We start from the raw sequence: 230,686 nt of genomic DNA, 5'->3' as shown, positions 1-230,686 counted from the left end.
AAACGGGCGCTCAGTAAAATGTTTTTTTACTTAAATGCCGTTTTATCGCAACCAAAGCTGATAAAAAGTGAGAAATGCCTGAAACACGGCAGGGAAAACGCCCTGATGAACAGCTTAGGCGCGCTTAATGAATTGCCTCTTTTCCCCTGCATTAATCCTTATCAAGCATTATTTTCATGTTAACTCATTACGAATAATCTCTATTTTGGTTAACCCAACATAGAATAACTCGCCCGATAAATCTCGGCATTTATTAATCCTTTATTATTACGTATTCGCAAAACAAATTAAATAACAAACAGTATGTTATTTATATTTTGCTCAGGAATGTCAAAACCACCAATATATTATCTTGATATCAAGTCTGCATTTTATAGCTGAAAGTAATAATAATCCGTAATTATAAAAACTTAGATATCAATTACCAGGAAGGTAAACCAAGAATGTCTATATCAAATCTTATGCAACACTCTGTTGAGTCCCCCTCATTACCTTATCGTCTGGCACCTTGCGCCAAAGCTATCAGTGTATTGTTTTTGGTATTCAGTAGCCCAATGGTGTGGGCAGATATTCATGACAAAAGCCAACAGAGAGTGGAGCAACAATCAAGCCTATATCCAAGCCCAGTGGAGCAAAAACCAAGCCCATATGAGTATTCTTGGAATGAACCCGATCCGACGGGGTTGGCTGATACAAGAGAAAATGAAAAGTTAGCACAACAGCAACTAAAAAACCCAGATGCCGATATTTGGAACGAAAGAACCTTGGACCAGATAGAAGCAGAAAATAAGGAATGGCTACAACAGGATCAGGATCGTTTTGAACAGGCACAGACACGGCAACAGGCACGGGTACGGGTAGAGGAAGGGAAATTGGTAAATAGGGAACAGGAGCGTGAATGGACACAAAGAGTGCAGGGTGAACGGGAATGGGCACAGCAGGAACGAGAAAAGGTACAGGAACCGACACAGGTACAGGTATATGACCAATATAGCAGTATCGAATTAAACGGCGACTCGGAACCCAATAGTCAAAAAGACCATACCGTTAATATTCCGGCGATAATAACAGCCCCCCTACAAGCTATTGATACAATGGCCCTTGGACTAATCATTGAACTGCCAAAAGCATTATCTTCGGAACCCTATAATCAAAAACAGCATGCCTTTGATATTGAGACGATAACAAGACTCCCAAAAGCTATTGATACACTGCCCCTTGAACTAATCATTGAGCTGCCAAAAACATTATCTGACGTTTCAATTATTCAAGAAACTAAAAAAATGATGCTAGATGCATTGCAGGATAAATGGCCGGAATTAGTCGAGAAGGATGCTAAAAGCCTTGCAAATATGGTCAAAGACACATCAAAACGGATACAAAAAGATATATCAAAACGCGAACAATCTAAAGACGCCCCACCATTGTCAGCAACAGATCAAATATTCCCATTACCAGCAGCTTCAACGGTTCCAAGTAAAGATACTGCACCAAGTACCACTAATAAAAAAGTCGGCGATACAGAAGACTCTTTACCCTCTGGACGAAATCTCCCTACTACAGAAGTAGGTAATGTACCCCATGCTGAACCTGAGAGTACCGCAAAGGCCGTAGTTGAACCCAAAACGGCTGAAAAAGCCTCTATCAGCCCTGCCAAAGTTGCTCAAGCGCCGGTGCTTAAACTAGCCCCGCCCCCTAAACCGGCTCCGATCATTAGCCATAATCCGCAAGCGGGCAGCTATATTGCCAACCAACTCGCTACTCAGCAGATGTTTATGACTGATGACTTGCAATACCGCCAGGGAGAAACACTGTATACCGATCCCATCACGGGAGAAACCGACGTCAGTAGCTTGTGGCTCAATACCACTGGCTCAAAAAGCCGCTTTAGCTCGGGCCATGGTCAGTTGCATACCAAGAGCAGCCGCTACGCAGTCCAGCTCGGAGGCACATTAAGCAAGTGGAGCAGTGGTGGCAATGATCAAGGGCTTTTGGGGCTGACTGCGGGTGTAGGTAAATCGACAAACCATAGCCGCTCTACATCATCTCATCATCAGGCGCAAGGTTCAGTTGATGGTTATAACCTTGGTTTATATAGCATTTGGTATGCCGACAACCACAGTAAAACCGGGCCTTATATTGACTTACTGGCACAGCACAGCTGGTTCAATAACCACATCGCAGCGCCAAAAGTCGCCACGGGGGCAAATTACAGATCCTATCTGTTTACCACCGCCTTGGAAACAGGCTACAAACTTCAGTTGATCGAAACAGCAGATACCCGGTTCTTTATTCAACCTAAGGCAAAGGTGTCGTGGCAGCGTACCAGCGGGCTGCTACATAATGAATCTGACACACAGATTAAAGTTGACGAGAACAACGCAGTGACGACCAAGTTGGGGATGCGTACAGCATGGGAGTTCGATATTGACACCTTATCATCGACCAGAACCCTGCAAGTCAGCCCCTCTTTTGAAGCTAACTGGATTTATAGCCGTATGAACCCGGGGGTACAATTATCAGATATCTATACCACCCCAGCAAAACTACAAAACAAAACAGAATTAGCCAGTATCCATGTTACGCCGCAAGGAACCCGCAATATTGCTGACCTCAAAGTGGGTATTGAAGCTAATATTAATAAAAATCTACTGGTATGGACTCATTTAGGCCATCAATTTGGCAGCCATAACTACAGTGATACTCAAGCCACTCTGGGGGCCAATTATCGCTTCTAAGCGAGCGATGACTTCAGCTACCTGCCCACATTAAATTAAAACCCCGGTGTCAGTAGCAATACCGACATTAGGGGTTTATTTGAATCACCTGATATCCTCAAGTACGATAGTCAATTTACCTAGGGCAAATATCCATGCCGGAACTGACCTACTTACAAGGTTATCCCGAACACCTACAGTCTCAAGTACAACAACTGATTACCGAGCAAAGGCTGGGGAATGTACTGCGTCAGCGCTATCCTCAACCCCATGATTACAATACAGATAAAATGCTATATCAATATACAATTGATCTGAAGAATCAGTATCTGCGCAATGCTCAGCCACTCAGTAAAGTGGCCTATGACAGCAAAATCCAAGTGATGAAGCATGCACTCGGGCTGCACACTGCAATTTCCAGAGTGCAGGGCGGCAAATTGAAAGCTAAAGCAGAGATTCGAGTCGCTACGGTATTTAAAAATGCCCCCGAAGCCTTTTTAAAAATGATTGTGGTACATGAATTGGCGCATTTGAAAGAGAAAGATCACAACAAAGCGTTCTACAGTTTGTGCTGTCATATGGAGCCGCAATATCATCAGCTAGAGTTTGATACACGCCTCTATCTGACACATTTGGATCTGTTCGGCACCATTTACTAGCATTCAATTTGTCTAGCTAATAGATTTCATCTGGCAGTAAGGCGACAAACGAGAAAGCCCCGATAAACCTCGTTAAGTGAGTGATTCGGGTAACCAATCTGCCGGGTAAGAAATCAATCCATGGCTCTGCGGGGCGTGATAATCTGGTAGTCCAACGTGTTTTTCTTCTGGGAATGGAGTTCACTATGATTCGCTTCGCTGTCATTGGCACCAATTGGATCACCGCGCGCTTTGTCGATGCTGCCCACGAAAGTGGCAAAATGAAACTGGTGGCTGTTTACTCTCGCAAATTGGAGCAAGCTGAGCAGTTTGGTGAGGATTATAACGTTACTGAATGCTTTGATAATCTTGAAGCAATGGCAGCAAGTGATCAGATTGATGCGGTGTATATCGCCAGCCCGAACTCCCTACATTATCCTCAAGCTAAACTGTTCCTCAGCCATAAAAAACACGTTATTTGCGAAAAATCATTAGCTTCCAACTTGGCAGAAGTCGAAGCCTTGGTGGCCTGCGCCCGCGAACACCAAGTGGTGCTGTTCGAAGCCTTTAAAACTGCCTACCTACCTAACTTTATGCAAATAAAGCAGTCACTGCCGCGCGTGGGTAAATTACGTAAAGCCTTTATCAATTTCTGCCAGTACTCTTCGCGTTATCAGCGCTATCTGAATGGTGAAAATCCCAATACGTTTAATCCGGCATTTTCTAATGGCTCGATAATGGATATCGGTTACTACTGTCTGGCCAGTGCCTTGGCTTTATGGGGAGAGCCAAAATCCGTGCTGGCAAGCGCGAGTTTACTGCCGAGTGGTGTTGACGCGCACGGTACGGTTTGCCTGAATTATGGCGATTTTGATGTGGTTATTATCCACTCAAAAGTCAGCCAGTCTGATATCCCTAGCGAAATTCAGGGAGAGGATGGCTCACTGGTGATTGAAAGTATCTCTGAATGTCTCTCTGTGGCCTTTACGCCACGCGGTAGCCATTCACAAGACCTGACGCAACCTCAGCACATCAATACTATGCTGTATGAAGCTGAGGTTTTTGCCAATCTGGTGGAAAATAAACAGGTGGAACACGATGGTTTACAGCTCTCCTTGCTGACATCACGTATTCAGACGGAAATTCGCCGTCAGACCGGCGTTATCTTTCCGGCAGATACCCAGCCACTGGCAATATACTCAAAGTAATTGGTGTTGCAGGTCGGCAGCAAGTGAGCAAATCCCGACAAACCAACCCAATTAAGTCATGCGGGTATTGAGTCGGCCGGGAGACTATCTGAACACGGCTAATCCCCTGTATGGCTTAAAGTTCGAGGGAATAGTTAATATTTTGTTTCAGTGATTGACCCGCAGGCCGTTTTCAATTATTTTTGCGCGGCAAAGGGGAGTAACTTCATTGCCGGTCTGCCGTCATTACGGTGCGAAAGCACCCGGTTACCGGGCAACCTCATTAATGTATTAGCACCTGTTCGGGCTTTTACATCAATAGAGTTGTAAGTGAGACCTTGCCGGAAGGCGAGGTTTGCTTGCAGCTCGATCATAGCGGCTAGCGTCTTCCGACGTTGGCCGTTTTGTTTTTATGAGGTTCCTTAATGATGAATACCGTGGGTACTCCTTTACTGTGGGGGTGTTTTGCTGTTGTGGTGACAATTATGCTCGCCATCGACTTGCTGTTGCAGGGGCGTCGTGGCTCACAAACCATGACACTGCGTCAGGCGGCCTGCTGGTCGCTGGTGTGGGTGAGTTTATCTTTGCTGTTTAACGCCGGTTTCTGGTGGTATCTGGCCGAAACTATGGGGCGTGAAATTGCCGACAAGCAAGCATTGGCCTTCCTCACCGGCTATCTAATTGAGAAAGCACTCGCCGTCGATAACGTCTTCGTCTGGCTGATGCTATTTAGCTATTTTGCTGTTCCTGCCAACTTGCAGCGCCGGGTACTGATTTACGGTGTGCTGGGTGCGATTGTGCTGCGTACCATTATGATTTTTGCTGGCAGCTGGTTGGTGTCGCAGTTCAGCTGGATCCTGTACCTTTTTGGTGCCTTCCTGCTGTTTACTGGTATCAAAATGGCAATGGCAAAAGAGGACAACACGCCGATTGGCGACAAGCCGCTGGTACGCTGGATTCGTAATCATCTGCGCATGACCGACGAGTTGCATGGCGACCGTTTTACGGTGCGTAAAAACGGCCTGCTCTATGCCACTCCGCTGGTATTAGTATTAATCTTGGTTGAATTGAGCGATGTGATTTTTGCCGTGGATAGTATTCCGGCCATCTTCGCGGTGACGACCGATCCCTTTATCGTGTTGACCTCTAACCTGTTTGCCATTTTAGGTCTGCGCGCTATGTACTTCTTGTTAGCGAACGTCGCTGAGCGTTTCTCAATGTTGAAGTACGGTCTATCGGTTATTTTGGTCTTTATTGGTATCAAAATGATGATTATCGACCTGTTCCATATCCCTATCGGCATCTCATTAGGTGTGGTCGCGAGCATTCTGGCTCTGACATTGATTATTAATGCTTGGGCAAATCATCGTGCAGACCGTCGCTCAGTAGCAGATAAAACCCCACATAAATAGTACGGATAACGAGATAATATAGTATACGGGGTAACCATTACCCCGTATTTATCTCGCCATCTTTACTCTCAGCCAAATGTTATTGCGATCACATAAATGTAAACAAAATGTTATGCAAATTTGATCCACATTGTATTTTGCTGATTGACTCTTTCCTGCTCAATAGATTCCCTTATACTGTTAAAGCAAACACACACAGTTACAAATAATATTAAGTTACCGGTGTGAGACTAAACACTGAGCCACGTTCCGGCTCATGCATTGATCGGCTAAAAATAAAACAAGTTTAACTTGGGAAGAGGCATCACTAGAAAACTATGGAAAAGACACAATCTGGTTTTATCGGATTTATTATCCGCGGCAGTTTGGTTAAACAGATTCTGGTCGGCTTGATTGCCGGGATTATTTTAGCCTTGGTATCAACCCAAGCGGCACTGGCTGTCGGTTTGTTGGGCTCGCTATTCGTTGGCGCATTGAAAGCCGTCGCGCCGGTTTTGGTTTTGATGTTGGTGATGTCCTCAATTGCTAACCATAAGCAAGGCCAAAAAACCAGTATCCGCCCTATTCTGTTCTTGTATCTGTTGGGGACATTCTCTGCGGCGCTGGTTGCCGTGGTGGTCAGCTTTATGTTTCCATCAACCTTGGTATTAGCCACCCTCAATGCGGACATCACTCCGCCAACAGGGATTGTTGAAGTACTAAAAGGCTTGCTGAACAGCGTGATAGCGAACCCGATTAATGCTCTGCTTAATGCCAACTATATCGGGATTCTAGCTTGGGCTGTGGGGCTGGGTATTGCCTTGCGTCATGCAGCAGATACCACCAAAGCATTGATTACTGATATGTCAGATGCCGTCACCAAAGTGGTTCGTGTGGTTATCCGCTTCGCACCGCTGGGTATTTTCGGCCTAGTATCATCCACCATGGCAGAAACGGGCTTTGGCGTATTGCTGGGCTATGCGCAACTGCTGGTGGTGCTGATTGGCTGTATGTTATTAGTCGCATTAGTGGTTAACCCACTGATTGTTTTCTGGAAAATTCGTCGCAATCCTTACCCGTTGGTATTTGCTTGCTTGCGTGAAAGCGGCGTTACCGCCTTCTTCACCCGCAGCTCAGCCGCGAACATCCCGGTTAATATGGAAATGTGCAAGAAGATGAATTTGCACGAAGATACTTACTCCGTTTCTATTCCGTTGGGTGCCACCATTAACATGGCCGGTGCCGCGATAACCATTACCGTGCTGACACTGGCGGCGGTTCATACCTTAGGTATTGCGGTGGATCTGCCAACTGCCCTGCTGTTAAGTGTGGTTGCCGCAGTCTGTGCTTGTGGCGCATCTGGGGTTGCTGGTGGTTCGCTGCTGTTGATTCCGCTGGCTTGCGGTATGTTCGGTATTCCAAACGAAGTGGCAATGCAGGTCGTTGCTGTTGGTTTCATTATTGGTGTGTTGCAGGATTCTGCCGAAACCGCGCTGAACTCCTCAACCGACGTGCTGTTCACCGCCGCAGCCTGTCAGGCCGACGATGCGCGATTAGCAAATCCTGATCCGCTAGCAAGCCGTAAAAGCGCCTAAATTTATAGATAAGTCTGACATGCGGGGGCTTATGGCCCCCGTTTTCATTGGGTGACATCTTCTTTCGCGACTTTCTTTTCAACCCGGAAAGGGTCTATCCCTTTTAATTGCAGGCGGCGGAAGCGAATAATATTAAAACCGTTGAGCAGCAAGAAACTACCCTCAATCAATGAACCACCAATAGACCCCAACCAAACGTTATGGATAACCCAGCATACGGTGGATATCCACATCACACAGCGAGTCGTCAGCCCAGTAGTGCGAAACAGTGCCCAGGTACTGATTACCGTGCCAAAAATCGGCAATATTTCCACCCCGTGTTGCATACGCCAGAGCCCAAAAGCCAGCGTCAGAATGATGAATACCATCATTGCGATGTTACTGCGGGTTTTGGAGGCCACCAGATTGCGCAGCGCATTCAGCATGGCACTGCTGCCGGCGGCACTGGCTCCCATAAGAAAGAAATGACAGCCAATAATGGCGCTGTAGGCAGAAAGTTGCAGTCTAAAACGACGCTCATCACGGTTGAAGAACATGGTGATACCGACAAAAAATGCCAATACACCAATAGATTGAGCAAACCAATAGAAAGTCATGGTGGGTCCTGATACGTACTGAGTCTTACATGATTAATAACACAAACGGTGTTTTATTCATAAAAAATAAAACACCGTTTCATATTAATCAAAAAGTATGACTTTTACAAGGTGACGCCACTTTTAAAGATAGCCAGCTCGCGGAAGTCATTCACTTCATTGCGCGCCGGTTTACCATTAGCAATCTCGACGATCAGCTCGACAAACTCAGTCAGCAATGTGTCCATTGAGGTGCCGTGAATCAGTTTACCGGCATCGAAATCAATCCAATGCGGCTTTTTAGCCGCCAGTTCACTGTTGGTTGCCAGTTTCACTGTGGGTACAAAGCCGCCATAAGGTGTGCCGCGCCCAGTACTGAACAACACCATATGGCAACCTGCACCCGCTAAAGCACTGGTTGCCACGGCATCATTACCCGGCGCACTGAGTAAATTCAGGCCAGGGCGTTGCAAGCGCTCGCCATATTTCAACACATCGACCACTTTGCTCTGACCCGCTTTTTGGGTGCAGCCCAAGGATTTTTCTTCCAATGTGGTGATCCCACCCGCTTTATTGCCCGGTGATGGGTTTTCATAAATCGGCTGATTGTGGGCAATAAAATACTGTTTGAAATCATTGACCATACTGACGGTCTTTTCAAAAGTCGCTTCATCACGGCAGCGGCTCATCAGGATCCTTTCCGCGCCGAACATTTCCGGCACTTCCGTCAGAACCGAAGTCCCACCATTGGAAATAACATAGTCGGAGAAACGCCCCAGCAGCGGGTTAGCGGTAATCCCTGATAAACCATCAGAGCCGCCACATTCCAAACCAAACTTCAGTTCACTCAACTTGCCCGCAGTCCGTTTATCATTGCGCATCACCTGATACAGCGCGCGCAGATGCTCCAGACCCGCTTCAACTTCATCATCCTGCTGCTGGCACACCATAAAGTGCACGCGATCTTCATCAACTTTGCCCAACGTGGTTTGGAAAACGTCGACCTGATTGTTTTCACATCCCAGCCCAATCACCAGCACCGCGCCAGCATTAGGATGGCGCACCATATTTTGCAGCATGGTGCGGGTATTTTCATGATCCTGACCCAGCTGTGAACAGCCAAATGGGTGGCTGAACAGATAGACGCCATCAATACCTTCAGCATCTTGTGTTTCTTTCAGGAAACGCTGCTGGATCTGCCGGGCAATACCATTGACGCAACCGACAGTCGGAATGATCCACAATTCATTACGGATCCCGACATCGCCATTGGCGCGACGATAGATTTGGACTTCGCGATCAGCCATTTGCGGCGGCAAATCGCTAAATTCCGGCTGATACTGATATTCATCCAGATCACTAAGATTGGTTTTGGCATTTTGCGAATGGATATGTTCGCCAGGCTGGATCAAGGTTAGTGCATGGCCGATCGGCAAACCATACTTAACGATCATTTGCCCAGGCTCGATAGCCGTTAACGCAAATTTATGACCACGCGCCACCGGCTGAGCCAACTTAACGCTAAACTCGCCGATTTCCAGAACGTCATCGGCGGCCAAGTCTTGCAGTGCGACAGCGACATTATCCAACGGGTGAATTTTTATAATACTTTGCATAGTTAAACCTTTAGCTGTATGCCACGACTGCCGCTCTCATACCGCGATCAATGATAGTTTGCAGTTGTTCTGTTACTTGATTTGCCAGTTGCGGCACAGCGGTCAGATCTTGCCCCCAATGGGCCGCATCAGACAGTACGCTGTTAACCAACTCAGCCAGCGCGATATCACCGTGCTTTACGCCACTCCACTGGGTTGAAAAACGCTCCAGCCAATGGGCATCATCCTGTAGTGGATAGGTTTGACCATCACGCTCACCACGATAAAAGGCGATCAGCGCAGCCAGTGCAAAGGTCAGACGCGGCGGCAACTTACCTTTCTGCTGCTGATAAGTCAGCAACTGAGGCAAAATGCGAGTGCGGAATTTTGTCATACCATTCAAGGCAATAGACAGCAGTTGGTGCTGAATGAACGGGTTGCGGAAGCGACTTAATACCGCCTGAGAGAATGACAACAGCTCGTCTTCAGGTAAGTCCAATACCGGAACAATCTCTTCAGTAATGGTTTTCTCTACGAAACTGCTGATTTGCGCGTCGTCCATGGTCTGGCCGACAGTATCTAACCCAGAGAGGTAAGCGACCGGCACTAACGCGGTGTGCGCGCCATTCAGAATGGCAACTTTGCGTTCTTTATAAGGTTTGATGTCATCAACAATACGGACATTCAGATCTAATTTATCCAGACGAAGCTCTTGTGCCAGTTCTTTTGGCCCTTGGATAACAAACAGATAGAAATATTCGGCGGTATCCAGGAAGCTGTCTTGATAACCCAGCTCAGTTTGCAGCGCAGCAACCTCATCACGAGGGTAACCCGTCACGATGCGGTCAACCAATGTTGAACAGAACCTGTTGTTTTCAGTCAACCATTGAGTGAATGCAGCGGGCAGTTGCCAATGACTGGCATAACGCAGCACCAGTTCACGCAGTGCTTCGCCGTTATAATCAATCAATTCACACGGCAACAGCACCCAGCCTTTATCCGCAGCACCATTAAAATGCTCAAAACGTTCGAACAGCAAACGTGTCAATTTAGCTGGGAAGGAGCTTGGCGGCGCATCATTGAATTGGTCCGCTTCATTCCAGGCAATCCCCGCTTCAGTGGTGTTCGAGAACATAAAGCGAATATTGGCATCACGTGCCAGCGCCAGATATTCATCAAACTGGCGGTAGATATTGATTTCGCGGTTAACCGAGCGGATCAGGCGAGATTCACGCACTGCTTCACCCTGCTCATTCAAACCGCGGATCACCGCAGTATACAGGCCATCCTGAGTACTGAGTGAAGGAGGGAAATCCGTGTCGATCGGGCGGATCACCACGATGCCGGCATTCAGATCGGTATGCTCATTGAGTAAATCAATCTGCCAGTCGACAAAAGCACGCAGGAAGTTACCTTCACCAAATTGGATGATTTTGTCAGGGTGGCTACGGCCAGGAAAGTCACGACGGTTCAGGGTTTGCATCAGGGTTCACCTCATAACGCATACAGCCGTGGACCCATCATTACTGACAGTCCGTGCTTTGCAGACAATCCTTTCTTTGCAGAGAGGTTTTACCGCAGCGCAGCCAGGCGTTAATAAACAATAAGTTAAAGTTACACAGAGCCGGTAACCGGCCCTGTTATTCGTTCTTTGGATATATCGCTAAATCGGTTTGGGCTATTACAGCTCGATGGCGAAATACTGCTTGGCATTATCAAAGCAGATGTTTTTCACCATTGACCCCAACAGCTCAATATCTGCCGGAGCCTCGCCATCTTCGACCCAGCGACCAATCATCTGGCACAGAATGCGACGGAAGTATTCATGACGGGTATAGGACAAGAAGCTGCGGCTATCAGTCAGCATGCCGACAAAGCGACTCAATAAGCCCAACTGTGCCAACTGGGTCATTTGACGTTGCATGCCATCTTTTTGGTCGTTGAACCACCAGCCGGAACCAAACTGCATTTTCCCAGCAGCACCTTCACCCTGGAAGTTACCGACCATGGTGCCGATCACTTCGTTATCACGTGGATTCAAGCAGTAAAGAATGGTTTTTGGCAGAGCATTACGCAGACCCTGCGCATCCAGCAGACGAGACAAAGGCTGTGCCAATGGCTGGTCATTGATAGAGTCAAAGCCGATATCCGGCCCTACCAGATTGAACATGCGGCTGTTGTTATTCCGCAGTGCGCCGATGTGATACTGCTGCACCCATTCACGGCGGTGATATTCACCAGACAGGAAGAGCAATACCGCGGTTTTAAACTGAGCGGCCTCTTCAGTGCTTGGCTGATTACCGGCCAGACGACGTGCCAGAATGGTATCCAGAGTGGCTTCGTCAGCTTCACCGTAAACCACCACATCCAATGCATGGTCAGAAACTTTACAACCGTGGGCGGCAAAGTGATCCATACGTTTGTTCAGGGCAGTACAGAGATCAGCAAAGCGGCTGATGGATGTATCGGCGGCCGCTTCCAGACGTTGCATATAGTCGTTGAAACCCGCAGCTTCAATATTGAAAGCTTTGTCCGGGCGCCAGCTTGGCAATACTTTAATATTAAAGCTGCCGTCAGCGGCAATGGCTTTGTGGTGACGCAGGTCATCAATAGGATCGTCTGTGGTACCGACCATTTTGACATTCATCTGCTGCATGATACCGCGCGCAGAGAAGTTGTCCTGAGCCAGCAATTCGTTACCGCGCTGCCAGATTTCTTCTGATGTTGCCGGAGATAGCAGCTTGCCTGTAATACCAAATGGGCGGCGTAATTCAAGATGCGTCCAGTGATACAGTGGGTTGCCGATAGTATGAGGAACCGTGGCCGCCCAAGCTTCAAACTTCTCGCGGTCACTGGCATCGCCAGTACACAGACGTTCTGCTACACCATTAGTCCGCATAGCACGCCATTTGTAGTGGTCACCTTTCAGCCAGATGTCATACAAGTTCTTAAAGCGGTAGTTTTCTGCGATCTGCTCAGGGGGTAAATGGCAGTGATAATCAAAGATCGGCTGATCTTTTGCATAGTCATGATACAGACGACGGGCGAATTCGGTGTCGAGCAAAAAGTCTTCGGTCAAAAACTGCGCCATATTAGGTTCCTCACTTGAGTACATCTTAGAGTACTGCTTTCTGTTATCGCGAAGTTATCACACCAATTTCATCTATCGTCCAGCATTTTTTATAGATAGAGATCGCAAAAACCTAACAAAAAGAACAAATACTCAACATTTATAGTCTATTTAGCCCCTTGCGGCACTAAGTCTGTCGGGTTCTATTATTCCCTAATTGAAAAGTGGTTTTTGTGATATCACTCAACTTTTAAATCTGTATGACAAGTTATTGTTGCGTCGCCATCAGTCATCTCATCCGCACGATTTAAATAAACGCGCTGATTTGGCCCAAATGGGATATCAAAATGAGGCCGTACCAGCACTACGGCCTCAAATAGCAAGGTAACCCAAAGCAGTTGAAGCTACCGACGGAATTTCAGCCTCAACTCAATTATGAAGACACGACCCAAAGTAATTGGTGTTGCAGGTAGGCAGCAAACGACTGAATCCCGGGGAGCTGACTTTAGTCAGTAACTCGGGTGAATGAGAGCAGCTAACAACGCTGCAACGTCAATTAATAAGGGTCATGGCCACCGCATGCACAGCGATGTCGGATGGACCAAATTGCGCCATGAAACGTGACGACAGGCTACGTTTCATGGCAGTAATCTTAGACTGGGAGAAAGTTATAAATGATGCGTAAAATTAAAGGCTTACGCTGGTACATGATCGCTTTGGTCACCGTCGGCACCATATTAGGTTACTTAACACGTAACGCTATTGCTGTTGCAGCACCGACGTTGCAAGAGCAGTTACATATCACCACACAACAATATTCTTATATTATTGCCGCTTATTCTGCTGCTTACACCATTATGCAACCGGTAGCTGGTTATGTTCTGGATGTCATGGGCACAAAAGTGGGTTATGCCATGTTTGCCGTTATGTGGGCCATATTCTGTATGAGCACCGCATTGGCCAGTAGCTGGGGTGGTTTAGCTATCGCCCGTGGCGCGGTAGGTATGGCAGAGGCTGCTATGATCCCTGCGGGTCTGAAAGCCAGTAGTGAATGGTTCCCTGCGAAAGAGCGTTCCATTGCAGTGGGTTACTTCAACGTCGGTTCCTCTATCGGCGGCATGATTGCTCCACCATTAGTGGTATGGGCTATTGTCATGCACAGCTGGCAGATGGCATTTATCATCACCGGCGTGCTTAGCCTGATTTGGGCAATTGCCTGGTTAATCCTCTACAAACACCCGAAAGACCAGAAAAAACTGACTGATGAAGAACGTGAATACATCCTCAGTGGTCAAGAAGCACAGCACTCCACCGCTAACGCTAAAAAGATGTCTGCAATGCAGATTATCCGTAACCGTCAATTCTGGGGGATTGCTATCCCGCGTTTCTTGGCTGAACCGGCCTGGGGGACATTCAACGCCTGGATCCCACTGTTCATGTTTAAAGCTTATGGCTTTAACCTGAAAGAGATCGCCATGTTTGCCTGGATGCCAATGCTGTTTGCCGACTTAGGCTGCATCTTGGGTGGTTACCTGCCGCCGTTATTCCAGAAATACTTCAAAGTTAACCTGATTGTTTCCCGTAAGTTAGTGGTAACTATGGGTGGCCTGTTGATGATTGCTCCGGGAACCATTGGTCTGTTCACCAGCCCTTATGCCGCTATCGCACTGCTTTGTGTGGGTGGTTTTGCGCACCAATCACTGTCTGGGGCACTGATTACCTTGTCATCCGACGTCTTCGGTCGTAACGAAGTGGCAACCGCCAATGGCTTGACGGGTATGGCGGCCTGGACTGCCAGTACCATGTTCGCCCTAGTGGTGGGTGCTTTGGCAGATACCATGGGCTTCAGCCCGCTGTTCGCTGCACTGGCTGTATTTGACGTGTTGGCCGTTGTGGTTATCTGGACAGTGCTACAAAACCGTCCAGCAGCAGAACCGGCTATCGACCCGATTCAACAATCTCCGGCCGGACAGAATTAATCACCATGTCTGTATCCGATAGATTTCAAATTGCAGGTCGATGGCTGAAAAATCCAAATTAGTTGATATAAATCAATTAACTGGATTAATAAGATTCATCAATACTGCTGCAACTTGCAAGATAACGGAGATATGGCCCGGCAATGATTTGCCGGGCTTTTTTTATATACCCTCTTTGCACCTTATTTACCGCACTTTTTCCATCACAACTGTGATAGCAATGACTAGAACCCAATTGGGATAAGTGGTATAACAAGTCCAATTGTATCTCCTTCGGGATATAATGCCTTCCAGACAAAATGAGTCGCTAAATCTACGATCTCAATTGATCCCAAGAGCCTTAATCATGGAATTCACAGAAACCAGACGGTTGTACCAGCAGTTAGCCGCAGAGTTAAAGCAGCGCATCGAAGCGGGTGTTTACCCGGTAGGCGATAAATTGCCTGCAGAACGCTACATTTCCGAAGAAATGAATGTCAGCCGAACCGTGGTCCGTGAAGCGATTATCATGTTGGAAGTGGAAGGTTACGTCGAAGTGCGCAAAGGCTCCGGCATCCATGTGATGTCGAATAAGCAAAAGCACTTGGTGATGCCCAATCAGGGCATTGAGTTCGCCACTGCTGGTCCTTTTGAGCTATTGCAAGCGCGTCAGTTGATCGAGAGTAATATTGCGGAATTTGCTGCTACACAAGTGACTCGGCAAGATATTGTGCAATTAATCGAGATCCAAAAACATGCGCGGCAAGAAGATCGTTTCCGCGACTCGCAATGGGATCTGAAATTTCATGTACAAGTTGCTCTGGCGACGCAAAATACTGCCATGGCCACGATTGTCGAAAAGATGTGGGGCCAGCGGGTACATAACCCTTACTGGATCAAGCTGCACGAGCATATCGATGATAAGTCGATGGAGAGCTGGTGCGAAGATCACGATAGGATCCTTGAAGCACTGATGCGTAAAGATCCCTATGCCAGTAAACTGGCTATGTGGCAGCATCTGGAAAATACCAAACAGATGCTGTTCCGTGCCACTACAGATGATTTTGAGTTTAATGTGGACCGCTATCTATTCACAGAAAATCCGGTTGTTAATCTTGATATCCCTAAAGAACTTAGCGCGACAAACAAACAGCAAGCGGACGACAACAGCAAGGCCGATACTTACCCTCTACAGCGGTAGTTCACAGGGGAGAGAAACCAGCACTATTCTTTCTCTTCCCTGCAAATTTATGCCGCGTTGTGGTCAGTAAATGTTGGCTTCTGTCAGCAAATGTCAGCATTAGGCCTTTTTTTAAACTACCGCTTAAAAAACACTCAATTAGCCGCTATATTTCCCTGTTTCATATCTCGCTATTTTGCTAAAGTGGCAGCACTTTTTTATTTGTATGCTTGGGGAGCGAAACGCAAATACATGCGCTGGTTGTTTGCTCTGTTTATTGCAGTGTCGTGCTGGGTCGGTTCCGTTTCCGGCAGCCTGCTATCGCCTACGCATTCACCCGTACCCTTATCTGCGCTTGACTGCCACTATTCCAGCCACACATCGTCATCCGTAAATGGGTTTTCGTCATACCTGCATCTACAAAAGAAAAGCCTCTATTCGCAATTGCGTCTGATGGGTGTCCCCGTCAAAAAGACCGCCATAAAAAACCGACTGGGTGCGACAAACTTTAGCGGTTCTGCTAATCCTTCCCTCGCCAATAACAACTGGCTTGGTAACCCCCATCTGGCAATGTCTCGCAGTAGCAGGGCAGATGAAATCTACAAACAGCCGCGGCAATCACTGCCACTGCTGAAGTACTCCAACTGGATATTCCATGTATCGGCACAGCAAAATCGTGTGGGTGGCTGGAAAGAGAGTAATACTCAATATAGCGGGATGCTTACCTACCACCGTTTGGCATGAGAACTTCTTGGTTGAGTCATTGCTGAAGTCACGCAACAAGAAGTAAATTTACTGCTAGATATCAGCGAATTGGTTTGTTCTACGTGCCTGTTGGTACCTTTATCAAAACCATCGCTTAAACACGAAAAACCATCAGATACCGTTATTATCGTGTTTATATCCATAACGATGCATACAACAAACAATGACGTTTTAGGAATACCAGATGGATATCATTAAAGAACTCTTACATGCTTTATGGGCACAAGACTATGAGACGCTGGCGAACCCATCTCTGGTCTGGGCCATTTACATCCTGCTGTTTGTGATACTTTTTCTGGAAAATGGCTTGCTTCCAGCAGCCTTTTTACCTGGCGATAGCTTGCTGATTTTAGTTGGCGTGCTGATTGCAAAAGGTGCCATGAGTTTCCCGATAACACTGGTGGTATTAACCACCGCAGCCAGTCTTGGGTGCTGGGTCAGTTATATTCAGGGGCGATGGCTGGGGAATACAAAAATCGTGCAGGGGTGGCTATCCCATCTGCCAGCTCATTACCATCAACGCGCCCATAACCTGTTCCATCGCCACGGGTTATCCGCGTTGTTAGTTGGCCGTTTCCTGGCATTCGTGCGCACCTTGTTACCAACAATTGCTGGGCTTTCCGGCCTGAGCAATGCCCGTTTTCAATTCTTCAACTGGATGAGTGGCCTGCTGTGGGTCTTGATCCTGACCACCATGGGCTTTGCCTTTGGTAAGACCCCAGTATTCCTGAAATACGAAGATGAAGTCATGTTCGTCTTAATGTTGCTGCCTTTGGCACTCTTAGTGATCGGCCTGTTTGGTTCTTTATATGTGCTTTGGCGCAAGAAAAACGCAGCCCCGGTTGAAGACAAAAACAAAGGTAAACCAGAGTGATCAACCTCAGGGGCCGTTTTGGCCGCCCGGTCTGGCACTATCTTATTCTGCCAGTTACGGTTTTGTTGCTGGCAGCGCTGTTGTTTACGCCGATCATCATGCGCACAGAAAGTGCCCTGAAAATTCGACCTAATCAGCAGGGGCTGTCTTTACCCGATGGGTTTTATCTCTATCAACATCTCGACCAACGTGGGATTCGCATCAAAAGCATCACCCCAGAGAATAACAGTCTGGTGGTGAGCCTGGAGTCTCCGGAGCAACAAACAGAAGCCATTGAAGTTTTGCAGGATATCCTGCCAAGTGGTTATGTTATTGTCTCGAGCGAGTCAAAAAAACGTCAGCGCTTATTGCCGGCGTTCAGAAATAACCTACAAAACGTAGGGTAATTTCCATTGCGGGGAGTTAACTTCCCGCATTCATCCTTTCTTTATTACCCTTTTATTCTGCTGATATATGATTAATCTATAAAAAATCCCGTAGTAAACTTGGGTATCACATCATTCAGCGCTATGCTTAGTCATTCACGGCAGCCTATTTCACCCTGATTCTTGCTGTAAAAGGAAGCAATACTATGTTGTTACGTACCGTTTTTTCGCTACGGGCCTTTCTCCTGTTGGTGTTACCTGTTATCGCGTTTGGTAGTGTTGCCCAGACGAATGAATGCGACACCAAAGCCAAAGAAATCCAACAGCAGATTGATTATGCCAAACAGCATGGCAACACCCGCCGCGCCGCAGGTCTTGAAACAGCCTTGAAAGAAGTGAAAAATAATTGCACTGTTGAAAGCCTAAAAGCTGAGCGGCAGGAAAAAATCAAAGAAAAGCAGCGCAAAGTCACTGAGCGGAAACAAGAGCTAAAAGAGGCTCAGCAAAAAGGTGATACTGACAAAATTGCTAAGCAACAGAAGAAGTTAACGCAAGCACAAGCTGAGCTAAAACAAGCTCAGGCGCAAAAGTAGCGACTCCATATTTAAATACAGTTAAATACACAAACAGTGAATTATTTGGAATTTATTAGGATTATTAACCTATCAACTACCAGAGAAATTCACTAGATTAGGTATTCACCTCAGTTATGTTAAGGAGCTATTACATGCCACAAGATAAAACCTCTGAACATTTACGCGCCGAACTTAAGTCCCTGGCGGATACTTTGGAAGAAGTATTGCAATCTTCGACCGATAAGCCGAAAGCTGAGCTCGATAAGCTGCGGGCTAAGGCAGAAAGCGCGTTGAAAGACACCCGCGAGCGTCTGAGTGAAACTAGCGATAGAATCGCTGCCCAAACCAAAGAAATTGCTGATAAGGCCGACACTTATGTCCATGACAACCCGTGGCATGGTGTGGGTATCGGTGCCGCAGTTGGCGTGGTGCTAGGCGTTCTGTTGTCTCGCCGCTGATTATGGCTGAACTTCCTCAAACTCAGGGCCCCGGCAAAGGGGTCCTCGATACTGTTCAGCGCATCGCCACCATTGTCGTTGGCATGGTTGAAACCCGTGTCCGTCTGGCCGCGATTGAACTGGAAGAAGAAAAAGCAACCCTGATTCAGTTGCTGATGATGGCAGGGATTACTCTGCTACTCACTGCTTTCGGTTTAATGAGCCTGTTAGTATTAATGATATGGGCGATTGATCCTGCCTATCGTTTAATGGCGTTGGGTTCGACAACGGCAGTGCTATTAATACTGGCGATAATTGGTTTCATCTGGACACTCGCCAAAGCGCGCCGCTCCACGTTGCTGGGTTCTACCCGTAAGCAACTGGAAATAGACCGCGAATTATTGGAGAAAGAGCGTTGAGCCGCCGTCAATTAGCACAGGAGAAAGCCGCATTGTTACAGGAGATCCAGCAGCAACGTCTGGATCTCGCTAACAGTGCCGCGCATTGGCTTGAAGTCACCGCACCTTATGATCGTGGCTGGGCGAAAATCGTCGGTATGCGAAAATATTTGATGGTTGGCTCGGGCATAGTGGCGCTATATGGCATCCGTCACCCCAGTAAGTTAGTCCGCTGGTCACGTAGAGCTGTCAGTATATGGGGCACTATCCGATTGTTTAGAAGCACTTTTTTACTACGTTAATGCCCAGTAACTCTTTTGGTATAAAATATTGGGTGTATGGTATTTGAGCAACTGTTGATGTTTGGTAATATTATGAAAGTGATGATTATCGGTACCGAGGGGCAGGTTAAACAAGTGCAGGTGAAACTAGCGGTTCCTAATGAACAATATTGGCTACTGACCGTTAACAAATTGGTATTTTCAGCGAACAGAAAATGAACTGTACGATGTCCTTCATCTCCTATCTTAATGTTATTATTGACACCGCTACTCATATGGCTATTGGTAAAAAAGCTCAGAACATGTCATGTCGTATACCTTATGAGCACTTGGTGATGACGGATATAAACACATGAAATCCATAATCCGTTTTACACGTCAAAGAAAGCAGACCTTTAGCGTTGAGGATCAATTAGACAACCCAACCTATACAAGCAATATCGCAAATACATTAAGATGTATTGTCAATAATTTCATTGAGGTTATGATCAATAACTCTCTGGGTACCTACCACTTTAGTAGAGTACAATATATCGCCGAGGCTAATGTTGCCTCAGGAGTAGTAGCTGAGACCCATGATAAAAGATTTATTGCTTACCAAACCCAATGTTGACTCATCAATATCTGACGCCGACTAAACGCTCAGCAAGCTCAGGGCGTAGCTGCCAAAAACTCCAAGGTGTTTTGTCGTTAAGTCCAGCGACTGGCAGCCTGCACTCAATGCATTTTATTTTGCAGATGAATGGGCGATATAAAGTATCTACTGAACTTACATTACGCGGCATAATATGGAAATCATTGTGCTGATAATATTTTTGATTTTTTATTACGGAGTTACATGTTTCATGGTCTTGGCTAAGAATGCTTTTTTAGCAACAAATAAAGAGATTTGTAATGAATCCACATACTGGTAAACCTTACTCATTGGCTTCTCTATTTGGATCCTCATGGTCTAATCGACACTTGATATATCAAATGATAAAGCGCGAAATTATTGGTCGATATCGCGGTTCCTTTATGGGTATTCTTTGGTCGTTTATTAACCCTATATTTATGCTGGCAGTTTACACGCTTGTTTTTTCAGTTGTTTTTAAAGCCAGATGGGCGGGTGCTGCGGAAAATGAATCCAGAACACAGTTCGCAGTTATTTTGTTCGTTGGGTTAATTGTCCATGGTCTTTTTGCAGAAGTGCTTAATAGGTCACCAAGCCTCATAATTAGTAATGTCAACTATGTAAAGAAGGTGATTTTCCCGCTTGAAACATTGCCACTAGTAACCATGGGGGGAGTATTATTCCATAGTTTTATTAGCATAGTGGTATTGATAAGTGCATTTTTCATCTTTAATGGCTATGTCCATTTGACCTTACTTTTCTTACCATTAGTACTAGCCCCGCTGATTTTTTTGACCCTAGGCTTGAGTTGGTTCCTAGCATCTCTGGGAGTCTATGTCCGAGATGTTGGCCAGACAATCACTATTTTAATGACTGTAATGATGTTCTTATCACCAGTGTTTTATCCAATAACATCATTACCTGAAACCCTCAGACCACTGATAATGATGAACCCTCTGACTTTTATCATTGAACAGGCCCGAGCTGTGTTGATTTGGGGAAAAATGCCAAATTTCATCGGACTGGGCGTCTATTCTGCCATCTCATTATTGGTAATGTGGCTAGGATATGCTTGGTTCCAAAAGACAAGAAGAGGTTTCGCAGATGTCCTCTAATGATTATGCGATTCAAATAAAAAATGTTGATAAATGTTACCAAGTTTATGATAGCCCTGCACGACGGCTGAAGCAGTTTATCGTACCAAGAATTGAACAACAGTTAGGGAAAACACCTAGTATTTACCATGAGGATTTTTGGGCTCTGAAAGATGTTTCCTTCGAATTACCGAAGGGGCAAACAATGGGAATAGTGGGAAGGAACGGTTCGGGTAAATCAACGTTGCTACAAATTATTGCTGGGACCCTAACACCAAGCGCCGGAAGTGTGCAGGTTAATGGACGTGTTGCAGCTTTACTAGAGTTAGGTGCAGGATTTAATTCCGACTTTACTGGCCGTGAGAATGTCTATCTTAATGCATCTTTGCTCGGCCTCTCATATGAAGAAACAGAAAATAAGCTGGATGATATACTATCTTTTGCTGATATCGGTCATTTTATCGACTCCCCAGTAAGAACTTATTCCAGTGGTATGTTAGTACGCTTGGCGTTTGCTGTTCAGGCTCAAATAGATCCAGAGATTCTTATTGTTGATGAAGCCTTAGCTGTGGGTGATGCTAAATTTCAAGCTAAATGTTTTGCTCGTCTCAAAAAACTTAAGCAAGAGGGTACCTCAATTTTGTTTGTATCTCATGCAACAGAGCAAATTGTTACCCACTGTGATCATGCTCTTCTATTAGATGGAGGAATTGTTCAGGCTCAAGGCCAACCGAGAGATATTGTAAACCGCTATCTAGATATACTTTTTGGCAAGAAAAAAGTGACCGATAGTGAGCGTGATGATATTAACAAGCAGTTAGAAATAGCCGTTGCAGGGGAAAAACAACTTGAAGCGCGCGAAGCTTGTACTGAAGATAATAGTGGCAACCAACGGCCTTTACTCGCACATCTGAATAGTTCATATGATAAAAGACCTAACTATAATCCGTCAGAGTATCGTTGGGGAGACCGCAGAGCAGAACTTGTTGATTTCTGTTTGGAACAAGATGGAGAGTCTTATCCAAGCAGTATTTCTCCAAGAAAAGAAATCTCATTCTCATTTAAAGTTATCTTTCACAGTATAGTCGTTCGACCTATTTTTGGTTTTGCTGTAAAAACCAAAGAGGGTATAACAATCTATAATACTAATTCAGAATGGCAGTCTATTGAGACATGTGATGCAGGTATGCCAGGTAAAAGTGCCATAATTACGGTTACTCTCCCTATCATGCTATTCGAGGGAGATTACTTTATATCTGTAGGCATTGCTAGCAGCTCGACTGAGGGCGATATCATCCCTCATGACCGCCGTTATGACTCAATACATTTGACTGTTGGCCCTGTAAAGACATTCACTGGTTTGGCTGATTTAAATGCGAGAATTAAATTTGAAATCGAGTAATATTCATCCGATTCTGGAAAGCAATGGATTTGTTTTTGAAAAAGATGTCGGCGTATGGCGACCAGCAAGTTTACCAACATTTGCATACAGTGATGGTGATGATGCAGAGAATTATGTATTGAGTGTCGTAACTGATGCTGAAGATCTTAGCATTGATTCACTGGAGTTAAGCGCCAAGATGAAGGACTGGCCATCAACCTATCATCTAACGTCTAGGCGTTCCAATTTGCTTAAGCCTTTCCAGGAATGGCTTAAAGGTAAGCGCATCTTAGAAATTGGTTGTGGCTGCGGGGCCATAACACGATTTCTCGGTGAGAGTGGGGCGCTGGTAGTATCCGTTGAGGGTAGTTTCAGACGCGCGCAAATTGCACGTCAACGCTGCCGCGACCTAAGCAATGTGGACGTTATTTGTGCTCCCAGTAATCAACTTCCTGACTTAGGTGTTTTTGACGGAGTCATGTTGATTGGGGTACTAGAATATGCACGTATGTTCTTGGGCAACAATGGACAAAGTATTCTGCTAGATTTTTGTCGCCAGCGTTTGAATAAGGACGGAAAGTTATTCGTTGCTATTGAAAATAAGCTGGGTATCAAATACTTCGCGGGTGCAAATGAAGACCATGTTGGGCAGCCTATGTTTGGGATTAATAACTCCTATACAGAGAACAGTGTTGCCACATTTGGTCGTCAAGAACTACTGGCATTACTCAAAGAAAGTGGATTTATAGATACTCAAGAATATATACCTCTTCCTGACTATAAACTCCCTGTTTCTATTATAACCCCGATAGGTTGGCAGCAATACACTCAAGAGCTTGCTCAGTTAGCTATCGAAAGTAGCAGTAAAGATATCCAAGGGGTTCAGGATAATTTGTTTTCTGTTGAGCAGGGAATAAGAAATGCATGGAGCAATGGTCTAGCCGTTGACTTAGCTAACTCATTTTTAGTCGTTGCTAGTCAACAACCCCAAGTGGAATTAACGCCCGGGATAGCTGCTTATCACTATTCTGACGGGCGTGTGCCTGAATTCCGTAAACTCACAACTTTTGAGGTGAAATCTGGGGAATTAGTGGTAAAGGGTTCGACCTTAACACAGGTAGAGAGTGAAGATGGTTTATTACATAGTATAAAAAGTGTCGATACGTTTTACTCTGGTAGTAGCCTTTGGATAGAACTGGTTGATATTGTCAATCGTCCTGAATGGACAGTGCAGCAGGTGGTCCCGTGGGCACAAGGATGGATGGATTCTTTATTATCAGTATCAAAAATAACCACTGATTATAACAAAGACTTTGTGCTTGAAAGTCATTATCAGGATGCTATGCCCTTTAATGCTATCAGAATGAAAGATCATTCTGTGGTGTTTTTTGACTTGGAGTGGCATGCCTTAGGAGATATTTCTCTCGGTTATGTATTATTCCGTGGCATATTCCATTCATTGTTACGTTTAACATCTGTTGCTCATAGCCAGCATTTACCTTCTTTAAATATTGCCACCCTCTCCTTTGAGATTTTGAAGGGGCTCGATTTTGATATAGAACAAGAAGATCTAAATAGATACTTGACGCAAGAGTCCAAATTTATAGCAATGATTGAAGGTAAAAATAGCAGTGAAATTTATGAAGTTTTATCAGCCCTTCAACTTCCAATGCGTATTATTTCAGTCGGCACTTTGAAGCATCAATTAGCTCATATTCAAAGTGAAGTACCCTACAGTGACGTTATGCTTATTAAAAAACTACGTGACCAACTTTCTATAAAAGATGCCCAACTATCCACCCAACAACAGAATATTGAGGGGTTGGCAAGACAAATAACACAGCAAGCAGAGCTGTTAATTCAATATGAACAGCAGGTTCACCAGATCCTACACTCGTCTAGTTGGAAATTATCAGCACCATTACGAGTGCTGGGAAGAAGAGTGCCAACTTCATTACGAAAACACGTTCGAGTAGTTTTCCATTGGTTATTTTATATTGGACAAAATTGTAAAGTCCGTACCGGACGAATTTTGCGTGCTAGTAAGCTTATGGTGAAACAGGGGCTTGGTACTATTTCTGGATATCCGTCCATAGCGCCAGTTAAACGTAATGTCAGAAAACTTGCTCGCTCCCTGTATTATCGTTTACCTGAACGCTATAAAAGTCGCGTTCTCAAGATTGCAGTGAAGCTCAGGCCGAGTTGGTTTTTGCATCACCCACTATTTGCTTCCGCTGTAGCGACACAGTCCAACGCTGTGAATGCTTGCCACGCAGCATTTATTTCACATAGCCAAGATGGAACATATCATTTTGCCAAACAGCCGGATGAATATGTTTATATTCCAACACAGTGTCCCCACGATTTAGAAGAACAACTTGATAAAATGAAGCACAGACCTCGCTTCTCAATCATTGTCCCTATTTATAATACTCCGTTGGACCTACTGGAAAAAATGGTCGCCTCAGTGCGTTCACAATGGTATACCAATTGGCAACTCATTTTAGCTAATGATGCAAGCCCATTAGAGGAAGTAAAAAAAGCTCTGGATGCATTCAATGATCCCAAAATCAAAGTTGTTCATCTAGAGAAAAACCAAGGTATTGCTGGTGCAACTAACGTAGCGATCGATAATGCCGATGGTGACTTTATTGTTTTCCTCGATCATGATGACGAACTAACCGATGATTGCCTATACGAATTAGCCCTTTGTATTAACCGTGAAGATCCTGACTTTATCTACAGTGATGAAGATAAATTCACCCCGGAAGGCGACTATTCTCAGCCACACTTTAAACCGGATTGGTCACCAGACACCATGATGGGCACCATGTTTACCTGCCACGTAGCCTGCGTGAGGAGCAGCGTAGCAAAAGCTGTCGGTGGATTACGCTCCGAGTTTAATGGCTGTCAAGACTGGGACTTTATTTTACGTTTGTCAGAAATTACCCAACGTATTAGCCATATCCCTAAGATTTTGTATCACTGGCGTATTATTCCTGAATCTGTCGCCTCAGATATGACGGCTAAACCTTATGTGCTGGCCGCATCACGTGCTGTGCGTGAAAGTGCTCTTGAACGCCGTGGCTTAAAAGGAACAGTTGAAGATTTACCTAATTATCCTGGCTACTTCCGCGTGAATTATGCTCTGCGTGACAATACTTGCATTTCTATCATTATCCCTACTAGGGACAATCAAGAAGTGTTGAAGCGGTGTATTGAGTCAATTCTGGATAAAACTGCCTACCGTAACTTCGAAATTATCATTGTTGATAATGGCTCTAAAGATGCCAATACATTGGCTTATTTAGAGATGATAAGTGCTGAGAAACAGATTTCTATCATCCATCATGATGCACCGTTCAACTTCTCTGAGTTAAATAACTTAGGAAGCAGACAGGCCAAAGGTGATCTGCTGCTTTTCCTCAATGATGATACCGAAGTTTTACATACTGATTGGATCGAGCGCATGGGGGGTTATGCTCAACTGAACCATATAGGTGCGGTGGGCGCAAAATTGCTATATGGCGATGGCACAACCATGCAACATGCTGGCGTTATAAACCTACAAAATGGTCCTATGCATGCTTATATGCGTTCGCATAAAGATATCCCAGGCTATTTCCTGCGTAATCAGATTGAATACAACTGGTTGATAGTTACAGGTGCCTGCCTGATGATTGAGCGTAGCAAGTTCGAACAGGTGGGAGGATTTAACGAGCAGTTCCCTGTGGCTTATAATGACGTAGATCTGTGTATGCGCCTGTGTGAGAGTGGGCTTTATAACATAGTGTGTCAAAGTGTCACTCTTATCCACCATGAGTCGCTCAGTCGCGGGCTGGACCATATGGATCAAGAAAAGATTGCTCGCTTACAACTTGAGCTACAGCAGTTGAACGCACAACACCCACACTATTTCCAATATGACCCATTTTATAACGTGAATTTTGCACCTAATAGTTTTAGCTTTGAGATTCGTAAGTGATGAAAAAGCATACTAAAGATGTCTACGACCAGGGAATTAAGGGACTGAATATGGATATGTTACTTGATGCTATTGATAAGGCATCCGTTGTTTCTTTTGACTTTTTTGATACACTTTTTGTTCGCCCCTTAGCAAATCCGGAGGATGCATTCGACCTCCTTGGCGCAAAATTAAATATTACTGATTTTAGGGCGCAACGTCGTAAAGCGCAGTCTGATGCTTTCCGACAAATGACAAAAGATGGACGTAAGGAAATCACGCTACAAAATATCTATGACAAATTTCCACTGCCTAAATATCAGCGCGATGTAGCACAGCAGACAGAATATGACCTTGAACTTGATTTAGTTCAACCGAATAAAGAATTGCTCCCATTATTCCAACAGTTAGTGGCGAGTAAAAAAATGGTCGTTATCACTTCCGATATGTATTTCTCTGCTAACTTCTTTGTTGACGCTCTGAAACGCTACGGACTGGAACAAGTTCCGCTATTTATTTCTGCGGATTGTAATGCGACCAAGCGCGACAATGGTGAGCTATTTGATATTGTTGCCAGCACCTGCAATGTTGTTCCTCAGGAGATACTACACATTGGTGATAACTACCTGGCAGATGTCCTACGCCCACAGGAAAAAGGCTTAGCCACATTCCATTACGTTCGTGAACTTAAAACTAAAAATGATAAAAAACAAAGTATTGTAACCTCCATGATTGAAGGTTTACTAAATACGGATGATGCGGAAAAAATCAGTTCAAATACCTTCCAAGAATTGGGATATAGGTTCGGTGGCCCAGCCAACTTAGGGTTCCTGCAATGGATCACGCAACAAGCGACACAAGATGCAGTTGATGTCGTGCTATTTGTTTCTCGTGATGGCTATGCTTTGGAGCGCTTGGCGAAAGAGCATTTCATAGACCAGCTCCCTCAGTTTCATTATTTTTTAGGTTCACGTATTGCCTTCAACATGGCATTGATTACTGAAGAGAATTTCGAGAAAAATATTGCATTTCTGCTTTCTGGCAGCGTTGGCCTTTCTCCAAGTGAACTGTTTGAACGGATAGGCGTTTGTCCACCGGCAAACAGAGTTCTCCAGAATTTGGGAATTAACCCACATAGCAGTATTAGTATTGAAGACCACCCGGTACTTAGTGAGCTGATGTTTGCCTATCGCCATGAAATAATAAAAGTTTGTAGCAGAAATCGCCGTGGTTTGTTTATGTATCTGTGCCAATCAGGAGTGAAAGCAGGTAACAAAGTCGCTCTCGTTGATGTGGGCTGGAGCGGGACGACACAAGAAGCATTTGAATTCGCGGTTCACCCTATGCTAGATATTGAAGTCGTCGGCTACTATTTTTGCTTGGCAGATACTCCTGAGCGTCAGCGCCGTAGTCATACTTTCAATATGAAATCTATGATCAGTAAAGATTCAACCTCCTCATCGATAGTTGACAATATTTATGAGAATCGCGTCGTGATTGAAATGTTTTTCTCTGCACCACATAACACAATTATTGGTTATTGCCCTTCCGGTTTGTCCGTTGACGTTATTAGTGATCCAGGGCGAATCAAGGCAACAGGGCATGAGCAATTCAGCCAGGAAATAAATGAAGGTATTGATATATTTGTCGAGAGTTTCACGCAACAACAAGAAAAACTCAACATTTCTTTCTCACCTCTGCAGACTGTGGCACCTATAATTGAATTAGTTTCAAACACTCAGTGGCGTACGAACCCTTTGATTGGTCAGATAAAGAATTTTGACTCTTGGGGAAGTTCACGTAACCAAATTGTATGTTTCAACGACTACTTTAAAAACTAATGATTGGTTCAATGCCTACGCAGCATCTTAATAACGTAGCGATCTTACTTGGTTCTAGAAATGGGGCCAAGTTTTTACCTGAGCAATTGATGTCTTTTCAGCGCCAAACCTACCCCAACTGGTCTCTTTGGGTGTCTGATGACGGTTCTACTGATAATACCAAGGCATTGGTTACTGATTTTATCGAGCGTTCAGGAGCCGATGGGCATCTCCTTGATGGCCCGCAGCATGGATTCTGTCAAAACTTTATGTCCTTGGTTACTAACCCGGCAATTAAGGCTACTTACTATGCTTTCTCTGATCAAGATGATGTCTGGTTAGAAGATAAGCTGGAACGAGCTGTGGATTGGTTAAATACCGTTGATTCCACAATCCCTGCATTATATTGCAGTCGGACGTGTCTGATTGACAGTAAGGGAAAGCCCATCGGATACTCACCAGATTATGCAAAGCCACCGGGTTTCGGTAATGCGTTGCTGCAAAATATTGCCAGCGGTAATACTATGGTCTTTAATCATTGCGCGCGAGAGCTTTTACAGAAAGTCAAAGGTGCTCCTATCATTGTGCATGATTGGTCTTTGTACCAAATTGTGACGGGATGCGGAGGTGTGGTTAATTTTGATCGCCAACCTTCAGTACGTTACCGCCAACATCAGCATAATATCATCGGTAATAGTATGTCCCCGCTTAGACGTTTGAGTAATTTTCTTGCTGCCTATGGTGGCCGCGCAGCGAAATGGAACGATGCCAACGTTGAGGTTTTAACTTGTATTTCTAATGAGTTAACACCACGGGCTAAACAGATGTTAGCTTCATTTTGCGCGATTCGTGGTAGTAATGTCTTGAATAGATTGCGTCTTATGCGGGAGTCAGATGTCTACCACCAACAGCGTATTGGAACTCTGACTACACTAATGCATATTCTGCTTAATAAAATGTAAATTTGGTGTTATTTGTGAAAATCATAGCTTCTCTTGTGCTTTTTAAGCATGAATATCAGGATATTGAGCAGACTTTGTTCTCATTATTTGCAGAGGAAAGTATTTCAAAAGTTGTCATTGTTGATAATGGCGCTTTTTGTGAGTGGCTCACTAGCTTTCGTCACGAAAAATTGGATATTATCCGCTTACCTGTAAACAAAGGATTTGGTGCCGGGCATAATGCTGTTTTTGAACTTTACGCCAACATGGCTCCTTTCATATTGATTTGTAATCCCGATATTACCTTTGCCAAAGGTGAAGTTGATAAGCTTTATAATTTCAGTTATGAAAACGAAGTTGGGCTCGCAATACCTAAAATAGTGTATCCTGATGGTAGGTTGCAGCATGGTACCAAACTGTTGCCTTCCCCCTATCAATTACTGATGCGACGCTTCATGTCTCGTTTTTCATACACTATCAACGATAGTTACGAGTTACGTCGGGCTGACTATAATAAGCCTTTTTTTGCGCCTTCACTTTCTGGTTGTTTCATGTTGATCAGTAGCAAAGTGCTTCAAGATGTAAAGGGGTTTGATACCCGCTTCTTTATGTATCTAGAGGATGTTGATTTGTCCCGCAGGGTTTGCCAATCTGCTTTCTCTGTCTCTTATTTTCCGGGTTCTTTAGTCATTCATGAGTCTCAACGTCGCTCTTACAACGATGTTCGCTTCTTGCTATATCACATAACCTCTACCATTCGTTACTTCAATAAGTGGGGGTGGTTTTATGATCGACAACGTGTGCAATTGAACAAACGTTGTCTGGCTAACTTGCCGTTGAGCGAACGGCAATAACATTACAAGCTCTCGAACAGTTTGGTGCAGTTGAGTTTAATAATGACTTCCATTTTTTTCTTTAGCTGAAATTACCAAAATAAAATCTAACAGAGCAGTGACTAAGCTTTACTTCTATGATGACAATGTTGTTGAGATGACTAACCAGGTTAAGCTATCCTCATATGGTGGGCCAAAAATTACAAAACTCAACCAAAAGATATCTAGAGAAAGCGCTCAATATTGATTTGTCTGGGCGGATTTTGCATAGCTGCATACAAGTATTCGCGATAGCTAGATTAAGACTCCTCCACTCATTCATAATATGAGAATAGTTAGAGATCTAGGGTTACCTGATTGGATTAAATTGTCTACAACAAAGAATGACTGGTTCGTGAACCCGTCGAAATAGAAGCTAAACTACTTAGTAATACCCAGTATAAGCAATACTTATCTCAACTGAATTTGGTGACATAGAATGCAAGTTACAGATACTAAAATCGATGGGGTGAAAATTATTCAGCCAAAGATATTTGGAGATGCACGGGGCTTTTTCTTAGAGACATTTGAAAAGAAACGTTATCAAGAAGTATTAAATATCGATCTGGATTTTGTTCAGGATAACCATTCACGCTCTTCGTATGGCGTGTTGAGAGGCCTGCATTTTCAAAAAATAAACCCCCAAGGAAAACTAGTACGAGTCGTTCGTGGTGAAGTTTTTGATGTTGCGGTTGATATTCGCCCTAACTCTCCCACTTATGGTGCTTGGGAGGGAGTCATTCTTTCTGAAGAAAATAAAACCCAATTCTGGATCCCACCAGGCTTGGCTCATGGTTTTGTTGTGCTCTCTGATATTGCAGACTTCGAATATAAATGTACGGACTATTACAATCCAGCACATGAAGATTGCTTACTATGGAATGATCCAGTGGTGGGAATAGATTGGCCACTAGAGAATCCTCTACTGTCCGAAAAAGATAAACTCGGCCAGTTATTTAAGGAATTAGGTCAATGAAGGTTTTGTTAACTGGCGCAAATGGACAACTGGGAAATTGCTTTCAGGATCGGCTTCCTACCGGATGGGAACTGTGGGCAACTGACTCGGACGTTCTAGATATTACAGATCTCGCCAAAGTGAAGAGCGTGGTAGGTAATTACCTACCAGATGTCATTATCAATGCGGCCGCATATACTGCAGTTGATAAAGCAGAAGTTGATTATGAAGCCGCGGCACTGATTAATGAGCTAGGGCCAAAAAATCTGGCTCTAGCGGCTAACGAAGTAAATGCCCGCTTAGTACACGTATCAACAGACTACGTCTTTGATGGTAACGCAAATGTACCATATATTGAAACTGCGGTGACGAACCCGTTAAGTGTATATGGCAAAACCAAACTTGATGGTGAAATTGCTGTTATCCATATTCAACCTAATGCACTGATTATTCGCACTGCTTGGGTTTTTAGTGAATATGGTAATAATTTCGTTAAAACAATGTTAAGACTGGCACAGGATCGCGACACGTTGGGCATAGTATCAGACCAGTTTGGATGTCCTACCTATGCAGGAGATATTGCTGAAGCAATTATTTTACTTTTGCAGAGAAAAGCAACGGGTGGAATCTACCATTTCTGTGGTGATGAAACAGTGGCGTGGAACGAATTTGCTGAAGCTATTTTTTCGTCTGCTCTCAAGCAAGGCGTGCTGAAAAAATTGCCATTAATCAATGGGATTACAACGGTACAGTATCCAACTCCGGCCCAACGACCTAAGTATTCAGTACTTAATTGCGAGAAAATAAAAAACCAAGGGGTCGTTTTGTCCTCATGGAGAAAGCGTATTGACGAAATTATTACTGCTAGCCTTAAATAGTTTATTATAGGGCTGTATTAACGTCATGGAGCTGACAAATTTTGTGCCTATGATTATTTTTTAAGCGGGTAACAAATACAATTAGGGGATAAGCTATCCCCGTGCGAATTCTGAGATTAGCAACTCTCTCAGTTCGATGGCAACCAAAGTATTTGCGCTCAGTATAAAAAATTGAATCCCAATATTGTATAGATTCATTATTTGATGTTTCGGTGATCTTATTCATCCAATTATTCAGGTGGTCATTATTACGAATGCTGGCGAACGATTCCCCTATTTTGCCGAATTACTCGATAAAAAATGGTAGGACTGTAGCTGAGTGGCTATCAATGGAAGATCAATAATCTGATCCGAAATATCAGCAGTGCGGTACAAGCATTTCTATCCGTTTTTAGTTTTAATGTGATTTTTCGACTGTTCCGAAAGATCCTACCCACAATCGGGTTTACCTGAACACCCAAGGTAAAACCATAATGTCTTTAGGATGATGTAATCATTTGAATCCTTTTCTTTTCAGAAATTTTATTACAAAAGAGCATGTTGCCTAACTGTATTTTGACGCAACAGAGCCATTTAAAGCAGGTGAATCCTCGTGCAAAAGAAGATTGTAATAGTTGGCGGTGGTTTTTTTGGCATGTATATTGCTGAATACTTTGCCAAATCCGGACATGATGTCAAGTTATATGAGAAAGAGAAAGATTTTATGTCGCGTGCTTCATTCAATAATCAAGCACGTGTTCATAATGGATATCATTATCCAAGAAGCATCCTAACAGCCCTGAGATCTCGTATTTCTTTTCCGCGATTTGTTGATGAATTTCAAAACTGTATTGACTCAGATTTTGAAAAATACTACTTGATTTGTAACCAACTAGGAAAAGTAACAGCAAATCAATTCCTCAAGTTCTGTGAACGCATAGGAGCACCTTGTGAACCTGCGCCTTCACATATACAAAAACTGGTTAATCCAGCACTAGTTGATGCTTGTTACTCCGTTCGAGAATATGCCTTTGATGCAATAAAATTACGCGATGATATGCTCGCAAGATTACTTGCTTCACCAGCAGAACTTCGTCTTGGTACTTCTGTCGATAAGGTTTGCCAACACAATGATGGACTCATTGTATCCCTTTCAGATATCACTAGTGGCGAAACAGAAGAGATTTATGCTGATCACGTATTTAACTGCACATATTCTCGGATAAACTACATGCTGGAAAAATCAGGTATTGATTTGATTCCACTTAAGCATGAAATGATTGAAATGTGTCTGGTCGACGTACCTGAAGAATTAAAAAAAGTAGGTTTAACCGTCATGTGTGGCCCATTCTTCTCTGTTATGCCCTTCCCTTCTAAAGGCTTGCATTCTTTCAGCCATGTACGCTATACACCGCATTATGAATGGTTTGACGAAAAAAATATGGCTTATAAAGATCCCCATAGAAAATTTGATGATGATAGAAAAAATAGTGCATGGATGTATATGCAAAAAGACGCTATGCGCTATCTACCTATTCTAAGCGAATGCAAGTATGAGAGTTCATTGTGGGAGATTAAAACTTTACTGCCGCGCAGTGAATCTGACGATTCTCGCCCAATACTTTTTCGACCGCATCATGGATTGCGTGGATTCCACTGCATCATGGGCGGGAAGATTGATAACGTGTATGATGCTCTAGATACCATAGACTCACTACAGCTTTTAAGCTGATTAATTAGGAGCATAGACGTGAAAAGTGATTCATTCGTTTCAGTAGTTTTGGCTGTAAACCAGAATATTACTGAAATTGAAACAATATTGAGTCAAATCCAAAATGAACTTGATATACATTACTCAGACTACGAAATTGTTATCATGTCTCATGGGCCATATAGAGTATCCAAGATTGGAAATAGTGTAGACCGAATTCTGCAAGAGATTCCAAGTATACGTCTTATTCAACTTTCCGGAACGGTTCATGATGATGTTATATGGGCCGCTGGCTTAGAAAATGCAATTGGTGACTTCGTAGTACTATTTGATCACCAAACCGATCCAGTTTCAGCAATCACTGGGATCGTAGACGTTTGTAAATCGGGTACTGACGTTGTAGTCGGAGTTGCACCGCAACCAATCACCCCCACCTACAAGCTTTTCCGTTTGCTCTCAGACCAAGTACTCAAAGCAATAGATTATCATCTGCCACAAAATAGCACTAAACTGCGCTGTTTAAGCCGCAGAGCCGTCAATTCAACTACTCGTACAGGGCGTTTTCACCATCAGTTTTACTTAAGAATTCAGAAAACAGGTTATCCTTGCGGCACATATTCTTATCAGTTATTGCCAAAAGCATCCTTAAAAAAATCATTCTGGTCTGGCTTCCGTTATCTGATTCGCCTGATGGTATTCAACTCTTCTCGCCCTTTACGCTGGATGTCAGGTATAGGAATGATTGGAAGCCTCTTTGCTTTCATTTTTGCTGTTTATAGTGTGGTAGTTAACCTTATCAGTGGCCATGTCGTCGCCGGCTGGACAACAACTATACTATTTATGTCGTTACTCTTTATGCTGCAATTCGTCATGTTGGCTTTTTTCGGTGAATATCTAGGTCGTTTACTTGATGACAGAAGTGAACAAGCTGATTATTCGATAGTCTTCGAGAAGAATAGTGCTGTGATGATAAACCAGGACCGAGTCAACGTACTCAGTGAGGCCACTAGTTCTGAGAACAACGTTGTACAAACAGGGCGAGATAGATAATTCTCCCTAGATATATCAAATGGATACTTTATGAATAAAGCTCTTATTGGTTACTCAGGTTTTGTAGGAAGTACATTACTACGGCAAGCTACATTTACGCATCTATATCGTTCAACAAATATAGCTGAAATAGATGGTCATGAGTTTAACGTCGTTGTGTGTGCTGGTGCTCCAGCGCAAAAATGGCTTGCGAATAAAGAACCCGATATTGATCGTGAGAAAATAGATAGTCTGATTGAACATCTTAAAACTATAAAATGTAAAAAATTCATATTAATCAGCACAGTCGATGTATTTAAAACTCCGATTGGAGTTAATGAATCAACCATTGTCGAACTGGAGGATTTACATGCATATGGATCCAACCGTCGTCGGCTCGAACAATTTGTAGAGAGCTACTTCGACGATTATTTAATCGTCCGTCTACCTGGTTTAGTTGGACCAGGGTTACGAAAAAATATTATTTTCGATTTTCTACATCAGAATAATTTAGATGCTATTGAAAGCAGAAATATCTTTCAGTTTTATCCTATGACGAATTTGTGGTTTGACATAACAATTGCTCTTGAGGCTAACCTAAAATTAATCCACCTTACGGGATCCCCTATCAGTGTTGCATCTGTTGCAAAACAGGGATTTTCTATTGAGTTCCAACAAAACCTTAGGGGTGAGCCGATTAAATATGATATGCAAACTCTTCATGCGAAACTTTTTAACACAAAGGGCAATTATCAATACAGTTCACGTGAAACCATCCATGCGATCCGTGCCTATGCGCAATATGAAGCCATTACATCTAAAATACATCCTGGAGCAGAATAATGAGGTTAGCAATATCCAATATTGCCTGGGATATAGTTGAAGATGATTCCGTGGCTAGTTTGCTGGAAAAATATGAGATAAACGCCATAGATATTGCTCCTGGCAAATACTTCTCAGATCCGAAAAGGGCGAGTAAAGATGATATTCTTAAGGTGAAAACCTGGTGGGAAACTCGCGGATTTACGATCACAGGTATGCAGGCACTTCTCTTTGGAACTACTGGCTTAAATATGTTTGGCCCCACTCAAGTTCAGCATGCAATGCTGACTCATTTAGAGTCTATATGCCGAATTGGCTCTATTCTTGGGGCCAATAGACTTGTTTTTGGATCACCGCGAAATAGAGATTGCTTTGGGCTAACTGAACAGGAAACCCATAATAAAGCTATCGACTTTTTCCGAAAACTTGGAAATATTGCTCAGTTACAGAATGTTATTATATGTCTTGAGCCAAATCCGACATGTTATGGTGCTAATTTTATGACTAGCACGCTCGAAACAGCTAAGATGGTTGAGCTAGTAGATCATAAAGCAATCAAAATGCAACTTGATATTGGTGCCATAACAATTAACAAAGAAAATATTGCAGAAATATTACCTTCAATTGCTCATTTAATTGGTCATGTTCACATTAGTGAGCCAGATCTATTACCTATCGGTGATTTGAATACTTCACATGCTTATATTTCTAATTCTTTGAAAAAATATCTTCCTAATCATGTTGCTTCTATTGAAATGCTTGCAACCAAGCAAGAAACACATATAGTTTCAATTGAGCGTGCCATTAAAGTAGCGATAAACAACTATTTAGTGGATTGAGGAGTTAAAGAATGAAATGGTTGATCCTCGTGCTGGGTATTGCTTCCAATGCCTCAGCTAGCGTGTTAATAAAAATGGCAATGATGCCCCCACGTAAATTTCCAAGTTTAGCCGATCCTCTGGCTTCATTGACAAACTGGCCTTTTTGGCTTGGATTAGCACTATATGGTGGTGCATTTCTTTTTTATGCTGCAGCGTTATCTTACTTACCACTCAATGTCGCACACCCCATCCTGACCACAGGGGCTGTTGCCGCAGTTGCTTTGCTTTCAGTCTTAGTATTCAATGAGCCATTTCATTGGACAACAGGTGCAGGTATTTTTTTGGTCATCGCAGGTGTAGCTTTAATAACAGCTAAAGTTGCATAAAAATCACTTATTATGAAATTAAATATTATGGATATGATTTCTCAGAATTCTGATTGGCAAGTCCCAACATTCGAAGTTTCTTTTTTACAAGAACGTATGCATGATTATTGCGTTGTTGTTCCTGTCATCAATGAGGGTAAAAGAATAATAAATTTACTTACTCGAATGTCTACACTATCTATACATAACATTGCAGATATAATAATTGTTGATGGTGGCAGTAGTGATGGCTCATTAGAAACACAAAGACTAAAAGACCTGAAAGTCTGTGGCTTAGTGAAAAAAACGGGGCCAGGGAAACTCAGTGCGCAATTGCGTTGTGCCTATGCTTTGGCTTTAAATAAGGGGTATCAGGGTATTGTTACTATTGATGGTAACGATAAAGACGATCCAGAAGCAATACCTCATTTTATTGATGCATTGAAGAATGGTGTAGATTTTGTTCAAGCTTCACGTTTTCTTAATGGTGGTGTTGCAGAGAATACCCCAGCTTCACGAGACTTCGCTATTCGTTATATTCATGCTCCGCTGCTCAGTTTTACTTCAGGATTTAAATGGACAGATACCACCCAAGGTTTCCGTGCATATAGTAGCAAGATGCTATTAGATCCTAATATTGCTCTTTTCCGAGAGGTTTTTAGTACTTATGAACTATTAGCCTACCTTTCTTATCGTGCACCTAAGTTGGGCTATAATTGTCTCGAATTACCTACCATTCGCCGTTATCCCAAAGGAGAAGTTCCTACAAAAATTAGTAGTATTAGAGGGAACTTATCTGTCTTAACTGTGTTATTCAAAGCATGTGCAGGTTGCTATAATCCGAAGGAGAATTTTTGATGTCCTCTTCCAAAAATTCACTAATGGCTAATCACCGAGTTAATGGCCTTCAAAACTTTCTTGAAAAATATAAGGATGAAGTACTATTTTTTTTTGCAATATTTGTAGTCCTTATCTTTAGCACCAAACTGAGTAACTCAGGTTCAAATGGAAATGTTGAGCAGTGGATTAATATGTTCCATGGTCATCATGACTTCCTATTTAGCTATGGTCCATTATATTGGTTAACTGGACAAACAGTCGCTTCACTCAATAAAATTACGTATTGGACTGCTGTATTTTTCATTAGCATTACTAATGCTTTCTTTTGGACATTGATTTTCAATTTAATACGAAAATCAAAAAATTACGTACTATTCATAGTTGTATTTGTACTGTTCTTCAATAATATTATTGTGAATTTCACATTTTTCATGTGGCCATTTATTTTAATAATTTTTATTGAGTTTTCCTCTATAAAATATAACAAAAGAAATACACTATTATATTTATTTTTAGGAGCGATTGTTGCCTTCACATTTTACGTCCGTTTTTTTTATGGCTTACTGGGGTTATTAACTATTGGTTCCTATCTATTTAGTCAATTTATAACTAGAAAGAAACTTTCCGATGGGTTCTATTTCTCCGTTTCAGTTGTTATTTTTTATATCTTATTTGGTTTTATTATATTTCATGATAACATAAATATCATTAATTATTTAAAGATCAACTCTCAATTAAGTTTTGGCAACTCAGTCGATATGACATTAGGTGTAGAAAATACAGTTGGCTGTTATATCTCTGTGATGCTGATTTTTCTCTTATTAAATGCATACATTATTCTTAATAAGAGAAATAATTTATTACTTACGATAAATATTATTTTTATAATATTATTCAAATTAGGCTTTAGTCGTACTGATCATTATATTAGCTATTTTGTATATCCTATTGCAGCAATGTCTCTTGTGATGATATTTGAACGGCGATTAGTTAATAATATTTTATTTTTATCTGTAATAGCATGTTTGTTTTATTTAGTAAGCAATCCTATTTATCCTAATGCTCGTACGATAGATTATTTATCCGTAAATATCGATGCAAATAAATCTTTTAATGAGAGAATAGCAAATACTTACCCAGAGTTTAAGTTAAAAAAAGAAATATTAGATGAAGTAGGTAATTCAAGTATCGATATATACCCATACAATAATGAGTATGCTTTTTCCAATAGTCTTAATTATGTACCTCGGCCTGTTTTTCAAAACTATATGACGTTAACACCGAAATTAGATCGTATGAATGAAGCTTTCTTTAGTTCAGACCAGCGTCCCGAATTTATTCTATGGACTGCAGGAGTTACATGTAATGCGCCTGATTGTAATGCCTTTGATGGTTTTGATCTCAAATACTCATTGAATGAAGACCCTTTAACTTCAATGTCAATAATATCCAACTATCATCAGGTTATGTTATCTTCAGGTAAGAATAATTCCCCAGTGATGCTTTTCAAAAAAAATAGCACCAAAAATATCCTTAAAGAAAATATAATTTCTGAAAGTACATTAAGACTCAATAAATGGTATCAAGTCCCTGTAATTAACTCAGGGGTAGTAAAAATAAAACCTGATTTTAAATTCACTATTCTTGGACGAATTAAAAACATGTTCTACCGCGGTGATGTACTTAAAATAAGATATAGACTCACCGATGGGCAAGAAATACTCCATCGAGTCAATATACTTAATGCACCAAGTGGAATATTGTTATCGCCACTATTAGATAAATTCGAAGAATCAGGATTTTCTGGCAAGACAGTAGAATCATTTATGTTAGAAATAGATTCAAACTATTACCTTAAGGATGATTTAAACGCTACGTTTATACAGTTTGATATACCTAACATAAAGATATCCAAGCCCTACGCTGATAAAGAAATTCTCACTCTACCATCAAGTATCGATAATATAGATTGTTCTGCCGCTATAGATAGCATTAATAACATAGCACCTATGAATAATCAACATATTGAAGTATCTCGCCACCTATCGGTAAATGGTTGGTTAGCATTATCGGCAGAAGCTGGAACTTTATTTGACAAAAACATGATAACCTTAACAAAGGTTGACGGTCAGAAAAGGTTTTATACTACACAATTGAATCCACGAGGTGATGTTGCTGAATACTTTAAAAAAGAAAATCTATCTGCTGCAGGTTATAAGTCTCTTATAGATCTTTCTGATATTAAAGGTGAATATATTTTGGGATTCGCAGGAGTCACCAACGGAAAATTTTATAGTTGTAAAAATATGAACATACCAATCAATATTAAATAGTTAAATTTGGTTATCAATAGATAACAAAGCTGCTTGGGATACCCCAACAGTTTTGTTAGTTCTATTTTATCAAATTGCTTTATGAAGAAAGTAGTACTACTTCCCCGTAGAAGCGTAACACCGTTCGGTTAAGCAAAATGATCGGTTGAGCGATCCGGCTGATGTAAGACAATAAGCCTCATCATTTTCTGATGGGGCTTTTTTCATACTTTCAACCTACCTGGACGAGACACAAACCTGGGCTGAACCCGACTCTCTTTCTTGTTTTCAGCGCGCTATCCCCCTCGAATGGATCGCTCAGGTCCTCCAGTCCACGGATAAAGCCAGTAAATTTCCCGCTGAACTCGTCGTCTGGTTAATTCACGATGTCAGATTCGGTCCTGCAAATACGGGAGTGGTCAGCTATGCAAAGCAGTTATCCCCTCAACCCGGCAGCCTGACGATGTTTGACCGTTGTTATTTATCTGCAGAATTGCTGACTCACTGACAGCGAAAACAGCCCGACACCACTGGCTGGTGCCGCTGAAAAGCAATACAAAATATCGGGTGCTGAAAACATTCAGCGCCGGTGACCATCTGGTGGAAATGCGGGTCTCAGCCCATGCCCGCAGGCAGGACAGTGAGTTACCTGAGGTATGGCAGCAAGGCTGATAGAGTGTGATGACGGCAGTGATTACAAAGGATTTATCACTTTGCTGGAAGATGCAGAGCGCTATCCGGTCGCCGCTATACACTGATATTTAATACCAGCAGAATTTCACTCAGCCTGCTCTCTGCGGGTTCCCGCTATAAGCAGGCTTTTATTTTCTGTCATTTCAGTTTTTTTGATGAAAAACGACAGTTTTACTTGCTAACAACTTCTCAACTTCTCGACTAACATTCTCCCATCAACTCAGGGCGTTTGTGGAAAAAACCTCCACAGACAACCACATACAGATATTTTTATTATCTATTAACGCCCGCAGATGCCAGGCATTAATACAAACAACTTTTTGGAGAAGTCGTCGATGAACAAATTACAAGATACTGGCCTGTTGGTAGCGCGCATTCTGATGCCAATTCTGTTTATTGTTGCCGGTTACGGCAAAATGGGTGATGCCTATGCCGGTACCCAACAATATATGCAAGCAATGGGTGTCCCGGGCTTCTTCCTGCCACTGACTATTTTGTTGGAATTTGGCGGCGGTTTAGCAATTTTATTTGGTTTCCTGACCCGAACTACTGCGCTGTTCACTGCCGGTTTCACCATTTTGACCGCTTTGATCTTCCACACTAACTTTGCGGAAGGCGTTAACCAACTGATGTTCATGAAAAACCTGACCATCGCTGGCGGTTTCATTGTACTGGCTGTCGCCGGCCCAGGCGGTTTCAGTATCGACCGTCTGCTGGGTAAAAAGTGGTAAGTCCTTTTATATCGACTATAAATACCCAAAGCCATTGGAATTGCAGCTAGGCAGTAAACGATAAAAACCCGATGAGCTGGCTCAGGTCAGTGATTCGGGCTAGTGAGAGCAGCTATCAACGCTGCAACTTCAAGTACGAAGGGGATTTTATGGGACAACTTGTTGACGGTATCTGGAAAGACACTTGGTACGACACAAAATCTACCGGGGGTCATTTCAAGCGCAGTACCTCACAGTTTCGCAACTGGGTAACTGCTGATGATCAGGCTGGCCCACAGGGCAAAGCGGGCTTTAAAGCCGAAGCCCATCGTTACCATTTATATGTTTCTCTGGCCTGCCCGTGGGCGCACCGCACTTTGCTTATGCGCACTCTGAAAGGGCTGGAATCACTTATCTCAGTTTCGGTGGTGCATCCACTGATGTTGGAGAATGGCTGGACGTTCGGTCATGATTTCCCAGCAGCCACTGGCGATTCACTCTATCAGCTCGATTATCTTTATCAGCTCTATCTCCGTGCCGACCCTCACTATAGCGGGCGCGTGACGGTTCCGGTGTTATGGGATAAACAGCAGCAAACTGTTGTAAGCAATGAGTCAGCCGATATCATTCGCATGTTCAATAGCGCTTTTGATGCTGTGGGGGCCAAAGCTGGCGATTATTATCCTCCCGCATTGCGCCATGAAATTGATGATATCAATGGGTGGGTTTACGATCAGGTCAATAATGGCGTGTATAAAGCCGGTTTTGCGACCACGCAAGCAGCCTACGACGAAGCCGTCACCATCTTGTTTGATGCCTTAGATAATCTGGAACAGATTCTAGCTAAGCAGCGCTATCTGACCGGCGACCAACTAACAGAAGCTGATTTGCGCTTATGGACCACACTGGTACGTTTTGACCCGGTGTATGTGACGCATTTCAAGTGTGATAAGCGCCGTATCAGCGACTATCTCAATTTATATGGCTTTTTACGGGATATTTATCAGATGCCGGGCATTGCCGAGACGGTGGATTTTGCTCATATCCGCAACCATTACTACCGCAGTCACGGCACAATCAATCCTTATGGGATTATCTCCATCGGCCCACAGCAAGACCTGCTGGAGCCGCATGGTAGAGATATCCGCTTTGCTTAATTAGATGCCAAAATAAGGCGCAGTAGCCGATCACTTATTCATATTGGCAAATAACTTAGGGATTTCGCGCAGACACCACGACTTCGCCTCTCCCATACTGTCGCGACGCCACGCCATGATAATATCGGCTTCGCGACTGTATTCCGGCCCGACAACCCGCAAACGCCCAGCTTCAATGTCTTTTTCGACCATCTCATAAGGCATCGTCGCTACACCTAAACCGGCTAAGAGCGCCCGCCGCTTATCTTCAATAGTGCTGACAGTTAACCGCTGCTGTTTATCCAATAATTGCACCGTTAATACTGGCCGCTCCCGGGCGGTATCGGCAACAGCCACACCGCGGTATTTCACGCGGGTTAGCTCCGAAAGAGGCTCTGGTTCCAAGTGAATGGGATGGTCTGGGCTGGCAACATAAACACTGGTGACTTTGTACAGTTTGCGGCTGTTAATCTCCGATGAGGCGCGAAAATGCATATCTGGCGCAATCACGATATCCGCCCGCCCCTGCTCCAGCCGTTCCCACGCTCCAGCCAAAACTTCAGTAAAAATAGAAACCTGCGTATTGGCTTTCAACGCCAGCTTGTCAACCAGAGGGAATAGTTTCCAGGCCGGGGACAATGCTTCACTGACGATGGTGATATGGGTTTCCCAACCACGGGCCAGAGCCTCGGCATCGGTGGTCAGCTTATCTGCGGCCTCCAGCAGCACTCGTCCGCGATCCAATAACATGCGGCCGACATTGGTGAACTTGGTCCGGTGCCCGGAACGATCGAATAGCACCACGTCCAGCTCTTCTTCAAGCTTTTGCATGGTGTAACTCAATGCCGAGGGTACCCGTCCCAATTCATCGGCAGCCGCAGCAAAACTGCCACGGCGGTCGATGGCATCCATCACTCTCAATGCTTCTAACGTTAGCGCCCGATCTTTACCCATCATGTTCTCAATCAGGAAATTTGAATATAGCGACCAGATTAACTGGCTAACAATCTGACGTCCAGACGCTTACCATTTGTTTACACATTATACTCGTCATACTTCAAACCGCAGGGGCGTTGGCTGCGCGTTGTCACCCCAGTCACTTACTCAAGTAAGCTCCGGGGGATTCGCACTTTTGCCGCCTACCTGCAGCTCGAATTATTTAGAGTATATATCCACTAATTATATATACCCGATAGATTCCGGGTTGCAGGAGGCCATTGTCATGATCACATGCAGAACAGCAAAACAGTGCGGGCAAGCTGACTTTGGTTGGCTTCAGGCGCGTTATACTTTTTCATTCGGCCACTATTTTGATCCGAAATTATTAGGTTATGCTTCGCTGCGCGTTTTAAATCAGGAAGTATTGGCCCCCGGTGCATCATTCCAGCCACGCACTTACCCACGGGTTGATATCCTGAACCTGATTTTACAAGGTGAAGCGGAGTATCGAGACAGCTTGGGTAACCATGTGCGCGGCAAAACTGGCGATGTGTTGTTATTTTCAACACAATCTGGCGTCAGCTATAGCGAGCATAATTTGAGTACTGATAAGCCGTTAACTCGTATTCAGCTATGGCTCAATGCATGCCCTGAACAGGAGAGTCAACCTGCCCAGCGCATGTCACTGTGCAGCCAGCCATTGAGATTATTGGCGTCCCCTGACGGTGAACAGGGCAGCTTGAAGCTGCGCCAGCAAGTGTGGATACATCATCTGGATTTAGCGGCGGGCGAGCAATATACGATTGATTTGCATGGCCCAAGGGCTTATCTGCAATCGATTCACGGGACTGTCGCAGTGGAGGGCCCACAGGACAGCAACACCCAGCGCCTGACATGCGGCGATGGCGCTTTTGTGCAAGAAGAGCGGCATTTAGTGGTTAAAGCAGAAACTCCACTACGAGCATTACTGATTGATTTACCAGCTTGATAAAACTCAGGGAGTATAAAATAATTTTTATCTCCCTGATTAATATTAATTTTTAACTATTTCAGTGACGCCATATCAATGACAAAGCGGTATTTCACATCGCTTTTCAGCATCCGCTCATAAGCCTTTTCAATATCCTGAATATTAATCATTTCGATATCTGAAGCAATGCCGTGTTTAGCGCAAAAATCTAGCATTTCCTGGGTTTCAGCAATACCGCCGATGCAGGAACCCGCCACCGAACGCCGCGCCAGAATCAATGGCATGGTATTGATCATCGGGCTAAGATCTCCAAGATAACCAACAAACACCAACGTGCCATCCACATTCAAGGTCGGCATATACGGGTTAATATCATGCACATAAGGCACGGTATCGATAATCAAATCGAACTGCCCTTTTACTGCCGCCATTTGCGCACTTTCGGTGGACAACACAATGTGATGAGCCCCTAAACGGCGGGCATCAGCCTCTTTACTGGGTGAACGGGTAAACAGCGTGACTTCCGCCCCCAGCGCATTGGCCAGTTTCAATGCCATATGGCCCAAGCCACCCAGCCCTACCACCGCGACTTTACTCCCCTTGCCCACTTTCCAGTGGCGCAGCGGTGACCAAGTGGTGATACCCGCACACAGCAGCGGCGCGGCAGCTTTGAGATCCAATCCAGCAGGCATTTTCAGCACAAAATCTTGTGATGCTACAATCGCTTGCGAATAGCCCCCAAAGGTTGGCGTATGGTCATGGCGGTCAACACCATTGTAGGTTTGCACATTGCCTTCTTCGCAATACTGCTCCAAGCCCTTTTGACAGGGTTGGCACACGCGGCAAGAATCCACCATGCAGCCAATCCCGGCAAAATCACCCACTTTGAATTTTGTGACATCTTTGCCAACCGCCGTGACTCGACCCACCACTTCATGGCCGGGAACCAGCGGATAAGTGCTGAATCCCCAATCATTTCGCGCCTGATGCAAGTCAGAATGGCAAACACCGCAATAGAGCACTTCCATCACCACATCATCCGGGCGCGGTTCACGGCGGGTAAATTCGAGTGGCGCGAGGGGAGCTTGTGCTGACTTGGCAGCATAACCGAGAACTTTCATTGTCATGTTGTATCTCCGGTATTAGGACATTAAACCCAATAAATCATAACGGCCAGATTGAATATTCAAGAATAGAGAGGGTAACTTACTGCAACTTCAGAGCTCTTGTTTAGTCGGACGGAATAAAACTTCATTGATATCCACATCCTCCGGCTGACTGATGGCAAAAGCCACCACACTGGCAAAAGCATCAGCAGAAATGGCGACTTCGTCATAAAACTGTTTAATACCGGCGGCAACATCGGTTTCAGTAATGCTATTGACCAACTCGCTACTGACGGCACCGGGAGAAATAATCGTCGTACGAATATTGTAGGGCTTCACTTCCTGACGCAATCCTTCGGAAATCACACGAACCGCAGTTTTGGTCGCCGCATACACGGCACTGCCCGGCCTGACTTTATGGCCCGCCACCGAGGACGTATTGATAATATGCCCACTTTTCTGATCTTTCATATAAGGAAGTGCGGCAGCGATACCATAAAGAACCCCTTTGAGGTTCACGTCAATCATGGCATTCCAGTCGCTAATCTTGCAGCGCTCCAGTAACGAGTGTGGCATCAATCCCGCATTGTTCACCATCACGTCAATTCGGCCATACAATCTGACGGCCGTATCCACCAGCGCCTGAACTTGCTCGGGATGAGTCACATCCGTTTTGACAACCGCGGATTTATTCAGTGATAACTCTTCGGCCAGTTTTTCTAGCCGGTCAAGGCGGCGAGCACCCAGTACCACTTTTGCGCCATCCTTTGTCAAACGGCGTGCCAGAGCCTCGCCAAGGCCACTGCTGGCCCCGGCGATAACTACCACTTTATTTTCAATGCCTTGAGTCATAACCCCTCCAATATTTTACTTCTGATACTGCTCATCGCTGACTTTTTCCAGCCACTCAACCGGGCTGCCGTTGAGCGATTCGGCGATAGCAATGTGAGTCATCGCGGTATCCGGTGTCGCACCGTGCCAGTGCTTAACCCCCTCAGGGATCCAGACGATATCGCCCTGATTCATCTCTTTAATCTCTTTGCCCCACTCCTGAATCCAGCCGCGTCCTTGGGTGATAATCAAGGTCTGCCCCAATGGATGTGTGTGCCAGGCGGTACGAGCGCCGGGCTCAAATGTCACCGTCGCGCCCCCGACACGAGCAGGGGCTGTCGCCTGGAAAGGCGCATCAATACGCACCTGACCGGTAAAGTAATTTTCTGGGCCTGGTCGGGAAGGTTGGGAGCCGCTTTGAGTAATTTTCATTTTTTCCTCCACGTCGGCGCAAGCCGTCGGACTTAACATGGACAAGATAACTGTAGACGCTGCGAGTAATTTCATCGTGATTCCTTAGCTAGGATTTGGCCGGAGTATCAGTATTTCGCTGGGCAAAAACGGCTTTAACCATGGGTACCGCAGACATGGCATTAGGCCAGCCCACATAAAAAGCCAGATGAGTCACCACCTCAGCGGCCTGCTCTTGGGTTAAACCATTGTCCATCGCTTTATTCAGGTGGAAAGTCACTTGTGCCACCTGCCCTGCGGCAATCAGCGCACTGACAGTGATTAGGCTACGATCCCGTGGTGCCAGTGCCGGGCGCAACCAGAGATCACGGAACAGTACATCGGTGGTATAAGCCACCAGCCCAGGGAACTGCTGACTCCCTACCGACTGCTCAACCGCATTGAGGCGCAACTGCTCGGCCGTTTGGTTGAGTGGCAGCAACTCAGGTTGCGCCGTCGGCAAAGAGGCCGCCGTAATACCCCGCTGTTGGAAGATATCCTGAGCCGCAGCCACGGCTGACATGGCATTCCCCCAACCGGAATAAAACGCCAGATGTGTAATGATTTCCGACAACTCACTGGCCTTAACGCCGTTATCCAATGCCAGATTGAATTGCTCGGTCATTAATGCCGTCTGATTACGGGCAATGATGGCCGCGACGGTAATCATGCTGCGATCGCGTGGTGAGAGTGCTGGCCGTTGCCAGAGATCCGCTTGTAACTTTTGGCGCTGATAATTAGCCAAAGCCGGAGAAACTCGGCTCAGCGCCTCTGTGCTAGCGGCTTCGCTAGTCCGAACATCCTCCGGTTCTGCCATTGCCGCGCCAGAAATTGCCATCGATAAAGAAAGTGCCGTAGTGGCTAAACATTTCATGGTTTTCCCCTCCCGATAAGTCTCGGCTTAGTTGCGATGGGAAAAAATTACCGCTAATCAATGGGGAGGACTAGATAGCAAAATGTGCAAGGAGCTATGAGTAAAATTCATTAATCCAGCAACAAGGGATTTTTTGCTGATAACCAAATAAGCAAACATCAGATACCGCCATCTGGTAACGGTATCTGATAGGGCAAAGAGAGATCAAAGCCCGGTGAGTTTTTCCAGTGCTTCAGGGTAGCGCTCGCCCGTTAATTTCACTTTGGCTGCCGCATTATCCATTTCTTGCAGATCCGCCGCCGTCAACTCAACATTGGCCGCAGCAATATTCTCTTCCAGTCGATCCTGTTTACGAGTGCCCGGGATCGGCACGATCCACGGTTTCTTCGCCAATAACCAAGCCAGCGCTATTTGTGCCGGGGTCGCGCCTTTCTGCTGCGCCACATCCTGAATCAAGGTAATCAACAGCTGATTGGCCTTTAATGCCTCGGGAGTGAATCGTGGCAATGAACGGCGAAAATCATCATTGGCAAACTGAGTGGTTTCATTGAATTTGCCGGTCAGATAGCCTTTTCCCAGAGGGCTGTAAGGCACCAATCCAATCCCCAACTCTTCTAGCGTAGGAATAATTTCCTGCTCAGGTTTGCGCCACCATAGTGAATATTCACTCTGTAACGCAGTTACTGGCTGAATAGCATGAGCACGACGAATAGTCGCAGCCCCGGCTTCGGACAGCCCAAAGTGCTTAACTTTGCCTTCTTTAATTAAGTCCTGTACTGCCCCGGCCACGTCTTCGATAGGCACATTCGGATCAACCCGATGCTGATAAAACAGATCAATGACCTCTGTTTTCAGGCGCTTAAGTGAAGCTTCCGCCACCTTTTTGATATGCTCAGGCCGGCTGTTTAAACCTACCCATTTTGGCCCGCCGTTTGGATCGGCCTGAAAGCCAAATTTGGTGGCAATCACCACTTTATCGCGTAGCGGTGCCAGCGCCTCGCCGAGCAGTTCTTCATTGGTATAAGGCCCGTAAACCTCAGCGGTATCAAAGAATGTCACCCCCAGATCCACCGCTTTATGCAGCAGTGAAATCATCTCCTGCTTATCTGCTGCCGGGCCATAACCAAAGCTCATGCCCATGCACCCTAAACCAATTGCTGATACCGTCAGATTGCTGCGACCGAGTGTACGTTTTTGCATTGCTCTACTCCTGTCTGTCACTACATGACATTCATTAACTGAATATCGATTACAGAGAAAGTAGCAAATACTTCAGCCGAGGATTAGATGGATAAATACGCATGAGTATATGAATTTAATTCATAAATTAAGCTAAACTTGATGTTAATCGCCGCTACACCGCCAGGAATCCTGATGTTAAAAGAGAACTTTAATGATTTAATTTCATTCCTTATGGTTGCCAGAGAACGTAGTTTTACCAAAGCTGCGGCCAAATTGGGGGTTTCTCAATCAGCATTAAGCCACTCTATTCGCGGGTTGGAAGAGCGTCTTGAACTGCGTTTGTTAACTCGCACCACCCGCAGTGTTGCACCAACGCAAGCAGGTGAAAGGCTGGCAAATAGCCTTGAGCCACGTTTTGCTGAGATTGAACATGAGCTAGATGCACTGAGCGAAATGCGCGATCGCCCCGCAGGGAACATCCGTATTACCGCCGGCGAACATGCGGTTGATTCCGTGCTCTGGCCGGTACTGAAGTCATTCCTTGCCGAGTACCCCGATATCAATGTAGAAATTACCGTTGATAACGCCTTAACCGACATTGTCGCAGGCCGCTTTGACGCGGGGATCCGCTTGGGAGAACAGGTTGCCAAGGATATGGTCGCAGTGCGAATCGGGCCGGATATGAGTATGGCGACGGTTGGCTCGCCCTCTTATTTGGCTAAATATGGTGTGCCCACCACCCCCGCTGATTTACAAAACCATCGCTGCATCAATATGCGCTTGCCCACTATGGGCGGCCTTTATGCTTGGGAGTTTGAAAAAGAGGGGCGTCAGCTAAAAGTTCGAGTTGATGGCCAGTTAACGTTCAACAGCTTGCGCCAACGTATTGATGCCGCGACCATTGGCTTTGGTTTGATATTCGTACCAGAGGATTCAGTAAGTGCTGAAATTGCCAACGGCAGTTTGGTTAGAGTTCTGACTGAATGGTGTGAACCGTTTCCAGGTTATTACCTTTATTACCCCAGCCGCAGGCAGCATACCACCGCATTCTCACTGCTTATTGAAGCCTTACGTTTTCAGCGTGAATGAAGCAATTCATAAGATGGCAAGCTACAGGATGGGGTACAGACAAGGTTAAATCCGGCTGAACGAATGATATGTTTTATTCGCCCAGCCGGTTATGACCATCAAATATCTACTGCAGGCAAGTTACCCAGTCATTCTTATTCGAGTCATCAGTAGAAGTGCCATTACCATTAACCAGCCATATGCTGGAGTGGCTGGTCGCACCATATACTGTTGATGAAATGTAGGCACCGCTAGTCTGCCAACCAAAAATAGACTTGATTTGGTTTGATGGGTAGGCATTGTAAAGCGCAACTAAATCAGCACGGACTGGCAAGTTTGCCTGGCTGCCACAAACCCGCCCAATGGCTGAAGCATAATCAAAAGTTCCCCACACTTCATTGCTCATGGTTTGAGTAAAATCGCCCGCAATTTCTACATGAAGGCTTGGGCGCTTAAAGGTTTTCCCGCCAACAGTGATAGTTTCTGCCATATGGCCCCACATATTGGCCTGCGTCGTATCCGGGCTGGTGACCACCGTGTAAATCACATCAGTAGAAGCCGTCGCAGTACCTGATACTGCAGTGATAGTTCGCTGAACACCAGTACCTGAAGGGTCCGTCACTGGAATGGTTACCGTACCATCGGCACCTGTGGTGAATTTCCGCGCCGCCGTGATATTCGTACCGTTAAATTGCAGGGTGCCACTGTTTGCAGTATTACCTTGGCGGTTGATCACATTGCCGATGGTGAATGAGACATCCACCCCAGGGAGAAGCTCCCCACCGGCATCTCTGGCTGTGACCGTCGTTTGGATAGTCTCGCCAATCTTGGTGGTAGATTGGTCTACGGCGATAGCCAATACCGCGGCCACCTGAGCCACAAAGGTAGTGTTGACTGAGCGAGAGGCATTGTTACTCAGTTTCGCCGTCACCGACGAGGTTCCCGCCACGGTGTTGGTCAATGTTGCGGTAGCAATACCGTCCGCGCCCGTGGTGCCAATCACCGTGGTAACCAACGCACCATTAGTCGCCGTGAATGTGACGACTTCATCCGCCAAGCGGTTGTTATAACTGTCAGTGACAATCGCGCGTACAGCATTGGTAGCAACACCATTGGCGGTAGCATTGTTGGTGGTGACTGTCATATTCGCTGAGGAAATAGTCGCATTGCTACTATCAGCGACAAAGTTGGTATTCACTGTTTGATTAGCACTGTTACTCAGCGTAGCCGTTACCGCCGATGTTCCTGCCGCAGTATTGGTCAACATTGCAGTAGCAATACCGTCCGCTCCCGTGGTACCAATCACCGTAGTGACTAACGCACCATTGGTGGCAGTGAATGTCACCACTTCATCCGCCAGCAGGTTGTTATTGCTGTCAGTCACAGTAGCTTGTACAGCATTCGTGGCTGCACCATTAGCGACAGCATTGTCTGTTGTCACCGACATATTCGCCGCGATAATCACTGCACTGCCGCTATTAGCCACAAAGTTAGTGTCGATACTGTGGCTATTGCCATTCACAGTTGACGTTACTGAGCTAATCCCTGCGGTCAGATTGGTTAAAGTCGCTGTGGCAATCCCTTGCGCATTGGTGGTGGCAGAAGGGGTAATGCTGGCACCATTGCTGGCAACAAAATTCACGGTTTGATTCGCTACGCCTCCCCCATTTGCCGAGGTGACTTTTACTTGTACACGGTTGTTAGCCAGCCCATCCGCCAAGGCATTGTCATCCAACAGTGTTATCGCCACTGTTGCGGAGTTATTGACCATGCCAGCTACATCAATGGTGGTCACTGCCCGGTTGGAGATATTGCCCTGAGTATCACGAGCGACGGCGCTGATGACATGGCTATTATTTCCGCCGACTTGGTAAGGAGGGAAAGTTACCGCAACCGTGGTTAGTGATGTTTGTGTCACCACGCCCCCAGCAGCAGTCAGTGCGGCAGTATCCCAGTCAATTCGGCTGATACCATACTTTGCGGTGACTTGCGCGGTCAGTGGCGTGACATGGCCTTCAGGGCCAGCCAATTGCGGTGGCAGGCTCAAGTTCAGCAACTGCTGTTTTTGGTAATCCAACACAATATTATTATTACGTTCAACTAAATCATATCGGCTACCCGCCAGCATGCGAGATGCGGCGACCGCATTAGGGTCAATATGAGACTGCCAAGACTCTCCCAGACGATAATTCAGTTGGAAGTTAATACTGGAATCATTATTACTCCCTTTACCTGCCCGATGTTCAGCACCGACAGTCAACAATGGAATAGGGGTGTAATTCAAACCGGCAGTGATTGCATGTGGATTCTTTTGCCGATTGTCTTTACCAAACAGAGCAACATCATCCCCTTTATATTGCTCAAACATCAGTTTGCTACCCAATTGCGGATATGCTGGCAAATAAGCTTCAGCCCGGATGTCATATCCATTAGCAGGGCGCTCGTTATAATCAGCAAAGTCTCGAGATTGCTGCCAATCAGTAATACCAAAATAGCTGTTTGCCGATAATTTCAGGAAGTCGGTTGCTATTTCAGCCCCAACACCAACACGCCGATTATGGCCGGTCAGATCATTATCAAAGAAGGTGTTACCGCCAAACATCCAATTACCTTGAATGGTACGAACACCTACCCCCACATTAGCGGTATGCCGTTTATCCTGATGGCGGGCTCCTAATTGAGTAAATAATAAATTCTTATTGTCATCATAAAGAGGAACCAGCAAATCAAGTGCACTACCATTGAGGCTGCTATTGGAATCCAGATTTAATTGTACGCGGGCAGTACCAAACTGATTGAGCCATTGCTGAGCTGAAGTATTCGCCTCTCCAATAACCTTTGAACGTACCAGACCTGTGGCACTATTACCGGCACTGCTGCTACTCAGCAATGAACCAGCCATTTTGGCTTGCTCAGCCAATATTTTCCCATTGTCCTCAGAAGGTGGGAATGATTGCGGTGGTGTTGCTGTTTTCTGAGCAGCAACAACCGGGTTAACCGCCATGCTCAGTGGAAATAAACACTGAAATATAACTGTTAACCATGTAATGGTTGTCATACGACGGGAAGGCATAATATTGCTCAAAATTGTAATCCTAGGTGAAGTTAAATGTTGTGATAAATAATCAAAAGTTATTTTTTATTTAAAATCGACCGCTCTGATATAGAAATACAGAATTTAATTAAATTAACCACTCCTTAACAAATAAGACTAATAATTATTATTTGTAGAACTTAATAGTTTTGTTTGGTTAGTTATATTTATTAATCTGTTATTTGCTTGTAACAAAACAGATAGAGTTAAGTATTCACTGACAAATATAGACACTTCGTTGACATAAGATTAAATTAGCTATACGTGAATTTAAATTAAATAGAGATTTTTCCTTATTGCTAGCACTATACATTTCGATAATTTAAAAAAATATAAAAATATTCTTAAGGATAAATGACTATTCCGTTCAATTAATGGTGATGAGAAAATACAAAATTATGTTTTAAAATGATTTTCTTTCAAAAAATTGAAGATAATTAATATTAGATATGCTTTATTTTAAATAATATGGAATGAAATTTAAGATTATTCATACGAGAACAAATTAAAATTCATACATGAGCGTATGAAATATCGTTGAAATGGGGCGATAATTCTAATTAATGAGATAACAATAATTCTCTCGTGCTTATTCTACAAAGCAAAACCCCGCCGAAGCGGGGTTTTTATGGAATGAGTGGAGTTGACCGGTAAGCCGGGTTCTGTCGTGGACAGTCATTCCTCTAGGCCAGCAATCGCTCACTGGCTCAAGCAGCCTACCCGGGTTCAGTACGGGCCGTACCATGTGAACCCCTATTTGGCCTTGCTCCGGGTGGAGTTTACCATGCCACGGACTGTTGCCAGCCGCGCGGTGCGCTCTTACCGCACCCTTTCACCCTTACCTGATCCCACTTACGCGGGCCATCGGCGGTTTGCTCTCTGTTGCACTTGTCGTAGGCTTGCGCCTCCCAGGCGTTACCTGGCACCCTGCCCTATGGAGCCCGGACTTTCCTCCCCTTCACCTGTCTCCCCCGAAAGGGACGGCAGCGAAGCGGCGACTGTCTAGTCAACTCCGCGGCGGATTATAGTCACATTACAGTTAAATGTCATCTTTCACCGACAACAAATATTCAGCCCGAAAAATTATTGATTTTCACTTCAATGCAGTTTGATGAATGTAAAGTTTATTGTAAATAAATTTACAATAATTTTCTTTTAAGTCATATGCATAGATAAGATTCATTGACTAGCATTAAACATAGTTACTGCCAATAGAGCAAAAATAATGGCGTGCTTTATTCTTGCTCGGGAGTTCCACCATGAAACGTTCCATTGGTTTTATTATCCCTCTCCTTTCTGTTGCATTATTAAGTGGTTGTGTCGTTGAACCGGCACGATATGCGGAACCAAGAATGGTGGTCGAACCGGGTGTGGTCATCGAGCCCGATGTCATCATCCCACCGGGAGTCGTCTATGTGGCACCGCATTACCCAAGACCCGGACCGGGTTATGAGTGGCGCTATCGTGAAGGGCATAATTGGGGTTGGTACCACCCACAATATGGCTGGCACCATCGTGGCTGATAAACTCACCTGAGGCTGGCTATCCGGCCTCAGGTGTTAGTCGCTTACTCTTCTTCTTCGTCGCTCTGCTCTTGGAGGTCTTGTTCCAAAGCATACTTATAGAGTGCGTTCTTTTTCACACCATGGATCTCTGCAGCCAGAGCCGCTGCTTTTTTCAGCGGCAACTCTTTTTGCAACAATGCTAAAGTACGCAGTGCGGCGGCTGGCAAGGCATCATCGGCCTGCACTTTGTGCCCTTCGACAATTAATACCATTTCACCGCGGCGGCGGGTTTCTTCTTCTTGAACCCAAGCCAGTAACTCACCCACCGGTGCGCCGTGGATAGACTCCCAGGTTTTGGTTAGCTCTCTGGCCAGTACCACATAGCGTTGTGGGCCAAGTACGGTTACCATGTCCTGTAAACTTTCCAACAAGCGATGTGTGGATTCGTAGAAGATCAGTGTTCGAGGTTCCTCAATCAGCGCTTGCAGAGTATCCTTACGTCCTTTGGTTTTCGCTGGCAGGAAGCCTTCGTAGCAAAAACGATCTGAGGCAATACCGGCGGCAGACAGTGCAGTAATCGCCGCACAAGCTCCAGGTAATGGCACCACTCTGATGCCAGCTTCACGGCAACGGCGCACTAAATGGTAGCCCGGATCGTTGATTAGTGGCGTTCCTGCATCTGAAACCAGTGCAATACTCTGGCCCTCTTGCAGTTTTGTCAGCAAATGTTCGGCTTTTTGTTGTTCGTTATGGTCATGAAGTGCAAATAGGCGGGCGTTGATCGCGAAATGTTGTAACAGCAACCCTGTATGACGTGTATCTTCTGCCGCAATCAAATCAACGCCTTTCAGTACCTCTAACGCCCGGTGGGTAATATCCCCTAAATTGCCGATTGGGGTAGGTACCACATAAAGCGTAGATGCAGAAATCACTGCTCGATCTGGTTGATTCATTGTTTCATCCGAATTACCGATTTAATATTGAGCATCTTGAAAAAAACATCACTGGATACAGTATGCTTTCCTCAACATTCGTTCGTTCCAAAGCAGGGCTTGTCCCTGTTGTTCTGGCTGCGTTGATACTGGCAGCTTGTTCAAGCAGAGCACCACAGACGTCGCCACCTGTAAATATACAGGATGAGGCAAGCGCTAACTCTGACTATTATCTGCAACAGTTGCAACAGAGCGGTGATGATAACAAGGCTGACTGGCAATTACTTGCCATTCGTGCCCTGTTACGTGAAGGGAAAATCCCTCAGGCAGCAGAACAGCTCGGTACGCTACCCGCTAATCTGAGCGATACCCAGCGCCGGGAACAGCAATTGTTGACTGCTGAGTTGTTGGTGGCACAGAAAAATAATCCTGCCGCAGCCGACATTCTTGGCAAGCTGGATGCGACTCAGCTCTCAGCCAACCAACAGGTTCGTTTCTATCAGGCACAGATTGCCGCCAATCAGGGTAAAGCAACGTTACCGCTGATTCGGGCATTTATTGCTCAAGAACCCTTGCTGAAAGATAAAGCACATCAAGATAATATTGATGGCACTTGGCAAGCTCTCGCCCAGCTCACTCCACAAGAATTGAACAACATAGTGATTAATGCGGACGAAAATGTCCTGCAAGGTTGGCTGGATTTGCTGCATGTGTATCAGGATAACAAGCAAGATCCCGACCTGCTGAAAGCGGGCATTAAAGATTGGCAAAACCGTTATCCGCAAAATCCGGCAGCCAAAAACCTGCCAACAGCATTAACCCAGATCAGCAACTTCAGCCAAGCCTCTACCGCGAAGATTGCCCTGCTGCTGCCATTGAGTGGCCCAGCACAAGTCTTTGCCGATGCTATCCAGCAAGGCTTTATTGCGGCGCAGAATGGTCTTCCGGTGACACCGGCTGCGCCTGTAACGCCAGATGCAACAGCAACCACGGCTGCCGATGGCACCGCAGCCCCTGTGACAGATGTTGCTCCAGTGGCAACTCCAGCCCCTGTCGCGGCACCGGTGGCAACCAGCAATGCACAGGTGAAAGTCTACGACACCACCACCCAACCGGTGGCAGCATTGTTGGCTCAAGCCCAGCAGGATGGCGCTACTTTGGTTGTTGGCCCACTGTTGAAGCCCGAAGTCGAGCAACTGAGTGCCACGCCAAGCACACTGAATATTCTGGCGCTGAATCAGCCAGAGGTCAGTACCAACAGCCCAAATATCTGTTACTTCGCTCTGTCCCCAGAAGATGAAGCCCGCGATGCTGCGCATCATTTGTGGGGTCAGGAAAAGAGAATGCCGCTGTTGCTGACACCGCGCGGTGCTTTTGGTGACCGCATCGCCAAGGCTTTTGCTGAAGAGTGGCAAAAGCAAGGCGGGCAGACAGTATTGCAGCAAAACTTCGGTTCGACGGCTGAGTTGAAACAAGCCATCAACAGTGGTGCAGGTATCCGCTTAACCGGTCAGCCAGTGGCGGTTTCGAATACTCCGGCTGCGGCCCCAGCATCTGTGACCATTGCGGGCCTGACCATTCCAGCTCCTCCGGTTGATGCGCCCGTCGTTTCAACCTCTGCCGGTGGTAACATTGATGCGGTGTATATCATTGCAACACCCGCTGAGCTGACCCTGATTAAGCCGATGATTGATATGGCCACCAGCACCCGCACCAAACCGGCGCTGTTCGCCAGCTCGCGTAGCTATCAAGCCGGTGCAGGCCCGGATTACCGTCTGGAGATGGAAGGCGTTCAATTTAGTGATATTCCATTGATGGCAGGGTCAAATCCAGCTCTGATGCAGCAAGCAGCCGCTAAATATGCCAACGATTATTCACTGGTGCGTTTGTACGCCATGGGCATTGATGCTTGGACATTATCGAATCATTTTGCTGAAATGCGCCAAATTCCTGGTTTCCAGGTAAGCGGCACCACTGGCGATTTAACTGCATCGGCTGATTGTGTTATCACCCGTAAATTACCTTGGCTGCAATATCGTCAGGGTATGGTGGTACCAGCGGCGTAAAGTGATTAGGGTGAGTGAATGTAGCTAACACCCCTGCAACTTCAAGCACGAAGGACATTTCCAAAGTCATTGGTGTTGCAGGTAGGCAGCAAATGAGCACATCCCGATGAGCTTACTCAGGTAAGTGATTCGGGTGAGTGAATGTAGCTAGCACCCCTGCAACTTCAAGCACGAAGGACATTTCCAAAGTCATTGGTGTTGCAGGTAGGCGGCAAATGAGCACATCCCGATGAGCTTACTCAGGTAAGTGATTCGGGTGAGCGAATGTAGCTAACCCCCCTGCGACTTCAAGCACGAAGGGCATTTCCAAAGTCATTGGTGTTGCAGGTAGGCAGCAAATGAGCATATCCCGATGAGCTTACTCAGGTAAGTGATTCGGGTGAGTGAATGTAGCTAACACCCCTGCAACTTCAAGGACGAAGGAAATATGAACCAACGGAACACTGGCGCACATTATGAAAATAAAGCCCGCAATTATCTTGAGCGGGCGGGTTTAATATTTCAGGCGGCCAATGTCACCTATCAAAGTGGTGAAATTGACCTTATCATGCGCGATGGTGCTACTTGGGTGTTTGTTGAGGTTCGCTTTCGGCGCAATGCCCTATTTGGCGGTGCTGCCGCCAGTGTCACTTATAGCAAGCAGCAACGGTTACTCCGAGCTGCCGCTCTTTGGCTGGCCCAGCGAGATGCCTGTTTTGCCACAACACCGTGCCGTTTTGATGTTTTTGCCATCACTGGCAGCCAGTTAGAATGGTTGCCGAACGCCTTCAATGCGGATTGATGATTTTTCTCCGGTTTAATACCGGGTTATTACTGAGTGGGTTAAATCAACGTGCTGGATAGAATCAAAGGTTGCTTTACAGAAAGTATTCAAACCCAGATTGCCGCGGCTGAGGCTCTGCCCGACGCCATATCCCGTGCAGCAATGACATTGGTTCAGTCACTGCTCAACGGCAATAAAATTCTCTGCTGCGGTAATGGGACTTCTGCGGCTAACGCGCAACACTTTGCTGCCAGCATGATAAACCGTTTCGAAACAGAACGACCTAGTCTGCCCGCTATTGCTTTGAATGCTGATAATGTCGTACTCACCGCCATTGCCAATGACCGCTTGCATGATGAAGTTTATGCCAAACAGGTACGTGCACTCGGTCATGCGGGCGATGTTTTGCTCGCTATTTCCACTCGTGGCAATAGCCGTGATATTGTTAAAGCGGTCGAAGCAGCAGTCACCCGCGATATGACCATTGTCGCCCTGACTGGCTACGATGGCGGTGAACTGGCTGGCTTGTTAGGTCAGCAGGATGTCGAAATCCGCATACCTTCGCACCGTAGTGCCCGGGTTCAAGAATTACACATGCTCACAGTGAATTGCTTGTGTGACTTAATTGATAACACTCTATTTCCTCATCAGGACGATTAAAGGAGCACGAATGAAGGTTGGTTATATTTTTGCCATGCTATTCAGCGCCCTGCTATTACAAGGCTGTGTTGGTGCCGTCGTTGTCGGCAGCGCCGCAGTCGCCACTAAATCCGCTACAGATCCACGCTCTGTTGGCACTCAGGTAGACGATGGCACACTCGAGGCCAGAGTCGTCAATGCACTGAGCAAAGATCAGCAGATAAAAAGCCAAACACGTTTTGTGGTCACCGCATATCAAGGGAAAGTTTTGCTGACTGGGCAATCGCCAACTGCTGAACTGTCTAACCGCGCCAAGCAAATTGCTGCAGGGGTTGATGGTGCCACGGAAGTGTATAACGAGATGCGTCTGGGTAAACCCGTCGACCTAGCAACCGCGTCAATGGATACCTGGATCACCACCAAAGTCCGGTCACAGCTACTGACCGCAGACTCGGTTAAATCCTCCAATGTGAAAGTCACCACCGAGAATGGCGAAGTCTTCCTCTTGGGACTGGTCACTCAGCAAGAAGGGCAATCCGCTGCGCAGATAGCCAGCCAAGTGAGTGGTGTGAAACACGTGACGACCGCGTTTACTATCGTGAAATAATTTGGCCGTAAAATCAGCCAGTTTAGGTAGATAGCACCAGATTTATTCAGGGCTTAGAGCAATCTAAGCCCTTTTTAAACTCATAATAACTCTTATACCCAAAGTCATGGGTGTTGCAGGTAGGCAGCAAGTGAAAGAATCCCGATGAGCTTACTCAAGTAAGTGATTCGGGTGACAGAGCGCAGCTAACCCCCCCTGCAACTTCAATGAAGAAGGGAGTTTTCTTGTAAGAACTCCTTTCCACCCAACTGACGCATCTGGCGCAAAATCCACTGCTGGCGGGAAATAACATAATTTGACGGGGCATTAACCTTGAAACGATGCGGATTGGGCAGCACCGCAGCCAATAAAGCCGCTTCTGATGAAGTCAATTTGCTGGCTGGTTTATTGAAGAAATGGCGAGATGCCGCCTCCACACCAAAAATACCGTCACCAAACTCGGCAATATTCAGATAAACCGTCAGGATACGCCGCTTAGTCCAGACCAACTCAATGCCAGCAGTCAATCCCACTTCCAGCCCTTTACGTATCCAGCTGCGCCCGTCCCAAAGAAAAAGATTCTTTGCCGTTTGTTGCGATAACGTCGATGCACCGCGAATACGATTTTGATTACGCTGATTATGAGATAACGCCGACTCGATAGCCCCCACATCAAACCCCCAATGCTCCGGGAACTTTTGATCTTCCGCCGCCATCACTGCCAGTGCCATATAAGGCGAAATTTCATCCATTGGCACCCAATCAGAATGCGCGACATAGGAGAAATCACCTGTCAGCCAGGCCCCGAGTTGCCTTTCAAGCATAACCATGGAAAACGGAACCGGTAAAAAAGCAAAAATTAAAATACCGGCCAGCCACAGAGCGACAATGCCAAGAGCGCCCCGCTTTCCCCAATACCAAAGCCAACGTAATCCACGCCTGACTGAAATCATTCGGTTAAATCCAGCACCTTCGCCACGAGTTTATCAATGCCTTTAGCGGCTTCAGAAATAGACTCAGCCAACATGTAAGCCGGTGTTGTGACCACTTTATTCTCCGCATCAACCACTACATCATCGACCGGACAAATTACATGCTCTCCACCCATAACTTCAATCGCATCAATGGTATCGGGATCGTTACCAATAGTCAGACGGATAGGTTTGCCCAACAATTTAGGCAGCATCACTGGAGAAATACACATAAAACCAATTGGTTTACCGGACTTATGCATTGATTGAGTTAGCTTAGTTAAATCTGGATCTATCGTGCATTCAGAACCCTTAATTGCGAAATCGCTGAGGTTCTTTGCCGCGCCAAAACCACCAGGGACAATAAGGGCATCTAACTGCTCTGAATTGGCTGAAGAAAGGGGGTTTATCTGCCCACGAGTAATGCGCGCAGACTCCACTAAAACATTGCGCTGCTCTGTTAATTCTTCACCAGTAAGATGATTAATAACATGCAGTTGCGGTTTGTCTGGTGCGAAGAATAAAACACGTGCTCCAGCACGATCTAATGCCAGTATTGTTAAGACAGATTCATGTATCTCTGCCCCATCAAAAACACCGCATCCACTCAGCACTACACCGACGGTTTTCATCACACCTCTCCTTTTCTCACTCTGTCAATCGCTTAACCTGTTCTAGTGACAAAGACGTATCTCTATCACAAATTTTAATGAATCTTGTAACAAGAGCGCTTACATTTGCTATGTTGTTGCCTGTATGATGTATGGAAGAATCCTTACAACCTGCGAATCCATTCGAAATCGAAATAATACGCAGGTTAACGATTTCCCTGGTGTTGGCGCAGTATTCGCGCACCCCGGCCTCGGTCGGGGTTATTTTTTTTCAGCTTCCGCTACCCACTCCCGCAACACCTGAACATCATTACGCCATTCTGATTTTAATTCATCGACCCAATCTTGCACGTTGTCCCACCATGCTGGCAGTGTCGGTGTTTGAATTTGCTGTGCAAGCTGCTGGATATGACGTAAGCCAACAGAACCCGCGGCCCCTTTAATCTTATGCGCCTCTTCAGTAATCCCCTTTTGATCCCGCGCAGTCATGTTTGAATCCAGCACCGCCAAATAACTCGGCATCATTTGTTCAAACATTTCCAGGCTTTGATGAATCAATTGTGGGCCAACCAAATCGATGTATTGTTCCAGCATCGCAGTATCAAGTAACGATTCATGGGTTTGCATCACTTTATATTCCTGTTTTTTAGCGGAGGAAGAGGGCTTCTGATCCCAGAATTGCTTAATCATGGCCGTGAGCGCAGGCACAGACAACGGCTTGCTCAGCACGTCATCCATCCCAGCATCTAAATATTCTTTTTTGTCCTTAAGGACGTTGGCGGTCAATGCCACCAATGGCGGCAGTGATTGATTATCATAGTTCGCCCGAATCTGGCGGGCGATATCCAAGCCGCTCATATCGGGTAACTGAATATCCAGCAGCACTAAATCAAAGTCATCGGGCTTGAACATCGCCAGGGCATCGTGGCCATTCATCGCCACCTCAACACTATTGCCCAGTTTCTCCAGTACCGAGCGCGCAACAATGACGTTCAGCTCGATATCTTCCACCAGCAAGACATGAAGAGCGGGCAGTGGCATGTCGTCGCCTGATGGCGTGGTAGAAACCGCCTGCACGGCTGGCGCCTTGATGGTCAGGGTAAAGCATGACCCAGCGCCTTGGGTGCTTTTCACCGTGATATCGCCCCCCATGCTTTGGGCCAAACGTTTAGACACTGCCAGACCAATACCGGTCCCGGTCGCCGGTCGACCGCCGTTACTGTCTTTGACCTGATAATACATGGCAAAAATCTTGTCCTGTTCATCTTCAGGAATCCCCATGCCAGAGTCTTCCACTTCAAAGGTCAGGCGGTCACTCCCTTCACGCCGTACCCGCACTACAATTTTGCCCTGTTGAGTAAATTTCACCGCGTTGCCGATCAAATTCCACAGAATCTGGCGCAAGCGAGTGCCATCAGTAATGATCTTCTCCGGCAAGGGCAACTGGGGCTCCATAATAAACTTCAGCCCTTTTGGCTGTACCAGCAAGCCAGAGAGGTTTTCCAGATCCGCCATAAAGCCTGTAAAATCAATTGGCTGATTATCAAGTTGAACTTTACGGCGCTCCAACTTATCCATCTCAATGATATCGTTAAAAATATTCCCGAGGGTGATTGCACTGACGTGAATGGTTTTCAGGTATTTCAGTTGTTCGCTGTCTAATTCAGTGTCAAGCAGGATGCGGCTTAGGCCTACAATGCCATTAAGCGGCGTACGCAGCTCGTGGCTGATTGTTGAGATGAAGGTGGTCTTATCCCTACTGGCGTTCTCTAGCGCGTCCTGATAGCGTTTACGCTCGGTTATATCGCGTCCAAAGCCCATCAGACCATGCCGCTTACCGACGCGATCGTAAAATGGCACTTTGCGCAGTTCAAAACAGGCTTTCCGGCCATCGGGATAAACCAGCCACTGCTCATAGGTAAGAGAAACGTTATGACGGAAAACTTTCTCATCCGTTTCCATGACTTTTTCAGCAATATCCGGCGCATAGACATCTTTGGGGGTTAGCCCAACCAATTGCTTCTCACTTTTGCCCGTCAGCAATTCCATTGCTCTGTTGCAGCCAGAAAACTCATTGGCTTCGTTACGGTAATAGACCAGATCCGGGGAGGCATCCAAAAAAGATCGTAACAAGGCGGACTGCTGCCCTAGTTCAACCTGAGCCTGTTCACGGTGGCCCATCTCTTCTTTCAGCTTATCGACCACTTGCAGATGAGCTTTCTCTGCTTTCTCACGTTCCACAATTTCTTGATTAAGTTGAGCAATATTTTCGGTCAGTTGCTTATTCAGCTCCAAATCGCGATGGCGCATCACTTCAAGTTTATCAACCAAGCGCGACAAGCGCTGGCGCGACTCTTCCAACTGCTCAACCACCACCGACAGGAAATACACGGCCCACGGCGTGATCAACAGGCCGAAGAAAATAGAGCGCACTAAATCGAGGGTTTCAACCGAGCCACTCAATACGAATGTCACCGCCATCTGCACCACCATGGCCAGCAACACCAGCACAGATGCCAGTAGCAGTGAGAAGCGAACCAGCCCTAACTTAACCATTAAATCAACGTAGTACTGGGCTAATACCCTGATTTGCTTCATAGCAACCCCTGTCTGTGTTTCCGGATATACCCAAAGTAGTTGGCGTTGCCGCGACCCTCTGCAACTTCAAATACGAAGGATATAAATCATACCGTAAAACCGGAAAGAGATAAGGCGAGTTACCAAGAAGTGTGGAAAAGATTGCAAATCAATTAGTTTTAGAGGAATAAGACCCTATTGAGGTTGATAGCGATAGATATCCCCAGTAGCAGAACCCTGTACCCCATATTTGAGTAAGTAATCATTCAGCTTATTCATGCCAGTCCATCTATTTTCGCACCATAATGGCGCAAGCAATGTTGGCCGACGGGCACTTGCCGAGATGCGGTGGTAAACAATGTCGGCGGGCGTATGGCGGATCATTTCACCCGCCGTGACGATATACTCCTCCAGTGCCAGCTCGGGTAAACGCCCGGCCCGCCATGCTTTTGCCATGGTACTGCCTTCTACGATATGCAATGGATGCAGTTTCAGCCCGTCGACACCGGTCGCGACAACTTTCTCTAACGTTTCCATGCCCTGCGCCTGATTCTCTCCGGGCAGCCCAACAATTAAATGGCAGCAGACTTTCAAGCCTCTGGCGCGCGCGCGACGTGCTGTCTGTTGATAGCAGGCAAAGTCATGACCACGATTAATGCGTTTGAGGGTTTTATCATTCGCGGTCTGTAGCCCCAGCTCAAGCCAAACCTCATAACCTTGCTGATGATAGCTGCTGAGTAAATCCAGCACCGCATCCGGCACACAGTCTGGCCGGGTTCCGACACATAAACCGACAATGTCGGCTTCAGCCAAAGCCTGCTCATACATTGCCGCCAATGCATTCACTTCGGCATAAGTACTGGTATAGGCCTGAAAGTAAGCCAGATAGCGTTTGGCCCGATTAGTTTTCTTGGCCTGAGTAGCAAGCTGCTGAGCAATGCTCTGTTGCTGCATCTGTTCATCCGCAAAGGAGGCCACTTGGCAGAAAGTACAACCGCCGCGCCCCAGTGTTCCATCACGGTTAGGGCAGCTAAACCCGCCGTGTAGCGTGAGTTTATGAATTTTTTCACCGTAGCGGCGCTGTAAATCCGCACCAAACATATTGACTAATTGCTGCAACTGCATAATCTTATCGCTGCCTGTCAAAAAATATTTATTACCCAAAATAGTTGGAGTTACAGCAAAGCAGCAAACGAGTAAATCCCGCTGAGCAGACTTAAGTCAGTGATTCGGGTAAGTAAGCCGCTAACATCGCTGTAGCTTCAAGAAAGAGGGGTAAGCCTACCCGCCAACGATGTTGTGCGCGATGACAGAGATCAACTCCCATGCCCTTGGGTGCAACTTCGCATAACCATTCATTATAAATGCAAATAAAATCACTTGACCGATGATTAAATTTTCTTATTTCCACCAACCTCTTAGCGCTTCTATTACAATTCAGTGAAAAATAGTTTTAAACACCAAAAAATATAAAAAACCCAGCATGTAACTCCAACATCCCCGCCAGCACTAGCATGGTGCAGAGATTTGTCGATTGCACTATAGTGAGACAGCTCACATTTTAGCGCCTATCCTATGAAGTATCCAAGAGGGTAAAAACGACGATAATATTATATATTTCATAATGATAACCATCATTATTAGCTTAGAGATAGTTCTTAGGCCTATATTTGACCTGAGTATTCTTTCTCGCTAAGTTGGAGGTCCGCTGGAAGCTTTCTAGACGGGCAAACGTCTAGTCATAATTATGCAGTTATTTAAGACACCCTCTTAAAACAAGTCATATACCACTTGTGAGACCCGTCACGAGAGGTCATTGGCGGAGGGCGGAAAAGCAGATTTGCCGCGAAATACGCGCCTGTCAGCCCACCCGTCACCGTGAATTGTCCCTCGCAGTAGGTTGTGAGAGTCACGCAGAGCCTGGGGAGGTTCACTGATATGTTGTACGATAAATCCCAAGAGAAGGACAATTGCGGTTTTGGTCTCATCGCCCACATAGAAGGCGAACCAAGCCATAAAGTCGTGCGTACCGCCATACACGCACTGGCCCGCATGCAGCACCGTGGAGCAATACTCGCCGATGGTAAAACCGGCGATGGTTGTGGCCTACTATTACAAAAACCGGATCGCTTTTTCCGGATGGTCGCTGAAGAACGCGGATGGCGTTTGGCCAAAAACTATGCCGTAGGCATGATGTTTCTCAGTCAGGATGAAGAACTCGCCAAGGCAAGCCGCCGCATTGTAGAAGAAGAACTGCAAAACGAAACGCTGTCGATCATCGGTTGGCGTGAAGTGCCGACGAATCCTGATGTTCTTGGTGAAATCGCCCTCTCCTCCCTGCCTCGGATTGAACAAATTTTTGTGAACGCCCCTGCTGGCTGGCGTCCACGTGATATGGAACGCCGCCTGTTTGTGGCGCGTCGCCGTATCGAGAAGCGGATTGCAAACGACCAAGATTTCTACGTTTGTAGCTTCTCTAATCTGGTTACGATCTATAAAGGCTTATGTATGCCTGCGGATCTGCCACGCTTTTATCTCGATTTGGCTGACCTGCGCCTTGAATCGGCAATCTGCCTGTTCCACCAGCGCTTCTCAACCAACACAGTGCCACGCTGGCCACTGGCTCAACCGTTCCGCTATCTGGCACATAACGGCGAAATCAATACCATCGCCGGTAACCGCCAATGGGCACGGGCACGTGCTTACAAATTCAAAACGCCATTAATCCCCGATTTGCAGGATGCGGCTCCTTTCGTCAATGAGACCGGCTCTGACTCCAGTTCACTGGATAACATGCTGGAGCTGTTCCTCAGCGGCGGTATGGACCTGATTCGTGCCATGCGTCTGTTAGTGCCACCGGCTTGGCAGAACAACCCAGATATGGACACCGACCTGCGCGCCTTCTTTGATTTCAACTCCATGCATATGGAACCATGGGATGGCCCGGCCGGGATCGTGATGTCAGATGGCCGTTATGCTGCCTGTAACCTTGACCGTAATGGCTTGCGCCCTGCGCGCTACGTCATCACCAAAGATAAGCTGATCACCTGCGCCTCTGAAGTCGGTATCTGGGATTACCAGCCCGATGAAGTGGTAGAAAAAGGCCGTGTCGGGCCGGGTGAACTGATGGTAATTGATACTCGCAGCGGCAAGATCTTGCACTCCGCCGAAACCGATAACGATTTGAAAAGCCGCCACCCTTATAAAGAGTGGATGGAAAAGAACGTTAAGCGCTTGGTGCCGTTCGAAGATCTGCCAGAAGATCAGGTGGGTAGCCGCCAGCTAGATGATTCTCAGTTGGAAACCTATCAGAAACAGTTCGGTTACAGCAGTGAAGAGCTGGATCAGGTCATCCGCGTATTGGGTGAAATTGGTCAGGAAGCAACAGGCTCAATGGGCGATGATACCCCGTTCGCCGTGCTCTCCAGCGGCCCACGCATCATTTACGATTACTTCCGCCAGCAGTTTGCGCAGGTGACCAACCCGCCAATCGATCCGCTGCGTGAAGCGCATGTCATGTCACTGGCGACCAGTATTGGCCGCGAAATGAACGTGTTCTGTGAAGCTGAAGGTCAGGCGCACCGTCTGAGCTTTAAATCGCCAATTTTGCTATTCTCTGACTTCCAACAGCTAACCACGCTGGAAGGGGAACATTACCGCGCAGATCGCTTGGATCTGACTTTTGATCCGGCTGAAATTGATTTGGAGCAGGCGGTGCTGGCTCTGTGTGACGAAGCTGAGCGCAAAGTGCGTGATGGTGCCGTTATGCTGGTGCTGTCAGACCGTGCTATCGCCCCTAACCGCCTGCCAGTTCCAGCGCCAATGGCTGTCGGCGCGGTGCAGACCCGGTTGGTAGAAAAAAATCTGCGTTGCGATGCCAACATCATTGTTGAAACCGCTAGCGCCCGTGACCCACACCACTTCGCCGTATTGCTCGGCTTTGGTGCTACCGCGATTTATCCTTATTTAGCTTATGAATCATTGGCTAAATTAGTTGATAGCCAAGCGATTGATAAAAAGTATCGCGATGTGATGCTGAACTATCGTAACGGTATCAATAAAGGGCTGTACAAGATCATGTCCAAAATGGGCATCTCGACTGTGGCCTCGTACCGTTGCGCCAAACTGTTTGAAGCCGTTGGCCTGCATCGTGACCTGTCCAACCTCTGTTTCCAAGGGGTTGTCAGCCGCATCGGTGGGGCGAGTTTCAGTGATTTCCAACAGGATTTACAGAATCTCTCCAAACGCGCCTGGCTGAAACGTAAGCCACTGGATCAAGGCGGGTTACTGAAGTTTGTCCATAACGGCGAATACCATGCGTATAACCCAGATGTGGTCAGCAGCTTGCAAACTGCGGTTCACAGCGGCGAATACAGTGATTATCAAGTCTATGCCAAGCTGGTTAATGAGCGCCCGATTGCCACTCTGCGTGACTTACTGGCCATTAAACCTCAAGGCACGCCGATCCCTGTGGACCAGGTCGAGCCAGCGGAATCGCTGTTCACCCGCTTTGATACCGCCGCTATGTCTATTGGTGCATTGAGCCCGGAAGCTCACGAATCCTTAGCGATCGCGATGAACAGCCTCGGTGGGTTCTCAAACTCCGGTGAAGGTGGCGAAGATCCAGCACGTTACGGCACCAATAAGGTTTCCCGCATCAAGCAGGTTGCTTCTGGTCGTTTCGGGGTCACGCCAGCGTATCTGGTGAACGCCGATGTTATCCAGATCAAAGTCGCTCAAGGTGCGAAGCCCGGCGAAGGTGGTCAATTACCGGGTGATAAAGTCACGCCGTATATTGCCAAACTGCGCTATTCCGTGCCGGGTGTGACATTGATTTCCCCGCCGCCACACCATGATATTTACTCAATCGAAGACTTGGCACAGCTTATTTTCGACTTGAAACAGGTTAACCCGAAGGCGCTGATTTCGGTGAAACTGGTTTCTGAGCCAGGTGTCGGCACCATCGCCACCGGTGTGGCGAAAGCTTACGCCGACCTGATTACCATTGCCGGTTATGACGGCGGTACCGGTGCCAGCCCACTCTCTTCGGTGAAATATGCCGGTTGTCCGTGGGAACTGGGGCTGGTTGAAACGCAACAAGCACTGGTTGCCAACGGCCTGCGCCATAAAATCCGCCTGCAAGTGGATGGTGGCCTGAAAACTGGCGTTGATATTGTTAAAGCGGCCATTCTGGGGGCTGAAAGCTTCGGTTTTGGCACTGGCCCTATGGTGGCGCTGGGTTGTAAATACCTACGTATTTGCCACCTGAATAACTGTGCTACCGGTGTGGCAACTCAAGATGAAAAACTGCGTCGCGACCATTATCACGGCCTACCTGAGCGTGTGGTGAACTACTTCCAGTTTATCGCCCGTGAAACTCGTGAAATCATGGCTGAGCTGGGTGTTAGCCAACTGGTTGATTTGATTGGCCGTACTGACATGCTACTGGAGCTTGACGGGATCTCTGCCAAACAGAACAAACTGGACTTGTCGCCAATGCTGAAAACAGCTACGCCGCATCCGGGTAAAGCGTTGCATTGCACCGAAAGTAACCCTCCGTTCGATAAAGGCTTATTGAACAAAGAGTTGCTGGCACAAGCTGAGCCACATATTGAAGCCAAACACAGCAAGACGTTTTACTTCGATATTCGCAACACCGACCGCTCAGTGGGTGCCGCATTATCTGGCGCGATTGCCACTAAACATGGTGACCAAGGCATGGCAACGGACCCTATCAAAGCTTACTTCTCCGGGACTGCCGGTCAGAGCTTTGGGGTGTGGAATGCCGGTGGTGTCGAATTGACACTGACCGGTGATGCCAACGATTACGTCGGCAAAGGTATGGCCGGTGGCCGCATCGCGGTACGCCCTCCGGTAGGGTCTAACTTCCGCAGCCACGAAGCCAGCATTGTCGGCAACACCTGCCTGTATGGCGCCACTGGCGGTAAATTGTTTGCCGCAGGCCGTGCCGGTGAGCGTTTCGCAGTACGTAACTCCGGTGCTATCACGGTAGTTGAAGGTATCGGCGATAACGGCTGTGAATATATGACTGGCGGGATTGTCTGCGTATTGGGCCGCACCGGGATTAACTTCGGTGCCGGTATGACCGGTGGTTTCGCTTACGTCCTTGATGAAGATGGCGAATTCCGTAAACGTGTTAACCCTGAGCTGGTAGAGGTCTTGGATGTTGATCAACTGGCCATCCATGAAGAGCATCTGCGTGGGCTGATCACTGAGCATGTTCAGTTGACAGGTTCTAGCCGTGGCGAAGAAATTCTGGCTAACTGGCCAGAGTGGGTGACCAAGTTTGCTTTGGTTAAACCAAAATCCAGCGATGTGAAAGCACTGTTGGGCCACCGTAGCCGTTCCGCAGCTGAGCTGCGGGTTCAAGCGCAGTAAGGGGTTGAAATGAGTCAGAATGTTTATCAGTTTATCGACCTACAGCGCGTAGATCCGCCGAAAAAGCCGCTGAAGATCCGTAAAATTGAGTTTGTTGAAATTTACGAACCATTCTCGGAAACACAGGCGAAAGCACAGGCAGACCGCTGTCTGTCTTGCGGCAACCCTTACTGTGAATGGAAATGCCCGGTGCATAACTACATCCCTAACTGGCTGAAACTGGCCAATGAAGGACGGATTATGGAAGCGGCGGATCTGGCTCACCAGACCAACAGCTTGCCAGAAGTTTGTGGCCGGGTGTGCCCGCAAGACCGTCTGTGTGAAGGGTCTTGCACCCTGAACGACGAGTTTGGTGCCGTCACCATTGGTAACATTGAACGCTATATCAGTGACAAAGCCATCGAAATGGGCTGGAAACCTGATATGTCTCATGTTCACCCAACCGGTAAACGTGTCGCGGTCATTGGTGCTGGCCCTGCGGGGTTGGCCTGTGCCGACGTGTTAGCCCGTAACGGCGTACAAGCAGTGGTATTTGACCGTCATCCAGAGATTGGTGGCCTACTGACCTTTGGTATTCCGGCTTTTAAGCTGGAAAAAGAAGTGATGATTAAGCGCCGTAAAATCTTCTCCGAGATGGGCATTGAATTCCAGTTGAATACTGAAATTGGCAAAGATATCCAAATGGATGCGCTGCTTAAAGAGTATGACGCGGTGTTCCTCGGTGTCGGGACGTACCAATCAATGCGTGGTGGTCTGGAAAACGAAGATGCATCCGGTGTCTACGATGCTCTGCCATTCCTGATTGCCAATACCAAACAGTTGATGGGTTATGAAGCGGCTCCACACGAGCCTTATATCAGCATGCAAGGCAAGCGCGTGGTGGTACTTGGTGGTGGTGATACTGCAATGGACTGTGTGCGCTCCTCAATCCGTCAGGGGGCAACAGATGTGGTCTGTGCTTACCGTCGTGACGAGGTCAACATGCCGGGCTCTAAACGGGAAGTGAAAAACGCCCGTGAGGAAGGGGTCGAATTTAAATTCAACCTGCAACCGCTGAGCATCGAAGTCAACAGTAATGGCAAAGTCTGTGGTGTGAAGATGGTACGTACCCAATTGGGTGCACCTGATGCACAGGGCCGCAGCATGGCTGAACAGATCCCAGGTTCAGAACATGTGTTGCCAGCAGATGCAGTGGTTATGGCGTTTGGTTTCCGTCCACACAGCATGGAATGGTTAGCGGCTCACGACGTCGCACTGGATAAGCAAGGCCGTGTCGTTGCACCTGAGCGCACAGATAATGCTTTCCAGACCAGTAACCCAAAAATCTTTGCCGGTGGCGATATTGTCCGTGGCTCTGATTTAGTGGTAACGGCCATTGCTGAAGGCCGTAAAGCCGCAGAAGGCATCATGAATTATCTGGAAGTCTAAAAACCAGATTCTAGCAGAGACGCAAAATAATCAAGGGCTGGCTATCCAGCCCTTTTTACTACCTTTTTCCCCCGCATCGCCACTCCCATTCAAGATTTTGTAACAATCTCAATTCGGCTTAATTGCAGCATTTTATGCCTGAGGCGCTATAGTAAAGCCCGAGTTTATGTTTACTGATGTTTTTGGGCCTGCTTATCTGGCCCCACACAGCTATTTTTCCTATACGTTTATTACGCCTTGTTTTAAAGAAAGGATTATCTGTTATGAAATCTCACTTACTTTTCATGGCCGGCGGCTTGCTGGCTATTAGCGGCAGCACATTTGCGATGTCTCTAAATTATCAAGAAGTTGGCTACAATATTGAAGCGCGTGGCGCACGCGCAGTTGTCGCCGAGCTGGCTCGGGCCGGGCAACTACCCGCAGTAGAGAATAATATTAAGCTGGGTGATGATAACTGGATTGCTATGGCCCCTAAACTGGCCGATGGTGGAAATGCGAGCTTCACCGCGGGTGTAAAATCAGCTCTCTCTTCCGCGCTGATTTATAACCCGGCCGCAGTACTCAAAGCAGTCAGTGACAGTAAGACATTAACACTGTCAGAAATTTGTACCGCACCGGCTGATGCCAAAGACAGTGCCGCTAAAGCTAGCTTCCAGCAACGCGCTTCCCATACCTTATCGACGATTAGAAATAGCGACATGATGAGCCAGCGTGATAGCTGCCTGGCGGAATTGAAAAAGATAGGTTGAGTGGCAGGTTAGGTAGAAATGATAAGGGCGGCCAATGCCGCCCTTTGGGTATATCGTTTTTTGCCCGAAACGAAGGCGATTACTTCACAACCCGTAATGCCGGACGACCACCACTGCGTGGCGGTTGCGGCGGCTCATCATCAGGAGAGTGACCTTCGCCCTCTGGTGCCTGAGTATCATCCGTTACCAATGTCAGGCTTTCAGTCGACGCAGTTTCGCTACCTTCCTCTTCTATGCCAACAAAATTACCATCAGCATCAGAATCGTAAGCTTCTTCAGGCTCAAACATTGTGCCCGAACCGTTCTCGCGCGCATAGATTGCCATCACCGCACCCATAGGTACGGTAACCTGACGGGGAACTCCACCAAAACGGGCATTGAAGCTCACGCCATCATTACCCAGTTCCAGATTACCCACTGCACGCGGTGCCACATTCAATACAATTTGCCCATCACGAGCAAACTCCATCGGCACCGAAACACCTGGCCGGGTAACATCCACCACCAGATGCGGAGTCAGTTGATTATCAATCAACCACTCATAGAATGCGCGCAACAGATAAGGGCGGCGCGGAGACATATCAGACATCTCCATAACAATTAACCCCGAGTTTTCAGATGCATTTCACGTTCAGCTTCAGTCAGAGAAGCCAAGAATGCATCACGTTCAAACACACGGGTCATATAGCCTTTCAGCTCTTTAGAACCCGCGCCAGTGAACTCAATACCTAACACCGGCAAACGCCACAACAGCGGAGCCAGGTAGCAATCGACCAGACTGAACTCTTCGCTCATAAAGAAAGGCATTTCGTTAAATACCGGCGCGATAGACAACAGCTCTTCACGCAACTGCTTACGTGCCGCATCAGCTTCTTGCGCGTTGCCTTGCTCGATTTTGTGTAGCAGAGAGTACCAATCCTGCTCAATGCGGTTCATCATCAAACGGCTGCTACCACGAGCAACAGGGTATACCGGCATCAATGGCGGGTGAGGAAAACGCTCATCCAGGTATTCCATGATGATGCGGGATTCATACAGCGTCAGCTCGCGATCAACCAAAGTAGGGACGGTACGGTAAGGATTGAGGTCAATCAGGTCCTGCGGCAGATTATCAGCTTCAACCTGCTCAATCTCAACACTGACACCTTTTTCCGCCAGTACGATACGTACTTGATGGCTAAAAATGTCGGTCGGGCCGGAAAACAGCGTCATTACCGAACGTTTGTTGGCAGCGACAGCCATGAAAACCTCCAAGATTATCTAGAAAACAATGCGAATAGCCCACGATGACGTTGCTATCCTGAGTCGTTTTACCGCCGGTTCGCAATCTCGACAGCTGTTGCCGTAAATAAGCCTTGGTCGAGAGAATAATTCAGCCAGGGAGATACACGGACGCCAACAGTTCGCCGAACAGGCACAAAAGTGGATGATAGTTTACCAGATTTTGCATGTTTTGTGGGGATGGCGCTGCGATTTCGTGATCAATTGTCTATCAGACAACAGTTTAGCGATAAAAATAATGTGTATAAAATGGTGGAAAGTTGTTTTTCAGGCATAAAAAAACCCGGTGAGACACCGGGTTTTTACCATTAATCTGATGCCGTAAAGGCAAAAAATTAACGTTTGGAGAACTGTGGACGACGACGTGCTTTACGCAGACCCACTTTCTTACGCTCAACTTCACGCGCATCACGCGTTACGAAGCCAGCTTTACGCAGTTCACCACGCAGAGACTCGTCATATTCCATCAGTGCACGGGTGATACCGTGACGGATAGCGCCAGCCTGACCTGAAATACCACCACCTTTAACAGTGATGTACATGTCAAACTTGGTAACCATGTCTACCAGTTCCAACGGTTGGTTAACTACCATGCGGGCAGTTTCACGACCGAAGTAAACTTCGAGGCTACGTTGGTTAATAACGATTTTACCGCTACCCGGCTTAAGAAAAACGCGTGCAGCAGAACTTTTGCGGCGACCAGTGCCGTAGTATTGATTTTCAGCCATTGCCATAATCCCGATTAAATGTCCAGAACTTGCGGTTGCTGCGCCGCATGATTGTGCTCAGTACCAGCGTAAACTTTAAGTTTACGATACATTGCACGGCCCAGCGGACCCTTCGGCAGCATGCCTTTAACCGCGATTTCAATCACACGCTCAGGACTGCGGGCAATCATCTCTTCAAAGGTCGCTTGTTTGATACCACCGATGTGACCGGTGTGACGGTAATAAATCTTGTCTGTACGCTTGTTACCGGTTACGGCAACTTTTTCTGCGTTCAGAACGATGATGTAATCACCAGTATCAACGTGCGGGGTGTATTCCGCTTTATGCTTGCCGCGTAGGCGACTAGCCAGTTCAGTAGCGAGGCGACCCAAGGTCTTACCATTCGCGTCAACAACATACCAGTCGCGTTTTACAGTTTCTGGTTTAGCTGTGAAAGTTTTCATTATAAAAGCTTACCCAATTAATAAGTTACACGTTGGTGAACACCCAAACGTTCAAAAACAGTTGAGGCTCACACGACCATCAGTCCAGCAAACCTACCCCTTCGAATAGCCAATGCTGGCACTATCAAAGTTTTTGGGAAAAAAAAACTTTGTTGTAACGTGGGGTCGCAAGATTATAGAGAAGTCGACGTTAAAGATCGAACTGTTTTTGACGAGAAAGGTATAAATTAAACATGTTAAGTAAGGGCGAAGGACGATCGCCCACAACAGAGTAGCATTTTAGCAGGTAAAAAGTGAATAACAGCAGTGCAGATATCCTTACGGCAAATGCGGTAAAGACAGATATTCTTCGCTCTGCATCTCTTGTAGTCGCGATAAACAGCGCTGATATTCAAATTTAAGGCGCTCACCGCAATAAATCTCAAACATTGATGTTTCAGCAGCAATAATCAGTTTTACCCGCCGCTCATAAAACTCATCGACTAATGCCAGAAAACGCCGCGCAGTATTCTCATCTTTTGTCGCCATCCGGTGAACATTGTGCAGCAATACCGTGTGATAGAGCTTGGAGAGCGCAATATAATCCAGTTGGCTGCGTGCCTCTTCACATAGCGTATGGAAATCAACCGCCAGAACCCCCTGTGCCGAGCAAATAGCTGGCAAGGGGCGGTGATTAACCTCCAGCACCGGAGCCTGTTCCCCCTCTTTACCCGCCAGTTTGACGAAGATCTCCTCCATGGCATGCTCAGTTTGCGGACTTAACGGTGTCAGATAAAGATTGGCCTGAGTTAAGGTGCGTAAGCGGTAGTCGATTCCGGCATCAACATTCATCACATCACAATATTGCTTAATCAGCGCAATGGCGGGTAGGAAGCGAGCTCGCTGCAAACCGTTATGGTACAAATCATCCGGCGGGATGTTGGATGTGGCTACCAATGTGATACCGCGGGCAAAGAGTGCTTCCAGCAATGTTGCCAGCAGCATGGCGTCAGTGATGTCTGAAACAAAGAATTCATCAAAACACAGCACATCGGTCTGTTCCTTGAAGCCATCAGCAATAATTTCTAATGGATCTTCATGACCTTGCAACGCCATCAACTCTTGCTGTACCCGCAACATAAAGCGATGAAAGTGCAGACGAAGTTTGCGCTCACCCGGCAAGCTGTGGAAAAACATATCCATCAGCCAGGTTTTACCGCGCCCAACTCCCCCCCACATATATAAGCCCTGGGCCGGTCGTATTGACACTCGTGGTGCCGGACGCCCCAACAAACGCCCCAAACGCCCGCGCAGACCAGCGCTGGCCGGTGGCGTATTCTGGCGTTGATTCAACTCTTGATAAAGAGTGTCCAGCCGCGCTACGGTACGACGCTGCACATCATCGGGTTGGTAGTCGCCGGCATCAAGTGCCTGCTGGTAAAGTGCTATAGGTGAACTAGGTTGCATGTTTATCAACAATCCCTGATAAAATAGTTATCTACTTTTGGCTGCGCTTTCTTGCTGATTTATCGGACAATCGCAGCATTTACCGACTCTGATATTGCGGAAAAAGCCTGATAACCATAGGCAAAGTTGTATCAGGATTCCACTCGGACAAGGTTAACGGTTATAGTGGGTATTATTAAGTGAAAAAGTCCTGCTGAACAATGAAGTCAAAAAAGGAGTCATCATGACCTGGGAGTATGCGCTTATTGGGTTGGTTGTTGGTGTTGTGATTGGCGCGGTAGCTATGCGCTTTGGCAACCGCAAATTGCGTCAGCAGCAAGTGCTGCAAAATGAGCTGGAGAAGAGCAAAGCAGATCTGGAAGAGTATCGCCAGGAACTGGTTGGGCATTTTGCCCGCAGTGCTGAGTTGTTGGATAACATGGCTCGCGACTATCGTCAGCTTTATCAGCATATGGCGAAGAGCTCTAATAACTTACTGCCGGACTTGCCGTTGCAGGATAACCCGTTCCGCTACCGTCTGTCTGAATCTGAAGCGGATAATGATCAAGCGCCGGTTAAAATGCCACCTCGGGACTATTCTGAAGGGGCATCCGGTTTGTTGCGCCCGGAGCATCAGACTCGCGACTAAACACATACCTATCATGCTGACTACGGTAGAGCGACGCTCTATCGTGCTCAGCACATTTACACTTCTATACTTACCTCTCCTTGAATTGCTTTATCGCGGCCCTTATATCAAGCGATATCTTAGGATGCTTATTTTTAGAACAGCAGTAGCCTTTTGAAATAAGTGAATTTTTCAGCTAATTCAGAGTCTGAATTTACAACGGGCCTGTAACAGCCATTCACCCTATTCATTCACCGTTAGGTATTGAGAGAGTTTAAATCAATGAAGAAAAAGTCATTATTTCTTAGTGCGCTGGCAATGAGTGTCGGCTTAGGTCTCGCATCTGTTCCTATGGTGAACGCAGCAGCGCTGCCTACAGCCGTGGCCGGGCAATCAGTCCCTAGCTTGGCTCCGATGCTGGAAAAAGTCTTGCCTGCGGTTGTCAGCGTTCACGTCTCTGGTACTCAAGCCCAGCAGCAACGCTTGCCGGAAGAGTTCAAATTCTTCTTTGGCCCGAATGCACCAACCGGCAAAGAGAGCAACCGTCCGTTTGAAGGTTTGGGTTCTGGCGTCATTATTAACGCCGAAAAAGGTTATGTGCTGACGAACAATCACGTTATCAATAACGCAGATAAAATTCGTGTTCAGCTCAATGATGGCCGTGAATATGATGCCAAATTGCTTGGTCGTGATGAACAAACCGATATCGCGTTATTACAGCTGACCGATGCCAAAAATCTGACCGCTATCAAAATGGCAGACTCAGATAACCTGCGGGTCGGCGATTTTGCTGTTGCCGTAGGTAACCCATTTGGTCTGGGACAAACCGCCACCTCCGGTATTATTTCAGCACTGGGGCGCAGTGGCCTGAATCTGGAAGGGTTAGAGAACTTTATCCAGACCGATGCCTCCATCAACCGGGGTAACTCTGGTGGTGCTTTGGTTAACCTGAATGGCGAATTAATCGGGATTAATACTGCAATTCTGGCCCCGGGTGGCGGCAACATCGGTATCGGCTTCGCCATTCCAAGTAATATGGCGCAAAACCTTAGCCAGCAGTTGATTGAGTTTGGTGAAGTGAAACGCGGTCTGCTGGGTATCCGTGGTAGTGAAATGACTGCGGATATGGCGAAAGCCTTTAATATTGATGCCCAACGTGGTGCTTTTGTCAGCGAAGTATTGCCAAAATCAGCAGCATCTAAAGCAGGTATTAAAGCTGGCGACGTGCTGGTTTCCGTCGATGGTAAAGCTATCAGCAGCTTTGCTGAATTGCGCGCCAAAGTCGGGACTACCGGTCCGGGTAAAGCGATTAAAGTTGGCTTACTCCGTGATGGCAAGCCACTTGAAGTCACTGTAACGCTAGAGAACAGCAGCCCAACTTCAACCAGCGCTGATACTTTGTCGCCATCATTGCAGGGCGCGTCCCTGAGCAATGGCGAAATCAAAGGTGGCAGTAAAGGGGTTAAAGTTGAGAGCGTGACAAAAGGCTCACCTGCTGCACAATCTGGCTTACAGAAAGACGATGTGATTATCGCCGTAAACCGGGTACGAGTGCAGGATATCGCGGAGCTGCGTAAAGCTATCGAAGCTAAACCTGCCGTGATTGCGCTGAATATTGTGCGCGGTGAAGAGAATATTTACCTGTTAATCCGCTAATTTGCAGAAAAATCGGACACAGCACAATGCTGTGTCCGCCAAACTCATGCTATCCTCGCGTTATCTATTCATTCATGCCTTAAACTTCATGTTTCTTAAGCTATTGCGTTCTATTATTTTGGGGCTAATTGTCGCCGGTATTTTGCTGGTCGCCATGCCTATGCTCCGTAGCCCGGGTCACTTTTTTTCCGGCAACGCCAATAGTGTCGATGAAGAGACTCCTGCCAGTTACAATCAGGCGGTGCGCAGGGCGGCTCCGGCGGTTGTTAACGTCTACAACCGTAGCCTAAGTCCCAATCAGGAAGGGTTAGCCATTCGAACATTGGGTTCTGGCGTAATCATGAGTGATAAGGGCTATATCCTGACGAACAAGCACGTTATCAATAATGCTGAACAGATCATTGTGGCATTACAAAATGGCCGCATCTCTGAAGCATTGCTGGTCGGCTCGGATAATTTGACTGATTTAGCGGTGTTGAAAATCGATGCAGTTAATCTACCAGTCATTCCCATCAATATTAATCGTACCCCCCATATTGGCGACGTTGTTCTGGCAATCGGCAACCCTTACAACCTCGGGCAAACCGTGACTCAGGGGATTATCAGTGCCACTGGGCGTATTGGTTTGAGTGATTCCGGGCGGCAAAACTTCCTCCAGACCGATGCCTCAATCAACCAAGGTAACTCTGGTGGCGCATTGGTAAACACCTTGGGTGAGCTGATGGGGATTAACACGTTATCCTTTGATAAAAGCAGCAACGGTGAAACACCGGAAGGTATTGGTTTTGCTATTCCGACCGCACTTGCCACCAAAGTGATGGAAAAGCTGATTCGTGATGGGCGAGTCATTCGTGGCTATATCGGTATTACCGGTGAGGAATATCCACCATTCAATGCTAGCGGCAATGGTGGTGATCGAATTCATGGCATTAAAGTGAATAAAATATCCCCCAACGGTCCAGCCGCGCATGCTGATTTGCAAGTGGGTGACATTATTCTCAGTGTGAATAACAAGCCTGCGACATCTGTGATAGAAACCATGGACCAAGTGGCAGAAATTCGCCCAGGAACTACGATTCCGGTGCTGTTACTGCGCAATGGTCAGCAAATCACTGCACAAATTACTATTACCGAATTAGATCAAAATGAAGTTCTTGGTCAGCAGCCCGCACAGTAACCGCGCTGTTTTGCTGAGTGATAAATTCACGGTTAAAAATACTTTCACTACCAACATAAAAAATGCCAGCTCGAACATATCGGCTGGCATTTTTTACATATTCAGCGAGTTACACACCAAAATCATGAGTAAGGGGCGGTTATTCGCCTTTTACACGCTCAATTTTAGCACCTAACGCACGCAGTTTATCTTCGATACGTTCATAACCACGATCGATGTGATAAATACGGTCAACAATAGTTACCCCGTCAGCGATACAGCCAGCTAATACCAAACTGGCAGAAGCTCGCAGATCAGTTGCCATCACCTGAGCACCAGACAACTGCTCAACACCATAGCAAATCACGGTATTGCTCTCGATTTCTGCGTGTGCGCCCATACGAATCAGCTCTGGCACATGCATAAAGCGGTTTTCAAAGATAGTTTCAGTGATAACACCGGTGCCTTCAGCCACCAAATTCAATAAGCTGAATTGCGCCTGCATATCGGTCGGGAAACCAGGGTGCGGTGCGGTGCGCAGGGTGACAGCTTTAGGACGCTGGCCATGCATATCCAGACTGATCCAATCTTCACCGATTTCTATATCCGCACCTGCTTCGCGCAGCTTAGCCAGTACAGCATCCAGCGTATCTGGGCGAGTCTGACGACACACCACTTTACCGCCAGAAATCGCCGCAGCAACCAGGAAAGTACCGGTTTCAATACGGTCAGGCAGCACACGATAGACACCACCACCTAAGCGGGCAACCCCCTCGATGGTAATACGGTCAGTCCCGGCGCCGGTGATTTTGGCACCCAGAGTGTTCAGGAAGTTAGCTGTATCGACAATTTCTGGCTCACGAGCGGCGTTTTCAATTACCGTGGTACCTTCAGCCAAAGTTGCCGCACTCATAATGGTCACTGTTGCGCCAACACTGACTTTATCCATCACGATATGCGCAGCTTTCAGACGACCATTAACGGAAGCTTTAACGTAGCCTTCTTCCAGCTTGATTTCTGCACCCAGCTGTTCCAAACCCGTGATGTGCAAATCAACCGGACGTGCGCCGATAGCACAGCCGCCCGGTAAAGAGACTTGCCCTTTACCAAAACGAGCAACCAGCGGCCCCAAAGCCCAAATAGAAGCACGCATGGTTTTCACCAAGTCATAAGGCGCACAAAATTCATGCACACCGCTGGCATCAACAAAAACAGAGCCTGAAGCATCACGCTCAATTTTAGTGCCTAATTGGCTAAGCAATTTAATCGTGGTATCAATGTCTTTTAGCTGTGGGACATTTTGCAACTCTACCGGTTCTTCGGCCAACAACGCCGCGAACAATATAGGCAATGCGGCGTTTTTCGCTCCGGAAATAGTGACTTCACCGCTCAGGCGAGTCCGCCCCTGCACACGAAACTTATCCATTGTGACCACTCTCTGTTGTCAATTCGAATTCACTGCCCGCCTTCGTAACTGCCTATCAACCCGCTAAAAACGGGCCTGAAGACAATTCTGGAGCCAACAGCATTAAAAGCCGTTTAGTTTGCGATCCCGCTGCCACTCTTGTGGCGTATAGGCCTTAATGGATAAGGCATGAATGCGGTTATCAGCGATATATTCCATCAAAGGCGCATACACAGCTTGCTGTTTTTTCACCCGGCTCATATCAGCGAATAGCTCACCCACAGCAATCACCTGAAAGTGGCTGCCGTCACCGGTAACATGCGCTTCTTGTAATGCTAATGCTTGCATCAGCACATCTTTAATTTCGTTGGTATCCATAAGATTCATTCTATTTTAAGAGGATAGTAATCAGCTTCACATATTAGTGGAATACGGCTTTCTCTGAAACTAAAGAAAAGCCCCTGTTTTGCTATTACGCACAGGGGCTTGAAAACTTTAGCTTTTTAAAAACTTAGTCTTTTGCTTTGGCAATAAACGACACAAAAGAGAGCCGGCTTAAATCCAATGGCTATATGTTGGCTGTTTTCATTGAGGCAACTGTTTCCACCGGAATGATTTGCCGAAGATTATACAGCTCTATCAAGGTTGACAGTCGATCACTGACACCGGTAATGGTGAGTGAGACTCCCTGCTTGCTGCGCAGCTCACGAAAATGAACCAGCAGTGCCAGGCCGGATGAGTCGACACGCTGTAATTGGCTGACATCAATATGTGTTTTGCCTGCCAACAAAGTTTCTCGCTGTTGCCACAGAGGCAACAGGGTTTCGCGGTCTAATTCACCTTGCAGTACCAGCGTTTCCTGCTGTGACTGCCAGCTCAGTTCACCTGATATAATATTCATCATTACTGTTTATCTAATGTGATTGGCTGTTTCGCAGCAATCAGCAGTTGCTGAGTTAAGCCATCAACCCCTTTCTGACGCAGGATAGAAGCCCACTCATTCTGCTTGGTGCTGATCATGCTGACCCCTTCGGCAATCATGTCATAGGCCTGCCATGCACCCGTTTGACTGTTCTTACGCCATTGGAAATCCAAACGTACTGGCGGGCGACCATTCGGGTCAAAGATAGTGACGCGAATAGCGACAATATTGGCATCACCCAGCGGTTGGTCTGGTGCGACGTCATAAGTTTGGCCGTGGTACAACGCCAATGCCTGACCATAGGCTTGCTCCAGATATTGGCTGAATGCATTGAAATACGCCTCGCGCTGTGCAGGCGTTGCCGCTTTGTAGTAGCTCCCCAGAACCAGCGCCCCAGCATACTTAATCTGGACAAACGGCAGCAGCTCTTCACGTACGATAGTGCGTAAATAGTCGGGATTCTGCTTAATTTTCGGCTGTTCGGTTTTCAGGCGCGTAAATGTTCTTTGCGCTGCTTCATCCATCAGACGGTATGGATTGGTTTGATCGACAGCATTTGCCAATGGTGCAACCACCAGCAACGCGACCATAAGTAAACGTTTAAACATTCGATACCCTCTTAAGGATGTTGAGTTGCAGGCAAGCTACCCGTTGCTGCCGGTGCGGGTGCCGCAACCGTTGGTGCTGCAGGTTCACTCGCAGGTGCATCAGAATTACCATTACCGTCGCTTTTGTACAAGAACTGGCCGATAAGGTCTTCCAGAACCAATGCAGATTTGGTGTCTTGAATCACGCCACCATCTTTTAAAATACTGGTGCCCATATCTGGATCTTCAAAACCGACATTCAACGCCAGGAACTGCTCACCCAATAAGCCGGAAGTGCGCACCGCTAATGAACTGGTGTCCGGAATATGGTTATAACGTTGCTGAATATCTATTGCCACTCGTGGGCTGTAATTTTGGGTGTCCAAGGTTATTTCTGCCACCCGGCCCACCACAACACCACCAATTTTCACCGGAGAATTGGTTTTCAAGCCACCAATATTGTCAAAGTTTGCATAAATCCGGTAAGTCGGCTGGTTGCCCACTGATTTAATATCCGCAACTTTCAAGCAGAGGAATACCACTGCCAGAATAGCGATCAGTATAAACGCGCCTACCCAGACTTCACTTTTCTTCGTTTGCATCGACTCAGTTCCCAAACATCAGTGCTGTCAGCACAAAATCTAATCCCAATACCGCCAGTGACGAATGCACGACAGTACGGGTCGTTGCCCGGCTAATCCCTTCAGATGTTGGGATCGCATCATAACCATTGAACAGCGCAATCCAGGTCACGGTAATAGCAAATACCAAGCTCTTAATTAGGCAGTTCAGTAAATCTGTGCGCCACTCTACGGCACTTTGCATGGCTGACCAGAAGAAGCCGCCATCAATTCCTTTCCAATCAACACCCACCACAGAACCGCCCCAGATACCCACGGCGACAAAAATAGCGGTCAATAATGGCATGCTGATAAGACCGGCCCAGAACCGAGGCGCAACCACACGCCGCAGAGGATCTATAGCCATCATCTCCAGACTGGAAATCTGCTCAGTGGCTTTCATCAGCCCAATCTCTGCCGTCAGGGCTGAACCGGCACGCCCCGCAAATAACAGCGCCGTGACAACCGGCCCGAGCTCACGCAGCAGTGATAGAGAAACCATCATGCCAAGGCTGGCTTCTGCACTGTAGGTCGTTAGAATCAAAAAGCCCTGTAATCCCAGAACCATGCCGATAAACAGACCAGAGACCACGATAATCAATAGGGATTGCACCCCAACGCTATACAGCTGCTTGAGCAGTAATGGCCATTGTTTTCGTGGTTCAGGCCGCCCGACCAGCGCATTAAACAGCATTAAACCTGCGCGACCAAAGGATGCGCAGACATTAATGCCCTTGCGCCCTAAAGACGCTAACGCCTGTACTAACATGAAGACTCCATCACTTTGCGTCTAACAATTCAGTTTTATAATCCCCGGCCGGGAAACGGAAAGGCACCGGCCCGTCGGCAATACCATCGAGGAACTGACGTACCCGCATATCATCGTTGGCTTGCAACTGCTCAGGTGTTCCTTCAGCAATAACATGTTGGTCGGCAACAATATAAGCATAATCAGCAATACTGAGTACTTCAGGCACATCATGGGATACCACCACACAGGTGACACCCAGTGCATGATTCAGCTCATCAATCAGTTTGACCAAGACCCCCATGGTGATAGGGTCCTGACCGACAAACGGCTCGTCAAACATAATCAATTCAGGATCAAGAGCAATTGCCCGCGCCAATGCCGCACGACGAGCCATACCGCCGGAAAGTTCGGCTGGCATCAAGTTGGCCGCACCACGTAGCCCAACGGCTTCTAACTTCATCATCACCGTGCTGTGCAGCAACTCCTCCGGTAAGCGACTATGCTCACGTAATGGAAAAGCCACGTTCTCAAACACAGTTAAATCGGTAAATAACGCGCCAGATTGAAACAGCATGCTCATTTTCTTGCGCACATCATACAAACGCTGGCGCGAAAGCGTTGGAATATTATCACCATCGAACCAGATTTCACCGGCATCGGGTGTCAGTTGCCCGCCAATCAGGCGCAACAATGTGGTTTTACCAATCCCCGATGGCCCCATAATCGCGGTAACTTTGCCACGCGGGACTGTCATGTTGATATCGGCGAATATCGGACGCTCACCACGGGTAAAACTCATCCCACGGATCTCTATTAAATTCGGCGCCAGTTGGTTCATTATCATTCGTCCCTTAGGCCTTTTTTTACTCATATAACCGCCAATGCTACAGCAAATAGCGGTAACGAGCGCAATTGGGAAGTATTTTGGCAACTTATTAACGCTTTTTCGTAGCCAAAGTTGCCATAAGTTTTACTTTTCTGGCACTCACAGTCAAAATTAGGGTGTAACTAAAAAAGAGCGTAAAGCGTTTTCAGTGATGTTGACCAACGGATCGGGATTATACCTAATAAAGGACTCTGCATGTTTCTTGCGATAACACTATTAATCATTGGCTTGGTTTTATTGGTGTACGGTGCCGATCGATTAGTTTACGGCGCGGCCGTGTTATCCCGTTCTTTCGGTATTCCACCACTTATTATTGGGATGACCATCGTCGGTATTGGCACATCGTTGCCGGAACTGATTGTTTCAGTCACTGCGGCGTTGAATAACCAAACCGATATGGCGGTTGGCAATGTGCTGGGCTCCAATATTACCAATCTGTTATTGATTGTTGGTGGTGCGGCCCTGATACGGCCACTCACCGTGCGTTCTGAGATTTTACGCCGCGAATTACCCCTAATGTTGGTCGTGACGGTACTGTGCGGTTTTCTGCTGGCAGATAATCATCTCAGCCGTGGGGATGGCGTTATTTTGCTCCTGGCGGCGGCAGCTTTTATTATCCTGATGCTAAAAATTGCCCGACTAGCCCATGCCGAGGGAAATGACATTCTGACCCGCGAACAGCTGGCTGAATTACCGCAGGACAGCAATAATACCGTCGCGTTACTGTGGCTGGTGCTGGCATTTATTATTTTGCCTCTATCAGCCAAAATGATTATCGACAATGCCACGGTTATTGCCCGAGTCGCTGGCGTCAGTGAATTGGTTATCGGGCTGACAGTAATCGCCATTGGTACCAGTTTGCCAGAGCTGGCCACTTTCATTGCCGGTGCGCTGAAAGGGGAAGATGATATGGCGGTCGGCAATATCATCGGTTCGAATATTTTTAATATTGTTATTGTGTTAGGCGTTCCCGCACTGCTATCCCCTGGGGATATCAATCCTGAAGCTTTCCAACGTGACTATTGGGTCATGCTGGGTGTCAGTGTGGTATTCACTGTTCTTTGTCTGGGGCGTAAACATAGAATCGGTCATGTGGCGGGCGCTCTGTTATTATGTGGCTTTATCGCGTATCTCGCGGTGCTATTTTGGGCGCCTTTAAGCGCAGCGTAACCCATGTTGTTTACCAACATTGAGCGGGAACCAAGTATGTCCTCTTTTAATTTACAGCCGGGCGTTAATTCACAGTCAGATGTAGATTCACAGCCAAAAATGAATTTTCAGCAGGCGGGTAAACAAGTATTACAGATTGAGCGCGAAGGGTTGGCACAACTCGATCAATACATTAATGACGATTTCGCCAAAGCTTGTGAGGCAATATTTAACTGTCACGGCAAAGTTGTGGTGATGGGGATGGGTAAATCAGGCCATATTGGCTGCAAAATTGCCGCGACCTTTGCCAGCACGGGCACGCCGTCATTCTTTGTCCACCCCGGCGAAGCCAGTCATGGTGACCTCGGCATGATTACCTCGCAAGATATTGTGTTAGCCATCTCCAACTCGGGGGAATCTAACGAAATTCTTGCGCTGATCCCGGTACTGAAGCGCCAGAAAATCCAGTTGATCTGCATGAGTAACAACCCAGACAGCACTATGGGTAAAGCGGCCGACATTCATTTATGTATTAAAATACCGCAAGAAGCATGCCCACTGGGCTTGGCACCAACCACCAGCACCACCGCCACACTGGTGATGGGCGATGCTCTTGCCGTGGCACTGTTACAAGCGCGGGGCTTCACTCAAGAAGATTTTGCGCTCTCCCACCCCGGCGGCGCACTGGGGCGCAAGTTATTGCTACGAATCAGCGATATTATGCACACTGGCGCTGATATCCCACATGTCAGTCCCGATGCCTCGTTACGAGATGCATTACTGGAGATTACTCGGAAAAATCTGGGTTTAACCGTAATCTGTGACGACTTGATGATGATTAAAGGTATCTTTACCGACGGTGATTTACGCCGGGTATTTGATATGGGTGTGGACTTGAATAATGCGAAAATTGCCGATGTGATGACCAGTGGCGGTATTCGGGTTCGTCCAACCATGTTGGCGGTCGATGCACTTAATCTGATGGAGTCACGTCATATTACCGCGGTGTTAGTCGCCGATGGTGATCAATTACTGGGCGTGGTGCATATGCACGACATGCTGAGAGCTGGCGTGGTTTAATTAAGGGTAAATTATGAGCAGTACCGTTTATCTGGACACCTGTTATGGACCCGTGGCTAACAGCGTCATGCAGCGCGCGACAAACATTCGCCTACTGATTTGTGATGTTGATGGTGTGATGTCTGATGGTCTGATTTACATGGGTAATCAGGGCGAAGAGCTGAAAGCATTCAACGTGCGCGATGGCTATGGCATCCGCTGCCTGATAACCTCAGGTATTGAAGTGGCCATTATTACCGGTCGCCGTGCCAAATTAGTGGAAGACCGCGCCAACACCTTAGGCATTACCCACCTTTATCAAGGGCAATCTGATAAGCTGGTCGCCTATAACGAGTTATTGACAGCATTAAAATGCCAGCCTGAGCAAGTGGCTTATATTGGCGATGACCTGATTGATTGGCCCGTCATGGCGCAAGTGGGGTTATCTGTTGCAGTAGCTGATGCCCATCCATTGCTCATTCCCAAGGCGCATTATGTTACGCATATCAATGGCGGACGCGGTGCAGTACGCGAGATATGTGATTTGATATTATTGGCCCAAGGTAAACTCGAAGGTGCCAAAGGATTGTCGATATGAGTAAAACAAGACTATGGATAACGATATCCTTAGCACTGATTGCATTAGCATTGATTGGCTGGAATATGTCGGGCTTTAATCAGCAAGCCACTCAACCGGTGGTTGATGATACTGAGCCCTCTTCACAAAGCCAGCATACTGTGACCGTGGTCTTTAATCCGGTCGGGCAACTCAGTTATAAATTGGTGGCAGAAGAGGTTCAGAACTTCGCGGCACAGGAACTGACATGGTTTACCCGACCGGTCATGACCATGTTTGATGAGAATGCTGTCGCCACTTGGACAGTACGAGCTGATCGCGCCAAGCTGACCAATGATAAAATGCTTTATTTGTATGGTCACGTTGAGGTTGATAGCCTGACCCCAGATGCCCAGTTACAAAAAATTAGAACCGATAACGCCCAGGTTAATTTGATCACTCAGGATGTATCCTCAGACGATGAAGTTACCCTCTTTGGTGTTGGATTTACATCTAACGGCATGAAAATGCGTGGGAACTTGCGGGATAAGACCGCCGAGCTGATTGAAAAGGTTAAAACCTCTTATGAAATCCAAAAATAAAATTCGTCATTTTTTGCTTGCCAGCTCACTTTTGGCCGCAAGCTTGCCTGCATTGGCTTTAACCGGCGATTCGGACCAACCCGTTCTAGTCGATTCGGTCAAACAAGCGTTAGATATGGCGGCGAATACCGTCACATTTACTGATAATGTGGTTATCAAGCAAGGCACCATTGAGATTAAGGCTGATAAAGTTGTCGTGACTCGTCCGGGCGGTGATCAAAACAAAATGGTCATCGAAGGTTTTGGTAATCCGGTGACTTTTTATCAGATGCAAGACAGTGGCAAACCGGTCAAAGGCCACGGGCAGAAACTGCGTTACGAAGTCGCTAATGACTTAGTCATATTGACCGGTGACGCCTATCTGGAGCAGCTTGATAGCAATATCAAAGGTGATCGCATCACTTATCTGGTGAAAAAACAGCAGATGGAAGCCTTTAGTAACAAAGGCAATCGCGTCACTACCGTGCTATTACCGTCCCAATTACAAGACAAAGGGCCAGCAGCTTCAGGCCAAAAGAAGAGTAAGTAATCATTTATGGCAACATTAATCGCAGAAAAACTGGCTAAGGCGTACAAAGGCCGTAAAGTGGTCGAAGACGTTAGCCTGACAGTAAAGTCCGGTGAGATTGTCGGCCTGCTTGGGCCGAATGGTGCGGGTAAAACCACCACTTTTTACATGGTCGTCGGCATTGTCCAGCGTGACGCCGGGCGTATTGTGATTGATGACGAAGATATCAGCCTCTTGCCGCTACATGAACGCGCCCTGCGTGGGATTGGCTATTTGCCGCAAGAAGCCTCCATCTTCCGCCGCCTGAGTGTATTTAACAATCTGATGGCGGTGCTGGAAATCCGTAAAGACCTCTCATCTGAACAACGTCAAGAACGTGCTGATGAGTTGATGGAAGAGTTCCATATTACTCATTTACGTGACAGTCTAGGTCAATCGCTTTCTGGTGGTGAACGCCGCCGTGTTGAAATTGCCCGCGCACTGGCAGCAAATCCTAAATTTATTCTGCTGGATGAGCCTTTTGCCGGGGTCGACCCAATTTCTGTTATTGATATCAAAAAAATTATTGAGCATCTGCGTGACAGCGGCCTTGGAGTTCTGATTACCGACCACAACGTACGTGAAACATTGGACGTTTGTGAGCGGGCTTATATTGTAAGCCAAGGGCATTTAATTGCTCACGGCACACCACAGGAAATTTTGGCTGACGAACAAGTTAAACGTGTCTATCTGGGTGAAGAATTCCGCCTCTAATCTTCACTCGAAAGCCGTTTCGTCATCCATTAAGGAAAATTGATACCGTATTATGAAGCAAGGTTTGCAACTCAAGTTTAGCCAACAACTGGCCATGACTCCGCAGCTTCAACAGGCTATTCGCCTGTTGCAACTTTCTACGCTTGAGCTCCAGCAGGAGATTCAGTTAGCGCTGGAGAGTAACCCCCTGCTTGAGCAAACCGATCTTCATGAAGAGATTGATGCCAAAGAAACCGTAGACAGTGAATCGCTCGACACTCGCGAAGCGCTAGAACAAAAAGATATGCCGGAAGAGTTACCGCTGGATGCCACCTGGGATGAGATTTACACCGCAGGCACCCCATCGGGCATGGGCAATGATTACAGTGATGATGAACTACCGGTTTATCAGGGTGAAACCACTCAAACACTGCAAGATTATCTGATGTGGCAAGTTGATTTGACACCCTTCTCAGAAACCGATGCCGCGATCGCCACCTCTATCGTCGATGCCGTTGATGAAACCGGTTATCTTACCGTTCCTCTGGAAGACATTCTGGAAAGTATGGGGGATGAAAACGTCGGGTTGGATGAAGTTGAGGCCGTGCTTAAACGGATACAACACTTTGATCCTATTGGCGTTGCGGCTCGCAATCTGCGCGAATGCTTATTGGTGCAGTTATCGCAATATGCGAAAGACACCCCCTATCTTGCCGAAGCGCGCTTGGTTATTAGCGATTATCTGGACTTGCTGGGTAACCACGATTTCCGCACGATGATCCGCTTAAGTCGGCTAAAAGAAGATACACTTAAAGAAGCCATCGCCCTGATTCAGTCGCTGGATCCGCGCCCAGGCCAATCTATCAATACTGGGGAGTCGGAGTACGTCATTCCAGATGTTCTGGTACGTAAAGACAAAGGGCACTGGACGGTCGAGCTGAATGCCGATAGCATTCCACGCCTGAAAATTAACCAGCAATATGCAGCGATGGGTAACAATACCCGCAATGATAGCGACGGGCAGTTTATCCGCAGCAATCTGCAAGAAGCAAAATGGTTGATAAAAAGTCTTGAAAGCCGCAATGAAACGTTGCTGAAAGTGGCGCGTTGCATTGTTGAACAGCAAGTGGCGTTCTTTGAGAATGGGCCTGAATTTATGAAACCCATGGTACTGGCTGACATTGCTCAGGCCGTGGATATGCATGAATCGACAATATCCCGCGTGACCACGCAGAAGTTCCTGCATAGTCCTCGGGGTATTTTCGAGCTGAAATATTTCTTCTCCAGCCACGTCAATACAGATAGCGGAGGTGAAGCTTCTTCTACCGCGATTCGTGCGCTGGTGAAAAAATTGGTTGCGGCAGAAAACCCTGCCAAACCACTGAGTGACAGCAAGCTGACCACACTATTATGTGAACAAGGCATTATGGTGGCGCGCCGAACTGTCGCGAAGTACCGAGAGTCGTTATCCATCCCGCCGTCAAATCAACGTAAACAGTTGGTTTGACCTGAACTGAGAAGGAAGACACTATGCAGCTCAATATTACCGGACATCATGTCGAAATAACCGAAGCATTACGCGAGTTTGTTACCACTAAATTTGCCAAACTTGAGCAATATTTTGATCGAATTAACCAGGTGTATGTGGTTTTAAGTGTCGAAAAAGTAAAACAAATTGCAGAAGCCACGGTACATGTGAATGGGGGCGAGTTGCATGCAAGCTCAGAGCAGGAGGATATGTACGCCGCAATTGATATTCTGGTTGATAAACTGGCCCGCCAGTTGAACAAGCATAAAGATAAATTGAAGCAACATTAACCGATAAAGGTTCTACACTCGCTACATAATCTGTTCCAGCGGTGGAGAGAAAATTTCCCCGCTGGTATCAGGTCTAAAACAGCGCTTAAGTGAAAGATGAGATGATCAACGATCCAGCATTGCAATTAAGCTCGGTATTAAATATCGAGTGCACCAAAAGCTCCGTACATTGCTCAAGTAAAAAACGGGCTTTGGAAATTATCAGCGAGTTAGCTGCCAAACAGCTTAACCTGCCGTCACAGATCGTTTTCGATGCTGTATTAACCCGCGAACGTATGGGCAGCACTGGCATTGGTAGTGGTATCGCGATACCTCATGGCAAGTTGGAAGAAGACACCCTGCGTGCCGTGGGTGTATTTATCCGTTTGGAACAACCCATCGCTTTCGATGCGATTGATAACCAACCGGTTGACCTATTATTTGCCTTGTTGGTTCCAGCAGATCAATGTAAAACTCACTTACACACTTTGTCTTTAGTAGCCAAGCGATTAGCTGATAAAACAGTGTGTCGTCGTCTACGGGCAGCACAAAGTGATGAAGAGCTTTATCAGATAATTACTGAATTACCGCCAGAGACGGCGTAATCGTGCGAAACACCCTGCACTTCAAGAACGCAGGATATTGCCCAAAGTAATTAGAGTCGCAGGTAGGCAGCAAGCAAATGAGTCCCGATGAGCTTACTCAAGTAAGTGATTCGGGTGAAAGAGCGTAGCTAACACCCCTGCACTTCAAGTACGCAGGATATTACCCAAAGTAATTGGAGTCGCAGGTAGGCAGCAAGCAAATGAGTCCCGATGAGCTTACTCAAGTAAGTGATTCGGGTGAAAGAGCGTAGCTAACACCCCTGCACTTCAAGTACGCAGGATATTGCCCAAAGTAATTGGAGTCGCGGGTAGGCAGCAAGCAAATGAGTCCCGATGAGCTTACTCAAGTAAGTGATTCGGGTGAAAGAGCGTAGCTAACACCCCTGCACTTCAAGTACGCAGGATATTGCCCAAAGTAATTGGAGTCGCGGGTAGGCAGCAAGCAAATGAGTCCCGATGAGCTTACTCAAGTAAGTGATTCGGGTGAAAGAGCGTAGCTAACACCCCTGCGGCTTCAAGTACGCAGGGCACATAAGATACCAAGGGGAGTCACTAACATGGTGCTGATGATTGTCAGCGGCCGTTCCGGTTCAGGGAAGTCTGTTGCTTTGCGCGCATTGGAAGATATGGGCTTTTATTGTGTCGATAACTTGCCTGTGGTTCTGCTGCCGCAATTGGCGAGTACACTTGCCGAGAGGAATATCTCCGCCGCAGTGAGCATTGACGTGCGCAATATGCCTGAATCTCCTGAGGTATTTGAACATGCCATGACTCAACTGCCTGAGAGCTTCTCACCGCAGCTGCTGTTTTTGGATGCTGATCGCAATACCCTGATTCGTCGCTACAGTGATACCCGTCGTCTGCACCCGCTGTCGACCAAAAACCTATCATTAGAAAGTGCTATTGATGAAGAGAGCGCCTTGCTAGAGCCGTTGCGCTCACGGGCTGATTTGATCATTGATACCTCGGAAATGTCAGTCCATGAGTTGGCAGAAATGCTGCGTACCCGCCTGTTGGGCAAACGCGAGCGTGAGCTGACAATGGTGTTTGAATCCTTTGGCTTTAAACATGGCATTCCTATTGATGCGGATTATGTCTTTGACGTGCGCTTCTTGCCAAACCCACATTGGGACCCGAAATTACGCCCAATGACAGGCTTGGATAAGCCGGTTATCTCCTTCCTTGATCGCCATACTGAAGTGCATAACTTTGTTTATCAGACTCGCAGCTATCTGGAACTGTGGCTGCCGATGCTGGAAACCAACAACCGCAGTTATCTGACGGTGGCTATTGGTTGTACCGGTGGTAAACACCGCTCAGTCTATGTTGCTGAACAATTGGCCGATTATTTCCGCGCCCGCGGCAAGAATGTCCAATCACGTCATCGTACTCTGGAAAAGCGTAAATAATGACCGTCAAACAGACCGTTGAGATCAAAAACAAGTTGGGGATGCACGCCAGACCCGCTATGAAATTGTTCGAGCTGGTGCAGAGTTTTGATGCTGAAGTGATGTTACGCAATGACAGTGGTACCGAAGCCGAAGCCAGCAGTGTGATTGCACTGCTGATGCTCGACTCCGCCAAAGGTCGCCAGATTGAGGTGGAGGCCACTGGGCCTGATGAGATTCAAGCACTGACTGCAGTTATTGAGTTGTTTAATTCAGGGTTTGATGAGGATTAAGGTTCTCCATTCACATAATCTATGATGGGCGAAGTTAGTTCAGATTTCAGCTGCTATTAGACTAGCCACCGGTTAAATATCAACCGCAACCTGATCCAATATCCGGTCTCCAACCCTCTCCCCACCCTAATAAAATATATTTAAAATCAAAACAGATTAAGTAATCGTTTACTCATCATAAAAAATGCGGCTTTCCCCTCTTGCGGAGAAATCACACGCGAGTATAATTCGCCACAATTTGCCGGGAGATATGATGAAAAGCCAAGCGCGTTTTGTTGAAAATGACCCTATCTATGGTCGACAAAATTGCCTGCCAGCAGGCAGCCAGCTGCCGTTCTTTCTCCCGTTGCTAAACCGATCCTGTAAGGCCCCTCATTGAGGGGCTTTTTTTTGTCTGCTGATTGGCACCCAATTCAACACCATGACAACTGATTAAAAATTAAGGTAGCCCGATACCACGGGTAACCACAGAGGAGAGCGAAAATGGCCAACCCGTTGTATCACAAGCACATCATCTCAATTAACGACTTATGTCGCGAGGAACTGGAACTGGTACTGCGCACTGCCGCCAGCCTAAAAAGCCATCCGCAGCCTGAGTTGTTGAAACATAAAGTGATCGCCAGTTGCTTTTTCGAAGCCTCAACCCGCACCCGTTTGTCATTTGAAACTTCCATTCACCGCTTGGGCGCCTCGGTCGTGGGTTTTTCGGACAGCAGCAATACCTCGCTTGGGAAAAAAGGCGAAACACTGGCAGATACCATGTCAGTGATCAGCACCTATGTTGATGCCATCGTCATGCGCCACCCACAAGAAGGCGCTTCTCGTCTGGCCGCCCAGTTCTCCGGTAATGTCCCAGTCGTGAATGCCGGTGATGGTGCCAACCAACATCCGACCCAAACTCTGCTCGATTTATTCACCATTCAGGAAACCCAAGGGCGACTGGATAACATCAATATCGCCATGGTCGGTGACCTAAAATATGGCCGCACGGTGCACTCATTGACGCAAGCGCTGGCAAAATTCAACGGCAACCGCTTCTTCTTTATCGCCCCAGATGCCTTGGCAATGCCTGCTTATATCCTACAAATGCTGGAAGAAAAAGGCATCGAATACAGCCTGCACGAAAGCATTGAAGAAGTGGTGCCAGAATTAGACATTCTCTACATGACCCGCGTACAGAAAGAGCGCCTTGACCCATCAGAGTACGCCAACGTCAAAGCGCAGTTTGTCCTACGCGCCGCAGACTTGAATGGCGCACGGGATAATCTCAAAGTGCTGCACCCACTGCCACGTATTGATGAAATCACCACTGATGTCGACAAAACCCCTTATGCCTACTATTTCCAACAGGCTGGTAATGGGATTTTTGCTCGTCAGGCACTGCTGGCACTGGTATTAAACCAAGAATTGGCTCTTTAAGGGGGGATTGAATATGACTCAGGATTATAAACTACAGGTTGAAGCGATTAAATGCGGCACCGTGATTGACCATATTCCGGCACAAATCGGGTTCAAATTGTTGTCGCTGTTCAAATTGACCGCGACTGACCAGCGCATTACTATCGGGCTGAATCTGCCGTCAAAACGCTCAGGTCGTAAGGATCTGATTAAAATAGAAAATACCTTCCTGACCGAACAACAAGCCAACCAATTGGCCATGTATGCACCGGATGCAACCGTTAACCGCATCGACAACTACGAAGTGGTAAAGAAGCTAACACTTAGCCTGCCAGAGCATATTGACGCGGTACTCACCTGCCCTAACAGCAACTGTATTAGCCACAATGAGCCGGTGGATTCCAGCTTCAAAGTGACCGCTAAGCAGGGTGATATCTACCTTAAATGTAAATATTGCGAGAAAGAGTTCGACCATCAGGTCGTGCTACAAGCCGATTAACGTTACCAGTGGATTAATCCGCAACTCAGATGAATACTGCTGCCCGTAAATATTTACAGTTACGGGCTATAAGCAAACTTAGTCTGAGTGGGTTGCCGTAATCCCCCTCATCTTTATAATGGTGGAGATAATTCTTACCCCCTACCATTACCCGTAAATCAGGAGTCTACATGTCACGCATTATCAGCACTGAGCTCGCCCCTGCCGCTATTGGCCCTTATGTTCAAGGTGTCGATCTGGGCAGCATGATCATCACTTCCGGTCAGATCCCGGTTGATCCAAAAACCGGTCTGGTTGCAGATGACGTTTCAGCTCAGGCGCGTCAGTCACTGGAAAACGTGAAAGCGATCGTCGAAGCGGCAGGCCTGAAAGTTGCCGACATCGTGAAAACCACGGTATTCGTTAAAGATCTGAATGATTTCAGTACAGTTAATGCCACTTACGAAGCTTTCTTCACTGAACACAATGCGCCATTCCCTGCGCGCTCATGTGTTGAAGTTGCTCGTCTGCCAAAAGATGTCAAAATCGAGATAGAAGCTATCGCAGTGCGTCGTTAATTCTGATGTTACAAGGCTGGTAATCTGATTATCAGCCATTAGCTAATATTTCCGCTCTACCTTTCTCAATGCGCTATTGCAGATCATAATGATCAGTATGTGGCAATTTCCTGCTCAGTAATAAAGCACCCTGCTCACTACTTGCACCCTAATAGTGCTGAAATCGCTCTAATTCCTCTTATTTTGCCTGTTTTACGAGCTGGCACAGTTTATGCGTGATCCCGAATACAGCCTGTTCTGTTAGCGAGGTGAGAATGCTGAACATCGACCTTTCCGTATCCAGATTTTTCGATGAAATGTTACTGGCTGAGGGGAAACACCGAGGCCATTACGATGCTTACTGGCAATGGTTACAACAGGCCGATCAGCTCACCATTGCGCGCAAACGCGAAGAAGCTGCGCTGCTGTTTCACCGGGTGGGCATTACCTTTAACGTGTATGGTGACGATGACGGCGCAGAGCGGCTCATCCCGTTCGACAGTGTGCCGCGCATTATTCCCGCCAGCGAATGGCAAATGCTTGACCGTGGCATTCGCCAACGTGTTCAGGCGCTCAATGCTTTTCTACATGATATTTACCACGAACAGCATATTCTCAAAGCGGGCATTATTCCGGCTGAACAAGTGTTGGCTAATGACCAATATCAGCCCTGCATGCAGGGAGTAAATCTGCACCGCGACATCTATGCACATATTATTGGCGTGGATATGGTGCGTAATAGTGATGGCCTCTATTACGTGTTGGAGGATAACCTGCGCACCCCATCCGGCGTCTCATATATGCTGGAAAACCGCAAAATGATGATGCGGCTCTACCCGGAACTGTTCGCCGAACAGCGCATCGCTCCAGTCGAGCGCTACCCTTCTCATCTGTTGCAAACCCTGCGTGAAAGCACGCCAGTAAACTCACCTACCGTGGTGGTATTGACTCCCGGGCGCTTTAACAGCGCTTACTTTGAACACAGTTTTCTGGCGCAACAGATGGGCGTCGAACTGGTCGAAAGTGCCGATCTGTTCGTCAAAGAAGGGGCGGTGTTTATGCGTACCACCGCTGGCCCTTGTAAGATTGATGTTATCTATCGGCGAGTCGACGATGCCTTCCTTGATCCACTGGCCTTCCGCCCTGATTCGATGCTAGGGGTTCCCGGATTGTTATCGGTCTATCGGGCCGGTGGAGTGGTATTAGCCAATGCTATTGGTACCGGTGTTGCAGATGATAAATCTATCTATCCTTATGTACCGGAGATGATTCGTTTTTATCTTGCCGAAGAACCTATTCTGGCAAATGTTCCCACTTGGCAATGCCGTCAACCCGCTGATCTTTCCTATGTATTAGCCAATCTTGAAAAAATGGTCGTCAAAGAAGTCCATGGTGCTGGCGGCTATGGCATGTTGATTGGCCCGGCGGCGACACAAGCTGAAATTGCCCAATTCCGCCAATTGTTACTGGCTCGGCCACAAAACTACATTGCACAAGAGACTCTCGCGCTCTCGACCTGCCCCACCTTTGTTCACAGCGGGCTGGCTCCGCGCCACATTGATTTACGTCCTTTTGCTCTGTCTGGTGCAGAAATTCGCTTGGTTCCCGGCGGACTGACTCGCGTGGCACTAGCCGAAGGTTCGCTGGTGGTTAACTCCTCACAAGGCGGCGGAACCAAGGATACCTGGGTATTGGAGGATGATGCATGCTAAGCCGAACAGCCAGTGAGCTTTATTGGATGGCCCGTTATCTCGAGCGGGCAGAGAACATTACCCGGGTACTGGATGTCACCAACCGCCTGTCAATGATGCCCACCAGCAATCGCGTGAATTTTGATTTACTGGTGCCGCTTAGCTTGAGCAATACTCAGGCGCTGTTTGCCGAGCATTATCCGCAGGTCTCCATGACCCACCTGCTGAACTTTTTCGTGCTCGATAGCAACAATCCCAGCAGTATTTTCAGTTGCTTACAGATGGCGTGGAATAACGCTCATGCGGTGCGGGGCAGTTTGTCGTCAGAGGTGTGGGAAAGCATTAACGCCACGTGGATTGAGATGAAACAGTTGCGCCGTCAAGGAATCAGCGCCGCCGGAATTGATGCCTTTTTTGACTGGGTTAAGGAGCGCTCACATCTGTTTCGTGGTGCGGTGTATGGCACCTTACTGCGCAGTGATGCGCTCTATTTTATTCGCCTGGGCACCTTGATTGAGCGAGCTGACAGTACCGCCCGTCTGTTGGATGTGAAAAATCAGTTGCTGGATAGTGACGATGATCCGGTACGCGAATATTACCGGATGGACACCTTGTTGCGGGCCGTCAGTGCCCGTGAGGCTTATCACAGTTTGTATAAGCAACAACTGAGCCGGGAAGCCATTGCTGAGCTACTGATTTTACGCAATGAAATCCCACGATCTCTGCTGGCCTGCATCAATGATATGGAGCAGCAATTGGCATTGATTGGTGGCAATCGTAGCAATCAGCCTCGGCGCTTAGTCAGTATTTTGCTGGCCGAGTTACGTTTTAGCAGCATCACCGATGTCATGGCCGATGGCCTGCACGTCTATCTGATGGATTTTTTAGGCAAGATAAATGCTATCGCTGACAGCATTCGTCAAACCTATTTGGAGGTCCAATGAGACTGAATGTCGATCACAGTACCCATTACACTTATGCCCAGTTGGTGCAGCACAGCACTCAGTATTTGCGTCTGACCCCGCAGGATTCCGCTCATCAGCGCATTTTGTCTTGGCAATTAACCTTGCCGGAAGACGCAATTTGCACCACGGACGCTTTCGGCAATGTACTGCATGTGCTGACATTGGATAAGCCGCATCAGGCCATAACCATTCAAGCTCAGGGCGTGGTAGACATTGAAGACAATGTTGAGGATGACAGCGGCGACCATCTCTCCCCACTGGTCTTTTTGCGCCATAGCCCACTGACTCAACCCGATTCGGCCATCCGCCAATTTGCCGCGGGCTATTGTCAGGGTGTCACCAGCGCAGAGGCCCAGTTAGATTGTCTGACCCAAATGATGGGGGAGTTACTGGCTAAAATGCCCTATAGCCCAGGCACGACAACAGTGCAAGACAGCGCAGCTCAGGCTTTTGCTGCTGAACAAGGGGTCTGTCAGGACCATACCCACGTCTTTCTTGCCTGTTGCCGAAGTTTAAATATTCCGGCGCGCTATGTTAGCGGCTATCTTTATACAGAATCCTCTAGTCATGTGGCGACCCATGCTTGGGCGGAAGTGTGGCTGAATGGGCATTGGCAGAGTTTTGATGTCACCAATAATACCTGTAAACCGAATCAGCATCTGAAACTGGCGGTGGGTATCGATTATCTGGATGCCTGTCCGGTGCGCGGTATTCGCCGTGGCGGTGGTTATGAAGATATGCAAACCATTGCTGCTGTGCATATGTTATCCAATCCGCGACAAGATATGTCGCAATAAACGTGCTACTGACGACGAACAACCTAATAGATAAGGGTATGTATTATGACCTACTGTGTGGCCATGCGGCTGTCGTCCGGGCTAGTGTTTGCTTCAGATTCCCGCACCAATGCCGGAGTGGATCATATTTCCACCTTCCGAAAATTGCATCTCTTTCAGCAAGATGGCGAACGAACGCTGGTGGTGCAAAGTGCGGGTAATCTGGCTACCACGCAGAGTATTGTCAGTTTGCTGCAACGCCGCTGTCTGGACTCGGAACAAACCAACCTGATGAACGTGCATTCAATGTACGAAGCCGCCACATTACTGGGCGAAACAGTGAGGGAGGTGATTAACCGGGACAGTGGCGCACAACAAAACAGCGGCGGGACAGATTTCAACTGTAACTTACTGTTAGGTGGGCAAATTAAAGGCGAAGGACTGCGGCTATTTCATATTTATCCGCAAGGTAATTTTATTGAGGCCACGCAGGATACGCCCTATTTTCAGATTGGCGAAAGTAAGTACGGCAAGCCGATTATTGATCGCGTGTTGGGCTATGATACCCCTCTGGAGCAAGCAATGCAGTGCGCGTTGATCTCGATGGATTCAACCTTGCGCAGTAATTTGTCGGTGGGGTTGCCACTGGATGTGATGATCTACCCACTCGACAGTTTTAGCACCGAACAACAGTATCGGATCACCGAAGATCACCCCTATTTTATGATGATCCGCAAAGGTTGGGGTGAAGGTCTGGTTAGTATTTTTTCTCAATTACCGCCACTAAAACTAGGGGCGTGATTTGGGGGGCTCACACTTTCTCGTGCTGTAATTACTTGAAAGCCCACAAAATTCCACAATATTCATTAAGTTACTGAATTATGAACGCGCAATAATCGCCAACGAGACACCACAAGCTGCGGCATAGCGCCTTAAGGTTTGCCATGAAGCTTTGGTGATATTGTTCTCAAGGCGATTTATCGCCGGAGGTTTAACCCCCATACGTTGAGCAACATCCGCTTTCGTGAGGCCCGCCTTGGTACGCCATTCAGTTAACTGCTCAAGCAGCGCATATTCATCAGCCGCTTCTTCATAGGCGGCAATGGCCTCTGACGTATTTAACAGACGTTTTTTGACCTCAGTGTGGCTCACTGCAGTGACTTTAGGCATCAGTTAAATCCTCCAATCGTTGTAAGGCCAGCATAATCTCTTTTGGGGGTGTTTTTTCTGACTTTTTGATAAAACACCGCAAGATAAAAATTTGCTTCCCTTGCTGAAAAACAAACAACGTCCGTGCTATATCAGTTCCAGACGCCCGCAATTCAAATAATCCATTTCTGATTGGGCGAGTCAGCGGAAAGCGCAAATCATTCCCCCGACACTCCAACTGTTCCAATAGCCTGGCCATTTTACCTCGTAGAATATCCGGTAAATCCGCCACTTCCTGTACAGCTTCTGGATGATATAAAAGTTCGAACATTGCATGCTCCTTATGCTGTTCGAATTATCGCATAAGTTAACTTAACGCAAAAGATAATATTAACTTTTGCGTTAACACAGGCACTGAGCTGGGTACCAATATATATTTGAAATAAATCAGTTAATCTACATTTAACCCCGAACCCAATAAATCCCCTCAAACGCCCGCAGTGTCATTTCTTGTGGCTGGAAAGCACTTTCGCCATAGCTACTCATCAACAATTGCCAGTTACCATCCAGTTCAATCCCCTCTGGCGACCATTGCTGCGGTTGAGCACTCAGATTCGCTACCACTAGTAGCTGCTTGCCTTGCCAACTGCGCAAATAGCACCATAAATCAGGGTGCTGTGGGCAAAGATCCTGATAGTCGCCAAAGGTGAACACATCATGCTGTTTGCGCAGGGCGATAAGATATTGATAGGCATAAAACACCGAGTCAGCATCTGCCAGAGCGGCATCGACGTTAATCTCAGCATAATTACTGCAAGGCTCTATCCACGGTGTCCCTTGGCTAAATCCAGCATTACGGCTGCGATCCCATTGCATTGGCGTACGGCCATTATCACGGGATTTCGTCGCTAAAATCGCCAGTAACTCGTCAGAATCGCGCCCTTGAGCACTTAACTCAGCAAACATATTCAAACTTTCAACATCACGATATTGATCAATCGAGCTGAAGTTTGGATTGGTCATCCCAATCTCTTCGCCTTGATAAATATAGGGCGTGCCCTGCATCCCATGCAGCACCATCGCCAGCATCTTGGCCGCAGGTAGGCGCAGCGCCCCTTCGTCACCAAAACGCGACACAATGCGCGGCTGGTCGTGGTTACACCAGAACAACGCATTCCATGCCCGGTTATGCATGCCCTGCTGCCACTGGTTAAAAATCTGTTTTAACTCAACACGATCCGGTGGCATCAACGACCATTTTTCGCCATTGAGATAGTCCACTTTCAAATGGTGGAAATTAAAGGTCATCGACAGCTCATCACCCCCTAAGGCGGCATACCGCTGACAATGCTCAAGGCGAGTGGAGGACATCTCGCCCACGGTCATCAGGCCGCGCGGCTGAAACACATCGCGGCTCATTTCTTGCAAAAATTCGTGGATACGTGGGCCATCAGTATAAAAACGGCGGCCATCACCGTCAAAATCGTCCGGGAAATCTTGCTGTTTAGACACCAGATTGATGACGTCTAACCGCAAGCCATCTACACCGATATCAGCCCAAAATTCACACACTTTTTTCAGTTCATCGCGTACCGGCTGATGCTCCCAATTGAGGTCAGCCTGCTCGGTGGCGAATAAATGCAGATAATACTGACCACTGGCAGCGTGCCATTGCCAGGCATTACCACCAAATTTTGAGCGCCAGTTATTCGGTAAATTATCGCCCTCACCATCACGCCAAATATAAAACTGACGATAGGGGCTGTTGCGGTCTTGTGCTGCTTTAAACCAGGCATGTTCAGTGGAAGTGTGGTTAAACACCATATCCATCACGATACGGATACCACGTTGATGGGCTTGCGCGACCAGATGTTTAAAATCATCCAAAGTACCGTACGCTGGGTCAATAGCGCAGTAATCCGCAACGTCATAACCGTTATCCACTTGCGGCGAGACATAAACCGGTGTCAGCCAAATGGCATCAATACCCAGCTTTTGCAGATAATCCAACCGTTGCGTCACACCTGCCAGATCACCGAAACCATTGCCGGTACTGTCCTGAAAACTCTTCGGGTAAATTTGATAAATGACGCCGTTTTGCCACCAGGGGATAGGATTATTCATAACAGACTCTTATTTGTAGAAAAACCGAAAGAATTAACAATCACTCCGCCAGGTAATGACCACTGGCGGAGGTTCATGACTTAGACCGGCAATTCGCCGCGGCTATCTTTACGTTTATAAACCAAGATGGTCAGCACCAGCGGCACCACAATCGCCACCAGCATCGCCAAAGCATAAATTGCCCAGAATTGCGGTTTAATGGATAAAATACCCGGTAAACCACCCACGCCAATCCCGTTCGCCATCACACCTGTTAGCCCGCAAATCAGGCCAGCCAGGGCAGAACCAATCATGGCGCACAACATTGGGAAGCGGTATTTCAAATTGATACCGTACATGGCGGGCTCTGTCACACCGAGATAGGCCGAAATGGCCGCCGGAACAGAGATTTCGCGCTCATTGACCTTACGACTGATAATGATAATGCCCAGTACCGCAGAAGCCTGCGCGATATTCGACAAGGCAATCAATGGCCAAACCGGTGTACCGCCCATGCTCTGAATCATCTGCATATCAATGGCCAGCGTGGTTTGATGCACCCCGGTAATGACTAATGGCGCATACAGGAAGCCAAACAGTGCCGCCCCAATAGGTGCGAAACTGCCGGTCATCACCGCTTTCACGCCCCATGCCACGCCATCACCAATCATACGGCCAAATGGCCCAATCAGTGTATGGGCAAGGAACACCGCCAGTAGCAGAGAAACCACCGGCACTACCACCAGATAAAGGTAAGCGGGAATAATTTTTTTCAGATTGGTTTCAATCCAGCCCAGTGCTAAGCCCGCCAGAATCGAGGGGATAACCTGTGCCTGATAACCCACCTTTTCAATGGTGAACCAGCCAAAATTCCATACCTCTGGAATTTGTTGCCCTAGCAGATAGGAGTTCATTAACTGAGGTGAAACCAAGGTGATACCCAGCACAATCCCCAACACGGGTGTGCCACCCATTTTCTTCACTGTCGACCAGCAAATCGCGACAGGTAGGTAGAAGAAGATGGCTTCGCCCAGTAACCAGAGGAAGTCGTAAATGGTCTTCCACGCCGGATACATCTGCGCCAGCGTTTTGCCATCAGACATGGGAATGTCGCCGATCACATTGCGGAAGCCGAGGATCAAGCCGCCACTAATCAGCGCCGGTAACAGTGGGAAGAAGATCTCGGCAAAGTGAGAAATTCCGCGCTCAAACCACGTCATGTTCTGCCGTGCCGCCAGTTTGGTCTGTTCTTTATCCACTTCATTCAAGCCAATTTTGGCAATCAATGCTTGGTAGTAATCATCGACTTCTGGCCCGATAACGACTTGAAATTGCCCGGCATTGGTAAAGCAACCTTTGACCATCGATAGCTTTTCAAGCTCTTTAGGAGAAGCTTTCGACGGGTCATTTAACACAAAACGTAACCGGGTAATACAGTGACTGACGGTGGCAATGTTCTCTCTGCCCCCCACCAATACGATCAACTGATCGATGTCTTGTTGTTTTACTTTGCTCATTTCAACGTACCTTTCGTAAAGGTGGAGTAGCATGCTGAGTTGTAAGATTTTTTCTGAAATCTATCTGTTCTGGCTTAAATAAAAACAAATTAAAAATAATGGCCGATTAAATATTCGGCTCATTAAAGATTAGCTATGTATTTATTTTTATGGAATGGGAACGTTCCCAACTTGAGTTGAAGATCACAATTTGACAATTTTTTGTACAATTTTTCATCTAAAGTTCAGGGTTGCACTACCACCAGCCGCCCCCACCACTCAGGATGGGAGGGTCAGCAACATCAGGCGGAGAACAGAGGTATCAAGCAAGTTGGCCGGGAATGATAATTTGTTGAATTTTTTGATTATTATTGAGTTGATCCAGTAATTGCTGCGCGGCTTTTACCCCGGCGCTGCCATAACCTAGCTCGACAGACAGGCTATTGGGGAATAAAAAGTGCAACAGGGGTGTATTACCGATGCCGCAAACCTGAATATGTTGCTGCCCTTGCTGCTGCAAGTACTTACTCACCCCCATAGCGATGGTGTCAGAGGCACAGACTAACGCCGAGGTATCTGGCTTTATCACTTGCGGCGCTAACTGGAACCCGCTCTGATAACTCAATTCACCTAGCGCGACTGTGGGTATCAAGCCATGTTGCTGGCTGTAATTAAGATAAGATTGGTGACGAAGCAGACCGGTAGTGGCATCGGTTGGCTGCACACCGATATAGCTAATATGACGATGCCCAGCCTGACGCAGCTTATCCATCAACAAGCGCACCGCCCCTTCATCGTCATAACAAACTGAAGAAAAACCCTCATATTCCCGCGCTAACACCACCATTTTTTCCTGCCACGGAGAGAGCATTTCGGCGGTTAACCCGGTGAAACCAAACAGAATCACGCCATCCACATTACGCTGTTGCAGCATATGCAGATGCTCAGTGACGAGGGCGGGATCAAATTGACTCTCCATCAGAATCGGGTCGTAACCTTGCTGATAAAACAGCGGCAACATGGTGCGCACTGCTTGATTTTCGGACGGAGAATCCAGGCGGGAGACAATTATCCCCACCACTTTGTCGCTCTGTCCCCGCATGGCTCGGGCAGATTTAGACGGCGTAAAACCCTGCTGACGAATAACCGCCTCGACTCGCTCACGCGTCTGTGGGCTGACACTGCCTTCATTATTGAGTACCCGCGAAACCGTGGATTTTCCAACTCCACTCATGCGAGCAATGTCCTTAATAGTCAAACGGTTTTGCATGGTTTACCTAATGTTTAGGTTTGGATACATATAATAAACTGATTATTTAAATAGCCAAAGTCGTGGGAAGCCTCGAGTGCGCAGAATCAGACTCAGCGCATGATATCCCAGTGACCAGCAACATGTTGTTACCCTAACGGATTATATTGCCGTCAGGGCGATTTTTGCTGTGGCAACTATAGTAATGCGGTTTATAGTTTGTATAGCTGTTTGAGTGTTTTAGCCTCAAACAAACTGCTTTTTCACTTACCGGAGGTTAATGACCCAGTGGATCCTGTTCCCATAACCTACACCCTTTGGGTGGACCGGTAAGGTCATTCCCCGTCTAACGTGGTTGCCTTATCGGATAACAATCTGATAGGCAGTCACTGCGCACTTCCCCCGCGTTGGTTTCTGCTGCTGATGTTTTGCCCTTGCTACGGCAGGTTTGCCGTGGGCGCAACTTGAAATGGTCCTAAACACCATTTCAGGGTATGACAGTAAGGTTTGAACCATGCAAGTTAAAAATTTCACCCGGCAGTTGCTCAATGTATTGAGCCGTAACCTGCCCCGCCGCCTAATTCGTCGGGAAACCATGCTCGAAGGGGTTTCAGCGGGAAGTGCGGCTAAAGATATCCCCGCTGACCTAACTCGGCAGCGTTTGCTATGTGCCAATGAAACGCCACAGCAACTTTATCAACGTTTTCAAAGCCATCCAGAAGGGCTGACCGAGCAGGAAGCGGAGGCTATTCGCTTGGTCAGTGGCAACAATCTGATTGAAAATCAGCAAGCTGTCAGTTGGTGGGTTCACTTATGGCACTGTTATCGCAACCCGTTTAACCTGCTATTGACTATTCTGGCACTGATTTCCTATGCCACTGAAGACCTCACCGCAGCGTTGGTGATTGGTGCCATGGTGCTGATCTCCACCCTGATGCATTTTATTCAGGAAGCCCGCTCCAACCGCGCAGCCGATGCTTTAAAAGCCATGGTCAGCAATACCGCCACGGTGATCCGCAGTGATGCCCATACCGGCAAGAGCGAACACCACGAGCTCCCGATCTCCGAATTGGTGCCCGGCGACATTATCAAGCTCTCCGCTGGCGACATGATCCCGGCAGATTTGCGGATTTTGCTCGCCAAAGATCTGTTTATCAGCCAGGCCGCCTTGACCGGTGAATCACTGCCGGTAGAGAAAGTCGCGCAATGTCGTGAATGTGATGAGCAGAACCCATTAGAGCGGGATACGCTCTGCTTTATGGGTACCAATGTGGTGAGCGGCTCGGCGCTGGCTATTGTCGTCGGAACGGGCAACCAAACCTATTTTGGTCTGTTGGCAGAGCGCGTGACTCATCAAGATGAGCAACCCAATGCCTTTCAAAGTGGCATCAGTAAAGTCAGTTGGTTGCTAATCCGCTTTATGCTGGTCATGACACCAATTGTGCTGCTGATCAATGGCTTTACCAAAGGTGACTGGTGGGAAGCGGCGCTATTTGCTCTCTCCGTCGCGGTCGGTTTGACCCCAGAAATGTTGCCAATGATTGTCACATCGACATTGGCCAAAGGGGCGGTAAAGCTGTCAAAACAGAAAGTGATCGTCAAACGATTAGATGCTATCCAAAACTTTGGCGCGATGGATATTCTGTGTACCGATAAGACCGGCACTCTGACACAAGACAAAATCGTGCTAGAGAGCCATACCGATGTATTTGGTGCCAATTGTGAACGAGTGCTGCGCTACGCCTGGCTCAATAGCTATTACCAAACCGGGCTAAAAAATCTGCTGGATGTGGCGGTGCTTTCTTCCATGACCGACTCCGCCATAGCGGAATCTCAGTCTACCGACACACTGGCGGGCTACCGTAAAATAGACGAAATCCCCTTCGATTTTGAGCGCCGTCGTATGTCGGTGGTTGTCAGCGATCAGTCTGATTATCATGAACTTATCTGCAAAGGCGCATTGGAGGAGATGCTGTCTATTTGTCGCCATGTCCGACAAGGGGATGACGTTATCCCAATGACGGATGCATTGATGGCTCGTATCCGTCGAATTACTGATGAGCAAAACCAGCAAGGGTTGCGAGTTGTGGCGGTTGCCACCCGTATTTTACCTGCTTATCAGCGAAATTATGCGGTTATCGACGAATATGACCTCATTCTTGAGGGATACATTGCCTTCCTTGATCCGCCAAAAGAGAGTACCGCGCCAGCACTCCAGGCGTTGAAACAAAATGGCATTAACGTCAAAATTCTTACCGGTGACAATGAGTTAGTCGCACGTAAAGTCTGTAAAGATGTCGGATTATCTGTCGATCGCGTTTTGCGCGGCAATGATATTGAACAGATGAGTGAAGCAGAACTGACTGAAGCCACTCGTACCACAACGGTGTTCGCCAAGTTGACCCCGATGCACAAAGAACGCATCGTAAAAAACATGCGTGATGCGGGCCATGTGGTTGGTTTTATGGGGGATGGCATCAATGATGCCCCAGCATTGCGGGCCGCTGATATTGGGATCTCCGTCGATTCTGCCGTGGATATTGCCAAGGAAGCCGCTGATATTATTTTGCTGGAAAAGAGCCTGATGGTGTTGGAACAGGGGGTAATCGAGGGCCGTCGCACCTTTGCCAACATGCTGAAATACATAAAAATGACTGCCAGTTCCAACTTTGGTAACGTCTTCAGCGTGTTGATTGCCAGTGCATTTTTACCCTTCCTGCCCATGCTGCCACTGCATCTGTTGATCCAGAACTTGCTGTACGATATTTCTCAGATTGCCATTCCGTTTGATAACGTCGACGAAGAGCAACTGACCAAACCACAGCGCTGGAACGCCGGTGATCTGGGGCGTTTTATGGTGTTCTTTGGCCCGATAAGTTCCATTTTTGACGTTTTAACCTTCAGCCTGATGTGGTGGGTATTTAAGGCTAATACGCCAGAAATGCAGACACTGTTCCAGTCCGGTTGGTTCGTCGAGGGGCTGCTGTCTCAAACATTGATTGTGCATATGATTCGTACCCGCAAGATTCCATTTATCCAGAGCCGCGCCTCATGGCCGCTGTGTTTGATGACGCTGGCGGTAGTTGTCGTCGGTGTCGGGCTGACCTTCTCACCACTGGCCGGGTTCCTGCAATTACAGGCGCTACCACTCTCCTATTTCCCATGGCTGATTATGATTTTGATTGGGTATATGGTGACCACGCAGTTAGTGAAAGGCTGGTTTGTCAGGAGATATGGGTGGCAGTGATTTGAGTTTTATTTCAAATTTAAGGGGAGAGATTCAGTTCAGTTATCTGGTTCGGTTGTTAGGTATTGGGGCTGTTTTCGGTTGATATTGATTCCGATGATTGGGTTCGGTTGACATAAGATTAGCGATGACCTCTCCTCCGATGCCCCAACCGCCAAAGGGGTCACAAGCGCGTGACCCCTTGTGGAATCCCCGCGCTTGCGCACGTATCGCTAGCCCACTACGTGGGTGGCCCTCGACTCATCGTTTCGCTGACGGGACGGCTTTATTCGCATCCATGCTCACGACGCCTCAACCCGCCGTCCATGGCGGGTTGCCCTGGCTACACTCTTCACTCGGCTGCTCAAATGTGCTTTAAAAGATTAAGGTCAACACCATGGTTTTGAATTTCTCTTTTGACGTTGAGCGCAATCAGGAAGATTACCGACAAAGATTGCAGGCCGAATGAGCCGCATGGACGCGGCGAAAGGGGCTGTCGAGCTGGGAGCGAGTCAGCCTCGGTTCGATTAGCCTGCAAACTGCCGGAGGGCACTGCGAATAGCAGTAATATTTCGCGCAAGCCGCAGGTGCAGGAGGGCCGGCCTGCCCTCCTGCTCGGTTGAGGCATCAGAGGTGAGGTAGTCATCGGCCTCATGCAACCGAACTGATTCACCAGAATGAATATCAACCGAAATAAGATCCGAACAATCACCATGACAAAAACCTAAATGCGACTCAAACAATCAATCGCAATAGCCTTAAAACTATCAAAATGCTGGCTGCTCAATAAACGGCTCATAGAGCGCTCACGCACAAAGGTCACGAACAGATCGTAAATCGCCATGGCTTCTTCATAATCGGTCTTGCTGATAGCCAGCAGGAAAATAACATGTGCGACTTCGCCATCACCCCAGGCGATGCCATTGGGAGCCAGCAAGGTGACGACCACAGTTTTCTTGGCTAATAGCCCCAGTGAATGTGGCAGCGCAATCCCCTCGCCCAGCATCGTGGATACAATCGCCTCACGCTCGACAACTGAGGGGTAAAAATCAGCATCGACAAAACCTTCTTCTTCCAACTGACGACAGACTTTTTTGAACAACTGCTCCTGAGTCATCGGCTGGTCGATAATCATAAAGTGGTTACTATCAAAAAACTTTTCCAACATATAAGGCCGGGTGCGATCAACCAAAACCAGCTTACCCAGCTGCTCCAACTGATATTCTGTTGGGAATGGCGACATCACCACCACCGGCTTGTTCTTTTCCGCTAAGCGCGAGTTAGAAATAATAAAATCTTCGTCGATATGGTCGAGATTTTCGTAATCTCGTAGGGAAATCGTCTGTGTCATCACAATCTGCGGATACTTACGGGAAATCTGCGCCTGAATCATGCGAGTGGTAGAATTACCCGTGTCACACACCAACATCACCTGCGGATGGCGCTGATAACCAATATTATAATGGCGCTCTAGCCCGACCCCGATATGCAGCACCAGATAGCCGATTTCATTTTCACTCAGACTGTAAGGCGTGTATTTCCCCCAACTGGAAACCGCGGCCAATGTCACATCATAAGCCATCGGATAGTGCTGTTTAATATTAGATAACAGCGGGTTAGGAATAGTAATCTGATACTTTACCCGGGTTATCATGGTCTTGATATGGGTAAGTAAATCAACCCGCAACTGCTTATCGCCCTGCAAATTATAGTTATAGTGAGCATTGATATACGAGAGGATATAGTCCACCAGCGTCTCTTCGTCATCAGCATTGATTTCACTGGGGCGGCTGGCACTGGGCTGGCTGGCCTGCACCCGGCGAGCAGCAATATTGACCCGCAGATAAGCCTCTTCTGCCGCTGAAATATCTTTACCCGATAAAAGCTTAAGCTCATTGGCCAAACGCCCAGAGGCCAGCTTAACCGCCTCATCCACATCTTCTGCATCAAAATCAGATAATGGATAGCCATCAGTGATGCGTTTTATCGCCACTGCACAGTAGAAAATCAGATATTGCTCACCTTCATCAGTTAACCGCACGGTATATTGCGCTAATAATTCGTGCAGTAACCCAGTCAATTCCGGGATGGTCTGGATACTGAGAAACTCATTTTTTAATAATGGGTTATCGGCATCTTGCAGTTGTAACTGGAACAATAAATCCGTCAGACAGGTCCGAATGGCTAATTCGGTACCAAACAATTTCATGCCATAACGCGGTTTGGTTTCAATCGTCAGATGATAGCGGTTTAGTCTTTCTCTCACCTCAGCCATATCATTTTGTAATGTGCCACGGCTGACAAACCATTCATCGGCCAAATCTTCCAGCTTCAATGAAAAGGCAGAGGTCAGAAAACGAATTAACAGATAGTGCACCCGCTCATTGGCAGTGCGTGGGGTCAGGTGCATTTTGCGGTTTTGTTGCTGTAAAGCACGAAAACGCTCGGCGTCATCAACCCTCAGCCGATAGCCAAAACCCCGGTTATGCACAAAGTGCGCGCCATAATGCTCAAGGATCTCATTCAACGCCGTAATATCTGCCCGCACAGTACGTGTCGAGACCGCAAAACGCTTCGCCAACTCCTCCTGAGGCAGCGTTTCCGATTGCAGTGCATCGAACATATAGGCCAGACGTTGATAGGGAAATCTCACTGCTCCACTCCGTTGTTTAGAACATCATTATTCAGAAGCTAGCCCCCGCCAGCATCGCCGTCGGGGGGTATTTTTCACATCACTTTTTCTGCACTGGCGGCACAAACACCATTTGTGATGGGCTGCCGACGGCGGTATAGCCGGGTACAAAGGTCAATTTGCCACTTTGCTGATCAACTTTAAAGCGGGTTATGTTATCGCTGCGCTGATTCATCGCGTACAGGTAGTGGCCGGTTGGGTCGAGCACCAATGTGCGTGGATAATCGCCCCGCGTCCACACATCTTCCACTGGCTTAAATTTACCGTCAGCTGTCACCGCAAACTGGCCGATACTGTTGTGTAGACGGTTCGCCACGTACAAGAATTTGCCGTCTTTCGATAGCGTCAAACCCGCAGCAAAGCTAGTACCACGATAATCTGCTGGTAATGAAGATATTGTATTCAGCTGTTTTAACGTGCCTTTTTGTGGGTCTAGTTGATAGCTGGTCAGGGTTGAGGCTTCTTCATTAATTAAGAATAGCGTCTTGCCGTTAGGATGGAACACAAAATGACGTGGACCAGCACCGGCTGATGATGCACTGATATACGGCGGGTCATTGGCTATCAACTTGCCATTGTCTGCATCAAAGCGGTATTGATAAATCCGATCCAGCCCCAGATCGGTAGAAAATACAAACTTACCGTTTGGCGAGCTGGCGACCATATGTGCATGGGGGCCATTGTGGTCACTGATAGCAAAGCTCCCTTCCACTGCCGCAGCCGGTTTTGCCGCACCCGCCGGGCCTTCATCTTGCTGTACTGAGCTGGCATCAGACAGTTTTCCACCACTTTGCACCGGGAAAACAGCCACTGAACCACTGATATAGTTGGCTACCAACAAATGACTGCCAGACGGTGTCAGTGAGAGGTACACCGGCCCCGCCCCTTGAGAATCCACCTGATTAATCAGTGTCAGACTGCCATCGACAGGGTTAATACTATAGGCCGCAATAGCACCGTGCTTACCCCCATTGTAATCAGCCACTTCGCTGGCGACATATAGGGTCTTGCCCTGAGCATCCACCACCAGTTGCGCCGGGTTAGCCAGTGAACTGACCAAGGTTTTCTCGGTTAATTCACCGGTTTTGGTGTCGACTTGTAGGCGATAAACTCCTTCACCATTCGGATTATAAGTACCGACATAAGCGAATGATTTATTAGCTGTTTGCTCGGCATGTGCCAGCGGATTAAACAACGCCACCGTGGCCAGTGCGATGCCCGCTGATAGGCTTTTTAAGCCAGTCAGGCCTGTTAAACCAGAATCTGTTGAGCTGTTATGCATATGGATCCTTACTCATAGGGAATGGTTATCGAATGGTATGGAACTATCCAACCTCACAGTCAGGGCACCCGATTGGGCACCCTGTGAACACTGACTTTCCGTCAAGCTTTATGCTAATAAATCAAAATGTTATCGCCAAGCAACCCTGCAGCCAGAGCAGGCTGTTATGGCACGATCCGCTTCACGATATCCATCAAGGTTTTCACATCTTCCGGGCGGGTATTGCCAGTTTTACTATCAATAATTGAGCTATAAATATGCGGAATAACTTTTGTCACGCCAGCATCTAACGCGATTTGTAGAATTTGCTCGAAATTCTCCAGATCAATGCCACCGGTTGGCTCCAGCCAGAAACCGGTCGCCGCACAAGCCTCGGCGACATAGCGATATTCATCGATAGAATCCAGCCCATTCATCGGGAAGAATTTCACCGAACTGCCGCCCATATCTTTCAACATGGCAATCGCCGTGGTGATGGGCACAATGGCGTCTTTTTGTTGTGAACTGAGCGGGCCAGTAGAAATCTTCACGTAACCCACTTTAGTGGTCGGTGAAATCAAACCATTGACGACAGTATCGTTCTGGCCCAACAAGGCACGACTCGCGCCAACACCAGTAAAGACCTGATTCACATGTTGCGGTTGAACCTGCTGTGAAATCTGGCTAACCATCGCCGATTGCTTAGGGTCACCGGCCCCCAGCCCAACGGACAAAGCATTATCGATAAGTGCGGCGTACTCACGCATATCTTTGACGGCACTGTCGACATCCGGGTAATTCTTCGATAACACACCCACCAGCACATGCCCTTCGGCGGCTTGGTAAATCTCACGTGCATTCTCTTTTGAACCGGCCAGCACATTCAGGCATACCCGGTCACGATAATAATTTGGGGTCAATTTCATTACTCAGGCTCCCTTAACCAAACGGTTAATACAGGTATAAATCGTCTCAAGTTGCGTTGGCGTCACGCTGCGCACATCGACTTCAATCTTGCCTTCATTGGCTTTATAGGCGCGGAAATAAATCGCGATATCACCATTTTTGAGCGCTTCAACCAATTCCGGCGTCGAACGGCCAATTTTAGCTTCATCAAAACTGATTTCAGTCCGAGCAATATCACGCCCGGCGGCATCCCAAACCACTCGAGCTGAAATACCATCGATAGTATTTAACTGGCTGATAAACGGCGTCATTTTCGCAACCATCTGCTGACCCGTCTCTTTCTCCAGTGTTATGTAACTTTCGATGGCACGGGTTAAGCCAAGAATGCCTTCTTTGCCCACTTTCATCGCCCGACCAATACCACTTGATTGCAACTTCACCCATTCAACATAGGTTTTCTTGCCTAATACCAAGCCACTGGTTGGTCCTTCGATGGCTTTAGCGCCGCTGTATATCACCAAATCAGCGCCCATCTGGTAGTAGCACTGCAAGTCTTCTTCTGCTGCCGCATCAACAATTAATGGCAATTGATGTTTGCGCGCGATAACCACTGCCTGTTCGACTGATAAAATGCTTTTTTGTACCGAATGGTGGGATTTTATATACAAGATCGCCGCAGTATTCGGCGTGATTGCAGCTTCTAACTGTTCAGGCAGGCACTCGTTGGCATAGCCTGCTTCTACGACTTTGCCGCCACCCAGTGTCACCATGGTATCGACTGGCGCACCAAAGTTAACGTTATGGCCTTTCGGTAGCACGATTTCATGGGGTACAGTGCGGGGAGCTGCATGCAGATTAACCAGTAAATTCGCATTGTCTTTGACAATCACGGCAGCAACCGATTGAGCAATCCCAGCCGAGGCGCAGGACACAACCACTGCACTTTCGACATTCAGTAAACCAGCAATGTAGGCACCGGTTTTATTCACCAGATCTTTCATTTCAAAGTAATGATTCAGACCCAATTCCACGGCTTCGACCACATCTTGTCGTGGCGTCGAAACGCCCAGCATTGTCATGCGGCCAGAAGCATTAATAACCTGCTTTAACTGGTATTTTTCATAGACTGAAGACATCTTTTAACTTCCCTTCATCAGTTAATACTAAGTCACCGGCAACAACCGCAGCCAGTGGCACCAGATACTTTTCACCGGTTACCGATTTACCTTCTGAATCATTGAAGACCTGTGGCTGCTGTTTCAGCTCAAAAATAGTCAGGTCGGCGTCATAACCCGCATCCAACACCCCTTTATGGGTGAGACGCAGTGCCTGGGCAGCATTTTCTGTCACACAATGAATGACTTGCTCAAGGCTCAGGCCGATGGTGAAAAATTTGGACATCACAGTCGCGAGGCTATGCACCGGTCCGCTAATACGGTTGCGGCAATAGATGTCGGAACTGATGGTGTGTGGGTAAATACCTTGCTTGATGGCAAGCTCTGCGACATCGAAGCTGAAACTGGCGCTGCCATGGCCAACATCTAATAATACGCCGCGTTGCAGTGCGCGTTGGATAGATTCACGCAAGGTACCTGCCGGGGTTAAAATCCGGTTCGGCTTGCCGTTGTAGCAGTGGGTAATAATGTCGCCCTGTGTCAATAAATCGGCAATTTCATCCAGATCCGGCGGGTTATTGCCAATATGCACCATGAGCGGTAATTGATTATTTTCTTGCTGAATTTCTTTAGCGCGTATCAGTGGTTTGATGCCGTTTTTACCCACCACACTGCTACTCATGCGCGCTTTAATCCCAATAATAAAACCAGGATTACGCGCTATCGCCTGACTGACTGCTTGCTTATCAATCTGCGCCATATCGGCTAATTCGTTTTGCGTAACGATGCCGGTTTTTGCAATATTCAAGAAAGCATAAACCTGAGTTTTGGCAGTTCGAGTTAAGCGGTAAAAATCATCTATATCGTTGGAACCAGTACTACCAGCATCAACTACCGTGGTGACGCCGCTGGCAACACCAACTAAATCAGCTTCATCATGATAAATAGGCGAGGCGGGATAACAGTGAACATGAGAATCAATCCAACCCGCACTGAGGTAATATTTTCCAGCCAGATCCAGCACTTTCTTGGCTGAATAAATCGGAGATTTTGTTTGATTTTCTTTATCCGCAGAAATAGCCGCATTCACCGCCACTATTTTTCCGTCATTAATCGCGATATCAACCTGACGACCGTCAACTAATACAGCCCCTGTGATAATAAAGTCATACATTATCTTATACCTTTTTTACTTGATGCCGCGGCGGGGTAAATATCCAGTTATTTGAATATTTACCCCGTGGATCAGGAAATCGCGACGGGGAAAATAGAGCCTAAAATCATAGCTCCCAAAATTGCACCACCGGTGATAGGTTTATTCCACAGATAAAAAAGTAATGCGCCAGCTAAAGAACCAATCCCAATAGGAATGGATGCTGTAATGGCTGACAAAATAATCAATGGCCCCAAGAAACGACCCGATGAATTACCTGCCCCCATCATGACATCAGCACCGTACGTCGAATTACTTTGGTTAATCGTGAATTTACGCGCCAAAATAATCAGATAACCGATTGCTAAACCAATAATCAGACCGGTTACTAAGGATGCAGCAAAGTTAGCCACTGGGAACACAAACCCTGCGCCCAGTAATAATGCTGGCACACCCAGACCAACACCGGTCTGAATTGCACCGCCGATATCCAAAATACCAACCAGCGAGCCTTCAATAATACGAGCGAATAAGAAACTGGCACCAAACGCAGCAACTGCGCCATAAACCCCAGTATCCATCCCTGCCCGTAACATTGAAACAAAGGCCACTTCGTTAAATGCGCCAATACCATATAGATAGTACATATGGGTACCAGCAAATACGCCGGAGGATAATAATCCTACAAAGATCGGAAATGACCAGTCGGCATACCAGAAATTATTCTTGGTTTGTTCATCCATCATCAAGCTCCTCTCGCTGTGTTATTTTCCGCTCAATGCGTTATGAATAGTTTCAAGCCACACTGGTGCACTCAGACTGAATGACTCCAGGAATTTCATGTCGAATCCGCGGAAGAAACCACTGAGCACGAATAACAGAACAATGACTGTCATCATGATTTTAGTGACTTTATTCCAGCCGCTTTCTTCAACACCTTTACCAATTAAAATACCTAAAACCAGGCCCGGTACTGCGTTACCCATAATTAACTGTGCCAACCCGCCGAAAATAGTGGCCCAGAAACCGGAACGTCGCCCTGCATCAATTGCAGCTAGCCAGAAAATAACGGGCATCACGGTGTTAACCAGAATATTCGCCGCCGGGACCAATACTTTAATTGCCGTAACCTGTAATGCCGCCGGAACAGCTGATGCGGTGGTATTTAGGAAGCTAACAACAATGACCCCAATAATCCCGCAGGCAATCGCCATTTTTTTCGGGTTATGCATGGTCTCCGCCACATTGCGATTTTTAATCATCAATGCTGCGGCACCCCAGTTAGGAATAATGCGGTGGTCAACGTCCTGAGTAAAAGCACCTGCCGCAACTGAAGAGGCCCAGGCGTTGAAGAAGAACCCTAACCCAAAGGAGAAATGTGAAGCCGGATCACCCTCGCACGAGTTCAACTCGCCCAAGGTACGAAACGCCCCCATTCCCTGTATGGTAGGCGCATGGAACATACGGGCGGCCCCAACACCAACCCCCACGCCAACCAGTCCGCCGATAATAATCGACTTAAAAAGAATGATTAGAAACATCAGTATATCCTTTTCGCTAATCGCAATAACCCAATGTATTGGAATTGCGGCTTCAAGAATGAAGGTTGCTATGTTTTTATTTAGAAACGAAAACAACCTTATCTGTATTAATGATTGTTACGCTCACGGTAATATCGAGTTCAACGCTGTACGTCTTTCTTTCCCGAGGCAGAAAAAAGAATAAAAACTTTTCATTTTTTACTGATAATTCTGCTTTTAATACTTTTACGTCTTGTGGTTCAATCCGCAGTAAAATATTTTGCGTCGACTTCAACACAGTATTCTGGACATTACCAAGTGCATTGGCGAAGGCTTTGGCTTTAGTATCACCTTTGCCTTTTACCTGCACCTGGGTGGTATATTGCTCTTTCATTACGGCTGACCATATTTCTTGATATAGGCTTCCACTAACTTCTGCCCTAATTCTTCTTTATCCATAAATCCGAAGCCCAGTACTTTGCAGCCTTCATTTATTGCCGTCACACCCTCTTCGACTGAACGCATGCCGTACTTTGCTTTGTAACCATATTTATTTTGGGCGGTAATAGCACCGGCACCGCCACTGCCACAGAATGAAATACCGAAATCCGCTTTTTCGCTATTCATCACATCGCCCAATTTCATATCTGCGGCAACACCGGGAATAACCACCACGCGGCCACCAGCTAATTCAACGCCTTGCCCAACTTTCTGGCCTTTGCCTAAACGGTCGCCAATCACAACGGTAATTTGACTCATAGTCTCTTCTCCAGATCAGTATTTTATGGGTTATTATCTTTCGCTACTTCAAAATGCACCGACAACAAATAAGCTTCTTCAATAGGTAAATTGGCAAATTTATCGACCACCTGCTGTGCCATTTGCATCGAATGTGCTGAAATCTCATCAAATAATGATTTATCCACTTCAGGTAATGGCTCGCCAGTTATTGAACGTAACACCATGGCCCGAAGATGTGATGTCAACATTTGCTGCTGAACGTCATTAGTAAAAATATTCTCGGCATTTAACATCGCGGTAATTTCAGCTAATACCCGCTCGGTGATGATAATTGCTTCCTCCATTCCAGGGTTCTCTGCTGCATTCAATGCGGCTACATCATTCACGCTGGCAATCCTCTATTCCTTGCTGCTACCACTTTATGACTGCAAAGATAAGTTCAGTTATTTATCTGTCGTCCCTTGCCTCTGCGCTATAACATCACCCTACCCGCAAGCTGAATAGGTGTGTAGCGGCATTTTTTCCAGTTCAAAGTGGAAATGTAATGTACCGGCGGGATCACTTTCGCAAAATAGACATGTTAGTTACCTAACTTAATCATTAACAACAAAATAACTTTCATATAAATAGGCAGTGAAAGCTGGCAGCGGAAAAAAGTTCGTGATCCGGATCTCTTTCTTTTCTAGCCGGAAGCGCCTAATATCAGATTAATATTAAGCTATTTTCTAACACCCCCTCTCCTATGGCGCGGGGGTGTTGTTTTTATGTTTTGCTGAAATTGAATTGGAGAGTGGTATGACCAAGCCAACCATCACGATTAACGAGCTGGATGCTGAACGTTTGGATGCGTTACTGGCGCAACCGGCTTTTGCCGGTTCTGTGGTCGCAACAGCGCTCAATGAAGAACTGGATCGAGCAGAAATTCTGCCACCTAACGCCATTCCGGCTGATGTGGTGACGATGAATAGCCGCGTACGTTTTCGCGATCTGAACAATCAGGAAGAGCATACTCGCACGTTGGTTTATCCAGCGTCGCTGAAAGACAGTAACGAGCAACTCTCAGTTATGGCCCCATTGGGTGCCGCATTGCTGGGGCTGCACGTGAATGACGAAATCAGTTGGAAGCTGCCGGGCGGGGATGAAGCCCGCATTACCGTGCTGGAATTGCTGTACCAGCCGGAAGCCGCTGGCGAGTACCACCGCTAAATCTGGCAAGCTATGAGTAGAAGAATATCTATCCTATTTATAGCTAGCTAAAGAAGGGTAATGGCGATTGCTATTACCCTTGATGGCTAGACTAGATTGAGGTTAACGGTATTTTTTATGGTAGGTATCGCGAGTGGCTTTAAAGCCCTGCGCGGCTTTTTTTGCTTCATCCAGCTTGCCTTGGTCCGCTAACGCCTTCGCCTGATCAATTTCGCCAATCAATAGATCCAAACCATGACGGAAGTCTTTCACCTCGGCACTGCCTTCACCCAAACTTTTTAACTTAGTCGGGATGCCTTTTTGCGCGTCCAGAGCCGCAGCCCGCATGGCAGCTAAACCTTGCTTCATCACATCAGTGGAGTCGGCTTTAAGTACCTTGCCGTAATTCTCGGCAATGGTGTCCATGTTATCCGCCACACTGGCCGCCATCGCTAAACTGCTGGCGCTGAGTAATACTGCCGCCATTAATGCCATCATTTTCTTACCCATGCTCACATTCCTTATATACCCTTCGCCTTGGCGCTACAGCGCTTGCTACCTGACTGTGACGTCAAGGACTCTGGGTAGGGTTATTGTTATCAGATCATTAGCACATTGATCATTGGTACATTGCTCATACTTAACATAGGCAATGGATGGCAAAACTGACAGCGATTTTTTATTACCAGTTGAAAAAAGCAGGGATTATGCAAATGGGGACAAAGAAGTGAGAGAGAGGATAGATATCAGCAGTAAGCGGCAATTTTCTCTCTATTTTCCGCGATTAAAATGACGCCCCACTGCGTTGTATCGGGATGCTTGCTCCAGATTTTATCTTCCGGAATGCTGGCCCCATTATAAGGAATCCGATCGCCGCTATAGGGGTAAAACTTGCCGACTTCAGAATCCAATATAAATACGGCCAACTTATCTGACTCCCGCGCAATTTTCTGCCACAGCGCTTGACCGGCTTCATATTGTTTATTATCGCTCATTAAAATCACCCCGCACTTGAGCACTAGGACTTCATAAAATAGTGTCGCAAGCCCTTGACCACGTTCCTCCAGTTCAACCACCATTCCTTCCACTTGAAAGAGCTTGGAATCTTCCCAAAACCGCTTAACAGCAAGAGTTCTTTCACCAAACTCTTGTCTCGCGACCAGATCAAGGCCCGCGATAACCCGATGACGCGGAATACCATTAAAATCCTCTGTTTTCATACGGATAATGGCTGCTTTAGGTACTTTTTCGTCAAAAATAACGCCATATTCTGTATTAGATAATTCAAATTCATGAATTAACGCAAACTCTCTGGCCACGGTGGCTGGACTATAAGTACTTGGCATCACAATCATGTTTGAACTTCCCCGCATCAATACCGGCATAATCATTCCCTTTGACTATAAAACATCCATTTAAGTTGGGGAAGATTAGCATGTCAGGGAAGTGAGCAAACCAAACCGCCCGTATTTCTACCGGCGGCATATGGCACGAGAATATGACAGGTGGGTTATTATTCGCCTGCAATCTTCATGGCAGGTAATAAGATAGAACCGCACTGAATGTTACTGCGGGTTTCGATATCACTGCCTATGCTAACGATATTGCGCAGCATATCTTTCAGGTTACCGGCAATGGTTATCTCGCTCACCGGATACTGGATTTCACCATTCTCAACCCAGAAACCTGCCGCACCACGGGAATAATCGCCGGTAACAGTGCTGACACCCTGGCCCATCAGTTCAGTCACCACCAAGCCTTTATCGAGTTGCTTAAGCATACCCGCGAAATCCTGCCCCTGACCGGCAACGCGCCAGTTATGAATGCCACCTGCGTGCCCAGTGCTTTGTAGCCCCAACTTACGAGCAGAATAGCTGGTCAACAGATAAGTTTGCAGCACCCCATCTTTGACAATTTCCCGCTGTATTGTGCGCACACCTTCACTGTCAAATGGCGTTGAAGCCAAGCCACGCAGTAAATGTGGGTGCTCTTCGATAGTTAGCCACTCAGGCAGAATTTGTTTGCCGAGATGGTCAAGCAGGAAGGTCGATTTACGATAGATATTGCCGCCGCTGATGGCCGAAACCAAGTGACCGAACAGGCCGGTGGCAACTTCAGCAGCAAACAGCACGGGCGATTGCATGGTGGGTAATTTACGCGGTGACAAGCGAGATAGGGTACGACGGGCGCACTCTTCACCGACCCATTCCGGGCTGGCTAAATCTTCTATCCGCCGACCAATGGTATAGGCGTAATCGCGCTCCATATCGCCATTGTGCTCGGCAATAACACTGCTAGACAGTGAATGACGGCTCGAACAGTAGCTTTGCAGCATGCCGTGGCTATTACCAAAGACCTTAATACCATAGTGACTGTTAAAACTGCCACCTTCCGTATTGGTAATGCGCTTATCCGCTTGCAATGCCGCCTGCTCTGCTCGAGCGGCTAACAAGATACCTTGCTCAGCATCCAAGTCACTCGGATGGAACAAATCCAGATCTGGGGCATCAAAGGCCAGCAAAGATTTTTCAGCCGGGCCGGCATAAGGATCTGGGGAGGTATAGCGGGCAATATCTAAAGCGGCCTGCACCGTACGTGCCACCGCGTCTGGATTTAAATCAGTGGTAGACGCACTGCCTTTACGCTGCTGGTGATAAACAGTAATGCCCAGCGCGCCATCGCTGTTGAACTCCACGTTTTCCACTTCGCCAAAGCGAGTGCTGACGCTGATTCCGGTGGTTTTGCTTACGGCAACTTCGGCCGCATCAGAACCCGCGCGGGCCAATTCCAAAGCCTGTGCAACTGCTTGTTCCAGCGTTTTACGCTGTTGTGCAACTTGAGTGACTACTTTCATCAGTCTGCCATAATTAATGAGATAATCGTTCGAGAAAGTGTCGTAATACGACGACTTACACGGATAAAATAGAGAATACTATGGTTCTGAGTCTATCAGAGATCTTGGTACAATTTCGCAGAAAGCCAACAACCTGCTACGATTAGCCTCTTTTTAAGGAATTTGACCATGAACAAACAGCCCGAAGACTGGCTAGATGAAGTCCCAGAAGATAAAAACGACGATGACGATGAGATCATCTGGGTCAGTAAAAGTGAAATTAAACGTGATGCCGAAGTGCTAAAAGACTTGGGCACCGAGCTGGTTGAGCTAGGCAAAAACGCCCTGGAGAAGATCCCATTGGATGAGGATCTGCTCGCGGCCGTTGAACTGGCGCAGAAGATCAAAAAAGAAGGCCGCCGTCGCCAGATCCAGTTAATTGGTAAAATGCTGCGTGCCCGTGATGTAGAACCGATTCAAACGGCATTGGATAAGCTGAAAAACCGCCATAACCAACAAGTTTCGCTGTTCCATAAACTGGAAACACTGCGCGACCGTTTGGTTGAAGAAGGTGATGATGCCATCCCAACCGTATTGGAATTGTATCCAGATGCTGACCGCCAGCAGCTACGCAGCTTAGTGCGCAATGCTCAGAAAGAGCAGGCAACAAACAAGCCGCCGAAGTCATTCCGTCAGATCTTCCAGTATCTGCGTGAATTAGCAGAAAAGCAGCAGTAATCGGGCGGGGCCGGGTCTAACTCGGCTCCCGACTCAATAAAGTTCTAGTCAGGCAATATTAAAACGTAAACTGCCTGCCAGCTCTTCCTCAGCTTCTTCCAACAGCAACACAATAGCCCCAAAACGGCGTTTCCGGCGGTGATTGAAATGGATAAATTCAATCTCTACCGGTAAAGCTATCTCGCCTGTTACCACATCCCACAGCGCATCCAGATTGGCACCAAAACCTTCGTTCAGCGCAAACTGTTGGGAAAATGCGCGGTAAAATGCAGGAAGATCCGGTATATGGTCAAAATCGAATACCACTTTTACCATCTTTTCACTCCATCCGAATGAAATGCTTATAGTGATCCTGAGTCAGATAAATCAGGCCATCATTGGAGTAAAGCAAACGATCAGTACCACGATGCCCACAACGATAATTCACATCAGCTTCATGCCAATTACGGCCCTTGGCTTCGGGTAATTGACGTTCACGATTAGAAAAACGATCGCCGCCAATGGCTTTACCCGGCAGTACCTTGCACAAATTACCGTCTTTAGGATTCCAGCCCTTCTCACGCGCCTGCTGCTTGGTAATGTAAAAATCCGGCAAGCGGTGATGCGCTTGCAAGTATTTTACAACCTGCTGGTGCTGGGTGAGCTGTTCAATAGAAACCGGGACTGATGGCCGCGAACGTTCCAGATCCGGCGACTGACCAATATCACGCGCCGTGACACCGTCAATACCCTGAAATGCGGCCACCGCTAGCAGCAGTATTGCCCCCAGAATAGTGATAAGTCGCTTATTCATGGTTCTCCTTAACCCTCAAGCTGCTGCTCATTACGATAACCTATGCCGTATCATCTGATTTATAAATTGCCCAGATGCAGAGTTTTAACTTCCATAAATTCATCTAAACCCAGCACTGAACCTTCACGACCCAGGCCTGATTCTTTCACCCCGCCGAAAGGTGCCAGTTCAGTAGACACCGAGCTTTCATTGACGCCAATCATACCGCTTTCCAGCGCATCTGAAACCCGAAATACCCGCTGCAAGTTCTGAGTATAGAAGTAAGCCGCCAGCCCGAATGGCGTGTTATTCGCCCGCTTGATCACTTCATCTTCGGTCTTGAAACGGAAACAGGCCGCCAGTGGGCCAAAGGTCTCTTCAGAAGCCACTTTCATTTGCTCTGTAGCATCGGCAATGACCGTCGGCTGGAAGAAGTTGCCACCTAACTCATGACGGCTCCCCCCGGCTAACAACCGGCCGCCCTTCTCCAGAGCATCTTTTACGTGGTCTTCCACCTTCTCAACACCTGCCAGATTGATAAGTGGCCCCATGTTGACATCTTGGTCCATGCCATTGCCTACTTTCAGCTTTTTCACTTCGGCTGCCAGGCGGTTAACAAACTCGTCGTAAATGCCATCCTGAATATAGAAGCGGTTGACGCAAACACAGACCTGCCCGGCATTGCGGAATTTACAGGCCATGGCTCCGGCAAGTGCCGCATCCAAATCGGCATCATCAAACACGATATAGGGGGCATTCCCACCCAGTTCCATGGAAATTTTCTTCATGGTGGCGGCGGCATTGCGCATCAGGGTTTTACCCACTTCCGTCGAGCCGGTAAAAGAGATTTTACGCACTTCAGGGCTGGCCATAATGGCGTCGCTGATAGCATGGGTATCACCGGCAACCCCATTGAGAACCCCAGCCGGTACACCAGCCTGTTCTGCCAGTGCCAGCAAAGCAAAGGCGGATAATGGCGTATTGTTGGCTGGTTTAATTAACCCGGTGCAGCCAGCAGCCAGCGCGGGCCCTAATTTGCGGGTGAGCATCGCCAGCGGGAAATTCCAGGGAGTGATGGCAGCGACCACGCCAACCGGCTCGCGGGTTGCCAGAATGCGGGCACCTTCTTTGGCGGGCGGAATGATTTCACCATTGGCACGCTTCGCTTGCTCACTAAACCATTGAATAAAGCTGGCGGCATATGCAACCTCGCCCAATGCTTCTTTCAATGGTTTACCTTGCTCAGAAACCATCAGCTCAGCCAATGATTGCTGGTGCTCCATTATCAGTAAATACCAACGCTGTAGAATCTCTGCGCGCTGTTTCGCGGGGGTTTTGCGCCAGGCGGGGAATGCCTCGCTAGCGGCCTTAATCGCGGCTTCGGTTTCTGCTTTGCCGGATTTCGCCACTTTCGCGACCAATGCGCCAGTGGCCGGATTGCGCACCTCGAAAGTGCTCTGCGCTTGATGCCAAGAACCGCCGACAAAATAGCCGATATGGTAAACACCGTCGCTCTGTTTTTGGCTTTGTAATGGGTTTTGTGCTGACATCTTGTCGACCTCCTGCGGGGGAATGATGCCCCCCATCAATGGAGGGCTAGGAAGGATGGTTCCAGATTCAGTATAGCCCTTGAGAAAGCTATGGGAACAGCTTAGCGCCTTTCAATCGGTGATTATATCAGCGCACTCTGATAACGGTGCAGCATATCTGCCAGCCGTTTCACTGGACGAGTAACTGAATCAGGAGACTGATAATCAACCAGTTTTTGCTGATATTGGTCTAATTCCTGCAACAGTCGGGCGAAGTAATAGCGCCGCTTCTGGGAGTTTTTGGCATTAATCACTCTATCCGCGGTGTAGCGAATTTGCTTATGGAAAGCACTCAACTCAGCATTAACCGGGATCTCGGTCTTATTGAGCCGCTGATGGGCGATGATCAATGTTAATGCCAGCCGATATTTGTCGATATCACCGGGGAACATCATCAATAACTGGTTCAGTTGCTGGTATAACGCCGGTAAATGATTTTCACTGCGCCGAGCTTTGTTGGTCGTGAGAGCGGATACTGCGCTGTAAACAAAGCGGTTGAGTAAGGTTCTGCCGGTTCTGTCTTTGGCATTATCGCGGATCAGCAACAACACCATCAGAGAAACGAAGCAGCCAACAATTTGGCCTAATGCGCTGTCGAGGAACAAACTGACATTGAATTCCATCGGGTTACTTAGCACCATAATATTGATGGTGCTGGCTAACGTCCCCAGTGAACCCAAGCGCCGCTTTTGTACTTCAATACCAATAATGAACGCCAGCAGCCCCAAGCTAATACACAGCAGCAACATGCTCTGCTGAGTTGCGGGAATGATAAACATAAAGTAAAGCGCCCCGATGGGCAGCGCCATAACCACCCCCAACAGGAAATCTATCGCCACCATCCGCGGATTAGGGGTGCGCATCGCCAGCGACGTCACCACCGCTATCATCACCATACAACCCGCCCCTGATGTCCAGCCGGTCCACAGCCAGAACAAGCCACCGATAGCGGTCGCAATACCGGTACGCAGGCCATTAATCATGGCGTGATGGCCTTCAGCGGAGACATGCTTCACCGGAACATCACCGGCTAGAATATCTTCCTCAACCCGGCTGATGCTGCTGTTAGTGTGAATCCCTTTCGCCAGCAATAAATAGCGAGTTGCCGCGCCCACCCAGCTGCTGATGGTATGCGGGATAGCCTCACTGTGGCTGGCACCAATAAACTGGCGCAGTTTTTTCATCCGCTGATGAATCTCCGCCGGAGTTTGTGCCGGTTCGCTCAGCATGGCCTTCAGTTGGTCGGTTAATATGTCGGGATGATTGACTAGCACCAGATAGGTTTCACACGCTTGGGTTATCAGTGCTAAAGACTCGGTGTGTAATACCCGTAAACGACGATTACAGCGCTGCCAACGGGAAGATTCCATCATCAAATAGCTGCGCATCCCATTGAGCGCGGTGGTATTTTTAACTAAATCATTCCAGGCACGGTCAATATCCGTTTTTTCGGCCTGATGTATGCACAGCTGCAACAGCTGGTATTGATCCACCAAGACTTTATCCACCAGCCGATCAATATCCTGCTTGATTGATCGCGGTGAAAACAGCAGATCAGCCATGACCGCACAGACGATCCCCAGCACAATCTCACTACAGCGCTCAACGGCGAATTGGGGCGTTAGCAGCGGAGTTTCACCGGTCGTCACAATGATGATAAGGGCGGTATACCCAGCTAAACCAAAGGCATAAGAGTTTTCCACACGCACTAATGATGAGATCCACGTGCAAACCCCAGCCCATAAGCAGCAGAGCATCAGCGTCAATACCGGTGCTCTGATGGTCAGAACAATGATAATCAAGCCGCCAATGCAGCCGATAAATGTTCCGATAATACGCAACCAGCCACGATGGCGAATTGCGCCGGAGAAAGGCTCACCACCCGCCGCAAAAGCCGGGCCTGCAGCGACAATCGCCGCCGTTAGCACTGACCAACGCGGCGTTTCCAATTGCAAGTGAAAGCCCAGAAACAGTGCGGCCACAATGGCAAAACTGAGCTTAAAAGCAAAGCGCAGGCGAATGAAAGTCGGGCTGCTCATCTTAGCCAAACTCGCGCAGACGATGCATCAGCTTAACAATTGGCGATGCCTGGTTGGGATCGCGATCATTCGATCCGGTGATAACCACCGTTGCAGTCGTCCCTGCCGGGTAAGGATGCTGTTGATCCTCATCATCCAGACGGATTTTCACCGGCACACGCTGCGCCAGACGTACCCACTCCAGATTATTATCAATGGTCGCCAGCCCTTTGCTATCAACACTGCTGCTGCTGTTGGTGACCCCCGCAGAGATACTGTCGACGGTACCATGCAGAATACGGTTACTGCCGAGTGGGGTAATTTCTGCCCGATGCCCCGGTTTAACCCCTTCCAGCTTGGTTTCTTCCAGATAGGCTAAAATATAAAAAGTATCTTTTTTCACCAAGGCGACCGCTGTAGCGCCGCGATTAATAAATTCCCCAGCATGAACATTCAGGTTGGTCACCCAGCCTTCTGCGGGCGCGCGTACTACAGTTCGCTCCAGATCAAGCTGGGCTAAATCACGCACCGCGATAGCTTTTGCCAGTTGATGACGGACGGTTTGCAGCACATTGCTAGATTGGTCAATCTCTTCTTGTGACAGTGCCTGAACCCCTAAACGTTGACGCCGACCCGACTCACGCTGTTTCTCAGCAGCCAGTGTTTGGTAATAGGCAACATCAGCTTGCGCTTCGGCCAGAGCCTGTTCATAGCGCGGCTGGTCAATGACAAACAGGATTTGGCCTTTCTGCACCAATTGGTTGTCCTTAACCGGGACATCGGTCAGCAAGCCGCTGACGTCCGGTGCAATAGCAACGACATCTGCGGTAAATTTAGCATCACGGGTCCAGGGTGATTCAGTGTAAAAGGCCCAGACCTTGAAGACAGCAACAATAGCCAGTAAAACCACCAATAAGGTGATGCCGATGCGGATTATTTTTAATGAAAAAGTACTCACGGCGACCTCAGGAAAAAAGACGAGATATTAAGTAAAAAAGACAACCGTACAATGCGGTATTAAAGAGCGCTGGATGCCAGACAAACTCATAAATACCCGTGGGTTGTAACATGCGACGCAGGACAAAAAAAAGGGCCAGCGAGAGCAGCAGCTCAACAAATATCGGTGGAAAAGAGAGGCCGAAAATCACCATCACCGGAAGCAAACTCATTTTTAAATCCTTTCTGTTGTGGGGTGTCGGTGAATACGCCCAAATGAATAATCTGACAGTTAACTGAAATACATCCAACTACAATAGCCACGGCTAAAAGCACCAGCCATAAGACTGACTTATAGGTTAAACTTGGTTGATTATTATGGCTGTAGCTTGCCATGAGATGAGGCAACACTTCGGCTACGTGGTTTTCAAGCTTCGGACTCTTCTCCCGACAGCAGTATATTAGCCTGCTTATTATCAAGTTATCTACAATGTGTGATCTAAATCACTTTTAAGCCAGAGTTAACAATCCCTCTCGCTAACAGTCCATATAGAGCAAACCATGGAAAGATTAAAACGAATGTCAGTCTTTGCCAAAGTCGTTGAGTGCGGTTCCTTTACCGGCGCAGCACGGCAGTTGGCCATGAGTGTGTCGTCGATAAGTCAGACAGTGTCAAAGCTGGAAACAGAGCTGAATGTTAAGCTGCTTAACCGCAGTACCCGGCGCATTGGTTTAACCGAGGCTGGCCGCATTTACTATCAGGGCTGCCGGCGCATGCTGCAGGAAGTGCAGGAAGTCCACGAACAACTGTATGCATTTAACAATACCCCGACAGGAACGCTGCGGATTGGCTGCTCATCGACTATGGCGCAAAATGTGCTCGCCACCATGACCGCGGAGATGCTGAAAGAATACCCTGGGCTGTCGGTTAATTTGGTCACCGGTATACCGGCACCGGACCTGATTGCGGATGGTTTGGATGTGGTGATTCGGGTCGGAGCTTTACAGGATTCAGGGCTGTTTTCTCGCCGCCTGGGTTCCATGCCAATGGTGGTGTGTGCCGCCAAATCCTATCTGGCACAGTACGGCACGCCGGAGAAACCCTCGGATATGGTCAATTTCTCGTGGCTGGAATACAGTGTCAGGCCGGACAGTAATTTTGAATTGATTGCGCCGGAAGGTATTACCACACAGATATCCCCGCAGGGCCGTTTTGTGACCAATGATTCGCAAACCATGATCCGTTGGCTCAACGCTGGCGCGGGTATTGCCTATGCGCCGTTAATGTGGGTGATTGAGGAGATAAAACGCGGTGAAGTGGAAGTGCTTTTCAAAAAATATCATTCTGACCCCCGCCCGGTTTATGCACTGTATACCGAGAAAGACAAAATGCCGCTTAAAGTCCAAGTCTGTATCGACTATTTAACCGAATACTTTAAGCGGGTTGCTGAGGTATATCAGGGCTACCGATAACATGAGCATAGTTATTGGGTGCCCAGTTAGACTTAAACTGAGCACCAAACATGCTGTATTTCTTCTTACGCGGTGCCGCCCACGGTCAGATTATCCAGTTTCAGGGTAGGCTGGCCCACGCCCACCGGCAGGCTTTGACCTTCTTTGCCACAGACGCCAACACCCTTATCCAGCGCCAGATCGTTGCCGACCATGGAAATCTGCTGCATAGCTTCAATACCCGAGCCAATCAAAGTGGCCCCTTTCACCGCATGGGTGATTTTGCCTTTTTCGATTAAGTAAGCTTCAGAAGTCGAGAAGACAAACTTGCCGGAGGTAATATCCACCTGACCACCGCCAAAATTAGGCGCGTAAAGGCCATATTCCACACTGGCGATGATCTCTTCTGGCGTGGATTTACCGGCCAGCATATAAGTGTTCGTCATACGCGGCATTGGCAGATGCGCATAGGATTCACGGCGGCCATTACCGGTTGGCGCAACCCCCATCAAGCGAGCATTGAGCTTATCCTGCATATAACCTTTCAGAATACCGTTTTCAATCAGCACGTTATATTGGCCGGGTACCCCTTCATCGTCGATGGCAAGAGAGCCACGGCGACCTTGCATGGTGCCGTCATCAACCACGGTACACAGCTCAGAAGCAACCAACTTACCCATTTGCCCGCTGAATACGGAGCTGCCACGGCGGTTGAAATCACCTTCCAGCCCATGACCAACAGCTTCGTGCAGCAACACGCCCGGCCAACCAGCACCTAACACCACTGGCATGGCACCTGCCGGTGCTGCAATGGCAGACAAATTCACTAATGCCATTCTGACGGCTTCATTAGCAAAATTATCGGCACGCACTTCACCGTCAACCACCTCAAGGAAGTAGTCATAACCGAAACGGCCACCACCACCACTGGCACCGCGTTCGCGCTTGCCGTTCTCTTCAACCAATACACTGACTGACAGGCGCACCAGTGGGCGCACATCTGCCGCCAGCGTACCGTCAGTGGCTGCGACTAGAATCTGCTCATAGACACCGGTCAGACTTGCGCTCACTTCCTGCACCCGCTTGTCGGCAGCACGAGCCACTTTGTCTACTCGGTGCAGCAGTGCAATTTTGTCTTCCCGAGAGAGACTTTGCAGTGGGTCGAGTAATGGATACAGCGCCTTATAGCTAATTTCACCCAAGGTATGCACTTTACCGTTGCCAGTATCACGCACAATACTGCGCGCTGCATGGGCACTTTGCTGTAAAGCATTCAGGGTTATCTGGTCGGCGTAGGCAAAACCGGTCTTTTCACCACTGACTGCGCGCACCCCGACACCCTGATCAATATTGTAAGAGCCATCTTTAATGATGCTGTCTTCCAACACCCAGGCCTCGTGGTAGCTGGACTGGAAATACAGGTCAGCATAATCGAGGCGGCGCTCGGCCAACTGCCCCAATACTGAGAACAAGTCCTGATGGTTCAGCTTGTTAGCAGCGAGTAACTGCTCACTGACAAACGAGAGGCTCATAGTTTTCACTCTTTATTTAGATGATTATCATGAAGTAGATGATAGCTTATTCGATGGCGGTACCAGCGACGCCTGGAAGCGATTATGCTGCAATACCGGCATCTGGTTACGAATAGTCTTCAAACCTGTGGTTTCAATTTTGACTTTTAAAGCAGCAACCGCATCTGGGTTTTGCCCAATAATTTTACCCCAGGCATCAACCGCCATGGTATGGCCCCAAGTCCGGCGGGTGGCACCGTGACGCCCCACCTGTGCTGCGGCCAATATCACGCACTGATTTTCAATCGCCCGTGCGCGCAATAAAATTTCCCAATGAGCTTCACCCGTGACTTTGGTAAAGGCCGAAGGCACTGAAATAATCTCTGCTCCCTGCGCACGTAAAGCCTGGAACAAACCGGGGAAACGCAGATCATAGCAAATCGTCATGCCGAGGCGGCCTACTGGCGTATCCACTACCGTCAATTGCTGGCCCGGTTGATAAGTATCAGACTCACGGTAATGACTATGCAGGTCGTTTATATCCACATCAAACATATGGATTTTATCGTAGCGGGCTTTAAGCTCACCCTGATCATCAAACAGCAAGCTGCTGGTGGTGATCAGGTCCGGTGATTCACGGCTGATCAGCGGCATGGAGCCGACTTGAATCCAGACTCCGTATCGACGCGCCATCTCACGCACTTCCTGCTGTAATGGCCCATCGTTGTGTTGTTCGGCATGGTGGCGGTATGAGGCAGCATTGGCAAATAACAAGGCATTTTCCGGCGTCATAACCAGTTGAATGCCTGAATTTAACTGTTTAATCTGCTGCTCAATTTGAGCCAGATTGTCACGGGTATTTTCACCACTGCATAACTGTAATAATGCGACATTGGCATTTTTCATGGCGCCTTACTCTCCTTTAGCTGGCGTAATACTTCATGGATGGCCGGTTGATCCAGGCTACCGGTAATCTGATAGCGAATCAGCGAGACCTTGCTCCATAACGGCCCTAAAATCTTGGAGGCAGCAAATACTGCCGCCCCAACCACCGGGTTAATCGCGAACGCAGTTGCGACACCGACAGTGGCAGAAATCTCTGGGGTGATGACCGCTTCCATGGCTATCTGGCGTTTCACCAAATCAACATTGCCGCTCATGGCAATATCGGCCGCCAACCCATCAACCACTAAATCATTGGTATGCATCACGCCATTTTTGATATTGGCGCTGCCGCGAATAGAATCAAACGCGAAGTCACGACTAAACGTATCACTAAAATCGAGTTGGAGCTTACGTAATAGTGCGTCAAAGCTGACTAAACGCAATAACTGGCCCGCACGGCCACCACCGAGATCAGTGAGTAATCCGCGCCCCAGTCGGCTCTTGAGCGTTCCATTCAGGCTATCAATTTGTGGCTGCCACGGCACACCGCGCCAATTGATGTCGGCATTGATATCAAATGAAGCATCTTTTATTGGGGTTGTCAGGCCAAAAAACGAGAGTGTTTCATCGATTTTTGCCCCACTCAGTGCAACATTAAGAGCGGTTTTGTCACCCAGATGATCTTGTTGCCACTGCCCGGAAACCTTCGCCCGCCCATTACCGGCTTCAATCAACCCATTTGATAACGTCAGTACCGAGCCTTTCGGAGTGAGATCCGCAGTCACCCGCCCGACGTTTTGCCCCAAAATCCAACAAGCTTTACAACGCAGTTGCAGAGCTGGCCAATTATGGAACGAGACTGTGCTAGGGCTTTGTGGCTCCTGCAATGCCGCTTTTGCCAACGGATCACTCTTTTCGCTCCCCGCCCACTGCGGGTTGTAATAGAGGTAATCAATATCGGCATGCCATGGCCCACTGTCAGACATCAACAGACTGCCATCCACTTCCTGCCCCTTGGCCGTGACTCTGGTGCCCGCCAGCAAAGGTTCCAGTTGTAATGTCAGGCCATGCCAAGCCTGACCGCCGATTAACAACTGTGGAGTTTGCAATGTCAGCCGCTTCGGGAAAATAACATTAGCGCTGCTGCCTTTTATTTTGGGCTGAGTAGAGGAGGCAAAAGGTGCGCTCACTGCTGAAAGCTCAGGAGCCAGCAAAGCCAGCCAGCGCTCACCATCCAAGTTAGGCAGCTTGAGTACCAATCCTTTGTCATCAGGTAACGGCGGTGTCTTGTTGCTGTCGGTCTGCCAGATAGCCCGCGCCAGCTCCACCTGATCCTTTTGCAGCAGCCATTGGCTATTAAAGGTATTGTTGCCGCCCGCACTACCCGACAGAGTAAAGCTATCCAGCCCACCGACGGCCTTAACCTGTAATGGTAAGGTTTGACCACTGACTTTATCTAGCGGTGGCGGTAAGTGACTGCTCACTTTCTTAAGGTCAGCCGTGACATCAATTTTATAATCCGGCTTGCCGTTTTTAGGCAACTGCACGGCAACTTTACCTTGCCAGTTGGCACTGCCACTCAGCAATTTCGCCACATCGTCCGGTACACCGGGTAATTTGGCCGGCAGCCAGTCACCGTGTAGCCCGACATTGACCAAAAAGTTCTTAGGTTGCTCTTGGGTGGTAAAATCAACGGTTAGCGGCTGCCCGAACCAGTTGGCGGATAAGGTATCACTATCCAGATTGCCATCATTGAACCGGAACTTACCGCTGATATTTTCCAGTTGGCTGTGCAACGGCTTAACCAACAGGCTGTTATTCTTCAACGTCACTTCGCCGCTGGCATGCGTAATGCGGTTCTCTTCCAAGGGGATATCTAGGTGTAAGCGCCCACTAACATTACCCCCGACCTGCAACTCCTCAAGTGTTTCAGCCACTGAGTCCTTGAGTGGTGTCTGGGTAAAGTAGTCATGAACATCACGCCCTTCACCCGCCACTTCAGCATCAACATAGAGTTTCTCTTGCAGATAATCCGGGATGATGGCGCTGATATTGCTGCCGGTGACATTACCCAGCATGGCATGAGGCGCGTTCATCCACAGACCTTCATTAAGGAAATCGAGGTCAATGGCTAAATTCTCTAATGCAGGCCAATCTGGCTGGAATGCGAAGGTCGCGTTACGTAGCGGCACATAGACCTGGAACTGGCCTTCTTTATGTTTATAAGGAAAATCATGGGGATTGCCGTTATAAACCAGCGTGGCATTATCCACCTGCCCACCCTGTAACGCCGCGGTCAAATAGTCAGCCAGTTTCTTGCCCATCAATGGAACTGGGAAGTAGCGCCAAGCATCGGTGGCATCATACAGACGAATGCCGGTCAGGATCTTAAGCCATGGCTGCCCTTTATCCGGTTGCATATAGCGGAAACTGCCATTGCCCCACAAGGATTTGGCCCTGACATCTAGCTGGTCGCTCCAGAGCTCCCAACCTTTATCATCCACCTGCCATTTCACTGTGCCACTGGCCTGACTCACCTCTAATGGGGCGCGGAACATTTCACCATAAGGCAAGGTGCTGTCTTTAAGGTTGATATCCAGCCGCCCAAGTTCAGCTGTGCCGCTCAACACACCGGAAAAATTATTCACGCCAGGTAGTAAATCCCAATGCTGCCAGCTGATATTGTGCCATTGAGCCTGGAAACGTGTTCTTTGCGGTTGGCTGATTGGAATATCCAATGCCAAGGCATCGATAATGCCCTGCGGCCGTAAATCAGCCCAGCGCTTCATCAATTCAGGTGTAAAAAGTGACAGGGTTGGCAATAGCGGCCCAACGCGTTCGAGCTGAATATTGGTGGCGCGAATACGTAATTCTTGAGATTGGTCTGGGCCGATGAATTGGGTATTTTCAGGTAGCCACAAAGCTGACAGATGCCCTTTCGGCCAGGCTTGACCATCTGTTTTGAGGCTCAACTCTGGCGCGTCAATTTGCCAGCCATTGCCCTGACGGCGGCCTTCCAGTACCAAATTATCTACGGCTAACTGATGGGATTGCTCGCCCACCGTCCAGTTGGCTTGCCCCTGACTGAGCAGTACATTGCCACTGTAAATTTCACCACTTTTAATACTTAGCCAAGCGGCCAAGCTGAATTCAGCACTGTCCAACCCGGTATTATTGTGCAGCCAGCGGCTAATCCAAGGTTTCAGGTCGATATTGTCGGCCTGCATATAAACCGTGCCATTATTTAAAATGCCTTGGTTATCGTGCAGATCCATACGCACCATCACTACGCCATGCTGGCCATTGATGGTCGAAAGGCTGATTTGCCCTTCAGCGCGATGCCGACTCGGCGAGTTAAGCCAAGTCAGTTGTGGAATTTCTAATTCGGCACGTGGGCCTGATGGGGTCAAAAATGAAATGCGACTGTTGCGCAGGTCAAAATGGTCTAATTGACGTAAGAAAATATCAGTAATGTTGCTGGCTTCAAGGCTGCTGTTATTACTCTGCTGCCTATCGAGCGTGGTGTGCAAGTCCAGCTGTAATTGATAGAAAGTCATGTCACGGAACTGCCAGCGCCAATGAAGCAAGGATTGCCAGACATCGAGCGCAAGAGTTACCCGTTGCACCTGCCAGTCGGCTTTCGGCAATTGAGCGCGAATATCACGCAATTCCAACGTTGGGCCAAAGGTTTCCCACGTCCCTTGCATGAATCCCACTTCCAGTGGGATACCGCTAATGGACTGAACCTTAGCCACGATTTGCGGACGATAGTCGTTGATGAGAGGCAGCATCATGCGTAGCCCACTGACCAACAGTGCCACCACAACAATCATTGTGGCGCCTGTCGCAAACATTATCCTGGGCAGTCGCCTCACACTTCTCTCCTCGCCATCCCTGTAAGGCCGGGAGGCACTTACATCATCACCACATCAAACTGTTCTTGGTTATACAGTGGCTCAATCTGAACTTTAACCTGCTTACCGACGAAAATTTCTACTTCAGCGAGTGCGTGAGACTCTTCGCCTTTCAGCGCCTCACCGACTGCTGGAGAAGCATAGACCAAGAAGCGGTCAGAATCATAAGCATGGTGAACACGCACAATTTCACGCAAGATTTCATAGCACACGGTCTCGACCGATTTGACGGTGCCACGGCCACGACAGGTTGGGCATTCATTGCAGAGCACATGCTCGATGCTTTCCCGCGTGCGCTTGCGCGTCATTTCCACTAAGCCTAGCTGAGAGAAACCGTTAATACTGGTTTTTACTCGATCTTTACTCAGTGCCTGCTCCAGTGAATGCAGCACACGCCGACGATGCTCTTCATTACTCATGTCGATGAAATCAATAATGATAATCCCCCCCAGATTGCGCATCCGCAGTTGGCGGGCAATGGCCTGAGTGGCTTCAATATTGGTATTAAAAATGGTTTCGTCAAGATTACGATGACCAACAAAAGCCCCGGTATTGATATCTACCGTGGTCATAGCTTCGGTCTGGTCAATAATCAGGTAACCGCCTGATTTTAACTCAACTTTGCGCTCCAGGGATCGCTGTATTTCATTTTCGACATCATAGAGATCGAAAATTGGCTGTTTACCGGCATACAGCTCCAGCTTTTCAGTCATTTCTGGAATATATTCGCTGGTAAACTCCACCAGCAAATCATAGGTCAATTTGGAGTCAACACGGATTTTATCCAGTGCCGCACCGGCAAAATCACGGAGCACGCGCTGTGCCAGAGCCATCTCGCCATACAGTTTATATTTAGTGATATTGCGTTTTTTCCGCTCCTGAACCTTGGTCCACAAACGTTTGAGGAAAGCGGCATCAGCGGCAAGTTCCTCTTCACCAATCCCTTCTGCGGCCGTGCGGATAATAAAACCGCCCTGCTCATCGCAGTACTCCGCCACGGTTTTCTTCAGGCGCTCACGTTCCGCTTCACTTTCTATGCGCTGCGAAACCCCCACATGGGCGGCCCCTGGCATTAACACCAGATAGCGGGAAGGTAGGGTGATATCGGTGGTCAGACGTGCGCCCTTAGTGCCGAGCGGGTCTTTCACCACTTGCACCATTAAATCCTGCCCCTGGCGAACCAGTTCAGCAATGTCGCGCACATTGAAGTTTTTCTGCTCATCCCCAGCCACGCATTCGGTGTGGGGCATGATATCGGAAGCATGGAGGAAAGCTGCCTTATCCAGACCTATATCCACAAAAGCCGCCTGCATGCCCGGTAAAACCCGGCTGACACGGCCCTTATAGATATTGCCAACGATCCCTCTTTTGGCTTCACGTTCGATATGTATTTCTTGCAGGATGCCACCGTCAATGTAGGCAACCCGCGTTTCAGACGGTGTAATATTGACCAGTAATTCAGCTGTCATGTATTCCTCTCACATTACGTAGCGCAATGAAATTACTTAGTAATTCATGGGTTTCTACCAACGGCAGCCCCACCACGGCATGATAACTGCCGGTAATGGACCTGACGAAACAACCACCTTTCCCCTGAATACCGTACGCGCCCGCTTTGTCCATGGGTTCACCGGTAGCAATATAGTCACTGATTTCCAACTGGGATAACACGCGAAATGTCACATCTGTCACAACCATGGCAGATAATATGTCTTGTCGGTCAGCCAGCGACACCGCAGTAATAACTTGATGTTGTTGGCCGGACAATGCACTGAGTATTTGTTGCGCGTGTGCTTTATCTCGTGGTTTTTCTAATACTTGCCCATTTAACACCACAATAGTATCCGCCCCTAAAACTGGCAAATCCTGTGGTGCGACCCTCACCCCTGCCCGTGCTTTATCTTCTGCCAAACGCCGGACATATTCTTGCGCACTCTCTTCTGGATGGCGTTGCTCTTCAACCTCAGTTTTTAGCACTTCAAAAGGCGCACCAAGCAGGGTCAGTAATTCACGGCGACGCGGAGAGCCAGAAGCGAGATACAGGGCGGTCATGAGTCTTAAGTCCTTATTGCACCGCAAATTGGCGGCGAATTTTACGCATTAACAAAAATAGCCAAGGCCACAAAATGCCGTTGACTACACTACTCCAGAATACTTCAGGCCGGAATGAGACATTACTGACTAAAAACTCGGACCAGAACACCACCACATCCATCGTCAGCGAAAGCAGCATCACAATGAGCGCCTGCTGCCACAATGCCATATTGCGGAATAGCTGAAATTTAAACGCCACCAGATAAGCGATAATGCTAAGCGCCAGAGCCCGGACCCCGAGGGTTGAACCTAAAATAAGGTCCATAATCAGCCCCAGAATAAAGCCGGTGCCAACATTCACCCGATGCGGTAATGCCATCACCCAATAAATTAAGACTAATGCCAGCCATGAAGGCCGAAACATATAAATCTGTTCAGGCCACGGCATAATTTGTAGCACCATGGCAATGAGGAAGGACAACCAGATCACCCAACGGCCATTGCTGCTGTAACGGTTCATGGTGATACTCCCGGAGCAGTCACTGCTGGTGGTGTTGTCACCGCAGGCGGTGCCGGAGGCCCCATAGCATCTGCGGCTGGCAATACTTGTGACATCATGGGAGCCAGGCGTTCATTTGCCACACGGCGAACTTCATCAGGTGGCAATGGTACATCGCCATTACGATCAGCGCCCCACAAGAGCAACAGGTAACGTAAGCGCTGCAAGTCAGCGGTCGGGCGAGCTTGAATCACCGTATAAGCGCGCTGGTTGTCAACTTTGACCGACGAAACCACCGCCACAGGATAGCCTTCAGGGAAACGTCCCCCCAAGCCGGATGTCACTAACACATCACCGACACGAATATCTGTATTGCTAGGCAAGTGCTCTAATAGCAAGTCATCAGTACAACCACTACCGGCAGCAATGACCCGAATATCATTTCGCAGTACCTGAATAGGTAGCGCGTGGGAAGTATCGCAAATCAATAATACGCGGCTGGTTAATTTACTCACCGCTACGACCTGGCCTACGACGCCACGGTCACTGATAACCGGCTGGCCTTCGTACACACCATTATTAGAGCCTTTATCGATAACCACTTGGTCACTATAGGGATCTGTCCCGCTGGACATCACCTGAGTCACCATTTTCTGTTCATCCTGACGCAGCGGTGATCCGAGCAATTCACGTAAGCGGTTATTTTCCTGCTTAAATTGCCCAAGTAACTGGAGGTCAGTATTTTTCAGCAACAGTTCTTGCCGCAATGCGCGATTTTCCAGCTCCAATTGTTGATGGGTAGCCAGAGTTTCAGAAACATTGTCGAGAACTTTGCGTGGCCCATTGGCCAGAAAATAGAAAGGACTAACGGCGGTGTCCATATAGGTACGTATTTTAACAAATGTACCTAATCGACTATCCGCTATAACTAAAATAATGGCTGCAAGAACGGCAAAGAACAACCGCAGTTGCAGGGATGGACCCCGGCTAAAAATCGGCTTCATAAATTATGGGTATTCCTTGACGGCATAAAGGAGGAAGCGCCAAATCTGAATCACCCTTTCGTACTTGACGTTACAGCAGATGATGGCGACTCACCCAAATGACTGACTGATGCCAGCGCATTCGAATGTGTTTATTGCCTGGCTGTAACGCCAATGACTTCTTACCTTGGGTATCGATTTATCCGACCGGCCCTTCTCCTTTTGGCTGACTATTCTTCGCTGAACAAATCGCCGCCATGCATGTCGATCATTTCCAGCGCTTTACCACCACCGCGGGCAACGCAGGTCAATGGATCTTCTGCCACCACCACCGGGATACCGGTCTCTTCCATCAGCAAGCGATCCAGGTTACGCAGCAATGCGCCACCACCGGTCAACACCATACCGCGTTCAGAGATGTCCGACGCCAGTTCTGGCGGACACTGTTCCAGCGCTACCATCACCGCACTGACAATACCCGTCAATGGCTCTTGCAGCGCTTCAAGGATTTCATTGGAATTCAGAGTAAAGCCACGTGGTACACCTTCTGCAAGGTTACGGCCACGGACTTCAATTTCCAGAACTTCATCACCCGGATAAGCAGAACCGATGCTGTGTTTGATACGTTCGGCGGTTGCTTCACCAATCAGTGAACCGTAGTTACGGCGCACATAATTAATGATAGCTTCATCGAAACGGTCACCACCGATACGTACGGAAGAAGAATAAACCACACCATTCAGAGAGATAACGGCCACTTCTGTGGTACCGCCACCAATATCCACCACCATTGAACCGGTCGCTTCAGAAACAGGTAAGCCCGCGCCAATGGCCGCAGCCATAGGTTCTTCAATCAGAAACACTTCACGAGCGCCTGCGCCCTGAGCAGATTCACGGATCGCACGGCGCTCAACCTGAGTTGCCCCGACCGGTACACACACCAATACACGCGGACTTGGGCGCATAAAGCTGTTGCTGTGAACTTGCTTAATAAAGTGTTGCAGCATTTTTTCAGTGACAAAGAAGTCGGCGATAACGCCATCTTTCATCGGACGAATAGCTGCGATATTGCCGGGGGTACGCCCCAGCATCTGTTTGGCATCATGGCCCACAGCCGCAACGCTCTTCGGTGAACCGGCACGATCCTGGCGAATAGCAACCACTGAAGGTTCATTCAGTACAATGCCTTGTCCTTTAACATATATAAGGGTATTGGCGGTACCCAAGTCGATGGACAAGTCGTTGGAAAACATGCCACGAAATTTCTTAAACATAACGAAAGGATAATCCTGCAAGCTGGGGGCGGAAAATAAAATCCGCCTACTTTACCAACCACACGAAGCAGCGACAAGGCGCAAAAACGTCCTGATTCGGTGAAAAAGTAGCTGCGTTATTGACGTCTCGTTCCGTTCAGAACCCAGGCAGCTTGAAAAGGTTGAATAAACCTTCGGCACAACACGGATTCTGCGCAACGACCGGCGTAACACAGCACATAAAATCTAACATTTAACCTGATTCTCGTCGGAAGTAAGCGCCCACCAACGATTTACGGAAATGACTGGCACATTCTACGTTAATTTTTGCTCAACGATCAGGCTAAACATGGCCCTAATACGAATATTTTTTCTTTCCGGGGTTCAAAAGGGTTGGCGGAGCAAAAAAATTGCCTTGTCCACCGTAAACACCTTTCTCTTTCAGAGTTTGCCATTCTTCACGGGTAAGAACTTCTGCGGCGAAAACTTTCGCATGGGTTCCTGCACAAGCACCGGTCAGGCTATCGACAAACAACTGATTTTCGTAACGTAAATTAATATTTCTTACTAATCCCGGATGAAGCTTGATCATTTCAACCCGCAGAGACTTAATGTATGAGGTGCTTACAACCGTCAATCCGGCCTGTGACACCATAACCTTGCAGCCTACACCGAGTAGCAAACGCATCATCGGACGGATTTGGCTGATATATTGACACACATCTGCCTCTGCAAGTTCAAAGATAATTCGCTCTCTATCAGATTTTCTACACTGTAGCAGTGTATCCCGCAGCCAGCGCTGGAAAGGACGTTGCAATAATGAATCAACGCAGATAGAAAATGCCAGAGTTTCGTCCGGCCATAAAGCTAATAAAGGAATTATCCGATCAATTTTTTGACGATCATAACGTTCGCCCAAACCGAACAGTTGCACCAGAGGCATAAATTCAGCTGCCCGTAGCTCTTGCTCGCCATCATATATACGGCTGATTATTTCGCGATGATGAATTTTCCCGTCAACCGTCACAACCGGCTTCTGATAAAGCCGGGGGCCACCGTTAGCCAGTGTCTGTTCCAACAAAGTGCGCCACTTGACACTGCCGCGCCCTTTTTCTGACACTTGAGTATCGTAGACATACCAGCCATTACCCCCATACATCGCCGCATTTTTGGTCGCTTGTCCAGCATTATCCATAATCTCTTCTGCTGAATCGCCGCTGCGATACGCCACAATGCCAATATGCAGCAATGACTCACGGTCAATCACATGAGGGTCGGGCAACGATCCCACGGCATGCACCAGCTGGGCGGCCATGACATCGGCATCTTTTAGCGTTTTATGCGGGAGTAATATGGCAATATCACTTTGATGATAGCGAGCCAATAATGCCGAGGGATGGCGGGCAACAAATGTGGAAAGCAGGTTAATTAACGAATGCATCAATTCTTGTACCTTTTGATGGTCATCCGTTTCAGTTAAGCTATCAAAATCAGGCAACTGCACCATCATCACGACGCCATGAGCACCCGGTTCTTCCATTTGAGTCGTCAATTGATTATCAAAAAACTGGCGGTTACTGAAGCCGGTTTGGGCATCTTGGGCCGCAAAAGTCCGTATCAATGTATCAACACGATTGCGCTCTTCCCTCACTTCGATTAACTCTGCCAATAGATGGTCAATGGCACGGCTGGCACAAGGCGGCCATTCATGGCCTTCACTACGAATGGCATGTTCACGCTCGCCATTAAGGATTCGCTTCGCCCGCCACTCAAGCTTCTCCTGACCTGCGGTCTGCTCACGCAACCAGCGGAAACTTAATAACAGTGTCATCGCGATAACAATGACCGCCAATGACAAAATGGCTGCCGCATACAGGGAACGGGCGTAGCTGCTTAAGGGATCGATATAAGTGAAATGCATCGAAGCTCCCGGCTGATGCAGCATCGGAACAGCCAGACTACGGTAGCGGCTTTGGCTATTCCACGGAGCATAAATGGCAGGAAGCTTGAGTTGATAAAGCGTGCTGTTTTCATTCTGGATACTGACTTCCAACACACCCAGAGTCCGCATCATGATAGGCAACCATTCACGTTCTTTATCAGCAGGTTGCTGTAGCAGTGACTGATCATAAGCAGTCACAATGCCTTGAAGGCGATGCTCCATTTTTTTCTGACACAGATAAAAGAAACTTGCGGTGCTACCCAGTAACACCAGACACATGGCCACAACGACCAGCAGTGTCATAAACACAGATAATTTGGTTGTAAATCGCATCCCTTAGCCTTGCGAAGCGCAATTAAGTGAAAAACATGCCTCAGTTCCCTCGAGGAAAACACTATATGACAGAAAGGCATCATAATACTGATTTTTTACTTCATAATGCGACAAAAACGTAATAACTCAGCCTTTTTCCCTGAAGTTCAGCTCCCACAACCTAAAGGATAGTCAGGGTCAGGATCAATAGCCTGATTTTTGTTTTTGATCAGGCTAGAAGGTTGATGTTGTCGCTATATTGGCTCACTCTTAACTCATACTTCTTTTGAATTTTTGGAGTGCCACATGCGAGCGCTTGTCCTTGAGCAAACTGAAGGCCGTACTACCGCAGAAGTGCGTGAAATATCTCCGTCACAACTCCCTGCCGGTAATGTCACCGTTGATGTCAATTGGTCTAGCCTGAATTATAAAGATGCGCTGGCTATCACGGGCAAAGGGAAAATTATCCGCGAATTCCCTATGGTTCCCGGTATTGATTTTGCCGGTACCGTCCACAGCAGCGAAGATCCACGTTTTCATGTTGGGCAATCCGTGTTGCTGACTGGCTGGGGTGTCGGTGAAAACCATTGGGGCGGTTTGGCCGAGCAGGCGCGTGTTAATGGCGACTGGCTGGTGCCGATGCCCGAAGGGCTAGAACCTCGCAAAGCAATGATTATTGGCACGGCTGGCTTCACGGCTATGTTATGCGTGATGGCATTGGAAGAAGGTGGCGTAACCCCTGAAAGCGGCGAAGTGGTCGTGAGTGGGGCCAGTGGAGGTGTGGGTAGTACTGCAATCGCCTTACTTTCGGCTCTGGGTTATAACATTGCCGCTATTTCTGGCCGCGACAGTAACAGCGACTACCTGAAAAGTCTGGGTGCTCAGCGGGTGTTATCCCGCAATGACTATCTTGATGCTTCGCGCCCTCTGGAGAAACAGCTGTGGGCTGGCGCGATTGATACTGTGGGTGACAAAGTGCTGGCTAAAATCCTGGCGCAAATGAATTACAACAGTACGGTTGCCGCTTGTGGCCTGGCCGGTGGCTATACGTTACCAACAACCGTTATGCCATTTATTCTACGTAATGTGCGCTTGCAAGGTGTGGATTCAGTCATGACACCGCAACAACGGCGTCTACAAGCTTGGCAACGGCTACAGAAGATTTTGCCGGAAAGTTTCTATCTTCAAGCATCGCAATCCATCACATTGGCGGATGCCCCCGCCATTGCCGAGCGTTTACTGGCAAACGATGTTACCGGCAGAACACTGGTTAAAGTTCGCTAATCAATAAGCCGGGGGTTTAAACCTCCGGTTTCATATGGCAACAATTGGAAATATGAAATTTTCCTTCGTTTACTCGCACTTATTCCCATAACCCGCCATGATTATTACTATTAAGGGTGACTTCCACTCTGATGGAGTAATGTTATGCGCAATTTTTTATTCAATTCCAAGAGCAACGCTTCCAGCACTCATAATGTGCCGCGCAAACTGACTGAAGCTGATGTGACTCCAGAGAGCATTTTTTATCAGCGTCGGAAGGTATTGCAAGCCCTCGGTATCACCGCAGCTACACTTGCGCTGCCTACCTCTGCGCAGGCCGATTTGCTGGCATGGTTTAAAGGTAATGACCGCCCCAAAGCGCCATCGGGCAAGCCGCTGGATTTCACCAAATCAACGGTTTACCACCCAAATTTGGCGATGACCCCGGAAGATAAAGTTACCGGTTACAATAACTTCTATGAATTCGGCCAAGATAAAGCTGATCCTGCCGCTAATGCCGGTACGCTCAAAACCGAAGGTTGGCAGATAAAGATCGACGGCGACGTCGCAAAACCGATGACTCTCGATATTGATGACCTGATGAAACGCTTTCCTCTGGAGGAGCGCATTTATCGCATGCGCTGCGTAGAGGCTTGGTCAATGGTAGTGCCGTGGATTGGGTTTGAATTGGGGAAATTATTGAAGCTGGTTGAACCGACCAGCAATGCTCGCTACGTCGCCTTCCAAACACTTTATGCACCGGATCAAATGCCGGGGCAAGAAGATCGCTTTATTGGTGGTGGCCTGAAATATCCTTATGTAGAGGGGCTACGGCTGGACGAGGCCATGCACCCACTGGCCTTTATGACACTCGGTGTTTATGGCAAGGCTCTGCCTCCGCAAAATGGTGCGCCGCTGCGGCTTATCACGCCGTGGAAATATGGCTTTAAAGGAATAAAATCCATTGTTCATATTCGCCTGACTCATGACCAGCCCCCAACGACCTGGAACCTGAGCGCACCCGACGAGTATGGTTTTTATGCCAATGTAAATCCACATGTCGACCACCCGCGCTGGTCACAGGCAACCGAGCGCTTTATTGGCTCCGGCGGCATCCTTGATGTACAACGCCAGCCGACCCTATTATTTAATGGCTATGCCGATCAAGTCGCCTCCCTTTATCGTGGCTTGGATCTACGGGAGAATTTCTAATGCGGCTTAGCTTACGGCAAATTAAATGGCTAAAGGTCGCGATCTGGCTGGCTGCGTCTCTGCCGTTTCTGTGGTTGGTGCTCTCTGTCGACCAAGGCTGGTTTAGTGCCGATCCCGCTAAAGATATTCAGCATTTTACCGGCCGTATGACACTTAAACTGTTATTGGCAACTCTGGTGGTCACGCCGTTGGCCCGCTACGGCAAGCAACCGCTGCTGATCCGCTGTCGCCGGCTGTTGGGGTTATGGTGTTTTGCCTGGGGCACATTACATCTGGTTAGCTATTCGGTACTGGAACTAGGGCTGAGCAATATTGGCCTATTAGGCCGTGAATTGGTCACTCGCCCCTACCTGACATTGGGCATCATTAGTTGGTTATTGTTACTGTCACTGGCCGTGACATCCACCTTGTGGGCACAACGAAAAATGGGAGCTAACTGGCAAAAGCTGCATAATTTGGTGTATGTTGTCGCCATTCTCGCGCCGATTCATTATCTTTGGTCGGTGAAAACTCTGTCACCCCTACCCATTATTTATGCCGTGACAGCAGCCATATTATTGGCACTGCGTTATAAGAAATTTCGGCAATGGTGCCGCTAAAAGTTGGAACTTACCCGCGTTCTCCACGCTTTATAGCCAAAGTTCTCGGCATTATCAGTGAGCGTCAGTCATTCGAGTCTGCGCACCCCGTTAACCTCCGTGCAACATCATGTACGGAGGACATAATTAGGTAGTGAACGCACAATTCGTATTCTTTTCTATTGAATATCTTCGCTGATAAGACCAGTATTTAGCTGCTAATTGCTACGATATCATTATAATGCTCGACCTTAGTGCCGATCGCAGTGTCAAATTCGTCGTAAAAAGGTGACAAATCGGTGACATCAGGTTATTTTTTACGATGATGTACTAATTGCCGGAGATACCAGCACAATGTCGGATAAGTTTCACATTTTGCTTCTGAATGGCCCTAACTTGAATATGCTTGGGACACGTGAACCGGAAAAGTACGGTTACACTACGTTGACTGATATTGTCAGCCAGTTAGAGACTCAGGCTCAGGGAATGGATGTGGTGCTGTCCCATTTGCAGTCAAATGCAGAACATGCGCTGATCGATAGAATTCACCAGGCACGGGGTAATACCGACTTTATCCTGATCAACCCGGCAGCATTTACGCACACCAGTGTCGCGCTGCGTGATGCGTTGTTAGGTGTGGAGATCCCGTTTATCGAGATCCACTTATCTAACGTGCATGCTCGGGAGCCATTCCGTCATCATTCATATCTCTCTGATATTGCAGTTGGCGTAATCTGCGGACTTGGCGCAGATGGCTACAACTTTGCTTTACAGGCAGCGGTAAATCGCTTGTCACAATCCAACTAGACCCGAAATAATTCGAGTTGTGGGAAGGCGGCAACTGAGCAAGTCCCGTGAGCTTACATAAGTAAGTGATTGGGGTGAACGAAGGCAGTCAACACACATGCAACTCGAAGCATGATGGGTATAATTGCAACACATAAAGAGTACGGAATCACACTCATGGATATTCGTAAGATTAAGAAACTGATCGAACTGGTTGAAGAGTCCGGCATTTCAGAGCTGGAAATCTCAGAAGGCGAAGAGTCAGTACGTATCAGTCGTGCTCCCGCCGCACCAAACTACCCAATGATGCAACAGCCGTATGCTTTTGCTGCACCACAGCAGCAGCCCGCTCTGGCCGCCGCCGTAGCTCCAGCACCAGTTGCTGAAGCCGCTGCACCAGCAGCTATCAGTGGTCATATCGTGCGCTCCCCAATGGTCGGTACTTTCTACCGCACCCCGAGCCCGGATGCTAAAGCCTTCATTGAAGTAGGTCAGAAAGTTTCTGCTGGTGACACTCTTTGCATCGTTGAAGCGATGAAAATGATGAACCAAATCGAAGCAGATAAATCCGGTACTGTAAAAGCCATTCTGGTTGAAAACGGTCAACCGGTTGAATTCGACGAGCCTCTTGTCGTCATCGAGTAACGAGGCGTTCCATGCTTGATAAAATCGTAATCGCTAACCGCGGTGAGATTGCGCTGCGTATCCTGCGAGCTTGTAAAGAGCTGGGGATCAAAACTGTGGCAGTTCACTCCACCGCAGACCGTGATCTTAAGCACGTGTTATTGGCTGACGAGACTGTCTGTATCGGTCCCGCGCCTTCTGTTAAAAGTTATCTGAATATCCCGGCAATCATTTCTGCTGCTGAGATCACCGGCGCGGTGGCTATTCACCCCGGCTATGGTTTCCTGTCTGAAAATGCTGATTTTGCCGAACAGGTAGAACGTTCAGGTTTCATCTTCATCGGGCCGCGTGCCGAAACCATCCGCCTGATGGGTGATAAAGTTTCTGCTATCAGCGCGATGAAGAAAGCCGGTGTACCTTGCGTACCAGGCTCTGACGGCCCACTGAGCGACGATACTACCAAAAACAAAGCCTTTGCCAAACGAATCGGTTATCCGGTCATTATCAAGGCATCTGGCGGTGGCGGTGGTCGTGGTATGCGTGTGGTTCGTCACGATAAAGATCTTGAGCAATCCATCAACATGACGCGTGCGGAAGCTAAAGCAGCTTTCAATAACGACATGGTTTATATGGAAAAATACCTTGAGAACCCACGCCATATCGAAATTCAGATTTTGGCTGATGGTCAGGGTAGTGCTATCTATCTGGCAGAACGTGACTGTTCTATGCAGCGCCGTCACCAGAAAGTGGTTGAAGAGGCTCCAGCACCTGGCATCACCAGCGAAATGCGCCGTTATATCGGTGAGCGCTGTGCGAAAGCCTGTGTGGAAATCGGCTATCGTGGCGCCGGTACTTTCGAGTTCCTGTATGAAAACGGCGAGTTCTATTTCATCGAAATGAACACCCGTATTCAGGTTGAGCACCCGGTTACCGAAATGATCACCGGTGTCGACTTGATTAAAGAACAGCTGCGTATTGCTGCTGGCCAACCTCTCTCCATCAAACAAGATGAAGTGAAAGTTCACGGCCACGCAGTAGAATGCCGTATCAACGCCGAAGACCCAAATACCTTCCTGCCAAGTCCGGGTAAAATTACCCGTTTCCATGCGCCGGGCGGTTTTGGTGTGCGTTGGGAGTCTCATATTTACGCCGGCTATACTGTACCGCCGTATTATGACTCGATGATCGGCAAGCTGATCACTTATGGCGAAAACCGCGATGTGGCTATTGCCCGCATGAAAAATGCACTGGCAGAACTCATTATCGATGGCATTAAAACCAACGTTGAGTTGCAGCAGCGCATCATGAACGACGAAAACTTCCAGCACGGTGGAACCAATATCCACTATCTGGAGAAAAAACTCGGGTTACAAGAAACCTGATATTGCGTCTTTCATGCTTTTGATTTTTCTATCAAGGCCGGTAAATCACCGGCCTTTTTTATTGCCTAATAAATTGAAATAAAAGATATTTTATTTTGATGAAACTGATGATATTTCATTATCTTGAGTGAGTTCATGTCGCGCCGCCTCGGCAAAAAAATGGCTTCTATCGCGATAAATTGATTTTTTATTTCGCACAAAATAATCAATCCGCTTTATTAAAATATCTGGCAGCGCAATGTTAATCCGTTGCTGTTTCCCTTCAAACTCAGATAGATCAACATCAATAACAAACCATGTATCGCAAAATGAATATTCAGGATTAGCCGCATAAACCATAAAACCAGCATCCTTGATATCTTCAACCGAGAACTTCCCGCTGAGAATCATATCTTCAACGGTTAGCAAAATAGCTTCTCTAGCCATAACGGCAATATCTTCCTGAACATCAGCAGCTGAGAAACATCCGTATTCATAAGCAGAAAACGCCGGAACAATTATACCGTATGCGGTTTTTTCATCTTTTGGTGTCTCTACACCTACTGAAAATAACATATGAGCCTCCAAAGTCGGCGGGGATCAGATCCCCGCCATTCTCTTGATAGACCTAATAGTACCAATGGGTAAATCCTTTTTCGGATGTGGTACAGGAAATGTCTTTCCTGTTATTGGCGACCACCATATTTGGTGGCTTCCTCCATTATGCCGTTTAAGTTCACACCCCGCGGCCATTAGCTCTTTTATCAGGTCAGTCGATTTCATATGTCCTCCTAACCTGATATTTATTCTACACACGCATACACACAAGACAAGAAGAGATCGGCTGAAAGTGTTGCCAGACACCTCGTCATTCTGATTAGGTTAAGCAACTGAATAAATAGGCTTACGATATTTCAGCTAAACAATAATCTGTTTATGAAATATCATGCTGACCGGCTTTTTCTTTTGATTGACATAGCTGGCGTTTCAATGGATGCGGCTAACACCGCTACAAAGCCAAATAAGAAGGGGAAAAATGGACACAAGGTTCCTACAGGCAAACAAAGAAGCACGCTGGGCCTTTGGCTTGACGCTGGCGTATCTGGCGGGCTGGATAATAACTGCCTATTTACCGGGCAATATTCCTGGGTTAAGCGGGCTGCCCGCCTGGTTTGAAGCCGCCTGTATTGCTCTGCCGCTGCTGTTTATCGTGCTGTGCTACTTAATGGTGCGCGTGATATTTCGCGATATCCCATTGGAGGACGACAATGCAAACTGATGTCATCCTGCCGTTAGTGGGCTATCTGGTTATGGTATTTGGCCTGTCCATTTATGCTTATACCCGCCGCCAAACCGGGAATTTTCTCAACGAATACTTTATCGGCAGCCGCTCGATGGGGGGATTCGTACTGGCAATGACCCTGACCGCGACTTATATCAGCGCCAGTTCATTTATCGGTGGGCCGGGTGCTGCCTATAAGTATGGGTTGGGCTGGGTATTGCTGGCGATGATTCAGCTGCCCGCGGTCTGGCTATCGCTGGGCGTGTTAGGTAAGAAGTTTGCCATTCTGGCACGCCGTTATAATGCCGTAACCCTCAATGATATGCTGTATGCCCGCTATCAGAGCCGCTTATTGGTGTGGTTGGCTAGCCTCAGCTTACTGGTAGCCTTTGTCGGGGCCATGACAGTGCAGTTTATCGGTGGAGCCCGCTTGCTGGAAACCGCCGCTGGGATCCCTTACGACACCGGTTTATTGATCTTCGGCATCAGTATCGCGCTATACACCTCTTTTGGTGGCTTCCGAGCCAGTGTGCTCAACGATGCCCTACAAGGGCTGGTAATGTTGGTCGGCACCATTTTGCTGTTAGTGGCGGTTATCCATGCAGCTGGCGGGCTACATAAAGCGGTTGAGACTTTACAGCACATTGACCCTGCATTGGTCTCTCCTCAGGGCGGCGATCAGATCCTCGACCTGCCATTTATGGCCTCTTTCTGGATCCTGGTCTGTTTTGGAGTCATTGGCTTGCCACATACCGCGGTGCGTTGTATTTCGTATCGTGATAGCAAAGCGGTACACCGTGGCATTATCATTGGCACCATCGTCGTCGCCATCTTGATGTTTGGTATGCATTTAGCGGGTGCACTGGGCCGGGCTATCTTGCCGGATCTGAAGATCCCGGATCAGGTGATCCCCACACTGATGATCACCGTGCTGCCACCTTTTGCCGCCGGGATCTTTCTCGCGGCTCCTATGGCGGCGATTATGTCGACCATTAATGCCCAACTGCTGCAATCGTCGGCCACTATTGTGAAAGATTTATACCTCAATCTAAGGCCACAAGAGCTGAAGAACGAACGCAAGCTGACTCGCATTTCCAGCATGTCGACACTGATTCTTGGGCTGTTATTGCTGCTTGCTGCTTGGCGCCCACCAGAAATGATTATCTGGCTGAATCTCTTAGCCTTTGGCGGCCTTGAAGCGGTATTCCTCTGGCCATTGGTGCTGGGATTGTACTGGGAGCGCGCCAATGCCCACGGTGCTCTTAGCTCAATGATTGTCGGTGCGGTATGCTATACAGTACTGGCCAGTTTCGATATTAAGATAGCCGGTCTGCACCCGATAGTGCCATCGCTGGCACTGAATCTGCTGGCGTTTTACATCGGCAACCAGTTTGGTGACCGAGCAAAAACACGCCAGCCCGCAGTGGTCAGCGCGGATTAAAAACTAATTTAAATGGCCCCATTTATCGCCTTAGGCTAAACGGGGCCTTGAGAGAATTGCTATGCCTTGGATCCAACTCAAGTTAAACACCAGCGGTAATCAGGCCGAATCCCTTGGCGATGCGCTGGTAGAAAGTGGCGCAGTTTCAGTCACTTTTCAAGATACCCACGATAACCCGGTGTTTGAACCTCTGCCGGGAGAGACCCGCCTGTGGGGCGATACTGATGTCATTGGCCTGTATGATGCCGAGACCGACATGACCGAAGTGGTTGCTATGCTGGAATATAATCCGCAACTCGGTAAAGGCTTTATCCACAAGATTGAGCAGTTGGAAGATAAAGATTGGGAACGCGAATGGATGGATAACTTCCACCCGATGCGTTTTGGTGAGCGTCTGTGGATCTGCCCAAGCTGGCGCGATGTGCCCGACCCAACTGCCGTGAACGTGATGCTGGACCCGGGTTTGGCCTTTGGTACTGGCACCCACCCAACCACGGCACTCTGCTTGCAATGGCTCGATGGTCTGGATTTGGTCGGTAAAACCGTTATCGACTTTGGTTGTGGCTCTGGCATCCTGGCAATTGCAGCTCTAAAACTCGGTGCAACGCGCGCTATTGGCATTGATATCGATCCGCAGGCTATCCAAGCCAGTCGCGATAATGCGCAGCGTAATGGCGTTTCAGAGCGTTTGGAGCTGTATCTGTCAAAAGACCAGCCAGCAGATTTATCTGCTGATGTGGTGGTGGCCAATATTCTGGCAGGTCCGCTGCGGGAATTGGCACCGCTGATCAGTGTCCTACCGGTTGCGGGCGGCCATCTTGGGCTGTCAGGCGTGCTGGCGACACAAGCGGCTGGCGTGGCACAGGCCTACGAAGATAAATTCACTCTAGACCCGGTGGCCGAGAAAGAAGAGTGGTGCCGTATTACCGGTATCAAAAAATAATACTGCGCGAACAGATTATTACATCGAAAGCTATTGGCGATGTGACTCACTTGTAGAGTGAGCCTCGATATTGAGGTTCACTCAATCGACGAGCAACCGCTAGCATTTCCCGGCATCAGATCGCAATCCGTCAGGCACTATTTTTAACCGAAATGAGATGTCTGACTCATTTATATCTGCGCTTTATCTTTGATTTGCTGAATAAATCAGCACTTTCAACCGATATTATGCTATGTCCGCAGTCGATAATTATGTTGTTTGATAGAAAATATTAAAGCGCACAAATTAACCAATTTGCACTAACGCCATGTTATATATAAATAAATAATTAATTAGCCAAGTTTAGTCCGTTATTTATCGCTCTTTTTTCATCAATTGGTCAAAGTTTGGCCTTTCATCTGAGCGCAAAAATGCGTAATATACGCGCCCTTACGGACACAGTGTGGTCATTCTTTGTCTATGCGTATTGGACACTTCCAGCTTACAAATTGCCTGATTGCCGCCCCGATGGCGGGTATCACAGATCGCCCCTTCAGAGCGCTATGTCATGGCATGGGGGCTGGGATGGCTGTATCTGAAATGCTCTCCTCTAATCCAGAGGTATGGCGGACGGATAAGTCGCGTTTGCGCATGGTTCATAGTGATGAGCCTGGAATTCGTACCGTGCAAATTGCCGGTAACGACCCGGATGATATGGCAGCAGCCGCCAGAATTAATGTGGCGAATGGTGCCCAAATTATTGACATCAATATGGGATGTCCGGCCAAGAAAGTGAACCGCAAACTGGCAGGATCGGCATTATTGCAGCATCCTGATCTGGTCAAACAGATCCTCTCCGCAGTAGTTAATGCGGTAGATGTGCCGGTAACGTTGAAGATCCGGACTGGTTGGTCGCCAGAACACCGTAACTGTATAGAAATTGCCCAACTAGCTGAAAGCTGTGGTATACAAGCTCTGACAATTCATGGCCGAACCCGTTCTTGTCTGTTTAATGGCGAGGCGGAATACGACAGCATTCGGGCAGTTAAGCAGATTGTTTCCATTCCCGTTATCGCGAATGGTGACATCACTGACCCGCATAAAGCCAGAGCGGTGCTCGACTACACTGGGGCTGATGCCCTGATGATAGGACGTGCCGCTCAGGGAAGACCTTGGATCTTCCGGGAAATCCAGCATTACCTGGACACTGGGGAGTTGTTGCCACCGATGCCACTTGGCGAAGTGCAGCGCTTGTTAAATGGGCATATACGGGAATTGCACGACTTTTATGGTCCAGGCAAGGGATTTCGTATTGCACGTAAGCACGTCTCTTGGTATCTCCAGGAGCACGCCCCTAACGACCAGTTTCGGCGCACATTCAACGCCATTGAGGATGCCAGCGAACAGCTGGAGGCGTTGGAGGCATATTTCGAAAATCTTGCGTAAACAGAAAAAAGAGCTGACAGAACTATGTTCGAACAACGCGTAAATTCTGACGTACTGACCGTTGCAACCGTAAATTCACAAGATCAGGTGACTCAAAAGCCTTTGCGTGACTCGGTTAAACAAGCACTGAAGAACTATTTTGCTCAACTGAATGGTCAGGATGTGAGTGACCTGTATGAGTTGGTACTGGCTGAAGTTGAACAGCCATTGTTGGACATGGTGATGCAATACACCCGTGGCAACCAAACCCGTGCTGCCCTGATGATGGGCATCAACCGTGGCACGCTGCGTAAGAAATTGAAAAAATACGGCATGAACTGATACTAGTCAGTTAAAGTGTTGTTTAAAAAGGCGTACTCCACACGGAGCGCGCCTTTTTTATTAGCTAATTTCGACCCGATTACGGCCTTGATCTTTCGCGCGATATAATGCTTCATCCGCCCGTTTTAATGCATCCTCTGGCATCCCATCGCCACTCCAGTACGCCACCCCTAATGAAATAGTGATAGGCCGAATGTTTGGCATCACCATCATTTCTACATTGTGGCGCAGCCGGTTGGCGACCTGTATCGCCACATCAGGAGTGGTGCCCGGCAGCAATATCAGGAACTCTTCCCCGCCACTACGGCACAGGATATCGGTATCACGAGAGCTTTCACGGATCTGAACCGCTACCTGCTTGATAACCTCATCACCCACATCATGACCGTAAGAGTCATTAATCGCTTTAAAATGGTCAATATCCAGCGCAATAACAGAAAAGTGCTGTTCCAGTTGTGAGATTGGCTCAAGTGTCGTGGCCAGCCCGCGTCGGTTATACAGCCCGGTCATGGGATCGGTTTGTGCTTCAAACCGCAGTTTACCAATTTTCTTTTGCAGTAGGCTGATACCAATCAACAGCGCCCGCTTAAGCTGGGTGGCCTCAAAATACCATGAAGGTATTTCTTTGATACTGCTGGCAATATCGGGTTTGTCCATGGCATTGGCACTGCCCGCAAGCAGCCACAACGGACGAGCAATCAGCCGTGATAATAGCCAAACACCCATCAATGTGAGTAATGCCAGCGGCGTGATATGGCCCAACCCCTTCAGCATAAGTCCTTCCAGGGGTTTTAAGGTCGCTACCTCTGGCCGCAATGTAATGATTTGCCAGTCTGATGGCTCAACGATGGCATAGCCCGCCAGCATTGACTCACCATCGGTGTTCGTCACCATCAAACTGCCGTTAGTGGCGTTTTTCGCCATCTCGGTAAGGGGTTTAGACTCAAGAATTTCCCCGATACGATTCGCATCGCGGTGATACAGAATGCGCCATTCATTATCCAACACCACGATGTAAGAACCATCGCGATAATAATGCTCACCCAGTAACTCGTTTAGAATGCTTTGTTTGCGCAGATAAATAGTGCCGCCGATATAACCGCGATAGCGTCCATCCGGCGTGATAATTGGTGTCGAAATATTGATCACCAGATTATTGGCTGCTGACATGTAAGGTCGGCTGATTATTGGGCGGCGTAATTTGAGCGCTTCCACTGAGCCAGGTGACGTCAGGGTATGGCCCAGTAATTGGAGGCTATCAGGTGAGGTAGCGCGGACAACCCCGTGAGCATCAGTCACGACCACCGAGTTGAAGCTATCAGTTTGGTATTTTAGCCGCGCGGTTTCAGCTTGCAGAAGCGCCTGATCGTCGAAATGCTTTGCCGCAATCATGCTGCTGTAATGAAGTTGCCGTTGCGCACTTCTCAGAAAAATTTCAGTGCTGGACGCCAGCTTAGTGGCATAGACACGATTGGCTTCCAAAGTGTTATCAATCAGTAGCTGTCGCTGCACCCGATAACTCGCATAAAAGCTATTCGCCAGTGTCACAAAAGCACTCATCACAGCCAGAATAAGGATTAAGCGACCGAGGTCGAGGCGAAAAATCTTGGTAGAAAGAATCGAGCGTGACAAGACAGCATTCCTGAAGCAATAGAGAGCCATAATTAGCATTGACGGTAACACGAATAGAAACCGGGAACTCGCCTATATTACATCTGCTTAATATTATCTCCTCAAATGAATCATTATCACGCTATAGTCATAACTAACAACTATCTATACTCAATGTAGTTGGCGTATAAGTACAAACAGGCAACACCGCTGCAACGTCAAATAAGAGGGGTATGGCTGAAGCATCACCAACATCTGACTTGTGCTAAACATAGGGGTTAAATATGAATAAACTGATTATTGTTGTAGCGCTCGCCGCTACCGTATTAAGTGGATGTGCCAACAACAGAACGGCATCTGGTGATACTTTCACGGCCTCTCAGGCACGGCAAGTACAGACAGTGACCTATGGCACTATCGTCTCCGCTCGCCCGGTAACCATCCAGGGTGGCAGTGAGAATAATGTCGCCGGGGCCATTGGTGGTGCCGTGGTCGGTGGGTTCTTAGGTAATACTATCGGTGGTGGCCGTGGTAATAGCCTGGCAACAGCGGGTGGTGTGGTTGCTGGTGGTATGGCGGGTCAGGGTGTGCAGAGCGCAATGAACCGTAGTGAAGGTGTGCAATTGGAAATTCGTCGGGATGATGGCAGCAGCATTGTTGTCGTTCAAGCACAGGGGCCAACCCGCTTCAGTGCCGGCCAACGCGTTATCATTGCCAGTGATCGCAGCGGTACTGTCACCGTTTCTCCTCGTTAAATTCCCATGCCGGGGGAGTACCTCCTCCGGCGTCTAGCATCAAACACCTAAAATAATTAAATTTTATCACCGGCTTTTATCGTCGTAATTAGCTGTTTCATCACATTAAAATCAACATTTACCATTGACATCCAGATGAAAAAACCATTGATATTCGTTATGGTAGTCAAATATTAGGTTGCCACGAGGAATGTGTTGTGGTTAAATAGCTTCATCGGTTTGGAACACAGACCTTATGAAAGCAGTTTTAGTAAAGCAGTCCTCAGTTCAAGCGTTATCCATAGATATCCCTTCTCCGTGAGTCTCCTCCTAAGTGCCTAAGTAAGTTACCCTCTGAAAGACAGACCACGTTCGCTACACAATTGTGGCAAAAATAATTGAAGGAAGTATCTCTATGTCTAATAAAATGACTGGTTTAGTAAAATGGTTTGACGCTGGTAAAGGTTTCGGTTTCATCACTCCTGCTGACGGCAGCAAAGATGTGTTCGTTCACTTCTCTGCCATCCAGAGCAATGATTTCAAAACCTTAGATGAAGGCCAAAAAGTTGAGTTCTCTATCGAGAACGGCGCTAAAGGCCCATCAGCGGTAAACGTAATCGCACTGTAATTAATACAGTATGATTTTGGGGAGCAGGCTGCCGACAGCGATGACGGCCAGACCCGAGCAGAGTAGCCGCTCCCCAAGTAACAAAGCAGTACCGGTTGACAGTAACATTTATGCCAAGCAGTTTTAGTAAAGCAGTTCCCCGTATTAGCGCTATCAGACAGATACCTCTTCTCCGTGAAATTCCTTCTAAGTGCCCCATAAGTTGTGCCCCAGCCTATTCGCTCGCCTATGGCGGCAATTAATATATAAATGAAGGAAGTATCTCTATGTCTAATAAAATGACTGGTTTAGTAAAATGGTTTAACGCTGATAAAGGTTTCGGTTTCATCACTCCTGCTGACGGCAGCAAAGATGTGTTCGTTCACTTCTCTGCCATTCAGAGCAATGATTTCAAAACCTTAGATGAAGGCCAAAAAGTTGAGTTCTCTATCGAGAGCGGCGCTAAAGGCCCAGCAGCGGCAAACGTAATCGCACTGTAATTAATACAGTATGATTTGGGGAGCAGGTTGCCGACAGCGATGACGGCCAGACCCGAGCAGAGTAGCCGCTCCCCACGTAATAAAGCAGTACCGGTTGACAGTAACATTTATGCCAAGCAGTTTTAGTAAAGCAGTTCCCGTATTAGTGCTATCAGACAGATACCTCTTCTCCGTGAAATTCCTTCTAAGTGCCCCATAAGTTGTGCCCCAGCCTATTCGCTCGCCTATGGCGGCAATTAATATATAAATGAAGGAAGTATCTCTATGTCTAATAAAATGACTGGTTTAGTAAAATGGTTTAACGCTGATAAAGGTTTCGGTTTCATCACTCCTGCTGACGGCAGCAAAGATGTGTTCGTTCACTTCTCTGCCATTCAGAGCAATGATTTCAAAACCTTAGATGAAGGCCAAAAAGTTGAGTTCTCTATCGAGAATGGCGCTAAAGGCCCATCAGCGGTAAATGTTATTGCTCTGTAAGAGTCAATAATATATACCCAACTCATTGGAGTTACAGCAAATATAGCTGAATCTTCAAGGGTACAGGGTACCGGAGTAATTTACGATAGCGATGAAGGTGATAGCCCTGAGCAGTTAAATTACTCCCAAAAAATAACCCGCATTCGTGCGGGTTTTTTGTTACTCAGAATATCAATCCATTAATAGTGATATTAAATTTTTTCGGCCCAAGAGTAAGGAATTCAATAAGCTGAGTTTATACGTTATACATTATTTTTCATTAGACCATTTAATATACAAGATTTATCCTAACCATTATCTGAATTGTCTTATCTACTCGTCTATTAGTGCGAAATTATGTTGTTTCAACAGATAAAATCCCGCCAAATATAATTAAAAAAGTAAAGTAATCGATAAATTTTGTCTGAATTACCCTGTTCAGAACAATATATTCTCCCGTCCTGCATCCATGCTCCGTAGAATATAAGAATGACTTTGATCAAAATGATTACGTTATTTTGCCGATACAGTTACTTCATATAATCACAGCCTTAATAATTGAATTATCACCTTCTTTTTACTGGCGATGATTAGCACTGTACATAAAATAACATCAGGGTAAATAATCATGTCGATATTCAAAACACGTATAGGAAGAATGCTGCTTATCCTATTTATTGGGATAGGTATCTGGTTTAGCCCGGTACCTGAATCTGTCGATCCGCGTGCCTGGCACCTCATGGCGGTCTTTGCGGCAACGGTTATTGGCCTGATCCTCTCGCCATATCCACTGGGTGCAATGGCTATATTCAGCTTGACGGTCGTGGCGGCAACTGGCCTGTTGAGCATAAAGGAAGTGTTAGTCGGCTTCGCTGACCCCACTATCTGGATGATTGCGTGCGCCTTCTTTATCTCACGCGGTTTTATCAAAACGGGTTTTGGTCGCCGAGTCGGTTATCTATTTATCAGTAAACTCGGTCACAGTTCACTGGGCCTGGCTTATGGTTTAGTGCTGACCGATTTACTGTTTGCCCCCGCGATGCCATCTACTTCAGCGCGTTGTGGTGGCATCATCACCCCACTGTTCCGTTCAATATCTGAAGCTTATGAGTCAACACCCGACCGTGGAACCGAGCGCAAAATCGGAGCATTTCTGGTGCAATGTATCTTCCAGTGCAACGCCATTACCTGCGCAATGTTCCTGACCTCAATGGCTGGCAACCCAATGATCGGCAAGCTGGCGGGTGAAATGGGTATCACCATTACTTGGGGCAGTTGGGCACTGGCTGCCATTGTTCCCGGCTTAATCTCTCTGGCGGTGATCCCGCTGCTGCTGTACCGCTTCTATCCACCGGAATTAAAGAAAACGCCAGAAATGCGCGCACTGGCAATTGAAAAATTAAAAGAAATGGGGCCAATGAGCCGCAATGAGTGGATCGTATTATCCGTCTTCATTGGGCTGGTGACCTTATGGGTGTGCGGCTCAGCACTGAATATTGATGCCACCATGACCGCCTTTATTGGTTTAGCCATCTTATTACTGAGCGGTGCACTGGCTTGGGATGATGTGATTGCCGAGAAAGAAGCATGGCACACGGTAATTTGGTTTGCGGTGCTCCTCACACTAGCTAGCCAACTGAATAAATTAGGCTTTATTAGCTGGTTTGGATCGTCGATTGCCGGTTCGGTACAGGGTATGAACTGGGTACCGATGATGGGTATTCTGCTGCTGGCGTACTATTACAGCCACTATATGATGGCCAGTGCCATTGCCCATATCAGCGCCATGTATGCGATTTTTGTTTCCATTGCTATCGCAGCAGGTGCTCCGCCCATGCTGACAGTATTAGTATTTGGTATGTTCAGTAACCTGTATATGGCAACCACCCATTATTCCGGCGGCCCTGCTCCAATTCTGTTCGGTTGTAACTTTATCCCGCTGGCAACCTGGTGGAAAATTGGCTTCTTAATGAGTCTGGTGGTCATTCCTATCTGGCTGATTATTGGTAGCGCCTGGTGGAAAGTGCTGGGCTTCTGGTAATCCACTGGCAGAGATAAAAGTAACAATACCGCGCTGTCATGCTGGCGCGGTATTGATTTTTCCTTCCATTTACTCCGGTTATGATATAATGCGACAAAAGCTAGCCTCGCTTATCGATCACCCACCTTTCGTGACCATTCACTACGCGACCCCCGCTTTTAATGTAAATATTGCGTCAATTGTCGTTACTACGAAAACGATAATCGACCAACGGTGTCTGAAGATATGTACCGCTATCGAGTTATATCCATATGCGTTACACGCTCGCACTTAACGCATAACGATAGAGTTCATATGATAAAGCCGCAGAAATTCCATATTTCCCTGCTCCACCCGCGCTATTGGCTAACCTGGTTTGGCCTCGGCGTCCTGTTTCTGTTAGTCCAACTGCCCTACCCGGTGCTAAACAAACTGGGGATTTGGCTTGGCCGCACCTCAATGCGCTTTCTTAAACGCCGTGTTTCCATCGCCCGACGCAATCTGGAACTTTGCTTCCCAGATATGGACAAGAATGTCCTTGAGCGCACTATCGTCGGGAATTTTGAATCCTTGGGTATGGGGCTGCTAGAAACCGGTATGGCATGGTTTTGGTCGGACGCCCGAGTCAAACGTTGGTTTACCGTCTCCGGTCTGAATAACCTGAAAAAGGCACAAGAAGGTAATCGCGGTGTCTTGGTGATTGGCGTGCATTTTATGTCGCTGGAACTGGGTGGCCGCGTGATGGGGCAATGTCAGCCAATGATGGCCATGTACCGCCCGCACAATAATAAAGTGATGGAGTTGGTACAGACATGGGGCCGCATGCGCTCCAATAAAGCAATGCTGGATCGTAAAGACCTCCGTGGCATGGTGCAAGCCTTGAAAAAAGGTGAAGCGGTATGGTTCGCTCCAGACCAAGATTACGGCCCACGAGGCAGTGTTTTTGCACCACTGTTTGCCGTTAATCAGGCGGCCACCACCAGCGGCACCTTTATGCTGGCGCGCTTGGCAAAACCGGCTTTGCTGCCGTTAGTGTTACTGCGTAAAACAGATGGCAGCGGCTATGACCTGCTAATTCAACCAGCATTAGAAGATTATCCAATCGACGATGAGATAGCTGCCGCCCGTTACATGAATAAAGTGATTGAAAAAGAGATCATGCGGGCACCAGAGCAATACCTTTGGCTGCATCGCCGCTTCAAAACCCGCCCTGCGGGTGAGTCGTCCCTCTATTAACTGCCAAGCATGAGAAAAACCCGGTCTGTACCGGGTTTTTTTATTGCCAAAAATCCACTCACGGCGTAACCGCTACCGCACTATCCGGCGACACAACATCGTCTACTGCCGCGAGCTTACGGCCCGGTAACGTTTTACATGCTGCTCCGATAGTTGGCGGTGCAGTGCTGGGATAGATATCCTTCGGTAAGACATAAACAGGCGTGGTAGCCACAAACCCATCATTAAATGTCGCTTCAATAAACGTAGCTTGCCAGCCAGTGGCAGGTACCGTAAGCGCCATCTCAATCGTATTTTCCGGCGTTATAGCCAAGGGAAATGCGGTATACCGCACACCACAGGCATAGCGGAAATCACGAGCCTCAGGATTTGCAGCCACCCATAGCACCGCTTTCTCTGGTGCCTCGGACAGATGCACCGTCAATGTTTGTATCTTATCTTTCATTCCAATACTGGCATTCATTTGCGGCATTGACGTGGATTGGTGCAGACGATTAACAAAGGTAATCAGCGACTGCTCGCTGAAAGCAGTAATGCCATAGTGACTGGAGTTGGGTGCCACCCGCAGTGCTTTGACGCCGGGTAATTTATCGTAATAAAAATCTGTATTATCGGGCACGTAAAAATCATCACCGCTGGCATTGATAATGTATTTCGGAATACTGAGCCGAGCCTGATACTCCGTATCCAAATACTGCAAGGGATCAATAATCTGCATCAATTTAGTGAAACCCGGTGTCTCCAGTTTTTTATCAATTTCGTCCTGATAGTAGGGCGCGAAGGCGATGGGCCAATTACCGCCGTAAGATTGATACATATGTTCTAATGCAACACGGGTATTCAGAAGATCAATAACAAAGGGCACAATAGCACTTACCCGAGAGTCATTAATGGCCGTAAGCCAAGTCGTCCAGCCGCGCTTGGATAATCCGGTTACAATAAAGCTGTCTAACGCTTTTTCCGGCAAAGCTTGCTGCGCCATGGTCATGGCCTGAGAAACTGCCGCAGTCATAGGAATATTCAGCGCTAATGTAGAGCGAGTTTCCGGTGCCTCCATAAATAGCCGCCAGCTCCGCGCAACACTGTAATCCTCCTTCCGTGGCGTCCCATCCTGTTGATACTCAAGATACTGATTGGGAATAGTGCTAATCGCTATCACTAGGGTATTGGTGGCACGAGCAATATTTTGCAATGTATCGATGGAAAAATCCGTCGGGCCAGAGGCTGGAATAGTCTCGGTTCCATGGTTAATACCATTATTAATGACCACCAACCCTTGCGTCGAAGTACTCCCCTCGGGAATAAAGATCTCCACCTCATGCTGCCAGGCGGCAGGAGAGACTAAATCCTCCGGCGTCCAGTATTGCGAAGTCAATTGATAGCGACGCCATTCCAACCCAGGTAGATTTTCTTGGCTCAGCAAATTGTAGGTAAGCGGCTCTGCTGCCAATTTATCCTTATAGCAAGACAGAACATGAGAAAAATCCGTATCGCTGCATTTGGTTGATTCAACATCCGTTTGTGCCAGGCAACTATTACTGAGCAGCCATGGCAATCCAAATATCAAGGCCGTTAAATAATGAAGCATAATCCCCATCCTTTTATCTAATGTGTTTAGCTGAAAACACGCCCAAAGGGATTAGATAACGGATTCGAGATTAAAAAAATCCGAATTTCACCTGTATATGCCGCTTTTTATGTTATTCGATTGACCCAATACAGGGGGTTAATCAGCGCTAAAGCTCTCAGCGCAGACGCACAAAGAAAATAAGAATTTTCTGCACTAAAAGACACCACCACCTCCTCAAATGCCCCATTAATGTGCACTCCACGTTGTCAGAATTTACCTACAAAGAGTTAATCCCAAATAATTAGCCTGATGATCAATGAAGTGCAACTCTGGCATCCCGTTTGCTAATACCAAACTGGCTACACGCCAACAGACAGCGACGGTGCATCACGGGTGCGCCACAAAATTAAAATAGGCTCGACTTTGCCTCACAGGACGCTTTCATGAAGAAAATAATGATTTCAACGCTGGTTGCTGCCGCTTCATTAGTGGCATTAGCGGGTCAAGCCCATGCGGGCACTACTTTGGATGCGGTGAAGAAAAAAGGTTTTGTGCAATGCGGTATCAGTGACGGGTTACCGGGTTTCTCTTATGCAGATGCCAGCGGCAAATTCTCAGGTCTTGATGTTGACGTCTGTCGTGGCGTGGCCGCCGCCATCTTCGGTGATGCAGAAAAAGTAAAATACACCCCGCTGACGGCAAAAGAGCGTTTCACCGCCCTACAATCTGGCGAAGTCGATATTCTGTCGCGTAACACTACCTGGACTTCATCGCGTGATGCAGGCATGGGCATGTTGTTTACCGGCGTGAACTACTATGACGGTATCGGCTTCCTGACCCACAATAAAGCCGGGCTGAAAAGTGCCAAAGAGCTAGACGGCGCCACGGTCTGCATTCAGGCCGGTACCGACACTGAGTTGAACGTTGCTGACTACTTTAAAGCCAACAAAATGCAATACACCCCAGTGACTTTCGATCGCTCCGATGAAAGCGCCAAAGCGCTGGACTCTGGCCGCTGTGACACATTGGCTTCCGACCAATCGCAACTGTATGCATTGCGTATCAAGCTAGGTAAACCAGACGAATTTATCGTATTGCCAGAAGTTATCTCTAAAGAGCCACTGGGCCCAGTGGTGCGCCGTGGCGATGAAGACTGGTTCGCCATTGTTCGCTGGACCCTGTTTGCCATGCTGAATGCCGAGGAAATGGGGGTGACGTCGAAAAACGTCGAAGCTCTGGCGGCCAAACCAACCACACCCGATATGGCGCATCTGTTAGGCCAAGAAGGTAACTACGGCCAAGATTTGAAAGTTCCTAACGATTGGGTAGTTAAGATCGTCAAACAAGTGGGTAACTACGGCGAAAGCTTCGACCGTAACGTGGGAATGGGCAGTGAGCTGAAAATCAAACGCGGCCAAAATGCGCTGTGGAACAATGGTGGCCTCCAATACGCACCTCCGATTCGCTGATTACAGTCGACTTTTCCGGCAGGCCACCCCTGCCGGATGAACTCCCCAGACCGAGGCCCACACAATGTCACCACGCCCAACCATCAAAGGTGCCTTTTCGCTGACTAATCCAGCGGTGCGCGCCTGGCTGTATCAAATTATTGCGCTCTTGATACTGATCGGATGCGGTGCGTACCTAATCCATAATACTATTACTAACCTCTCAACCCGGGGCATCACCTCCGGCTTTGCCTTCCTGAATAACAGTGCCGGTTTTGGCATTGTTCAGCACCTTATTGACTACCAACAGGGCGATACCTATGGCCGGGTATTTCTGGTGGGGTTACTCAACACCTTGTTAGTGTCAGTTTTGTGTATTTTCTTTGCTTCAATATTGGGTTTCTTTCTCGGATTGGCGCGTTTGTCAGATAACTGGCTATTACGCAAACTGTCGACTATCTATATCGAGACATTCCGTAATATTCCGCCGCTCCTGCAAATCTTTTTCTGGTATTTCGCGGTCTTGCGCAATTTACCGGGGCCAAGGCAGAGTTTGGATGCCTTCGGGGTGGCATTCCTGAGCAACCGCGGTTTGTATCTCCCGTCCCCTGAGTTTGCGGCCGGTTTTTTGCCAGCATTACTCGCCGTGCTGCTAGCCACTGTTTTCATCATCGCATTATCTCGCTATAACCATTTTCGCCAGTTACATACCGGGCAATTTCATCGCACCTGGCCAATTGGTTTACTGCTATTAATCGTCCTGCCAGCACTGGCTCATTTACTGTATGGCCCGGCGCTACACTGGGAACTGCCAGAACTTAAGGGGTTTAATTTTAAAGGCGGATTGGTGCTCATTCCTGAACTGGCCGCCTTAACGTTGGCGTTGTCGGTTTATACCTCGACTTTTATTGCTGAAGTCATTCGCTCTGGTATTCAGTCTGTCCCTCATGGTCAACACGAAGCCGCGCGCTCACTGGCGCTACCCAATACGATCACCTTACGCCAGGTTATTCTGCCGCAAGCGTTGCGGGTCATCATTCCGCCACTGACCAGTCAATATTTGAATATCGTCAAAAACTCCTCACTGGCAGCAGCAATCGGCTACCCGGATATGGTGTCGCTGTTTGCCGGAACGGTGCTGAACCAAACCGGTCAGGCGATAGAAACCATTGCCATCACCATGTCGGTCTATTTGGTTATCAGCCTGTCCATTTCGTTTTTAATGAATCTCTATAACCGGCGTATTGCGCTGGTCGAGCGCTAAGGGAAGCGAATGACGATGATACTAAGCCGTGAACCACCCAGCGCAGTGCGGCCCGGCAATCCGTTGAATCGGATGGTCTTTTGGGCCAGAAAGAACCTTTTTTCCAGTTGGACCAACAGCCTGCTGACTCTCTTGTGCTTATGGCTGATGTGGCAATTGATCCCGCCGCTGCTGAATTGGGCTATTTTTCACGCCAACTGGCGCGGGACAACCCGCACAGATTGCACGCGCGAGGGTGCCTGCTGGGTCTTTATTCATGCGCGCTTTGGCCAGTTTATGTATGGCCTCTATCCCATCGACCAGCGCTGGCGTATCAATACCACCTTAATCATTGGTTTGCTCACGTTGATACCGCTGTTTTGGCGCGCGATGCCACGTCGTGGCCGCTATCTGGTGGTGTGGATGGTGGCCTATCCATTATTGGTGTGGACGATGTTATATGGCGGTTTCTTCGGACTAACGTTGGTTGAAACCCGTCAATGGGGCGGTCTGACACTCACGCTGATCATCGCCGCCGTCGGTATTGCCGGTGCTTTGCCGCTCGGCATCTTGCTGGCACTGGCACGCCGCTCCAGCATGCCGGTCGTACGTATTCTGTCGGTGGTATTTATCGAATTCTGGCGTGGGGTGCCGCTCATTACCGTGCTGTTTATGTCCTCGGTTATGCTGCCGCTGTTTATGACGGAAGGCACCAGCATCGACAAGCTGATCCGCGCATTGGTGGGGGTGGTGTTGTTCCAATCAGCCTATGTGGCAGAAGTGGTGCGAGGCGGGCTGCAAGCTTTACCCAGAGGCCAGACTGAAGCCGCGGAGTCGCTAGGGCTGGGCTACTGGAAAACACAAGGGCTGGTGATTCTGCCACAGGCGCTGAAAATGGTCATTCCGGGGCTGGTGAACACCATCATCGCCCTGTTTAAAGATACCAGTCTGGTGATCATCATTGGTTTATTTGATCTGTTCAGCAGCGTGCAACAAGCCACTGTCGACCCAGCGTGGCTGGGGATGTCAACCGAGGGTTATGTTTTTGCCGCCGCAGTTTACTGGATTTTCTGTTTCAGCATGTCGCGCTATAGCCAGCATCTGGAGAAGCGCTTTCACACCGGACGTTCCACACATTGAGGCCAAACATGAGCGACAATCAGCCGACACAAGGCGATAAGATGATGATTACGCTGGAAAAAGTCAATAAGTGGTACGGGCAGTTCCACGTATTGAAAGATATCAATTTACATGTCCGCCCCGGCGAACGCATCGTGCTATGTGGCCCTTCAGGCTCAGGTAAATCCACCACGATCCGCTGCATCAACCATTTGGAAGAGCATCAGCAGGGGAAAATCATGGTGGATGGCATCGAGCTTAACGATGATTTACGTAACATCGAACGAGTGCGCACCGAGGTTGGCATGGTATTCCAGCATTTCAATTTGTTCCCACATTTAACCGTCATGCAAAACTGCACTCTGGCCCCAAGCTGGGTTCGTAAAATACCCAAGAAAGAAGCCGATGAGTTGGCAATGCACTATTTGCAGCGAGTACGAATTGCCGAGCATGCGCATAAGTTCCCCGGCCAGCTTTCTGGTGGGCAACAGCAGCGGGTGGCCATTGCCCGTTCGCTGTGTATGAAGCCGAAAATTATGCTGTTTGACGAACCCACTTCGGCTTTGGACCCCGAGATGGTCAAAGAGGTGCTGGATACTATGATAAGTCTGGCGCATGAGGGGATGACGATGCTGTGCGTCACCCACGAAATGGGTTTTGCCCGTACCGTTGCAGATCGGGTTATTTTTATGGACCGCGGAGAAATTGTTGAGCAAGCGCCACCGGCTGAATTCTTCTCTCATCCAAAATCTGAGCGCACCAAAGCATTTCTGGCACAAGTTATTCACTGACAAGGGATTAAACAGTATTCATTACTTTGGGCGTTTTCATTGAGTATTTGTGGGTGAGGTTCTCCTCACCCTTTTTTATATTCTTCAAATTTAACTCACTGAAATTTATTTCAGTCCATATCGTTCGCAATATCATCAAACAAAATTCGGTCATGGGAAATATGTGACTCTGGACATAAAAAGACAAATTCAACGTCAGTCTTTGCAGTAAGTTGATGCGCTGTATTAGGATAAATACAAAATACAGCACCTTTAGAAAACTTATCGACTCGCTTATTTTTTAACGTTCTGGCAATAACATCAGCGGTCCAAATAGTGCCTTCACCAGAGATAATAATATACCACTCTTCATCTTTAACATGGCTGTGGCAACCGACTCGCTTCCCCTGTTTAACGCGAGTTCCATAGGCTCGCAAGCCATTCTTCTTAAACATCTCTGTAAATGCTATACCAACCACATTATCTTCTATAGCATTATTACTATTAAATTCTGAGAAATTTATCATGCTACGTATCCTTGTAGTAAATAGAGCAAATAATACTCTAGACGACAGAGGTTAATGTTTATTTAATAAATAAACAACCCCTTGAAAAAATAACGTCCCCACAGGAAATTAAATACAAAAAGTTAATTAGCTCACCATATAAAATATAATTTTAAATATTGCCAGCAAAAAATAAAACCTATTATCACCATAGCAAATGGCCGATTAAGGGGGCGCCAATAACGGTGATAATACCGGCGAGCATCATTACCAGGCTGGATACCACTCCCTCCTGCTGCCCCATTTCGTAAGCTTTAGCAGTACCGGCACCATGGGAAGAGGCTCCCAGACCAGCGCCTTTTGCCAGCCCACTGCGCACGGACAGCCGCAGAAACAGTAAATCCCCCACAGCCATGCCGAATACCCCGGTAATCACGACGAACAGTGCAACTAAATCTGGCTGCCCGCCCAATTGCTTGGCCGCTTCCAGGGCAAAAGGGGTCGTAATTGAGCGCACGGCCAAACTACGTTGCACTTCTTCCGAGAGCGTTAATAACTTCGCCAGCCACACCGAGCTGACCACCGCGACTGTGATGGCAGTGATCACACCGGCAGTGAGAGAGAGCCAATGGCGGCGAATTATCGATAAATTCTCATAAACCGGCACGGCAAACGCGATAGTCGCTGGCCCCAGTAGCCACAGTAACCAATGTGTTTCGCCAATATAATCTTGATAAGAGATATGGGTGACCACCAGCAGTAACACCAAAACCATCGGGGTCAGCACTAAGGGCATCAGTAGCAGTGAACGGCGGCGGCGATAGAGCTTTTTATTGGCGAAGTAGAGTGCCAAGGTCGCCATAAAACATGCAATGCTAATAATTAAATCATTCATGATGAGTAGACTTGCGGCGTTGCAGCCACACCTCAAAACGGTAAACCCGGTCAACTACCAAGCCCGTTGCCGCGAGTGTCAGTGTCGTGCTGACCGCGATGACTGCAAAGATTTTCCAGCCATCCACCATGATCAATTGAGCATAATTCACCACCGCCACCACCGCGGGCACAAAAAACAGCAGCATTTCGGCTAGCAACCAACGCGAGCCAGCCTGAACCCAACGTACTGGCAAAATCCGCAACATAATCATGGCTAACAGCAATAGCATGCCGACGATATTAGCGGGCAATGGCAAATGGAAAACACTAACCAGCTGATCAGCAATGATAAATAGACCAGCATACAGTGCCACCTGAACCGGCACCTGTAAGCGTGTCAGAACCGACGGCGCAAAACTGCGTAACGCCAACAACATGAGAAACCTCAGAGGGAAATTTTGCCAGTGCTCAGTATAGGCCGCAGGCAACCTTGCAAAAAATGAATTAAAATCATCATAATCATGCCTAAATGGCATAGTTATCATCGTCCCGTTTGGCGTGACTCACTGACAGGAAAAACTGATGGATATTAGGACGCTACGTTATTTCGTCGAAGTAGTGCGTCAGCAAAGTTTCACTCGGGCGGCAGAGAAACTGTTTGTCACTCAGCCAACGATTAGCAAAATGCTGCGCAATCTGGAAAACGAACTGGAGTGTAGCCTGCTAACCCGTGAGGGCCGCCGCTTGCATTTGACCGACAGCGGACAAGCGGTCTATCAGCGTGGACTGGCAATACTCGACCAATTTCAACAATTGGAAGCAGAGCTGGAAGATATTAGCTCGTTGAAGAAAGGCATGTTGCGACTAGGCATTCCGCCCATGGTTGGCACACAAATGGCGGTGCTTATCAGTGAATTTCGCCGCAGCTACCCCGCGGTAGAGTTGCAAATTGCCGAGTTCGGCGGTTTAACCGTGCAACAGGCAGTGCTGTCCGGTGAATTGGATTTGGCGCTGACCGCCCTGCCAGCTGATGCTGATTTACCGCTGACGTCATTGCCGCTGTTCAGCCACCCACTGTGTGTCGTGGTCCCCCGCACGGCATTTTGGCTTAACCGCACAACCATCAGTATTCCTGAATTAGCCGACCAACCCATCCTGATTTATAACGAGGATTTCGCCCTTTATCGTCAGTTGATGGATGCTTTCACTGCTGGAGGTTTTACCCCACAAATCGCCGTGCGCAGCGGTCAGTGGGATTTTCTTGCCGCCATGGTGCAAGCCAATATCGGCATCGCGATTTTGCCGGAACCTATCTGTCAGCGGCTGGATAAAAATGCCTTGCTATGGTTGCCTTTAGAGCCACTAATGCCGTGGCAGTTGGGGCTGATTTGGCGGCAAGGAAGTTACCTTTCTCACAGTGCTCAGGCGTGGATTACCCGTTGCCGTGAATTTTGGCCCAATGGATCGTTAGTGGAGATAAAACCGGCCACTGAGCAGCAGCCGGATGAGGGGAATTAACCTTCTTTTTCGATCAACAGCGCTTCCAGCAGATCCAAATCATGCAGTAGTTTTTGCAGGGTTTCGTTACTGATTTTCTGTGTCGCGCGCAGGTGATACAGCTCGCCGCGCTCAGCCCGTAGGGCAGTTAAGCGAAAACGCCGCTCCAGATTTTCGATCAACAAGGTGTTCTCGATTTCATCTTTACTGCCAGTGCGTCGTCGTAAAGTACCGATGACGCGCGAGCTCACCTCTTTGAGCAACTCTGGGTCGATATTTTCTTCACTGCTAGCTGCCAGGCGCTCTTCCATCTTGTTTAAGCTGACAATCGCGACTTCCGCCGCAGCGGCGCGCGCTAAACGAATTTCTTCACGGCTGGCGCTCTTATCTGCCACAACCACACCGCGCAGCAGTGGCGGTAAAGCAATGACGCCGACAATAACCGACAGTAGAATCACGCCAGTAGCGATAAACACCAATTGATAGCGAGATGGGAAGGCCGAGCCGTCACTGAGGAAGAGCGGGATAGACAGCACACCCGCTAAGGTAATCGCCCCACGTACCCCGGCGAATGACGCTACCCACAGCTCGCGCGTGGTGTAATTGCTAAACTCCAGTGGCCGCTTGCTCAATAAGCGTTTACTGATTTTTTTCATCGACCACAGCCAGCCAAAACGCAAGACCAGCAGCGCACCATAAATGATGGCGACATCCGCAAACAGGTTCCAGGTTTGAATGGTTGGGTCCAGTTCAGCCTGCACGATTGAGGTTTCCAGAATCCCCGGCAATTGCAGCCCCAGCAGGATAAACACCATGCCGTTAAATACAAACTCCAGCATCGACCACACACTGTCCGCGCGTAACCGCATCGTCAGTGGGGCATTACGAATCACCCCGGATTGGCTGATGGTCATCCCCGCTGCCACGGCGGCCAAGATACCGGAAACACCAATATGTTCAGCAATCAGATAAGAGGCAAAGGGTAACAATAGCAGCAAAACAATTTGTGTTGCCGGATCATCGCCACTCCAGCGGCTCATCAGGCGCAGCGACTTACTGTACAACCAAGTCACCGCCACCCCCGCTAACAGCCCGCCAATCGCCACTTTCAGGAATTCTAAGGTAGCGCCAGAGACCGTGAACACCATGGTGCCCATCGCCACTGCGATGGCAAACTTCAGTGCAACCAGACCAGAGGCATCATTCATCAACGCCTCCCCTTCCAGCACACCCATAATAGATTTAGGTATTCGCCCTTTCCCCACGATACCGGATAACGCCACGGCATCGGTTGGCGACAATACCGCAGCCAGCGCGAAAGCAGCCACTAACGGAATTCCCGGTACCATCCAGTAAATCAGATAGCCAATTCCCACCACCGTGACTAAGACTAAAGCCAGAGCCAAGCCAAAGATTTCCCGCCCATGGTGAATAAACTCCCGCGTCGGTGTTTTCCAACCATCAGCAAATAGCAACGGAGGAATAAACAGCACCAGGAATAATTCCGGGTCAAAATCGACATGCAAACCAAAGTGGGGAAAGGCCAATAAGGCACCACAGACAATCTGCATTAAAGGGAGGGGGACTTGAAACGGTAGCATCCTCGTGACAACGCCTGAAAGCGACACCACCAAAATTAGAATGAGGATTGTAAAAAAGATTTCCATGCTTTCCTTAGACTCAACACAACGTAAGACCTGACCGCACCCGCCCGTAAACAGGGCTGGCTCACAGCTTTTGATAGTAGATCACTTTTTTATAAAACGGGGAAAAACCTGTTGCTGAGGGCAGGAAAATACAAAGAAAGTAGGGATATATAAAAAGTGACAATATTAGGGGCAGAATTGGGGGCAGAATGCCCCCTTATTGTTGAGATTAAATCGCCCAACCACCGGCATAGAATGCTACCAGCGCGACTGCGATAATCACGGTACCGAGATTCAGTTTACGCCATTCGCCAGAGCAAATACGGCCAATCACCAGTGAACTGAAGCCCAGCATAATGCCGGTGACGATATTGCAGGTCAGCACGATAAATACCGCACAAAGCAAGCCGGACATCGCGTCGACGAAATCGTCAAAGTCCAGTTTGGATACATTGCTTAGCATCAGCAAACCGACATACATCAGGGCCGGAGCGGTGGCATAAGCGGGCACCAAATAGGAAAGCGGAGAGAGGAACAGAATCAGCAAGAATAGGATACCGACGACAGTCGCTGTCAGGCCGGTTTTACCGCCCGCCGCAGTACCGGCAGCAGATTCAATATATACCGCAGCAGGAGCCGCACCCACCAAACCCGCAAAAATGCTGCTGACGGAGTCAGAAGTCAGGGCTTTGCCGCCACTGATAATCTGGCCATCCTTATCCAGCAAGTTAGCTTGCCCGGCAACTGCACGGATGGTGCCGGTAGCATCAAAGACCGCGGTCATCACCAGCGCCAACACACTTGGCAGCACCACCGGTTTTAATGCGCCCATGATATCCAAGCTGAAAATCAACGAGTTACCGTTCGCATCCGCCAAACTTGGCATGGCGAACAGCCCTTGATAAGTCACACTTGGGTCAAAAATCAGGCCGATAACCGAGATGGCAATAATCACGAACAGAATGCCACCCGGCACCCGCAGTTTTTCCAGACCGAAAATTACTGCCAAACCCAGTAAGGTCATCATTACCGGGAAGGAGGTAAATGCGCCCAGCGCGACCGGTAAACCTTCAATTGGGTTTTTGATTACCAAGCCGACACCGTTCGCCGCAATCAGCAGCAGAAACAGGCCGATACCAATGCCGGTACCATGCGCTACGCCCATTGGTAAGTTACGCAATATCCACGAACGAATACCGGTGACGGAAATAATGGTAAACAGCACCCCCATCAGGAATACCGCGCCCAATGCCACAGGAATACTGATATGTTGGCCCAATACCAAACTGAAAGCCGTAAACGCGGTCAGGGAGATGGCGCAACCAATCGCCATCGGCAAATTCGCCCACAAGCCCATCAGCAAAGAACCCAAACCAGCAACCAGACAGGTCGCAACAAATACAGCTGTTGGTGGGAAGCCCGCTTTACCCAGCATGCTCGGCACAACAATCACCGAGTAGACCATAGCCAAGAAGGTTGTCAGACCGGCCAGCACTTCCTGGCGTACATTACTGCCACGTTCACTAAGTTTGAAAAATGCATCAAGCGAACCTTTTGGCTTTGCTGCCGGGTTCGCTTGAGGATTGGTGCTAGACATGGTTATGTCCCCTGTGTGTCATTTTAAGTGTAGTCAGCAAGTCACGCGCCCTTTCTATACGTAATCGTTTCCGTCGCTGCCGATTAACTCGTCAATTCCTCCAGCACCGAAGTGAAAGAGAAAATAGCAAACGATTAGCTGGAAGTGCGCATGACTGGAAAAAAATCGAAGTTTAGGGCAGATGCCATTTAAGGCAAACGATTATCTAGCTATTTGTAGCGACTAAGCAACATCAGATAGCGACATTTAATACATTTTTTTACATTAATTTGTCCGGGAGCATTAATTGCAGCAGGAAACGAAAGTGTGAGCCGCCTCACACCCGTTTTCCTTCAGTGGTTCTTGGTTTTCATCAGCGGTGATTACTTCTCTAACGTGAAGGCACCGCCCTTGGCAATCGCCTGTTGATAAGCTGGCCGCTGATGAATACGCACTAAGAAATCTTGCAGTTTCGGGAACCCTTCTAGGCCGCCACGGGTGTTGATTGCCTCGATAGGAAAGCTCATTTGGATATCGGCAGCACTGAAATCTCGGCCAGCAAACCATAGATTTTGCGTTAAATGCTGCTCCAGATAATCGCGGTGCGTGGCAATTTGCTTATTCAGATAACTTTTCTGCACCCCATCGCCCAGAGCTTTGGCAACCGGGCGAATAATCCAAGGTACTGGCGGCCCGCCAAACCGGCTGAAGATAAGTTTCATCACCAACAATGGCATCAATGAGCCCTCCGCATAATGCATCCAGTAGCGAAATTGCTGGCGGTCATAATGACCCGTGGGCTTAAATTGCCCCTGTGCATCATAGGTTTCCTGTAAATACTCGATAATGGCACCCGACTCAGCCAACGTCAGATCGCCATCAGTAATCACCGGTGATTTCCCTAGGGGATGAATTTTTTTCAACTCCGGCGGAGCCAGTAAACTGCCGGGGTCACGCTGATATCGCTTCAACTCATAGGGAACTTGCAACTCTTCCAGCATCCACAAAATACGCTGTGAACGTGAATTATTCAGATGGTGAACAATGACCATGATCGAGCTCCATATGATAAATATCAGAGTATTGATTATAGTGATAAAAGGATATTTTGGTTTACGGCACTGCGGATGCAGTTTCCGAGAAGCACAGCATTCATATTGGAGAGGCAGAGCCACGAACCACAGAATTGGCTTAAAAAGGCAATAAAAAACCCTGCCGAGACAGGGTGTTATTTTTAGCACTATTCGTACTTAGCGAATCCCGGAATCAGAACGGGATGTCGTCGTCAAAATCCATTGGTGGCTCATTGCCGCCTTGTGGTTGTGCTGCTGGCGCTGCCTGAGCTGGGCGTGAAGTCTGACCGCCGCTGAACTGGTTGCCGCCTTGGGGTTGCTGAGGTTGACCCCAACCGCCTTGCGCGCCACCGTCTTGTTGTGGTGCGCCACCACCAGCTGGAGCACCGCCACCCTGACGGCCACCGAGCATTTGCATGGTGCCACCCACGTTAACCACAACTTCGGTGGTATAACGCTCTTGGCCGCTTTGATCCTGCCACTTACGGGTTTGCAATGCGCCTTCAATATAGACCTGAGAGCCTTTGCGCAGATATTCACCAGCCACTTCAGCCAGTTTGCCGAATAACACTACACGGTGCCATTCCGTCTTTTCTTTCTGCTCGCCGGTTGCTTTATCACGCCAGCTTTCGGAAGTGGCCAGGGTGATATTGGCAACAGCGCCGCCGTTAGGCATGTAGCGGACTTCCGGGTCTTGGCCCAAATTCCCGACCAAAATCACTTTGTTTACGCCTCTGCTGGCCATGTGAACTCTCCTGATGAAGTAAATTTTGTACAGTATAAACGAGTAAGTTTAACACGCTAACCACCAAACGGCACAACAGATCATAACTGCGGAATGCATTACAGATTTATCGTGATAACTGCCTTAATTGCACTCAGATACTGGATATCCATTCAGGTTTTTTTGTGTCATAATTATCCGTTTCGTACTGGCTGTGTCCCTTTTTCGGCGTTGCAAAGTGCACCGATAATATTACCCAAAGTAATTGGAATTGCAGGTATAGGCAGCAAGCGAACAGATCCAGATGGACTGACACAAGTCAGTGATCCGGGTGCGTGAACGTAGCTAACAACCCTACAGTTTCAAGTACGAAGGGTATAAACGCGATAAAGACACAGTGAGAGGCTCAGTTTTAATCCGGGAAATGTTTGAATGGATAATATCGAAGTTCGGGGCGCTCGCACCCATAATCTTAAGAATATCAACCTGATTATCCCGCGCGACAAACTGATTGTTGTCACCGGTTTATCGGGTTCAGGCAAGTCCTCACTGGCTTTTGATACCCTGTATGCTGAAGGGCAACGTCGCTATGTTGAGTCTCTCTCCGCCTATGCGCGCCAATTTTTATCGCTGATGGAAAAACCGGATGTTGACCATATTGAAGGTCTGTCTCCGGCTATCTCTATCGAGCAAAAATCGACTTCCCATAACCCGCGATCTACCGTGGGAACCATCACTGAAATTCATGATTACCTGCGCCTGCTGTTTGCTCGCGTGGGTGAACCGCGCTGCCCCGACCATGATGTTCCGTTAGCCGCCCAAACGGTCAGCCAGATGGTGGATAACGTCATCAGTCAGCCCGAAGGTCGCCGCCTAATGTTACTGGCGCCAGTGGTAAAAGATCGCAAAGGCGAACATACCAAAACCTTGGAAAATCTGGCGATGCAGGGCTACATTCGGGCACGGATCGACGGCGAAGTCTGCGATCTTTCTGATCCTCCGAAATTAGAATTGCAGAAGAAACACACTATTGAGGTCGTGGTCGATCGCTTTAAAGTCCGTGAAGATCTGGCGCAGCGCCTGGCTGAATCATTTGAAACCGCACTGGAGTTATCCGGCGGTACTGCTGTGGTTGCCGATATGGATGACCCACACGCCGAAGAGCTGTTATTCTCCGCCAACTTTGCCTGCCCGATTTGCGGCTATAGCATGAGCGAGTTGGAGCCACGCCTGTTCTCCTTTAACAATCCGGCGGGCGCTTGCCCGACCTGTGATGGTCTGGGTGTGCAGCAGTTCTTTGACCCCGACCGCGTGCTGCAAAATCCTGAGCTGTCACTGGCGGGTGGGGCTATTCGTGGCTGGGATCGCCGTAACTTCTATTATTTCCAGATGCTGCGTTCACTGGCGGATCACTACAAGTTTGATATCGAAGCGCCCTTTAATTCGCTGAGTGCCGACATACAAAAAGCCGTGTTGTACGGCTCCGGTAAAGACACCATCGAATTCAAATATATTAATGACCGTGGTGATACCACTGTTCGCCGCCACCCATTTGAGGGGGTACTGCACAATATGGAACGCCGTTATAAAGAGACGGAATCCAGTGCTGTGCGCGAAGAGTTAGCCAAATTTATCAGCAACCGCTCTTGTGCTTCCTGTGAAGGTACCCGCCTGCGCAAAGAAGCGCGTTATGTCTTTGTGCAAAATACCCCGCTACCGAAAATCTCGGATATGAGCATCGGCGATGCCCTTGAGTTTTTCAAGAACTTAAAATTGAGCGGCCAAAGAGCGCAAATTGCCGATAAAATTCTGAAAGAAATCGGCGAGCGATTGACGTTTTTGGTCAACGTCGGTCTAAATTATCTGTCACTGTCCCGCTCGGCAGAAACGTTATCCGGTGGCGAGGCGCAGCGTATCCGCCTGGCAAGCCAGATTGGTGCCGGTTTGGTCGGCGTCATGTACGTGCTTGATGAGCCGTCCATCGGCTTGCATCAGCGCGATAATGAACGTTTATTGGAAACCCTGATTCACCTACGTAATCTGGGTAATACCGTGATTGTGGTTGAGCATGATGAAGATGCTATCCGCGCGGCTGACCATGTGATAGATATCGGCCCGGGTGCCGGTGTGCATGGCGGTGAAGTGGTGGCGGAAGGTACCGTCGATGACATTATGGCCACGCCAGAATCATTAACGGGCCAGTTCCTGAGCGGGAAACGAGAAATCGCCATACCGGCGCAACGCGTCGCGGGTGATCCGAGCAAAGTATTAAAACTGATGGGAGCCAGTGGCAATAACCTGAAAGATGTCACGTTGACGCTGCCTGTCGGGCTGTTCATCTGCATTACCGGTGTCTCCGGCTCGGGTAAATCAACACTGATTAATGACACTTTATACCCGATTGCGCAGCGCCAACTGAACGGCGCAACTATTACTGAACCGGCCCCATATCGCGATATCCATGGGCTGGAGCATTTCGATAAAGTTATCGATATTGACCAAAGCCCTATTGGCCGGACACCGCGCTCTAACCCGGCCACCTATACCGGCATCTTTACCCCGATTCGCGAACTGTTCGCTGGCGTACCAGAATCACGCGCTCGCGGTTATACACCGGGCCGTTTTAGCTTCAATGTGAAGGGCGGACGTTGCGAAGCTTGTCAGGGGGATGGGGTGATTAAAGTTGAAATGCACTTCCTGCCCGACATCTACGTACCTTGCGATCAGTGTAAAGGTAAGCGCTATAACCGCGAGACACTGGAAGTTAAATACAAGGGCAAGAGTATTCATGAAGTGCTGGCGATGACTATCGAAGAAGCGCGCGAATTCTTTGATGCGGTGCCAGCATTAGCCCGCAAGCTGCAAACCTTGATGGATGTTGGCCTGTCCTATATTTGTCTGGGCCAGTCGGCAACCACCTTATCAGGTGGGGAAGCGCAGCGAGTGAAACTGTCGCGCGAATTGTCAAAACGCGGCACCGGTCAAACCTTGTATATTCTGGATGAACCGACCACTGGCTTGCACTTTGCCGATATCCAGCAGCTACTGGCGGTATTGCACCAGTTACGAGATCAAGGCAATACCATTGTGGTCATTGAGCATAATCTGGATGTGATTAAGACCGCAGACTGGATTGTCGATCTGGGGCCAGAAGGTGGCAGTGGCGGCGGTGAGATTTTAGTCTCTGGCACGCCGGAAACCGTCGCGGAATGCGCGGCTTCCCATACAGCACGGTTCCTAAAACCTATGCTGCAACGTCAATAAGATGTGAAGTTAAGCACTTTGGGGCAATCAGTGTATTGCCCCAAAGGCTATTATTTTCTCAGTTATCAAACAACTAACTCCTGCCGTCTCTGGGCTGATAACCCCTGTAATACCAATTGATAAGAGCGGTCAATCAGTGAATAGAACTGTGAGTTTGGTAATTTTCCATCCAGAAACACCGTGTTCCAGTGCGCTTTATTCAAGTGTTCACTCGGCACGATCTCCGGATGTTGCTCGCGTAGGCTTTCGGCCAATTCAGGGCTGGTTTTCAATGAAATAGAGGGGCGCCCACCCGTCTTACCCACCATAGCAAACATCACATCTGCGACTTTAATTTGATTTGCCTGCCACATCTCATGGTCACTCTGCTCCGCCCCTGGTTTGGACAAACAGTATTCTAGTAATGCCGAATTATTCATGGGTATATCTCCTGTCATGGGCCGGTGCCGTCTAGCGAAAGGGCCTCATAAAGATTTCATTCCATCCGAACAGCAACCTGCTGCAAGGCTAGCTTGCGCCTATAACAACAGATTTACTGTGAGCGATGAATGATCGTTTGGCATGAATCTACCGCACTAATTAGTATATTCTTTAATCTATTAACAGCCATGGGATAAGGTGAAAACAAGTCGAAGATCGGGGTAAGTGATGGAAATAAGGTAGAAAAAATAAAAGAAAAAGGCGATATTACCTATCGCCTTCAATGGTTATCGCTTCAGATGACTATCACCTGAATCTCACTCAGATTACTGCACCGCAGCAAAAGCCGCCGCAACACGCTGAACATTACTGTGATTGACGCCCGCCATGCACATCCTGCCACTGGCAATCAGATACACGCCAAACTCTTCACGCAGCCGGTCTACCTGCGCTGCGCTAAAACCGGTGTAACTGAACATCCCGCGCTGTTGCAGCAAGTAGTCAAAATTACGATTGGGCAGCGACGCTTTTAAGGCTTGTACCAAAGTGCGGCGCATTTCAATAATACGTAAGCGCATCTCTTCAACTTCAGTCTGCCACTGCACTTTTAACTCGCTGTCATGCAGGACTTTTGCAACAACTTGTGCCCCAAAGTTTGGCGGACTGGAATAGTTACGGCGCACCGTGGCTTTTAACTGCCCCAATACGCGGCCAGCAGCTTCTTCACTTTCACACACCACAGACAGGCCACCAACTCGCTCGTTATACAGTGAGAAAATTTTAGAGAAGGAGTTACTGATAAGGCACGGCAATTCAGCAGCAGCCATCGCTCGAATAGCATAAGCATCGTCATTCAGCCCGGCACCAAATCCCTGATAAGCAATATCAAGGAATGGGATTAAATCACGGCCTTTAGCCACTTCAATAACCTGATCCCACTGTGCATTGGTCAGATCAGAACCCGTCGGGTTATGACAGCAAGGGTGTAATAACACAATGCTTCTAGCCGGTAACTGCTGCAAAGTTGCCAGCATTTGGTCGAACTTCACACCCAGCTTGTCGTTATCAAAATAGGGATAGGTATTCACCTTAAAACCTGCGCCACTAAAAATAGCGACGTGGTTTTCCCAGGTAGGATCACTGACCCAGACCTGTGAATCTGGGAAGTAGTGATTCAGGAAATCAGCGCCCACTTTCAATGCACCAGAACCACCGACAGTTTGGATTGTTGCGACCCGCTGCTGTGCCAGCATGGGGTGCTCGGCACCAAATAATAATTGCTGGATAGCACTACGATAAGATTGCAGACCTTCCATCGGTAAATAGACTGGCGTCCCGTGTGGCTGAGCGCTCAGCTGTGCTTCAGCCGTCTTCACTGCCTGCATCAACGGGATCTCGCCCTGTTCATTGTAATAAAGCCCAATACTCAAGTTCACTTTGTGAGCTCGGTTGTCGGCTTTAAAACTTTCCATCAGTGACAGGATCGGATCACCTGCGTAGGCGTCAACATTTTGGAACACGGCGCTGCACTCCTAGATTGATAATGATTGTCTATACCCTAAATAATCCGAGTTGCCGGCTTGCGGCAATTTTCAGTATGGCGGGTATATGGCAGTGAATGACTTATGCAGCTTACCTTATTCCCCCAGATATTCCATCGCAACACGGGAGGTCAGCTTAGTAATCAATTCATAGGCACTGATTCCGGTACGTGCCGCAATTTTTTCAACCGGTAATTCCGCGCCCCATAGCAGCACTTCATCACCGACTTTATCCGTAGCATCCGGCCCCAAATCAACTGAAATCATATCCATTGAGACTCGGCCCACAATGCCGACTTCGCGCCCATTGACCCACATCGGCGTTCCCGATGGCGCGCTGCGCGGATAACCGTCGCCATAACCAATGGCCACCACACCCAAACGGGTATCCCGCTCACTGACCCAGGTACCGCCATAACCGACGGGTTCACCGGCTTTATGTTCACGAACAGCAATCAGACTGGATTTCAATGCCATCGCTGGCAGCAGATCAAAATGGCTACCATAAGGCTCGTCCATCGGTGAAACGCCATACAGTATGATGCCCGGACGAACCCAATCGCGGTGGGCCTCTGGCCACAGCAAAATGCCGCCAGACGCCGCAATAGATTGCTTGCCCGGTTTACCCTTCGCGAAGGTATCGAAGCAGTCGAGTTGCTGGCGAGTAGTATCCACTTGCGGCTCATCTGCCCGGCTAAAGTGGCTCATGATATTGACTGGCTGAATAACATTTCGACATGCACTTAAGCGCTGGTAAAAAGCCTCGGCCTGTTCTGGGCGAACACCCAGGCGGTGCATACCGGTATCCAGTTTCATCCAAACATTAATCGGGGCGGAGAGAGTTGCGGCTTCCAGCGCTTCCAGCTGTTCAATGCTATGTACTGCGGTTTCGATGCGGTTAGCCACCAAGATCGGTAGATCTTCGGCAGCAAAAAAGCCTTCTAACAACAAAATCGGTTTGACGATCCCACCGGATCGCAGCATCAGAGCTTCGCCGATCCGCGCGACACCATAGCAATCGGCATCCTGTAAGGTATGCGCTGTTTCTAATAACCCGTGGCCATAAGCGTTTGCTTTCACAACGGCAATCAGGCGACTTTGCGGCGCCATGCGCCGTACCTGTTGCAAGTTATGTCGCAGAGCGCGGCGGTCGATTACTGCTGTTGCCGCTTTCATTTCTTATCCTTAATTATCAATATTATACCCAAAGAAATTGGTGCTACCGCAAGGTAACATCAAATTCGCAGGGGATAGTTATTACGCGCTATTCGTCGTCGTATTGCGGGCCAGCGTAATTATCAAAGCGCGACCATTGACCATTAAATTTCAGCCGAACAGAACCGATCGGGCCGTTACGCTGTTTACCCAAAATAATCTGAGCGATTCCTTTCTCATCACTGTTTTCGTGATAAACCTCATCACGGTAAATAAACATGATTAAGTCGGCATCCTGCTCAATAGAACCGGATTCACGTAAGTCGGAGTTTACCGGGCGTTTATCGGCACGTTGCTCCAAACTACGGTTAAGCTGCGACAGCGCCACCACCGGCACTTGTAGCTCTTTCGCCAAGGCTTTCAGGGAGCGTGAAATTTCTGCAATTTCTAATGTACGGTTATCTGACAGTGACGGCACCCGCATCAATTGCAGGTAGTCGATCATAATCAAGCTCAAACCACCGTGCTCACGGAAAATACGCCGCGCACGAGAACGCACCTCAGTTGGTGTCAGGCCGGAGGAGTCATCGATGTACATATTGCGCTTTTCCATCAATATGCCCATGGTGCTGGAGATCCGCGCCCAATCCTCATCATCCAGTTGGCCGGTACGGATGCGGGTCTGATCGACATGTGACAATGAGGCTAACATACGCATCATGATCTGGTCGCCGGGCATCTCCAGACTGAAGATCAATACCGGTTTTTCCTGCATCATCGCGGCGTTTTCACATAAGTTCATCGCAAAGGTGGTTTTACCCATCGATGGACGCGCCGCCACAATGATCAAATCTGATTTCTGCAATCCAGCAGTCTTTTTATCCAAATCAGCAAAACCGGTTGAAACACCGGTGACACCATCATGTGGCCGTTGATAAAGCTGCTCAATTCGCGCCACAGTGGCTTCGAGGATCTGATCGACGCTTTTCGGGCCTTCATCTTTATTAGCCCGGCTTTCTGCGATCTGGAATACTTTGGATTCCGCCAGATCCAGCAGATCTTCACTGCTACGACCTTGAGGATCATAACCGGCATCGGCTATCTCGTTGGCAACAGAGATCATCTCACGTACTACAGCACGTTCGCGCACGATGTCAGCATAAGCACCGATATTCGCGGCACTTGGCGTATTTTTTGATAATTCAGCGAGATAAGCAAAGCCACCTACGGACTCCAAATCACCCTTTTGTTCCAGTGACTCAGATAAGGTGATCAAGTCGATCGGCTTGCTGTTTTCCAGCAAACGCTGCATTTCAGTAAAGATCCGGCGATGCGGGCGGCTGAAAAAGTCCTTGCTGGCAACACGCTCGGAAACGTTATCCCAGCGTTCATTATCCAGCATCAAACCGCCCAACACGGACTGCTCTGCCTCCAGTGAATGAGGCGGGAGTTTCAGCCCTTCCATCTGGCGGTCTCGTGGCTCTGTCATATTGTTGGTTGGTTTTTTCGCTGCCATGAAAAGTGTTCTTTACCTTTGTTGCGAAGAGAAAAACGACGAATAAAAAATACAGTGGCTTAGTATACGCGATGATATCCGAAGGGTAATTATGAATTCCCTATTACTTATCGGTATTAGCAAGATCTTGGCTCTGCGTGTAGAACACTGTAGGGTGAAAATACACTAAATACGAAGGAGCTAACATGGCAAAGCATATTCAATTTAGCACCGTTGGCGGGCCGGAAGTGTTGCAATATCTTGATTTTACGCCGGTGGATCCCGCGGCTGATGAAGTTCAGGTAGAAAACAAAGCTATCGGTATTAACTACATCGACACCTATATCCGCAGTGGGCTCTATCCACCGCCCCACTTCCCCAGTGGACTAGGGACTGAAGCCGCCGGGATTGTCACTAAAGTCGGCTCATCAGTTAGCACCATAAAAGCCGGTGACCGGGTCGTTTATGCTCAATCCGCTCTTGGCGCTTACAGCGAAGTCCATAATGTCGCCGCTGAGAAAATTGCCCTACTTCCTGATCAAATCTCTTTCGAACAAGCCGCAGCCTCATTTCTCAAGGGGCTGACAGTCCAGTATTTATTACGCCAAACCCATGAAATCAAACCCGGCGAAGTGTTCTTATTCCATGCGGCAGCCGGTGGGGTTGGATTGATTGCCTGCCAATGGGCAAAAGCGCTCGGTGCAAAACTGATTGGCAGTGTCGGCTCTGATGAAAAAGCCGGGTTGGCAAAAGCCAATGGTGCCTGGGCCACCATCAACTACCGCACAGAAAACATCGCCGAGCGAGTGGCCGAGCTGACTCACGGTGAAAAAGTGGGCGTGGTGTATGACTCGGTAGGGAAAAGCACTTGGCAAGATTCACTCAATAGCCTAAAACGCCGAGGATTGTTAGTCAGTTTCGGCAATGCCTCTGGCCCAGTGACTGGCGTTGACCTTGCAATACTGAACCAAAAAGGCGCGCTGTATGTTACCCGCCCGTCGCTGAATGCTTATGTCACTAATCGACAAGAGCTGGAAGCGGCCAGCCATGAGCTGTTTTCACTGATTGCCAGTGGCGCGATTAAAGTGGATGTAGCCGAGGCCCAAAAATTCCCGCTGCAAGAGGCTCGTCGCGCCCATGAAATATTAGAAAGCCGTCAGACAACCGGTTCCAGTCTGCTCATCCCGTAAAGCATATTTTCAGTAATATGATAAAAAACAAAAGGCTCCGATTAGGGAGCCTTTTGTTTTAACGCTTTCTTTGATGCACATGTAGGGGTATAGCAGGGTATTCTGTCAGAGGCATATTCACTTAAATGACGTTGCCGTTTATACAGCTATTTTATCCTCTGGCAGGGATGAAAATGTGATAACGAATCGTATCGGCTAGCATCCTAACAAGCTGATTCAGGAAAAAATACGTTTTCCCAAGAATTATCCTGACTAAACTTTCAGCCTGTGATCGCTCCCGCAAGAAAACAAAATAATCAGTAGCGCCTTACAACAGGCTTTTGCATCGAACGCCAGATCCAGACCACGACGACAGCCAGAATCAACCATGGCAACAGCTTAATCATCATCACAAATAACCCGCCCAACATCATGAAAGCAGCAGCGACCATCAAAGCGGCGAATATGCCCAACAGAGAAATACCGGTCACCATCAACATGATAAAAAAGCCGATAACAAAGAGAATTTCAAACATGGTTGGCTCCTTAATAATTGTTTGTTCCCATGCATTACATTTAAACAGGGGCTTTATCAGGAGTATTACAAGAAACGTGCCAACCTGAAAATAAGGTTAACAGATTGAATTTACAAGCTATAGATAAAACACAGCCTGCCAAAACACTGGCAGGCATGGTCAAATTGACTAACTTATAGTGAAGTTTCCTACAGCGAATTGTGCTGTGGGCGAGTCACCAGCGCGAGTGCCTGTTCTACCACGGAAACATCAGCCCCAGGTTTATGCGCATTTTCACTCAAATGACGACGCCATTGGCGCGCACCGGGGATCCCTTGGAAAATACCAAGAATATGCCGGGTTATATGACCCAAATAAGCACCACGGGACAGTTCCTGCTCGATATAAGGATAAAGTGCTTCGATAGCCTTAACGCTATCAACCACTGGCGCATTGGGATCAAACAGCTCGCGATCCACTTGCGTTAAAATACTTGGGTTTTGATAGGCTTCGCGCCCCATCATCACGCCATCAACATGTTTAAGATGCTCTTTGGCTTCAGCCAATGTTTTGACGCCGCCGTTAATGGCAATAGTTAGCGCCGAGAAATCACGTTTGAGCTGATAAACCCGCTCATAATCCAGTGGCGGAACTTCGCGGTTTTCTTTCGGGCTCAGCCCTGAAAGCCAGGCTTTACGGGCATGAATCGTGAAAATATCACATTCACCACGTTCCGCGACGGTTTGCACGAATTCGCACAAAAATTCATAACTATCCAGTTGGTCAATCCCAATACGGGTTTTCACCGTGACTGGAATAGAAACCACGTCACGCATGGCTTTAATACAATCAGCAACTAGATTGGCTTCAGCCATTAAGCAGGCACCAAAACGGCCATTTTGCACCCGATCAGAGGGGCAACCGACATTCAGATTTACTTCATTGTATCCACGCTGTTCCGCCAGCTTGGCACAATGGGCTAAGGCTTGCGGGTCACTGCCTCCCAGTTGCAAGGCTACCGGATGGTCTTGTTCGCTATAAGCCAGATAGTCGGCTTTACCATGGATAATCGCCCCTGTGGTGACCATCTCGGTATACAGCAACGTCTGTTTGGTTAACAAGCGATGAAAGTAACGACAATGACGATCTGTCCAATCGAGCATCGGCGCGACGGAGAAACGCTGTAGGGGATAGTGTGGCTTATCTGCCTGAGTGCTGGAAAAAGTCTGAGCTTGGTGCATTTACTGTGATTTCATCGGTTATTATTGCATCAATTACCCATTGATATTGCGCATTAAACACACGAGATCAAGGGATGGAATGCGTGATTATACCATAGAACCTTGCTATGACTGCCTGAGTGATAGTTGTGCCGTAAAAAGGGAGATATTCCGGTAAATTACCAAAATTGTGACACTCCACTGCCCGGCACTTTTTCACCTATCGGTGATTAACCGTAAATATGATAAAATCTGTTCCATTCAAACGCTGCGGGATGAAACCATGAACTCAATCAATCAGGAAAAGCTGCTTGCTCAGGCTGAAAGCCTTTGCCAACAACGTAACGTCCGGCTGACACCGCAACGTCTTGAAGTATTACGCTTAATGGCACAACAACCCGGTGCAATCAGTGCTTATGATCTGTTGGATTTGCTACGCGTATCGGAACCACAAGCTAAGCCACCAACCGTTTACCGCGCATTAGATTTTTTGTTGGAGCAAGGGTTTATTCACCGCGTGGAATCAGCGAACAGTTATGTGCTGTGCCATCACTTTGAAGAGCCCACTCATACCTCTGCGCTATTTATCTGTGATCGCTGCAAAATTGTGACTGAGCGTACGACTGTCGGCATTGAAGAAGCGCTGGCGCAATTAGCGCAGCAATCAGGTTTTACCCTGCGCCATAGCGTGGTAGAGGCTCATGGCCTATGTGCTGAATGCGGGGAAGTTGAAGCCTGTGAAAGCCACGATCATTGTGATCATGACCACTCTATTGTGGCTAGAAAGAAATAGTCTCTGGCGATAAAAATCAGGCTGTCGTCCGAATGGCGGCAGCGTAATATTAAATTTATAATAATAAAATTTAATACCAACAATTTGAGTTAATAATAATATCCATAGGGTGAGATAGAAATAGAATTAGACACTTCCTTGTGTCTATCGATATGAGAATAGGAATAAATAGAATAAGGTTCGTTATTAATATCACGACTTAATAATATATATTCTATAAAGTGAGAGACCCAATTAACTTATATCGATATCAGTTTAATTCCATTTAACGCTGTTACCAGCGATATTTGCTGTGGTCTTCCCAGGCTTTAACTTCTTTCTCGGCTTGCTCTTTCTGATAGCCGTATTTCTCCTGGATTTTCCCTACCAGCTGGTCACGCTTGCCTTCTATGACCTTAAGGTCATCATCGGTGAGCTTGCCCCATTTCTCTTTCACTTTTCCTTTAAACTGCTTCCAGTTACCATCGGCTTGATCTTTATTCATAATATCTCCGTTACCTTGGAATTAGTCAGTCTATTTAATTAATCACGGTAAACATTCTCTCTTTATAACAGCAACCTTGGTTTAAATTAATCACTCACAGTCATAATTTAAATTAACTCAGGTTGTTTGCTTACCGTGTGAATAACTATAGCAGCTGAGACTAATAATTAAAGCCAAGCAAATATTAATCACTATAAATTGAGCAGAGGATCAAAAATGAAAGCGGGTAATATTCAGTTAAAACAGTAAGTAATAGCTTATTATCGGATTGTTCTCAATCTCAATATAAGCATGAATATATTGGCGAGAAATTAAATAAATTGTATACCCTCCTTGCTCGAAGGGTATACATCAATAGCGAGGATCAGATCCAGTCGCCATTACGGATGACACCAACGGCCAGCCCTTCGATAGTGAAGCTTTGCTCTCGCAAATCGACAATAATTGGCTGGAACTCGGTATTTTCAGGTAGAAGCTGCACGATATTACCTTGTTTTTTCAAACGTTTTACCGTTACTTCATCATCAATACGCGCAACAACCACTTGCCCGTTACGTACATCTTGTGTTTTATGTACCGCCAACAGGTCGCCATCCAGAATACCGATATCTCTCATCGACATTCCATTCACCCGCAATAGAAAATCTGCACTTGGCTTAAACATGGATGGGTCAACTTTGTAGTGCCCTTCGATATGCTGCTGTGCTAGCAGTGGTTCACCCGCGGCCACGCGGCCAATCAGCGGCAAACCATCTTCTTCTTCCATCAGTAAACGAATACCACGGGAAGCGCCAGAGACAATCTCAATAACACCCTTGCGGGCCAGTGCTTTTAAATGCTCTTCAGCGGCGTTAGGAGAGCGGAATCCCAGACGCTGCGCAATTTCGGCACGGGTCGGCGGCATACCTGTTTGCGCTAAGTGATCGCGCACCAGGTCATAAACCTCTTGCTGTCTGGTAGTAAGTGCTTTCATTTCGCCCCCTGTTTGTTTATACAGTCTTGCTGTGAGTATATACAGGTAAGCCGGTATTGGGAACCAAAGAGTGAATAAAAACAGGGATTAATCACAGCTTATTTTTATCGTATTACTCGCTATGCTTAAGGTCATCGGTGTGATGGGGGACATAACTAACCAGCATGCTGCCAAAGTACGGTTACCCATATAAATAGCGCTAACAGAATGGCGAGAAACACTGCGGCGGAGCCCATATCTTTGGCCCGGCCTGAAAGTTCATGAAACTCACTGCCAATACGATCGACCACGGCTTCAATGGCACTGTTGATCACCTCAACAATGATCACTAACACCACACTGCCAACCAATAAAATACGCGCTAAAGCATCTACATCCAACCAGAAGGCCAGTATGATAGCCAGTATGGCAGCCACGGCTTCTTGGCGAAAAGCCGCCTCATTTTTCCAGGCAGCACTTAAGCCTTTCACAGAATAACCGGTCGCTTTAAAGATTCGAGTTAGCCCTGTTGATTGATTCGCCATGATTTATTGCCTTTATCTTAAGTTAATGATGATTTTTGCCGCTTTCTGTTGTCTTATCACCACAGATCTCAAAACCAGTTTCTGGTATCCTTGCGACGAATTGCTAACAAGAGGCTTCATGTAGTTATGTCAGGTTGGCGTAAAATATATTATAAGTTACTGAATTTACCACTTAAATTGTTGGTAAAAAGCAAGGTTATTCCGGCAGATCCTGTGACTGAGTTAGGGTTAGACCCTTCTCGTCCTATTCTGTACGTTTTGCCTTACAATTCTAAGGCCGATTTGCTGACTTTGCGAGCACAGTGTCAGGCACAAGATCTACCCGACCCATTGATTCCATTGGAAATTGATGGTGTACAGCTGCCTAGCCATGTGTTTATCGATAATGGCCCGAGGGTCTTTCGTTATTACGCACCTAAGCAGGAATCGGTAAAAATATTCCACGATTATCTGGATCTGCACCGTAATAATCCAGCGCTGGATATCCAAATGCTGCCGGTTTCGGTGATGTTTGGTCGTTCTCCTGGGCGCGAAGGCCATGGTACACCACATCTGCGTGTACTGAATGGTGTGCAGAAATTCTTTGCCGTATTGTGGCTGGGCCGCGATAGTTTTGTGCGTTTCTCGACCACAGTATCATTGCGCCGAATGGCCAGTGAGCATGGTACCGATAAAACTATCGCCCATAAGTTGGCACGCGTCGCGCGGATGCACTTCTCTCGCCAGCGTCTGGCCGCAGTAGGCCCAAGCTTGCCGGATCGTCAAGACCTATTCAAAAAGCTGCTGGCTTCCAAGGCGATTGAAAAAGCCGTGGCAGATGAAGCACGTACCAAGAAAATCTCCCACGAGAAAGCACAGCAAAATGCCATTACGCTGATGGAAGAAATTGCCGCAGACTTCTCTTATGAAGCCGTGCGTCTGTCTGACAGGGTACTGAGCTGGACGTGGAACCGTTTGTATCAGGGTATTAACGTCCATAATGCCGAGCGTGTGCGGCAGTTAGCGCAAGATGGCCACGAAATTGTCTATGTGCCTTGCCATCGCAGCCATATGGATTACTTGCTGCTTTCTTACGTGCTTTATCATCAAGGGCTGGTACCGCCGCATATTGCTGCCGGTATTAACCTTAACTTCTGGCCTGCTGGCCCGATTTTCCGTCGCTTGGGTGCCTTCTTTATCCGCCGTACCTTTAAAGGCAACAAACTCTATTCAACCGTGTTCCGCGAATATCTGGGCGAACTGTTCACCCGGGGTTACTCAGTGGAATACTTTGTTGAAGGTGGTCGCTCGCGTACAGGCCGTTTGCTGGAGCCTAAAACCGGCACACTGTCGATGACTATCCAAGCCATGCTGCGCGGTGGTTCACGGCCAATCACCCTAGTGCCAATCTACATTGGTTATGAACATGTGATGGAAGTGGGCACCTACGCCAAAGAGCTGAGAGGAGCCACCAAAGAGAAGGAAAACCTGTTGCAGATGGTGCGTGGCCTGCGCAAGTTGCGCAATCTGGGCCAGGGCTACGTCAACTTTGGTGAGCCGATCCCGCTCACGACTTATCTGAACACCAATGTGCCGCAATGGCGCGATGCTATCGACCCCATTGAAGCGCAGCGTCCAAGCTGGTTGACACCGGCGGTCAATGATTTGGCCGGTAAGATTATGGTTAGAATTAATAATGCGGCGGCGGCAAATGCCATGAACCTGTGTTCTACCGCATTGTTAGCTTCACGTCAGCGCTCACTAACTCGCGAGCAACTGCTTGAGCAGCTCGATTGCTATCTACAATTGATGCGCAATGTGCCTTATGCAAAAGATGTCACCGTGCCGGATAAAACGCCGGAAGAGTTACTTAATCACGCCTTGAATATGAATAAGTTTGAGGTGGAGAAAGACAATATCGGTGACATTATCATCCTGCCACGGGAACAAGCCGTGCTGATGACCTATTATCGCAATAATATCCAGCACTTGCTGATGCTGCCGTCGTTGATTGCCAGTATGGTGATGTACCACCGCCGCATTACTCGCGCTGAGTTATTGCGTCAAATCAGCATGATTTATCCGATGTTAAAAGCCGAACTGTTCCTGCATTACAGTAAAGAACAGCTGCCACAAACATTGGATACTTTAATTGATGAACTGGCTCGCCAGCAGCTGATTTGTGATAAAGGGCATGAATTGGTGCTGAACCCAGCCCGTATTCGCCCTCTGCAATTATTGGCAGCAGGTGTGCGTGAGACACTGCAACGTTATGCGATTACGCTGTCATTACTCAGTGCTAACCCAAGTATCAATCGTGGGGCATTGGAGAAAGAGAGCCGCATTATGGCGCAGCGCTTGTCTGTACTGCATGGAATTAATGCACCGGAATTCTTCGATAAAGCCGTGTTCTCAACTCTGGTAGGTACCTTGCGCGAAGAGGGATATATCAGTGATAGCGGTGATGCCGTTCAGGAACATACGCTGGAAGTTTACAACATGCTGAGTGCGTTGATGACACCGGAAGTGAAGCTGACAATAGAAAGCGTCAGTATGCCGGCTGAAACCAGCAATCAGTTGCCAGCCCCTGAAACCGAGGATGAATCGGAAGATTAATCCTTTGGCATAAGATTAGAAATAGAATGGCCAGATAAATCATCTGGCCATTTTTTTACATGTAACTCACTAAAATCCCAAGGAACAACACCAAGCCCACATAGTTATTGTTCAGGAAAGCGCGGAAACATGGGTCGCGCTCACGCTGGGCAATCATCTTCTGTTGATGCACAAACAGCGCGCCTGCCAGCAAGACGGACCAATAAAACGCGCCGCCCAGATTCATCAGCCAGCCGATCGCCACCATCAATACCAGTGTTGCCAATTGCAGTAAGCCAATGATTAACTTGTCATACTGACCAAATAAAATTGCCGTGGATTTAACACCAATCTTCAGATCATCATCACGATCAACCATGGCATATTGAGTGTCATAAGCCACCGTCCAGCAGATATTGGCCAGTAAGAGCAACCAACAAGCCAGAGGTAGGCTTTCACTCACGGCGGCAAACCCCATCGGAATTGACCAACCAAATGCAGCCCCCAGCACCACTTGTGGCAAGTGGGTAACCCGCTTCATAAAGGGATAAACCCAAGCCAATGCCAGTGCTGCCAGTGATAACCATATGGTCATGCTATTGAGCGTTAATACCAACCCAAACGACAGTAACACCAAGACCACAAACAGGATTTTACTTTCTCTCTCACTGATGAGACCGCTCGGCAATGGCCGGGATGCGGTGCGTTTCACAAAGCCATCAATATGTCGGTCAGCATAATCATTGACGACACAGCCAGCCGCGCGCATGAAAAAAACACCCAGCACAAAGACAATCAGTATCTTGGTTTCGGGGATACCTTGCCCTGCCAACCACAGCGCCCACAATGTCGGCCATAGCAGTAATAATGAGCCAATGGGTTTATCAATACGCATCAAACGGCAATAAGCCAGCCATTTGCTCTGAACTGTACTTCCCTTCAATTTATCAGTCTCCAAAATCTCACCACCACATCACACTACTGAAGCTACGTTATTTGGTATAAAGCGGCGAAGCCGGTAAAAAAACTTCAGTTAATAACAGAGGCTTACCCGATAAGCGGAGTAACGAACGGCGCGCCCATAGGGTATCTTGCCGCCCCACTTGAATATAATCCCGGGTTAAATTGTCACCACCAAATAAATAGCGCCCAAGGGGCAATGTCCCTAAGTCCACCAGCGCCCTATCAGGGCCAGACAAGGTTTCTTCCGGGATAATTGTGCGGCCAAGCAGCCACGGTTCATTATCACCACACAACACAATTTCTCGCAGCCAATAACGTTCACTTACGGGTAAATGCTCCGCATCCTCCCCCAACTCATTACGCACAATAAAGCATTCCCGCTGCGGTTCAACATGAACCCGTTGGCAATGCTGTTCAAAACGTCGGGTCATCGACCCCAGCTCCATCAACCAGTCGGCGATGTTCGCAGGAAGAGTCGGGTGCTCAAGGGCACACCAGTGGATAGGCTTTAAAATTGATGCATCGCCGGTAGACATGCGGCTCGCTCCCTGCCGAGGATAAAACACCCATCCCCGCAATTGGTAATGGCTAAATAGACAACCATTGTAGCGCAGAATGAAGCTCAGGCGGCACTAGGTTACTTTTTTATTCAGACCAGCGACATTATCCTTATGGCTAATTTTTAGTATATTTTTCAATGTGTTCTAGGATAATTTTAACTCTCATATTTATTCCCTGATTTTGAGATCCGTTATTTGAATCTCTTGGTGAATAATATCCATCGAAAGCATTATCAAAATCGATAGGGTAAAAGGTGTTAGTTTTTGGGTCATATAAAACATTACGCAAGTGCAAATCATTATGGATGATATTGTAATACCCCAAATCGTCCATCATGCTGAAAAACCTCTCTTTTGCATTTGACGGGAAAATTTTACCCGTCATCTCTGCCAAAGTTGCCCCAGGCACATTATACATTCTTATATAGTATTGATTTTTATCTAGAATTAACTCAGAAGAACCTTCACCATAATATCGATTAAAAAATTCAACTTCTTTCGTATGGATTTCGGTTATAAGAAACTCATCTTGTGTAGCCAATTTCTTTAACACAAAACCAGGGTTACCGGCATCAAAATAGACATCTCCAGCCCGCCCACTACCTATTTTTTTACCTAATTTAACAGGGCGTAAAACTTTTGATTGAGATGGCCCGCCGCCCAACAATTTGCCCGGTTTGACAAATTGAGGGCCGTCTTTCAATACCATGCCCAAGTCTTGACCGGTGGCGACATCAACTTCCCAATAAACACCGCCTGCTCCTTGTCTAACCCAAGCTGCGCGCTTTCCACTTGGCAAGGCAGGGTCTTTAAGTTCAATCAGTTGCACTTCAATGGGTTTTCCATGTGGGTTTTGTATGGCACGGTTACCCGGCTCGATCTCCTCTGCTGATATATCTATCTCGGCCGATAACGTGGGAGACAACACAGGATCAATACCTGGCGGGGCATTTTCTAGCGTCACCACTCCCCTTTCCATTCCTCTAAGCAGACCTGCCTCCATCACCATTGCCGTCATACCGGCCGCCATATTCTCTTTTTCATTGCGGTAACGCGGCCCTTCCACTCTGGCGATAGTACACATGGGATTCGGTACTGGCAGTTTACAAGTCCAATGGTTTTCCAACATCGTCCAGGCATTGCCCCAAAAACGCGAATTCTCGGATTCTGGCCGGTAGTTCTTGGCAAGGTTACTGATTTTATCTTGCAGCGCACCGCCCTTTGGCCGCCGACCTTCAGCAATTAATGCCCTAATGGCCTGAGCCCGAATTGCCGGGTGAGAGTTGATTTGGTCATAATACTCGGCTTTTTTCGCCTCTAACGTGTCGAACACATTAATTGGTCGGCCGTTGTTGCCGGGCATCGACATATTGGCAACAAAGTGGCTGCTGGCATCCCGGCGTCGTTTAAATTCATTAACCGGTGAGTCATATTCCTTCTGCGGAAAACCGGACTGGGGATCCTGACGGTAAATATATCGTCTGGAATCATCAATTTTTTTTACCCCTTTCTCTGTCAGGATAGCTCTTATCGCCTGATCCTCATCAAAAGCCGCGGGAAGATGGCGATAGGCCAAACGCATATCAAGATAATCTAATTGCCGCGCTATCCTTTCTTGCTCAGTTTTGTAGGGTCGGTCATGCATCAGCGGGTATAAGGGATGGTCTGGCTCAAAATATTCAGTGAGCGCCTTAAGGTCCCACTCAAATCTGTCACGCTCCACATCAATGGCTGTATTATCAATAATATAGTCGGCTGATTGTTTTATTCGATCAAAGGTAATCTGAGCTAACTCAGGCAAATGGGAGACATCCATTGATTCAGCAATACGTTTTAATGCGCTCGCCGTTTGCTCTAACGTTAAAGGCTCGACTTCATTAGATTGGCTGAAATGGGATAAGAAGATAACCGTCGGGCTGTAGCCTATCCCATCGGCTTGACGCATTTGCCCTTCTTCTTGAAGTAATAAGTTATACAGCTGCTCAGCATTCTTATTTTCCAATTGATCAAGGGCTTGGCCTTGTAATTGATAATGTAACTTAAGGGTATTTTTGAGCGAAAACTCAAGGCTGCCGACGGCGTGTTGAAGATCAAGAAATTGAGTGAAATCTTGTTGGCGACAAACATCAAATCCAATCTGGACGCATCCGACTAAAATCATCTCCTCCAATTCCGACGACTGGCTTTGCAGATAGCGCCCTTGGGCATTTTTCGGTGCAAAACCATTGGCAAGATAAGCGTCATCAGATGTCACTTTCGCGGGTGTTGCATGAGTCCCTTGGTGGATAACCCTCAATGCTCGGGCGGCTCGGGAGACCGGTTGTTCCGGCCCCGCCAGTTGATCCACGCCCCAATCATTCAAATCCGTCGTAGCAACTGCCGTTATTTCACCATAGTGATTGCCATAATGGGAAAGGTTGAAAAGTATTGTCGCCTGAATTTTTATCGCTTTATTTTCAGGCTGATAAATGGCTGTGGATACTTCAGCTAACGTGGGTTGATGCTCTTGCTGTAGCCGCCAGGCAAGGCCGAGGGCAGCAAGTGGGGTCAGTTTTTCTGCTTGGGACAGTGTCAGGCCTTGTTGGGATAGCTTAAAAAGTATGTCGCGCTCCAAACTGGCTATTCGGGCTTTTTCATATCCTTGAGCCGCAGTTAATCCGGGCCTTAAATGCAATAAGTTATCGACACCATCCGCATATTCAATACCTTCTACATCATAAAGTTGCAGATAAAGATCGACAATTCTGCCCACCCGGGCATCACTGATTTCTGGGAATTGTTGCGCCCACCTTTTCTGATCCAGTTCTTTGGCATTATCAATTAACTGCATTGCGTGACTAAATACTGGCTCCGATGTCGAGCTGACATTGGGCAGCTCTTCAGCCAATTTATCTAACAGCAGATGATCTCTTGCCGTCACCTTTATAGGTAACTGCTGAACGTTATGGAAAGAAGGATGCTGAGCAGCGATAGAGAGCGGGATTAGGGGGGGCAACAAAATATTTTCTTCTGCAAACGGGACTAACCATGGGAGTAACACAATCCATAAACAGAGTTGAGTATTCTTCAACATCAATCAATTCCTTTAACTGATTAGCTGAACAATAAAGAGCCTTTAGCTGCGACTCTTCGGCATCTCATCCAAGATACCGATACTGGCGCTATTCCCGGTCTGATAGAACCTTATCTATCTTTTATATTCCCCCCAAAATAGGTAACTCGAATGGTAGCGAGAAAAAAGGTGCGCCAAGGCGCACCAACCATCTAGCCATATTCAGCAGTGCCGGGATTTACCCCTTGCCTTTTACACTACTAATAAAGGTTTTTCGGGCTGAAGTTGAGCCCAAATGTTCCGCTTCGTTCAACAATTTCAGCGCCTTATCGACATCGCCGGATTTCACCGCGTCTTTAATCGCCTGGTTGAAGTAGGTTTCCGTCTCACTCAGCATTGGCTCTGCGGGTTTGGCCGGCGCTGATGTCGGTGCGGCTACCGCTGCCGGTTGAGCGCTATTGCCCACCACCACAGGGGCCGACTGCGCTGCTGGCTGCATCAAGCCAATCATAATATTGCCCATGCCCTGCTCAGCTGTCGCCTTAATTTTCAAGTTGCCGGTTGGCGTATGTTTGGCGATAGGATCTGGGATATCGGGCACCGCATTACCCACCCCCATGGCATAAGCCTTGGCCGGGGCCAGTAGTGTGGTGGTTTTCGCTAAATCTTCGCGGGTGGTATAAACCAGCAGATAGATCTGTTTTTGGCCCAGTGCCGGAGTCAGTTTCATCACCCCTTGCAACCGGTCATTGACCATGATGCCCGCTTTTTCATAAGTGAAATAGCTGGACGGGTAATAAGCCGCCGGGCGCATCTGTTCGTCTAAAACTAATACGCTAGGAGAAAATAGTTGGTTATTAGACACTAAGCTGCTGAGCGTGATCTCCATTGAGCCACGATCGGCGGGCAATGCAAAGGCGGCAACCGCGCCTTCAACATTCCCTTGAGAAATTTGTGGGCTAGCTGCGGTGAGCTTAATTTCCTCAGTTGCTGGCGGCACTAATGGCTGCCAGGGCAACTGCTGTAATGTTGCGGTGCTAATGGTCGGCGCGATGGAAACATTCGCCGGAGAAATCGTAGATGCGGCCTGTGCTGCCAGCGGTGTAGTCACCCCCAGAGCCAATGCCAGACAGAGTGTCAGAAGATTCTTTTTCATTGTTATACCCTCATACGTAACTGTGCCAGGCAAGGTCGGCAAAGTTAACCAATATATAACCTTTTTGGGTTGTCGCTTTATGGTGCGTTAAGCAAACAGCCGCCCGTAGGCGGCTGAAGAATCGCTTTTACCACCAGGCTTCGAATTGAGCACCGAAGGTCACTTCATTGCTCTTACCACGGCTGTTAGTACCGATGCTGCCATTTTGTGCCAGACCATAATCGGCACTGTTCACGCCATTGACTTGTACATCGTTATAGCCCCACTTCTCATCCCAGTTAGCATAAGTTGCAAAGACGCGGATTGCTGGACGTGACCAGATGCTGTCGCCTGCCTGCCACTGTTGTGCCAGTGTCAGTTTGTACTGACCATTGCGGTCGCCAGTACGTTGTGACTTAACATTGTCATAGCCAACTTCTGCCAAGGTACTCATGATATTGGTCCATTTATACATTGGACGAACACCCACGCTGTACCAAGTGGTCCCGTTGTTGTTGTCCCAGTCAGTGTCCTGATACAGACCGACGTACATCAGATCCCACTTCTCAGCCAGGTTGATGGCACCGTGGTCAATAATACGCAACATGTGGCCATTGTTATCAACTTTTGTACCTTGTGAATGGCCGCTGTTAGATGAAGTCATGGAGTCGGTGGCATACTGAACAACAAATTTGTTGAAGCCACCCATCATGCTTTGGGTATGTTCAGCAGTCAGCATCACGCCATCTTTAGAGGCATTCGGTGCTAACGCATAATCATCTTCAGGATTGGCACGACCATAATCCACGCCAAATTCCAGTGTACCGCCTGGGTTAGTTTCTAAACCGGCTAAACGGATATCGTACACATCGTTGACCGTGTGGTCGGCGTTTTTACGCTGATTGTCAATCCAGGCACTTGAACCACCCGCTTCAGAGTTACGAGTTGCTGCGATAGATAACTTGCCGAAGCCCAAATCAATCGCTTCCAAACCTGCACCTGGGCCGGAAATATCCCAGTAGTAGAAGTCAATCATATGAACGTCATGACGTTGATAGAAGCGTTTACCTGCCCACATGGTGGAGCCAGGCAACCAATCAATTAGATTTTTACCCTGAACGTTGGCTTCACGGAAAGCGGGGTCTGTAGATTCCCAGTCATCACGCTGCGAAACGGAATAGGCTACGTTGGTATCCAGGTAGAAGCTCTTATCGCCTTCTTTCCACAATTCCTGACCTAATTTAATTTCCGCATAAGTTTCACACTCGTTACCCAGACGGTATTTACTTTGAGCACCAGTTGCTTTGAAACATTGTTGTTCGCCACCACTTCCCGTCCAACCGATACCAGAACGTGCATACCCGTGGAAATCGACAGCCATAGCTTGAGTGGAAAGGACACCAGCGGCAACAGCCAGTGCTATCGGTAACTTGCGCAGAGTAGTCATCAGTAATCTCCTGTTATATTTGCCTATCGGCATGCGTGCTTTACATTTTCCAAAACCAGACGCCGTGGTAACTAGACGCCCAGTTCTTGGTACAGCCGCTTACAGGCAGTGCCATCTTCACGGAACAGATGACAGCGCTGCGGTGGCAGACCGATGGCGAATGTTGCACCTTCTTCTACCAGCACCACGTCGTTCTGGCGGTAAACCAGGTTCTGACGTATTGCCGGGATTTGGATGTGAATTTGAGTCTCATTACCCAGTTGCTCTACCACTTGAATCTCGCCTTCCAGCGTGACTTCAGAGGCACTGCTTGGCAGCAGATGTTCCGGGCGGATACCCAAAGACAGATTTGCACCAACCTGAACCTGCGTACCTTCCACCGGCAGCCACACTAACTGGCGATTGGGCAGTTCTATCTGTACTTGGCGAGGTTCAGCGGCGGTCACTTTAACCGGTAAAAAATTCATTTTTGGCGAGCCGATAAAGCCCGCAACAAAGCGGTTGGCTGGGTAGTGATATAACTCAAGCGGCTTACCTACCTGCGCGACATTGCCTGCATCCAGCACCACAATTTTGTCGGCCAATGTCATGGCTTCGACCTGATCGTGAGTGACGTAAATCATGGTGCGTTCCAAGCGCTTATGGAGCCGGGATATCTCAATGCGCATCTGTACTCGCAGCGCGGCATCCAGGTTGGAAAGTGGCTCATCGAGCAAGAACACATCCGGCTCTGCGACCAAAGTACGACCAATCGCAACACGCTGACGCTGACCACCTGAAAGTGCTTTTGGCCGCCGTTCCAGCAGGTGAGCCAGTTGCAGCACTTCTGCTACCTGATTCACCCGTTGGTTAATTTCGGCTTTCTTCACACCGGCCAATTTCAGGCCGAAGGACATGTTCTCCGCCACCGACAAGTGGGGATAAAGCGCATATGACTGGAACACCATGCCGATGCCACGTTCAGACGGCGGCACCTCATTCATCCGCTTGCCACCAATCAACAATTCACCTGAGGTAATGTCCTCAAGGCCGGCAATCATCCGCAGTAGCGTTGACTTTCCACACCCGGATGGCCCAACAAACACCACAAATTCACCGTCATCGATCTCCAGATTGATATCTCTGGAAATCACAGCCTCACCAAAGGCCTTATAAACGCCGCTCAGCGTTACATTAGCCATGTGTTACTCCTTTGCTTACGCAAACAACTTTTCATATGAACCTGACTGAAGAAAAATGGCGGAAGCAAATTCCGGCATGACCCATCAATTACTCCCAGTCCCCTGATGACTCTCTTGCAGCGCGCCGTACCGCCATGCTTTGAGCCTGGTTGCCTCGGACGACGTCGCGGCCTGAGTATAGGGCTGCATGTTGCTTAACGCTTCAACGCATTGATCTGGCTGGGTAATAATTAACCGAACAGCACCTTTTTATTGATGGCGGTGTTTCATTGGTTCTTTTCAATGACGGTGCTGCTTTTCAATGGTGGTGATAGTGCGGGAGTGACACTATTAGGTAATCATCCGTAACAAAGTTTTTCATGGGGGAGGAGATGGGAGGATGAGGGAACGACCAATGCGGGCAGAAGTTCCACTGTAAATACAAATACGTGATCTGGCCTGCAAATTTCGACCTGCATTATTGTGCCTGACACCACAGAATAGGCCGCAGTGTTAACTGGGTCACAATAACCGACCGGGGGGCGTAGACGGGGGGAGGATGATGGGGTATCGGGTTGTGACTCAATATGGCAGCGTAAAAATCGGTACCCACAAAATTGGATAAAAGGATTGGATTATGACTAGCAGCTTCACAAAATCCGGCATTGGTAAGACCGCACGTGTTTTGGCCCTTTCAGCGTTAACCACGCTGGTGCTCTCTTCCTCTGCTTTTGCCAAGATTGAAGAAGGCAAACTGGTTATCTGGATCAATGGCGATAAAGGCTATAACGGGCTGGCAGAAGTCGGTAAGAAATTTGAGAAAGATACCGGCATCAAAGTCACTATCGAGCATCCAGACAAACTGGAAGAAAAATTCCCGCAAGTCGCAGCCACCGGCGATGGTCCAGACATTATCTTCTGGGCGCATGACCGCTTTGGCGGCTACGCACAATCTGGCTTGCTGGCAGAAATCAGTCCATCTAAAGCCTTCCAGGAAAAACTGTTCCCATTCACATGGGACGCGGTGCGTTTCAATGGCAAGCTGATTGGTTATCCAGTGGCGGTAGAAGCGCTGTCTCTGATTTATAACAAAGACCTGCTGAAAGAAGCACCGAAAACCTGGGAAGAAATTCCAGCGTTGGATAAAACACTGCGTGCCAATGGCAAAAGCGCCATCATGTGGAACCTGCAAGAACCGTACTTCACTTGGCCAGTTATTGCCGCTGACGGCGGTTATGCCTTCAAATTCGAAAACGGTGTTTATGATGTGAAAAACGTCGGCGTGAACAATGCCGGTGCGAAAGCTGGCCTGCAATTTATTGTCGATCTGGTGAAAAACAAACACATCAATGCTGATACCGATTATTCCATCGCCGAAGCGGCCTTTAATAAAGGCGAAACAGCGATGACCATCAATGGTCCATGGGCATGGAGCAACATTGATAAGAGCAAAATCAATTATGGCGTGACCTTGCTGCCAACCTTCCATGGCCAACCATCCAAGCCGTTCGTGGGTGTCCTGACTGCCGGTATCAACGCCGCCAGCCCGAACAAAGAACTGGCGACCGAGTTCCTGGAAAACTACCTGCTGACCGACCAAGGCTTGGCTGAAGTCAATAAAGACAAACCGCTGGGCGCAGTTGCACTGAAATCTTACCAAGAGCAACTGGCAAAAGATCCACGTATTGCGGCAACCATGGAAAACGCCACTAAAGGCGAAATCATGCCGAATATTCCACAAATGGCCGCCTTCTGGTACGCAACCCGCAGTGCAGTGTTGAATGCCATCAGTGGTCGCCAAACCGTGGAAGCTGCCCTGAACGACGCAGCCGCCCGTATCGTCAAATAATAGATTCACTATGCCCCGAGAATACTTGCTGCAACATTACTCAAAGTAATTGATGTTGCAGCAAGGCAGCCAACGAACAAATCCCGATGAGCTTACACAAGGTAAGTGATTCGGGTGACAAATCGGCAGGGAGCAGATTTGAACGCTGCTTGCAGCGGCCTCGCAGAGGCGAGGTTCAAGGATGGGCCGAGTAACGAGAGCAGCTAACGTCGCTGTAACGTCAAGTACGAAGAGTATGAAAGGGACCATTATGCAGTTATCCCACACCGAGTTTCAAAGCCGTAAAAAGAAAATTGCCTGGTGGCAAAGTGATGCACTTAAGTGGCTGATTATTGGCGCATTAAGTCTATTCACCTGCTATTTGATCATGTTGATGTATGCTCAGGGTGAATATCTTTTTGCCATCGTGACGCTGATTCTGGTGAGTCTGGGGCTGTATGTTTTCGCCAATCGCCGCGCTTATGCCTGGCGCTATGTTTATCCCGGTGTCGCGGGTATGGGGCTGTTTGTTCTGTTCCCCTTGATTTGCACCATCGCCATCGCCTTTACCAACTACAGCAGTACCAATCAGTTAACCTTTGAGCGCGCCCAGTCCGTCTTAATGGACCGGCAATTCCAGACCGGTAAAACATTTACCTTTGGTCTGTATCCAAGCAACGACCAATGGCGCTTGCAGCTCACGGCACCTGATGACAATACCTTACTGATTTCTGAGCCTTTCAGCTTGAATGAGGCTGTCGGGCAAAAAATAAAAGTCGCACCAACCAGCACAGAACAAACTGGGGAGCGAGCCTCACTACGCATCATTACCCAGAATCGTCAGGCCCTGAGCGGGCTGGTCGCTATCCTGCCAAATGGCGGCGAGCTGCGCATGAGTTCACTGCGCCAATTCGCCGAAACCAGCCCACTGTATAAGTTGGGGGCCGACGGCAATGAATTGATTAATAAACAAACTGGCGTAATTTATCGGCCAAACCTTGATGTCGGTTTTTATCAGGCCGTGAATGCAGAGGGTCAGTGGGAAAACGAGAAACTCAGCCCCGGCTTTACCATCACTATCGGCTGGAAAAACTTCCTGCGGGTGCTGCAAGATGAAGGTATCCAGAAACCATTTGTCTCAATCTTTATTTGGACCATTATCTTCTCAGTCATGAGTGTCATTCTGACGGTTGCCGTCGGCATGGTATTGGCTTGCGTAGTGCAGTGGGAAGCATTGAAAGGCAAAGCGATTTATCGGGTGTTGCTGATCCTGCCTTATGCCGTGCCCTCCTTTATCTCGATATTGATTTTCAAAGGGTTATTCAACCAAAGCTTTGGCGAAATCAACTTGATGCTTAATCAGCTATTTGGCATCAAACCTGAGTGGTTCAGTGATCCACTCACCGCCAAGAGCATGATTTTGATTGTGAATACCTGGCTCGGTTACCCCTACATGATGATTTTGTGCATGGGGCTACTGAAAGCCATTCCAGATGACTTATATGAAGCCTCTGCCATGGATGGTGCCGGGCCATTCCAGAACTTTTTCCGCATTACCTTCCCATTGCTGATTAAGCCGCTGACCCCGCTGATGATTGCCAGTTTTGCCTTTAACTTTAATAACTTCGTATTGATTCAGTTATTAACCCGAGGTGGCCCGGATATGATTGGCACCAGCACCCCGGCGGGATATACCGATTTACTGGTCAACTACACCTACCGCGTGGCCTTTGAAGGGGGCGGCGGGCAAGACTTTGGCCTGGCTGCGGCTATTGCCACTCTGATTTTCATTCTGGTAGGCGCACTCGCGATACTGAATTTGAAAGCCAGCAAAATGAATTTTGACTAAGGAGGAGATGCAGATGGCCATGGTTCAACCTAAATCCCAGCGTTTGCGTCTATTAGGCACTCACTTTCTGATGTTGTGCTTTATCGCGCTGATTATGTTCCCGCTGTTGATGGTTATTGCCATTTCGCTGCGGCCCGGTAACTTCGCCACCGGCAGCCTTATCCCAGACCAAATATCCTGGGAACACTGGAGGCTGGCTCTGGGTATGAGTGTGACCCATGCCGATGGTTCGGTCACGCCGCCACCATTCCCAGTGATGTTGTGGTTATGGAACTCAATTAAAATCGCGGTGATCACCGCCATCGGTATTGTCTCGCTTTCCACAACTTGTGCTTACGCTTTTGCTCGCATGCGTTTTCGTGGCAAAAGCACCTTACTGAAAGGTATGTTGATCTTCCAGATGTTCCCTGCGGTGCTATCACTGGTGGCGTTGTATGCCTTATTTGATCGGCTTGGGCAATATATGCCGTTTATCGGTTTGAACACCCATGGCGGAGTGATTTTTGCCTACATGGGCGGGATTGCCCTACACGTCTGGACCATCAAAGGCTACTTCGAAACCATTGATAACTCACTGGAAGAAGCTGCCGCCTTGGATGGCGCCACCCCATGGCAAGCTTTCAGACTGGTGCTGTTGCCACTGTCAGTACCTATTTTAGCCGTGGTATTTATTCTGTCGTTTATTGCTGCCATCACTGAAGTGCCGGTCGCTTCATTGCTATTGCGCGATGTGGACAGCTACACCTTGGCGGTAGGTATGCAGCAGTATCTGAACCCGCAAAACTATTTGTGGGGCGATTTTGCCGCCGCAGCCGTATTGTCTGCTATCCCAATTACCACGGTCTTCTTGCTGGCACAGCGCTGGTTGGTAGGTGGCCTAACGGCCGGTGGGGTGAAAGGCTAACTATTTTGTTTTCAATAGGCGTCATTGTTGCAGGCAGTTTGGACCAAGATAGCGCAGAGGAACCGGAGCGTACATACAGTACGTGAGGATTGCGAGCACTGCCTAGGTCCAAAATGGCAAATAAAATAGCCTATTTTTTCCCTCTGGTACTGTGTCTTTAGGGCGGCCTTAATGGCCGCCATTTTTCTTTTTTATCAATGAATTGTCGTTACAGACTGGCTGCCAATGAACAACAGCACCAAGGAAGAAGGGTTACTCGCGCTTTAACCTTTCGGTATTGGCTAAGTACAGAGTCACCACCAGCAATAATATGGATGCTGAATAAATCAGGGTATCAATTGGATTTTCATGATCGACAATGATCAGCCGGATAATCGCGGTGATCCCGATATAGATAAAATAGCGCAGTGGGAAGTGATAGCCCGATTCAAAGTACTTAACAATCAAGGCAATAAATTCGAAATAAAGGAAATAAATCACAATGCCTTCAATCAGCATATAGGACGAAGTTTCCTGATTATTCACGAACAGCATCTGCCCCAAATGAATGGTTTCTTTTATCAGAAAGACCACCAAAATAGCCGCAAGTACAATCAATCCGAGATTCAACAAACGCTGTAGATTTTTAGCGACCCACTGAGAACGCGAATTTTTGGCCATAAATACCCCATAAAAAATAGGCGAAACAGCCCGAGCCTATCACAGCAATGCTGCGCTCGAGCCAAAAAAAAGCCCCTTACCCAAGTAAGAGGCTAATAAGCACGGATCAAGGAGCTTCAGCCCGTAAGCTTAACGCCAGTTCTTGAAACGGTTAATCAACGCATTGGTTGAACTGTCATGACTGGTCACGGCTTTATCATCTGCCAGCTCAGGCAAAATACGGTTAGCCAGTTGTTTACCCAGCTCAACACCCCATTGGTCAAAGGTGTAAATATTCAGGATAATCCCTTGCGTGAAGATTTTGTGCTCATACAGTGCAATCAAGGCACCCAAGCTGAATGGGGTAATTTCACGCAGCAAGATAGAGTTGGTCGGACGATTACCTTCGAACACTTTGAACGGCGCAACATGAGCCACTTGCTCCGGTGTTTTACCTGCCGCAGCAAATTCAGCTTCAACTTCAGCCAATGATTTACCAAAAGCCAGCGCTTCGGTTTGCGCAAAGAAGTTAGACAGCAGTTTCGCGTGGTGGTCACTCAGTGGATTATGACTGATTGCCGGAGCAATAAAGTCGCAAGGAACCAATTTGGTACCCTGATGAATCAACTGATAAAACGCATGCTGCCCGTTAGTGCCTGGCTCGCCCCAGATAATTGGGCCAGTCTGGTAATCAACCGGGTTACCGTTGCGGTCAACATATTTACCGTTAGATTCCATATTGCCCTGCTGGAAGTAAGCCGGGAAACGGTGCATATATTGGTCATAAGGCAGGATAGCTTCGGTTTCAGCACCAAAGAAATTGTTATACCAGATACCAATCAATGCCAACAGAACCGGCAGGTTCTGCTCAGCTGGGGTATTGGCGAAGTGTTTATCCATGGCATGTGCGCCGCTGAGCAACTGTTCGAAATGCTCAAAACCAACAGACAGCGCGATAGACAAGCCGATAGCAGACCACAGGGAATAGCGGCCACCGACCCAATCCCAAAACTCAAACATATTGTCGGTATCAATACCAAACTCGCCCACGGCTTTAGCATTGGTTGATAGCGCTGCAAAATGTTTGGCGACATGAGCAGGATCTTGCGCCGTCGCCAAGAACCAATCACGCGCACTGTGGGCGTTGGTCATGGTTTCTTGGGTGGTAAAGGTTTTTGATGCCACCAGAACCAACGTAGTTTCTGGGTTCAATGATTTCAACGCTTCAGCAATATGAGTGCCATCAACGTTAGAAACAAAATGCATATTCAGGTGATTTTTATAAGGACGCAGCGCTTCGGTCACCATATAAGGGCCAAGGTCTGAGCCACCAATACCGATATTCACTACATCAGTAATGGCTTTGCCGGTATAGCCTTTCCAGTCACCACTAATTACGCGGTCACAGAACTGTTTCATTTTGGCCAGAACCGCATTAACTTCTGGCATCACGTCCTTGCCATCAACCACAATTGGCGTATTGCTGCGGTTACGCAGAGCCACATGTAGCACTGCGCGGTCTTCGGTGCGGTTAATTTTCTCACCGGAAAACATAGATTTAATTGCGCCCGCCAGGTCAGTTTCTTTGGCCAGAGCTTGCAGCTTTTCCATGGTTTCGCTGGTAATGCGGTTTTTGGAGAAATCCACCAGCATTTGATCATCAAAAGTCGCGGAGAATTTCTCAAAACGCTGCTTGTCCTCGGCAAACAGATCGCGGATTTGCACATCTTTCATCTGTTCAAAGTGTTGCTGTAACGCTTTCCAGGCAGCGGTTTGACTAGGATTAATATTTTTCATAGCGGCGCTCTTCTAGGCTTAAGGATTAATGAAACGAGTACATTGATTGTATCCTGTTACCCTGTGATTGAGATCTCTTTTCTTGCGATAGGTGATATCTCTCGAAACAACTTTTGATCTGCTTCCTGTTTTCTCTCTTTCCCTTAATCTACGCCCCCTCCAATGCGGTAAATGCCGCATTGTCAGTCGATATCCAGTTAAATTAGTTATATGAAGTGACAATTTATTAAATATGAAAATACCTCATGGTCATATCGTTGACAGCAAGCCGATAACCCGTTATTCCTAAAGGCCTACTTGCGCACCAAGTGCGTAAGCCAGAAGAGGTGCGTCGCCCAGGTAAGGTGTCAGAGGAGCCGTGATCCGCTGAAGACATTCGAGGGGGAGCGACGCCGAGACACGATGATTTCGGCCATCAACGTGTCGACTGCAGGGGCTGAATCCCCTGGGTTGTCACCAGTGCCGTTCCTTTAGGGCGGTCAACAAGGTGGAGCGCTTCTGGGTGTAACGTAGGGTTATTTCTACGCCTGCCCCCTGATTTTCCGCTCTTTCCTTGTGCCAAGGCTAATACAGATGACCACCCAAGATGGCATCCCTGACACGAGGTTTTTTAGATGATTCAAGTAGCATCCCAACAGACTGGCCGCTCCTCTACCCCGACTGTGGTCGCCAAATTTGGTGGCACCAGCGTGGCTGATTTTGATGCCATGAGTCGCAGTGCTGATGTGGTTTTATCGAACCCGGACGTTCGTTTGGTAATATTGTCGGCGTCAGCCGGGATTACCAATCTGTTGGTCGCCCTGGCCGAAGGCTGTGAGTTGGAAACTCGCACCCGACATTTAGATGAAATTTGCCGCATTCAATACAATATCCTCGCTAGACTTTCCGATCCGGTAGTTATCCGCGAAGAAATTGATCGCATGCTGGAAAATATTGCCATGTTGTCTGAGGCCGCCAGTCTGGCTACCTCAGCAGCACTGACGGATGAGTTGGTCAGCCACGGCGAGTTGATGTCGACATTACTGTTTGTCGAACTACTGCGCCAGCGCCAAGTCGCGGTGGAATGGTTTGATGTGCGTAAAATTATGCGCACTAACGATCGTTTTGGCCGAGCTGAACCTGACACCCAAATCTTGTCTGAGCTGGCTCAAACCCAGTTAGCGCCGCGCATCCAGCACGCCATCGTGGTGACTCAAGGTTTTATTGGCAGTGAAAGTAAAGGCCGCACGACGACCCTTGGCCGTGGTGGCAGTGATTACACCGCAGCCCTGCTGGGTGAAGCACTGAATGTCAGCCGTATTGATATCTGGACAGATGTGCCGGGGATTTATACCACGGACCCGCGCGTGGTTCCGGGGGCAAAACGTATTGATAAAATCGCCTTTGAAGAAGCCGCTGAAATGGCCACTTTTGGTGCCAAAGTGTTGCATCCGGCCACCTTATTGCCGGCAGTACGCAGTGACATTCCGGTGTTTGTTGGCTCCAGCAAAGATCCCGCGGCTGGTGGCACTCTGGTGTGTAATGAAACCAAAAATCCACCGTTGTTCCGGGCCTTAGCACTGCGCCGCAAACAAACGCTGGTCACCCTGCATAGCCTAAACATGTTGCATGCGCGTGGTTTTCTGGCCGAGGTGTTTAACATTTTGGCGCGCCACAATATTTCAGTGGATTTGATCACCACCTCAGAAGTGAGTGTGGCTCTCACACTGGATACCACCGGTTCCACATCGACCGGCGACAGTCTGTTGACGACTTCATTGCTGACTGAGCTCTCCTCGCTGTGCCGGGTGGAAGTGGAAGAGAATCTGGCATTAGTGGCAATTATCGGTAATAACTTATCTCAGGCCTGCGGTGTCGGCAAAGAAGTGTTCGGCGTGCTCGATCCATTCAACATTCGTATGATTTGTTACGGAGCCAGCAGCCACAACCTATGTTTCTTGATCCCAGGCCATGACGCGGAGAAAGTGGTGCAAACGCTGCATCACAATCTATTTGAGTAAAACCGCCGCAGCCATGACAAAACCTGCAAAGTAACGGCATAACAAACCGGGCGTTTTCGTCCGGTTTTTCATATCTCTGATACTGACGAATAAGGACTCTCGCCTCATGTTGGTAAAAATCACCCGCCTGTTCCCTGTATGGGCTCTGCTGCTCTCTGTGGCCGCCTATTTCCGGCCGACAACCTTTACTGGCATTGGCCCTTATGTCGGCCCGCTATTGATGCTGATTATGTTTGCCATGGGTGTCACTCTACGGCTGGATGATTTCAAACGAGTGCTTTCACGTCCGGCACCCGTCGCTGCGGCAACTTTTCTGCATTATCTGATTATGCCGCTCACGGCATGGATTCTGGCCATGCTGTTCCGTATGCCACCGGATTTGTCCGCCGGTATGGTACTGGTCGGCAGTGTTGCCAGCGGCACAGCATCCAATGTGATGATTTACCTGGCAAAAGGTGACGTGGCACTGTCTGTCACTATCTCTGCGGTATCCACGCTGGTCGGTGTTTTTGCCACCCCGCTGCTGACCCGGTTATATGTCGATGCCACCATCAGTGTGGATGTGGTCGGGATGCTAAAAAGTATTCTGCAAATCGTGGTTATCCCGATTACCGCCGGCCTGGTTATCCACCACACCTTTACCAAAACGGTTAAGCGCATTGAGCCTTATCTGCCCGCCATGTCGATGGTCTGTATTGTAGCCATTATCAGTGCCGTGGTAGCAGGCAGCCAAAGCCATATTGCCTCCGTCGGTTTCGTGGTGATCATTGCAGTTATTCTGCATAACGGTATTGGCTTACTCAGTGGTTATTGGGGCGGCAAGCTATTCGGTTTTGATGAATCAACCTGCCGCACACTGGCTATCGAAGTGGGGATGCAAAACTCAGGGCTGGCCGCTACCTTGGGTAAAATTTACTTCTCACCACTGGCCGCCCTGCCCGGCGCGCTGTTCTCTGTCTGGCATAACCTCTCTGGTTCATTACTGGCGGGTTATTGGTCAGGCAAACCAGTAAAAAAAGACTCTGAATAATTCATAATCTCTATCATGCCCGGTTTAGCCGGGCATTCCTTCTTAAATCCCCTCTTTATTAAATTAATTAGCATCCGCTATTCGCCTGAATATAGTTTAATTAATTCTCACCATCTGGACTTTGCATCCAATAAACATCAAATTTTTATTATATTCCTCCTATTCGTGAATATTTCTTAATTCTTGAGATTACCTGCCGTCTCTATTCATCAGGGACAGTAATCATGCTGCCCGGCATTTGACTCAAGGAGGCGAGAACTGACCTGTGCATTTCTCAATCAAACATTATGATCCCAAAACGCACTGCATTATGGTTTTTATTGAGTACTGGTGCTCACGCCACTCAGGTGCCGGGAATAGATATTCCCTCGCCAATTAATGAGTCACGCCAGAATTTACAGAACAGCAGTAATGAAATTAATCAATTAATAGAAGAGCGCCGCCAATCGCATTCAGGGCCACATAGGTTACCGCCTGAAACCGCTAACAATGCACCTGAGTTAGAAAGCGCCTCACAGTGCCTACCAATCAGTGGTGTCTATATTCAGGGTATTACTCTATTAAGTATTAAAGAATTAGATAATCTTACGGCAATACCAGACGAATGCATCCGCAGTGAGAATGTTAATTTGCTCGCTCGCGAACTAACACAGATTTATCTTTCCAAAGGCTATATCACAGCGCGCATTCAATTTATTCCACCTGAAACCGATGATGAACTCGGTTTGGATGTCACTGAAGGTTTTATCGAAAAAATTGAAAGTGACGATCCTCAGTTAGCGGTTGAAAGTATTTTCCCCAATATGACGGGAAAACCACTGAATATTACTCAGCTTGACCAAGGATTAGATCAGGCAAATCGCTTACCATCAAATAAAATAACCATAGATATTTTACCCGGCACCCAACCGGGAGGGTCTATTCTTAAACTCAGTAATATCCGTTCAAAACCTTGGCATCTAACAACATCACTCGATAATTACGGTAATAAAAGTACCGGAAGTTGGTTGAGCCGGAATTCATTTTCTTTCGATAATCCATTGGGATTATCAGATTCCATTAATTTAAGTGTTTCCAGCACCACAGATAATGCTGAGAAAAATCATAGCCGCGCCTATTCACTTTTTTATTCCGTACCCTACGGGGCGTTAACCTTTAGCGGCTTTGGCAGTTATTCTGAATACCGGTATCCGGTGAAGTTACAATTTAACTCCATCGAACTTCATGGCAAAACACAGCAACACGGTCTACGTACAGATTATGTTTTCTATCGTGACCAAGACCAAATTAATGGCGTTAGTGCGCAATTAACTTATAAGCAGGCTAAAAACTATCTGAATGACCAAAAAATAGCGGTCAGTAGTCCAACACTCACTGTCTTTGAGTTCGGGCTTAATCATCTGCACATACTGCCAAGCGGTATTTTCAATATTAATTTCGGTATTGAACAAGGATTGCCGTGGTTGGGTGCCGATCAGGGCTATTCTGCCCGCCATCAAGATAGTCAATTTACTAAAGCCAAAACCGCCATTACCTCCAGACAATATTTCAAATTATTCGATGATACCTACCTGCTAAGTAATCAATTCTATGGCCAATATAGCCGTGACCGTCTGCCGGGTATTGAGTGGCTCAGTATTGCCGATAACAACGCTATTCGCGGCTTTAGCCGTAATACATTATCAGCGGATAAAGGTTGGTATCTACAGAATACCTTGTCGCGCAATTTCACACTTGGCAATACCACCATAACGCCACGGCTCGGTGTTGATGTGGGTCGTATTCAGCAACCTTCACAAAATTGGAGCAGTGCCATGGGGTTCAGTACCGGAATTAATATCAGCTACCGTGATATCAAATTAGATGTCGAAGCTAGTCGTGGTCATTTATTGTCAGGAAAATCTGACAGTAAAGATCCCATTAATATTCTGGCGCGCTTCTCTTACTCCTTTTAACTCGCCGATATCGGTGAGCACCACTTTTTATTAATACTAGCAATATGACAATTAGATGGAGCAATAAATATGAAGCAAAATAAATTTAAGCTTTCCCCCGCCGGGAAGTTGGTGGCGGCGGTCGCCATTATTTCAGTCTCAGTCGCCACCTGCTATGCAGCCGGTATTGTCAGTGCGGGTGACAGTGCTCACAGACCCGATGTACACTCAAGCAATGGTACTCCGATCATTGATATCGTCACGCCCTCGGCATCTGGGTTATCGCATAACCAATTTGATAATTTCAATGTGGGGAATGAAGGTGCAGTACTGAATAATGCAATCAATTCAGGGAATTCTCAACTAGCAGGGCAATTAAACGCTAACCAAAACTTAAATGGTCAGGCTGCCAATGTTATTCTGAATGAAGTTATCAGCCGCAACCCATCATTGCTATTAGGCAAACAAGAAGTGTTTGGTATGGCCGCAGATTATATTTTGGCTAACCCTAATGGCATTACCTGTAATGGTTGTGGATTTATTAATACTAACCGAACGTCTTTAGTTGTCGGTAATCCATTGGTGGATCAAGGGAATTTACAAGGTTTTGATACTCGAAATAATAACAATCTATTAGAAGTCGGTGAGGGCAGCTATCTTTTCATGGGGCCACTCGATTTAATTACACCACGAATTAATATGGAAGGTACATTTTACTCTAGGGAAGATATTAATGTCACATTAGGTCAAAATGAAGTCAGTACCGATGGTCGCATAATCAAGTCAGCTAATTATATTGGTGCTGCATATGACAGTAAAATATTTGGTAGTATATCGGCAAATAGGATCAGAATCATTAACACCGCGGAAGGCAATGGTGTTAATATGTCAGGGTATCATACTGCCCGTGAATCAATAGATATTTCAACGCCGGGAAAACTAAATCTTGACGTCGACTCCGCCCCTGGGATTAATTACAACCCAATACCAACTAATTTAAGCGCTAACGATATAACAATAAGCGCGGGCGATATCTTTACTTCCGGTGACATTATTGAAACTCATTCAGAAGGATCGGTAAAACAAAATTTAATATACTCAAAAATTGTTGGTAAAAATATTTCTATTATTGCCAAGAGAAAAAATCATCTCGATGCTGCCACCATTGATGGCAATAATATTGATATGCAAGGTGGAGATATTAATTTAGGCGCAGAAAAATTAACTGATAGCAGTAGCAGTTATTTAACAGAGGGAGGTAAAGGATTTTTAGGAATGGGAAAATGGAATAAGTCCTCCTTCAACAAAGAAGAAAAACAAAAAAATGCCTTCACAAAAATCAATGCAAAAAATAACATTTCAATTCAGTCAACCAAAGGAGATATAAAACTTTCCGGCTCTTCTGTTAATGCTGGAAATAACATTTCAGTCAAAGCAAAAAAAGACTTAATATTGGAAAGTGTAATTAATCAGGAATCTACACACAATAAAGGCCATGATTATGCACATACTATTAAGGATAAAACTTGGGATAATAAAGAAACCAAGCAAACACTGAATAAAACTACACTTCAGGCTGATGGAAATTTGGGCCTAACTGCAGAAGGGAAAATAACCACCAGCGGAGCTAAAGCCAGTGCGAAAGGTGATTTACTCATTAATGCTAATCAAGTCAAAATTGATGTACAAAAGACCCATGATCGGGCAACAACAAACGGTAAACATGAACAAAACCTCGGATTAGGCGGTATCGACCATAATAATAATGACAAAAATGCAGAAACCAGTCACGGCTCTGAAATAACCGCCGAGGGTAAAATTTTTGTCAGTGGTCGTGATGGTGTTTCCATTACCGGCAGTAAAGTCAAAGGTACTGACGATGGTTTTGTTCAGTCAGACAAAGGTGGCATTCAAATTGATAACGCCCTCAGTACTACAACGACCAAAATTGATGAGCGTGACGGCGTGGCCTTTAATATTACCGGCAGTTCACATAAAGCTAATAACCGTGATGAAAAGGTGACCGGCAGTGAATTAGTGTCTGACGCTAACCTTAAAATAATCAGCAAAGATAATGTGGATGTTATTGGCAGCCTAGTAAAAAGTGCCGGGGAGCTGGGTATTGAAACCTTGGGTGAAATTAATGTTAAAGCGGCAGTAGAACAACAAAAAATAGATGAGCAGAAAACGAAATTAACTCTTGAGGGTTTTACCCATGATGACGGCAATGGCCAATATCAAGCTGGGATAAAACTGGAACATACCGACGAAAGTGAGAAAACAGAGAGCATTAAACACCAAGGGGCAACTCTTGAGGGCGGCTCTGTCAAATTGGATGCAAAAGAAGACGTCACATTCACCGGTTCTGATCTCGTCGCGACCAAGGGAGATGCCGATATTAAAGGCGAAAACGTCTCGTTTATTGCCGCCAACGACACCACCTCCAGCCAGAAAGAAAAAGAGACTGTCGGTGTTGATGTCCACTACGACGGCGGGATGGATAAAGCTGGCAGTGGAGCAAATGTCAGTTATGAAGACACCCAAACCAGCAGTGATAAATCAACCGCGGTAGTTTCTGGATCTAAAGTTGCCGGTAACTTAAATATTGATGCTGCCAAAGATATGACTAACCAAGGCAGCTCTCATAACGTCGAAGGCACTTATCAAGTCAATGCTGATAATGTAAATAATCTGGCGGCAGAAAACAGTGAAAAAACCGTCACCGAAACCACCAAAGCCGATGTAGGTTTTGGCGTTAATGTCGCTTATGACGGAATAACCCGGCCAATTGAAGAGATGGTCAATAAGGCCAAAGAACAAGATATGGGCGGCATGCTGGATGCCGTAGATGACTTTAACTCACCTAATGCCGGGGTTGATATCTATGCCAAAGGAGAGACGAAAGAAACCAGCCATACCAGTAGTCAATCTACTGGAACCTCAATAAAAGGGGGTGATATTGCTATCAATGCTAATGGTGCATTAAAAGATCAGGGCACTAAATATCAGGCTGATAAAGGGGCTATTACCTTGGATGCTGCCAGCCATAATTTTGAAGCAGCAGTTGATCGCGATGATCAGCAAACTAAAGAAACCTCAGGTGAGGCAGGGATTCGGATTTATACCACCACAGGCGAAGATATTACTGTTGATGGCAAGGGCAAAGGCGGTTCCACCGAGCAGAATACCAAAGGTGAAAATGCTCAGGTTGGCAGTATGAATGCCGCCAATGGCGTCCATATTAACGTAACAGAAGATGCCAAATATCAAGGTACTAATATCAATGCTGGAGAGGGGAAAGTTACGATTAATGCTGGGGGAAATATTCACATTGATCAGGCAACTGATCATATCAGCGAAAACCATAATAACGTTGATGCCAATGCCCAGCTAAACCTCGGTACCAATGCTAACAGTAAAGAGTTTGGCGCAGGATTGGGCGGTGGGCACAGTAAGGGTGAAAGCAATGCTTCGATGGCCCAAGTCAGCACTCTGGAAGGTCAGCAGGGAATTGAACTAAATGCTGGAAAAGATTTAACCCTCACCGGCACCGCCTTTGGCAGCAAAGAAAAACCAACCGGGGATATTCAACTCACAGCAGATGGCAAAGTTGATATTCAAGCAGCCAAATCTGAAGGTTCAAAGCAGGATATGACGTGGTCAGCAGGGGCTAATGCCGGTATCAGCAAAGGTAAGGATGGCAACAGCAAAGGAATGCAGGCCGATGCTGAAATTAAGGTCGCGAAGACAGACGAGTCTGCGGTGATACATCAGGGTAGCGAAATTCACAGCAATGGGCATTTCTCTGTTCAGGCAGGGAGTGACGATGAAGATGCTATTCATATGCAAAATGCCAATATCAACAGCCAAAAAACCACGTTGAATGCTAATAATGGCGGTATCTCGTTGGAATCGGCTCAGGATAAACAGCATAAGAATAACTGGAGCTTTGAAGCATCCGCGAATGGCAGTCAAAGTAACCAGTTTAATAAAGATGATAAAGGCGTTATTGATAAACAAAGCAGTGAGAAGACCCATGATGTGGGGGCCAAGCTTGATGTCGCCGTGGATAAGCTGGATTCAGTCACACAGCAAAACAGCCATATAAACAGCGATAACATCACGCTAAACACAGCTAAAGATATGGTTCTGGCCGGGGCTAAGCTGGAGGCCGACAATATTAATGGCAATATTGGTGGTGATCTAACCGTCGAAAGCCGCATAGATGAGTTACATAAAGTTGAGGTCACTACCCACTTTGGTGCCGGTCACAGTAATGCTAAGCAAGAAAGTCTGATTAATCAGATAGCCGATGCCAGCCCAATGGGTTCAGACAAAATCAAGAAAAAACTCGATACTAACTCCAACAAGTTATTCGATAAAATCAAAAATCAATATGACCAACTCTCCAGCAAATTCACCAGCAAAGAAGAGGATAACGTCAAACTCCTCAGCTATACCAAAGATGGTAAAAAAGTTATATCGAACGAAAAGGAAGATGATAAAGAAACCAAGGATAAATGGTGGCAAAAAGGCGCTAAAGCCATTGGCAATAAAGTCAAAAACAAGGTGCAAAATGACTCGGTCAAAGGCGGGAGTGGCGATGCCAGCATCGAGGTAGAGGTAGTAAACAACCAGGCGGTCGAAGAGCAATCAGCCATTGTCGGTAAGCAAACGGTGAACCTAAAAGTTAAGGGTAAAACTGAATTGATCGGCGGGAATATCGCCAATCAGGGAGGAAATGTCGATTTGCAAACCAATGGCCTTGAGCTTCAGGATGTTAACGGCAAACATAGCCAAGGTGGGGCCAGAGTGAAGGGAGCTTCATCAGCTATCAAGATGCTGGGGAGTGCGGCCAGTGACCTTATGGGCGGCAAAACCCCGCTGATTGGGGCTCATGGTGGCTCAGAACAGAAAAATGCAGTTGCCGGGATTACCCACGGTCAGCCTTAGCAGTTAGCCAAAAGTCAGTAATATTGCAGGGGGCGACCCGCGCCCTCTGCATTTTCAACAACTTCAACAACCAAGCTGTATATCAATCCGCGTCGTAACCCAGATTAGGCGCTAACCAGCGCTCAACCTCAGCGACCGGCATCCCTTTGCGGGCGGCATAATCCTCCACCTGATCACGTTGAATCTGCGCCACAGCAAAGTATTTGCTATCTGGATGACTGAAGTACCAGCCCGAGACTGATGCTCCCGGCCACATGGCATAGGACTCGGTCAGCTTCATGCCCGTGTGGGTTTCCACATCCAGCAACTGCCAGATTTGGCCTTTTTCGGTGTGTTCCGGACAGGCCGGATACCCCGGCGCCGGGCGGATCCCTTGATAATTCTCGCGCACTAGCTCTTCATTGCTCAGGTTTTCATTGGGTGCAAAGCCCCAATACACTTTGCGTACCCGCTCATGCAGATATTCAGCAAAGGCCTCAGCCAGACGGTCGGACAGCGCCTTAATCATGATTTTATTGTAATCATCATGTTGGGCATCATAGGCCTCAGCCAGTGCATCCTCTTCCAGACCACCGGTAACGGCAAAAGCGCCATAATAATCAGCTTTACCGCTAGACTTAGGCGCGATGTAATCCGCCAGACAATAGTTCGCGAAGTCGGTTTTTTCTGTTTGCTGACGTAAATGGTGGCTGACCACCAGCACTTCATCTCGCCGCTCATCACGGTAAATTTCGATATCATCCCCAACACTGTTGGCAGGGAACAACCCAACCACGCCTTTGGGATGCAGTAAATCTTCTGCCGATAGCTTATCCAGCATCTCATTGGCATCGGCAAACAGGCGTTTGGCTTCTTCCCCAACCACCTCATCTTCCAGAATGCGCGGATATTTACCCGCCAGCGACCAGGTCATAAAGAATGGCGTCCAGTCGATGTAATTGCGCAAGGTTTCAATGCTGGCCTCAACCTGTTGTACACCCAACTTGTGTACTGCTGGCGGAGTATAATTTTCCCAATCAATCACTGTGCGGTTGTCGCGGGCAGCTTGCAGACTCACTGGCGGAGTGCGTGGTTTCTTACGCGCATGCTGAATACGCACGGTTTCATATTCTTTACGGGTTTTCGCCACAAAAGCATCGCGTTGAGTATCAGATAACAGAGCCGAAACCACGCCAACACTGCGTGACGCATTCGAGACATAAGTGGTGGAACCACTGTAGTTTTGCTCGATTTTCACGGCGGTATGGGCTTTGGAAGTGGTTGCGCCGCCAATCAACAGCGGCAGAGTAAAGCCCTGACGCTCCATCTCTTTGGCGACGTTAACCATCTCATCCAGCGACGGGGTGATCAGGCCAGATAAGCCGATAATATCCACCTTCTCTTCCCGCGCGGTGCGCAAGATTTTTTCAGTCGGCACCATCACACCCAAATCGATAATTTCATAGTTATTGCACTGCAACACCACACCGACAATATTTTTGCCGATGTCATGCACATCACCTTTTACCGTCGCCAACAGAATCTTACCCGCGGTACTGCCCTTCTGTTTGCTGGCTTCAATATAAGGTTCAAGATAGGCGACCGCCTGTTTCATTACTCGGGCGGATTTCACTACCTGCGGCAGGAACATTTTCCCTTCACCGAACAAGTCCCCGACGACATTCATACCGGCCATCAATGGCCCTTCGATAACCTCAATCGGCCGGTCGGCTTCCAGTCGGGCTTCTTCCGTATCCAACTCAATAAATTCGGTAATGCCTTTAACCAGTGAATATTCCAGCCGCTTCGTCACTGGCCAGCCGCGCCATTCCGCTTGCTGAACCGCGACTTCATCACTTTTACTGCCGCGGTACTTTTCAGCCAAGTCCAACAGGCGCTCAGTGCTGTCATCACGGCGGTTAAGAATCACATCCTCAACTGCATCCCGCAGCTCATCTGACAGGTCGTCTGACAGGTCGTCATAGATAGCCAACTGCCCGGCGTTGACGATCCCCATATCCATGCCATTACGAATGGCGTAATAAAGGAATACCGCGTGAATAGCTTCTCGCACCGGATCATTGCCACGGAAGGAGAAAGAAACGTTGGAAACACCGCCAGAAATCATGGCATAAGGCAGTTCGGCTTTGATATCCGCACAAGCTTCAATAAAGTCGACAGCATAATTGTTATGCTCTTCAATCCCGGTAGCGACGGCAAAAATATTCGGGTCAAAAATAATATCTTCCGGCGGGAAGCCGACAGTTTCGGTCAAAATCTTATAGGCGCGACGGCAAATTTCGATTTTACGGGCGCGAGTATCCGCCTGTCCCTGCTCATCAAAAGCCATCACCACCATGGCTGCACCATAGCGGCGAACCAGTTTGGCATGATGAATAAAGGCATCGACGCCCTCTTTCATCGAAATGGAGTTGACGATGCCCTTGCCCTGAATGCATTTAAGGCCCTTTTCGATGACATCCCACTTTGAGGAGTCAATCATAATCGGCACCCGGGCAATATCAGGTTCACCGGCAATCAGATTGAGGAAACGCACCATGGCGGCCTCGGCGTCGAGCATCCCCTCATCCATATTGATATCGATGATCTGCGCGCCACTCTCAACCTGTTGGCGAGCGACATCCAGCGCTTCGCCATATTTATCTTCTTTTATCAGCCGCTTGAAACGTGCCGAGCCGGTAACGTTAGTACGCTCACCAATGTTCACAAACAGGGTATTGGCATCAATCGTCAACGGCTCCAGCCCCGCCAGGCGGCAAGCGACGGGGATATCCGGCAATGGCCGTGGCGCGACGCCAGATACCGCTTTGACCATCGCGGCGATATGCCGTGGTGTGGTACCGCAGCAGCCACCGACGATATTCAAAAATCCAGCCCGCGCCCACTCACCAATCTGCTCAGCCATCTCTTTGGCTTCCAGATCATATTCACCAAAGGCATTCGGCAAACCGGCATTCGGGTGCGCACTGACATAATATTCAGAAATGCGCGATAGCTCAGCGACATATTGACGTAGCTCATCTGGCCCCAAGGCACAGTTCAAGCCAAAAGAGAGCGGCTTCACATGGCGCAGCGAGTTATAAAAAGCTTCGGTGGTTTGGCCGGATAACGTACGACCAGAGGCGTCGGTAATGGTGCCGGAAATCATCACCGGCAGTAACACGCCCATGGCTTCGAATTCAGATTCAACGGCAAATGTCGCCGCTTTGGCATTGAGGGTATCGAAGACAGTTTCAATCATAATCAGATCAACGCCGCCCTCAATTAACGCGCGGGTCGATTCTCGATAAGCCTCAACCAGCTGATCAAAACTGACGTTACGAAACGCCGGATCATTAACTTTAGGTGAAATAGACGCAGTACGGTTGGTTGGGCCAAGCACCCCAGCAACATAACGCGGTTTTTCAGGTGTGCGGGCCGTCCATTCATCAGCACAAATTCGGGCCAGGCGGGCAGCTTCATAGTTAATTTCAGCCGACAGCGACTCCATCTGATAGTCCGCCATAGCAATGGGGGTGGAGTTGAATGTGTTGGTTTCGAGAATATCAGCGCCCGCTTCAAGATAAGCGTTATGAATAGCAATAATGACTTCCGGTTTGGAAAGCACCAGTAAGTCATTGTTGCCCTTCAGATCACTGGGCCAATCGGCAAAACGAGCACCGCGATAATCAGCCTCTTCCAGCCGATAGCTCTGAATCATGGTGCCCATGCCACCATCCAGCACCAAGATCCTTTGTGCCAGCTGCTGGTGTAATTCCTTAACCTTATTATTTGTTACTGTATCCACCACTGTCGCCTCTTTACCCTATTGCCTTGCCATTGCCCGACGTATTTTTTGTATTTATTAGTATCAGATATGCTGAAAAATAATCCATTCACAAATCAGTCTGTCATCCTAGCACAAGTTACCGACGTAATGAGTCCACTGCCAGTTGAGACTTTTTCAGGTAGCGAAACTCACTCATCGGATGAGCATTTTTTACGGTTTGCATGCATAATTGAAAAACGAAAATGAATTCCATAAAAATATCTGAGAGGCTGATTTATGGCGTTACCGATTCCGATTAAACGGGGAAAGAAACCCAAGGCAGCCGCGCAAACACCTACAGCGGCCACCGGTCAGGTTCAATCATTAACTCGCGGGCTTAAATTACTGGAATATATTTCCGAAGCTCAAGGAAGTGTGGCACTGACTGATTTAGCGCAACAGGCGGGTTTACCAAACTCAACCACTCATCGCCTGTTGACCACCATGCAACAACAAGGTTTTGTTCGCCAAGTCGGGGATTTAGGCCTTTGGACCATGGGCGCTCACGCCTTTATTGTGGGCAGCAGCTTTTTGCAAAGCCGCAATTTGCTGGCAATGGTTCACCCGATGCTGCGCCGCTTAATGGATGAATCTGGCGAAACCGTGAATCTGGCGGTGCTCGATCACAGTGATTATCAAGCCATTATTATCGACCAAGTGCAATGTACCGCACTGATGCGCATGTCCGCACCGATTGGCGGCAAGCTGCCGATGCATGCTTCTGGCGCAGGCAAAGCCTTTCTCTCTACCTTATCGGACGATCAGCTGGTACAGCTTTTACATAAAAAAGGGCTGCATGCCTATACCCAACATACTCGCACCAACCCAGCCAGTCTGAAAGAGAATCTGGTATTAATCCGCAAGCAAGGTTATTCATTCGATGATGAAGAACATGCCCTCGGTCTGCGCTGCATCGCCGCGTGTTTATTCGATGAGCATCACGAAGCCTTCGCGGCGATCTCCATCTCCGGCCCGGTATCGCGCATTACCGACGATCGCGTCACAGAACTTGGCGCGCTAGTCATTCATGCTGCGAAAGAAATTACTCAATCTTACGGCGGCGGCAATCGGAGTTAGTTGGATGACGGCGCTTAAGTCGCCGTCAACTGATCACTCGCTGTGAGAAACGTTTTTTCTTCCGGTATGCAAAAACATCCTCCACATGCCCATCCCGAATACGTTGCTGTAAACCACGCCAATAACTGGCATGGAACAAGTCACTGTGCGTCTCTTCAAAAAAGTGTCTCACTTTCCGGTCGTTACATAAAAAATGGCGAAACTCTTCCGGGAAGACATCATTGGGTGACACGCTATACCACGGCTCGCTGGCCATCTCATCTTCTGGGTAGCGGGGAGGTGGGATATCGCGGAAGTTCACCTCCGTCATATAGCAAATTTCATCATAATCGTAGAACACCACCCGCCCATGGCGGGTAACGCCGAAGTTCTTAAATAACATGTCACCGGGGAAGATATTCGCCGCCGCCAACTGTTTGATGGCGTTACCGTATTCCTCGATAGCATCTTTCAACTGCTGATCATCCGCCTGCTCCATATAGAGGTTCAATGGCGTCATCCGCCGCTCCATATACAGGTGTTTAATGATGATTTGGTCACCTAAGTCTTCCAGTTTTTCCGGCACTTCCCGCTGTAACTCCGCCAGTAATTCAGGGCTAAGACGATGCTTATCAATCACAAAATTCTCATACTCTTGGGTATCCGCCATGCGCCCTACTCGGTCGTGTTCTTTAACCAATTGATAGCATTCTAAAACTCGAGCCTGACTGACCTCTTTTTGCGGTGCAAACTGATCTTTTATCACCTTAAACACGCGGTCGAATGACGGCAGGGTAAACACCAGCATCACCATACCTTTGACTCCGGGCGCAATAATAAACTGCTCTCTGGATTGATGAACGAATGTTAGGTATTCACGATAACTTTCGGTTTTACCGTGCTTCTGGCAACCAATCGCCATATACAGCTCAGCGGTTGACTTACCGGGTAATATTTCTCGCAGCCACTCCACCATTGCCGCTGGCAGTGGCGCATACACCATGAAATAAGAGCGAGCAAAACCAAATACAATGCTGGCCTCGGCCTTGCTGGTTAAACAGGTATCAATAAATAGCGCACCAGATTCATTGTGATGAATAGGCAGCAGGAAGGGATAAATGCCCTCCGCTAGTCGTAGTTTCCCTACCAGCCAGGCAGCTTTATTGCGGTAAAACAATTCGTTAGCAATTTGAAACCGGGCATCGGCCAGTTGATTATCCGTAAAATTTTTCCGCAGTGCCGTCACAATATAATCAATATCGCGCGGCAGATTTTCCCAAGGTAAACGCAGTGGTAAGTCATTGAGCACCATCTGTAACATGCCAATCAGATTACCTTTTGGGGAGAAATCTCGCGCTAAAGGACGTGGAATTTCGCGAAAGCGCCGCTCGGGTTGCGAGCTAAAAACAAATAATTTATCGGGTGTTAAATCTCGATGCTTGAACAACCGGCAATAAACCGAATTAAAGAAACTCTCGGCTATCTCAAAGCGCGGATAATCCGGCAACAATCCGGTATAAATCTCTTTTACCCGAGCCAAAAATGCCACATCAAAGCAGCGCTGGTCGGTGATGTGCTTCAGTTGTTCAACCACCAGACCGACATGGTGATCATAGAGGTGAATTCGCTTTTTCATCGCCTGTTGTACGGCTTGCCAGTCGGCTTGCTCGAAGCGATGCTGAGCACCGGCGGTGACCTCCAAAAAGCGGCCATATTGTGCATCGAATCCCTGCAAAATTGTCTGAGCGATTAATTGTTCCAGCTTTGCCACCATGCTCACCCCCACCATACGGAACAGAGCCTGCATAAGCAGGCTCTCGATAACACCACACCTTCACTCCGTCAGCAGATTAAAACTGCTGTTCTTCCGTCGAGCCGGTCAATGCAGTGACTGATGACTCACCGCCCTGAATGATATTTGTCACTTTATCAAAGTAGCCGGTACCAACTTCTTGCTGATGAGATGCAAACGTATAGCCGCGCTCAACAGAGGCAAACTCTGGCTGCTGTACTTTCTCGACATAGTGCTTCATGCCCTCGCCCTGCGCATAAGCATGGGCCAGATCGAACATGTTAAACCACATGCTGTGGATGCCAGCCAGGGTAATAAACTGGTATTTGTAGCCCATGGCGGACAGGTCATCCTGGAAGCTGGCAATCTGCTGGTCAGTCAAATTCTTCTTCCAGTTAAATGATGGCGAGCAGTTATAAGCCAATAATTTACCTGGGAATTTAGCGTGGACAGCTTCAGCAAAACGTTTGGCTAGAGCTAAGTCTGGCGTTGAGGTTTCGCACCATACCAAATCAGCATACGGGGCATAAGCCAGGCCACGGCTGATAGCTTGCTCAATGCCCGCATGAGTCCGGAAGAAGCCTTCAGCAGTGCGGTCGCCAGTAATAAACTCGCTGTCATAAGGGTCACAATCAGATGTCAGCAAATCTGCGGCATCAGCATCGGTACGCGCAATCACCAAAGTGGGGACTCCCAGCACGTCAGCGGCTAAACGGGCGGCAACCAGCTTCTGAATCGCCTCTTGGGTAGGAACCAACACTTTGCCGCCCATATGACCACATTTTTTCACTGCGGCCAGTTGGTCTTCAAAGTGCACACCGGCAGCGCCCGCCTCGATCATCGCTTTCATCAATTCAAATGCATTCAGTACCCCGCCAAAACCGGCTTCAGCATCCGCGACGATTGGCAGGAAATAGTCGGTATAGCCTTTGCTTCCCGGCTCAATATTATTCGACCACTGAATCTGATCTGCACGGCGGAAACTGTTATTAATGCGTTTAACCACCGCAGGAACAGAGTCGACCGGGTACAGGGACTGGTCTGGGTACATGCTGGAAGCGGTGTTGGCATCAGCTGCCACTTGCCAACCCGACAGATAGATGGCTTCAACACCGGCTTTCGCCTGTTGCAAAGCCTGACCGCCGGTTAATGCCCCCAGACAGTTGATATAGCCTTTGCGCGATTTGCCGTGCAGCAATTCCCATAATCTTTTAGCGCCGTGCTGCGCCAGCGTGCATTCCGGATTAACTGAACCGCGTAATTTGATCACTTCTTCTGCAGTATAGGGGCGGGTAATCCCCTTCCAGCGCGGTGATTTCCATTCTTCTTCCAACTGCTGAATTTGTTGAGTACGAGAGGTAGTCATGACGATATTCCTTATAATTAATTTTGTAGGGTTAAATAGGCTGTCGTCTCAGGCTAATAATGCGTAGCCTGGCAACGTCAGGAAGTCGATAAGCTCGTCTTGTGTTGTAATCCGTTCCATCAGACGCGCGGCCTCTTCAAACCGCCCACCATCAAAACGCTCTGCGCCAAGTTCAAGCTTCACTACCTGCATTTCTTCACTCAACATGCGGCGGAACAGTTCTTTCGTCACCGTCTGACCATTACTCAGGCTTTTCTGGTGATGTATCCATTGCCAGATAGAAGTACGGGAAATCTCTGCCGTCGCGGCATCTTCCATCAAGCCATAAATCGGCACACAGCCATTGCCGGATATCCATGCTTCGATGTATTGCACTGCGACGCGGATATTAGCTCTCATCCCTTCTTCAGTGCGCTCACCGGTGCAAGGCTCCAGTAACTCGGCAGCCGTGATGGGTTTGTCCTGCTCACGAGTCACTGCTAATTGATTAGGCCGGTCGCCCAAAACGTGGTTAAAGACCGCCATCACGGTGTCAGCCAGCCCCGGATGAGCAATCCATGTGCCGTCGTGACCATTGCTAGCTTCTAACTCTTTGTCGGCACGGACTTTATCCAATACCAACGCGTTTTGAACCGGATCTTTATTGGGGATAAACGCTGCCATGCCACCCATCGCCAGAGCACCGCGCTTATGGCAGGTTTTAATCAGCAAGCGAGAATATGCACTCAGGAACGGCTTGGTCATGGTGACCGACTGACGGTCGGGCAGAACACGATCGCCATGGTTTTTCAACGTTTTGATATAGCTGAAAATATAGTCCCAGCGACCGCAGTTCAGCCCAACAATATGATGGCGCAAGTGATAAAGAATCTCGTCCATCTGGAACACCGCTGGCAAGGTTTCAATTAACACAGTGGCTTTAATGGTGCCTTGCGGCAAATCGAAACGCTGCTCGGTAAAGGTGAAAACATCACTCCACCAAGCGGCTTCTTGATAAGACTGCATCTTCGGCAAATAGAAGTAAGGGCCGCTGCCATTGGCCAGCAGTTGCTTATAGTTATGGTAGAAATACAAAGCGAAATCGAACAGACCGCCAGGGATCGCTTCCCCTTGCCACTTCACATGTTTTTCTGGCAAATGCAGACCGCGCACACGAGCAATCAATACCGCAGGGTTGGGCTTTAATTGATAAATTTTGCCGGATTCATTGGCATATGAAATGGTGCCTTTTACCGCATCATGCAAGTTAATCTGACCGTCGATAACTTTGTCCCAGCTCGGCGCCAGTGAATCTTCAAAGTCAGCCATGAAGACTTTGACATTGGCGTTGAGGGCGTTAATGACCATTTTGCGCTCAACTGGCCCAGTAATCTCTACTCGACGATCACGCAAGTCAGTGGGAATACCTTGAATTCTCCAGTCACCTTCACGAATGGAATTGGTTTCCGAAATAAAATCAGGTAATGCGCCCTGATCAATGGCCTGCTGCCAGGATGCCCGTGCAGCAAGGAGTTTGCTACGTGGTTCCGCAAATTTCACCACTAATTCAGTTAAGAATTCGATGGCCTCATCCGGCAAAACCTGTCGCTCTGCAGCATTAAAATGCTGGGTGAAAACTAACTCCGTGCCGACTAACTGTTGTGTCATTGCCCTTCCCCTTCCCAATCTCACGACTTTCACATCAACGCTAATGTAGCGTCACTCTTGGATTCGTATCGGGTAACGCGTTCCAACCGGAAATTGAAGGTCAGATTTTATGGTCATTTTTCACCCCGACAGGACTAAGAATAATCAATTAATTACGAAAATCAAAAACGATTTCCATTTTTATTTAAATTATTTTTTTAATCTTTATTTATCATGTCGTTAACATGAATGAGTAGATTAGATAGATAGGAATTAGCTTCCATTACCTCTAATTTTTCACGGTAACTTATTGTTTCACAAAGAGATCCGACCAGTCAGGGCTAGGGATAATAGGGCATATCAGAAGGGGAAATAGGCAGGCGGCCTCGATTCAGCCGCCTTTGTTAACATTTGAAGGGGGATAAAATCAGTCGAGAGTAGGGTTCATGTGGCGCAAATCAAATGGGGTGATTTGGTAAACGTAGTAGTTCAGCCAGTTGGCAAATAACAAATGCCCATGGCTGCGCCAAGATGCTTTTGGTGGCAAAGAAGCATCGTCGTTTGGGAAATAATTTAGAGGAACTTGTGGGTTTAGACCGGCGGCTAGATCTCGTTGATATTCACCTGCCAGAGTGTCGACATCATATTCAGGATGACCTGTCACAAAAGCAACTCGCTTGTCTTTGCTGGCAAACAGGTAGGCTCCAGCCTCTTCAGAAGAGACCAAAATATCCAAGTCGGTATGTTGCTCAAGTATCTCAACCGGGAAGTCTGCATAGCGGGAGTGAGGGGCCAGGAATGTCTCATCGAAGCCGCGCGTCAATAGCGCCAAGGGTTTATCAGTTTGGTGGTGGTAAATACCTGAGAGCTTAGTCTCACGCGTCATCTTGGGGATGCCATACAGGATGTTTAATGCCGCTTGTACCGCCCAACACACAAATAAGGTCGAGGTAACGTGATCTTTTGCCCAGGCGATAATACGTTCAATCTGTGGCCAATAGGCAACATCACAGAAATCAACTAACCCCAAAGGGGCGCCAGTTACAATCAATCCATCGAAGTTTTGCTCTTGAATATCTTCAAAATCGCAATAGAAGTTGTTTAGATGCTCAGCTGGCGTGTTTTTTGACTCGCGGCTATCAATCCGCAGCAACTGGATATCAATCTGCAATGGTGAGTTAGAGAGTAAACGTAGGAATTGATTCTCCGTCTCAATTTTTTTAGGCATCAGATTCAAAACCAACACCTTCAGGGGACGAATTTCCTGAGTTTTCGCACGTGATGAGGTCATAACAAAGACATTCTCATTGCGTAAGAAACTCACCGCGGGTAATTCATCAGGGACCCGAATTGGCATGCCTATATCCTCAATATATCCGTTTATACGTTTAGACTTCTAGATGCCCGAAGATAGCGGTTTTTTGATAAAAAGTCGAGCGATCTGCAACAACCTGAAAATGTTTCATTGCTGAAATTTCAGCATATACAGTATAGGAAATAGTCGTTATATAAGTTTAGATACTGAAAAGCACAAAAACCGACTGTATTTACAGTCGGTTTGTTCAGGATTATCAATAGAATTTTACTGGATAGCAGAAAAGCAAAAACCCCACGCTTTTGGCATGGGGTCTCGGTTTGATTTGATGCCTAGCAGTGTATGAATGGCTTTCCTGCCATTCGCCCTTCGGGCCGTTGCAAGCAACGTTAAAAATCGTTCCCGACGATTTTTTCCTACTGTATTCGTTTCATCTTCAGGATGAGCCTCACCCCGTTGGGGCCAGCGCAAGCGCTGTTCAAACTGCCTGCGCAGTTTGTCGCATGCATGCTCGAGCCGCACACCACACAAATGAGATAAACAAAAAAGGCCACCCGTTAGGGTAGCCTCTTTTGTTTATTTGATGCCTGGCAGTGTCCTACTCTCGCATGGGGAGACCCCACACTACCATCGGCGCTACGGCGTTTCACTTCTGAGTTCGGCATGGGTTCAGGTGGTCCCACCGCGCTATGGCCGCCAGGCAAATTCTGTTTTAATCAACCCGCTACACTATAACTCCCATGCAGCCAGCCAATTCAATCTGTAAACGTCGCTGAAAATTAAAATATACTCTCAAATAACCAAAACACCTTCGGTGTTGTAAGGTTAAGCCTCACGGATCATTAGTACTGGTTAGCTCAATGCATCGCTGCACTTACACACCCAGCCTATCAACGTCATAGTCTTTAACGTTCCTTCAGGGGGCTTAAAGCCCCAGGGAAGACTCATCTCGAGGCAAGTTTCCCGCTTAGATGCTTTCAGCGGTTATCTCTTCCGAATTTAGCTACCGGGCAATGCCATTGGCATGACAACCCGAACACCAGTGATTCGTCCACTCCGGTCCTCTCGTACTAGGAGCAGCCCCTCTCAATCTTCCAACGCCCACGGCAGATAGGGACCGAACTGTCTCACGACGTTCTAAACCCAGCTCGCGTACCACTTTAAATGGCGAACAGCCATACCCTTGGGACCTACTTCAGCCCCAGGATGTGATGAGCCGACATCGAGGTGCCAAACACCGCCGTCGATATGAACTCTTGGGCGGTATCAGCCTGTTATCCCCGGAGTACCTTTTATCCGTTGAGCGATGGCCCTTCCATTCAGAACCACCGGATCACTAAGACCTACTTTCGTACCTGCTCGAGCCGTCACTCTCGCAGTCAAGCTAGCTTATGCCTTTGCACTAACCTCACGATGTCCGACCGTGATTAGCTAACCTTCGTGCTCCTCCGTTACTCTTTGGGAGGAGACCGCCCCAGTCAAACTACCCACCAGACACTGTCCTCACCCCGGATTACGGGGCCGAGTTAGAACATCAAACATTAAAGGGTGGTATTTCAAGGTTGGCTCCACGCAGACTGGCGTCCACGCTTCGATGCCTCCCACCTATCCTACACATCAAGGCTCAATGTTCAGTGTCAAGCTATAGTAAAGGTTCACGGGGTCTTTCCGTCTTGCCGCGGGTACACTGCATCTTCACAGCGAGTTCAATTTCACTGAGTCTCGGGTGGAGACAGCCTGGCCATCATTACGCCATTCGTGCAGGTCGGAACTTACCCGACAAGGAATTTCGCTACCTTAGGACCGTTATAGTTACGGCCGCCGTTTACTGGGGCTTCGATCAAGAGCTTCGCCTTGCGGCTGACCCCATCAATTAACCTTCCAGCACCGGGCAGGCGTCACACCGTATACGTCCACTTTCGTGTTTGCACAGTGCTGTGTTTTTATTAAACAGTTGCAGCCAGCTGGTATCTGCGACTGGCTTCGGCTACGAGAGCAAGTCTCTTTACCTAATGCCAGCGTGCCTTCTCCCGAAGTTACGGCACCATTTTGCCTAGTTCCTTCACCCGAGTTCTCTCAAGCGCCTGAGTATTCTCTACCTGACCACCTGTGTCGGTTTGGGGTACGATTCAATGTTACCTGATGCTTAGAGGCTTTTCCTGGAAGCTTGGCATCAACTACTTCTGCACCGTAGTGCATCGTCATCACACCTCAGCGTTGATAAGCAACCGGATTTACCAGGTCACTCCGCCTACATGCTTAAACCGGGACAACCGTCGCCCGGCTAGCCTAGCCTTCTCCGTCCCCCCTTCGCAGTAACACCGAGTACAGGAATATTAACCTGTTTCCCATCGACTACGCTTTTCAGCCTCGCCTTAGGGGTCGACTCACCCTGCCCCGATTAACGTTGGACAGGAACCCTTGGTCTTCCGGCGTGCGGGCTTTTCACCCGCATTATCGTTACTTATGTCAGCATTCGCACTTCTGATACCTCCAGCAGACCTCACAGTCCACCTTCAACGGCTTACAGAACGCTCCCCTACCCAACAACACCTAAGTGTCGCTGCCGCAGCTTCGGTGCATGGTTTAGCCCCGTTACATCTTCCGCGCAGGCCGACTCGACCAGTGAGCTATTACGCTTTCTTTAAATGATGGCTGCTTCTAAGCCAACATCCTGGCTGTCTATGCCTTCCCACATCGTTTCCCACTTAACCATGACTTTGGGACCTTAGCTGGCGGTCTGGGTTGTTTCCCTCTTCACGACGGACGTTAGCACCCGCCGTGTGTCTCCCGTGATAACATTCTTCGGTATTCGGAGTTTGCATCGGTTTGGTAAGTCGGGATGACCCCCTAGCCGAAACAGTGCTCTACCCCCGAAGATGAGTTCACGAGGCGCTACCTAAATAGCTTTCGGGGAGAACCAGCTATCTCCCGGTTTGATTGGCCTTTCACCCCCAGCCACAAGTCATCCGCTAATTTTTCAACATTAGTCGGTTCGGTCCTCCAGTTAGTGTTACCCAACCTTCAACCTGCCCATGGCTAGATCACCGGGTTTCGGGTCTATACCTTGCAACTAGACGCCCAGTTAAGACTCGGTTTCCCTACGGCTCC

At 47.8% G+C, this 230,686-nt stretch carries 197 protein-coding genes, 2 rRNA genes, 1 other RNA gene, 2 pseudogenes and 1 riboswitch (1 of these 203 only partly in view); of the genes and pseudogenes, 103 read left to right on the top strand and 99 right to left on the bottom strand.

What is annotated here, in order from left to right; translation table 11 throughout:
* The first annotated feature begins 443 nt into the window (after positions 1 to 443).
* The 3 genes from N0H69_RS05790 (at position 444) to N0H69_RS05780 (ending at position 4,563) form a co-directional block, all read left to right on the top strand.
* On the top strand, positions 444 to 2,738 hold the full coding sequence (locus tag N0H69_RS05790) for an autotransporter outer membrane beta-barrel domain-containing protein (RefSeq protein WP_253272112.1): 2,295 nt from the start codon (positions 444 to 446) through the stop codon (positions 2,736 to 2,738).
* A gap of 134 nt (positions 2,739 to 2,872) precedes the next feature.
* Positions 2,873 to 3,376, top strand: coding sequence for a M48 metallopeptidase family protein (locus N0H69_RS05785; RefSeq protein WP_050110345.1), 504 nt, complete (start codon positions 2,873 to 2,875; stop codon positions 3,374 to 3,376).
* Between the two features lie 185 nt (positions 3,377 to 3,561).
* Positions 3,562 to 4,563 carry a Gfo/Idh/MocA family protein gene (locus tag N0H69_RS05780; protein WP_050134173.1) on the top strand — a complete coding sequence of 334 codons (1,002 nt, stop codon included), beginning with the start codon at positions 3,562 to 3,564 and terminating at the stop codon, positions 4,561 to 4,563.
* A gap of 176 nt (positions 4,564 to 4,739) precedes the next feature.
* Here the strand turns inward: N0H69_RS05780 and N0H69_RS05775 are convergent, their stop codons facing one another.
* Positions 4,740 to 4,916, bottom strand: coding sequence for a hypothetical protein (locus N0H69_RS05775; protein WP_155410784.1), 177 nt, complete (start codon positions 4,914 to 4,916; stop codon positions 4,740 to 4,742).
* Between the two features lie 51 nt (positions 4,917 to 4,967).
* On the opposite strand from N0H69_RS05775, the gene N0H69_RS05770 reads away from it, so the two are divergent.
* On the top strand, positions 4,968 to 5,954 hold the full coding sequence (locus N0H69_RS05770; RefSeq protein ID WP_050110347.1) for a TerC family protein: 987 nt from the start codon (positions 4,968 to 4,970) through the stop codon (positions 5,952 to 5,954).
* A 317-nt stretch (positions 5,955 to 6,271) separates the two neighbouring features.
* Positions 6,272 to 7,528, top strand: coding sequence for a serine/threonine transporter SstT (sstT, locus tag N0H69_RS05765; protein WP_050134171.1), 1,257 nt, complete (start codon positions 6,272 to 6,274; stop codon positions 7,526 to 7,528).
* 44 nt (positions 7,529 to 7,572) lie between these two features.
* Here sstT and N0H69_RS05760 read toward each other — a convergent pair whose 3' ends face one another.
* From N0H69_RS05760 to uxaC, 4 genes are all read right to left on the bottom strand, one after another.
* Entirely contained in the window at positions 7,573 to 8,124 is a 552-nt protein-coding gene (locus tag N0H69_RS05760) for a YgjV family protein (protein ID WP_050110349.1), read from the bottom strand.
* Positions 8,125 to 8,228: 104 nt separating this feature from the next.
* Positions 8,229 to 9,719, bottom strand: a complete 1,491-nt coding sequence (locus N0H69_RS05755) for a UxaA family hydrolase (protein WP_050110350.1) — start codon at positions 9,717 to 9,719, stop codon at positions 8,229 to 8,231.
* A 10-nt stretch (positions 9,720 to 9,729) separates the two neighbouring features.
* Positions 9,730 to 11,181 carry a tagaturonate reductase gene (locus N0H69_RS05750; protein ID WP_050123272.1) on the bottom strand — a complete coding sequence of 484 codons (1,452 nt, stop codon included), beginning with the start codon at positions 11,179 to 11,181 and terminating at the stop codon, positions 9,730 to 9,732.
* Positions 11,182 to 11,379: 198 nt separating this feature from the next.
* Positions 11,380 to 12,789: a glucuronate isomerase gene (gene uxaC, locus N0H69_RS05745; protein ID WP_050150622.1), complete on the bottom strand. Its 1,410-nt coding sequence runs from the start codon at positions 12,787 to 12,789 to the stop codon at positions 11,380 to 11,382.
* Positions 12,790 to 13,442: 653 nt separating this feature from the next.
* Between uxaC and N0H69_RS05740 the strand changes: the two genes are divergently transcribed.
* The 29 genes and pseudogenes from N0H69_RS05740 to N0H69_RS05605 all read left to right on the top strand — a co-directional run bounded on the left by N0H69_RS05740 (position 13,443) and on the right by N0H69_RS05605 (position 42,558).
* A complete protein-coding gene (locus N0H69_RS05740; RefSeq protein WP_072077428.1) occupies positions 13,443 to 14,747 on the top strand; it encodes an MFS transporter in 1,305 nt (434 codons plus the stop codon).
* Positions 14,748 to 15,093: 346 nt separating this feature from the next.
* Complete coding sequence (gene exuR, locus N0H69_RS05735; RefSeq protein ID WP_050150619.1) at positions 15,094 to 15,927, top strand: transcriptional regulator ExuR; 834 nt, start codon at positions 15,094 to 15,096, stop codon at positions 15,925 to 15,927.
* A 231-nt stretch (positions 15,928 to 16,158) separates the two neighbouring features.
* The gene (locus N0H69_RS05730; RefSeq protein WP_050110377.1) at positions 16,159 to 16,650 is read left to right on the top strand and encodes a hypothetical protein; all 492 of its coding nucleotides are present in this window, start codon (positions 16,159 to 16,161) and stop codon (positions 16,648 to 16,650) included.
* A gap of 205 nt (positions 16,651 to 16,855) precedes the next feature.
* Entirely contained in the window at positions 16,856 to 17,545 is a 690-nt protein-coding gene (locus N0H69_RS05725) for a DedA family protein (RefSeq protein WP_050150616.1), read from the top strand.
* Positions 17,542 to 17,931, top strand: a complete 390-nt coding sequence (gene mzrA, locus N0H69_RS05720) for an EnvZ/OmpR regulon moderator MzrA (protein WP_050110355.1) — start codon at positions 17,542 to 17,544, stop codon at positions 17,929 to 17,931. Before N0H69_RS05725 ends, mzrA begins: the two co-directional genes overlap by 4 nt.
* Before the next feature lie 185 nt (positions 17,932 to 18,116).
* Positions 18,117 to 18,503: a DUF1090 domain-containing protein gene (locus N0H69_RS05715; RefSeq protein ID WP_050150613.1), complete on the top strand. Its 387-nt coding sequence runs from the start codon at positions 18,117 to 18,119 to the stop codon at positions 18,501 to 18,503.
* Positions 18,504 to 18,637: 134 nt separating this feature from the next.
* Positions 18,638 to 18,943 carry an ElaB/YgaM/YqjD family protein gene (locus N0H69_RS05710; RefSeq protein WP_050150610.1) on the top strand — a complete coding sequence of 102 codons (306 nt, stop codon included), beginning with the start codon at positions 18,638 to 18,640 and terminating at the stop codon, positions 18,941 to 18,943.
* A 2-nt stretch (positions 18,944 to 18,945) separates the two neighbouring features.
* Positions 18,946 to 19,341, top strand: coding sequence for a phage holin family protein (locus N0H69_RS05705; protein WP_050123265.1), 396 nt, complete (start codon positions 18,946 to 18,948; stop codon positions 19,339 to 19,341).
* Complete coding sequence (locus N0H69_RS05700; RefSeq protein WP_050150607.1) at positions 19,338 to 19,622, top strand: YqjK-like family protein; 285 nt, start codon at positions 19,338 to 19,340, stop codon at positions 19,620 to 19,622. Before N0H69_RS05705 ends, N0H69_RS05700 begins: the two co-directional genes overlap by 4 nt.
* 57 nt (positions 19,623 to 19,679) lie before the next feature.
* Positions 19,680 to 19,820, top strand: coding sequence for a hypothetical protein (locus N0H69_RS05695; protein WP_155412588.1), 141 nt, complete (start codon positions 19,680 to 19,682; stop codon positions 19,818 to 19,820).
* Positions 19,821 to 19,953: 133 nt separating this feature from the next.
* Entirely contained in the window at positions 19,954 to 20,214 is a 261-nt protein-coding gene (locus N0H69_RS22245; RefSeq protein ID WP_050150604.1) for a sugar nucleotide-binding protein, read from the top strand.
* A gap of 281 nt (positions 20,215 to 20,495) precedes the next feature.
* Positions 20,496 to 21,329 carry an ABC transporter permease gene (locus tag N0H69_RS05690; protein ID WP_050150600.1) on the top strand — a complete coding sequence of 278 codons (834 nt, stop codon included), beginning with the start codon at positions 20,496 to 20,498 and terminating at the stop codon, positions 21,327 to 21,329.
* Complete coding sequence (locus N0H69_RS05685; protein WP_050150597.1) at positions 21,319 to 22,710, top strand: ABC transporter ATP-binding protein; 1,392 nt, start codon at positions 21,319 to 21,321, stop codon at positions 22,708 to 22,710. Before N0H69_RS05690 ends, N0H69_RS05685 begins: the two co-directional genes overlap by 11 nt.
* Complete coding sequence (locus tag N0H69_RS05680) at positions 22,682 to 26,674, top strand: glycosyltransferase (RefSeq protein WP_050150594.1); 3,993 nt, start codon at positions 22,682 to 22,684, stop codon at positions 26,672 to 26,674. Before N0H69_RS05685 ends, N0H69_RS05680 begins: the two co-directional genes overlap by 29 nt.
* Positions 26,675 to 26,724: 50 nt before the next feature.
* The gene (locus tag N0H69_RS05675) at positions 26,725 to 28,494 is read left to right on the top strand and encodes an HAD family hydrolase (RefSeq protein ID WP_050150592.1); all 1,770 of its coding nucleotides are present in this window, start codon (positions 26,725 to 26,727) and stop codon (positions 28,492 to 28,494) included.
* 11 nt (positions 28,495 to 28,505) lie between these two features.
* On the top strand, positions 28,506 to 29,435 hold the full coding sequence (locus tag N0H69_RS05670; protein ID WP_050150589.1) for a glycosyltransferase family 2 protein: 930 nt from the start codon (positions 28,506 to 28,508) through the stop codon (positions 29,433 to 29,435).
* A gap of 14 nt (positions 29,436 to 29,449) precedes the next feature.
* Positions 29,450 to 30,268 (top strand): glycosyltransferase, encoded by an 819-nt coding sequence (locus N0H69_RS05665; RefSeq protein WP_050150932.1) that lies wholly within the window; start codon positions 29,450 to 29,452, stop codon positions 30,266 to 30,268.
* 457 nt (positions 30,269 to 30,725) lie between these two features.
* Complete coding sequence (rfbC, locus tag N0H69_RS05660) at positions 30,726 to 31,262, top strand: dTDP-4-dehydrorhamnose 3,5-epimerase (protein ID WP_050150586.1); 537 nt, start codon at positions 30,726 to 30,728, stop codon at positions 31,260 to 31,262.
* Positions 31,259 to 32,119, top strand: coding sequence for a dTDP-4-dehydrorhamnose reductase (gene rfbD / locus N0H69_RS05655; RefSeq protein WP_050150583.1), 861 nt, complete (start codon positions 31,259 to 31,261; stop codon positions 32,117 to 32,119). The genes rfbC and rfbD overlap by 4 nt, the downstream gene beginning before the upstream one ends.
* Positions 32,120 to 32,711: 592 nt before the next feature.
* Entirely contained in the window at positions 32,712 to 33,830 is a 1,119-nt protein-coding gene (locus N0H69_RS05650) for an FAD-dependent oxidoreductase (protein WP_235895941.1), read from the top strand.
* Between the two features lie 18 nt (positions 33,831 to 33,848).
* On the top strand, positions 33,849 to 34,859 hold the full coding sequence (locus tag N0H69_RS05645) for a glycosyl transferase family 2 (RefSeq protein ID WP_050150580.1): 1,011 nt from the start codon (positions 33,849 to 33,851) through the stop codon (positions 34,857 to 34,859).
* Positions 34,860 to 34,889: 30 nt separating this feature from the next.
* Positions 34,890 to 35,681: an NAD-dependent epimerase/dehydratase family protein gene (locus N0H69_RS05640; protein ID WP_050150577.1), complete on the top strand. Its 792-nt coding sequence runs from the start codon at positions 34,890 to 34,892 to the stop codon at positions 35,679 to 35,681.
* The gene (locus tag N0H69_RS05635) at positions 35,681 to 36,499 is read left to right on the top strand and encodes a sugar phosphate isomerase/epimerase family protein (protein WP_050150574.1); all 819 of its coding nucleotides are present in this window, start codon (positions 35,681 to 35,683) and stop codon (positions 36,497 to 36,499) included. The genes N0H69_RS05640 and N0H69_RS05635 overlap by 1 nt, the downstream gene beginning before the upstream one ends.
* A gap of 11 nt (positions 36,500 to 36,510) precedes the next feature.
* Positions 36,511 to 36,867: a DMT family transporter gene (locus tag N0H69_RS05630; RefSeq protein WP_050150572.1), complete on the top strand. Its 357-nt coding sequence runs from the start codon at positions 36,511 to 36,513 to the stop codon at positions 36,865 to 36,867.
* Between the two features lie 12 nt (positions 36,868 to 36,879).
* Entirely contained in the window at positions 36,880 to 37,704 is an 825-nt protein-coding gene (locus tag N0H69_RS05625) for a glycosyltransferase family 2 protein (RefSeq protein ID WP_050150569.1), read from the top strand.
* Entirely contained in the window at positions 37,704 to 40,019 is a 2,316-nt protein-coding gene (locus tag N0H69_RS05620) for a hypothetical protein (RefSeq protein ID WP_145535270.1), read from the top strand. Before N0H69_RS05625 ends, N0H69_RS05620 begins: the two co-directional genes overlap by 1 nt.
* Positions 40,020 to 40,224: 205 nt before the next feature.
* A pseudogene (locus N0H69_RS05615) lies at positions 40,225 to 40,750 on the top strand (IS4 family transposase); the annotation flags it as partial.
* A 276-nt stretch (positions 40,751 to 41,026) separates the two neighbouring features.
* Positions 41,027 to 41,422, top strand: coding sequence for a DoxX family protein (locus tag N0H69_RS05610; RefSeq protein WP_004714887.1), 396 nt, complete (start codon positions 41,027 to 41,029; stop codon positions 41,420 to 41,422).
* Positions 41,423 to 41,571: 149 nt separating this feature from the next.
* Positions 41,572 to 42,558 (top strand): glutathione S-transferase family protein, encoded by a 987-nt coding sequence (locus N0H69_RS05605; RefSeq protein WP_050150557.1) that lies wholly within the window; start codon positions 41,572 to 41,574, stop codon positions 42,556 to 42,558.
* Positions 42,559 to 42,588: 30 nt separating this feature from the next.
* Here N0H69_RS05605 and N0H69_RS05600 read toward each other — a convergent pair whose 3' ends face one another.
* Entirely contained in the window at positions 42,589 to 43,491 is a 903-nt protein-coding gene (locus tag N0H69_RS05600) for a LysR family transcriptional regulator (protein ID WP_004709860.1), read from the bottom strand.
* Positions 43,492 to 43,759: 268 nt separating this feature from the next.
* On the opposite strand from N0H69_RS05600, the gene N0H69_RS05595 reads away from it, so the two are divergent.
* A complete protein-coding gene (locus N0H69_RS05595) occupies positions 43,760 to 44,464 on the top strand; it encodes a pirin family protein (protein WP_050150551.1) in 705 nt (234 codons plus the stop codon).
* A 56-nt stretch (positions 44,465 to 44,520) separates the two neighbouring features.
* Here the strand turns inward: N0H69_RS05595 and N0H69_RS05590 are convergent, their stop codons facing one another.
* The 5 genes from N0H69_RS05590 to N0H69_RS05570 form a co-directional block, all read right to left on the bottom strand.
* Positions 44,521 to 45,573: an NAD(P)-dependent alcohol dehydrogenase gene (locus tag N0H69_RS05590; RefSeq protein WP_050110363.1), complete on the bottom strand. Its 1,053-nt coding sequence runs from the start codon at positions 45,571 to 45,573 to the stop codon at positions 44,521 to 44,523.
* 90 nt (positions 45,574 to 45,663) lie between these two features.
* Positions 45,664 to 46,404 (bottom strand): SDR family oxidoreductase, encoded by a 741-nt coding sequence (locus tag N0H69_RS05585; protein WP_050110364.1) that lies wholly within the window; start codon positions 46,402 to 46,404, stop codon positions 45,664 to 45,666.
* 15 nt (positions 46,405 to 46,419) lie between these two features.
* Positions 46,420 to 46,890 carry a (R)-mandelonitrile lyase gene (locus tag N0H69_RS05580; RefSeq protein ID WP_172666534.1) on the bottom strand — a complete coding sequence of 157 codons (471 nt, stop codon included), beginning with the start codon at positions 46,888 to 46,890 and terminating at the stop codon, positions 46,420 to 46,422.
* A 13-nt stretch (positions 46,891 to 46,903) separates the two neighbouring features.
* Positions 46,904 to 47,707: a carboxymuconolactone decarboxylase family protein gene (locus N0H69_RS05575; RefSeq protein WP_050123254.1), complete on the bottom strand. Its 804-nt coding sequence runs from the start codon at positions 47,705 to 47,707 to the stop codon at positions 46,904 to 46,906.
* A gap of 204 nt (positions 47,708 to 47,911) precedes the next feature.
* Positions 47,912 to 48,907 (bottom strand): aldo/keto reductase, encoded by a 996-nt coding sequence (locus N0H69_RS05570; protein ID WP_050150548.1) that lies wholly within the window; start codon positions 48,905 to 48,907, stop codon positions 47,912 to 47,914.
* A 174-nt stretch (positions 48,908 to 49,081) separates the two neighbouring features.
* Between N0H69_RS05570 and N0H69_RS05565 the strand changes: the two genes are divergently transcribed.
* Positions 49,082 to 49,978, top strand: a complete 897-nt coding sequence (locus N0H69_RS05565) for a LysR substrate-binding domain-containing protein (RefSeq protein WP_050110367.1) — start codon at positions 49,082 to 49,084, stop codon at positions 49,976 to 49,978.
* Between the two features lie 106 nt (positions 49,979 to 50,084).
* Here N0H69_RS05565 and N0H69_RS05555 read toward each other — a convergent pair whose 3' ends face one another.
* Positions 50,085 to 53,042, bottom strand: coding sequence for an inverse autotransporter beta domain-containing protein (locus N0H69_RS05555; protein WP_151419903.1), 2,958 nt, complete (start codon positions 53,040 to 53,042; stop codon positions 50,085 to 50,087).
* A 644-nt stretch (positions 53,043 to 53,686) separates the two neighbouring features.
* Positions 53,687 to 54,065: RNase P RNA component class A (gene rnpB, locus N0H69_RS05550), an RNA gene on the bottom strand.
* Positions 54,066 to 54,310: 245 nt separating this feature from the next.
* Here rnpB and N0H69_RS05545 point away from each other — a divergent pair.
* Positions 54,311 to 54,574 (top strand): hypothetical protein, encoded by a 264-nt coding sequence (locus N0H69_RS05545; protein WP_072077427.1) that lies wholly within the window; start codon positions 54,311 to 54,313, stop codon positions 54,572 to 54,574.
* A gap of 44 nt (positions 54,575 to 54,618) precedes the next feature.
* On the opposite strand, the gene rsmI is transcribed toward N0H69_RS05545, so the two are convergent.
* Positions 54,619 to 55,509 (bottom strand): 16S rRNA (cytidine(1402)-2'-O)-methyltransferase, encoded by an 891-nt coding sequence (gene rsmI / locus N0H69_RS05540; RefSeq protein WP_050150542.1) that lies wholly within the window; start codon positions 55,507 to 55,509, stop codon positions 54,619 to 54,621.
* Positions 55,510 to 55,571: 62 nt separating this feature from the next.
* On the opposite strand from rsmI, the gene N0H69_RS05535 reads away from it, so the two are divergent.
* The 4 genes from N0H69_RS05535 (at position 55,572) to dolP (ending at position 59,563) form a co-directional block, all read left to right on the top strand.
* Positions 55,572 to 57,554, top strand: a complete 1,983-nt coding sequence (locus tag N0H69_RS05535; RefSeq protein ID WP_050150539.1) for a penicillin-binding protein activator — start codon at positions 55,572 to 55,574, stop codon at positions 57,552 to 57,554.
* Positions 57,555 to 57,981: 427 nt separating this feature from the next.
* Positions 57,982 to 58,335, top strand: coding sequence for a YraN family protein (locus N0H69_RS05530; protein ID WP_050123243.1), 354 nt, complete (start codon positions 57,982 to 57,984; stop codon positions 58,333 to 58,335).
* A 51-nt stretch (positions 58,336 to 58,386) separates the two neighbouring features.
* Positions 58,387 to 58,977 carry a DnaA initiator-associating protein DiaA gene (diaA, locus tag N0H69_RS05525; protein ID WP_004710884.1) on the top strand — a complete coding sequence of 197 codons (591 nt, stop codon included), beginning with the start codon at positions 58,387 to 58,389 and terminating at the stop codon, positions 58,975 to 58,977.
* 10 nt (positions 58,978 to 58,987) lie between these two features.
* Positions 58,988 to 59,563 (top strand): division/outer membrane stress-associated lipid-binding lipoprotein, encoded by a 576-nt coding sequence (gene dolP, locus N0H69_RS05520; RefSeq protein WP_050110982.1) that lies wholly within the window; start codon positions 58,988 to 58,990, stop codon positions 59,561 to 59,563.
* Between the two features lie 203 nt (positions 59,564 to 59,766).
* On the opposite strand, the gene mtgA is transcribed toward dolP, so the two are convergent.
* The 4 genes from mtgA to mnmL all read right to left on the bottom strand — a co-directional run bounded on the left by mtgA (position 59,767) and on the right by mnmL (position 64,826).
* Entirely contained in the window at positions 59,767 to 60,495 is a 729-nt protein-coding gene (mtgA, locus tag N0H69_RS05515; RefSeq protein ID WP_050123242.1) for a monofunctional biosynthetic peptidoglycan transglycosylase, read from the bottom strand.
* On the bottom strand, positions 60,492 to 61,145 hold the full coding sequence (gene elbB / locus N0H69_RS05510) for an isoprenoid biosynthesis glyoxalase ElbB (RefSeq protein WP_050110984.1): 654 nt from the start codon (positions 61,143 to 61,145) through the stop codon (positions 60,492 to 60,494). Before elbB ends, mtgA begins: the two co-directional genes overlap by 4 nt.
* A gap of 240 nt (positions 61,146 to 61,385) precedes the next feature.
* The gene (gene arcB, locus N0H69_RS05505) at positions 61,386 to 63,722 is read right to left on the bottom strand and encodes an aerobic respiration two-component sensor histidine kinase ArcB (RefSeq protein ID WP_050110985.1); all 2,337 of its coding nucleotides are present in this window, start codon (positions 63,720 to 63,722) and stop codon (positions 61,386 to 61,388) included.
* 174 nt (positions 63,723 to 63,896) lie between these two features.
* Positions 63,897 to 64,826, bottom strand: a complete 930-nt coding sequence (gene mnmL, locus N0H69_RS05500; RefSeq protein WP_050110986.1) for a tRNA modification radical SAM protein MnmL/YtqA — start codon at positions 64,824 to 64,826, stop codon at positions 63,897 to 63,899.
* An 813-nt stretch (positions 64,827 to 65,639) separates the two neighbouring features.
* Between mnmL and gltB the strand changes: the two genes are divergently transcribed.
* From gltB to N0H69_RS05485, 3 genes are all read left to right on the top strand, one after another.
* A complete protein-coding gene (gene gltB / locus N0H69_RS05495; RefSeq protein WP_050110987.1) occupies positions 65,640 to 70,100 on the top strand; it encodes a glutamate synthase large subunit in 4,461 nt (1,486 codons plus the stop codon).
* 9 nt (positions 70,101 to 70,109) lie between these two features.
* Positions 70,110 to 71,528 carry a glutamate synthase small subunit gene (locus N0H69_RS05490; RefSeq protein WP_050110988.1) on the top strand — a complete coding sequence of 473 codons (1,419 nt, stop codon included), beginning with the start codon at positions 70,110 to 70,112 and terminating at the stop codon, positions 71,526 to 71,528.
* A 263-nt stretch (positions 71,529 to 71,791) separates the two neighbouring features.
* Positions 71,792 to 72,277, top strand: coding sequence for a hypothetical protein (locus N0H69_RS05485; RefSeq protein WP_050110989.1), 486 nt, complete (start codon positions 71,792 to 71,794; stop codon positions 72,275 to 72,277).
* A gap of 79 nt (positions 72,278 to 72,356) precedes the next feature.
* Here N0H69_RS05485 and sspB read toward each other — a convergent pair whose 3' ends face one another.
* The 5 genes from sspB to zapE all read right to left on the bottom strand — a co-directional run bounded on the left by sspB (position 72,357) and on the right by zapE (position 76,175).
* Entirely contained in the window at positions 72,357 to 72,872 is a 516-nt protein-coding gene (gene sspB / locus N0H69_RS05480; protein WP_050110990.1) for a ClpXP protease specificity-enhancing factor, read from the bottom strand.
* Positions 72,873 to 72,877: 5 nt separating this feature from the next.
* Positions 72,878 to 73,519, bottom strand: coding sequence for a stringent starvation protein SspA (gene sspA / locus N0H69_RS05475; RefSeq protein ID WP_004714928.1), 642 nt, complete (start codon positions 73,517 to 73,519; stop codon positions 72,878 to 72,880).
* Between the two features lie 374 nt (positions 73,520 to 73,893).
* Entirely contained in the window at positions 73,894 to 74,286 is a 393-nt protein-coding gene (gene rpsI / locus N0H69_RS05470) for a 30S ribosomal protein S9 (RefSeq protein WP_005162424.1), read from the bottom strand.
* 14 nt (positions 74,287 to 74,300) lie between these two features.
* The gene (rplM, locus tag N0H69_RS05465; protein WP_004710905.1) at positions 74,301 to 74,729 is read right to left on the bottom strand and encodes a 50S ribosomal protein L13; all 429 of its coding nucleotides are present in this window, start codon (positions 74,727 to 74,729) and stop codon (positions 74,301 to 74,303) included.
* Positions 74,730 to 75,047: 318 nt separating this feature from the next.
* A complete protein-coding gene (gene zapE, locus N0H69_RS05460) occupies positions 75,048 to 76,175 on the bottom strand; it encodes a cell division protein ZapE (RefSeq protein WP_050145797.1) in 1,128 nt (375 codons plus the stop codon).
* Between the two features lie 223 nt (positions 76,176 to 76,398).
* Here zapE and zapG point away from each other — a divergent pair, with 223 nt between their 5' ends.
* The 3 genes from zapG (at position 76,399) to degS (ending at position 79,615) form a co-directional block, all read left to right on the top strand.
* Complete coding sequence (gene zapG, locus N0H69_RS05455; RefSeq protein WP_050110992.1) at positions 76,399 to 76,803, top strand: Z-ring associated protein ZapG; 405 nt, start codon at positions 76,399 to 76,401, stop codon at positions 76,801 to 76,803.
* 261 nt (positions 76,804 to 77,064) lie between these two features.
* Positions 77,065 to 78,438 (top strand): serine endoprotease DegQ, encoded by a 1,374-nt coding sequence (degQ, locus tag N0H69_RS05450; protein ID WP_050110993.1) that lies wholly within the window; start codon positions 77,065 to 77,067, stop codon positions 78,436 to 78,438.
* 88 nt (positions 78,439 to 78,526) lie between these two features.
* Positions 78,527 to 79,615, top strand: a complete 1,089-nt coding sequence (degS, locus tag N0H69_RS05445) for an outer membrane-stress sensor serine endopeptidase DegS (RefSeq protein ID WP_050134374.1) — start codon at positions 78,527 to 78,529, stop codon at positions 79,613 to 79,615.
* A 139-nt stretch (positions 79,616 to 79,754) separates the two neighbouring features.
* Here degS and murA read toward each other — a convergent pair whose 3' ends face one another.
* From murA to mlaF, 7 genes are all read right to left on the bottom strand, one after another.
* Positions 79,755 to 81,020, bottom strand: a complete 1,266-nt coding sequence (murA, locus tag N0H69_RS05440; RefSeq protein ID WP_050110994.1) for a UDP-N-acetylglucosamine 1-carboxyvinyltransferase — start codon at positions 81,018 to 81,020, stop codon at positions 79,755 to 79,757.
* Positions 81,021 to 81,122: 102 nt separating this feature from the next.
* On the bottom strand, positions 81,123 to 81,377 hold the full coding sequence (ibaG, locus tag N0H69_RS05435) for a BolA family iron metabolism protein IbaG (protein WP_004710915.1): 255 nt from the start codon (positions 81,375 to 81,377) through the stop codon (positions 81,123 to 81,125).
* Positions 81,378 to 81,567: 190 nt separating this feature from the next.
* Positions 81,568 to 81,891, bottom strand: a complete 324-nt coding sequence (gene mlaB, locus N0H69_RS05430; protein ID WP_050111003.1) for a lipid asymmetry maintenance protein MlaB — start codon at positions 81,889 to 81,891, stop codon at positions 81,568 to 81,570.
* An 11-nt stretch (positions 81,892 to 81,902) separates the two neighbouring features.
* Positions 81,903 to 82,529: a phospholipid-binding protein MlaC gene (mlaC, locus tag N0H69_RS05425; RefSeq protein WP_050110995.1), complete on the bottom strand. Its 627-nt coding sequence runs from the start codon at positions 82,527 to 82,529 to the stop codon at positions 81,903 to 81,905.
* An 11-nt stretch (positions 82,530 to 82,540) separates the two neighbouring features.
* A complete protein-coding gene (gene mlaD / locus N0H69_RS05420; RefSeq protein ID WP_050123233.1) occupies positions 82,541 to 83,110 on the bottom strand; it encodes an outer membrane lipid asymmetry maintenance protein MlaD in 570 nt (189 codons plus the stop codon).
* Positions 83,111 to 83,114: 4 nt separating this feature from the next.
* Entirely contained in the window at positions 83,115 to 83,897 is a 783-nt protein-coding gene (gene mlaE, locus N0H69_RS05415) for a lipid asymmetry maintenance ABC transporter permease subunit MlaE (protein WP_032911543.1), read from the bottom strand.
* A gap of 10 nt (positions 83,898 to 83,907) precedes the next feature.
* On the bottom strand, positions 83,908 to 84,717 hold the full coding sequence (gene mlaF / locus N0H69_RS05410; RefSeq protein ID WP_050110997.1) for a phospholipid ABC transporter ATP-binding protein MlaF: 810 nt from the start codon (positions 84,715 to 84,717) through the stop codon (positions 83,908 to 83,910).
* Positions 84,718 to 84,960: 243 nt separating this feature from the next.
* On the opposite strand from mlaF, the gene N0H69_RS05405 reads away from it, so the two are divergent.
* From N0H69_RS05405 to N0H69_RS05320, 18 genes are all read left to right on the top strand, one after another.
* Complete coding sequence (locus N0H69_RS05405; RefSeq protein WP_004710925.1) at positions 84,961 to 85,935, top strand: calcium/sodium antiporter; 975 nt, start codon at positions 84,961 to 84,963, stop codon at positions 85,933 to 85,935.
* 36 nt (positions 85,936 to 85,971) lie between these two features.
* The gene (gene kdsD, locus N0H69_RS05400; RefSeq protein WP_050123231.1) at positions 85,972 to 86,994 is read left to right on the top strand and encodes an arabinose-5-phosphate isomerase KdsD; all 1,023 of its coding nucleotides are present in this window, start codon (positions 85,972 to 85,974) and stop codon (positions 86,992 to 86,994) included.
* A gap of 13 nt (positions 86,995 to 87,007) precedes the next feature.
* Positions 87,008 to 87,571, top strand: a complete 564-nt coding sequence (gene kdsC / locus N0H69_RS05395) for a 3-deoxy-manno-octulosonate-8-phosphatase KdsC (RefSeq protein ID WP_050110999.1) — start codon at positions 87,008 to 87,010, stop codon at positions 87,569 to 87,571.
* Positions 87,568 to 88,131 carry an LPS export ABC transporter periplasmic protein LptC gene (gene lptC / locus N0H69_RS05390; RefSeq protein WP_050111000.1) on the top strand — a complete coding sequence of 188 codons (564 nt, stop codon included), beginning with the start codon at positions 87,568 to 87,570 and terminating at the stop codon, positions 88,129 to 88,131. The genes kdsC and lptC overlap by 4 nt, the downstream gene beginning before the upstream one ends.
* Entirely contained in the window at positions 88,115 to 88,660 is a 546-nt protein-coding gene (lptA, locus tag N0H69_RS05385; RefSeq protein WP_032817008.1) for a lipopolysaccharide ABC transporter substrate-binding protein LptA, read from the top strand. Before lptC ends, lptA begins: the two co-directional genes overlap by 17 nt.
* 6 nt (positions 88,661 to 88,666) lie before the next feature.
* A complete protein-coding gene (gene lptB, locus N0H69_RS05380; protein ID WP_004710935.1) occupies positions 88,667 to 89,392 on the top strand; it encodes an LPS export ABC transporter ATP-binding protein in 726 nt (241 codons plus the stop codon).
* A gap of 52 nt (positions 89,393 to 89,444) precedes the next feature.
* Positions 89,445 to 90,878, top strand: coding sequence for an RNA polymerase factor sigma-54 (gene rpoN / locus N0H69_RS05375; protein WP_050111001.1), 1,434 nt, complete (start codon positions 89,445 to 89,447; stop codon positions 90,876 to 90,878).
* A gap of 23 nt (positions 90,879 to 90,901) precedes the next feature.
* Positions 90,902 to 91,189 carry a ribosome hibernation promoting factor gene (gene hpf / locus N0H69_RS05370; RefSeq protein ID WP_004392031.1) on the top strand — a complete coding sequence of 96 codons (288 nt, stop codon included), beginning with the start codon at positions 90,902 to 90,904 and terminating at the stop codon, positions 91,187 to 91,189.
* 101 nt (positions 91,190 to 91,290) lie between these two features.
* The gene (gene ptsN / locus N0H69_RS05365) at positions 91,291 to 91,773 is read left to right on the top strand and encodes a PTS IIA-like nitrogen regulatory protein PtsN (protein ID WP_050111004.1); all 483 of its coding nucleotides are present in this window, start codon (positions 91,291 to 91,293) and stop codon (positions 91,771 to 91,773) included.
* A 557-nt stretch (positions 91,774 to 92,330) separates the two neighbouring features.
* A complete protein-coding gene (gene rapZ, locus N0H69_RS05360) occupies positions 92,331 to 93,182 on the top strand; it encodes an RNase adapter RapZ (RefSeq protein ID WP_050111184.1) in 852 nt (283 codons plus the stop codon).
* A complete protein-coding gene (npr, locus tag N0H69_RS05355) occupies positions 93,182 to 93,454 on the top strand; it encodes a PTS phosphocarrier protein NPr (protein WP_032911546.1) in 273 nt (90 codons plus the stop codon). The genes rapZ and npr overlap by 1 nt, the downstream gene beginning before the upstream one ends.
* 483 nt (positions 93,455 to 93,937) lie before the next feature.
* On the top strand, positions 93,938 to 94,873 hold the full coding sequence (gene pyrB, locus N0H69_RS05350) for an aspartate carbamoyltransferase (protein ID WP_004710944.1): 936 nt from the start codon (positions 93,938 to 93,940) through the stop codon (positions 94,871 to 94,873).
* A gap of 13 nt (positions 94,874 to 94,886) precedes the next feature.
* Complete coding sequence (pyrI, locus tag N0H69_RS05345; RefSeq protein ID WP_004710945.1) at positions 94,887 to 95,351, top strand: aspartate carbamoyltransferase regulatory subunit; 465 nt, start codon at positions 94,887 to 94,889, stop codon at positions 95,349 to 95,351.
* 170 nt (positions 95,352 to 95,521) lie between these two features.
* A complete protein-coding gene (gene ridA, locus N0H69_RS05340) occupies positions 95,522 to 95,908 on the top strand; it encodes a 2-iminobutanoate/2-iminopropanoate deaminase (RefSeq protein WP_050100626.1) in 387 nt (128 codons plus the stop codon).
* A gap of 254 nt (positions 95,909 to 96,162) precedes the next feature.
* Positions 96,163 to 97,599, top strand: coding sequence for a circularly permuted type 2 ATP-grasp protein (locus N0H69_RS05335; protein WP_050111181.1), 1,437 nt, complete (start codon positions 96,163 to 96,165; stop codon positions 97,597 to 97,599).
* Entirely contained in the window at positions 97,593 to 98,522 is a 930-nt protein-coding gene (locus N0H69_RS05330; RefSeq protein WP_032911548.1) for an alpha-E domain-containing protein, read from the top strand. Before N0H69_RS05335 ends, N0H69_RS05330 begins: the two co-directional genes overlap by 7 nt.
* Positions 98,519 to 99,340: a transglutaminase family protein gene (locus N0H69_RS05325; protein ID WP_050111179.1), complete on the top strand. Its 822-nt coding sequence runs from the start codon at positions 98,519 to 98,521 to the stop codon at positions 99,338 to 99,340. Before N0H69_RS05330 ends, N0H69_RS05325 begins: the two co-directional genes overlap by 4 nt.
* Before the next feature lie 45 nt (positions 99,341 to 99,385).
* Positions 99,386 to 100,120, top strand: a complete 735-nt coding sequence (locus N0H69_RS05320; RefSeq protein WP_050111177.1) for a proteasome-type protease — start codon at positions 99,386 to 99,388, stop codon at positions 100,118 to 100,120.
* A 78-nt stretch (positions 100,121 to 100,198) separates the two neighbouring features.
* Here N0H69_RS05320 and N0H69_RS05315 read toward each other — a convergent pair whose 3' ends face one another.
* From N0H69_RS05315 to treR, 5 genes are all read right to left on the bottom strand, one after another.
* Positions 100,199 to 100,489 carry a helix-turn-helix domain-containing protein gene (locus N0H69_RS05315; RefSeq protein ID WP_050150533.1) on the bottom strand — a complete coding sequence of 97 codons (291 nt, stop codon included), beginning with the start codon at positions 100,487 to 100,489 and terminating at the stop codon, positions 100,199 to 100,201.
* Positions 100,482 to 100,799 (bottom strand): type II toxin-antitoxin system RelE/ParE family toxin, encoded by a 318-nt coding sequence (locus tag N0H69_RS05310; protein ID WP_050111174.1) that lies wholly within the window; start codon positions 100,797 to 100,799, stop codon positions 100,482 to 100,484. Before N0H69_RS05310 ends, N0H69_RS05315 begins: the two co-directional genes overlap by 8 nt.
* Before the next feature lie 131 nt (positions 100,800 to 100,930).
* Positions 100,931 to 102,592: an alpha,alpha-phosphotrehalase gene (treC, locus tag N0H69_RS05305; RefSeq protein ID WP_050150530.1), complete on the bottom strand. Its 1,662-nt coding sequence runs from the start codon at positions 102,590 to 102,592 to the stop codon at positions 100,931 to 100,933.
* Positions 102,593 to 102,672: 80 nt separating this feature from the next.
* The gene (gene treB / locus N0H69_RS05300) at positions 102,673 to 104,088 is read right to left on the bottom strand and encodes a PTS trehalose transporter subunit IIBC (RefSeq protein WP_050111170.1); all 1,416 of its coding nucleotides are present in this window, start codon (positions 104,086 to 104,088) and stop codon (positions 102,673 to 102,675) included.
* Positions 104,089 to 104,389: 301 nt separating this feature from the next.
* Entirely contained in the window at positions 104,390 to 105,337 is a 948-nt protein-coding gene (treR, locus tag N0H69_RS05295) for a trehalose operon repressor TreR (RefSeq protein WP_050123223.1), read from the bottom strand.
* A gap of 493 nt (positions 105,338 to 105,830) precedes the next feature.
* Between treR and mgtA the strand changes: the two genes are divergently transcribed.
* The gene (mgtA, locus tag N0H69_RS05290; protein WP_050150527.1) at positions 105,831 to 108,563 is read left to right on the top strand and encodes a magnesium-translocating P-type ATPase; all 2,733 of its coding nucleotides are present in this window, start codon (positions 105,831 to 105,833) and stop codon (positions 108,561 to 108,563) included.
* A gap of 703 nt (positions 108,564 to 109,266) precedes the next feature.
* On the opposite strand, the gene N0H69_RS05285 is transcribed toward mgtA, so the two are convergent.
* The 10 genes from N0H69_RS05285 to N0H69_RS05240 all read right to left on the bottom strand — a co-directional run bounded on the left by N0H69_RS05285 (position 109,267) and on the right by N0H69_RS05240 (position 118,316).
* Positions 109,267 to 111,195, bottom strand: coding sequence for a BglG family transcription antiterminator (locus tag N0H69_RS05285; protein ID WP_072077425.1), 1,929 nt, complete (start codon positions 111,193 to 111,195; stop codon positions 109,267 to 109,269).
* A gap of 79 nt (positions 111,196 to 111,274) precedes the next feature.
* The gene (locus tag N0H69_RS05280; RefSeq protein WP_050150524.1) at positions 111,275 to 112,516 is read right to left on the bottom strand and encodes a lactonase family protein; all 1,242 of its coding nucleotides are present in this window, start codon (positions 112,514 to 112,516) and stop codon (positions 111,275 to 111,277) included.
* Positions 112,517 to 112,680: 164 nt separating this feature from the next.
* The gene (gene dagF / locus N0H69_RS05275) at positions 112,681 to 113,421 is read right to left on the bottom strand and encodes a 2-dehydro-3-deoxy-phosphogluconate aldolase (protein ID WP_050110766.1); all 741 of its coding nucleotides are present in this window, start codon (positions 113,419 to 113,421) and stop codon (positions 112,681 to 112,683) included.
* Positions 113,422 to 113,424: 3 nt separating this feature from the next.
* Positions 113,425 to 114,537 carry a DgaE family pyridoxal phosphate-dependent ammonia lyase gene (locus N0H69_RS05270; RefSeq protein ID WP_050150521.1) on the bottom strand — a complete coding sequence of 371 codons (1,113 nt, stop codon included), beginning with the start codon at positions 114,535 to 114,537 and terminating at the stop codon, positions 113,425 to 113,427.
* Entirely contained in the window at positions 114,521 to 115,690 is a 1,170-nt protein-coding gene (locus N0H69_RS05265; protein WP_050150518.1) for an amidohydrolase/deacetylase family metallohydrolase, read from the bottom strand. The genes N0H69_RS05270 and N0H69_RS05265 overlap by 17 nt, the downstream gene beginning before the upstream one ends.
* Before the next feature lie 71 nt (positions 115,691 to 115,761).
* Positions 115,762 to 116,412, bottom strand: a complete 651-nt coding sequence (locus N0H69_RS05260) for a DUF4310 family protein (RefSeq protein WP_025376851.1) — start codon at positions 116,410 to 116,412, stop codon at positions 115,762 to 115,764.
* Positions 116,413 to 116,433: 21 nt separating this feature from the next.
* Positions 116,434 to 117,210 (bottom strand): DUF4311 domain-containing protein, encoded by a 777-nt coding sequence (locus tag N0H69_RS05255; protein ID WP_004710975.1) that lies wholly within the window; start codon positions 117,208 to 117,210, stop codon positions 116,434 to 116,436.
* A 76-nt stretch (positions 117,211 to 117,286) separates the two neighbouring features.
* Positions 117,287 to 117,583, bottom strand: a complete 297-nt coding sequence (locus N0H69_RS05250) for a DUF4312 family protein (protein WP_050110761.1) — start codon at positions 117,581 to 117,583, stop codon at positions 117,287 to 117,289.
* Positions 117,583 to 117,948 carry a glycine-rich SFCGS family protein gene (locus N0H69_RS05245; protein WP_004392359.1) on the bottom strand — a complete coding sequence of 122 codons (366 nt, stop codon included), beginning with the start codon at positions 117,946 to 117,948 and terminating at the stop codon, positions 117,583 to 117,585. The genes N0H69_RS05250 and N0H69_RS05245 overlap by 1 nt, the downstream gene beginning before the upstream one ends.
* Before the next feature lie 23 nt (positions 117,949 to 117,971).
* Positions 117,972 to 118,316, bottom strand: coding sequence for a PRD domain-containing protein (locus N0H69_RS05240; RefSeq protein WP_050110759.1), 345 nt, complete (start codon positions 118,314 to 118,316; stop codon positions 117,972 to 117,974).
* 409 nt (positions 118,317 to 118,725) lie between these two features.
* Between N0H69_RS05240 and rnk the strand changes: the two genes are divergently transcribed.
* On the top strand, positions 118,726 to 119,136 hold the full coding sequence (gene rnk / locus N0H69_RS05235) for a nucleoside diphosphate kinase regulator (protein ID WP_050110771.1): 411 nt from the start codon (positions 118,726 to 118,728) through the stop codon (positions 119,134 to 119,136).
* 102 nt (positions 119,137 to 119,238) lie between these two features.
* Here the strand turns inward: rnk and cybC are convergent, their stop codons facing one another.
* The 3 genes from cybC to pmbA form a co-directional block, all read right to left on the bottom strand.
* The gene (gene cybC / locus N0H69_RS05230) at positions 119,239 to 119,625 is read right to left on the bottom strand and encodes a cytochrome b562 (RefSeq protein WP_050110757.1); all 387 of its coding nucleotides are present in this window, start codon (positions 119,623 to 119,625) and stop codon (positions 119,239 to 119,241) included.
* A gap of 236 nt (positions 119,626 to 119,861) precedes the next feature.
* Positions 119,862 to 120,506 carry a hypothetical protein gene (locus N0H69_RS05225; RefSeq protein ID WP_050150515.1) on the bottom strand — a complete coding sequence of 215 codons (645 nt, stop codon included), beginning with the start codon at positions 120,504 to 120,506 and terminating at the stop codon, positions 119,862 to 119,864.
* A gap of 122 nt (positions 120,507 to 120,628) precedes the next feature.
* A complete protein-coding gene (gene pmbA / locus N0H69_RS05220; RefSeq protein WP_050150512.1) occupies positions 120,629 to 121,969 on the bottom strand; it encodes a metalloprotease PmbA in 1,341 nt (446 codons plus the stop codon).
* A 168-nt stretch (positions 121,970 to 122,137) separates the two neighbouring features.
* On the opposite strand from pmbA, the gene yjgA reads away from it, so the two are divergent.
* Positions 122,138 to 122,686 (top strand): ribosome biogenesis factor YjgA, encoded by a 549-nt coding sequence (yjgA, locus tag N0H69_RS05215; RefSeq protein ID WP_050110751.1) that lies wholly within the window; start codon positions 122,138 to 122,140, stop codon positions 122,684 to 122,686.
* 48 nt (positions 122,687 to 122,734) lie between these two features.
* On the opposite strand, the gene N0H69_RS05210 is transcribed toward yjgA, so the two are convergent.
* The 6 genes from N0H69_RS05210 to aaeX all read right to left on the bottom strand — a co-directional run bounded on the left by N0H69_RS05210 (position 122,735) and on the right by aaeX (position 128,234).
* The gene (locus N0H69_RS05210; RefSeq protein WP_032911556.1) at positions 122,735 to 123,001 is read right to left on the bottom strand and encodes a barstar family protein; all 267 of its coding nucleotides are present in this window, start codon (positions 122,999 to 123,001) and stop codon (positions 122,735 to 122,737) included.
* Positions 123,002 to 123,005: 4 nt separating this feature from the next.
* A complete protein-coding gene (locus N0H69_RS05205) occupies positions 123,006 to 123,479 on the bottom strand; it encodes a ribonuclease (RefSeq protein WP_050123207.1) in 474 nt (157 codons plus the stop codon).
* 59 nt (positions 123,480 to 123,538) lie between these two features.
* Complete coding sequence (locus N0H69_RS05200; RefSeq protein ID WP_050150509.1) at positions 123,539 to 125,008, bottom strand: NAD-dependent succinate-semialdehyde dehydrogenase; 1,470 nt, start codon at positions 125,006 to 125,008, stop codon at positions 123,539 to 123,541.
* Between the two features lie 122 nt (positions 125,009 to 125,130).
* Positions 125,131 to 127,086, bottom strand: coding sequence for a p-hydroxybenzoic acid efflux pump subunit AaeB (gene aaeB, locus N0H69_RS05195; protein WP_050110745.1), 1,956 nt, complete (start codon positions 127,084 to 127,086; stop codon positions 125,131 to 125,133).
* A gap of 1 nt (position 127,087) precedes the next feature.
* Positions 127,088 to 128,023 carry a p-hydroxybenzoic acid efflux pump subunit AaeA gene (gene aaeA, locus N0H69_RS05190; RefSeq protein WP_050110744.1) on the bottom strand — a complete coding sequence of 312 codons (936 nt, stop codon included), beginning with the start codon at positions 128,021 to 128,023 and terminating at the stop codon, positions 127,088 to 127,090.
* 7 nt (positions 128,024 to 128,030) lie between these two features.
* Positions 128,031 to 128,234 carry a p-hydroxybenzoic acid efflux pump operon protein AaeX gene (gene aaeX / locus N0H69_RS05185; RefSeq protein ID WP_050123201.1) on the bottom strand — a complete coding sequence of 68 codons (204 nt, stop codon included), beginning with the start codon at positions 128,232 to 128,234 and terminating at the stop codon, positions 128,031 to 128,033.
* Between the two features lie 328 nt (positions 128,235 to 128,562).
* Between aaeX and aaeR the strand changes: the two genes are divergently transcribed.
* The gene (aaeR, locus tag N0H69_RS05180; RefSeq protein ID WP_004711000.1) at positions 128,563 to 129,474 is read left to right on the top strand and encodes an HTH-type transcriptional activator AaeR; all 912 of its coding nucleotides are present in this window, start codon (positions 128,563 to 128,565) and stop codon (positions 129,472 to 129,474) included.
* A gap of 65 nt (positions 129,475 to 129,539) precedes the next feature.
* On the opposite strand, the gene tldD is transcribed toward aaeR, so the two are convergent.
* The 9 genes from tldD to csrD all read right to left on the bottom strand — a co-directional run bounded on the left by tldD (position 129,540) and on the right by csrD (position 142,807).
* Complete coding sequence (gene tldD, locus N0H69_RS05175) at positions 129,540 to 130,985, bottom strand: metalloprotease TldD (RefSeq protein ID WP_050123197.1); 1,446 nt, start codon at positions 130,983 to 130,985, stop codon at positions 129,540 to 129,542.
* A gap of 27 nt (positions 130,986 to 131,012) precedes the next feature.
* Positions 131,013 to 131,870, bottom strand: a complete 858-nt coding sequence (gene nit1 / locus N0H69_RS05170; protein ID WP_050110739.1) for a deaminated glutathione amidase — start codon at positions 131,868 to 131,870, stop codon at positions 131,013 to 131,015.
* A complete protein-coding gene (gene yhdP / locus N0H69_RS05165; RefSeq protein WP_072077423.1) occupies positions 131,867 to 135,724 on the bottom strand; it encodes an AsmA2 domain-containing protein YhdP in 3,858 nt (1,285 codons plus the stop codon). Before yhdP ends, nit1 begins: the two co-directional genes overlap by 4 nt.
* A 38-nt stretch (positions 135,725 to 135,762) precedes the next feature.
* Positions 135,763 to 137,232, bottom strand: a complete 1,470-nt coding sequence (rng, locus tag N0H69_RS05160) for a ribonuclease G (protein ID WP_032911560.1) — start codon at positions 137,230 to 137,232, stop codon at positions 135,763 to 135,765.
* Entirely contained in the window at positions 137,222 to 137,815 is a 594-nt protein-coding gene (locus tag N0H69_RS05155) for a Maf family protein (protein ID WP_050150503.1), read from the bottom strand. The genes rng and N0H69_RS05155 overlap by 11 nt, the downstream gene beginning before the upstream one ends.
* A gap of 13 nt (positions 137,816 to 137,828) precedes the next feature.
* Positions 137,829 to 138,317, bottom strand: coding sequence for a rod shape-determining protein MreD (gene mreD / locus N0H69_RS05150; RefSeq protein WP_032911561.1), 489 nt, complete (start codon positions 138,315 to 138,317; stop codon positions 137,829 to 137,831).
* Positions 138,314 to 139,300 carry a rod shape-determining protein MreC gene (gene mreC, locus N0H69_RS05145; RefSeq protein ID WP_050110733.1) on the bottom strand — a complete coding sequence of 329 codons (987 nt, stop codon included), beginning with the start codon at positions 139,298 to 139,300 and terminating at the stop codon, positions 138,314 to 138,316. Before mreC ends, mreD begins: the two co-directional genes overlap by 4 nt.
* A gap of 209 nt (positions 139,301 to 139,509) precedes the next feature.
* Complete coding sequence (mreB, locus tag N0H69_RS05140; RefSeq protein WP_002228205.1) at positions 139,510 to 140,553, bottom strand: rod shape-determining protein MreB; 1,044 nt, start codon at positions 140,551 to 140,553, stop codon at positions 139,510 to 139,512.
* Between the two features lie 334 nt (positions 140,554 to 140,887).
* A complete protein-coding gene (csrD, locus tag N0H69_RS05135; RefSeq protein ID WP_050150501.1) occupies positions 140,888 to 142,807 on the bottom strand; it encodes an RNase E specificity factor CsrD in 1,920 nt (639 codons plus the stop codon).
* 285 nt (positions 142,808 to 143,092) lie between these two features.
* On the opposite strand from csrD, the gene acuI reads away from it, so the two are divergent.
* The 6 genes from acuI to accC all read left to right on the top strand — a co-directional run bounded on the left by acuI (position 143,093) and on the right by accC (position 148,631).
* Positions 143,093 to 144,070, top strand: a complete 978-nt coding sequence (gene acuI, locus N0H69_RS05130) for an acrylyl-CoA reductase (NADPH) (RefSeq protein ID WP_050135552.1) — start codon at positions 143,093 to 143,095, stop codon at positions 144,068 to 144,070.
* 144 nt (positions 144,071 to 144,214) lie between these two features.
* Positions 144,215 to 145,261, top strand: a complete 1,047-nt coding sequence (gene msrP / locus N0H69_RS05125; protein WP_050110727.1) for a protein-methionine-sulfoxide reductase catalytic subunit MsrP — start codon at positions 144,215 to 144,217, stop codon at positions 145,259 to 145,261.
* Positions 145,261 to 145,860 carry a protein-methionine-sulfoxide reductase heme-binding subunit MsrQ gene (gene msrQ, locus N0H69_RS05120; RefSeq protein ID WP_050110725.1) on the top strand — a complete coding sequence of 200 codons (600 nt, stop codon included), beginning with the start codon at positions 145,261 to 145,263 and terminating at the stop codon, positions 145,858 to 145,860. Before msrP ends, msrQ begins: the two co-directional genes overlap by 1 nt.
* A 333-nt stretch (positions 145,861 to 146,193) precedes the next feature.
* The gene (aroQ, locus tag N0H69_RS05115; protein WP_050110723.1) at positions 146,194 to 146,646 is read left to right on the top strand and encodes a type II 3-dehydroquinate dehydratase; all 453 of its coding nucleotides are present in this window, start codon (positions 146,194 to 146,196) and stop codon (positions 146,644 to 146,646) included.
* 156 nt (positions 146,647 to 146,802) lie between these two features.
* Positions 146,803 to 147,270 (top strand): acetyl-CoA carboxylase biotin carboxyl carrier protein, encoded by a 468-nt coding sequence (gene accB / locus N0H69_RS05110; RefSeq protein ID WP_050150500.1) that lies wholly within the window; start codon positions 146,803 to 146,805, stop codon positions 147,268 to 147,270.
* Positions 147,271 to 147,281: 11 nt separating this feature from the next.
* Entirely contained in the window at positions 147,282 to 148,631 is a 1,350-nt protein-coding gene (gene accC, locus N0H69_RS05105; RefSeq protein ID WP_050110721.1) for an acetyl-CoA carboxylase biotin carboxylase subunit, read from the top strand.
* A gap of 90 nt (positions 148,632 to 148,721) precedes the next feature.
* On the opposite strand, the gene N0H69_RS05100 is transcribed toward accC, so the two are convergent.
* Complete coding sequence (locus N0H69_RS05100) at positions 148,722 to 149,186, bottom strand: type II toxin-antitoxin system HicB family antitoxin (RefSeq protein WP_050110719.1); 465 nt, start codon at positions 149,184 to 149,186, stop codon at positions 148,722 to 148,724.
* A 24-nt stretch (positions 149,187 to 149,210) separates the two neighbouring features.
* Positions 149,211 to 149,393: a type II toxin-antitoxin system HicA family toxin gene (locus tag N0H69_RS05095; RefSeq protein ID WP_151419900.1), complete on the bottom strand. Its 183-nt coding sequence runs from the start codon at positions 149,391 to 149,393 to the stop codon at positions 149,211 to 149,213.
* 253 nt (positions 149,394 to 149,646) lie between these two features.
* On the opposite strand from N0H69_RS05095, the gene N0H69_RS05090 reads away from it, so the two are divergent.
* The 5 genes from N0H69_RS05090 to fis all read left to right on the top strand — a co-directional run bounded on the left by N0H69_RS05090 (position 149,647) and on the right by fis (position 154,022).
* Positions 149,647 to 149,889: a YhdT family protein gene (locus tag N0H69_RS05090; protein WP_050135550.1), complete on the top strand. Its 243-nt coding sequence runs from the start codon at positions 149,647 to 149,649 to the stop codon at positions 149,887 to 149,889.
* Positions 149,879 to 151,333: a sodium/pantothenate symporter gene (gene panF, locus N0H69_RS05085; RefSeq protein ID WP_050123190.1), complete on the top strand. Its 1,455-nt coding sequence runs from the start codon at positions 149,879 to 149,881 to the stop codon at positions 151,331 to 151,333. The genes N0H69_RS05090 and panF overlap by 11 nt, the downstream gene beginning before the upstream one ends.
* Before the next feature lie 61 nt (positions 151,334 to 151,394).
* Entirely contained in the window at positions 151,395 to 152,276 is an 882-nt protein-coding gene (gene prmA / locus N0H69_RS05080; RefSeq protein WP_050150498.1) for a 50S ribosomal protein L11 methyltransferase, read from the top strand.
* Between the two features lie 459 nt (positions 152,277 to 152,735).
* Complete coding sequence (gene dusB, locus N0H69_RS05075; RefSeq protein ID WP_032911567.1) at positions 152,736 to 153,701, top strand: tRNA dihydrouridine synthase DusB; 966 nt, start codon at positions 152,736 to 152,738, stop codon at positions 153,699 to 153,701.
* A gap of 24 nt (positions 153,702 to 153,725) precedes the next feature.
* Positions 153,726 to 154,022, top strand: a complete 297-nt coding sequence (gene fis / locus N0H69_RS05070; RefSeq protein ID WP_002210061.1) for a DNA-binding transcriptional regulator Fis — start codon at positions 153,726 to 153,728, stop codon at positions 154,020 to 154,022.
* A 60-nt stretch (positions 154,023 to 154,082) separates the two neighbouring features.
* Here fis and N0H69_RS05065 read toward each other — a convergent pair whose 3' ends face one another.
* Positions 154,083 to 155,642, bottom strand: a complete 1,560-nt coding sequence (locus N0H69_RS05065) for a GGDEF domain-containing protein (protein WP_050150922.1) — start codon at positions 155,640 to 155,642, stop codon at positions 154,083 to 154,085.
* A gap of 275 nt (positions 155,643 to 155,917) precedes the next feature.
* On the opposite strand from N0H69_RS05065, the gene N0H69_RS05060 reads away from it, so the two are divergent.
* The 6 genes from N0H69_RS05060 to lpxP all read left to right on the top strand — a co-directional run bounded on the left by N0H69_RS05060 (position 155,918) and on the right by lpxP (position 161,186).
* Entirely contained in the window at positions 155,918 to 156,388 is a 471-nt protein-coding gene (locus N0H69_RS05060; RefSeq protein WP_050150496.1) for an outer membrane lipoprotein, read from the top strand.
* Between the two features lie 394 nt (positions 156,389 to 156,782).
* A complete protein-coding gene (gene cspE, locus N0H69_RS05055; RefSeq protein ID WP_005174354.1) occupies positions 156,783 to 156,995 on the top strand; it encodes a transcription antiterminator/RNA stability regulator CspE in 213 nt (70 codons plus the stop codon).
* Between the two features lie 266 nt (positions 156,996 to 157,261).
* Positions 157,262 to 157,474, top strand: a complete 213-nt coding sequence (cspG, locus tag N0H69_RS05050; RefSeq protein WP_050318557.1) for a cold shock protein CspG — start codon at positions 157,262 to 157,264, stop codon at positions 157,472 to 157,474.
* Positions 157,475 to 157,738: 264 nt separating this feature from the next.
* A complete protein-coding gene (cspG, locus tag N0H69_RS05045) occupies positions 157,739 to 157,951 on the top strand; it encodes a cold shock protein CspG (protein ID WP_005163087.1) in 213 nt (70 codons plus the stop codon).
* Between the two features lie 607 nt (positions 157,952 to 158,558).
* Positions 158,559 to 159,971 carry an anion permease gene (locus tag N0H69_RS05040; RefSeq protein ID WP_050110775.1) on the top strand — a complete coding sequence of 471 codons (1,413 nt, stop codon included), beginning with the start codon at positions 158,559 to 158,561 and terminating at the stop codon, positions 159,969 to 159,971.
* A 294-nt stretch (positions 159,972 to 160,265) separates the two neighbouring features.
* A complete protein-coding gene (lpxP, locus tag N0H69_RS05035; RefSeq protein WP_050110777.1) occupies positions 160,266 to 161,186 on the top strand; it encodes a kdo(2)-lipid IV(A) palmitoleoyltransferase in 921 nt (306 codons plus the stop codon).
* A gap of 58 nt (positions 161,187 to 161,244) precedes the next feature.
* Here the strand turns inward: lpxP and N0H69_RS05030 are convergent, their stop codons facing one another.
* Positions 161,245 to 162,774, bottom strand: a complete 1,530-nt coding sequence (locus N0H69_RS05030; RefSeq protein ID WP_050152438.1) for a PhoPQ-activated pathogenicity-related family protein — start codon at positions 162,772 to 162,774, stop codon at positions 161,245 to 161,247.
* Between the two features lie 425 nt (positions 162,775 to 163,199).
* Between N0H69_RS05030 and N0H69_RS05025 the strand changes: the two genes are divergently transcribed.
* The 4 genes from N0H69_RS05025 to N0H69_RS05010 all read left to right on the top strand — a co-directional run bounded on the left by N0H69_RS05025 (position 163,200) and on the right by N0H69_RS05010 (position 167,357).
* Positions 163,200 to 164,225: an amino acid ABC transporter substrate-binding protein gene (locus N0H69_RS05025; protein WP_050110780.1), complete on the top strand. Its 1,026-nt coding sequence runs from the start codon at positions 163,200 to 163,202 to the stop codon at positions 164,223 to 164,225.
* Between the two features lie 64 nt (positions 164,226 to 164,289).
* A complete protein-coding gene (locus tag N0H69_RS05020; RefSeq protein ID WP_050152439.1) occupies positions 164,290 to 165,468 on the top strand; it encodes an amino acid ABC transporter permease in 1,179 nt (392 codons plus the stop codon).
* 9 nt (positions 165,469 to 165,477) lie between these two features.
* Positions 165,478 to 166,587: an amino acid ABC transporter permease gene (locus N0H69_RS05015; protein WP_050152440.1), complete on the top strand. Its 1,110-nt coding sequence runs from the start codon at positions 165,478 to 165,480 to the stop codon at positions 166,585 to 166,587.
* A gap of 8 nt (positions 166,588 to 166,595) precedes the next feature.
* Positions 166,596 to 167,357, top strand: a complete 762-nt coding sequence (locus tag N0H69_RS05010) for an amino acid ABC transporter ATP-binding protein (protein WP_050152441.1) — start codon at positions 166,596 to 166,598, stop codon at positions 167,355 to 167,357.
* Between the two features lie 110 nt (positions 167,358 to 167,467).
* On the opposite strand, the gene N0H69_RS05005 is transcribed toward N0H69_RS05010, so the two are convergent.
* From N0H69_RS05005 to N0H69_RS04995, 3 genes are all read right to left on the bottom strand, one after another.
* The gene (locus N0H69_RS05005) at positions 167,468 to 167,863 is read right to left on the bottom strand and encodes a cupin domain-containing protein (RefSeq protein WP_050152442.1); all 396 of its coding nucleotides are present in this window, start codon (positions 167,861 to 167,863) and stop codon (positions 167,468 to 167,470) included.
* A 184-nt stretch (positions 167,864 to 168,047) separates the two neighbouring features.
* The gene (locus tag N0H69_RS05000; protein ID WP_050152443.1) at positions 168,048 to 168,737 is read right to left on the bottom strand and encodes an LrgB family protein; all 690 of its coding nucleotides are present in this window, start codon (positions 168,735 to 168,737) and stop codon (positions 168,048 to 168,050) included.
* Positions 168,730 to 169,155, bottom strand: a complete 426-nt coding sequence (locus tag N0H69_RS04995; RefSeq protein ID WP_050123183.1) for a CidA/LrgA family protein — start codon at positions 169,153 to 169,155, stop codon at positions 168,730 to 168,732. Before N0H69_RS04995 ends, N0H69_RS05000 begins: the two co-directional genes overlap by 8 nt.
* A gap of 145 nt (positions 169,156 to 169,300) precedes the next feature.
* Between N0H69_RS04995 and N0H69_RS04990 the strand changes: the two genes are divergently transcribed.
* Positions 169,301 to 170,236, top strand: coding sequence for a LysR family transcriptional regulator (locus tag N0H69_RS04990; RefSeq protein ID WP_050123181.1), 936 nt, complete (start codon positions 169,301 to 169,303; stop codon positions 170,234 to 170,236).
* On the opposite strand, the gene N0H69_RS04985 is transcribed toward N0H69_RS04990, so the two are convergent.
* The 4 genes from N0H69_RS04985 to ssb1 all read right to left on the bottom strand — a co-directional run bounded on the left by N0H69_RS04985 (position 170,233) and on the right by ssb1 (position 175,255).
* A complete protein-coding gene (locus N0H69_RS04985; protein ID WP_050110793.1) occupies positions 170,233 to 171,882 on the bottom strand; it encodes a Na+/H+ antiporter in 1,650 nt (549 codons plus the stop codon). The two genes, N0H69_RS04990 and N0H69_RS04985, sit on opposite strands and share 4 nt — an antisense overlap.
* Before the next feature lie 208 nt (positions 171,883 to 172,090).
* Entirely contained in the window at positions 172,091 to 173,458 is a 1,368-nt protein-coding gene (locus tag N0H69_RS04980; protein ID WP_050110795.1) for an NCS2 family permease, read from the bottom strand.
* A 362-nt stretch (positions 173,459 to 173,820) separates the two neighbouring features.
* Positions 173,821 to 174,489, bottom strand: coding sequence for a glutathione S-transferase family protein (locus N0H69_RS04975; RefSeq protein WP_004711191.1), 669 nt, complete (start codon positions 174,487 to 174,489; stop codon positions 173,821 to 173,823).
* Between the two features lie 214 nt (positions 174,490 to 174,703).
* Positions 174,704 to 175,255 carry a single-stranded DNA-binding protein SSB1 gene (ssb1, locus tag N0H69_RS04970; protein ID WP_050110798.1) on the bottom strand — a complete coding sequence of 184 codons (552 nt, stop codon included), beginning with the start codon at positions 175,253 to 175,255 and terminating at the stop codon, positions 174,704 to 174,706.
* Between the two features lie 411 nt (positions 175,256 to 175,666).
* Here ssb1 and uvrA point away from each other — a divergent pair, with 411 nt between their 5' ends.
* Complete coding sequence (uvrA, locus tag N0H69_RS04965) at positions 175,667 to 178,498, top strand: excinuclease ABC subunit UvrA (RefSeq protein WP_050152444.1); 2,832 nt, start codon at positions 175,667 to 175,669, stop codon at positions 178,496 to 178,498.
* A gap of 65 nt (positions 178,499 to 178,563) precedes the next feature.
* On the opposite strand, the gene N0H69_RS04960 is transcribed toward uvrA, so the two are convergent.
* The 4 genes from N0H69_RS04960 to dnaB form a co-directional block, all read right to left on the bottom strand.
* Complete coding sequence (locus N0H69_RS04960; protein ID WP_050110802.1) at positions 178,564 to 178,917, bottom strand: MmcQ/YjbR family DNA-binding protein; 354 nt, start codon at positions 178,915 to 178,917, stop codon at positions 178,564 to 178,566.
* A gap of 327 nt (positions 178,918 to 179,244) precedes the next feature.
* Complete coding sequence (locus N0H69_RS04955; protein WP_050123179.1) at positions 179,245 to 180,438, bottom strand: amino acid aminotransferase; 1,194 nt, start codon at positions 180,436 to 180,438, stop codon at positions 179,245 to 179,247.
* A 117-nt stretch (positions 180,439 to 180,555) separates the two neighbouring features.
* The gene (gene alr, locus N0H69_RS04950) at positions 180,556 to 181,635 is read right to left on the bottom strand and encodes an alanine racemase (RefSeq protein ID WP_050123177.1); all 1,080 of its coding nucleotides are present in this window, start codon (positions 181,633 to 181,635) and stop codon (positions 180,556 to 180,558) included.
* Between the two features lie 88 nt (positions 181,636 to 181,723).
* The gene (gene dnaB, locus N0H69_RS04945) at positions 181,724 to 183,130 is read right to left on the bottom strand and encodes a replicative DNA helicase (RefSeq protein WP_004711204.1); all 1,407 of its coding nucleotides are present in this window, start codon (positions 183,128 to 183,130) and stop codon (positions 181,724 to 181,726) included.
* A 185-nt stretch (positions 183,131 to 183,315) separates the two neighbouring features.
* Here dnaB and N0H69_RS04940 point away from each other — a divergent pair, with 185 nt between their 5' ends.
* Positions 183,316 to 184,299, top strand: coding sequence for a quinone oxidoreductase (locus tag N0H69_RS04940; RefSeq protein ID WP_050152445.1), 984 nt, complete (start codon positions 183,316 to 183,318; stop codon positions 184,297 to 184,299).
* Between the two features lie 296 nt (positions 184,300 to 184,595).
* Here N0H69_RS04940 and pspG read toward each other — a convergent pair whose 3' ends face one another.
* Both pspG and dusA read right to left on the bottom strand, forming a co-directional pair.
* Entirely contained in the window at positions 184,596 to 184,814 is a 219-nt protein-coding gene (pspG, locus tag N0H69_RS04935) for an envelope stress response protein PspG (RefSeq protein WP_004711207.1), read from the bottom strand.
* Between the two features lie 188 nt (positions 184,815 to 185,002).
* Positions 185,003 to 186,034 carry a tRNA dihydrouridine(20/20a) synthase DusA gene (gene dusA / locus N0H69_RS04930; RefSeq protein WP_050152446.1) on the bottom strand — a complete coding sequence of 344 codons (1,032 nt, stop codon included), beginning with the start codon at positions 186,032 to 186,034 and terminating at the stop codon, positions 185,003 to 185,005.
* A 262-nt stretch (positions 186,035 to 186,296) separates the two neighbouring features.
* Here dusA and zur point away from each other — a divergent pair, with 262 nt between their 5' ends.
* Positions 186,297 to 186,806, top strand: coding sequence for a zinc uptake transcriptional repressor Zur (gene zur / locus N0H69_RS04925; RefSeq protein ID WP_050152453.1), 510 nt, complete (start codon positions 186,297 to 186,299; stop codon positions 186,804 to 186,806).
* 274 nt (positions 186,807 to 187,080) lie between these two features.
* Here the strand turns inward: zur and N0H69_RS04920 are convergent, their stop codons facing one another.
* From N0H69_RS04920 to N0H69_RS04910, 3 genes are all read right to left on the bottom strand, one after another.
* Complete coding sequence (locus N0H69_RS04920; RefSeq protein WP_050110809.1) at positions 187,081 to 187,290, bottom strand: CsbD family protein; 210 nt, start codon at positions 187,288 to 187,290, stop codon at positions 187,081 to 187,083.
* Positions 187,291 to 187,654: 364 nt separating this feature from the next.
* Positions 187,655 to 188,263: a transcriptional repressor LexA gene (gene lexA / locus N0H69_RS04915; protein ID WP_050110812.1), complete on the bottom strand. Its 609-nt coding sequence runs from the start codon at positions 188,261 to 188,263 to the stop codon at positions 187,655 to 187,657.
* 155 nt (positions 188,264 to 188,418) lie between these two features.
* Complete coding sequence (locus tag N0H69_RS04910) at positions 188,419 to 188,787, bottom strand: diacylglycerol kinase (RefSeq protein ID WP_050110813.1); 369 nt, start codon at positions 188,785 to 188,787, stop codon at positions 188,419 to 188,421.
* Positions 188,788 to 188,913: 126 nt separating this feature from the next.
* Here N0H69_RS04910 and plsB point away from each other — a divergent pair, with 126 nt between their 5' ends.
* Positions 188,914 to 191,382: a glycerol-3-phosphate 1-O-acyltransferase PlsB gene (gene plsB, locus N0H69_RS04905; protein WP_050110815.1), complete on the top strand. Its 2,469-nt coding sequence runs from the start codon at positions 188,914 to 188,916 to the stop codon at positions 191,380 to 191,382.
* A gap of 55 nt (positions 191,383 to 191,437) precedes the next feature.
* Here the strand turns inward: plsB and ubiA are convergent, their stop codons facing one another.
* The 7 genes and pseudogenes from ubiA to N0H69_RS22240 all read right to left on the bottom strand — a co-directional run.
* Positions 191,438 to 192,304, bottom strand: coding sequence for a 4-hydroxybenzoate octaprenyltransferase (gene ubiA / locus N0H69_RS04900; protein ID WP_050152454.1), 867 nt, complete (start codon positions 192,302 to 192,304; stop codon positions 191,438 to 191,440).
* Positions 192,305 to 192,353: 49 nt separating this feature from the next.
* Entirely contained in the window at positions 192,354 to 192,860 is a 507-nt protein-coding gene (gene ubiC, locus N0H69_RS04895; RefSeq protein WP_050110817.1) for a chorismate lyase, read from the bottom strand.
* Positions 192,861 to 192,999: 139 nt separating this feature from the next.
* Positions 193,000 to 195,957 carry an OspG family effector kinase gene (locus N0H69_RS04890; protein WP_050152448.1) on the bottom strand — a complete coding sequence of 986 codons (2,958 nt, stop codon included), beginning with the start codon at positions 195,955 to 195,957 and terminating at the stop codon, positions 193,000 to 193,002.
* A 217-nt stretch (positions 195,958 to 196,174) separates the two neighbouring features.
* Positions 196,175 to 197,092 carry a maltose operon protein MalM gene (malM, locus tag N0H69_RS04885; protein WP_050123168.1) on the bottom strand — a complete coding sequence of 306 codons (918 nt, stop codon included), beginning with the start codon at positions 197,090 to 197,092 and terminating at the stop codon, positions 196,175 to 196,177.
* 127 nt (positions 197,093 to 197,219) lie between these two features.
* Entirely contained in the window at positions 197,220 to 198,518 is a 1,299-nt protein-coding gene (locus tag N0H69_RS04880; protein WP_050110821.1) for a maltoporin, read from the bottom strand.
* 71 nt (positions 198,519 to 198,589) lie between these two features.
* Positions 198,590 to 199,699 carry a maltose/maltodextrin ABC transporter ATP-binding protein MalK gene (gene malK / locus N0H69_RS04875; protein WP_050110824.1) on the bottom strand — a complete coding sequence of 370 codons (1,110 nt, stop codon included), beginning with the start codon at positions 199,697 to 199,699 and terminating at the stop codon, positions 198,590 to 198,592.
* Positions 199,692 to 199,945: pseudogene (locus tag N0H69_RS22240) on the bottom strand (hypothetical protein); the annotation flags it as partial. The gene malK and the pseudogene N0H69_RS22240, both read right to left, overlap by 8 nt.
* Before the next feature lie 370 nt (positions 199,946 to 200,315).
* On the opposite strand from N0H69_RS22240, the gene malE reads away from it, so the two are divergent.
* The 3 genes from malE (at position 200,316) to malG (ending at position 204,259) form a co-directional block, all read left to right on the top strand.
* A complete protein-coding gene (gene malE / locus N0H69_RS04870) occupies positions 200,316 to 201,527 on the top strand; it encodes a maltose/maltodextrin ABC transporter substrate-binding protein MalE (RefSeq protein ID WP_050110826.1) in 1,212 nt (403 codons plus the stop codon).
* 250 nt (positions 201,528 to 201,777) lie between these two features.
* Complete coding sequence (gene malF, locus N0H69_RS04865) at positions 201,778 to 203,355, top strand: maltose ABC transporter permease MalF (protein WP_050145816.1); 1,578 nt, start codon at positions 201,778 to 201,780, stop codon at positions 203,353 to 203,355.
* Positions 203,356 to 203,368: 13 nt separating this feature from the next.
* Positions 203,369 to 204,259 (top strand): maltose ABC transporter permease MalG, encoded by an 891-nt coding sequence (malG, locus tag N0H69_RS04860; protein WP_050110830.1) that lies wholly within the window; start codon positions 203,369 to 203,371, stop codon positions 204,257 to 204,259.
* 252 nt (positions 204,260 to 204,511) lie between these two features.
* On the opposite strand, the gene psiE is transcribed toward malG, so the two are convergent.
* Both psiE and pgi read right to left on the bottom strand, forming a co-directional pair.
* A complete protein-coding gene (psiE, locus tag N0H69_RS04855; RefSeq protein ID WP_050111065.1) occupies positions 204,512 to 204,919 on the bottom strand; it encodes a phosphate-starvation-inducible protein PsiE in 408 nt (135 codons plus the stop codon).
* 129 nt (positions 204,920 to 205,048) lie between these two features.
* Positions 205,049 to 206,695 carry a glucose-6-phosphate isomerase gene (gene pgi, locus N0H69_RS04850; RefSeq protein WP_050152449.1) on the bottom strand — a complete coding sequence of 549 codons (1,647 nt, stop codon included), beginning with the start codon at positions 206,693 to 206,695 and terminating at the stop codon, positions 205,049 to 205,051.
* 313 nt (positions 206,696 to 207,008) lie between these two features.
* Positions 207,009 to 207,201, top strand: a riboswitch (Lysine riboswitch).
* A gap of 108 nt (positions 207,202 to 207,309) precedes the next feature.
* Here pgi and lysC point away from each other — a divergent pair.
* The 4 genes from lysC to N0H69_RS04830 all read left to right on the top strand — a co-directional run bounded on the left by lysC (position 207,310) and on the right by N0H69_RS04830 (position 216,612).
* Positions 207,310 to 208,695: a lysine-sensitive aspartokinase 3 gene (lysC, locus tag N0H69_RS04845; protein ID WP_050136258.1), complete on the top strand. Its 1,386-nt coding sequence runs from the start codon at positions 207,310 to 207,312 to the stop codon at positions 208,693 to 208,695.
* A gap of 106 nt (positions 208,696 to 208,801) precedes the next feature.
* Positions 208,802 to 209,725 carry a ketopantoate/pantoate/pantothenate transporter PanS gene (gene panS, locus N0H69_RS04840; RefSeq protein ID WP_050111068.1) on the top strand — a complete coding sequence of 308 codons (924 nt, stop codon included), beginning with the start codon at positions 208,802 to 208,804 and terminating at the stop codon, positions 209,723 to 209,725.
* 287 nt (positions 209,726 to 210,012) lie between these two features.
* Entirely contained in the window at positions 210,013 to 211,680 is a 1,668-nt protein-coding gene (locus N0H69_RS04835) for a ShlB/FhaC/HecB family hemolysin secretion/activation protein (RefSeq protein WP_050123161.1), read from the top strand.
* A 69-nt stretch (positions 211,681 to 211,749) separates the two neighbouring features.
* Positions 211,750 to 216,612, top strand: a complete 4,863-nt coding sequence (locus tag N0H69_RS04830) for a hemagglutinin repeat-containing protein (protein WP_050152450.1) — start codon at positions 211,750 to 211,752, stop codon at positions 216,610 to 216,612.
* Positions 216,613 to 216,694: 82 nt separating this feature from the next.
* On the opposite strand, the gene metH is transcribed toward N0H69_RS04830, so the two are convergent.
* A complete protein-coding gene (metH, locus tag N0H69_RS04825) occupies positions 216,695 to 220,402 on the bottom strand; it encodes a methionine synthase (RefSeq protein WP_151419898.1) in 3,708 nt (1,235 codons plus the stop codon).
* A 255-nt stretch (positions 220,403 to 220,657) separates the two neighbouring features.
* On the opposite strand from metH, the gene iclR reads away from it, so the two are divergent.
* On the top strand, positions 220,658 to 221,497 hold the full coding sequence (gene iclR / locus N0H69_RS04820) for a glyoxylate bypass operon transcriptional repressor IclR (RefSeq protein ID WP_050152451.1): 840 nt from the start codon (positions 220,658 to 220,660) through the stop codon (positions 221,495 to 221,497).
* Positions 221,498 to 221,522: 25 nt separating this feature from the next.
* Here iclR and aceK read toward each other — a convergent pair whose 3' ends face one another.
* The 6 genes from aceK to N0H69_RS04790 all read right to left on the bottom strand — a co-directional run.
* Entirely contained in the window at positions 221,523 to 223,250 is a 1,728-nt protein-coding gene (gene aceK / locus N0H69_RS04815) for a bifunctional isocitrate dehydrogenase kinase/phosphatase (RefSeq protein WP_050152455.1), read from the bottom strand.
* 76 nt (positions 223,251 to 223,326) lie between these two features.
* Positions 223,327 to 224,634, bottom strand: coding sequence for an isocitrate lyase (aceA, locus tag N0H69_RS04810; RefSeq protein ID WP_050111073.1), 1,308 nt, complete (start codon positions 224,632 to 224,634; stop codon positions 223,327 to 223,329).
* 48 nt (positions 224,635 to 224,682) lie between these two features.
* Positions 224,683 to 226,281 carry a malate synthase A gene (gene aceB, locus N0H69_RS04805; protein WP_050152452.1) on the bottom strand — a complete coding sequence of 533 codons (1,599 nt, stop codon included), beginning with the start codon at positions 226,279 to 226,281 and terminating at the stop codon, positions 224,683 to 224,685.
* Positions 226,282 to 226,687: 406 nt separating this feature from the next.
* Positions 226,688 to 227,617, bottom strand: coding sequence for a homoserine O-acetyltransferase MetA (gene metA, locus N0H69_RS04800; protein WP_050123142.1), 930 nt, complete (start codon positions 227,615 to 227,617; stop codon positions 226,688 to 226,690).
* A 543-nt stretch (positions 227,618 to 228,160) separates the two neighbouring features.
* Positions 228,161 to 228,276 (bottom strand): 5S ribosomal RNA (gene rrf / locus N0H69_RS04795).
* Between the two features lie 120 nt (positions 228,277 to 228,396).
* Positions 228,397 to 230,686: ribosomal RNA gene (locus N0H69_RS04790) — 23S ribosomal RNA — on the bottom strand; it runs 617 nt beyond the window's last position.

This window comes from Yersinia alsatica (genome assembly GCF_025133195.1).
GTDB lineage: Bacteria > Pseudomonadota > Gammaproteobacteria > Enterobacterales > Enterobacteriaceae > Yersinia > Yersinia alsatica.
Note: the sequence above shows the minus strand (reverse complement) of the source record. Positions and strands in the feature narration are given on the sequence as shown.

Excerpts from the sequence above, each read along its gene's own strand:
- nit1 (WP_050110739.1), bottom strand. The coding sequence starts at position 131,870 with ATGAAAAATGCCAATGTCGCATTATTACAGTTATGCAGTGGTGAAAAT.
- N0H69_RS05000 (WP_050152443.1), bottom strand. The coding sequence starts at position 168,737 with ATGAATGATTTAATTATTAGCATTGCATGTTTTATGGCGACCTTGGCA.
- pyrB (WP_004710944.1), top strand. The coding sequence starts at position 93,938 with ATGGCCAACCCGTTGTATCACAAGCACATCATCTCAATTAACGACTTA.
- N0H69_RS04920 (WP_050110809.1), bottom strand. The coding sequence starts at position 187,290 with ATGAATAAAGATCAAGCCGATGGTAACTGGAAGCAGTTTAAAGGAAAA.
- aroQ (WP_050110723.1), top strand. The coding sequence starts at position 146,194 with ATGTCGGATAAGTTTCACATTTTGCTTCTGAATGGCCCTAACTTGAAT.
- N0H69_RS05770 (WP_050110347.1), top strand. The coding sequence starts at position 4,968 with ATGATGAATACCGTGGGTACTCCTTTACTGTGGGGGTGTTTTGCTGTT.
- N0H69_RS05695 (WP_155412588.1), top strand. The coding sequence starts at position 19,680 with ATGTTTGGTAATATTATGAAAGTGATGATTATCGGTACCGAGGGGCAG.
- mgtA (WP_050150527.1), top strand. The coding sequence starts at position 105,831 with ATGCAAGTTAAAAATTTCACCCGGCAGTTGCTCAATGTATTGAGCCGT.
- kdsD (WP_050123231.1), top strand. The coding sequence starts at position 85,972 with ATGTCCTCTTTTAATTTACAGCCGGGCGTTAATTCACAGTCAGATGTA.
- acuI (WP_050135552.1), top strand. The coding sequence starts at position 143,093 with ATGCGAGCGCTTGTCCTTGAGCAAACTGAAGGCCGTACTACCGCAGAA.
- plsB (WP_050110815.1), top strand. The coding sequence starts at position 188,914 with ATGTCAGGTTGGCGTAAAATATATTATAAGTTACTGAATTTACCACTT.
- N0H69_RS05200 (WP_050150509.1), bottom strand. The coding sequence starts at position 125,008 with ATGTCAGCACAAAACCCATTACAAAGCCAAAAACAGAGCGACGGTGTT.
- rfbD (WP_050150583.1), top strand. The coding sequence starts at position 31,259 with ATGAAGGTTTTGTTAACTGGCGCAAATGGACAACTGGGAAATTGCTTT.
- rpoN (WP_050111001.1), top strand. The coding sequence starts at position 89,445 with ATGAAGCAAGGTTTGCAACTCAAGTTTAGCCAACAACTGGCCATGACT.
- N0H69_RS05100 (WP_050110719.1), bottom strand. The coding sequence starts at position 149,186 with ATGTTATTTTCAGTAGGTGTAGAGACACCAAAAGATGAAAAAACCGCA.
- malK (WP_050110824.1), bottom strand. The coding sequence starts at position 199,699 with ATGGCTAATGTAACGCTGAGCGGCGTTTATAAGGCCTTTGGTGAGGCT.
- N0H69_RS05270 (WP_050150521.1), bottom strand. The coding sequence starts at position 114,537 with ATGTCTTCAGTCTATGAAAAATACCAGTTAAAGCAGGTTATTAATGCT.
- mtgA (WP_050123242.1), bottom strand. The coding sequence starts at position 60,495 with ATGATTTCAGTCAGGCGTGGATTACGTTGGCTTTGGTATTGGGGAAAG.
- N0H69_RS05535 (WP_050150539.1), top strand. The coding sequence starts at position 55,572 with ATGCTTTCCTCAACATTCGTTCGTTCCAAAGCAGGGCTTGTCCCTGTT.
- N0H69_RS05060 (WP_050150496.1), top strand. The coding sequence starts at position 155,918 with ATGAATAAACTGATTATTGTTGTAGCGCTCGCCGCTACCGTATTAAGT.
- dnaB (WP_004711204.1), bottom strand. The coding sequence starts at position 183,130 with ATGGCAGCGAAAAAACCAACCAACAATATGACAGAGCCACGAGACCGC.
- lptA (WP_032817008.1), top strand. The coding sequence starts at position 88,115 with ATGAAATCCAAAAATAAAATTCGTCATTTTTTGCTTGCCAGCTCACTT.
- N0H69_RS05590 (WP_050110363.1), bottom strand. The coding sequence starts at position 45,573 with ATGACAATGAAAGTTCTCGGTTATGCTGCCAAGTCAGCACAAGCTCCC.
- pmbA (WP_050150512.1), bottom strand. The coding sequence starts at position 121,969 with ATGAAAGTAGTCACTCAAGTTGCACAACAGCGTAAAACGCTGGAACAA.
- N0H69_RS04960 (WP_050110802.1), bottom strand. The coding sequence starts at position 178,917 with ATGAATAATTCGGCATTACTAGAATACTGTTTGTCCAAACCAGGGGCG.
- rsmI (WP_050150542.1), bottom strand. The coding sequence starts at position 55,509 with ATGAATCAACCAGATCGAGCAGTGATTTCTGCATCTACGCTTTATGTG.
- N0H69_RS05545 (WP_072077427.1), top strand. The coding sequence starts at position 54,311 with ATGAAACGTTCCATTGGTTTTATTATCCCTCTCCTTTCTGTTGCATTA.
- pspG (WP_004711207.1), bottom strand. The coding sequence starts at position 184,814 with ATGTTTGAAATTCTCTTTGTTATCGGCTTTTTTATCATGTTGATGGTG.
- rplM (WP_004710905.1), bottom strand. The coding sequence starts at position 74,729 with ATGAAAACTTTCACAGCTAAACCAGAAACTGTAAAACGCGACTGGTAT.
- N0H69_RS05715 (WP_050150613.1), top strand. The coding sequence starts at position 18,117 with ATGTTGTTACGTACCGTTTTTTCGCTACGGGCCTTTCTCCTGTTGGTG.
- elbB (WP_050110984.1), bottom strand. The coding sequence starts at position 61,145 with ATGAAAACCGTCGGTGTAGTGCTGAGTGGATGCGGTGTTTTTGATGGG.
- aceA (WP_050111073.1), bottom strand. The coding sequence starts at position 224,634 with ATGACTACCTCTCGTACTCAACAAATTCAGCAGTTGGAAGAAGAATGG.
- rnk (WP_050110771.1), top strand. The coding sequence starts at position 118,726 with ATGACCAAGCCAACCATCACGATTAACGAGCTGGATGCTGAACGTTTG.
- dusB (WP_032911567.1), top strand. The coding sequence starts at position 152,736 with ATGCGTATTGGACACTTCCAGCTTACAAATTGCCTGATTGCCGCCCCG.
- accC (WP_050110721.1), top strand. The coding sequence starts at position 147,282 with ATGCTTGATAAAATCGTAATCGCTAACCGCGGTGAGATTGCGCTGCGT.
- treB (WP_050111170.1), bottom strand. The coding sequence starts at position 104,088 with ATGAGCAAAGTAAAACAACAAGACATCGATCAGTTGATCGTATTGGTG.
- N0H69_RS05610 (WP_004714887.1), top strand. The coding sequence starts at position 41,027 with ATGAACAAATTACAAGATACTGGCCTGTTGGTAGCGCGCATTCTGATG.
- N0H69_RS05680 (WP_050150594.1), top strand. The coding sequence starts at position 22,682 with ATGCGAGAATTAAATTTGAAATCGAGTAATATTCATCCGATTCTGGAA.
- msrP (WP_050110727.1), top strand. The coding sequence starts at position 144,215 with ATGCGCAATTTTTTATTCAATTCCAAGAGCAACGCTTCCAGCACTCAT.
- sstT (WP_050134171.1), top strand. The coding sequence starts at position 6,272 with ATGGAAAAGACACAATCTGGTTTTATCGGATTTATTATCCGCGGCAGT.
- murA (WP_050110994.1), bottom strand. The coding sequence starts at position 81,020 with ATGGATAAGTTTCGTGTGCAGGGGCGGACTCGCCTGAGCGGTGAAGTC.
- dagF (WP_050110766.1), bottom strand. The coding sequence starts at position 113,421 with ATGAAATTGACCCCAAATTATTATCGTGACCGGGTATGCCTGAATGTG.
- lpxP (WP_050110777.1), top strand. The coding sequence starts at position 160,266 with ATGATAAAGCCGCAGAAATTCCATATTTCCCTGCTCCACCCGCGCTAT.
- lptB (WP_004710935.1), top strand. The coding sequence starts at position 88,667 with ATGGCAACATTAATCGCAGAAAAACTGGCTAAGGCGTACAAAGGCCGT.
- N0H69_RS05785 (WP_050110345.1), top strand. The coding sequence starts at position 2,873 with ATGCCGGAACTGACCTACTTACAAGGTTATCCCGAACACCTACAGTCT.
- N0H69_RS05790 (WP_253272112.1), top strand. The coding sequence starts at position 444 with ATGTCTATATCAAATCTTATGCAACACTCTGTTGAGTCCCCCTCATTA.
- mlaE (WP_032911543.1), bottom strand. The coding sequence starts at position 83,897 with ATGTTAGTACAGGCGTTAGCGTCTTTAGGGCGCAAGGGCATTAATGTC.
- ssb1 (WP_050110798.1), bottom strand. The coding sequence starts at position 175,255 with ATGGCCAGCAGAGGCGTAAACAAAGTGATTTTGGTCGGGAATTTGGGC.
- N0H69_RS05205 (WP_050123207.1), bottom strand. The coding sequence starts at position 123,479 with ATGAATAAGCGACTTATCACTATTCTGGGGGCAATACTGCTGCTAGCG.
- lptC (WP_050111000.1), top strand. The coding sequence starts at position 87,568 with ATGAGTAAAACAAGACTATGGATAACGATATCCTTAGCACTGATTGCA.
- iclR (WP_050152451.1), top strand. The coding sequence starts at position 220,658 with ATGGCGTTACCGATTCCGATTAAACGGGGAAAGAAACCCAAGGCAGCC.
- mreB (WP_002228205.1), bottom strand. The coding sequence starts at position 140,553 with ATGTTTAAGAAATTTCGTGGCATGTTTTCCAACGACTTGTCCATCGAC.
- malE (WP_050110826.1), top strand. The coding sequence starts at position 200,316 with ATGACTAGCAGCTTCACAAAATCCGGCATTGGTAAGACCGCACGTGTT.
- N0H69_RS05760 (WP_050110349.1), bottom strand. The coding sequence starts at position 8,124 with ATGACTTTCTATTGGTTTGCTCAATCTATTGGTGTATTGGCATTTTTT.
- N0H69_RS05250 (WP_050110761.1), bottom strand. The coding sequence starts at position 117,583 with ATGAAAGAGCAATATACCACCCAGGTGCAGGTAAAAGGCAAAGGTGAT.
- N0H69_RS04880 (WP_050110821.1), bottom strand. The coding sequence starts at position 198,518 with ATGACTACTCTGCGCAAGTTACCGATAGCACTGGCTGTTGCCGCTGGT.
- accB (WP_050150500.1), top strand. The coding sequence starts at position 146,803 with ATGGATATTCGTAAGATTAAGAAACTGATCGAACTGGTTGAAGAGTCC.
- mlaF (WP_050110997.1), bottom strand. The coding sequence starts at position 84,717 with ATGAACCAACTGGCGCCGAATTTAATAGAGATCCGTGGGATGAGTTTT.
- N0H69_RS04980 (WP_050110795.1), bottom strand. The coding sequence starts at position 173,458 with ATGTCTAGCACCAATCCTCAAGCGAACCCGGCAGCAAAGCCAAAAGGT.
- npr (WP_032911546.1), top strand. The coding sequence starts at position 93,182 with ATGACCGTCAAACAGACCGTTGAGATCAAAAACAAGTTGGGGATGCAC.
- N0H69_RS22245 (WP_050150604.1), top strand. The coding sequence starts at position 19,954 with ATGAAATCCATAATCCGTTTTACACGTCAAAGAAAGCAGACCTTTAGC.
- N0H69_RS05725 (WP_050150616.1), top strand. The coding sequence starts at position 16,856 with ATGGATATCATTAAAGAACTCTTACATGCTTTATGGGCACAAGACTAT.
- yjgA (WP_050110751.1), top strand. The coding sequence starts at position 122,138 with ATGAACAAACAGCCCGAAGACTGGCTAGATGAAGTCCCAGAAGATAAA.
- N0H69_RS05585 (WP_050110364.1), bottom strand. The coding sequence starts at position 46,404 with ATGACTCAAGGCATTGAAAATAAAGTGGTAGTTATCGCCGGGGCCAGC.
- tldD (WP_050123197.1), bottom strand. The coding sequence starts at position 130,985 with ATGAGCCTCTCGTTTGTCAGTGAGCAGTTACTCGCTGCTAACAAGCTG.
- malG (WP_050110830.1), top strand. The coding sequence starts at position 203,369 with ATGGCCATGGTTCAACCTAAATCCCAGCGTTTGCGTCTATTAGGCACT.
- N0H69_RS05005 (WP_050152442.1), bottom strand. The coding sequence starts at position 167,863 with ATGATAAATTTCTCAGAATTTAATAGTAATAATGCTATAGAAGATAAT.
- pgi (WP_050152449.1), bottom strand. The coding sequence starts at position 206,695 with ATGAAAAATATTAATCCTAGTCAAACCGCTGCCTGGAAAGCGTTACAG.
- N0H69_RS05020 (WP_050152439.1), top strand. The coding sequence starts at position 164,290 with ATGTCACCACGCCCAACCATCAAAGGTGCCTTTTCGCTGACTAATCCA.
- dolP (WP_050110982.1), top strand. The coding sequence starts at position 58,988 with ATGAAGGTTGGTTATATTTTTGCCATGCTATTCAGCGCCCTGCTATTA.
- N0H69_RS05670 (WP_050150589.1), top strand. The coding sequence starts at position 28,506 with ATGCCTACGCAGCATCTTAATAACGTAGCGATCTTACTTGGTTCTAGA.
- dusA (WP_050152446.1), bottom strand. The coding sequence starts at position 186,034 with ATGCACCAAGCTCAGACTTTTTCCAGCACTCAGGCAGATAAGCCACAC.
- mnmL (WP_050110986.1), bottom strand. The coding sequence starts at position 64,826 with ATGCAGTTGCAGCAATTAGTCAATATGTTTGGTGCGGATTTACAGCGC.
- mreD (WP_032911561.1), bottom strand. The coding sequence starts at position 138,317 with ATGAACCGTTACAGCAGCAATGGCCGTTGGGTGATCTGGTTGTCCTTC.
- ibaG (WP_004710915.1), bottom strand. The coding sequence starts at position 81,377 with ATGGATACCAACGAAATTAAAGATGTGCTGATGCAAGCATTAGCATTA.
- degQ (WP_050110993.1), top strand. The coding sequence starts at position 77,065 with ATGAAGAAAAAGTCATTATTTCTTAGTGCGCTGGCAATGAGTGTCGGC.
- N0H69_RS04835 (WP_050123161.1), top strand. The coding sequence starts at position 210,013 with ATGATCCCAAAACGCACTGCATTATGGTTTTTATTGAGTACTGGTGCT.
- N0H69_RS05595 (WP_050150551.1), top strand. The coding sequence starts at position 43,760 with ATGATCACATGCAGAACAGCAAAACAGTGCGGGCAAGCTGACTTTGGT.
- degS (WP_050134374.1), top strand. The coding sequence starts at position 78,527 with ATGTTTCTTAAGCTATTGCGTTCTATTATTTTGGGGCTAATTGTCGCC.
- N0H69_RS05710 (WP_050150610.1), top strand. The coding sequence starts at position 18,638 with ATGCCACAAGATAAAACCTCTGAACATTTACGCGCCGAACTTAAGTCC.
- N0H69_RS05565 (WP_050110367.1), top strand. The coding sequence starts at position 49,082 with ATGTTAAAAGAGAACTTTAATGATTTAATTTCATTCCTTATGGTTGCC.
- malF (WP_050145816.1), top strand. The coding sequence starts at position 201,778 with ATGCAGTTATCCCACACCGAGTTTCAAAGCCGTAAAAAGAAAATTGCC.
- cspG (WP_005163087.1), top strand. The coding sequence starts at position 157,739 with ATGTCTAATAAAATGACTGGTTTAGTAAAATGGTTTAACGCTGATAAA.
- N0H69_RS05030 (WP_050152438.1), bottom strand. The coding sequence starts at position 162,774 with ATGCTTCATTATTTAACGGCCTTGATATTTGGATTGCCATGGCTGCTC.
- N0H69_RS05330 (WP_032911548.1), top strand. The coding sequence starts at position 97,593 with ATGCTAAGCCGAACAGCCAGTGAGCTTTATTGGATGGCCCGTTATCTC.
- pyrI (WP_004710945.1), top strand. The coding sequence starts at position 94,887 with ATGACTCAGGATTATAAACTACAGGTTGAAGCGATTAAATGCGGCACC.
- aceK (WP_050152455.1), bottom strand. The coding sequence starts at position 223,250 with ATGGTGGCAAAGCTGGAACAATTAATCGCTCAGACAATTTTGCAGGGA.
- N0H69_RS05750 (WP_050123272.1), bottom strand. The coding sequence starts at position 11,181 with ATGCAAACCCTGAACCGTCGTGACTTTCCTGGCCGTAGCCACCCTGAC.
- uxaC (WP_050150622.1), bottom strand. The coding sequence starts at position 12,789 with ATGGCGCAGTTTTTGACCGAAGACTTTTTGCTCGACACCGAATTCGCC.
- gltB (WP_050110987.1), top strand. The coding sequence starts at position 65,640 with ATGTTGTACGATAAATCCCAAGAGAAGGACAATTGCGGTTTTGGTCTC.
- N0H69_RS05335 (WP_050111181.1), top strand. The coding sequence starts at position 96,163 with ATGCTGAACATCGACCTTTCCGTATCCAGATTTTTCGATGAAATGTTA.
- N0H69_RS05755 (WP_050110350.1), bottom strand. The coding sequence starts at position 9,719 with ATGCAAAGTATTATAAAAATTCACCCGTTGGATAATGTCGCTGTCGCA.
- rapZ (WP_050111184.1), top strand. The coding sequence starts at position 92,331 with ATGGTGCTGATGATTGTCAGCGGCCGTTCCGGTTCAGGGAAGTCTGTT.
- N0H69_RS04940 (WP_050152445.1), top strand. The coding sequence starts at position 183,316 with ATGGCAAAGCATATTCAATTTAGCACCGTTGGCGGGCCGGAAGTGTTG.
- N0H69_RS05040 (WP_050110775.1), top strand. The coding sequence starts at position 158,559 with ATGTCGATATTCAAAACACGTATAGGAAGAATGCTGCTTATCCTATTT.
- N0H69_RS05580 (WP_172666534.1), bottom strand. The coding sequence starts at position 46,890 with ATGAAATTACTCGCAGCGTCTACAGTTATCTTGTCCATGTTAAGTCCG.
- N0H69_RS05310 (WP_050111174.1), bottom strand. The coding sequence starts at position 100,799 with ATGTTCGAACTTTTATATCATCCAGAAGCTGTACAGGAAGTGGCGGAT.
- aaeB (WP_050110745.1), bottom strand. The coding sequence starts at position 127,086 with ATGAGCAGCCCGACTTTCATTCGCCTGCGCTTTGCTTTTAAGCTCAGT.
- N0H69_RS05095 (WP_151419900.1), bottom strand. The coding sequence starts at position 149,393 with ATGAAATCGACTGACCTGATAAAAGAGCTAATGGCCGCGGGGTGTGAA.
- zur (WP_050152453.1), top strand. The coding sequence starts at position 186,297 with ATGAACTCAATCAATCAGGAAAAGCTGCTTGCTCAGGCTGAAAGCCTT.
- N0H69_RS05685 (WP_050150597.1), top strand. The coding sequence starts at position 21,319 with ATGTCCTCTAATGATTATGCGATTCAAATAAAAAATGTTGATAAATGT.
- N0H69_RS05010 (WP_050152441.1), top strand. The coding sequence starts at position 166,596 with ATGAGCGACAATCAGCCGACACAAGGCGATAAGATGATGATTACGCTG.
- aaeX (WP_050123201.1), bottom strand. The coding sequence starts at position 128,234 with ATGAGTTTGCTTCCGGTGATGGTGATTTTCGGCCTCTCTTTTCCACCG.
- arcB (WP_050110985.1), bottom strand. The coding sequence starts at position 63,722 with ATGAAGCAAATCAGGGTATTAGCCCAGTACTACGTTGATTTAATGGTT.
- N0H69_RS05325 (WP_050111179.1), top strand. The coding sequence starts at position 98,519 with ATGAGACTGAATGTCGATCACAGTACCCATTACACTTATGCCCAGTTG.
- treR (WP_050123223.1), bottom strand. The coding sequence starts at position 105,337 with ATGCAAAACCGTTTGACTATTAAGGACATTGCTCGCATGAGTGGAGTT.
- N0H69_RS05530 (WP_050123243.1), top strand. The coding sequence starts at position 57,982 with ATGAACCAACGGAACACTGGCGCACATTATGAAAATAAAGCCCGCAAT.
- N0H69_RS05245 (WP_004392359.1), bottom strand. The coding sequence starts at position 117,948 with ATGAGTCAAATTACCGTTGTGATTGGCGACCGTTTAGGCAAAGGCCAG.
- rfbC (WP_050150586.1), top strand. The coding sequence starts at position 30,726 with ATGCAAGTTACAGATACTAAAATCGATGGGGTGAAAATTATTCAGCCA.
- N0H69_RS05155 (WP_050150503.1), bottom strand. The coding sequence starts at position 137,815 with ATGACCGCCCTGTATCTCGCTTCTGGCTCTCCGCGTCGCCGTGAATTA.
- uvrA (WP_050152444.1), top strand. The coding sequence starts at position 175,667 with ATGGATAATATCGAAGTTCGGGGCGCTCGCACCCATAATCTTAAGAAT.
- kdsC (WP_050110999.1), top strand. The coding sequence starts at position 87,008 with ATGAGCAGTACCGTTTATCTGGACACCTGTTATGGACCCGTGGCTAAC.
- N0H69_RS05630 (WP_050150572.1), top strand. The coding sequence starts at position 36,511 with ATGAAATGGTTGATCCTCGTGCTGGGTATTGCTTCCAATGCCTCAGCT.
- lysC (WP_050136258.1), top strand. The coding sequence starts at position 207,310 with ATGATTCAAGTAGCATCCCAACAGACTGGCCGCTCCTCTACCCCGACT.
- lexA (WP_050110812.1), bottom strand. The coding sequence starts at position 188,263 with ATGAAAGCACTTACTACCAGACAGCAAGAGGTTTATGACCTGGTGCGC.
- N0H69_RS05730 (WP_050110377.1), top strand. The coding sequence starts at position 16,159 with ATGCGCTGGTTGTTTGCTCTGTTTATTGCAGTGTCGTGCTGGGTCGGT.
- alr (WP_050123177.1), bottom strand. The coding sequence starts at position 181,635 with ATGAAAGCGGCAACAGCAGTAATCGACCGCCGCGCTCTGCGACATAAC.
- N0H69_RS05320 (WP_050111177.1), top strand. The coding sequence starts at position 99,386 with ATGACCTACTGTGTGGCCATGCGGCTGTCGTCCGGGCTAGTGTTTGCT.
- aaeR (WP_004711000.1), top strand. The coding sequence starts at position 128,563 with ATGGAAAGATTAAAACGAATGTCAGTCTTTGCCAAAGTCGTTGAGTGC.
- N0H69_RS05570 (WP_050150548.1), bottom strand. The coding sequence starts at position 48,907 with ATGCAAAAACGTACACTCGGTCGCAGCAATCTGACGGTATCAGCAATT.
- N0H69_RS05025 (WP_050110780.1), top strand. The coding sequence starts at position 163,200 with ATGAAGAAAATAATGATTTCAACGCTGGTTGCTGCCGCTTCATTAGTG.
- N0H69_RS04995 (WP_050123183.1), bottom strand. The coding sequence starts at position 169,155 with ATGTTGTTGGCGTTACGCAGTTTTGCGCCGTCGGTTCTGACACGCTTA.
- N0H69_RS05490 (WP_050110988.1), top strand. The coding sequence starts at position 70,110 with ATGAGTCAGAATGTTTATCAGTTTATCGACCTACAGCGCGTAGATCCG.
- prmA (WP_050150498.1), top strand. The coding sequence starts at position 151,395 with ATGCCTTGGATCCAACTCAAGTTAAACACCAGCGGTAATCAGGCCGAA.
- sspA (WP_004714928.1), bottom strand. The coding sequence starts at position 73,519 with ATGGCTGTCGCTGCCAACAAACGTTCGGTAATGACGCTGTTTTCCGGC.
- N0H69_RS04985 (WP_050110793.1), bottom strand. The coding sequence starts at position 171,882 with ATGGAAATCTTTTTTACAATCCTCATTCTAATTTTGGTGGTGTCGCTT.
- N0H69_RS05255 (WP_004710975.1), bottom strand. The coding sequence starts at position 117,210 with ATGTTTCTAATCATTCTTTTTAAGTCGATTATTATCGGCGGACTGGTT.
- N0H69_RS05210 (WP_032911556.1), bottom strand. The coding sequence starts at position 123,001 with ATGGTAAAAGTGGTATTCGATTTTGACCATATACCGGATCTTCCTGCA.
- N0H69_RS05635 (WP_050150574.1), top strand. The coding sequence starts at position 35,681 with ATGAGGTTAGCAATATCCAATATTGCCTGGGATATAGTTGAAGATGAT.
- cspE (WP_005174354.1), top strand. The coding sequence starts at position 156,783 with ATGTCTAATAAAATGACTGGTTTAGTAAAATGGTTTGACGCTGGTAAA.
- fis (WP_002210061.1), top strand. The coding sequence starts at position 153,726 with ATGTTCGAACAACGCGTAAATTCTGACGTACTGACCGTTGCAACCGTA.
- N0H69_RS05260 (WP_025376851.1), bottom strand. The coding sequence starts at position 116,412 with ATGGATGAACAAACCAAGAATAATTTCTGGTATGCCGACTGGTCATTT.
- N0H69_RS04890 (WP_050152448.1), bottom strand. The coding sequence starts at position 195,957 with ATGTTGAAGAATACTCAACTCTGTTTATGGATTGTGTTACTCCCATGG.
- N0H69_RS05675 (WP_050150592.1), top strand. The coding sequence starts at position 26,725 with ATGGATATGTTACTTGATGCTATTGATAAGGCATCCGTTGTTTCTTTT.
- ridA (WP_050100626.1), top strand. The coding sequence starts at position 95,522 with ATGTCACGCATTATCAGCACTGAGCTCGCCCCTGCCGCTATTGGCCCT.
- mlaD (WP_050123233.1), bottom strand. The coding sequence starts at position 83,110 with ATGCAAACGAAGAAAAGTGAAGTCTGGGTAGGCGCGTTTATACTGATC.
- N0H69_RS05780 (WP_050134173.1), top strand. The coding sequence starts at position 3,562 with ATGATTCGCTTCGCTGTCATTGGCACCAATTGGATCACCGCGCGCTTT.
- N0H69_RS05265 (WP_050150518.1), bottom strand. The coding sequence starts at position 115,690 with ATGTATGACTTTATTATCACAGGGGCTGTATTAGTTGACGGTCGTCAG.
- N0H69_RS05280 (WP_050150524.1), bottom strand. The coding sequence starts at position 112,516 with ATGCATAACAGCTCAACAGATTCTGGTTTAACAGGCCTGACTGGCTTA.
- malM (WP_050123168.1), bottom strand. The coding sequence starts at position 197,092 with ATGAAAAAGAATCTTCTGACACTCTGTCTGGCATTGGCTCTGGGGGTG.
- ubiC (WP_050110817.1), bottom strand. The coding sequence starts at position 192,860 with ATGTCTACCGGCGATGCATCAATTTTAAAGCCTATCCACTGGTGTGCC.
- N0H69_RS05740 (WP_072077428.1), top strand. The coding sequence starts at position 13,443 with ATGATGCGTAAAATTAAAGGCTTACGCTGGTACATGATCGCTTTGGTC.
- rpsI (WP_005162424.1), bottom strand. The coding sequence starts at position 74,286 with ATGGCTGAAAATCAATACTACGGCACTGGTCGCCGCAAAAGTTCTGCT.
- N0H69_RS05605 (WP_050150557.1), top strand. The coding sequence starts at position 41,572 with ATGGGACAACTTGTTGACGGTATCTGGAAAGACACTTGGTACGACACA.
- mlaC (WP_050110995.1), bottom strand. The coding sequence starts at position 82,529 with ATGTTTAAACGTTTACTTATGGTCGCGTTGCTGGTGGTTGCACCATTG.
- zapG (WP_050110992.1), top strand. The coding sequence starts at position 76,399 with ATGACCTGGGAGTATGCGCTTATTGGGTTGGTTGTTGGTGTTGTGATT.
- N0H69_RS05775 (WP_155410784.1), bottom strand. The coding sequence starts at position 4,916 with ATGATCGAGCTGCAAGCAAACCTCGCCTTCCGGCAAGGTCTCACTTAC.
- N0H69_RS05600 (WP_004709860.1), bottom strand. The coding sequence starts at position 43,491 with ATGGGTAAAGATCGGGCGCTAACGTTAGAAGCATTGAGAGTGATGGAT.
- rng (WP_032911560.1), bottom strand. The coding sequence starts at position 137,232 with ATGACAGCTGAATTACTGGTCAATATTACACCGTCTGAAACGCGGGTT.
- csrD (WP_050150501.1), bottom strand. The coding sequence starts at position 142,807 with ATGCGATTTACAACCAAATTATCTGTGTTTATGACACTGCTGGTCGTT.
- ptsN (WP_050111004.1), top strand. The coding sequence starts at position 91,291 with ATGATCAACGATCCAGCATTGCAATTAAGCTCGGTATTAAATATCGAG.
- aceB (WP_050152452.1), bottom strand. The coding sequence starts at position 226,281 with ATGACACAACAGTTAGTCGGCACGGAGTTAGTTTTCACCCAGCATTTT.
- N0H69_RS05620 (WP_145535270.1), top strand. The coding sequence starts at position 37,704 with ATGTCCTCTTCCAAAAATTCACTAATGGCTAATCACCGAGTTAATGGC.
- N0H69_RS05705 (WP_050123265.1), top strand. The coding sequence starts at position 18,946 with ATGGCTGAACTTCCTCAAACTCAGGGCCCCGGCAAAGGGGTCCTCGAT.
- N0H69_RS05625 (WP_050150569.1), top strand. The coding sequence starts at position 36,880 with ATGAAATTAAATATTATGGATATGATTTCTCAGAATTCTGATTGGCAA.
- metA (WP_050123142.1), bottom strand. The coding sequence starts at position 227,617 with ATGCCAATTCGGGTCCCTGATGAATTACCCGCGGTGAGTTTCTTACGC.
- msrQ (WP_050110725.1), top strand. The coding sequence starts at position 145,261 with ATGCGGCTTAGCTTACGGCAAATTAAATGGCTAAAGGTCGCGATCTGG.
- hpf (WP_004392031.1), top strand. The coding sequence starts at position 90,902 with ATGCAGCTCAATATTACCGGACATCATGTCGAAATAACCGAAGCATTA.
- N0H69_RS05405 (WP_004710925.1), top strand. The coding sequence starts at position 84,961 with ATGTTTCTTGCGATAACACTATTAATCATTGGCTTGGTTTTATTGGTG.
- N0H69_RS04830 (WP_050152450.1), top strand. The coding sequence starts at position 211,750 with ATGAAGCAAAATAAATTTAAGCTTTCCCCCGCCGGGAAGTTGGTGGCG.
- N0H69_RS05575 (WP_050123254.1), bottom strand. The coding sequence starts at position 47,707 with ATGAAATGTTTAGCCACTACGGCACTTTCTTTATCGATGGCAATTTCT.
- N0H69_RS04990 (WP_050123181.1), top strand. The coding sequence starts at position 169,301 with ATGGATATTAGGACGCTACGTTATTTCGTCGAAGTAGTGCGTCAGCAA.
- panF (WP_050123190.1), top strand. The coding sequence starts at position 149,879 with ATGCAAACTGATGTCATCCTGCCGTTAGTGGGCTATCTGGTTATGGTA.
- psiE (WP_050111065.1), bottom strand. The coding sequence starts at position 204,919 with ATGGCCAAAAATTCGCGTTCTCAGTGGGTCGCTAAAAATCTACAGCGT.
- N0H69_RS05690 (WP_050150600.1), top strand. The coding sequence starts at position 20,496 with ATGAATCCACATACTGGTAAACCTTACTCATTGGCTTCTCTATTTGGA.
- cybC (WP_050110757.1), bottom strand. The coding sequence starts at position 119,625 with ATGGGTAAGAAAATGATGGCATTAATGGCGGCAGTATTACTCAGCGCC.
- N0H69_RS05225 (WP_050150515.1), bottom strand. The coding sequence starts at position 120,506 with ATGATTATGCCGGTATTGATGCGGGGAAGTTCAAACATGATTGTGATG.
- panS (WP_050111068.1), top strand. The coding sequence starts at position 208,802 with ATGTTGGTAAAAATCACCCGCCTGTTCCCTGTATGGGCTCTGCTGCTC.
- exuR (WP_050150619.1), top strand. The coding sequence starts at position 15,094 with ATGGAATTCACAGAAACCAGACGGTTGTACCAGCAGTTAGCCGCAGAG.
- N0H69_RS05485 (WP_050110989.1), top strand. The coding sequence starts at position 71,792 with ATGAAATCTCACTTACTTTTCATGGCCGGCGGCTTGCTGGCTATTAGC.
- N0H69_RS05640 (WP_050150577.1), top strand. The coding sequence starts at position 34,890 with ATGAATAAAGCTCTTATTGGTTACTCAGGTTTTGTAGGAAGTACATTA.
- treC (WP_050150530.1), bottom strand. The coding sequence starts at position 102,592 with ATGAATAATCCTATCCCCTGGTGGCAAAACGGCGTCATTTATCAAATT.
- N0H69_RS04910 (WP_050110813.1), bottom strand. The coding sequence starts at position 188,787 with ATGGCGAATCAATCAACAGGGCTAACTCGAATCTTTAAAGCGACCGGT.
- N0H69_RS04975 (WP_004711191.1), bottom strand. The coding sequence starts at position 174,489 with ATGGTCATTGTTCACCATCTGAATAATTCACGTTCACAGCGTATTTTG.
- N0H69_RS05015 (WP_050152440.1), top strand. The coding sequence starts at position 165,478 with ATGACGATGATACTAAGCCGTGAACCACCCAGCGCAGTGCGGCCCGGC.
- sspB (WP_050110990.1), bottom strand. The coding sequence starts at position 72,872 with ATGGAGATGTCTGATATGTCTCCGCGCCGCCCTTATCTGTTGCGCGCA.
- N0H69_RS05090 (WP_050135550.1), top strand. The coding sequence starts at position 149,647 with ATGGACACAAGGTTCCTACAGGCAAACAAAGAAGCACGCTGGGCCTTT.
- mreC (WP_050110733.1), bottom strand. The coding sequence starts at position 139,300 with ATGAAGCCGATTTTTAGCCGGGGTCCATCCCTGCAACTGCGGTTGTTC.
- N0H69_RS05315 (WP_050150533.1), bottom strand. The coding sequence starts at position 100,489 with ATGCCTAAAGTCACTGCAGTGAGCCACACTGAGGTCAAAAAACGTCTG.
- zapE (WP_050145797.1), bottom strand. The coding sequence starts at position 76,175 with ATGCAACCTAGTTCACCTATAGCACTTTACCAGCAGGCACTTGATGCC.
- cspG (WP_050318557.1), top strand. The coding sequence starts at position 157,262 with ATGTCTAATAAAATGACTGGTTTAGTAAAATGGTTTAACGCTGATAAA.